Source organism: Microcoleus sp. FACHB-SPT15 (genome assembly GCF_014849525.1).
Lineage (GTDB): Bacteria > Cyanobacteriota > Cyanobacteriia > Cyanobacteriales > Coleofasciculaceae > Symplocastrum > Symplocastrum torsivum.
Map to the genome: position 1 here is coordinate 1 of NZ_JACJNU010000006.1, position 230686 is coordinate 230686.

Here is a 230686-nt window from a genome sequence, read left to right on the forward strand (position 1 = left end):
AGGGGGCATGGCGGCAGGAGTTGTCTCTTTCATCGCTCAAACCTTAACGTAAAATATCTGCCCTGCCTGGATTATACCTTTATTGCTTGTTGATTTTCGTTTAAGTCCCGTTAGTAGCAACCCTCCGTATCTCCTAACTCCTCAACATCCCTTGTTCTCTATCCTTTAGCGTCTCATCCCCCTTTATTGCCTCTACAAGCTTGATGTGCAGCCAATTAGCCACCATAGGTGACCTTAAAAAAAAACGGCTATGCTTGAGAAGATTTAATTTTTGAGCAGCACAGCACAAATCTTAGATTTAATTTTGGTTAAAGGCATGGGCGAAATGGATTTGATCTATTTGGTAGTTGGCATTGGGTTGGGAGTTGTCGGGAGCCGTATTGCTCGTTCCAGTAAAGAGCCAGCGTCTCAAGTGTCTGTCCCCCAAGCAATCCCTCCAGAAATCCCCCAGCCTCTTGAGGAGGTTAAGGAAGAATCTTCGTCTCCTAACGACGAACTGCAACCGCTGAAAGAGCAATTGAAGCAAACCCAGTTGGCTTACCAAATGGCTCATGAAATGAGCCAGTTTAAATCAGGATTTTTAGCACGGACTTCTCACGAGTTGCGATCGCCTTTAAGCAGTATGATTGGCTTGCATCAGCTAATTTTGTCTGATCTATGCGATTCTCCAGAGGAAGAACGAGAATTTGTTGCTCAAGCTAATGCTTCGGCATTAAAACTGGTGAAACTGCTAGACGATGTGGTTAAGGTGTCGAAAACTGAACACGGCACAAACCAATTAGAAATTCGCTCCTTGTCGTTGACAAAGGTTTTTGAGGATGTCCATCGTCTAACCTATATGCAAGCAGCAAATCGCAATCTCCGACTGGAGGTAATTCCCCCTGACCCTGAAATCTACGTTTTAACAGACGCACAGCGTTTTCAGCAGGTGGTGATGGGTATTGTGGACTCCGCTATTGCTCAGATGGAAGAAGGCAGCATTCGAGTGTCTGCCGCTTGCTCCCCAGAGTCTAAAGAGGTTCAAATCTTATTTGATATCCAATGTCCAACTGAACTTTGGAGTGAGTCGATAGATTTACTGTCAACAACACCTGAGGTACAAAAGCAAGCTAGTAAAGTCACAAAAGGTTCACCAGGGCTAAATTTGTTGATCGCTCAGAGCCTTCTCGAAGTAATGCAGGGAAGACTGGAAGTGCTGTCAGCGTCCGGCGAAGAACCTAGTAGTGATTCTCCTAACCAGAAGATTACCGGAATTCAGTTTTCTATGCCCCTAGGGACTCTTGAGATTGTAGAGCAGGTGTCGGCATAGAGTTATGGATTGGCTGGTTATACAACACCATCGTGGTGCTGGAGTTACACTCAAAACCAATGCGTTCGTAAAAACTTTGTTGATGGGTGGTCATTAGGTAGACGCGCTCTACTCGGTTCATTCGAGGGTGGCTAAGTACAGTTTCTACCAACTTGCGCCCTAATCCTGCACCACGATAGTCAGGGTGGACGACGACATCCCAAATTGTTGCCCGATAAATACCGTCTGATGTGGCTCTTGAAAATCCAATCAGCCGCTCACCATCCCAAACAGTGATTACGGGTTCACTATTTGCGATCGCAATTTCCCAGTCTTCAATTTTTCGGTCTTTTGCCCAAAAGGCTCCCAGGCGGAACAGTTCCTGAAGTTGGTGGTAATCGATTCGAGACTTGCGATCGCAAAATTGAATGCTGCGGCAATCCATTGACCAAAATTCCTTCTGAATTTTTTTTTCAAGATTGACCTGATTAGTGATGCCAGCTCATCAGTATTTAGGCTGAAGAGTTGCCTGAATTGCTTGATTCAGATCAACCACAAATGACTATGGTAACGATTTCTTACAACTTTACAACATTAGAACCATTTTTTGTTAAGGGTTCCTGACATTAGCTCACTCTTATGTCACGGTGCGGCAATTATGGTTTGGATTGGGAAAGAACTAAGCTAACTAAGGGTGCTAACTTTGGCATCGTCTGCTGCCTATACAAAACGACTCAGCAGCAAATCTTGTGAAGAACTAGCCGTAGATAGACGTAGACCCCAACTAGGGGTTGATAGGGTGTGGAAGAGTTCTTCTGATACACGTTATGACCTCAAACCACAGTACATCCCTTCGCCTCAAGGAAATTTGGCGAGTCATTCTTTCGGTAGCCCTCATTGTTGTGGGAATTACACACTTTGTCAAACCGGAAGAATACGCAAAGATTGTCCCGCCCCAATTTGGAGATAAGTTTGCGATGGTTTACATCAGCGGCTTCTTTGAGATTTTGGGTGCTGTTGGTTTACTGATTCCGTTCGTAAGTGTTGCGGCTGCCTGGGGGCTGATTGCACTTTTTATTGCCGTATTTCCAGCAAACATCTACCAAGCGATTCATAGCATTCCAATTGAAGGCATCCCCCATCATCCTTTGCTCTATTGGTTCAGGCTTCCGTTTCAAGCTGTTTTCATTGCTTGGGCATGGTGGTATACCAGAAAGCCAGAGGAACAACCTGGAGCGTCTAGCGTTGCATCTCAAGTAGAGTCATCCTTTAATCGTTAGAGAACGAGTCTAGAGAGTTGTCCTTTACAAATTGACCGATGTTGTAATTGGTGGAAATTCTTTATCCATCGTACAAATTAAGCGCTTGCAACACTTCAGCCAACGAGTTAACTTCTGCTGGCTTAAGTAGGTAGAAGTCTAGCCCTAATTCATAAGCACGAGGTAAATTGCGATTACCCTGTGCTGTTAAAGCAATGACTGGTAATTCTTTGAATAGTGGTTGTTGGCGTATCCACTTGAGCAGATCTAAACCGGACATTCCCGGTAGCCTCAGATCCAGGGAGATCAAGGCAGGTAAGGGGTATTGAGTGCGATCGCTATAAGGTTCCTTTCCCTCAAGATAGCGAATTGCCTCCTCTCCAGTTTCGACAACCTGAAGGACAAACCCTGCCTTCAGTTGCCGAAAAGCTCGTTCCAAGGAAAAAAGGTCAGATCGCTCATCTTCAACTACTAAAACTGTCTTTTGCTGTACTCCTGTCATCTCTACGATTCCCTGTCACTCCTGTCCGAGTGAACGGTTGAAAGAGAGCCAGTAGAGTTCAACGACTCGTACCATCTCTAGTAGAGCATTAGGAGCAGGCGGCTTAGTCAAGTAAGAATTGGCTCCTAGTGCGTAGGCACGCTCAATATCAACCTTTTGATCAGAAGAGGTTAGAACCACGACTGGTAGATATTTGAGATTAGACTCATTCCTCAGCCAGCTAAGAACTTCAAAGCCAGAGCGTCGCGGGAGTTTGAGATCGAGCAACATTAAACTTGGTAGTGGATAGCGATCGCGATCTTGATAGGGTTCTTGTCCACTTAGGTAATAAATTGCTTTTTCTCCATCGGTGACGACTTCCAGAGAACTAGCTAAGGCTGTTTTGCGGAATGCTCGTTGAATTCTAAATACATCTCCCGGATCGTCCTCCACCAGCAAAATCGTAGAACTGTATAAATTGTTCATCTAACGGCTTGTAACTCTACCCAAAATCGACTTCCTTGAGTGGGAACTGACACGACACCAGCCTGTCCACCCAAACGCTCCGCACCTTTGCGTACAATTGCCAAACCAATTCCTGTACCTGGATAAGTCTCTCTACCATGCAGCCGCTCGAAGACACCAAAGATTTGCTCTTGGTATTTTGGTTCAATACCGATACCGTTGTCTTCAACCCACAGACGCACCCAGTTATCCTGCTCTTGTGCCCAAACTTTAATTTGCGGTTGGACTCCTGGAGCAACAAATTTAACAGCATTCGATAGTAGGTTAGCAACCATTTGCACTAGGGTAGGACGATGTCCCATTGCATCGGGTAAGTCTTCTGCAACGATGATTTCGGCTTTGCGATCGCGTAACTCTGACTCTAGTTGTGCCTGAGCTTCTGCCACAACTTGGCTTAACCGAACAGGTGTAAGTTTAATCTCTTCCCGACTGAGGCGACTGTACGCTAGCAGATCTTGAACAAGATTGTTCATGCGATCGGTGCCATCAAAAACCTGCTGAATATAGCTGTGGGCAGTTTCGTCTAGCTCGTCACCATAATCTTCTAGTAAGGCTTGAGCGAACCCTTGAATCCCTCGTAAGGGGGCACGCAGATCGTGAGCAACCGTGTAAGAGAAGGCTTCTAATTGCTCGTTTGCTTCTTGTAGTTCGATAGTACGCTTTGAAACTCGCTGCTCTAGCTCCGTAGCATAATCCTGAAGTTGCTTACGTAACCTAGATTGCTGAATGGCGATCGCTAATTGACTGGTCACTTCATGGGCAGTTTCCTGAGCCTTAGGATTGAAAGCATCAGCCTGAGTCGCTAGCAAATTAAGGCTACCAATCAAGTTATCCTCAACCATAATCGGCACAACAAGAAAGCTGTGATAGTTCTCAGTTAATAACCTTTCTAGCGCAGGCGGACGCTCAATGAGGGCTGCAATGTCTTTGATGTAACAAATAGGCTTACACTGATCGAGCAGGTCTAAGGGAATTTGCTTTGTAATTGGTACTACTGCTCCAGCCGTATCTTCAGTAACTTGCCCTGCTAAGATTTTGCCTTCATTGGTCTCAAAGTTAAATAGAATCACTGCACCCTGTTCAAAAGCAAAAATGTCTTTCAACTTCAAAAGCATCTCATGAGCGAGTGATTCAATCGGTTGGACTGCCAAAATGGCTTGGTCAATCTCATGCAAAGCGGCAAGGCGTTGAGCTGAGTACTGGGCAACTTCAGTCTGTTCCTGAGCATTGCTCAGGGCTTGCTCATAGCTCTGAGATACAGAGTAGATTTGACGCCAGATAAAATAGGCAAGAATAATTCCGAGTAAAGCCGCCAGAGCAACACTACTGCCGATGACAACTTGAGTAGTCTGTCGAACTCTTTGACTTCGAGCATCCCGTAGCCGCTCTTCAGTTTGAATGAACTCGCTCATTTCACGGCGGATTACATTCATCAACTGATTACGAGTTTTTATGATCGCTGTTGGTGGTACCTCACCGTTCTGTTTGGGGGCAATCAGTGAAGGCGTAGATTTGCTCCACTCTTGATATTGCAACCTCATCTGAACTAGGCGTTGAACTTGAGGAGGATTGTCTGAAACTAGAGTAATTAATGCTTGAAAAGAAGGTTCGACAAGTACCTGGGCTTGTTGATAGGGAGCCAAAAATTCCGAGTCATCAGTTAGCCGGTATCCACGAATACCGGATTCTACCTCAGTAACCAGCCTTTGCACTCGATTCGCTTGAGCAATTACCTGATCTGTATGCTCAACCCATTCCATCGCAAGCAAGAGCCGACTGATTTGCCAAATGGATACACCCGCCAAGAGTAGCATCAGTAATAAGGGCAGGGTGATAACGCTGATTAATCGACGCTTAAATAAAATTTGGGGAGCAGTGAATACCATATTGCTATGCTACTCATTCCCTTTCGTAAATTGAACTGTACAAACGATAAGAGATAGTCAAACAATATTGCAACAGATAGCGGTTGTCTGTCCCCACCGAGATGTGAAGCAAGCTAAGGTGCAGACATCGTTGGTTGAGTAAGAAGTTAGGTGTCTAATGCTCCAAACGGTTTAGCATCTTCTAGGTCAAAGATTTCAATAGCATCCTCACGGCGAAACATACGTTTTCCAAGGCGCGGGAAATCGGCAATTTCCATATCGAGGTTTTCTCCTCCCGACAAGTAAACTAAATCCTCTTCGCTTGCATTCCTCAGATGATGAGCTACCGAAGGAGTCGGGAACGCCATGAAGTCTCCTGCACCAACTTCAAATTCTTCGCCGTCAATTTCTGCAATTCCACAACCCGATAGGATGTAAATCCATTCTTCCTCGCGATAGTGGGAATGATAGACAAACGATTCCTTTCCTGGAGGGACTTTGACAAAGTTGACTCCGGTGCGCTTTAGTCCGAGCAAACGCCCCATTTGTGTCCCTGAGATTTCGGATTTCGGATTCCAGGGGTGCGAGAACGTTTGCTTACTGTCCTCAATTTGTTGATGCCGCAAAAGGAAAGATTTCTTGTCTGCCATGTTTGTAACTCTCCAGTGGTTCGCTGAATACCTGACGGCTCAATGCAACCGCCACTAATGAATTCTCAATCGTAATCAATTGACGACGCGACGCTACATAATAAAATTCTCTCAAACCTATGTACGGGGAAAGGGGAAAGGAACCTGTCATCCCTTTCCCCTTTTCTTTAGCTTTTGCAAGCAGTCTAATCTGTAGCTGCTTAGAACAAGAATCAGTAATGATTTTTTACTCGATACTAAGCAGTACTATACTTCTACGCTTTCAGCCAACGGGCGGCATCTTTGGCGTGATAGGTGAGAATCAAGTCAGCACCAGCACGCTTGAAGCCCAGTAATGTCTCCATTACAACACGCTCTTCGTCAATCCAGCCGTTGAGGGCTGCGGCTTTCACCATTGCATACTCACCAGAGACGTTGTAGGCGGCAACGGGTAGATTAGTTGCTTCCTTAACGCGGCAGATAACATCCATGTATGCCAAGGCGGGTTTAACCATCAGCATGTCAGCCCCTTCAGCAATATCAAGTTCAATTTCCTTAATCGCTTCACGCACGTTGGCAGGGTCCATTTGATAGGTGCGGCGATCGCCAAATTGAGGTGCAGAATCGGCAGCATCTCGGAAGGGGCCATAGTAGGCAGAGGCATACTTGGCGGCATAAGAAAGAATGGGTGTATCCTCAAACCCAGCCGCATCCAATCCTTCCCGAATCGCTTGCACAAAACCATCCATCATGCCCGATGGTGCAATAATATCTGCACCTGCCTTAACTTGAGAGACGGCTGTTTTTTTCAGTAATTCTAGCGTTGGGTCATTGAGGACGCGACCTGTTAAATCACCAACTTCCAAATAACCGCAGTGACCATGACTTGTATATTCACACAAACAGGTATCGGCGATGACCACCAACTCCGGGACGGCTTCTTTCACTGCCGTAGCGGCTTTCTGGACAATGCCGCAATCATGCCATGCGCCTGTCGCGTCTACATCTTTATCTTCAGGAATGCCAAAGAGAATTATTGAAGGGATGCCGAGGTCGTAGACTTGCTTGGCTTCTTCAACAATTTTATCTACCGATAATTGGTAGACTCCTGGCATTGATTTGACTTCTTGAGCAAACCCTTTGCCTGGTACAGCAAACAAAGGGTAGATTAAATCATTGGTCGTCAGAACATTCTCGCGCACCATCTGGCGCAGTGGAGTAGTCCTGCGGAGGCGGCGAGGACGGTGAGTTAGCTGAGTGCGATTTGAGACGGGAGGCATTGATCGGTTGGGAGAGACACAGGGAGCATATATTTCGCCTTCTTTAATTTCTATGCTTCTCATATCGAACTCAGACTGGTTTGGGAGCATGGCTAATGTTAAAAAACTAATTTACTTGTAAACGGGAAACAAAAAGACTATCTCCACTATGGAGGCGTGTTAACAGTTTAAAGCCTAGTTTTCTCCCCATACTCTCAGAATAGGTAACGTTCTGTTAAATATGATTGGGATTGGGGATTAGTGACTGGGGTTGGGAAGGAGAAAATTTCATCCTTATCGTTGTGCCCTAGCCTAAGCGCGGAGGATTCCCTTAATAAAAAGAAAGCACCCTATATGGGTGCTTCTAGAGTTACCAGCAAACGGTTTGATGCTGATTTAAGAGAGTTAAGCCTCAGTAGCAACGAGTTCGGGTTCAGCGATTACTTCCGCTTCTCTAGCGTAAACACTTACCTTCTTACGGGTTTTTCCTTTTCTCTCGAACGTGACAATGCCATCGATTAGGGCAAAGAGAGTGTAGTCACTGCCAACACCCACGTTGTTGCCGGGATGAAATTTAGTACCACGCTGACGGACTAGGATATTACCAGCTCTTACGACCTGACCGCCGAAGCGCTTGACGCCTAGGCGTTGGGCATTAGAGTCACGACCGTTGCGAGTACTACCAGTTCCTTTCTTATGAGCCATAGTGTCCTCTTGACGTATCTTTATATTTACTATTCTGAAGCAGCTTCGGCTGTTTCTTCAGTTTTAGGCGCTTCGGTCGTTTCGTAGGCGGTTGGTGTCTCGTCCTGTTGTGCAGCCGTAGAAGCCAAAATAGAACCATTCATGCTGATGGAGTTAATCATCAGACGAGTAATTTCCTGGCGGTGTCCACGCTTCTTACGAGTCTTTTTCTTCGGCTTCATCTTGTAGACGATGACTTTGCGACCGCGAAAGTGGCGCATCACCGTACCCTCGACTGTTGCCCCTTCAACGAAGGGTTGACCAATTGTTACTTCACCGTCGTGCTGAACGAACAAAACACTTTCGAGTGTAATGCTCTCCTCGGCTTCGACTGGCAGCAGCTCAATGTCATAAAAGCGACCGGGTTCGACTCGCACTTGCTTACCACCCGTTTCTATAATTGCGTAGCTCATTGGGATTGTCCTATAAATTGCCGTACAGGTAGCTGGTTAACGTCTCAAATACAAGTTATTGAGCAACTTTGCCAGCGTTTGCTATGTCTCCACCTGATCCGAGCAGGTAATAGCGCACAATCTACTATTATCTTAGATTTAGTAAAAATATGTCAATCTATTTTGCTTACATTATGGGCATCAGCTAAGAAATAGCTCACGAATCCCAGCACTACCAATTTCCACCGCCAATGCCGCTAAGAGAAAACCTAGAAGCTTAGTAACAATGACCGCGCCTTCTGGTCCAAGCCAAGGATCGATGCGACCTGCCTGACGCACAATTACCCAGGTCACAAACATCGCCGATACAATACCAACCACCACACTGATATGAGCATTAGGAGCTTCAGACATCAATAGCATGACCGTAGTCAGTGTTCCAGGACCGGCTAGCAGTGGTAAGGCGAGTGGGGTTATCGCCACATCACGTCCTTGCTCAACAACTGGCGTATCAAGTTCTCCCTCTAGCATCCGTAAGGCAATGATGAGCAAAAGCAGTCCTCCAGCTATTCGCAAAGATCCCATGCTGATGTCCAAGTACTGCAAAACCCATTTACCCGCAAACGCAAATCCTAGTAGTACCAGAGTCGCCACAATAGTAGCTCGATCCACGACACTGTTCCTTTGTTCCGGCTCCATGCCTTTAGTCAGAACCAACAAAATCGGTATATTACCCAAAGCATCTGCTAGGACAAAGACAGCCACAAAGGTCTTGATAAAGATAGAGGTATCCACAGCTAGCGTTTAGAAGAGAAGGATTCATTAAAGGCTACCTTCAATGCCATCCAGTTTCCCACATTCCGTAGGTTGATCTACTCTATTCCTCAGTTGGTCAGAAGTGGTGATTTAAGACTACTAACGCGGCTTCACTTTTTGCTTAAGAAGCGATCGCTACTTCATCCTTAAAACTCCCGCAGGGAATTCGCCTAGACTTGAGCAATTCACGGGACTCTTGCCTAACTCGACCTTCCATCGCCTCGTGCTGCAATATAATAAACGCTCTAAAATCTTCCCAATCATATTTTGTTAATAAAAGCTGACGCAGTTGGTCTTCTGCCTCCACTGTTAGGTAACCAGTCATCAAAGCTTGTTGAACAATTTCACGGATTAAATGCATCGGACATTTCCCCTCTTGCTTGCTAGATAAAGGTAATTCAAGATCTCTGAGCAAACGCAATCTACAGTTTTCTGAGCCACCTTTCTCGTGTACTGGCAACTTTTTGATTGGCTTTAGCTGGTTCTTGTTTGTTCAGTAAATTCATGAACCCCTGCACCGACACCTCCTATCCTTCAATAAATGTCAGCGGCTTTGTTAACGGTTATCAGCTAAGCCATTCATCTTGCTAAGTTGAACTGACAAGAGATGACCTGAAGATTGCTTTTTCTGCCAGAGCGCACTGATGCCAAAGCACTTTTGTTATTAGTAAGGACGCACCTACTTAAGCTTTGTTTCACACTTCCGGATTCACAAAGAAGTTGCCTGTAGTTGTTACATTTATTTGTATTACAGGCTGACAAAATCGTCACACTACTATGGATACATGTGAAGTTTACAGAATCATTGACGACAACAGTCTCTTCCCAAAGTAGGATTAAGATTTTGACAAAACATGGTTTTAACCTATTCATAAGGCTTGTTCTGGTGCCGTACAAGCGTCATACAAACGTTATACAGATAGGTAAAGCAAGCTTTACAAAGGGTTTGGGCAAATAACCTTGATTGGACATTGCAATATCATCCTTTTAGGTAAAAGGTCAAGACCTAGCTTTCGGAGCTTAAAAGCCCTAATAACTTTAACTATCGACCAGACTGCTAGCTAAGTTGGGCAACGATCTGATTTTGTAACAGGGTTTGGTTGGTCAACAGGTCTTCAACCGTAATACGCAGGGAGCGTTGGGCATCAACCGAAAACTGGATTTTAATGCGATCGCGTCCTGGATTCCCAGGAGGGGTAAGTTGAGCAATGTTTCTTGCGCCGTCACGGTCGTTGAGGGGTTGCACAGCAGTTTGACCACTGCCTAACTGACGAGTAATTAAGCGATCGCCATCAAAGTACACTTCAGTAGCACCCGTTTGCGCCCCCAACTCTCCGACAATGAGTTCAATGCTCGGTTGGTTATCTACGGATGCCCCTAAAACGAGTTCCACGGGTTCACTCATTGGGTAAGCTTGTCCGGCTTTGATGATTGAATGCCAGTTGTGACAATTGTTACGCCTATCCCAGTAGCGGATGCCGTAACTGTGGTAGAGAAAGTCCTGGATTTCGATACCTTGACTAAGCTGAAGTGCGCCTTGTGCGATCGCTTCAAACGGCTTTTCGCTCCGAATTTTGCTAGCGTCGAAGTATTGCTTGACCCAATTTTGAACGGCTGGAATTTGTGCCGTGCCACCGACTAATAAGACAGCATCAATATCTGACACTTCTATCCCGGAACGTCGCCCTTGTTGCAACAGTTGTGCCATCCTATCGTCCAAAAGCTCAAAAAACTGATGTTCTTTGAGGATGGCTTCAAAACCATCTTGGTCAAGTTTCAGCTCATAACTCTCAAACGTTTCATCATTGAAATAAACTTCTGTTGCCGATCGCTTCGCGGAGAGTTGAATCTTCAAGCGTTCTGCAAGCCGGGTTGTAAGAGGCGATCGCGTTAACCCTTGAGTCTCAACAAAATAATCCACCAGCCAGTTATCAATATCCGACCCTCCCAAATTTTGCCCAGCTTTTGCCAATACACGAGCAATCCTGGTTTTTTGGCGATCGCTTTCACCCAGCAACTTCTCACCCCACTTCAAGATAAAACCCAATGGCTTTTTACCCGCTTGAGCCTCCTGATTTAATTGCACTAAAGATAAATCCAAAGTGCCACCGCCAAAATCAACAACCAGTAAGGTGTCACCCTCGGCAACCCCATATCCTAATGCCGCCGCTGTTGGTTCATCCAATATCCGCACTTGCTCGACTGGCAAAGCTTGGCAAACTCCACTCAACCAATGGCGGTAGGCTTCAAAGCTATCGACAGGCACAGTCAGAATTAGGGATTCGATTACGGTTTCGGGTGACGGTTCCAGTTGTTCAATAATTTGTGTGAGGAACCATTGCCCAACTTGTTCAAAGCTGATAATTTTTCCATCCAGTTCTGGTAAAAATCCCTGAATCTCTGCACCAATCCCACGTTTGAAGCTGCGGAAGAAGCGGGGATTTTTAGTGAGGTCAAGACCTTTATCACGTACTGCCTGCCCGACAATCACCTTCCCCTGACTTGCCTGTTCTACATAGAGCAAACTAGGAACTAAAGGCGGATTCTGACTCAGTTGTAGTGATAAACCTGGCAAGCTTAAGGTTTCAGGCTGTCCTGTTGCTGAATTCCAACGAGTGATTACTGTGTTGCTTGTGCCAAAATCAATTGCGTAGGACGCAGTCTTTGTCGTAGACATCGCCATTTACTTAACGTTCTTTTTCATCCAAATTCAGTTTCCCAGTAATTCGGGTGATTTGGCGAACTACACAAGATACTACACTAGCAAATCAGTTGTTGTTACTGGCTTTGTGCCAATTGAAGTGCTATCTCGCAATACAGAAGCATTTGACAGAGGAGATAAATTTGCTGATTACAAAACTCTAGAAACTCTAAATGACAGCATCACTGGCGATTACATCATCTTGAGTAACATCCTCAGCAAACTTTACATCAACTTCAGTGCCGGGAACTGATGTCACACCAGAAGCTACCGCCTCTGCCATCTTCTTGGTATTACCGTAATCGCTTGCGTAAACAATTAAAACTTTCGTCATCTTTTACCTCACACTTGTTGAAATTGATAGCTCAGGATTTACGGATTTCAACACGCTGTACGGGCTTAGTATTGTTAAGTCTATACGGCAGAATTAGGCTTTCACCGATTAACTGCGTAACTCCTGAGCTGTTTCGTACATCACATTGCAATCACTGCCCGGAATCGTGCCTCACCCTTCAAAACTCTCTCATAGGCACGGCTAATATCGTTCAACGAATAGGTTTCAGCAATTACTTTTACCTTTCCTTTGGCAACATAGTCTAGAGCCTCGTAAAGATATTCGCTACCATTTTGCGTTGAGCCGATGATGCGAGTGCGATTCATTATTGCTTCAGACGTTACTTGCAACGGTTCATCTGAGACTCCCATTAAAACCATACGTCCATCGGGTCGCAAACCTCCTAGTGCTGCACTTGCAGCTTTATAGGAATTGCCAGTTGCCAAGATGACATCGGCTCCTCCTATCGCCTTTAACCCCTCTCCGTCTGCTACCACTTCGTCTGCACCGAGGTCACGCACCAGTTTCTCTTTATCCTTAGAGTGGGTGATAGCAATTGTCTCAAACCCAGCCGCCTTGGAGTATTGCACTCCTAAGTAGCCTAGTCCACCCACTCCTAAGATGGCAATTCGCTCGTGCGGTTTTGGATCGGCGAAGCGCAAACCGCTCCAAACGGTGTAGCCAGCACAAAAGATTGGAGCTGCCTGTTCATACGACACATTGTCAGGTAGCAGCATTGTTGTGTCGGCGTAGGCAAGCATGTATTCTGCATGACTTCCTTGTGTCTGAACACCTGTACCAATCTGCTGGGCACAGAACATCCGTTTGCCACGCAGACACCACTCACAGCGACCACAGGAGGCTTGTACCCAAGGAACACCAACGCGATCGCCTACTTGTCGCGATGTTACTCCTTCCCCAATTGCGACGATCTCACCAACGGGTTCATGACCGAGGATGCGGGGAAATTCAGTAGGAATCTCGCCTTTGGTGATGTGAACATCTGTATAGCAAAGTCCACTGGCATGAATCTTGAGCAAGACTTGGTTTGCCCCAGGTTCGGGTGTCGGTACCTCTTTGACTTCCCATTGTCCATTCAAGGCGGGAACAACAGCAGCTTTCATCCGTTTATTTCCTTTCTATGAGTGTGTGCGATCGCAGACTTCAAGAGCTAGTAACTTAGCCATGCCAGCGAAAAAACGTCCAGCTTGATGGTCAATAGTTTTTCTACCTCAACTCTGAACGAATCTTATTTTGGGTACTAGACATTAATATCTGGTTAATCAAGCCTTTAATCAGTAGGGGTTCGCCTGGGTTTAGGACTTATCCCCAGGCGAACTGTACCTGTAGGCATTACTCGATTGCTGTAGCCTTGGATTCTTCAGGAACGATATCGAGAACCAGTTGTTCAGAACGCCGGAGGATAGCTAAACGTGATCGCACTCCGACTTGTTCGTGTGTCAGGACTTTATGCAAGTCATCAATGTTGGCAATTGGTTGCTCATCAAACCCGATGATCACATCGCGTTCCAGCAATCCAGCTTTTTGGGCAGGACTGTTTTCCTCAATCGAGATAACCAAAATCCCACTCTCAACTAGCAAATTATGGAAGTTAATCACCCGACGTGGAAGGGGAACCGTTTGTCCGCCTACACCGATGTAACTCCGCCGAATTTTGCCATCTTTCATCAGTGGGCCAACAACAAACTTCGCAGTATTAACGGGAATTGCAAGGCAGATACCTTGAGCGCGGAGAATGATTGCAGTATTGACACCAATCACTTCTCCACGAGAGGAAACCAATGGCCCACCAGAGTTACCTGGGTTCAACGCGGCATCAGTCTGGATGATGTTGTCAATCAACCGACCAGAGTTTGAGCGGAATGAACGACCAACAGCGCTAATCACACCTGCGGTTACGGTACATTGAAACCCGTAGGGATTGCCGATCGCGATCGCAACTTGACCCGCTTTTAGCGACTGAGAGTCCCCTAACTTCGCGGCAACCAAGTTCGGTGCATTGATTCTAATCACCGCTAAATCTGTATCCGGGTCATCTCCTACAAGTTCCGCCTGATACCGACGACCATCAGAAAGCGTTACCTCCATTTTGGTCGCGTCATGCACAACATGGCTATTAGTCAGGATGTAACCATCGGGTGTGAAGATAAATCCCGAACCATTACCGCGCATTTCTTCAGGCATACGCTGATAATTTGACCGTCTACCTCTAACCCGTCCAACAACGTCAATATTGACGACAGAGGGGCTTACCTTCTCTACTGCATTTGTGACTGCCCGTGAATAAGCATCGAGAAGTTGTTCATCTGCTGTTGGGACAGGCTCGATAATTTGCCGATTCTCACTTGCAAAGCTATCGTTTGCATTTGCTACCAGTCGTAAAGCTCGTCCCATGACCGTTGCTCCTGTCTTTGTTGTAGCAAGAAGGCGATGATTGCACTCCTTATATGTATGATGGCGAGAGTACAGAGGTTTCAGCAACTAGGCACCAAAAAGTGCCGTACATACCTAATGGTGCGTGACTCTCCCGAACCTGAAGTTTTCAATGCTGAGTGTCCCAGCCAACGGGTACTCGAAACAATTGCCGACAAATGGAGCGTGATTGTAATTTATGCACTTTCAACAACAGAAACGAGCCGCTACAGTGAACTTCAACGTCTAATTAGTGGAGTCTCGCAAAAGATGTTGACGCAAACGCTGCGTAAGTTAGAGCGTGATGGATTAGTGGAACGTCAAGTTTACCCAGTTGTGCCACCAAAGGTTGAGTATTCTTTGACACCGTTGGGTAAAACGTTGACTGAACTTTTGAAGGCAATGTGCAAATGGGCGGAAAGCCATTTTGATGAGGTTGAGGCGGCGCGTCTTCGTTATGACGAGAAAAGCGATCGCTAGCACCCCGTCATAACAAGTACCCTAAAATGTACTAAATGTGCTTTATCAAGCGATGAGCAACTTACAGCTCCAGTTTCCCACCGATACCTGGGTAAAAGCGACTTGGGATGAATATCTGCAAGCCATTGAAGACCCACGATTAGAAAAAGCTAAGTGCTACTATCACAACGGACAACTCCGAATTGAAATGCCTCCCATTGGTCACGATCACGCCTGCGATCACACAATAATTATGCTGGCTGTTAGTCTATTTTGTATTCTCAAGGGTATTGATTTCAAAGGGATGGATAACTGCACCTACCGGAAAAAAGAGGTTGGTGAAGCTCAACCCGATGCCTCTTACTATTTCGGAGAAGATGCTGATGCAATCACTTATGGCACCTCAATTATCGACTTAGATCGCTACCCGCTGCCTGATTTGATGATCGAAGTTGCTAATACCTCACTTTCTGATGACAAAGGTGAAAAACGGATTTTGTATGAGGCGTTAGGTGTTTCTGAATACTGGATTCTTGATGTGAAAAATGTTCAGGTTATTGCATTTGCTGTAGAGAATGGAGGTAGCAAGCGAATTAGTGAATCTCAAGTTTTGCCGGGGCTGACAATTTCTCTACTCAATCAAGCTTTCCGACGCACTCGCCAAATGAATCAACGTTTAGTTGGAGCTTGGTTAATGGAGCAGTTTCAGAAGGCGAATGAATAATTCATCGTCATTAACCATTTCGGCACAAAGCGATCGCAATAAACCTAAAATGGCATAGGCTGTCTTTGAATTGAGCTTGGCAAATGGACAACTCCGAAACTTAAAAAACTTCGTCTTCAATACTATGCCACCACTCTCCAAGTTTCATTAAGTCTTCATGAATATCAGCGAGTTCATGAGCGTAGGCATCAGGTGAAAGAGTTGCTCGACGCTCTTGTAGTTTCTTCAATCGTAGTTGCACTAGCAGCCAAGGTTTAGAAATACTATCTGTTGCTTCGAGGTATTGTGCTAAATCTCTACTATCCATATCCACAAATGTAAAGCTCTTTGGTATTTGAGCAACTAAAATTCTCTTGTTAATCAAAAGACTGTTTATTCGCTTTGCCAGTCTGGTAATGCCGTCGGTATCGCATCTTGATATCCAGCCTCATTCAGGGCGTGTTTGGCTAAATCTAGATCAAAGATACCTTGAGAGTCATTCATCCGAAGGTACTCAACAGCTTTAACTAAATGGGCGATCGCATCTAGGGATGCTTCTAGTCTTGCTTCTAGTTCTTGGACTTTAGTAATGAGATCTTGTTGCGTTTGTTCGCTCATACGCTTTGTTCTCTCAAGAATTTTAGCAATTATTGAAGTTGAGGACGGTTTCTGTAGGCAGTGACAAAAAAGGGCGACGATACTTCAACCGTGCGCCCACAAGTTTTATCAAGATAATAGTAGTTCTCGCCTACTAGGATGTTTGCCTGGGATTACTTAGCTATTCGCCATCTGGAACCGCTCATTAACGGCATCCCAGTTAACGACATTCCACCACTGCTTCAGGTACTCAGGGCGCTTGTTTTGGTACTTGAGGTAGTAAGCGTGTTCCCAAACATCATTGCCCATTATTGGAAATTTACCATCACTCAGGGGGCTATCCTGATTTGGTGTACTGGCGATTTCCAGCTTGCCATCACTGGTGCGAACCAGCCAAGCCCAGCCACTGCCAAATTGATTAGCGCCAGCATCGTTGAACCGTGTCTTGAAGCTTTCAAAGTCTCCAAACGTGTCAGAAATCGCAGAAGCGATCGCACCTGTTGGCTCACCACCAGCATTTGGGCCCATCAGTGTCCAGAACATGGTGTGATTGACATGACCGCCACCATTGTTGCGTACTGCGGTCTTGATGTCTGACGGCAGACTATTGAGATCAAGTATCAACTCTTCTGGACTTTTGCTTTGCAGCTCAGGATACTTCTCTAGGGCGGCATTCAACTTGCTGACGTAAGCTTGGTGGTGCAGATCGTGATGAATCTGCATCGTCTGTGCGTCGATGTATGGCTCTAGAGCGTCGAAGCTATACGGTAATGGCGGTAGTTCGTGTGCCATAAATAAGTCCTTTGTTACGACTTGCGAGTAGCAAACTGGTATAGAGGCTCTGGCACTCCAGATGTCTGCTCTTACCAGCCCACCATTCACAAATCTTAAGTCTATATGGGAAGTGCGAATATAGGCAAATATACGCAAATTTCCCAAACTGTAATCTTAAAGCTACGAATTTTGGCTTCTAGCCAACGCATATAGTCTCTCTAAATCACTGTTGCTTAGGGATGCAGCCTTTTTCCCGGAATAGATCCTTATGTTGATAGACGTATGCAGAAAAAAGAAGGGGTAGGCTGAGAGCGATGAAGAGGAGGCAGACGATGGAGCGAGAGGTTAAGGATACTGACGGGATTACTTGGACATGTGTTCAGGCATATACAGGTCTTTCTGATGGAATACAAGACCAGAATGCCGCTCAGGTAAAGGGCACAGATGATACATACTGGGTTGTCTGCACTCCTTCGGGCGGAGCGAAGTCGGTGCGGCTCAAACTACAGGGTGAATGGGAAACATCCTATTCCGACGAGGCATTGCTTGGTAAGATCGCAGCACAGCAGCAGGATTAAAACTCTTGAGTAGCAACGGATAGCCTCGTTAATTGACCGAGGCTTAAACCTTTTATTCATAAATTTAACTGCGTCAGTCCGAAATCTGTCGTTGGTAACCTCTCCTGTTGAGTGCGGTTTCGCCCCACATCTAACAACCCTGAGTTCGCTATCGTGAAAGGGTATCGAGGGAAGCCCCAATAGTGGCAACAGCTAATCTCCCTGTGTTCTCTTCCTTAATTGGGGAGGAGGGCTTTTGATTGCGTGATTGAGGTTTGGTAAGTCCCTCTTGAAACGGTGAAAAGAATTTTTTTGCGATCGCTCTTATAGTTCTGGCTTTTATGACATCACTCGTATTTTCAGCTCAACAACCTGAACCGATCAATGAACTTTATGTGTTTGGGGACAGTCTTTCGGATGTCGGTACGGTGTTCCGAGCCACAGGGGGAATGTATCCGCCTAATCCAACCTACTTTCAAGGGCGTTACTCGAATGGTCGGGTTTGGGTTGAGTATCTTGCCGATAAGCTGCACCTCTCCTCTAGGCAAACCAACAATTTTGCTTGCGGAGGAGCAACCACGGGAAGCGGAGGCAATAGTCTTGTCCCAGGCTTGTTGACTCAGGTTCAATCGTTTACACAGACGCATCCACAGACCAATCCCCATGCACTATATGTACTGTGGGCAGGAGCAAACGACTATTTGCAGGGGGTCAGCAGTGCCACTGTCCCCGTTGAAAATGTAACAGAAGCGATCGCCTCTCTCGTTGGTGTGGGTGCTAAAAAGATTCTGGTGGCAAATTTGCCAGATTTGGGGCAGTTACCCTCTACACGAACCAGTGCTAATTCTGCAAATCTCAGCACCTTAACACAATCCCATAATCAGGGCTTGCGACGAGCGTTGAAGCGATTGAATCAACAGGATTCTGACTTCCAGATTGCCAGTTTGGATGCCAACGCGCTTTATCGAGAAGCTATCACTAATCCAGCAGCGTTTGGCTTTACGAATGTCATCAGTTCCTGTCTATCTGGTCGCGCTTGTAGTAATCCAGACCAGTTTTTGTTCTGGGATGGCATTCATCCGACAACCGCAGCTCACCGCATCTTAGGAGAGGCTGCGTTTTCAGCGGTTCAAGATGGAGGAATGGTCGATTCCCGTCCAGTGCTGCTGAAGTAAACGGCTCTTTTACGACGAGGAGGGGTCTGAATATCCTTGGAGAAGACTGTATAAAAACCCTCTGCCTTTTCAAGGTAAACCAAGGTTTTTTAACCCGCGTAGGCGGGTTTTGTTTATGTAGCTGCGGTTTCAACCGCCAAGCTGACCTCAAATTGATACGAATGGTATTGCTCTTGCCCCTAGAGATTATCGAAGTGCATAGACTTAAGAGCTTCATTGCCGCCTCAATTATCTAATTGAGAAACAACTATGTATGTAAGAACGGCGTACATTACAGTACTATCATGGCGGCAGACAAAGGAGGTATTTGATGTGATGCCCACTCATCAAGAGGCACATCCTCACTCGCTAAATCGGTTGCTTGCCAACTTACCGAGTCAGGAGCTAACAGCATTGCTTCCTCATCTGGAGCAGGTATCACTCTCACATGGGCAGCCCATCATATTGCCTTATGAGCCTATCCCGTTTGTCTATTTCCCCCTCAACTCATTGCTTTCTTTGGTGACGGTGTTGGAGGACGGCTCAACGGTAGAAGCTCGCGCTATCGGGCGTGAAGGGATGTCAAGTTTGCCAATTCTTTTGGATGCAGGCACGACACCGATGCAAACAGTTACGCAAATCCCCGGTCAAGCCCTGCGTGTCAAAGCGGAGATAATCAAAGAAGCGTTTGACAAAGGTGGAGCATTGCGTCATATTATCCACCGATACATACATACAACCCTTGTTGTCGCTTCACAAACTGCTGCCTGTAATCGTTTTCATCGTGTAGAAGCAAGGCTCTGCCGTTGGTTGTTAATGAGTAGTGACGGTATCGGGAAGGAAGACCTTTTCCTGACGCATGACTTCCTAGCCACAATGCTCGGTGTAAGGCGTGCCGGAGTTAGTGAAGCAGCTAGTCAACTCCAGAGCCAAGGTTTAATTCGTTACCAGCGTGGACGCATCCAGATTGTTGACAGGAAGGGATTGGAAACATCTGCCTGTGAATGTTACGAGGCAGTCAAGGCAGAATATGTTCGCTTATTTGGCTAAAGCTTTTAGTCAGCCATCAATTACCGAGCCTTTACTTCAACTCTTGCGTATTTCCCGTTGATAACGAGGGCGTGCTGGTGTACCCCAACAGACTTGCTGTGCGGGGATATTGCTAAAAACACTGCTACGCGCACCAACGACAGCATTAGCACCAATCTGGACTCCTGGAGCAATGAAGCAATCTGTAGCAATCCAGACACCGTTGCCAATGGTAATTGGAGAGGTTATCAGAGTAAAGGCTGGGTCTTGAATATCATGGCTACCCGTGCAGAGGTAGGATTTTTGAGAAATAACGCAATGACAGCCAATGTGTATCGGCTCAAGGCTGTACAAAACAACATCATCTCCAATCCAACTGTAGTCACCAATTTCTACTTTCCAAGGATAGGTGAAACGAGCAGTGGGTCGAATAACAACACCTGTACCAATTTTTGCCCCAAATAGCCGCAAGAGCAATTGGCGAAAGCGATTGAAGGTATGGGGACTCAAGGGAAATGCGATCGCTTGTACTAACCACCAGAGTAGGACAACCCAGCCAGGGCGACCTCGGTCATACCCAGCTTGGTTATATTGACGTAAATCAACTAGGGGGGCAGTAGTAGTGACGGGGAGGTGGGGGAGTGGCGAGATAGGGAGGTGGGGAGGGGGGGAAGGAGAATTACTACTCGTCATAGTTACTAGGGTGGACGGCTAGGGGAATCAGGCGCAATTCAATACTCTCAGTGAGTTTCTGAGACAACTGGCGAGGGTGGTGTGGCGGTAACATTTAGCTGTCCGCCAAACTGCCGTAACTCATAAAGTTTCACACCAATTTGATACTCATACTGACTCAGTAAACGTCCATAAATATAACCAGCTTTTCCATCTAGAAAGCCCAGTCGGATGAAGTAAAACAAAATAAATCGTAGTGTGGGTTTAAAGGGTAGCCGCACCCAGAGGGTTTTGAGAAAACGCTTCCGCTGCACAGCGTCTCCAAAAAGATTTGCGCCAATTGTACCGGAGTCGTCTTTGCCATTTAGCAAATTGAGATAAACGCGAGCTTCCCAATTCGAGTAACGATTATGCCGCTCTAGCCAGTGATAGAGGTCACGAAAATCTATATGCAGCATATCATTTTTTAAGTAGCCAACTTTGCCGTCCAAGATAACGTGTTCGTGAACTTCATTATCACCTGTATTGCGAATCTCCTCTGTATTAAGGTTCTCGTAGCGACCTTTTTTATGCTTAAACAAACGTAGATTCCAGTCGGGATATTTCCCACCGTAACGAATCCATTTACCCAAAAAGAATACCTTGCGATTGAGGTAGTAGCCCTCATAGTCTGACGTTTGAATTGCAAGAGCAATTTCATCCCAAAGTTCTGGGGTAATCCGCTCATCACAGTCAACAATGAGTACCCACTCATTACGGAAGGGTAAATTATCTAGGCTCCAATTTTTCTTTTTCGGCCAACGCCCATTGAAATGAAATTGCACCACATTAGCATCATAGTTTTTAGCAATTTCGACAGAGCGATCGCTACTTTGAGAATCGACGACAAATACTTCATCAGCTCTATTTAGACTCTCTAAACAAGCCGGAAGATTAGTTTCTTCGTTTTTGGCAGGAATCAGAACGGAGACCGGAATTTTGTTTGTGGTAAATGCCATACCTAAAAGTCTGCTACTTGAATTTGTTTGCCAAAATATCTGGAGATTTCTTCATCGTAACAGTCAATAATTCTTAACAAGTATTATTTAAATAATTATTTCCCTGTAGTAGAATTACTCAGTGGCAAATCCGATTTTGGTCTTTTTAGAAAGCCTTTAACCGCTGCACTTAAATAACCCATTTGACCGTAAGCGTACACTAAGTTATCAAAGCGCAATGCCGGGTCACGGAAGTGTTTAACTGATTTGTATAGTCCTCGCGCCATTCGTTCACCGCCTCGCAATAGCTGACGGGAACCAGCACGACCAGAGAGTTGTTCACGATAGCATTCGCTAATGCCTTGCCACCAACCTCGATTTAAAAACCAGATTCGCTCAAGTCGCTCTAGAGCAACATTATGAGCGACTAGTGCATCTGGCAAATAGGCAACCTGCCACCCTCCCTGAAGGGCTAATTCGGTCATATGCAATTCTTCATTGGATAACAAATTTGTACCGATACGACCCAACTTGGTATTGAAACCACCGACTTGTTCGAGAAAGCTTCGTCGAAGTGAATAGTTTACCCCTCGTGGAGTCAAATTAGGATTATTGATATAAACAATTTCTTCACCCAAATCATACGCTCCTAAATTTCCGGCTAATTCGGCTGATAACCACTTAGGAGGTATGAAACCATCCGGCCATAGAAGGGTAACCTTCCCACCCGCGATCGCGAGTTTTTTGTTACTTTGATAGGCGTGATAAATTCCCTTCAACCAAAGGGGGCTAGCAACGGCATCATCATCAAGATAAGCAAGAATTGGAGAACGGGCTTCTTTCGCACCTGTATTGCGAGCAACGGATAGACCAAGAATCGGTTCATAAACATAATTGAGTCGTGGGTTGGACAGTCGTTCGCCAACAATTTCACGAGTGCGATCGCTCGACGCATTATCTACTACAATCACTTCATAACTGTAAAAATCCTGCTGGAGCAAGCTATCAATAGCAGCGCTCAAATATTCCTCACGATTGTAGGTGCAGATGATCGCAGAAATTTGAGGGTCTGACATATAAAAAGATTGGGAGGATTTACTGGCAGGTTCTCAAGAAGCGTCTGATAGGGGGAATTGGGAATTGGGAATTGGTGATTGGGAGAAAGAGACTTTCAGGTGGAAAGTTGTGTAGGGAAGTTCATAGAGTCTCTTGCATCTAAGAAGCCCCATTTTTAGGATGATTAATGCGCTTGTTTATCTAGAGTTTTCTTGGTTTTTGGTTAGCGCAGTAATATTTACGAGTAACAAAGCTAAGTAAGTGTTATTGGATGCCTAAAGGATGGGTGCTTGTACTTCTAGCGTTCTAACCTGTTAACCTACTAACTTGCCAGCTTTAGTAAAGGGGTAATGAGCAGAAGCTAACCAAAAAACCCTGTTGTTTTTCCTTGAGTTTGGGGAAACAGGGGTATTTGTTTTGTGTTTTTTCAGGGTTGCCGTTCATTCCTCACTCCTTACTCAGATGACTGTGCATCACGATAAGAGTTTCCGACAACTGACTCAGACGAACTTCCAAATCTTGTTTGCGGCTCAAAAGTTGCTTCAGCTTTTGATGACGTGCGATCGCTATACTTACACTAGGAACTTGGTCGGGTGGGCAAGGCCGTGCCCAAAACTGACCATCTTCATTCAGTCCACAGAGGCGGTAACCTGTTCGAGGGGATTCATAAGTGACTTGGGCATCGGGTTGATTCAAGAGTTCTTCTTTTACATAGTCCATCAATCGGTCAACATCCGCATGGCGTACTGCCCCACCCTCGTCTTTGGCTTCACGGGCATGAGACTCTAGCCAGCCATCAAGAATTGGCCCTTCCATATAGATGTCTTGTATTTGCCGCACGATAGTCTGCAATTCTTTTTGCCAGCCACCAACAATTTCCTGGATTTCTTGCAGCAGGTTCATTGCCAATGCCGGATTAGCTGCATGACGATGATTGCTGAAGGTAGGAGATTTCAATTTGGGTAGCGTCGGCGCTTTGCCCTGATTCTTGCGGGCAGGAAAAGGCTGTACAGCCATCGAGAACGAAGGTTCGCCCGCATCTCGATGAGGGACAAATTGAGTACTATCAGCATCAGTTGGGTGTGTCACAGTTGCAGAGCTTGTTTTACTATCAGTTTGTCGCGGTTGTTCCAACTGATGGAGTGCTGTCTCGATCCGTTGCAGTTCTGGTTTCATGGTTCTCTCATACCACTGTGTCAAAATCACTAATGCCTTAATTCCAGCACAATTCCTAAGCGTGAGGTTAGCTTACCTGCTGAAGAATTTGTCAACTTGCTCAATTTTGTCTTTTTTTGGTCATTTTAGCGGCATTGCTTAGCAAAAATGGAAATTTTCCGCTAAAGCCTGACGGCTTAAAATAAACTCGTATCTGTTGAATCCTATGCACTTCCTACGAAAATAGGCAAGGACACAGAGAAGAAATTCCTTCCCCTTCTTTCCTCTACTCTCTTAACACTTGTGAACTCTGATTCTCAACCCTCTACCAGTCAGATAATCTTAGTAACAGGGCCATCACGTTCTGGCAAAAGTGAGTGGGCAGAAGCATTAGCCCGACAAACAGGGAAGCAAGTCATTTATGTGGCAACTGCCGAGACTAATCCAGATGACGTTGAGTGGCTGGCGCGGATAGAGAAGCATCAGCAACGGCGTCCAGAGGAGTGGACTACTCTGTTGGTACCAGTGGAGTTATCCACAACGATTCGAGCGTATTCTAATAGCCGTTGCTGCCTGTTGGTTGACTCTTTAGGAACTTGGGTCGCTAATCTACTCGATCAAGAGGCAGAGGTTTGGCAGAGAACGCTACAAGACTTATTAAACAGCTTAGGTCAGATAAAAGGTACTGTGATTTTTGTTGCAGAGGAAACAGGCTGGGGCGTTGTTCCTGCCTATCCTGTTGGGAGACTATTTCGCGATCGCCTTGGAGAATTAGTTCGCCAACTTGGTATGCTTGCCAAACCAACCTACTTAGTTACAGGCGGTCACGTTCTCAATCTCAGTACTCTCGGTTCACCCTTGCAGAAGTAGCGTCCCTCGTTACTATGGAGGAAAAGAGAGCAAACTGGGGATTGGGTCGGAAGAATACACCTGATAACCCAATACGGAAGACATGACACATTCCATGGCATCTGAACAAGAAGTTAAACGCTATCTTGCTTACTGGTTTCAGTTAGGCAAAAAAGTTGTGATTCGTAACGGTGAGTCAGCACTGCTGCCGCAACCCATATTCACAGGCGATCGCTATAGTGATGAATTTGAACATATCTGGAAGCAAGTTGTGTCGCCCGCTAGTGGTGATTGTTACTTAGAAGGCACCGAGCAAACCATTGCAGAACTCCTGACACCCCAGTGGACAGTGTCACCTTGTGTTCGCTGTGATATGCCTGTACCTGTTAAAACGGTCGGGATGCCACCAGAACTATGTCCCTGTAATGATTTACCCAGTTGGCCAAATTCAGAACTTCCAGCACCACGAGATTCTGTCAGTACTCAAGATCGTCTGAGTGCGATTCGCGATCGCTTATCTAAAGCTAGCCCTTATTAAGAATAGGACTTACGCAGATACTCTACAAGTAAGTGGGCATTGCCCACCTAACTCTTACCTCAGCTAAGCCATTTTTCTCTCTTGACAAATAATTTTAGACAGTCTTAACTTGTCTAAAGTAGGGTTGACTCAGTCTGTATAGTTGATTGCTTGACCTCGAAACTAATACTTCTTCAGACACGTCAAGGATTCAGGTCTAATCAAGTACCTTCAGGCTAGGCTTGGATAGAAACTCCAACTAGGAGTAAAAAGTGACGCTGATATGAGAATCTTGTTAGTCGAGGATGATGATCGAATTGCCAAGCCTCTGGCTGAAGATCTGAGGCATCAGTATCATATTGTAGACATCGCCGAGGATGGTCTCCTTGGCTGGGAATACTCTCAAGTTACACCGTATGATCTAATTTTGTTAGATCTGATGTTGCCCCGCTTAGATGGAATCACGTTGTGCAAGCGTTTGCGAGCTGCTGGTTGGACTTCCCCTATTTTAATGTTGACATCGCGAGACACCACTACAGACAAAGTCGTTGGACTAGATGCTGGTGCGGACGATTATTTAGTCAAACCTTTTGATACAGAAGAGCTAGCAGCACGCATTAGAGCATTATCACGTCGAAGTGCAGAAAGCCGACCACCGATCTTGAGTTGTGGTGACTTACAGCTTGATCCAAGTACCTATAGCGTGACTTATGGGGAAAAGGATTTATCATTAACCCCTAAAGAGTACATGATTTTGGAATTGCTTTTGAGAAATCCCACTCGTGTGTTCAGTCGCGCCTCACTCCTCGAAAAACTCTGGGAGTTTGATCAGCTACCTGGCGAGGAAACCATCAAAACTCACATTACAAGCTTACGACGTAAGCTCAAGGAAGCAGGAAGCTCAGAAGATTTTATTGAAACTGTATATGGACTCGGTTATCGCCTTCGCGCTAATTGAGCTACCACTGTTTTAAGCGATCGCACCTTGAATTTAATTTGGCATATTAAACGTATTGGAAAAAGGAGGAAAGGAAATTCTATACTTCCCCTTTACCTTTCCACTTTCAACTAAAACCAGTTAATTTAATAGGCAATGCCAAACGTAGAACAGCTTCCGAGTCTGCGACGTTTGCCAGTCCCTTACGCCAGTGTGAGGAATGCTTGTGTTTCAGAAAATTCAGCGCCGCCTGCTGCTATCTTACTTAGTTGTCCTTATCTCCATACTGTTAAGTTTTGCGATCGCAGTTCGTATTGTGTTTACTCGCGTACTCAGCGAACGCTCTGTAGAAAACCTTAAGGAACTAGCAAAAGATGCGGCGAGTGACATGTATTTTGATGACAACCAGTTAAAAGTTCACGAAGAAATTTCTCTGGAACAATTAAATCCTAACCATCAAGCTTTGCAGTGGTTTGATCTTGAGGGCAATCTTGTTGAGGCAAGAGGTTTACCTGAAAATTTATTAGATCCGCCTTTTCCTCGTCAAATAAACTGGAATAAAGTGATGACGGATAAGAAGCACCGCCAATGGTACATCTTACCCGTTAAGAATTATGACTTTACTCAAACACTTGGCTACGTCATAGCAAGTCAATCTCAGGACTACGTTAATTCAACACTTAAAAAATTAGATATAGGCTTAGGCGGCAGCATTACTATTGCTCTAATTTTTAGTGGCATCAGTGGGATTTTCCTGACTCGACAGGCAATGCAGCCAATTGAAGAAAGTTTTCGACGACTTCAACAGTTTACGGCTGATGCTTCCCATGAACTGCGCGGCCCTCTAATGGCTGTTAAAAGTAACGTAGACGTAGCGCTGAAATATCCGGAAGGTATGCGATCCAGCGATGCAGAAAAGCTTAAAGCAGTTACTAGCGCTGTTAAGCAGATGACTCACCTTACAGAAGATTTATTGTTTTTGGCTCGCACAGAACAAACTCCCAGAGAAGAGCGTAAACCTGTTGATCTAGAGGAACTTCTAGATGGCTTAGTTCAGTTGTATACCCCCCAAGCGAAAGAAAGACGTATCAACTTGAAAGTTTATTTGACTAACCATCTTGATCTGCTTGGTGAGCCAATTCAACTCAATCGGTTATTTTCCAATTTGATTGAAAACGCACTGAAGTACACAGTGGAGGGAGGCAAAGTCGAAATCCGAACTAGCCGTGAAGGTTACTATCTTCGGGTGCATGTGCGCGATACAGGCATCGGGATTGCACCGGAACACATCAAGTATATCTTTGACCGCTTTTGGCGGGCTGACGAGGCTCGTGCGTATCGGACTGGTGGTTCGGGCTTAGGGCTAGCAATCGCTCAAGTGATTGCTAGAAATCACGGTGGCTCAATTAGTGTTACGAGCCAAGTTGGGGTTGGTAGTTGCTTTACAGTCCGCTTGCCAGCTTGTGGACGCTAGTGCTGTTGAGCAAAAATAACTCAGCAGTTAGAAAAAAATGTCTAATCAGCCAGCAGAAATGCGATCGCCTTCCTATAATGAATACTTTCCAGCTACGGTGACACCCTAGGAATCACTTCACCTTGTCCAAACCTGATCATTGCTCTCCCCAAGCGTGTGAGTTTTATCATAAATGAAGTGCCGCTGATGCCTTATTCCTAGTTGCTTATATCAACTATTCCCTATGCCTACATACCCTGGAATTTCTAGCGAAGCATTCAAACATCCCCTCGATCAACAAGCCGAGCAAGCCTTGCGTAGTGTTCCTGGATTTGATCTGGTTGCCCGCAAGTTTGTGGAATTTCTCTACGAACGCCCTCAGTTAGTCTATCTGATGGGCAACTGCATTCAAGTTGGGCCACGGCAATATTCGACTCTTTATCAGATGTTCCGTGAATGTATTCGGGATTTAGATATCTACCCAGAACCAACTCTGTTTGTCGATCAAAATCCCGAAGTCAATAGCCATGCCTTGGGGCAAGAACATCCTTATGTAGTCATCAACACAGGCTTATTAGATTTACTGAGTGAAGCAGAAATTCGCACCGTTCTAGCTCATGAGTTAGGACACATTAAATGTGGTCACACTATCTTAATCCAGATGGGAATTTGGGTAACAAATGCTGCCTCAATGTTGGGTGAAATGACACTTGGCTTGGGCAATCTCGTCAGCAGTGGCTTAGTTTATGCCTTTTACGAATGGCGTCGCAAAGCCGAACTCTCCTCAGATCGAGCCGCATTACTAGTCATGGATGATCTCGATACCGTGATCCAGACCATGATGAAAATTGCAGGTGGTAGTGCCAAGTACTCTCACGAATGCAATCTTAATGAATTTATCCGTCAATCTGAACGTTATCAAGAACTTGATCAAGACGGTCTCAACCAAGTCTACAAATTTTTACTCTATAACGGTGGCAACGGTTCGCTCTTAAGCCATCCCTTCCCAGTTGAGCGTTTACGCTACCTCCGAGAATGGGCAATTTCAGAAGACTATCGCCAAATTCGTCAAGGTAATTATCGACGAGCGACAGCAGAAGGAGCCGTTAATGTTTCCTCAGAACCTTCAGCAAATGAAGTGGAAACACTACAGCGTCAGATTGAGGAACTCCAAAAAGAAATCAACCGTATCAAATCCCCACCCCATAATCCCTAGCCAGGGTTTTCTCTACTTTACAAACTTAGAGATAGCTACCGCTTCCAGCAGATTTTTTCAGAAAATAAATCGAAATCTCGCACCCTCCTGTTGTAGAGATTTTGTGGCACTCCCAGACTGTAACTGAATCATGGTAATCAACAGCAAGCCTAATAGAATTCACGGCTACAAGTTGTAGCACCTCCCTAATCAAACGAAGGAAAACGTCAGCTACTAACCGATGAGACCTGTATATTTCATAGAAAATCTATATGATCAGGGTATGCTATCTTCAAAAAATATTTAGGTGGTTAAGCCTACAACAAGAACAATCACTAGTATCGACGCAGAGTGCCATCAGCTTTCTCTTCTTCTACCTTCAGCAGGAACGTAAGCGTCCTGAGATAGTTTCATGATCAGGGATGTTTTCTCACTCTCAGAAGGTCACCAAACTGAGCCTCGCCCCAAGCTAAGCAAGTTAGGGTTCGATACTCGTCATGCTCAGGAAATAATCTATCAATTTTTGTTGGAACTTGTTAGAAAACAGCCCCCAGCAAAAGTTTTACTGGAATTTAAACAATTATTTATTGATTATGATTCTTCCTCTGGAAATGTAGAGGTTATAAAAGCCATATCCAATCTAATTTTCTCGAACAATGAGAATGACTTCCTGCATACGCTAAAGCGGTCTTGTTATATTCTGATCAATAACTGGGATACATCAAGAAACTATAGCTCTATCAAAGCGCTAGTTGACTTGTTTTCCGATCTGAAAATTAATAAGAGAACGCTTTCCCCGGCTCTTAGCCGCTTACGGGCTTGGCTTGCAAATTTCATTCAAGGCCAAGATTATTACGAGCTTAAGTTGTTTCTGGCGAAATATGGCTATTCAGACAAGGCTCATTGGAGTAGTCGTTATACCTCATATTTATTAGTTCCTCAATATACTAATCTTAATAACCCTGTAGAACAACGAGAGGCAGCAAGAGCGCTTTCAAAAAAGCTGAAAGACCAGTTTAAATTTGATTTGGCAATGTACACAGCTCGCTCTCAGTCACCTATACATCATAAAGATAAAACATATAAAAATCCGACAGGTCTGGGTGATGACGTTCTACGGTTTATTAAAATGATTGTCGTGAAACGCGGCACATTTAGTCATGTGAATTTAGCAAATATTTTTCTTGAGCAAACACGAAATATTAAGTATCAAGATTTCAAATATTCTTTGCAAAAATATTTAGTGTTTTCTGTAGACAATAAAGATTTTGTAGAGGTATTAAATAGACAGCTTTCAGAAAAATTAGAAGTGCTATATGAGAGTTATCATGAGCAAAGAATTAATGAAGCATTAATATTGAGAACCTCTAATAAAATCATTGATTATTTAACAACAGAAGACCAGCAAGAACCTTCAGCGTTATTTATTTTGTTACTTTCTCAAGGAAATCACCTTACCTTAGTAATCGTCCTTCTCAAGATTATTTTGATTTGTCCGAATTCGCGCACCCATCTAGAAACTTGTATTGCTAAGTTAATTAAATATTATGCGGATTATTCTGAAGACGAATGCCAGTGGGTTGTTAACTTTTTTGAAGTTTTCAACATAACATTTGCCATTCATGCTGATAACGTCCAATACAACTTGATTAAAATGAGTACAACTAGCCCAGATGATCAGTCAGAAGCTGCCCTGGAAACCTATCGAGTTTTTTCCCAGCTTCGGGAATGTGTCAGTGTAGATGCAGAAGAAGAGGGCTTGCCTCAAGTTGATGAAGGCAGAGAGCAGGAGGCAGAAGGCAAAAGGTAGTCTTCAGGGCGCCATACTTATGCATTAGTGAGGCTTTGCGTAGGAGTCGAACAAAATACCTATCCCTGCACCAACAACTTCTGCCAGAATACTGACTAAACGAAACAAGGCAACAACGCTGAGAATTATAGCGATAGGAAAGTAAGGCTTAAGCAATGCGATCGCGGTTGTCTCAAACACTCCTAAACCTCCCGGTGTCGGGATAACCAAACCCAACACCCACGAAAGACTAAATGCACTAAATAGCAGTAGGAATTGGCTAGGATTTACAGTTGTAAGGGCGCTAAAGGTCAGTAAGAAGCCACTACCCCGGAGTATTAAGAAGCCTAGTTCTCCCAATAACGGCAAAACGGGATACCCCTCAAGCTGAAATACCTCCGTGCCAGGCGCTTTTCCCTTTAAACGACTCACTAGCTGAAGCACTGGGTTGAGAACTTTGGGATGAACTGCCAGTAAGACAACGCCCAAACCAAAAATTTGAAATCCCCAACTCCAAGCATTCCCTTGGGCATCCAACCAACCTAGCTGACTAGCCGTTAAGGCAACCAGTAATGCCGCCGCCGCCATCAACAACGGTTCTAGCAAGACGCTAATTGTCGCTGCTCCCAAAGAACCACCTGCATTAGTCACTGCCCACACGCGGCCATAGTAGTGCCAAACATTGCCAGGTATATACTTCGCCACATTAGTCTTCAAGTAAACCGGAAGCACCCAATGGTACTGAACGGGTTGTTTGAACGATCGCAAAATCCAGCCCCAGACTAAGCCTGCCCAGATATGAGCAAGTAAGGTGATAGAGAATGCGATCGCCAAAATTGTCCAGCTAGCTGCATCAATCCGAATTGCCGCAACTTCTCGCCAGTGATCTTTAAATGCCTTTACCAAAAAAAACAGCGTTCCACCCAGAATTAACCACCGGAGGTAGGGCTTCAGCGATGACCAGATTTTCTTCATGACAGAACGGCTTAAAGTCTATATCCGGACTATTAGAGTTGAGCAATAGAACATGATGATTGAGAAGCACTTCGACAGGATGGGGGATTAAACGATCGATAACTTATGATTATCCCTTCTTAAAAAGCAGAGGTACAGGAATCGAAACAGAAGTTACCCAGCATTAGCTGCCTCTAATTCCCTTAAATTCAGAGTTCTAAAGTTGCAGATCGCATGGATTAGAAACCATTGTTTTGGTAAGCATTCCCTATCATCAATCCCAAAATGATAAGTTGTCTTTAATTGAGCCTACCTGTTCAAAATAAAGATCGCTAGCCAATGATTTTATCGGCTTATTATTTAATCTCGGTTTAACCAGAAATAACAACAGGTGCAATAGGCGCACTGTGTCACTCTCTCTTCAGTTAGAGAATAGCGGTTTTTTAGAGGGAGTCAGAATGTCTCCTTTGCTAGAGGGAGGACTCGCCGTTCTCTTGATACTATCTATAAGCGTGATTGAAGGATGACCGCTATCACTCCCAAGCATAAAAGATAACTTGCGATCGGTAGCTTTAGTTCAACTACAGCACTCTACCTTTTTTTAACGGGAGCATTGCAAGCTGCCGTAATTCTGGTGTTTGGGGATATAGCTGTCAGCTTTCATGAAGAGACAATCAGCTTAACTGAAGCTGAAAGGAGTATTTTATGAAAAAATTAACGGCTTTCCTCAAACAGCTACAACTCAGGCAATTATTGACAGTTCTTTTAGCAACAGTAGTACTGTTCGTTAGTACAGCTTGTAACAACGGTAACGAGACTGGGGCACGCCCAAATAACCTTCCTGTTCAGATGGGAGGTTCCAACAATCCCTATAAGAGTGGTGGAGATACTAACACCAACTTTAATCTTTCTCCTGACCCGAAGGTGAACGGCGAAAAAGCCAAGGCTATTGGTAAGCAAGCCAGTATGCCAACCCTATCTAACCCGTTGATTGCTGCGGTTGAGACGCTTTATCCCGGTGCTGAATCACCTGCAAATAGACCCGATGTGGAGAAAGCCTTACCGAAGAAAACCCTGCAAGATTATGAGACATCTGAGCCAGGTGGACTAAACCAACGGAAATCAAGCCTTGGCGATCGCGTTCAAGATCGCTTAGCGGAAGTTAAAGAAACCTTCGAGGAGGCTTCTGACTTTATTGGTGAAGACGCACAAGAAGCCTTACAAAGACATGAAGAACCAGGCTTGCGCTAACTGAAAACAGGTATCTCCCTAAGGCAATACGTTTGGTAGTAATTGATTTGTAATTAATAAAGTCTTTTGATTCGTCAAACAAAACGTGCCCTAGGCAAAGGTATAACTTGGTTAAACTTTCGCTTACTTACAACACTTCGGAGGAAGAGAGTATGAACAAAATAAGAGCTTGGTTGAAAAGCGGTAAGCTCAAGCAGATATTAACAGTATTTTTGGCGGGTATCTTACTCTTTGTTAGCACAGCTTGTAATGGTGCGGTATCAGCAAAGAATGCCGAGCAAGTCAAAAAGGTTAAGGAAATCTACCCAGGTGCAGAACAACCAGCACAGAGACCAAATGTAGAGAGGCGTCTACCTAAGATAAGCCAACAAGATTTTGAAAAATCTGAACCGGGTGGACAAATTCAACGGGATTCAGATTTAGATGATCGTGTTGAAAATCGCCTAACGACGGTGAAAAAGACTTTTGATAAGGCCTCGGAATTTATCAAAGAGGATGCAAAGGAAGCTCTAGAGAGACACGAAGATGTACGCAAGCCTGGTTTGCGTTAACTGAGAGTGGGATTGTATCCTAAATAATCTATTGTTATGGCTGGAATTGATTTGCTAGATTTAGATGCTTTTCAATTCATCAAACAAGAAAATTGATTGTTGTTTGAAGCCATAAGTCCCTTAACCTTTCACTCAAAACAAAATTGGAGGAATTACTCAATGAACAAAGTAATCAATTGGTTAAAAGATATCCGGCTGGATCGAATCCTAACAATTTGTCTAGTTGGTCTCTTAGTTGTTGTAACTACTGCTTGTAGCGGTGGCGCATCAGCAAAAACTGCCGACAAAATCAGAGAAGAAGTTCCAGGAAGCGCTCTCACAAATGAATACAAAGGTGGGATAAATAGCTACAGCGATGTCGATCCTAGACAGAGTACTACAGGGGCAGAAGCGAAGGCTAAAGCTTTGGTAGACAACGCCCAGAGAAACATCGACGAGAAGGGTATTGATAGTACTGAGCAATATGTTGAAAACTACCGGAGTGGTACGCCCCTTGGCGAGAGAACACGCCGGATTGGTGAAGATGTAGGCGAGGCAGCTAAGAACGTTGGCGAAGATGTCTCTAAGGGCGCTCAAAAGAACGCTCAACAAACCAAGGCAACGGCTCAAGATGCGGCTATAAATACCAAGCAGGCGGCTGACAAGACTTCTAGAACTGCTCAAAGCAAAGTCAACGAAAGCGTTAAGGGTGCTCAGCGAAGCGTAGATAATGCGGCTGATGCTGGTGACAGCTTGGGCGATAAAATCAAGCAAGCTGCTGAAAATGCTGCTGATGCTATTAATCCAAACGTCAACAGCAAATAAACCACAACGAGGTTTAGGTGATGCGGCTGAAGCAAACAACTAAAATTAGCTAAGTCTAAACCTAAAAATAAAACTTACAAGAACCAGTCAGATGGGAGTAACCACTGACTGGTTTTTCAGTCTCACAACATGGGTTAAAGCTTGGGACTTAAACAAAAAACTAGGTCAAAAATGGCTTCAAACCTAGACAGAGGAGTGCTTTTAGATTAAATCCGCGAAAATCCAGTATTCACAAGGGTTTCAGGCGTTTTTAGGTCATCGACTCCGGTTCCCCTCAAACTTGGGGGCTAGGATTGAGTGCGATCGCAAACTCCTTTGTTGTCAAGAATATTTTAGATGCGTTAGCCCTGTCGGGTGAGATGCGATCGCAAGTCAGGGAGCGCAGGTTACTGGTTACTGGTTACTGACATATTGCAGAGGCGTTGTTGCCGTCGTTGATTGTTCCTGCTGGTGATACCAAGCTTGCAGCGCCAACTGATGTATCTCTCGCCAAGAGCGGTTATTGGTTCTTGCTAGCTCTGCACAATCTTCATATTCTGGCTGAACGTTAGTGATAATTCTCTCTGTTGAATCATTACTCCAAGCCACCTTCACCCGTACCTCACCATACTGAGTCTGTACGCTTTGGATTTCCCGTGGCAAAATTGCTCGTTGTTGAGTCAGACGCCGCACTCCCAAAGTAGTTGTTTCACGGAATAAAACCGCTTCACAAGCCTCGATATCCTGAGGATGGCAAATTACAGTGAGTAAGATACCGGGTCGAGACTTCTTCATCCCAATCGGCTGAGTGAAAACATCCACTGCACCCGCATTAAATAGCGCCTCAAACACATAGCCGATCGCTTGAGGACTCAAGTCATCAATTTGGGTTTCCAGTACCGAAATCGTTTCTAAGAAAGTGTCTGTTGTTCGTTGCTCGTTGTCCGACCCCCCCTTACCAAGGGGAGGCAAAGGAGGGTTAACCATCGATGACTGACCAATCCACAGTCGCAAAATATTGGGAATCGGTAACTGGATCGAACCTGCACCATTCCCCACCTGTTGAATCGTCATCGCTGGCGGCGCACCAAAACTAGTGGCAAGCGTAACTGCGATCGCAGCTCCCGTTGGTGTCACCAATTCCCGCTCAATCCCGTTGCTGTAAACTGGCACCTGGCGCAATTCCCATAATTTCAGCACGGCTGGTACTGGCACCGAGAGCCGACCATGTGCCGCTCGTACTGTCCCACCACCAGTAGGGAGAGCCGAACAGTAGAGTTGGTCAATCCCTAGCCAATCCAACCCCAAGCAAGTACCTACAATGTCTACAATGGCATCAGTAGCCCCGACTTCATGGAAATGAACCTTCTGGGGTGCAATGCCATGTACTGCTCCTTCTGCCTCAGCGAGTTTGCGGAAGACAGCAAGGCTCCACTCTTGAACTCGTGGTGGTAACTCTGCTGTTGTAATTAAGTATTCAATTTCTGGCAGGTGCCGCGTCGGAGCATGAATAGAGGTTTGGTCTTCAGTCTCTGAGGTAAGACTTGCTGAGTGATCATGGTCATGAGGGTGATGATGTCCATGTCCATTGCTCGTGCGGTGAGGATGTTGCTCTTTTGTTTGTAAATCCACATGGACTTTTGTTGCGACTTGACCATTGTGGTGAACGTTTTCGGCTCGTAACTGGTACTCCTGCTCAATCCCCAGTTTGGCAAGTTTTTCAGTTAAGTACTCCAAAGGCACACCAGCCGCCACGAGTGCCCCTAAACACATATCACCAGCAATTCCTGTCTGGCAATCCAGGTACGCAAGCTTTGTCATACAGTTTTGACTATTGAGTTTTGAGTGAATGTATCATTCATGACTCGTACTTTTAGAAAGAAGAATAAATTTTGATGGCGACAATTTACACAGTCCATCCGGAAACTCCCCAAATCCGTCGAATAGAGGAAATTAGAAACGAACTGCAAGATGGTGCAGTAATGCTATATCCGACTGATACCGTTTATGCAATTGGTTGCGATTTGAATGTGAAGTCCGCCGTAGAACGTGTAAGGCGTCTGAAGCAATTATCTAATGATAAGCCTCTGACGTTTCTATGTTCCTCTCTATCCAATATCGCTGAGTATGCCTTAGTGAGTGACTCTGCTTACCGCTTGATGAGGAGCCTAATTCCAGGACCTTACACATTCTTGCTACCAGCAACGAAGTTAGTGCCCCGGTTGGTGATGAGTCCCAAACGTAAAACTAGCGGTATCCGTGTTCCTGATCATCCAGTCTGTCAAGCGCTGCTGAAAGCCTTGGGAAATCCCGTTATTTCCACCTCCGCACATTTGGCAGATGAGGAGGGCAAAATCCCGACACTGGGACTGGAACGAGCGAAACTGTTCGACGAGTTTGATGGCTTGGTAGACATTATTGTGGACGATGGCTCGGAACCAGGCACTCAAGTATCAACCATTGTAGATATGACAGGTGAGGAACCTGTCATGGTGCGAAAAGGTCTGGGATGGGAAGCGGCGATGGCTTGGGCATCACCAGTTAACCAAAACTGGGAGTAGAGGCGTTTGTAGCGGCTTGCCCAGTTCTCGGTTTATCCATCAAGCCAGACACTACAAGCGACTGGTTGGGGATTACGGATGAAGAGTTTGCTCTCAATCCACTTTCTGTACTGGTCTACAGATACCAGCTTCTCTTGGCTCTTACAATCCTAGGGCATAAATTGCTCAAATGCTTTTATGGCAAGGATTACAAGCCCTGAGGCAGGGCTGTCAGCGAAAAGCCGTCCAAGCGGTCAACCAGTGAGCGCGTAGGTAATCTTAGGTAGTGTCCTAAGAATGCCTGAATGACTCAGGGTAGCAATCTACAGTCGAATTGTGGACAGCAAGAGAGGGACAGCGGATGGATGACAACCCAGCCAAACATCCCTCGCTGAGGAAAGTTGTCGCACTTCGTCACAATGAGTCTAGCGGGGCAATACCATGAACGTTAAAACAGCCAATCTCAATCAAATTTCCGACAGTGAACTGTACGCTCCGGAAAATGTCAAAGAAACTGACACTCAAGGTTTAACAGAAATGCTGCTGGAAGAAATTCGTTCGCAGCTAAAAACATCACCCAGCCGTGCAGATGCAGTAGCGAACCGGATTGCCTTAGAGGTAGAACGGATTTGCCACAAAAGCGATCGCATCCAAACCAGTGGTGAAATCGGCTCTTGGCAATTTACCTTGGCACGCCATCGGTTGCATAAGTGCCTGTCGTACTATCAACTCGGTTCCAAGCAAGGTCGTGTCGAACTGCACAGCAACCTCAGCGTCATGATTTATCGTCATGTTGCGCCGTCTCACGCTCAGTTAACCTTTGCAGCTCGCTACAACTTGATTGAGGACTTTTTGCAAGATTTTTATGCGGAGTCTCTCAAAGCCTTCCGGCGAGAAAATGAAGTGGATGCTAACTACTCCCCACGTACCCAGTTTGAGCTAGCAGAGTACATGGCGTTTACTGAGCAATATGCTAAGCGGCGCATCCAATTGCCCAGTCGCAATAGTCAGCAGCTAATTGTCCTGAGGGCACAAAGCTTTGCTAGGCGTCAACCTAGCGAAACCGCGCTGGATATTGAGCAGGCAGTTGAGTTTAAAGGCGATGAAGCCTCAGACCAAAGCCGTTCTCCTGCGATGCAGCAGGTGCGGTTGCGTCTGGTTGCCCAAGCGACTGACCCCAGTGAAGCCGTTTTGCGCGATCGCGTTGTTTCTGAGCTGGTACAGTACCTAGAGTCTCAAGGTCACTCCGATTGTGCGGATTACCTAATCTTAAAGCTGCAAGACCTCGCGGCTCCTGATATTGATGCCATCCTTGGTCTAACGCCTAGAGAGCGTGACTACCTGCAACAGCGCTTTAAGTACCATGTCGAAAAATTCTCTCGGTCTTCACACTGGAAACTTGTTCACCAGTGGCTAGGTGCAGACCTCGACCAGAAGTTGGGAATGTCATCCGAGCAATGGGAAATCTTTGTGGCGCAGCTTGACAGCCAACAGCAACAGCTATTGCAGCTCAAACAAGCTCACAAGAATGACCAAGAGATTGCCAAAGCCTTGAAGTGTACACCCAAACAGGTACAAAAGCGCTGGACTGGGTTGTTGGAACTTGCTTGGAAGACTCGCAACTCTACTGTAGACCAGGCTATTAGTGAGAATGAACAGTAAGGAGTGGGACGTGAGCAAGGAATGTTTGCAGTTGAGAGTAGCCACTTAGATTTAGTAGGTTTCACTCTCAGCTCTTGCTAGTCCCACTCTACGGTCATCAGGAATGTTTTTGCTTGGTAAAAATTAATTCTGTTGAGGGTTGCCACGAAAACCACCTGAGCTGGCTGCATTACCGTTCATTCGCCAAGATTGGTTACAGCCAGAGCTAAACTTTAAACCTAATCCAACGGCAACTTGAGCCTAATTACCGAGCTGATATTGTCTATTTACTAGGTAGAGAAAATGTATAACTTGCAACGTATAAATCTTTTTATTAATCACACTATCCCAGGTCAATTGTGTCTAACTTTTGCTACCGTAGGGTTAACAAATTGAAACGATATTTGGGTACCCGATCTAGGCGTACAACCTCTGGCAATCAACAGTAGTATCTCATCCATCTAGACATATAATTCACAGCAAGAAGTAGTTATGGCGGTCAACATTGCTCAAGCTTCTGATTCACCCCAGATAGCAGCACAACTTCAGCAGCAAGCACTCAAGCAGGTTTGGGAGAACATTCAGCCCGATAGTTGCCCGTATTCCTACAACTTCCATATGCACACCATGTACTCAGATGGTCAGCTAAAGCCGAAAGACTTGATCGATCAGGCGATCGCGATCGGACTCAAAGGACTGGCGATTACCGATCACCATACAATCAGTGGCTACCAAATTGCTCAAGACTGGCTGGAACACTGCCAGCAGGAATCACCTTCTACTCCAGTTCCCCACCTCTGGGCGGGTGTTGAAATCACCGCTGACCTTCTCGGTACTGAGGTTCACATCCTAGGCTATGCCTTTGATCCAGAACATCCCAGCTTACAGTCTTATCTACAAGGCAAAGCCCCTCAACAAAGCGAAGCGCAAGCCGCCGCTGTAATTGTTGCACTTCATCAAGCGGGTGGCTTGGCAGTCTTGGCTCACCCACAGCGTTATCGACGCTCAGCAGACGAACTTATTCCCGTAGCCGCGCAGTTAGGGATTGATGGTGTTGAAACTTACTACGCCTACAATAATCCTGAACCATGGCAACCTAGCCCTAATCAAACCAAGCAAGTCAAGCGGCTGAGCGCAACCTTTAATCTATTCAATACTTGCGGTACAGATACCCACGGCTTAAACTTGCTACGGCGTATCTAGTTTTGGGGCTAGCGCTAGAGAATTCAAAAAGTGGTAGCTTCAGCGGCGGTCGTAGTGGCGGCGGCAGTTTTTAACTACCTCAAGTTGGCAATGCCTTGATCAAGTTTGAGCTGTTGACTAATCAAAGCCGCAAGACGTTCCGCACTATCTGGAATGGCAAGGGAAGCTGCATTTTGTGCCATTTCTTGCAAAGCTTGCGGTGACTGCAATAAATTCATTACCTTACTTTGGAGCAATTCGGGTGTCAGTTCTGCCTGACGAAATACCAAAGCTGCACCCGCATCAACAAAGCTAGCGGCGTTGAAGGATTGGTGGTCTTCGGCAGCGTAGGGGTAAGGGATTAAAATGGCGGGTGTTTTGGTAATTGCGAGTTCTGTTAATGTTCCTGCACCAGCACGGCTAACGGCTAGATTGGCTCGTTGGAGTAGTCCTGCCATGTTTTCATAAAATGGCATTTGCAAGTATTGAGGGTGCTTTAAGCTAGCTGCGTCTGGGTCTTTTTCACCCGTTAGATGAACAACCCAGGCACCTGCTTCAAACCAAGTAGGCACACATTGACGTACCAGTTGGTTGACTGCGATCGCACCTTGGGAACCTCCCACCACGACAATTAACGGCACATCGTCAGGAATGGGTAGTTCCAGCTTCTGGATGCTACGAAAATTAGAGCGCACAGGTGTCCCGACATGAACAGTTCTTGCTCTCGGTAGGTACTGGGTAGTCGATTCAAACCCGATAGCCACAAGACTACACAACGGGCTAAAAAAGCGAGTCACTTTGCCAGGAATGGCATTCGATTCGTGTAGAATCACTGGCACACCCTGCCAACGTGCGGCAATTATTGCAGGACTTGCAATATAGCCGCCTGTCGTAAAGACACAATCAAATTTATTGGTTTTGAGTAGTTGCCGCACCTGACGCACGGAACTGGCAAGTCGCCCTAAGATTCGTAAGGTACCCAAACCCAAACGCTGTTGAAAGCCTTCTACAGGAATCATGTGGAGGGGATACTGCGCTGGGACTAATTCTCGTTCGAGTCGGTCAGGAACACCTAGCCACTCGATTTTATAATCGGGTAACTGTTGGGCGAGTGCGATCGCAGGAAATAAGTGTCCCCCAGTGCCACTGGCGGCAATCAGCAATCGAATCGGTGCGGTAGCCAAAGCGTCTTTTTCTCCTAGAGGCGACAGTACTGTCAGCTAAAATCAACGATCAGGTAGTAAATTGGCGAGTATAGCATCTAAGCTTTGATGATTAAACGCCTATCCTTTGATTAAACTATTCCCTACCCCATCTCTCAATGTACAATCCGGCAATTTCACTCACTCGCCTATCCCAGTCCCTTGCTGCCAAAGCCAAATCTCGCTCCTTAGGCTGGTCAGCGTTTCTACTGTTAACACTAGGTTTTACAGCAGGATGGTCAGGAAATGCCCAAGCTGAAAGTCCTGAAACGGCTCCACCTCAGCTAAAAGATGCTCTCTCTCAAATTGATGCGGCTGCCAATAGCCGTAATCTACAGGCTGTGATGCAGTTCTATGGTGCTAATTTCAAACATTCCGATGGTTTAACTCGCGCCTCAATGGAGCAAGCTCTAACTCAGTTATGGGAGCGCTACCCTGAGTTAACGTATCGTACAGAACTCCAGGATTGGACGCGAAAGGGTGATGAGATTATTGCGGAAACGGTGACTTACATTACAGGTAGCCAGCCTAGTGAAGGCATGGCGATGAAACTGGAAGCAACTTTGCGATCGCGTCAGCACTTTGAGAACCAAACAATTGTTCAGCAGGACATCTTAGCCGAACGCACTCAGCTAACCTCAGGAGTCAATCCTCCTACAGTGGATGTGCAGTTACCCAATGAAGTGCGTGTAGGTCAGGAGTACAACTTTGATGTCATTGTCAAAGAACCACTAGGAGATGACTTTCTCTTGGGAACAGCGTTGGAAGAACCTGTAAAGTCAGAACGCTACACCACCCCAGCCGATTTTGCTCTAGAGTTATTGCCTGCTGGTGGAATTTTTAAAGTGGGTAAAGCCCCTTCGACCGATGAAGACCGTTGGATTTCGGCGGTATTGATTCGGGGAGATGGGATGACGATGATTACGCAGCGCTTGCCAGTTGTGGGTAGTTCCTCTGCTTCAAAGAAGCCTTCGACTTAATATACAGCTAAGGGCGCACAGCCGTGCGCCCCTACAAGACTTACCTTTCACCTCTTACAGCCAACTAAATGTGTAATCGCTTACCCAGTTGGATACAGAAATTTCTATGGTTGCAGTAAAAGATCAAATCGTTTTGATTACGGGTGCTAGCAGTGGTATTGGTGAAGCGTGTGCCAGGGTATTTGCTCAAGCTGGGGCGAAACTTATCCTTACAGCACGGCGTCAGGAACGTTTAGAACAGCTAGCTGACCAACTTAGTAAGACGTATGCTTGTGAACTGCATCTGCTGCCATTGGATGTATGCGATCGCACTCAAGTCCAAGCTACCCTTGAGAGTCTACCCCTACCTTGGCAAGAGGTGGACATCTTGATTAACAATGCTGGTCTTAGTCGGGGGCTAGATAAGGTTCATGAAGCCAGTATCCAAGACTGGGAAGAGATGATTGATACCAATATCAAAGGATTACTTTACATGACGCGATCGCTGCTACCAAGGATGGTCAGTCGTGGCAGAGGTCATGTGATTAATATTGGCTCAATTGCGGGTCATCAAACCTATCCGGGTGGCAGCGTCTACTGTGCGACAAAAGCGGCTGTTAAATCCATTTCTGAGGGGTTAAAGCAAGACCTTTTGGGTACACCTGTGCGAGTTAGTTCTGTAGACCCCGGCATGGTGGAAACTGATTTTAGTAATGTTCGATTTCGGGGTGACACTGAGCGTGCTAAGAAGGTTTACCAAGGGGTGACACCGTTAACGCCAGATGATGTTGCTGATGTGATTTTCTTCTGTGCAACGCGATCGCCCCATGTCAACATTAACGAAGTTATCCTTATGCCAACGGCTCAAGCCAGTGCTACGCAAGTCAGTCGTCAAACTTGAAGTGTGGTAATTTGCTACGTTTGAACGACAATTTCAGACAAAGTTTACAAAATACCATTTGCTCACTCATCACTTAGAGTTATGCCTTTGAGCGCAGCATCAGGTCAAAGCTCAAAATCTACTCCTGAACCCTGGTTAGCTGTTAATCTCTCGATGTTTTTCCCTGGTATTGGACAACTTTATGCCGGGGAAAAATTGAAGGGATTGGGATTTATCGGTAGTGAGGTATTGCTAATTGCGATCGCCTTTTGGTCTATATTCAGTCCTACTGGAAATACAGCTACAGGACTTATCTGTTTAGTTTTTGCTGTTGCTGTCTATATCTGGAGTCTCTTCGATGCCTTCGCCTGCGCCAATAAGCAGTCGGAAGCAAACGCAACTGAGAAAATTCCTAGAAGTGTCAAAAGTCCCTGGTTTGCCGTTTTCCTCTCCCGCATCTTACCTGGTCTTGGTCAGTTGTACGTTGAAAAGGCAGCTCTGGGAGCCTTTTTTTTATCATTAATAATTATTTGCTCTCTTACTACCAGTATCTTTCCTAACTTACTCTTAATTGTTCCAATTATTTCAGCCGTAGCTTCCTACCATGCCTTTATTGCATTGCCAAAACATCAAAGGCAAAGGCAAAATCTGATTATTGTTATTACTATCCTCGTTTTAGCTACTGGAATTATTACTAGCTACCTACCAACTTGGATTAGACAAGAAGTTGATTTTTTTGAAATTCCAAGCAAATCAATGTTACCAACGTTGGACGTGGGAGATAGAGTCTTTGTCCGTAAGTCTCGTAATTATTCACCTCAGCAAGGTGATGTAATAGTCTTCAAAATACCTGATGCAGCCAAGCTACTAGAGTCTGAGACGGACAACAACAAGGAACGATATTTTATTAAGCGGGTAATCGGTGAGCCAGGACAAGCTGTGAGTGTTAGTGATGGAGTGGTTTATATTAATGACCAACGTTTACAAGAACCCTATATTGCAGCTCCACCTACCTATGAATGGGAGTCCGAATCAGTTCCACCTAACTCTTATGTTGTAATGGGTGATAATCGCGATAATAGCTTTGATTCTCATGTTTGGGGATTCTTGCAACAGCATTATATTGTTGGTCGAGCCTATAAGATTTATTGGCCACCCTCAAGAAACAAGTCACTGTAATTTCCTGTCAATGCGTAAGTCCTAAATTCAACTAGGAATGCGGATATATCGCGCCTGTACCGCCATGTGAATGCCATAGGCAACAAGACCGAGTGCGACAATCCCCAAAAGCCAAGGGCCATAGGGCTGTTGTGCCAAGGATTGTAGCGCTCCATCCAGCCCTCTTACTTCGCTAGCGTCAGACTGACGTGCTGCCTGAAGTAGGAAGAAGCCAATTATGCAAAAAACAACCCCCCGTGCCCCTAGACCAAATCTACCGATACGTGTTGCCCAAGTTTCCTCGGTAGGACTCATCTCCTGCAACTTCATCTGTTTACGGAATTTAGCTTTATAAGCTTGGTACAGTTGGTAGAAGCCAAGACCGATGACAAAGGCTCCGACAAGACCAACTAACCATTGCCCAAAGGGTTGTGCAAGCAAGCGTGCCGTCCAATCTTGCTCTGAATTGCCACCGCCGCCACCGCCCGAACCCCTAATCAGCCCGATCGCGGTGAAGGCTAAACTCGCATAAATTAAGCCACTAACTGCATAACCCAGGCGAGTCGCCCAACCTTTGGCATCATCACCTTTGTGTTCAGGGTCTTGAACGGCTTGTACAAAACGCCAAACCATATATCCAATCAAACCAACTGTTAGCAACGCTAATAAAAACTTTCCAAAGGGTTGTGCTGCGATCGCACTAAGCGCACCTTTTGTATCAGTTGTTTGACCGCCTGAGCCGACTGCCGCTTGCACTGCTAGCACGCCCACAATTGCATAAACGATGCCCTTGGCAAGATACCCAATTCGCGCCAGTCTTTCCACCCACATAAATTACCTCCCTAGACGCTTCTAGCAACTTAGTGAATTACTTAAATCTAAATAAAAAGTAACGTTTGTCTAAGTTACCTATTCTGCATTGCGCTTGATGTTACTTATTAGTGCACATTACCTAGTTGTTAAAAATTTGTACATCTATCTCAGTACTTAATTTCCTTTAGAAACTTTGTTAAAACAAAATAAGATTAAGTGACACTAGTAAGAAAATAAGCATATAGGGGGAAGTATTTACTCCTATGTTTTGGTTCCCTTGAAAAAAGACGAGCATCAGGAGAATTTTGAGGTGAAGCAAGAAGCTCTGATTGCTGCAATTATTAGTGCGGCTTTGGTTCTCGGTTTACTAGCGGGTTTACCATTGGGCTACATAGCTCGTAATTTTCACGCTATCCCGTCTGGCTCAAACACGACTTCGCCCTAGTGATTTGGTGGTGGTTTGTTACATCGTTCAGGTAGAAAGTAAAATCTGCACGTAAAATTTTGCTTCCTGCTTTTGGTTTGCTCGGCAAGAATCTAGGCAAGTTAAGCCAATTTCATCTTTGATTACGACAGATGAACTGGTAGCGGTAAACAGCGCTTGCCCTTAGATCCAATTCATAGGTTGCAAAGATGTTAGAAATAGCATTAAGTCAAATGCTTGCGCTGGCTCAATTTTCTCTTAAGCAACAGCAAAACCTTTAACCAGGCTTGTGCTGGTTGATCATAAAACGTAAAAATATCTCCATAAGCGACTGTTGCATCTTGATGATGCCGCCAATGCCGTTCAGGAGTCGTTATACACAATAAGTTGCAGATACGTTCAAGTAGAGCTGGAGTTTTCCACTTAAGGGGAGAAACGTGTCGCCACACAACATGCAGTTCGCCTAATAAAAGCCCCAAAAGGGTGCCAAGAGGAGAGCTACTCCAAAACCAAGGAACCAAAATAAAATAAGGAAGAGTTCCTAGCCATCCATTAATTAGTGCCCATGGGTTCTTTGTTAACAGGGCATAATGCAGGAAGCTACGGTTTTTGCCATGATGAACTAAGGTATGAAATTTTCCGAAGACATGTTCAGGCACATGATAGAAAAATGTCGAAATAAAATCTCCGACTAATAGTAAAAGTAAAGTGATTAAAGCAGTATTAAGAACTTCCACAATTTACTCCTCCCAACCTAAGGTAACGATAATTGATAATTAATAGATAGAAGTTAAGCACTCCTGATATTGAGGTTAAATTTCCTTTTCAACCAGCAACTAGGCTTGATGTGAAATCAGCTAGCTATGGCTTGAGTTGTATCGTCAGGTGTTGCACAATACACAATAAAGGGCGATAGTTCAGCTTTGATATTGATTGAACTGACAAGGATTGGGTCAGGTGGCATACGCGATCGCATTTAGGCAATCCTCTTTTGAGTCACACGCTTAACTAATGACTACAGCTTTAACACTTAAAGATTTACCACCCCCTCCACCTGGCAAATCAGGATGGCCTTGGACAGTATCCAGCAAAGTGATACCTGAAACCATGCCTGATGGGTCAGAATTGCCTCGTCTTACTATTGTTACTCCCAGTTACAATCAAGGGAAATTTCTAGAGGCAACAATTCGTTCTGTCCTCTTACAGGGTTATCCGAATCTTGAATACATTATTATTGATGGCGGGAGTACCGATTGCTCTATTGAAGTGATTAAAAGGTACGAAAAATATTTATTTTATTGGCATTCCAAGAAAGATAAAGGTCAAGCGGATGCTATCAATCAAGGGTTAAACAAAGGTAGTGGTAGAATTTTTGGTTGGATAAATAGTGATGATGTTTATGTAAAAAGAACACTTTACAAAATCATTAAAGCATTTCAGGCTCATCCTAATTGTGTTGTTGTTCATGGGAACAGAATTTTAATTAATGAAATAGGGGAAGTAACGGGCTGGGTTTCTTTGCCTTCATTTGACCCCGAGACAGGTATTTATAATGTTTGTTCAGAAACGGCATTCTGGCAGCGTTCTGCAATGAATGAAGTGGGTTTGCTTAATGCAAATTTACAGTTTGCTATTGATTTAGAATTCTTCAGTCGTCTTTACAAGCAAGGTAAATTTCTGAAGCTTGATGACTATTTGGGTTATTTCCGTTGTTATTCTGAAAGCAAGAGTTCCACAATCGCTCATATTGGTAGAGAGGAAGCGGTAAGAGAATGGAAGCAACTATTTGGTTCTGAGAATCGAGATGGAGATTTGACCCAAAGGAAAAGCTTCTTACAATTCCTCAGACTCAGCGCAGAGCTGATTAAACAGCCTCGCTTGATTGGGATGCCCTATTTGTCATATCGCCTTTTACAACTCAACCGCAACTCATGACTCTACTAAAAGGCAATTACTTGATTAATAAATTTAAGCAAATAGTTGGGGAAGGGATTCTATATTTCACTAATCGTATTGTCAATCATATTCCCTTCCATTTTGTACGCTTAGGGTTTTATCGGAGCTTCCTAAAGTTTGATATTGGTTTAGATAGTGCAGTTTTTATGGGAACATGGTTTGATACAAAAAGCAACTTTAAGCTGGGCAACAATAGTGTCATTAATCAAAATTGTCGATTAGATAATCGTGGAGGTATTATTATTGGAGATAATGTTTCGATTTCTGCTGAGGTATGTATCTTGACAGCAGACCATGACTTACAAAATGCTGAGTTTGCAGGTCGTACTCGTCCGGTAACAATTGAGGATTATGTTTTTCTTGGGACACGAGCCATGATTTTACCGGGAGTCACTTTAGGTAAAGGTTCTGCTGTAGCAGCGGGTGCAGTTGTAACGAAGAATGTTCCCCCTTTTACTATTGTTGCTGGGGTGCCAGCTAAGCCAATAGGAATTCGGCAAGCTGATTTGCAGTATCACATCAGTTACCGTCGATTATTTTGGTAGTTTTTAATCGTAATCTCAGTAATTAAAGCTAGTTCAGTAAGACATTGATAGTTGTCACCCAAGTTGTCACAGGGCTTCCTCCTGCTGTTGATGGCATTGGAGATTATTCCCTAAATTTAGCTCGTGAACTCCGTAAGGAGTTTAGTATAGAAACGCAGTTTATTGTCGGCAATCCTAACTGGATTGGAGCAAAAGATATTGAAGGGTTTCCTGTCAATAAAGTGACGGTGCATTCTACGGCTAACCTTTTATCCTTACTGCCTAATGAGGCTCAAACTCGAACGATTGTCTTACTGCATTATGTTGGTTATGGCTACGCGAAGAGAGGTTGTCCGTTTTGGTTAGTGGAAGGCTTAGAGTGTTGGAAGCGTAATTCTGCTAGCACACATTTGGTAACGATGTTTCATGAAGTGTATGCGTCGGGGCCACTTTGGACAAGTGCTTTCTGGTTATCCAGCGTACAACGACATTTGGCTGTCCGTCTTGTTCAAATAAGCGATCGCTACCTCACCAGTAAACAAGGCTACGGTAGAATCTTACAAGAACTGGCTCAGAGCAAACAGACCCAACTGCTGACGTTACCTGTCTTTTCCACGATTGGGGAACCCAAGCAAGTACCTCCATTAGCACAACGGTATCGGCGTTTAGTCGTGTTTGGTGGATGCAGTAATCGAATCCGGGTTTATCAAAAGTCTGGGTTAGAACTGAGTGAGACTTGTCAGCGCTTGAAAATTGAGGAAATCTGGGATATTGGCCCCCCGACTGGACTGGGGTTATCAACCATTGACGGCGTACCTGTCGTAGAAATGGGTTCTCAGTCAGCCTCGAACGTTAGTGATATACTCTCAAACTCACTAGCCGCTTTCTTCAACTACCACCTTAACTATCTAGCCAAATCCACTATATTTGCTGCATACTGCGCTCATGGCATCTTACCTGTCAGTCCGCGATCGCGTAAATTACCTATAGATGGAATCATCGCCGGACGACACTACTGGAGTCCTGTTGACAATACACAAGGCTTCCATGATCTAGACGAGTTGCAGGCGATCGCAAATAATGCCTATGCCTGGTATCAAACTCATAACCTTTCAGTACAAGCGAAAGCGTTTGCCGCTTTGCTAGCCGACACAAGTAAGTAGGTATAAACTTATAGTTTGCAGTCTTCAAGGGGAAGTAGACTATCACTTCCCCAATTTTAAATCCTATAACAATTTTCGTTAAACCTACCTAACTAGACTAGATAGCTTCTAGGATAGTAATTAAAAACTTAACTCTAGAACATAGCAAAATCATGAAACCGCAAATATCTACCAACAACCAGAAGCTAACAGTTTACAAAAGCGGTTTAAAAAGAGTTATGTCTTTTTTTAATTCTCAAACAAGCTGCAAAAGACCGACAAACTTTTTTCCTTTTTTAAAGCAAATTCGTTTCCTTGTTCAGTTCTCTCGCCTAGCAAGTACGGCTTTATTAGTGTCAGTCCTAGCCAATCCATCCTTAGCTGCGTCCGATATTCCCAACAGCGATTTTAATGGAGATGGCAAATCAGATATTCTTTGGCGTCACTCTACCAATGGAACTAATCGAATCTGGATTATGAACGGTTCCACTGTTCTAACTGACCCAGTTATTAATGTTGATCAAAACTTAAATTGGAAAGTCGTCGGGACGGGTGACTTTAATGGGGATGGCAAATCAGATATCCTTTGGCGGAATCCGCTCAACGGACTCAACCGACTCTGGTTAATGAACACGGCGAATATCGTATCAAGCTCTCGTCTTCTTGATGTTCTTGATATCAATTGGGAAGTTGTTGGGGTTGGTGATTTTAATGGAGATGGAAAATCGGATATTTTTTGGCGTCATGCTACCAATGGAACTAATCGAATCTGGATTATGAACGGTTCCACCGTCCTGACCGATCCGGTTATTAATGTTATCCCAAACCTCAATCGGAAAGTCATTGGTACAGGTGACTTTAATGGAGATGGTAAATCGGATATTCTTTGGCGTAATCTGACAACTGGTGAGAACAGAGTTTGGTTGATGAACACGGCAGCTATAATCTCAAATGCTCAGCTTCCTGTGGTTAATGATATCAACTGGCAAATAGCAGGAATTGGTGACTTTAACGCGGATAACAAGTCAGATATTCTTTGGCATCATTCTACTAATGGGACTAATCGCATCTGGATTATGAATGGTTCCACTGTCTTAACTGACCCAGTTATTAATGTTGATCCAAACTTAAATTGGAGAGTCGTTGGTACGGGTGACTATAACGGAGATGGTAGAGCAGATATTCTTTGGCGTAATGCTACCAATGGTCTCAACAGACTTTGGTTAATGAACACAGCAACTATCACATCAAGCTCTCGTCTTGTTGATGTTACTGACATCAATTGGAAAGTAGTGGGTAATGGTACTCAATATTTATATCCGCCTTTTTAAGTATTGGTGCAGGGAACTAATCTTGCTTCTCGATTCCTAATGTGTGGCATTGAATACAACAAGCTCACCATTTACTTAGCACAGACCAAACTTGGGAGAAAACGTAATTGAGTACCAATCAAACGCTCAAACTCCAGCGTCAACTCGCCTCAGTTGCCAGCAATGGTATTAGCGGCGAACCAATCTATACAGCGTTTGAGCAAGTATTGACACAGCTTGAGCTTAAGGGTGATATTCTCGATTTCGGTGCTGGTACGGGATATCTAACTAGGCATCTTCAGGCATTAGGTCGTTTTACATCCCTGACTGCCATTGATATGATGCCGCGTCCCGTTAGCCTTGACGAGTCTGTGAGTTGGCTTACCTGGGATTTGAATGAGGCAGTTGATATGCCTGATCGCACCTTCGATGTGATTGTATCAGCCGAGGTAATCGAGCATCTGGAAAATCCTAGGGCGGTTGCACGGGAATGGTTTCGTTTACTTCGTCCTGGTGGAACGCTTGTTTTTAGCACACCCAATAACGAAAGCTGGCGTTCTTTATTTGCTCTTTTATTACAAGGGCATTTTGTTGCCTTCAGTGATAGCTGCTATCCTGCCCATATCACGGCACTTCTGCGTAAAGATATGGAGCGCATTCTCACGGAAGCAGGTTTTTCTGTACCCACGTTTGTCTTTAGCAATGTTGGTGGTATTCCTAAGTTCCCTACGCTACACTGGCAAACGATTTCTGCCGGGTTATTGAAGGGGGTTCGTTATAGCGATAATATCCTTGCGATCGCAAAGCGAAATTCCTAGGTTTCGCAGAGATTGCTCACTAGACTCAGTAGGTTACAATCCAGGGTTTTGGACACTATGCAACTCATCAATTATTTAAATAGACCTGAATATATTTTCAGACCGCGTCAGATCTATCAACGGCTTTTGCGATCGCGTAACCCAGACAACAAACTCTTTAAAAATGTCCTGCTTCCTTGGGGAGTTAACCTAAAAATTTCTCTAGCGCCAGGTGAAGTCGTTGGGCATTCCGTCTGGGCAATGGGAATATATGACTTGATTGTCACTGAAGTTTTATGGCGCTTGATTGACCCTGGCGAAACGGTTATAGATGTTGGGGTCAATATTGGTTATATGGCAACAATTATGGCAAAACGAGTTGGAGAAACGGGTCATGTTTGGTGCTTTGAACCCAACCCAGAAGTCTATCAAGAGTTATCTGAGAATATCAAAAACTGGCAGACAACACTTGGCTGGAATCATATTTATGCCCACAAGATAGCTCTTTCCAATCACTCTGGCGAGGCAGTCTTAAGTGTTCCTATGAGAAATCGTGAAGAAGCTTCTCTTATTTCACCTCAAGATGTTGCACCAGCGCAGGCTAGCGACGATATATTTAAAACTTATACAGTATCCTTAGAAAAATTAGATAATGTCTTAAAAACTAGGAACCACATAGGTCTTATAAAAATTGATGTTGAAGGGCACGAACTTGAAGTTCTACAAGGAGCAATAAACCTAATTACTGCTCAGCAAATTCGCGACATCATTTTTGAAGACCATAATGGGTACCCTAGCTCAGTCAGTCAATTTTTGGAAGACCATGGGTATACTATTTTCCGCATCTGGAAAGGGTTTTGGAAACCACTACTTGAATCCCCAACTAAAAAGCTAATTCACCCGTGGGAGCCACCTAGTTATCTAGCTACCAAAGACTCGTCACGCGCTAGAGAGCGCCTAAAAAAGCGAGGTTGGAATTCACTACAATCACAAAATTAGAAAACTTGATAACCCTATGCTTATAACGGTTAAAAATTAGTTTGATTAACGGGTAATGTGAAAATTTTAATTTACTCCCCTTTGTTTTATCCCAGTATTGGAGGAATAGAAACCACACTTTCTATTCTCGCTCATGAGTTTGTTAATCAAGGACATCAGGTCAAAGTTGTAACCCAGGTCGCGGCGAAAGATTCAACATCTTTTTCTTTTGAAGTTATCCGAAAACCGAATTGGCAAACTCTTTTAAAACTTACCCGTTGGTGCGATATTTATTTTCAAGGCTGCGTTAACCTAAAAGGAATTTGGCCCTTGCTCATTAGTCCTAGACCTTGGGTCGTAACGCATCAGACGTGGTATCGTCGCTTGGATGGACGTGTTGGCTTTCAGGATTATTTGAAGCGCTATCTAACACTGTTTGCCACTAATGTTTCAGCAAGCTCGGCTTTAGCTGAACATATAAAAGGGCTATCTACTGTAGTGCCTAATCCCTATCGGGAAGAAATCTTTTACGAAAGGCAAGAGATTCCTCGTGATAAAGACCTTGTCTTTTTAGGGCGATTGGTTTCTGATAAGGGAGTTGACTTACTGCTAGATGCCTTGGCTAATCTTAAACAGCTAGGCTTAAGTCCTTCATTGACGATTATTGGTAGTGGGCCAGAAGAACCTAACCTACGCCAACAGGTAAAGCAATTAGACATTGTTGAGCAAGTAAATTTCGCTGGGGCAAAAGTCGAAAATGATTTAGCTCAATTACTGAATGCTCATAAAATTTTAGTAGTGCCATCGGTTTGGGAGGAACCCTTTGGAATTGTAGCACTAGAGGGTATTGCTTGCGGTTGTGTCGTCGTCGGCTCCGAGGCGGGAGGGCTAAAAGATGCTATTGGTGCTTGTGGTGTGACTTTTCCAAATGGAGATGTTAACGCTCTAACTCAAGCTCTCTTTAATTTATTGACTAATCCTGATAAATTAGCAGCTTACCGAGAAAAAGCTGAATCACATTTGTCGCGTCACACAAAAGCGGCGGTGGCAAAAGCTTACTTAGAAGTTCTGGAGAACGTTATTCAGTGAAGTTAATTATTAGTCTACTTGCTGCTGCAATGATCTTTTATGGCTCAGCGTTGAAGTGGCGTCGTGCTGTGAAAGCCGTATTTCTGCTTCTTGTTTTAGAGGGGGCATTGCGGAAATGGATATTACCTCAAGCCAACGAGATGATTTATTTTCTCAAGGATATTGTGCTACTTGGATCTTATTTTAATTTTTATTGTTTTTCAGATTCAGATAAAAAGTTTCTTTCTAGAGTCAGTATTATAAATATTATTATTTTTATCGCTATAGGGTGGTGTTTATTTCAGGTATTTAATCCGAGCTTAGGCTCACCTATATTGGGGCTTTTTGGACTTAGAGGGTATCTTTTGTATCTTCCCCTAATTTGGATGGTTCCGTCTTTATTCCAAACAGAGGAAGAACTTTACAAGTTTTTGCGATCGCACCTTTTGCTCACTATTCCAGTTGGACTGATTGGTATTGCCCAGTTTTTCAGCCCTGCTTCAAGTTTTATTAATGCCTATTCCAACGAAGAAGCACAAGCGGTCGTTACATTCGGAATCAACTCTGCGGTTAGGATTACCGGAACTTTCCCTTACATTAGTGGCTATGGAGTTTACTTAATCGTCTGCTTCGGGCTACTGATATTTATGCTTTCAGTTAAGCAGCCACCGAGATGGCAAGTTGTCACTCTCGTTGAACTCCTTTTGGTTAGTGTTAACTCGTTTATGACCGGCTCTCGCGGTACGATTTTTGCTGAAGTTTTATTCTTGGTTGGTTATCTAGGGGCAAAAGGACTAGCTACACCAGTAAGCAGCCTGCGTTTGATTAGGAAGTTAATCCTACCAATATTAGCGATTGCCATTGCTGCCTCGATCTGGTTTCGTCCAGCTATCAATGCGTTTTGGCAGCGTGCTACTCATTATGGAGATGTACCTGAGCGGATTACATTGAGTTTCACAGAGCCGCTTGACTTTGTCCGCGTCAAAGAACTTGATAGCTATGGCATCGGTGCAACACACCAAGCCGCCCCAATCCTTCGCAGAGCCTTTGATTTGCCTGCTGGTGAAACGATTCGCGTTCCTAATGAAGGAGAAATGGGCAGAATTGTCCTGGAATTAGGGCCAATTGGTTTTATTTTTTGGTATGGTTTGAGGCTGAGCATTTTGATTTTGCTCATACACACTTTCTGGAAATTGAAACGACCCTTTCTTCGCCAGTTAGCCCTTACAGCTTTCCTGATTCAGGTAATCCAAATCAATAGTTTTCTGGTTTTCCTCAATACCTACGCCGTCTACTACTGGTTTTTCAGTGGTCTAATCTTTTTGCTCCCTCAACTGGAGCAGACAGAGAACTGGCAACGAGAACAACAATTCCAGCAAGATGTCTTATCCTCGTATTTCCCTGATTCATCCTACAGGTAATCCATTTTCTCGTCAGGCTGCGATCGCGTTTGCAGAAGTTGGTTTACTTCAAGAGGTGATAACTACAATCGCCTACGATCCAGAAGGCTCATGGTCACGGGCATTAAATCTACTACCCAAAGCCATCAAAAACCGTGTTACTCAGGAACTAGAACGCCGAACCTGGGTTCCCCCTGCGGGTGTCCAGATACAGACATATCCCCAACCTGAAATCATACGACTGGCGTTAGTAAAAACAAGTTTGTATCGTCGTTTAGGCTTCAGTTATCAAGGGCTAGCCGATCGCGTTTATGCGTCCCTAGACCGTCATGTCGCCTCGCATCATCTCCAGGGACTTGATGCCATCTATGCTTATGAAGATGGCGCAGCTACTACATTTCAAGCCGCTAAACAGCAAAATATTCTTTGCTTATACGACCTGCCAATTGTCTTCTATCCTACTAGTCGTGATATCCAGGTGGAAGAAGCTAAACGATTTCCCAAGCTAGCACCAGCATTAGATGCGACTCAAGAACCCGCTTGGAAGCTTGAGCGGAAAGAACAGGAAATCCAACTAGCCGATCACATTTTTGTCCCTTCTTCCTTTGTCCAAAATTCCTTGCTGGAGGCTGGCGCAAAACCGGAAAAAATTAGTATTATTCCCTTCGGCGCACCGATTGACTATTTCCACCCCCAACCTAAACCCGACAAACTTTTTCGTACCTTATTTGTCGGTCGTGTAGGCCCGCGTAAAGGCGTTCACTACTTATTACAAGCTTGGCAGGAATTAAGCTTGCTGGAGGCAGAATTACTATTAGTTGGGATTAACGAGTTTCCCGTAGGCTGGCTAGACCAATATACCAAGGGGATTCGCCACATTTCATCCGTTCCCCATGCTTCATTAAACCGATACTACAGTAGTGCCAATGTTTTAGTCCTGCCTTCTCTCGTTGAAGGACTTGCCTTGGTGCAGTTAGAGGCAATGGCTTGTGGTATTCCTCTAATTACTACGCCTAATGCGGGTGGCTCTGATATTGTTACAGATGGTGTGGAGGGCTTTATCATACCCGTTCGTGATGTTGAAGCGCTTAAGGAAAAACTGGAGTGGTGCTACACTCACCCGGAAGAATTAGCTCAAATGGGACAAGCGGCTAGGCACAAAGCTGAGCAACTAACCTGGGAGCAATATCGACAGCAATTAGCGAGTAAAGTACAGGAGTTTTTGAAACAGTAATTAGGGGGAATGTCACTGACTTAAGCGAAAAGTAATCGTTCGTAGAAAAACCCTGCTTGGGGGGCTTTCCCCCCCAACCCCAGAGGGGACCCCGATGCCCCCCAAACCCCCCATTGGGGGACGGAGTGCCTCCCCCAAACCCCCTGCACAAAATTTGATCGAGAGGTGGCAGAGGTTGAGTTAAATTCATTCATTCATTAAGTTAGTGCCATTCGTATTAGGGGAGTCATTAAGTACATGCACAGAATTATTTGTCATTTATTTTGTTTACCTACTAACCAAGTATAAAATTCTCAAAATCTAAGATTTTTCTTAGCTATAACTACTTAATTATTGAACGTTCAAATGCCTAAAACTGATGAAGACTATTACTCTCCCGTTACCTTTAACTTGGTTACAACCGTTTGACTTTCCTCACAAATTGGGAATCTGTGAACGACTTTTTGGTAAGGAACTGGCTCCTTATGGAGTTTGTTGGGTTCATACCGCCGCAGGCATTCCTTGGAAACTTGACTTAGGTGTAAAAACTGATCGATGGATAGTCTATGGCAAGTATGAAGGAGCAGCGTTTCTCAATTGGGCACGTAAGTTTCTGCCACCTAACGGTGTAGTTATAGATTCAGGAGCAAATATTGGTCAAATGCTGTTGTATTTGGCTCAGTGGGTACCAGAAGGTAAAGTACTTGCCTTTGAACCAGCGACGAAGCAGGCTGACTGGCTGGCAGAATGTCTGGCTGCTAATCCCACTCTACCTGTAGAACTAATCCGATGCGGTCTTGGTGCCTCGGCTTCCCAAGTGCGCCTCGCTAGCTTTGGGTCTGAGGGTCTTCACAGTTGTTGGGCTAGAGTTACTGAAACTGAGGGCGAACCTATCCAAATTGTCCGATTAGAAGATGAATTATCATCGCGCTGTATTGAGAAAGTTGATTTATGGAAACTAGATGTAGAAGGCTATGAAATTCTAGCGATGCAAGGAGTAGAGACGTTGATAAAGGAGCAACGGATTAGAGCCATCTATGCAGAATTAACGTCTGCCAATAACCATGGTCAAGCTGTCATTGATTACCTGAAGCAATTTGGCTATCAATGCTATTTATTTGAGGAAAATGGTAAACTGTATGACCCGCTAAAACAAACAGATTTTCAAGTTCCTGATTGGATAAATGGTCTGTTCTTACCAACGAATAAAAATGTAATTAATGAATAATAAAGGTTCATTAATCCATCTTTGGGTTCCTGATATTTTTGGATTTAAAGGAGGAATTCAAGTTTATTCAGCCTTTTTCTTAAAGGCTCTACAGACTTTATCTCCTTATAGTCAGTATGAGGTGTTCCTCAAGCACGATACTCATGCTTTACCTTATTTTTTGAGTGAGACGCAGTTCCAATTTTCGGGAACTGTCCCATTGGCTTTACGAACTCCTGTCTTTGCCGCGCAACTCATCGGACATGGACTCTGGCAACAACCTAACCTTGTTATCTCAACTCATGTCAATTTCACACTAGCTGCCTGTTGGCTTAAGCAAGTCGCTGGAATTCCCTACTGGGTAGTCGCGCATGGTACAGAAGCTTGGAGTATCAAGCGCCAAGGCTTGCAGAAGGCGTTGCACAATGCCGATCGCATTCTCGCTGTCAGCGGCTACACACGCGATCGCCTTCTTAAGGAACAAAACCTAAACCCTGATAAAATTTCTCTTTTACCCTGCACGTTTGAGGTAAGTCGCTTCCAAATCGCCCCAAAGCCGCAACGTTTACTGAGTCGTTATCACCTGACAGCAGAACAACCGATTATTCTCACGGTTGGTAGACTCGATAGTAGCGATCGCTATAAAGGATACGACAAAATCCTACAAGCCTTACCTGAGATTCGCCGCCAGATTCCGAATGTTCATTACATTCTAGTGGGTCAAGGAAGCGATCGCCCTCGGATTGAACAATTAATCACTCAACTGAACTTGCAAAATTGTGTAACGTTAGCTGGGTTTATTCCAGATGAGGAAATGTGCGATCATTACAATCTTTGTGATGTGTTTGCAATGCCCAGTAAAGGAGAAGGCTTTGGGATTGTGTACCTAGAAGCGTTAGCGTGTGGCAAACCTACCCTAGGGGGGAACAAAGATGGTGCAATTGATGCTCTTTGCCATGGAGAACTCGGTGCTTTAGTTGAACCTGATGATTTAGATGCGATCGCCAAAACACTTATTCAAATTTTGCAAAGCACTTATAATCATCCTATCCTCTACCAACCTGAGCTTTTACGCAAAAAAGTGATTGAAACGTTTGGGTTTGAGTCTTTCCAACAAAGGTTAGGTGAACTGATGGAAACCTCTTAACTAGAGACTGGAATTAAACCGAAGTAGAGGTAAGTTGCAAGTTCTTACACTACTTGTACAGGTTATTAACCTTCTTTCGCTCACTACTAGCTAGCCATCTACCATGAAAGTTTTGCACGTCATTCCTTCACTTGCCAAAGTTAAAGGTGGGCCGACTCAAATCACCCTAGAAATGGTTAAAGCCTTGCGTGCGCGTGGGGTTGATGCAGAAATTGCCACTACTGATGATAACGGTTTAGAACGATTCGACGTGCCACTGCGCCAACGTCTTGAATATGAGCAAGTTCCTGTCTGGTTTCTCCCCCGCTTCTCACCACCGTTGAGAGACTATATCTTTTCACCCGACTTAGCTCACTGGCTGTGGCAAAATTCCAAGAATTATGACCTTTTACACACTCATTATTTATTCTCTTTTGCTCCCACTTGTGCAGCAGCGATCGCAAGACAGCAAGGAATTCCCTACATCGCTACTCCCTACGGGATGCTAACACCTTGGGCACTGGCGCATCAAAAGCTCAAAAAGCAAATTTATTCAAAAATTGAACGTCATAATCTCAAGTCAGCCATAGCGATTCACTGTTCTACTTTGGAAGAATCACAGAACGTGCAGGATTTTCAGGTTTCAACGCCAAGTTTCGTCGTCCCTTATGGTGTGCATTTACCTACCCCGCAACCGCAAGCTAAGACGCATCTTCATCGTAGTTATGGAATACCTGAGACAACCCCAATTATTTTATTTCTCTCCCGCCTCCATCCCAAAAAGCGCCCCGACTTACTAATCGAAGCTCTTAGCAAGCTAGCTTTTAAAAATAAAAAATTTCATCTAGTTTTAGCAGGTTCAGGAGACTCAGACTATCTAAGTTATCTGACTAGCTTAGTCTCGTCTCTGGGATTAGCCTCACAAACATCAATCACTGGCTTTGTGATAGGACAAGAAAAGGATTTACTGTTGCAAGGTTCAGATATTTTCGTCTTGCCATCCTATTCTGAGAACTTCGGCATTGCTGTGGCGGAAGCGATGGCGGCTGGCTTACCCGTGATTATCACCCCAGATGTGCAAATTGCCCCAGATATTGCTGACGAATCGGCAGGTTTAATTGTCAAAGGAGAGGTTGAGGCAGTGCAAAATGCGATCGCGCAATTACTTACCAACCCAGAGTTACGGCAGAAGTTAGGTGAAAATGGCAAGCGTTTAGTAAGGCACCGCTACTCTTGGAATGCGATCGCTTCTAGCCTTAGCCATACTTATTACTCTCTTCTAGAGCAGCAACCAATTCCTCAAGCTCTAGCTTCTGAGTAACTTGAAAGTAGAAAGTGGGAAAGAAAAATTTTCCTTGTTTGTTATGAGCTTCACACCTTGAGTTTCTTATCCAACCAGGTGTCTGATATTAGCAGAAACTTATGTTATTCAACAGTTTTGCCTTCTTAGTTTTATTTTTCTTAACGTTTTTTATTTACTATATACCCGCTTTTCGGCAGCTACAAATTGTCATTCTTGTCATTTCTAGCTTGGTTTTTTATAGTTGGGACTCTCCTCCACTACTTTTTCTCCTCCTGCTCTCTATTTTCATCAACGGGTTGACTAGCTTCAAAATTGCTTCTGCTAGTAGACGTGCAAGAATAACTTGGCTTTTAATGGGTCTATCCTTTAACTTACTGATATTAAGCTTTTTTAAGTATGGAGCCTTAATAGCTAATTTATTTACTAATAATTTGGTTGAATCTGAGGATAGCATTTTTACATTTTTATTGCGCCTTCCTCTACCAATTGGCATCTCCTTCTATACATTTGAAGGGATAAGCCTTCTCATAGACGTTCTTCGCACGAAGCCTAATCAAGAAGAAGCATCATTTGTTGATGCCAGTTTCAAAAAGCACATACTTAAGACTTCATTTTTTATTGCTTTCTTTCCCCACTTAATTGCAGGCCCAATCTTAAAAGCGAATAACTTCTATCCTCAGATTAAGCCTAAGTATCTTAAGCAAATTCCTTGGGACGTTGTTTTCCGCTCTCTTGTTATCGGTTATTTCTTAAAAATGGTCATTGCCGATAACTTAAAAGACTACACCTTTTGGATTGCTTTTCCTTACTACCAATCACTCAGCACTTTTACAGGGATTGTGTTGCTCTTTGGCTATTCGATACAAATATTTGCAGATTTTGCTGGCTACTCTTTAATTGCCATAGGAACTGCGGCAGCCTTTGGTTATACTCTCCCGCAAAACTTTAATTTTCCCTATATTTCTCGCTCTCTGTCTGAGTTTTGGAAGCGCTGGCATATCTCCTTGTCAAGTTGGCTAAAAGACTATTTATATATTCCGTTAGGAGGCAATCGAAAAGGAAGGCTTAGAACTTATGTAAACCTAATGATTGTTATGGTACTGGGCGGGCTTTGGCACGGCGCATCCTGGAGTTATGCCGTTTGGGGTGCTTTTCATGGCGTGGGATTGATTCTAGAACGGTTGTTCAATGAGCGAGTTCAAACTAGGCTCAATAACTCCCTAGCCATCTGGTTAGAGTTTGTATGCGAACTCATCAAAATTGTTTTGATATTTTCTTTTGTTTCAATAGGCTGGTTATTATTTAAGCTACCTGATTTTGGTCAAGCTTTGGATTTCTTGAACACGATGAGCCATAATCTAAGGCTACCCACCAACCAAGCAGTAACTAATCCTGTCATTATTTTTTCTGTTCCAGTAATAGTCTATCATCTACTTGATTTACCCATTATACAAACTTTATCAAAAGAGTATTGTTCAAAATTAAATCTTACTTCCTGGAACATCTGTAGAGACCTAGCTTTTGGAGGAATGGTGGCAATGATTATCTTGAATAGTGGTACATCAAATGAATTTATTTATTTTCAATTCTAAGCTTCTAAAAAATTCTTTGGTGCGCTCATTAGGCATAACCTTGTTTTTACTGAGTGGTTATCATATTTTAGTAGTTGCTAGAGTGGTTGTACCGAACGAGGGGATGCACCAATGGCAAAATAACTTTATTAGAGTGCAAAGATATGCTTATCAGAGTTCTTCCAACTCAAACCTAGTTTTAGCAGGAAGTTCATTGACTAACACTCTACAAGCTTCTGAAATAGGTTTTAATGTAACTAATTTAGGCATGAGCGGTGGTTCTACTCAAACGGGTCTAGAAGTAGTTCATAAAACGTTTTCAAAACCTACGATACTCCTTGTTGAAATTAATGAAACGATAATTATCAAAGCAGATAAACAAATAGTTAATTCTATTTATAATCCAGTTCTTTACTACACTCGTCTCCATATTCCTATGCTTAGACAGGAATACCAACCTGTCGGCACTTTTTTGGCAACAGTATCCTATATCAAAGAGAGACTCAAAGAAGTTATTGGAAGGACAGCTAAACCAACAGATAGTAAGCTAGTCGGTAATATCGATCCAAACTTAACAGAACAGCTCATCTCTCAAGCGATAGAGGGCTACAAAACTCCCTTATCTAACGAAGAAAAAAAGTTATTAACACATGAGGCTGAATATATAAAGTCCCAAATTTCGCAAATCAGGAAAGATGGTGTGCGTGTGATTCTATTTGACATTCCTCGTGAGCAGCGGGTTGAGGCGACAGTAAGAGAGAAACAGCTAAAAGCCTTGATGAGGAAGCTTTTCCCAACTAACAGCTTTGAATGGTTACCAGAACCACCCCCCCGGCACTGGACAACCTATGATGGATTTCATCTAATTGGCTCAGATGCTGAAGACTATGCAGCTTTCATCGGTAATCAACTGCATCTTAAATCACTAACTGTGGACTAATCACCCCATGTCTTACTCTCAACGTATACTTCAGCAGGGTAATCACCTAACTCGTCTGGCGCATCGCTCCCGCTTCGGCACCATTCTGGATGCAATTGGTAGCACTCAATATACTCAGGCATTAGACTATGGCTGCGGCGATGGTTGGCTCTTGAAAATGGCTTATGAACAGAACTTGGTTAAGCGAGGAGTCGGCGTTGATATCGATTGGGATATGCTATCAGCTTGCAAGGATTTGTTTGCGGATATAGCTAGCTTTCAATTCTGTCAGCCTCACGAACTATCAGAGAAAATCTCTCCTAAGAGTTGCGATTTAATTATTTGCACCGAAACACTAGAACACGTTGGAGCACCGGACAAGGTTTTAGAGCAGATGTTGCGCTACAGCAAACCAGGGGCAAAAATAGTGATTTCTGTCCCGATTGAAATTGGTCCATCACTCTTTTTTAAGCAAGTCGGACGCTACATTGCCAACAGAAAGGGAAACTATGGCTATGAGCGCTACCAGTTAAGTGAGTTATTTGCTGCCTCAGTTCTCTGGGACACAAATAGCTTTCCCTCGTCTCATTCATTAAATGAACCGCTCAGGAGCCATAAGGGGTTTGACTATAGAAAAATCCAGAAATTGCTACAGCAAAAAGTAACTATTGAGCGGAGGATTTTAACGCCTTTGCCCTGGTTCGGTAGTTTGCTAAATAGCACGATTATTTGGATTTGTTCGGGTAAAAATTAATGAAGAAAATCAAGAAAGTTGTTCTTGATTTTTAAATAGTCAATGAATGATTTGAAAATTTTACTAATTTCTTCTGCTGTACCGCGAGATACTACTGCTGGCGAGGTAATTCTTTATAGGCATTTTTCACAGTCTAAACTGAAGCTAGCGATCGCAACCGATGATTTAGACGGTATCCTGGCTGAAAATCTTTTAGAAATCAGAGCGAATCTAATTCTCAATCGCTTAACACAAACAAGGCTTTCAATGTGGATTCATGATATCTATCAGTGCTTCGATCCTTTATTCCACTACAAGACTCTTCGTAATTATGTAAAAAGTTATCAACCTGACATAATCATCACAGTCGCTGAGGGTATCCATTGGATTGCTGCCCAGAAGATGTCCCAAGAATTTAATTTACCATTAGCGACAATTTTTCATGATTGGTGGCCAGACTTAGCTTCTATTCATGCTTGGGCAAAGAAATCTCTAGAACGTCGGTTTAAGCAGCTATACCAGCAAAGTGCGATCGCTTTTTGTGTGAGTGAGGAAATGCAACAACTATTAGGTAACCACCAAAATGCACAAACCCTGTACCCTATTCCTGATCGATTGACAATTGCAGAAAAAGCCATAATCCTCGCCGATGAAAAGTCATTTAACCTAGTTTATGCAGGTAGCCTTTCGGGGATCTATGCGCCAATGCTGCAAGCTTTGTCTGCGGCATTACAAGACATTCAAGAAGTACAGTTAAAATTATTCGGTCGTCCTCCAAATTGGTCAGAGTCTCAACTACAGCAGCTTAATGAACAAGGCACATATCGTGGACTGGTTTCGAGAGATTTATTGAGGCATGAGTTAAAGACAGCTAGTGCTTTACTCGTTACAATATCTTTTGACCCAAAAAATCGCCGTTGGGCAGAAACGAGTTTTCCCTCTAAGTTAGTTGAATATTGTCAATACACTAGGCCAGTGATTATTTGGGGGCCTGAATACTGTTCAGCCGTTCGTTGGGGACGCAAGTACCAATCAGCATTGGTTGTAACATCTTCATTGGCGCAGGACTTAGTGAAAGCTATCCAAGAATTGGCAACTCAACCGGAGGAGCAAACACACCTTGCCAATAAAGCTTTAGTAATGGCACAAGGAATGTTCAATCCAGTAAAAATTCAACAGCAATTTGTTGATGGTCTTTATCAAGTATGCAAAGAGTATAAATGAGCTTAATAGTGTAACGATAATAGTTTAGGATAGCGCTGTACTGCTATTATCTCTAACCTACCTACTCGGCTAGCTGAAAATAAAAAGTATTTAAGTATGTTACCTAAATTTGTTAATAATATTCTAGATAATTTATTTCTAGCAATTCTGAAGCTGTTGCCTTTTCGGATAGTTAATCGATTTCTTTGGTTGTTCCAGAGAAATCCGACTCTTGCAGATAAGTGGGAGTACTCCATTCGTAAATTTCACTACTACGAACCGTTACCAGAATTTTCAAAAATCACTCATGAGCAGGTTCTTCAACGACGTTCTTCTAGTTGTATAGATTGGCATCTAGATGCTCAAATTGACCTAGTTAAAGAATTAAGTATTTACAGTACAGAAATTCAGGAACTAGCTAATGAGCAAGCCTCTGATGCAAAGTTCGATTTCTTTAATGAGTTTTATTTTGAGTTAGATGCAGCTATTTACTATGCACTTTTAAGGAAAGTCAAACCCTCAACAATTATAGAAATCGGGTGTGGATATTCAACTCAAATTGCAGCCAAAGCGATCGCCAAAAATCAACAAGAGGGAAAGGCTGGTAAAATTATATGTATCGAACCCTATCCTGAGCCACAACTAACTGAGGCAAATCTTGAGATTCAACTTATTCCTGGACGAGTTGAAACTATAGATATGAAGGTTTTTGAGCAGTTAGGTGCAGACGATATTCTTTTTATTGATTCAACTCATACTGTTAAGTTTGGGAGTGATGTTTGTCGGGAAATCCTAGATATTCTCCCTATCATTTCTAGCGGCGTTTGGATTCACTTTCATGACATCTTCTTTCCCTACGACTACCCACCAAAATGGCTCATTGAGCAACGTAGAGCTTGGAATGAGCAATATATGCTGGAAGCGTTTCTCGCCTACAATCATAAATTTGAGGTTGTTTTAGCCAATCACTGGTTGTCTGTAGACTATCCCCAAGACGTTGCTAGATTGTGGTCTGGAGTGTTGGACTGGAAAGAGCCTTATCATCATTGTGGTAGCTTATGGCTCCGTAAAAAGTAATGCCCACTGTCTCTATCATTACTCCCTTGTATAACAAGGCTCCCTACATCGGCGACACGATTACGTCGATGCTCTCCCAAACCTACCCGGACTGGGAGATGCTGATAGTAGATAATGGTTCAACTGATGGTAGTTGGGAAAAAGCGCAGCAATTTCAAGATTCGCGTATCCACTTATTGCAGTCGCCAAAACAAGGGCCAGGGGCTGCTCGTAATTATGGACTCACATTAGCTCAAGGAGAATGGATTCAGTTTCTAGATGCTGATGATTTGTTAGCACCTGACCATTTAGAACAACAGTTAATAGCAGCAAAGGCTCATCCGGAAGCTGAGATTGTTGCCTGTCACTGGCAGGAATTTACTGATGCTAATCCAACTGAGAGGATACTTAAGGCACCAATCGGAATTGGACAACCCAATCAGATTTTGCGAGATAAAGCGATCGCATTTGCTCCTTGGGCTGTTCATGCCGCTTTAGTCAAGCGTTCAGTTTTATTGCCTGATTGTTATTGGCCAGAACAACTTGATCAATATTTAGCAGAAGATATTGCTTTCTGGTTTAAGTTAGTTAGCCAATCTACTGTTGTTTATGGGACAAGTAAGGGAGCCTTGTATCGAATGGAAACTCCCCAGTGCCGTAACCAAAGTTTTAATCTCGAAAAATGGTTTCAAGGCATTCACGCTGCAATTGAACTCAATCAGCAATACATGCTGCATACAAATAAATCCTACACACCAGCGCAATGTGATAATTTAATGATTCTTTACTCAAGTATTTACCTATTGGCACACAAGGAAAATTCACTCAGTATAGGCTTACAAGCGCTATCAATAGCATCTGAGTGGTTAAAGAACTATTTTTCTGTAGCTAAAAAGCCTAAACTAGCAATGTTCATTCGTCGTTTAATCGGGCTTAAGTTCTATTTGAATTTAACCCAAAGTAAAGTAAGTAAGTAGAACGTATTCAGCTAAAGTGGATTACACCCTTACGTGAAATTAAATCAATTTCAAAGAGAACAGCTACTCAGATATAGTGGTTTCCTGGAGAGATGAGGTACAGCAGGAGGTGTGAACTTTAGAGACAGCAAGAAAAACAAAAAAGCTGATAGCTGATAGCTGACGGCTTTGGAGCTATAAAACCTCACTTCTTTTGAAGAGGAGGTGGGTTAACAATCTGAACGGCTACATCTGTGTCAGCAATTGCCTTTTGCCAAATGGCTTGTAACACTGAGTCTTTCTCTAATCCAGCACTAATATAAGATACCTTTTCCCCAGCAACGGCGGCATTAGCTTGTGCTGCAATATCTGGATATTTAACGAATACACGTTTAAGTACTTTGTCTCGACATTGGTAGAGTGCTTCATATCCATCAACGCGATCGCATTGCCAGAACTGTAGTGCGAGTTGGTGTCCTTCCACGGCTGATTTAGTGGCGGCTAAGGCTTTGGGATCGCCAGTAGCATTCTTAGTAATATCCGCTAAATCTACAAGATCTTCCCCATATTCTTTAAAACTAATTCCTTCTGGCTCCTCAATTTTAATTTTCATTACTCTCAGTTCCTCTATTGCCGCTTTGAGAGAATTAGAAATTAGTGGAGGGGGAAGGGAAGCTGAAGTATCTTCTGAGCGAGCTAATGGAATTGGGAATTGAGAGGTACAGCTAAGCAATAATGTTGCCGTAGTGAACGTGAGCGCTAGTTTTAGTAAGTACATTTGAGGTAATCAATTAGTCTAGCGATTAGTATTTTAAACACCCTCACAATCGGGAAACGAGAGGGTGTAAAATTCAAAACCTTATTTATATCCCAATCTTACTCAGCCAGTGTGAATAGTTTGTGAATATTTCGGATTGATTATATACTTAAAGATAAGCAAAGATTAAACAATACAAATAAAGTAATTAACCAACTAAAAAATCCTAATAACTATGGGCAATAAACTGAAAAAGAAGGAAGTATTTTTTATACAATCCTCGAATAATTATTGCACTCTTAGCCTACCTTTTAACAAGCTGGAAAAGTTTTGTCAAAAAAAAGGAAAACCCTCTCGCGTACCTCTCGCGTGAGAGGGTTTGTAATCGAACTTGTTTCGCTTGAGAGCATACCGAGCTAGAAAGAGGCTTGTAAAGAAGGGCATCACTCCTCACCCCAAACCTATTTGATGTATTCAGTGATGACACGAGTGACGGTTGCGAGGATGACGACGGCAAGGCTAGAACATCTACTATATGCCCTATGGAGTGGGGCTACCCCACCTCACCTCGATTCTGTAAATCCGAGATGTAATATAGTCAAGTTTGTTTGGGTAGACACTATGCTTATTAGATGGTTGATGCCAATATTAGCGTCCCTTGCCTTTTCAACAATAGCCGTTTTAATTGCCCATCAACAACAGTCTTTTGATCTTCAGCCGCTACCCGCTTATCAGTTGCCCTAATTTCCCCTAGGCTGTCATTAAGTGTGTATTTTGCTGAAAATCGGGCATAATCATGATTTGAGGAGCTGGCGGTTTTGAGCCTGAGGGGATGGGAGCGACACTTTTTGGTTTTTTGACTCAGCTAGTGAGAGGGCTGAGACTGTTTCTACTCTGTTGGCTTTTGGCATTCACCCTTGTACTCCCAGTTCAGGCTGAACCGACCTCAACAGATGGCTCAATTAAGAACCTGCGGCAGATACAGGAACAAATTGAGCAGCAGCGATCGACTGTAGAAAAAGAACGCGATCGCCTTTCAACCGCGACAAAAGCGGCTAAGGAGCAACTAAGTGGCATACAACAGGATATCCAGTTGGCTGACACGGCATACAAGGATTACGCTTCTCAAATCGAACAGGCAAACAAGCGCCTCAAAATGTTGCAAATTGATATTGCGAAAGCTGAACAAGGCTATTACCAAAAACAGGCAGCAGCGATTGCTCGCTTGCGTTTCCTTCAACGTCAACGAGTGACGGGATTTGGTTGGGATATCCTACTCAAGAGCCAAAACCTGAACGAATTTATTGACCAACGGCGGCGAGTCAAGTTAGTGTATCAAGCTGACCAACAAAGCTTGCTGAGTTTAAAAAGCCAAGCCGATCACATTAACCAGCAAAAAAAGGAAATAGAGCAACAGAAAAACCAAATTGCTCTACTGACTCAGCAACTCCTCGCCCAGAAGGCACAGTTTGAAGCACAGCTTGCCTCACAGCAGGAATTGGTTACGCGCTTAAATAGCGATCGCCTAGCTCTAGAGGCAGCTCAAGAGCAGTTAGAAGCAGATTCCAAGGGTATTGGTATTTTGATTCAAAGAATTGTTGCTGCTGGTAAGGCAAGGCTTCGCACTCCGGTAATTTTGGGTACAGGACAGCTTACTTACCCCAGCGATGCTTCAATTACCAGCAGTTTTGGTTGGCGGCGTCACCCAATTCTCGGCTACAGTCGCTTCCATTCTGGTATAGATTTTGGTGCTAGCTATGGCAGTACGATCCGAGCAGCAGATAGGGGTACTGTAATTTTTGCAGGTTGGTATGGTGGTTATGGCTATACGGTAGTAATTGACCATGGCGGCAGCATCAGTACGCTTTATGGTCATTCCAGTAAGCTGTATGTGAGCGAAGGACAATCTGTGCAGCGAGGACAAGCGATCGCAGCAGTCGGTTCAACAGGGTTATCGACGGGTCCCCACCTCCACTTTGAAGTTCGTAAAGACGGTGCCCCAGTAGACCCCAGCAGTTACTTGTAGTCTTGTAGTCGCCTACTTTGCCTACCGCACAGTTAGTGTGCTTTGAAAGGAGTTCAGAATGCCTCTGTTGATGAGATTGTGACCCCCTAACAGAGGAAATCACTCTCAAGGATTTCACTGGGGGGGTTAGGATTGCCATCTAAAGTCGAATGGCACTGACTTAAGCGAAAAGTCATCGTTTGTTGGAAAACCCGGATTGGGGGACGTTGCCCCCCAAACCCCCCACTGGGGGACAAGCGTCTCCCCCAGTCCCCCCGCGCAAGGGTTGATCTGTCGTGATGAATTTTCTTAAGTCAGTGACATTCATCTAAAGTCTCATTAGCGTCTAAAAGCTACTGCCCTTGAAGCGGAATATTCGCAGTTACTATCTTAGGATTGGAAGTGTTCGCTTGGTTTCCACCAGATCTGTCATTGGTTGTTAGTGTCAGCGATGATGCTGACGGAGGGATTTGACCCAAAAACACAAACTCTCCATCCAGAGTGGTACCGGGTTGAACTACTAATTCTGGATTCTCTGGCGCTGGTACAAGGTTGTATTGATTACCCAAATCATCTCTGAGTACCATATCCTGGTTATCATTTAGCTTAATTGGATTTCTTGAATTATTAGTAACTGCCAGTTCTACTGTACTGCTATCTTCCGCAAAGGTTATTCCTCTAAGTTGCATCACAGAACCGTTAGGATGGTTGACTTGGAGATTAAGAGACTGTGGTGCTGGAAGGGGAGTTGCAGTTGTCTGAGCGGCAGAAGGATTAATCGCAGTTAGGTCACCTGAGTTCTCTAAATCATCAGTTGCTGCATCCGTTGATTGAGAGGTGTTATCCCCTAATGGATTGAGCGCTTGTCCAGTAGCGGCTTGATTTTGTTGATAGAGAAAGTATAGATAACCAAGCCCTAAACCCAATAGCGCTGAAATAGCTAAACCCACTATAAAAGTCCCGTAACCTTTACGGGTAGGGTTATCGCTTTTTGGTTTCGGGTAAGAGTCATGAGTAGCTATTTGACCGTTAGTAAAACGATTTTTAGGAGCTTCTCCCGTTTTGTCATTATTATTGCGATTTTGTAGAGTAGGCATTTTTTTAAATAGAACTCATTAAAAAACGATTAACAGAAACCTTAAACCCTGTATTTCAGTAGTTATCCAATGACAACCGTACCCTATTGACTAGGCTTGCTAATTATAAACTTGATTTTCTTCCTCTTAATACTCACAATAACGTCTAGAAAAATCTAAGCATTCCGCCGGAAGTCATACTTAACTGTTCCGTCGAAAGCAAGATTTTTAAGCTTTTAAGTAAGTTACGTTATGTGTAGCTGTTATATACAACGTCTCTACAGGGAAAATAACTGTATGGGAATTTGTCTCCGGATGTACTAGCTCCGGTTCACGCCTCTTCTTAAAAAAAACACGCCTTTAGAGATAGACAAGACGAAAGCTTATTGAAACGTAAAATTTTTTAGTGATTCTAGTCGCCTGACCAGATTCAAGCTATACTGTAGATTGTGATAGCGTATTATCAAAGCCGCTAAACGCAAGGGCACGTAGCTCAGTGGATAGAGCATCAGATTCCGGTTCTGAGGGTCGGGGGTTCAAATCCCTCCGTGCTCGTTTTTTTGTATGTTCGCAAATTATATGTCGCGATTCGCAGATAAACGTCGTTTTTTGCACAATTATGTCGTTTTTCGCAAATTAGCGTCGTTGACCATCAGCAATTATATGTTCGCAAATTAATTACGCCGGGAAGCAGTTGTTTGGGGCTTGGGCGATCGGGTATTGAGTCTTGAACGTTAAAAAATATTCTTTCTAGGTAGTCAAGCCAGTCATAGCTGTAAGACCCAATCTTTAACTGGCATAACCGCCGAAATAGAATTTGCGCTGGGGTACTCACATCTATAGCTCGGAAATGCGCTTCGTCACTACTATCGATGTAGCTGTCACACGGGAACGACATCAACCTTTTTTCAGGTGTAGAACCCCATGTATACGCAATGTCTCGTTCTCTGTTTACGGTTGCAATTAGTCAGTTAAACGCTTCGTAATTCTTAGGCGATCGCATTTCCTCTAGCGAGGGTAGTAGTCTGACCCAACATTAGTTTTCCTCTTAAAGCTAAGCTACGAGGCTAGATGTACGATTGCTAGTTCTTATTGATTCTATCTCAGGTTTTACAGTTACTACTCTCACTTTCTAGCTACTCTATCTATGGAAAGAGTCGATTTCAAAGATTACAGTATTGTTAAATACACAAATTGATAGCTAAGTATCTATTCTTACAAAAGATTCTAAAATGATATCCTACTTTAGTCAGTCAGCGAATGATTCTAAAGAAGGTTAATGAACGCTATTTCTAAGCATAGTATAGAGTTATAAGCCAAAACATTCTGTTTTCTTTTAAAAAATAAAGGACTTATAACAGCTATGGAACTCCAACAGAACCTCGCTCCTATTAATAGTTGCTTGACCCAGATATTAGGTGGATATGAAATAATTCCAGCCAACTTTGGGTGGCACATCCACAAAGGAGAAACCTATTTCGGACTCTTGCAATATCAAGAAACGAGAGGATGGCATGGCAGTGCCTTTAGTGAGCTTCCTCTTGACGTGCAAGAGCAACTCCAAAAGATCGCACAATTGGATTCTTCTGTACTCGATCTTGCAGCTTAGGCTGAAGTGGGTTTGAAGAAAATACCTACTTTAGTTCTGAGATGCCAACGGTTCAGAACCCCGATTTTTTAGAGACATCGGGATTCTTTGCTTCACGAATCACTAATAATAGACTTCAGGATTTAGGCATCAGCCCCCTAACACTCCTCGATTTGGGGGAATAAGCTCCAGCTTTCCCTGAATTAGAGGTTGGGGGCAAAATAATGAATGATGCGTAAGTCCTAACTATTCCTTTTGTGAATAAGGTTTTGATTCTTTCCGAGTAAACACCTCTGGCTTGTCCATTTCTGTAGTCATATAGGCGACAGCCATACCCTGCGAGTTATGCGCCCATCCAACTCGTCCCTGAGGGTCTATGAGGATGCACCCCGCCTCTCCGGTAACTTTCTGCTTGAGAGTCTCGATCGCCATTTGTGCTGCCTCGTCTGGATGTCTGTCTTGAGCCAGCAAATCGACAGCCGTCTTAGCAAGGACGACTGGGATAATCGACTCACCATCACCCGTCGTTGAGCAAGCGCCCACTTTACCGTCAGCGTACAAGCCACAACCGACTATCGCTGAGTCACCGACGCGACCAGGTGGCTGATTGGCAACGCCTCCAGTCGAGGTTCCAGCAACCAGGGTGCCACTCTCATCCAGGGCGACACAGCCAACTGTGGCAGGGCGATCCAAAACTGCCTCTTCCTTCTCCCAGTGCTGCCGTTGCTCCAAAGTGATGAGGTTCCTAGGTTTACAAATCTCGAAGCCATGCTCACGGGCGTAGCGTTCTGCGCCCTCCGAGGCTAGCAGTCTGGGTTTGTCATCCATAATCTTTCGCGCCACAGAGATGGGATGAGACACGCCCTGAACTGCTACGACTCCTCCCCAGCCTAAGTTAGAGCCATCCATCATCGCCGCGTCTAGGTACACCTCGCCGTCGGTGTCGAGAGTCGCGCCCAGGCTGGCGTTAAAGGTTGGGTCATCTTCAAGAACGCGGATAGCTGCCTCAACTGCATCTTTGGCGCTGCCGCCACGCTGGAGTATCGCCCAACCCGCTTCTAATGCTGCTGTGCAGCCATCAATATTGGCTTTAGCCTTGTCGTTTGAGATGGTTTTGGCTCCACCGTGAACAATTATGGCTACTGTCATCTATGGTTCCTTCTAAATAATTGTGAGATTTTGTAGATACTAGAAGTGAAACGGCGATAGTCAATCAGTTACACCGATTGCTGTCGTAGCGTATTCAAGCCCAAGCGCTCACTAGCTCAAATCAGCACTACTTAGGGAAAGTCTTGCTGGGCTAAGCTAGGGTTTTGTTATTTACCTGATTAACTATTGCTGTGCCTAGCGAATGAGAAAGTTCTCTATCGGTGAACTCCCCGACCAGCGGGCATTTAACACTTCTCTTATATTCAAGCGCAACCAAAAAATTAGCGCTTCATCCTTGGAGGTGTCTTACCTGCACTGAAGGAAGGGTTGTATATAAAGCCAATTTGTTATTTTAGATACAAAAATCTACTGAGACTTCCCTTCTCCCCTCCTTTCAACTGGCGCTTTATCATCCAGCCCTAGAATGTTCCAAGCTACTCGCCGACGCCTTGCTCTTTGGTACACAACAGTAACAGCAGTGCTACTATTGCTGTTTGCGACAGGTGTCTACCTCTATGTCCGCAGCACGTTGATTGAGCGCGTTGATGACACTCTCAAACACGTTGTAGAAGTAGTAGAGCGATCGCTTGTTATTGAATCCGTACAAGCCTCTGACATTCCCTACCGCATTAACGTTGAAGCGAGTTTTCGAGACAATGCTGAGGCTGTAGAAGATGACCACATTGACTTAGAGTGGTTTAGCCCTACCGGGGAGCTATTGTGGTCAACGTTATGGGAGCCACTCGATATTCCCGTACACCCTAGCTACACTGGTGAAACGGTTTATTTAGTAGACACAGATCACCTGCTGCGGCAGGTAACAAAACGGGTACAAATCGGGCGTCATGTCCTTGGCTATCTGCGCGTGAGTCATCCCTGGTTTGAGGTGACTAAGCCGATTCGCCAGTTGATTTTCGATCTCACTCTAGGCACCGCTGTAATGATCATGTCCACGGCGGCGATCGGTTGGTTACTTTCTGGCATCGCCATCAAGCCAGTGCGGGACTCCTACCAACGCCTCAAACAGTTTACGGCGGATGCCTCCCACGAACTGAGAAACCCGATCGCGATGATTCAAACCAATGTGCAGGTTGCCCTTGCCGATCCAGATTGGGAACCTCAGCTACAACGCCAGCAGTTGATGGTAATAGAACGCTTGACTCAGCGATTAGGACGTTTAGTCAATGACTTGCTGTTTTTGGCTCGTGCGGATAGTGGAATGCTACAACCCCAATGGCAACCCGTCCCCCTTGATGCTTTACTGATGGAGGTTATTGAAGAACAGCAGATAATCGCAGCTGAAAAGGGTGTTTGCCTATCACTACATTTTGTTGAAACACCCTCTGTTGCCATCACAGAAGAAAATTCGTCTGAGTTTCCGACAGAGGATGCTTTTACAGTTCAGGGAGACTGGGATCAACTTGCCCGTTTATTTACAAATTTGGTGAGTAACGCCTTACAATACACCCCTGCTTCTACCGAGATACCGAGTGAGGCATCTGTACAAGTGGAATTACAACAGATAGAACGTGCTAGCAGCGTCGGGGCACGAAATACACAATCTCTCCTAAGGGTACAAGTGCGTGATACTGGCACTGGCATCTCAGAATCAGCTTTACCTCATATTTTCGACCGCTTCTATCGAGTAGACCCGGCTAGAACCCATGAAGCCGCAGCCGGTTCTGGATTAGGTTTAGCGATCGCACAAGCGATTGTCGAAAATCACCATGGTCACATCCAGGTCGAAAGCGTTCTCAATCAAGGTACAACCTTTACCGTCACCTTACCTGCCTCTAAACCCGAAATTCTTACTTAGCCATTACGACTAACGAACGGCAAAATACATCAAAAAGTGTCGCCAACTCTACCTTTAATCTGCCTCCTGTGACAGATGTAGAGGTAGGCGATTGTACTTAAGGTACTAGTAAGAGGCTGGAACAAGAGAGCGACATCCAGCTACAAGCTGAAGTGAAAGTTGGTCACTGATGCAGCCGTAGCCTACGCGGGTCAATTGCGAGATAACCGTAGTCACCACTGCTCCAGCCGTAATTACTGTATCGCGAAATTGAACCTGTTTAGGAGAAGATTATGCCGATTGGTCTAAGAGAAGATGTCGCTTACATAATGTTAAAAAAGATTCATGAAGGTGACGGACAAGGAAAGCATCCAGTTGGTTTTACAGAAACAGACTTTGCGGGTCGTGACCTTTCAATATCCGACATCCTAGGACACCTTGATTATTTAGCTCAAAAGCAGTTTATCGATGCCGAGTTCACTGGTAATGCCTATGCTAACCAGGAAGATGTTCCTAACGTCGTTGACTCAGACGAAGTAGACTTTCGCATCGCCAATAGCTTTGGCGCACCGGATGGCCCTCTGCCCCACTTAATTACCTTCAAACGCGCCCAGCTGACTGAAAAAGGTCTCAAAATGCTGGAAAAGATGGAGGCAAATCCTCCCAAAGCGCTTGAGGAAGGGCCAGTCGTTCCAATTGCGACAAAGGATATGCCTTTCTTAGAGAAAGTGATGTTGAAGGGAGATCTAGAAGATATCTTCGATGCCAGAGACATCACAGAGGTTGTCTTCCGTACCATGCGCGACATGATGACGAACGAAGCGACTGACCGAGTTGCAAGCGAACTGCACACACAAGCAGAACCTACAGAAGATAAAGCCCTGCAAAACGAAATTGCAGACCTTTGGACGGATACAAATCCCATTGTCAGTTTCTTGAGTCGAGTTCGACCCCCTCTGATCATCAAATCAGACACATTCCTATTCCGGATTCGTCAAGAGTCGGGTCTACCGAAAGATGTAGAACCCGAAACGGTTATTAAAGCTGTTTTTGCAGCAACGAAAGATGAACTATCGGAGGAACGGATTCAGGAAGTTGCCGGATTCTTACCCGACAAAATTCTGGAACTGTGGCAACAAGCTAAGTAAGCGATCGCGTATTGAATTTACGCCATAGCTTATTTGTAAAAGGTCAAGGAGAAAAGCTTTTCCTTTGACCTTTTCCTTTATCTTTAACCGCTTCCTTCCTCTAAATCAGTTAGTAAATAAACCATTTGTTTTACCAAATGTCTATGAATAAGGCTGAATCGATTACGAAGAACTTCGGACTGTTCGGAGTAATCTTTGGAAGTTTACTGGTTGGTATATCGGCAATTCCCCTCAGTAGCAAAGCAATACCCGTTCCGAATGTGAATGCTTGTCTTAGTCTCTCCCCTGAAGCTCTAGTTAATCAAGGCAGGGCTAATATAGCTAAAGAAAACTGTACAGTGATTGCACAGGCGACACCACCACTACCAGAGGAGTTACAGCCTCCTAGCGCAACAGTTGTACTTGTAAACGGTACAGTTAATGTTACGTTGGTAAACCAAACGTATACAGACATCACTTATCAAGTCGTTGGTGACACCGAACCTCGGACACTTTCAGGGCGTAATGATGTGACGCTAAGGACTCTAAGAGCGCCAGTAACTATTACTTTCCAACGCCCAGATCGCGGTTTGCTGTTGGTGAGTCCAGAGGCTTCAGAAGCAGGAAGTTTAGAAGTCACTCTAACAGAAACTACTGATTTAGATGTAGATAAAAGTGCAATGACAATTCAAGAAACCGGTGACGTTTTCTTGAATTAGGATTAAGCGGTATGAGCGATCGCACAATCGCGTCCCTCAGCTTTTGCCTGATACAAGGCTTTGTCTGCCGCCACAATCAACTGAGCAGGTGTTGCCTCAAGACTCGGCACAGTACTCGCAACTCCTAAACTCAGCGTAACGTACTGACTGACAGGTGATTTCGCATGAATAATCTCTAACCTTCGGACGTTCGCTCGAATCGCTTCAGCAACCAGAAGTGCGTCCTTCGTATCCATATTGGGTAGAATCACCGCAAATTCCTCTCCTCCATAACGAGCAACCAAATCAGCAGGACGCTTCAATGCCTGACGGAGGATAAGGGCAACCTGTTGCAAGCAAGAGTCTCCAGCAAGATGACCATAGGTATCGTTGAAAACTTTGAAATAATCAAGGTCACACAAAATTAGCGATAGTGGTTTTTGCAGTTGTGCTTTCTCGTGCCACTCTGCCTTTAGATACTCATCAAACCGTCGTCTATTGGCGACTTGGGTTAAGCCATCAACAGAAGCAAGGCGCTGTAATTCATGATTTGCCTCTTCTAGCTGTTCAAACAACGTTGATTGCTGAATTGCGATCGCTACCTGAGTCGCGAGTGATTTCAGCAAAGCGATTTCCAAAGGTTGCCATTGTCGCGGTTCATTACAGTGATGAGCAATCAACAATCCCCACAAAGCAGGCGAGGGGGCAGTTGAGTGAGAGTGGGATTGATGCAGAGTAGCATTCCGTTCTAGCAAATTAGTTGAAATAGCACTGGGAACTGGGCAAGTAGACAAAACACCTCCCTCTACTCCCCCTGCCTCCTCTACTTCCCTTCCCTCCCAACTGCTTACTCTTTCCTGACGGCTCACTCCTTGCAAAATTGGTACAACTAAATTCGCTCTAACTTGTAACTGAGCCAAAAACTCAATATGGCAAGGTGTTAATCCTGCTGTATAAATATCCCTTACAGCTTGGATGCGTCCCCCCTGGTAGGGCTGGACATAGCCTTCACCAAAACAAGGGTCATGCCTCACCATACCTAAGGTTTTCATATACTTAGAAGCTACAGATTCGACGACAACAGTACCCCTCCAATTTGGCTCAAAACGGTAAATCAGAACTCGGTCAGTCTGGAGAAACTGCCGTACCTCCTCTGCTGTTGTGTTGAGGATATCCTCAAGGTTGAGTGACTGACGGATGCGATCGCACATCACCGCAACGAGTTGTTCTTGCCGGAGGTGTTGGCGCAATGCCTCTTCCGCTCGCGCTCTTTCAGTAATGTCACGAAAGCTCCACACACGACCAATAATTTGTTCACCACTACGTTGAGGATAAGTAAAGCGCTCAAAGATTCGACCATCTTGTAATTCCATCCGGTCATATCCCTCAGCATCAAGTTGAGCATACAATTGCTTAACTCTTGCCAAAAAAACGTCTGGTTCTTTCAACTGTGCCTGGAAATATTTGTGTCGCTCCTCGAAATTAGCTGACCTCAAAATTTCCTCAGGAATACCCCACATTTCAAGGAATTTTTGGTTAAAGGTGACAACGACTCCGACTGTGTTAACGGCAACAATGCCGTCAGTAGTGGAATTGAGTGTTGCCTCCAACAACGAGACAGAGGTCTTAAGTTCCTCTTGAGCTTGACTTCGTTTAGTGATGTCTCGGATGGCTGTCACTCTAAGTAAGCGTCCTTGGTAAGGAATAGCTTTGCTACGAACTTCAGCAGGGAAAGTTGTCCCGTCGTTTTTCAGACAGATACTTTCGTACATCAGTTCGCTACCCAACTCAATCATTTGCCGGACATAAGAGCGAGATTCTGGAGCAACAAATTCTAGAAAACTCATCCCAACCACTTCTGCTGGTTTGTAACCAAACAACCGAGCAAAATTACGGTTTATCTGACGTACTTTCCCTTGCTCATTAATTGAGATTGCCTCGAATGTTGCTTCCGCTAGACAGCGAAATTGCTCCTCACTTTCCCGTAGTGCCTTTTGAGCAAGCTTATGATTGGTAATCTCTTGTTGTAGCTGTTCGTTTGTGCTAATGATTTCTCTAGTACGCTCTTCTACTAATTCTTCAAGGTGGTGCTGGTACTTAATTAATTGAGCTTCTACGGAGGAACGCCCGTTAATTTCCTGTTGCAGTTGTTCATTGGCTTTAGTCAATTCTGCTGTGCGTTCTTCTACCAAACGCTCAAGCTCGTCATGATACTCGCTTAATAAGTATTGGTGGTGCTGTCTCAACTGTTTTTGAGCGATCACACGATGGCACGCTTCAATGGTGTGGGCAACCAAAGTTGCGATCGCTGCGACAAAATTCACTTCGATGGGAGTCCAATGGCGTGGTAAACCTGTGTGTTCATGACAGACTATACCCACCATCTGACCATTCAGCCAAATTGGTGCATCCAACATGGATGTGATGCCGTTTGGTGTCAGATAAGGCAGGGCAAATTCTTGCGTTCTAGGGTCACTGTAAGCATCATGTGCTGCAATAGTGCATTCAGTTGTTAGGGCACGAAAATAATTCGGATAGTTAGCTACCGCTAGTTCCATTCCGGATGTATGACACCCTCGACTTTGCTCGTACAAATCCAAGCATTTCATGCTTGAATGAGCTAAACTTGGCTGTATTATTGTGTCTGCGGTGTTAGCTACCTCTTGGGCATTGCTAACTTCTAAAGGCAACCAAAACGGTATTGTTTGGGAAAAAGAATTGTTGGGATACAGCCAAATACTGGCGCGATCGACTTCAAGGACATCAGCGACAACTTCGGTAATTTCCCTTAAGGCTGCCTTCAAATCACCTTGGTCAATTGTTTTGCTTCTTGCTAGTGTTACCAATGCCTGAGTTTGCCGACGCAGAGGTTGTTCAACCTTCAGGCAATCAACCACATCCTCCCTGTTTAGGAAAGTTACTGATGCAACATCAGAAGGTAAAGGGGAAGAGATATTCTCTGTATTACTCACTTTTGTATCCTCACTTCTTTGTGGAAGCGGGGCGAAAAGCCAACTTTTGGCTCCTTCTCAAGAAAGTTATGCCCCTGTTGTCCTAGGCTCAGGTTAGTCACGAGTAATGCTTCCAATAGAAGCCGACTTTTGCCAGATAATTTACGCTTCTCCTTTGAGTGAACAGACCCAATCCCTTCCCTACAAAGGAAGAGGGGCTTACCCCTCTCAAAACTAGGAGAGAGGTTGCACAGAGATCAAAGTGTATTGCATCCAATTGCAAACCGCTATAATTCCAAAGCTGACGGTTTCGCCTGTCCAGTATCCCCCATCGCTACGAGGAGCGCTACCGCTTCCAGTTCACGAAGAGGTCTTGCCAACTAGTCCGAACCGCCTTTATAGCTATCGTTTGTTACCCTCAAGATTAGTCTACTAACCACGGCTCAGTAAGCATGAATGGTTATTGACTAATGACAACCCGCAAGAGTTCTGAAAACGGAGGGGAATAGTCTATAAGACTCCTTGGCTTTCTCCTGTGTAGATGCTTTGTGTTGTAAATCACAAGTTCACGGCAAAAACCGCGTTTACTCGTTTTGAAGATGAATAAAACCAAGCCTCTGCTGTCCCATCAATTCAGGCTTTAGTGTCCTAAGATGAGCCTTGCCTACAGGTTGAGGCTAGCGACAATTGATGACCTCAGGGAACGCACACAATAATCGACTATTCTACAAAACTTTGCTCTAGATCTGTATTCACTTTCTCTGTTTTTCGTGATCATCCTCATCGAGTCACTATTTTGGGTTGTCGGTAAACCGGGCAGATCTTGATGAAGATAGATAAAACAGTACTATTCAATACGGATTTTACATTGCTTATAAGGTAAAGCCGTATGAACAAAAAGAATACAGAAGTTCAGGAGTTCAGAATTTCTCTAAACTCCTTTCAAGTTGACTAGGGTTTAAACTCTTTGTAATTTGAATTGTTTGATTGCTCGAAATTACTTGCTTTTATCTAAACACAAATATAATTTCTGAAACGCTTATTTACTTAACTTGATAATAAAAAATTCTTTAGGTAAAAAAAAGTATTGTTTGTATCAATAAGAACAAGAATTTTTGCGATCGCATTTCCAAAAAGCTATGTAGATGATGGATTAGAATATCCTCTAAACCAAGCAGAACTCAGCTTTTAACCTACAACTCCCAATCCCAGAAAAATTATTTAATAATTCTGCACTGCCTTAAGACGGATGGCACATCTAGAAAGGTTGCGATAGATTGTTAGTCTATTGATTTGTGATCTACAGCATGGTAGAGCTGGATTTGAACTCCCCTTCCTTACCAAATGGTGAGTTTGCTAGGGTAGAAGCGCTTCAGCGCTACAAAATTCTCGATACTCCTCCTGAAATAGCGTTTGATGATTTAACAGCTCTGGCAGCCTCCTTTTGCAACACTCCAATCGCCCTAGTGAGCCTAGTCGATACACATCGGCAGTGGTTCAAATCAAAAGTTGGTTTAACGGCAACAGAAACACCGAGGGAAATAGCGTTCTGCGCCCACGCGATTCAGCAACCTGACACTTTGCTCGTTGTACCTAATGCACTAGAGGATGAACGGTTTGCCAGCAATCCCCTGGTAACGTCTGCACCCCACATTCGGTTTTATGCTGGGGCTGTTCTTGTTACACCTGATGGCTTTCCCCTGGGTACACTGTGCGTCATTGATCGGGTTCCTCGCTATCTCAGTCTAGAACAGAGACAATCCCTACAAGCTCTAAGTCGTCAAGTTATCTCACAACTAGAGCTACGGATTAACCTTACTCGCGTCAAGCGAACAACTATTCAGCTTAAAGGTGTTGCCAAAGCTCTACATCGCAGTAACCAGCATCTTAGTCAAACGTTATGTGAGTTGAAGCATACCCAATCCCAACTGATTCAGACTGAGAAGATGTCTGGGTTGGGTCAATTGATTGCTGGTATAGCTCATCAAATTAATAATCCCATCACCTTCATTCACGGTAATATCCCCCACATTCAAAGCTACATCCAAGACTTGTTGGAACTGCTGTCACTCTATCAACAGCACCATCCCAAACTTCACCCAGAAATCCAACAGAAAGCGGAAGAAATCGACCTCAACTTTCTCATTGAAGACTTACCTAAAGTTTTCTCTTCTGTAGAGGTTGGCACAACACGTATCCATCAACTAGTGCGATCTCTACAAAATTTCTCTCGCAAAGATCAAGGAAAAAAGGAACCGGCTGATATCCACAAAGCAATCGACGATACTCTATTAATCCTGGAACACCGACTGCAAGCAAGAGCCGAGCAGCCAGGTATCAGAGTCGTAAAAGAGTACGGCAACTTACCGATTGTTGAGTGCTACGCCGGATCGCTCAACCAGGTTTTCATGAATATTTTGAGTAATGCGGTTGATGCTCTAGAACAAGCGAGCGAGATGCGCTCTTCTTCAAAACTTGAACAGCATTGTAATACCATTACCATCCGGACAGAGTTACAACAGCCAGCAAAAAGTAAGAAAGGCTCAATTTTAATTCGTATTTCTGACAATGGCTTAGGTATTCCAAAAGCAATTGTTAGACGAATCTTCGATCCATTTTTTACAACGAAGCCTGTTGGTAAGGGAACAGGCTTAGGGCTGTCGATTAGCTATGAAATTGTGGTTGAGAAGCACGGCGGGAGACTCAATTGCTTCTCTGAACCTGGAAGAGGAACAGTGTTTTGGATTGAAATTCCCCTGTAGGCAAACTAACGTGGTCTGGAAATTCTTATTAGACCTGCAAAAGAAAGTGAGGAATGGGGATTGGGAGAAAAAGGTCTACTGGATTAAGTCAAAAAAAGCTTCATCCAGTTCGTAGCCAAATAGTTGTGCCATCGACTTCAGGCGTGATTGACTAGTAATTCCCTGCTGCTGCATCCAATTCGTCAGAATAAAAATTTTGTGCATCACGAAGATTTCTAGGGCTTCAGGATTGTACTGAATGCCTTCTGTGCGATTAAATTGGTGCGGCACTAGCATGGCGGTGTAGCGGGAGAGTTCACCAGATTTCCAGTCGAGCAAAAAGGGTAACCAGGGATATTGGGCATCTAGCCGAATAAACCAGAGTCGCACTTCTGGGATTTCTGAGAGTTCCCGTGGGTCATCGGCTTCGCGAGGATAGTCAAACTCAAAGCGCAGTTGCTGTTCATGGGAGGTTATGGCTTGCTCTTGAAGCAACTTTTCAATTACCGATTGAGCTGCTGATACATCCAAGTTGTTGATGCAGTCAGTATTAAGAGTGATTGTAAGGGTCATTGCGTCGTCAAAATCTGAGCTTGTGATCAATTGTCTCAAAGGAGCGATCGCCTTTGGGCAGTGTGTAGGTAATCGTGAAGAAGTATTAGTTATTGAAAAGCCAGTCAAGCAGTTCTTTATCGAATAGCTCTGGCTCTTCAAAGTGAGGCGCATGACTGCTCTTCTCAAATATGCGGATAGTCAGATTACCTGAAAATCAGCAATTCGGCTGAGAAGCTATAAGATCTCAGGCAATGGAAATCTATTTGCGATCGCAGAAATCATCACCACACTACAACGCCCCACTGTTCAAGCCTACAAGTTGATTCGAGGATTCAAGCCTCCCTTTGCATGGCTAGTGCATTCTGCTTCTGGTAAGTGGTTATACAATGCCACCCATTCAGGTACACATATCACCTGGACGTTTGAATTTAAGATGCAACATCTGCTTGCCTATCTTTTCTTTCTCGCAGTTGTGAAGCGTCCGTTTCAAACAGCTCAAAGAATTTGTCTTGAGATTCTCAAGAGAGCCGTTGAGGAACGCAATCGTTGCAAGCTATCTGTAAGTGCTGATTTTTCTGAAAAATAGAACTTCTTTTTGCTACGCAAAGAGGAAAAAGTTATGCGAATCACCATTTTGACCGTTGGTTCACGCGGAGATGTGCAACCGTTTATCGCCCTAGGATTAGGATTGCAGCAGGCAGGACATACGGTTCAATTAGCAACCCATTCACCTTTTCAAGCAATGGTTCACAGCTATGGGCTGAAATTTGCACCCATTGAAGGGGATGTGCAGGCACTCATGGCAGGGGAAGCTGGGCAGCAGATGCTAGATGCAGGCAATCCCCTCCAGCTAATCCAGCGATACGCCCAAATGGTGGAACCCTTGCTGGCACAAGCAATGGCAGACTCTTGGAAAGCGTGTCAGAGTAGCGATGCCATCATCGGAACTGCCTTCACGAGTTGGGGATACGACATCGCTCAGAAGTTGGGCATTCCCTTCTATCTAGCCGCTTTAATGCCGCAGAGTGCCAATCCGGACTTTCCATTTCCGTCACTACCGCAAACATTACGGTTGGGTGGACTCCTGAATTCACTCACTTATCCAGTGCTGCTAGAAGGCATGGGGTTGATGTTCCGCAAGTCCATCAATCAGTTTCGTCAAACCACATTGCAACTATCACCCTTGCCAAGATGGATGGGGTTGTATCGGCGACTCGATAAGGCAGGTGTTCCCTACCTCTACGGCTTCAGCCCAACAGTCATACCCAAGCCTACCAACTGGGCAGAGCGGTTGCACGTCACAGGTTATTGGTTTTTGGAACACCCCCAAGACTGGACACCGCCTCAAGATTTGCTGGCGTTTCTGAGAGCAGGCTCGCCGCCAGTATACATTGGTTATGGAAGCATGACGGGACGAGAGCCGGAGCGCATGACTGAGATTGCTCTGGCAGCTTTGGCAAAAACAGGACAGCGAGGCATTTTGCTTACAGGTTGGGGTGGCATCTGTGCGGCTGACTTACCGGAGACTGTCTTTAAGCTAGAGTCTGCACCGCACGACTGGCTGTTTCCTCGGATGGCAGCAATTGTGCATCATGGTGGAGCTGGGACGAGTGCGGCGGCACTGAGAGCTGGCGTGCCATCTGTCGTCGTTCCCTTTTTTGGAGATCAGCCGTTTTGGGCACATCGGCTCCTGCAATTAGGAGTTAGTCCGGCTCCGATTCCCAAGTCCTCTTTGACAGTGGATAAGTTAGCAGAGGCGATCGCGATTGCGGTGAGTGATGAGACAATGCAGCAACAGGTAAAAGAGATCGGCAACCAGATTCGAGCTGAGAACGGTGTTCAGCAGGCGATGGCGGCATTTCATCAGCGCCACTTGTAAGTTATTGAGACAATTATTTAACGGCGTTAAGCCGTTTCCAACCAATCGAAAATCTGCTCTAACTGCTGGAGTGTCACCAATCCGTACTGCCAAAGAACCATCGGCAAGAGATTTAGAGCATCGGGTTGATGGCGTACAGCCAAGTCAATTGAAGTGGATGGAATTGCCAAGTCATCCTGTAAAAAACCAATCAACCGTTGTAATCGTTTTGAATTCATTGCTTAATCCCTGCATAAGTAAATTCTTCTAGCTATAAAGACCAACGTACTGACAATTTGTGAAAATATTGTGATTTATTGTTAACGACTCATTAATAAGACCTTTATCTCAACCCCGTATATTCACTTGCGAGATTGATTTGTGTTGCTCTTGAGCCGCAAGACTTATCCCTACTTCCAAAAATAGGCAAGTGAATATGTTTCGTGTTCCCAAATCTGTCATGCTAGCAGCGATCGCGTTTATCGTGATTTTGCTGCTTCAGCCCCACCGTGGAGTGACAACGCCGATTATGACTGACCAACCCCCGCTTGTCATTGGACATCGAGGAGCAAGTGGCTACCGTCCAGAACATACGCTTGCTGCCTATGCATTAGCGATTCAGATGGGAGTGGATTACATTGAACCTGATATCGTCTCAACCAAAGATGGTGAGTTGATTGCACGTCATGAAAATGATATTGCTGAGACAACTGATATAAGCGAGCATCCAGAGTTTAGCGATCGCAAAACTACTAAAATGATTGACGGTAAAGAAGTCACTAGTTGGTTTACCGAAGATTTCACTCTTGCCGAGATTAAGACACTTCGAGCTAAAGAACGCTTACCCTTTCGTAGTAGTGCTTACAATGGTCAATTTGAGATTCCCACTCTGCAAGAAGTCATTGATTTAGCGAAGCAAAAAACGGCTCAAACAGGACGCACAATTGGGATTTATCCCGAAACCAAGCATCCTACTTATTTTGATTCGATTAATCTTTCACTCTTAGAACCATTAGTTGCCATCCTCAAGAACAATGGCTACACTAGCTCATCCTCCCCTGTCTTTATCCAATCCTTTGAAGTCGAGAATCTCAAACAACTGAACCAGATGATTGATGTTCCGTTAGTGCAGTTGCTGGATGAGGCAGATATGCAACCTTATGACTTTGTTGTCAAGGGTGACTCTCGCACCTATGCTGATTTAACGACTCCGGCTGAACTGGCTCGTATTGCTGAATATGCAGATGGCTTAGGTCCCTACAAGCGGCTGATTATACCTGCTGGTGAAGACAAACGCCTCAAAGCTCCCACTTCCCTGATTAACGATGCTCATACGGCTGGTTTAAAGGTACATACCTGGACATTTCGCAACGAAGACCAATACCTTGCACCTGACTACAACGGCAGTTCTCAAGCTGAATACGAGCAGTTTTTTAAGTTAGGCATTGATGGTGTATTTAGTGATTTCCCCGATACTGCTGTTAATGCTCGTAATCAAATATTCTCAAGTTCCACTTAATTAAATCTAAGAAAAAATAAATCATTAACAATCAAAAACTAACAACAAACGGCAAGACTTCACTATCTTTTCATCGATTCTTCATTACTGCTTAGCCTGATTACTAGCAGCATTAGCTGTAATAGGGTGTCAGAGTTATTGTCACCCTATCTTCATGAACAAATCAGCGCAAACGCTCTGCATCGGGTTATTCGTTTTTGGAACATTAACCGCTCCTGGAGTTGCTCAAACAACAGATACCAACCCCGATGCTTCACTCTCTTCATCCACTAGTGCTGCTGACTTAAAAATTACTCCCCGCTTTGGAGTAGGCTACAGCACTTCTGGCGCTGGTTATGATGCTTTTACTAATATTGAAGGCTTTGTCCCGTTATTACAAAGTCCTGGCAGTACCCTCACCTTCCTCGAAGGCAGACTCCTCATCGACAATGACGCAGACTTTGGTGGCAATCTGCTGCTAGGACACCGGGTTTATAATCCAAAAAGCGATCGCATTCTTGGTGGCTACATCTCTTATGATCATCGGGATACAGGAAGTAGTAGCTTCAACCAAATCGGTGCTGGCTTTGAAAGCTTAGGAGAAATTTGGGACTTTCGCAGCAATTTCTATCTACCAATTGGGGATACTCGTCAACTTGCCGAAGAAAGTAGCGTTCAAAATTTCAGCGCGTTGACAGAACCTTTTTTCCAAGACAACTTTTTGGTTGCAACAGGTACACAGCAACGTTTCGAGAGTCGGCGCTTTGAAGCGGCAATGGGGGGATTAGATGTTGAAGCGGGTGTGAGAATTGCTCGATTAGGGGCAACGGGTGACCTTCGAGGGTATGCTGGATTGTACTATTACGATGCACCTGAAAGTGATGATACGTTAGGCTGGCGTGCCCGTTTGGAAGCACACCCCAACGATAATTTGCGCCTCGGTTTATCCGTTCAAGATGATGCAACTTTTGGCACGAATGTTGTGTTTAGCATTGGGGCAAATTTTCCAGGTACTCGTCCGAGAGGTGCAAAGGAACGGGGTACATCACAACAGGTTGCTGCACGCTTAGGGGAATCAGTTTCTCGTCAAGCGAATATTGTTGTTGATGAGCAATTTGAATCAGAGTCATTCACTGAGCAAGTTACCCTCAAAGCAACTAACCCAGAGACGAATGAACCGTATGTTTTCCAACACGTTAACCTGGGTTTAGTGGATGGGAATGGCACATTTGAGGCACCGTTTGGCACTGTACAAGGTGCTGTTGCTGTCGCGCAAGCTGACAACATTGTCTATGTGCAGTCTGGAACCAATCCTGGAATTCCTGCCTTTACGATTCCTGATGGTGTGGCTGTACTCTCCACCGCCCTGCCGCGAATTATCGACACCGTAGAATTTGGCACAGTACAACTAGCGTTATCGGGTAGTGGGCTGTTTCCTGAAGTTACAGGTACCGTTACTTTGGGGAATGATACAACTCTATCGGGATTTGCGATCGCCAATGTCACCGGGAATGCGATCGAGGCGACGAATCTTCAGAATGTGACAATTCTCGACAACCGCATCACTAATCCAACAGAGCAGGGAATTATCCTGAATAATGTGACAGGAACGAGTGTAATTGCGAGTAACAGCATTACCAACAGTGGACTAGCAGGTATTTTCGTTCGCGGTTCTGGTACGACTCAACAGGAGTTAACCCTCAATAACAACACAATTAGTGGCAGTGGTAGCCAGGGTATCTTCTTCCAAGTCACTGAAGAGGCTCAACAGCAAGCTATTCTCAGCAACAACACTGTGAGTAACAGCATTGGACAGGGAATTTTCATCGAATCATCTGGAAATACCCGACAGAATTTAGCGATCGACAATAGTACAATTAACAGCACAGTACTCAGCAACGATGGCACTGGGGGACAAGGTATTTTGGCTCAGGCTTCTGCGGAAGCTCAACAAACATTCAGTATCACTAATAGCCAGATTAACGACAGCGCCAATTCAGGTTTATTTGTCCAGTCTTCTGAAAGTGCTACACAGAACTTCACCCTCAACAGCAGCACCGTTAGCAACAGCACTGGCTTAGGTTTATTAGTTCAGGCATCGGGTACAACTCAGCAGGAATTTATCCTCAACAACAGCACAATTAATAACACAGCTATTGGTAGTGATGGCAGTGGGGGGCAAGGTATTTTGGCTCAGGTTTCTGGGGAAGCTCAACAAACATTCAGCATTAATAATAGCCAGATTAACAACAGCGCTAATTCAGGTTTATTTGTTCAGTCTTCTGAAAGTGCTATACAGAACTTCACTCTCAACAATAGCACTGTTAACAACAGCACTGGCTCAGGTTTATTAGTTCAGGCATCTGGTACGACTCAGCAGGAATTTACCCTCGAAAACAGCACAATTAACAACACAACTGTTGGTAGCGATGGCAGTGGTGGTCAAGGAATTTTTGTTCAAGCAAATGAGGAAGTTCAACAGCAATTTACTGTAACAAACTCTACAGTTAGCACTAGTGCTGGTCAAGGGATTTTTGTTCAAGGAAATGATGCCCTAAACCAGAACTTCATTGTTAGTAATAGTACAGTAAGCGACAATGTAGGACAGGGAATTTCTGTTCAGGCAAATGGTACGACTGAACAGGAATTTACTATTGAAGGCAGCACAATTGAGCGCACACAGGTTAGTAATGATGGTAGTGCTGGTCAAGGGATTTTCATTCAAGGGAATGAGGCAACTCAAAATTTTAGTATCAATGGTAGTACAGTAAGTGATAATTCAGGACAAGGTATTTCTATACAAGGAAATGACGCAACCCAGAACTTTACTCTCAATAGTAGTCAGATTAGTAATAGCACAGGCACAGGTGGACTTATCCAAGCTTCTGGTACAACTCGACAAGAATTTGCCCTCAACAATAGCACCATTGATGGCACAAAACTAGGTAGTGATGGCGGTGGCGGACAAGGCGTTTTTATTCAAGCAAATGAAGGTGTCCAGCAAGAATTTGCTATCAACAACAACGCAGTTAGCAATAACGCAAGTCAAGGCATTTTCGTTCAAGCAAATGATGTCCAGAAACAGAATTTTAGTATCACCAACACTGAGGTTAGTAATAGTGCCAGTCAAGGTATTGTTGTCCAAGCTAATGGCACTACTCAACAAGAGTTCAATGTTGAAAATACAACAATTGGCAACAGCAAAGACCAGGGTATTTTAGTTCAGGCGAATGGTACTACTCAACAAGAATTCAGCATTGATGACACAACGATTAATGTCAGTACAGGTCAAGGTGTTTTGATTCAAGCATCTGAAAACTCACAACAAGCATTTCGCCTCAGACGTAACACCATTTCGGGAACTGCATTTGAGGGGATTTTAGCTCAGGGGAATGACACAGCGCGGATTGATGCTCGTGTCCAGTTCAACAGCTTAAATAACAGCAATAATGCTTCTGGTTTCGCTGCAATCATGAACAGTAATCAAAATTTCTGTTTACAACTGGATGGAAACAATACCAACACGAATTTCCAGCTACAGCGAAATGCGGGAACGTTCCAAGTTGTTGATCGGGATAGTGTGGAGGTAAATAATACAGGAGTGGTTAATTTCACACCAACGGCTGGAGACTTTGAGACAGTGACGGTTTGCCCTGGAGAGTAGGGTTAGCTAACAAGGTGGTAGGTTTTGGATGTTAGGTGGTAGGGTGAAAGGCGAAGTTTGAAGTTAGAATTTCCCGGAAGTCGTATTCTTTCCAAGTCTTGAGCTAGATTTTCGCCTAAAACCTACCACCTACACGCCTTAACCTTGACCGACTTAGGTTGGCATTGTCCACTGTTTCTGGTTTCACTATGTCTTCTGAGTTAATTTTGCGTCCTGCTGAACCGGGTGATGTACAAACTATCTTTGATTTAGTTGCAGCGCTGGCAGAGTATGAACAGCTATCTAGTGCTGTTGTTGGTAGTGTTGATGCTCTTTGTGAACACTTGTTTGGTTCTAAGCCTTATGTCGAGGTGGTTCTGGCAGAGTATGGAGAGAAAGCTGTCGGGTTTGCGCTGTTTCTCCAAAGTTATTCAACGGTTCTAACAAAGCCAGGAATTTATCTAGAAGACTTGTTTGTACTCCCGGAGTTTCGCCGTCTTGGTATTGGTAAGGCTATCTTCTCGTATCTCGCCCAGTTAGTCGTGTCTCGTGAGTGTGGGCGCCTGGAGTGGAGTGTGTTGGATTGGAATGAACCTGCGATCGCATTTTATCGACGTATGGGTGCTTCAATTCAAGATGATGGACGTATTTGCCGCATAACTGGGGACTCCCTTACCCAGCTAGCTACTCAAGTCTTATCGTTGAGGGTGCGTTTAGCTGTCCCAGAAGACGGGCCAATACTACTTCGCTTGCTTCAAGAAAAAGCTAATGACAAGACATTAGCTGAACATTCTAATGCTTTGCAGGAGCATCTGTTTGGTGAACAAACCTACATCGAAGCAGTTTTGGCTGAATCTGAAGGGCAAGCAGTAGGATTTGCGACATTTTTCCATAACTACTCTACATTTCTCACGAAGCCAGGGCTTTTTCTAGATGAGCTGTTTGTTTTGCCCAACTACCAGCCTCAAGATATTGGTACAGCAATTCTGATTTATCTTGCACAGTTAGCTGTTTCTCGCAGTTGTGGACGTGTTGAGTGGTTGGTTGAGTGGAATGAACCCACAATTTCTTTCTATGAAAGTTTGGGTGCTTCAATCTTGCCAGATTGGCGCGTTTGCCGAATAACTGACGAGGCTCTGAGGCAGCTAGCCACATCAGCTTCAACAGCAAACATCAGCTAGCCAATCGAAAAATAAACTATAGTTACTGATGTTGTTGCAGTTACTAATGAATTGTCAACAAGTGTATTTTTTCTTGCCGTAAGTCGTCTCTACGCTGAGAAAATAAGCATATCTACTCAAGCTTTCAAGCAAGACGTTTCAAGTTGAGAGGAAAGGGGTCATGGTTATTTGGGTAAATGAACAGATCGATCCGTCTGGACTTCTCTATTCTTGTATTGCCTGTTGCAATGAAGATCAGGCAAAAGACTGCCACGAGTCTTTCGAGCAAAATTTGACGGAGGAACAGAAATCAGCAGGTTGGGTTGCACGGATGAGAACTGTTGATTCCTGGGACGACGTGCCAGCCAATGCTTTGAAACTAGACTAGATATTAATGTGCAACCCAGATCAGAAGCGCTGTTCATAAGTTTTCAGCAGAGCGACTGCTGTATGGGTTCATTCCGTTTATGAATAGAGCTTTATCTATTACATTACGAGATAGAGAAATTTAGAGGCTGAAAACATGAAAAGCTGGTTGCAACCTCCGCGTTTACGCATTGGTGAGGAAAACGAAGCCGAACCCCGTCATGCGACTTGGCTAGAACTGTTTTACGATTTGGTGTTTGTGGTAGCCGTTTCTCAACTTGCCCATAATCTGAGTAAAGATGTCTCCATAACAGGATTTTTGGGCTTTGTGATGCTATTCGTACCCGTTTGGTGGGTATGGATTGGCAGCACGTTCTACGCCAACCGTTTTGATAGTGATACCATTGGTCGTCGGCTGCTAATGGGTATACAGATGCTTGCTGTTGCAGCACTAGCAATCAATGTGCATCATGGATTGGATTCTAGTTCTGTAGGCTTCGCCCTTTCCTACGCCGCAGCTAGAGGAGTACTGGTAATAGAGTACTTATGGGCAGGATGGCACATCCTCACAGCGCGTAAACTAACAAATTATTATGCAGGGGGGTTTGCGATCGCAGCAACTCTCTGGCTCATCTCAGCCTTTGTCCCAATTCCATTCCGATTCATCCTTTGGGGAATCGGGTTAGCCGTAGACTTTGCCACACCACTGACAGCACAACGGTTTCAACTCCAGCTACCCCTTCACTTGGAACACCTACCAGAGCGTTTTGGGCTGTTTACGATCATTGTCCTGGGTGAGGCAATAATCGCTGTTGTCAATGGTGTTGCTGAAGTGGAATGGGATGGAATGAGTGAACTTGCCGCTATTTTCGGCTTCGCTACTGCCTTTAGCTTGTGGTGGGTGTACTTCGAGAATGTTAGCGGTTCAGCATTGCGGACAGCGGGTGCATTGAGGAAATTCCAGATTTATCAAGTTTGGCTTTATGGGCATTTACCGCTAGTAATTGGACTGGCGGCGGCAGGAGTGGGTGTAGAACATGCGATCGCAACTGAATCAAATCTGGCGTTATCCAATCCTGATCGCTGGTTGCTTTGTGGTTCTGTCGCCCTATGTTATTTTGCTTTAGCAATTTTGCACCGCACCGGAGTGATATTTCATTGCAAAGCGAGAACTAGGCACCGATTAGGCGCAATGGCAGCGCTATTGGTAGTGGCGATCGCTGGTACTAATTTATTGCCTATTACTGTAACTGCGATCGTTGCGATCATTTGTGCTGTCCAAGTTGGACTTGACTTATATCAAGGTCGTCCTGCAACCGCTTAAGTCATGGAGGGGAAAAGTCCCTGATAGGGTAAGACTGTTGTTGAAGTGTATCAATTAACATACTGATCGCCACACAGTTTCTTGAGAGAGCGTTAGCCTGAAAATAGGGAGTAGCGAGTGCAACAGAGGTAAGGGCACAATGCTCTAATCTAGAGATATAGGGCGGTTTTCCCCACTTAAAAAGCCAGGGGATAATGTCGCTATACTTCCAATTGATACCTTTATTATTGTTTTAGTTTCATAGGGTCAGATATATGACATCGTATGCAACAGCTTCTGCCAGAGCCGAAATGAGTGAACTCCGGCGTTTAAAAACCTTATTACCGCCAGAATTGCAAAGCTGGGTCATGGTAGAAGGAACCACTGAAGTCAATCCCCCCTTGCTTCGCTCTGAAGAAATTGGTAGAGATGAGGTAGAGATTCAGATTGATCTGGTGAAATGGGAGCAACTTGCCCTTGATCAGCGTAATCTGCTGTTTTGGCACGAAGTCGCCCGGATTCAGAATGACACCATCCCGAAAGAGGGGTGGGAAATGGCAGCCTTAGCAATTGGTTTAGGGGGTGCTGTTGGTGAACTATGGGTTCAAGATGGCTTGCTGCTGCTGCTAGCGTTAGGACTGTGCGGTGTCTCAGGCTGGCGAATGTATCAGAAGAACAATGGAGAGAAAACCTTTAAGGAAGCCACGGAAGCTGACGAAAAAGCGATCGCTCTTGCTACACGCTTTGGTTATAGCCTACCCAACGCCTACAAAAGTCTTGGTAGTGCCTTAAAAACCATGATTGAATTAACGCCCAGCCGTCGTCAACGGCGCAAATATGAAGCACGACTCACCGCGCTGAAAAAGAGTGCATCTCAAGCGAAGGCAAGAGTCAAATCCAAACGTGAGGAACTAGCCTAGTCATCAACCTCAATCAAATTTGATAGCTGCAAAATTTCCGAGTCGCTCATCAAGTAAAATCTTCAAAAACCTAGCACTTTACCAATTCACAAGAGATACATTTGTAGGGGCGCACCGCTGTGCGCTCTTGCTACTTAAACCAGCAGATCAGTACAGTATTAGACACCACAAATACCCCCTCAAAACCACAACTCTATAAGTTCTTAATCTTCATCTTCAAAATAAAGAGAGTTGCACAAATGATTGACTCACTTGAACAGCTTGAGCCTTTAAGTGTTCAAAACTCTTGTTACGGTCTGCAATATACTGAGCAAGACACCGAGCAACGTATTCAGCTAACTTAACAGGTACAGCATTCCCAATCATTTGTTCAATATCAGTCTTAGAACCTGAAAAAATAAAGTTCTCTGGAAAAGTTTGTAAATAACTTCTCTCAAGAGTTGTTAAAGGACGTATAACTGATGATATTGGGGCTGAATCACCAGGGTGAGGTTTATATGTTTTAGGGATAGGTCGATTCACTCCTCTAATTGTTGGGCTAGGTTCATCAATGCTAAATACTCCACGTCTCTTGTAGCTTCTTGGATGTCTATAATAATGGTCAATATCTAAGGATGCGCCTATCTCTCTAAAATATTCTCGGATAGTCATTGGTTGAGTAGATAAATTAGCTTCTAAATAAGCATCTAGCTTGTTATCTTCTCCATTGAGTTCTCCTACCCAAAAGAACCTTTTTCTGCTTTGTGGTACACCACAAAAACTAGCATTAAGTATTTTTTCACTAAGACCATACTTTGCCTCTTTAAAAATTGCCTTGGCTTGCTGATACTTTGGGCTTTTCACAAATCTATCAACATTTTCCATGATGAAGAACTGAGGTTTAATAGCCGTTACAATTTCAGCAAAAGAGATTGTTAAATCTCCCCTACCCAAACTTTCATCTCTTTTTCCAGCACTAGAGAAATCTTGGCAAGGTGGCCCCCCGGCTATAATGTCTGGCTTAAATTCCTTAAAAAGCTCAAAATTCTTCTTAAGGCTAGCAAGGTCAACGACAAAAGCTTGATGAGCAAAATTACAGCGATAAACATCAATCGCTAATTCCCAGTTATCAAAACCAGCGATTACATCAAAGCCAGCATTTTGTATTCCCAGCGATAATCCACCGCATCCTGAGAAAAGATCTATTACTCTAAATTGACTCGGCTTTGTTTTCATACTTATTCTCTAGAGGAACACCTGTATCCCTACTCTCAGGTACACCGAAGAGGTGGGTTTAAGCTCACCCGATTGGGTCAGTCACTCAGGCGAGGGCACGTAGAAGCCATGAACCGTACATTAGGAATTGTCGAACACGATTCATGAGGCAATGACAATGCAAACTTCCGAGACTCAACCTGTTGCTAACGAACAACTCAACCCAACTGCTGATATTCAAGCCCCTGCCAACGATCAACTCAGCCCAGCCGCCACCGCTCAACTCAATAAGCCTGTACTACAGCTAGGCTCCAAAGGTCAGGAAGTCAATGAACTACAAAGACTCTTAACCACCTGGGCAAATTACACAGATTATTCAGGTGTAATTGATGGCATTTTCGACACAGACGTGAGAACTGCTGTAATTGCTTACCAGCATCAAATGTTCTTAGTAAAAGATGGCATTGTTGGAAATTTGACCTGGCAAGCACTGTATAAAGGTGCGCCCGTGAACATGCCAACCCTCAAGCAAGGCAGCAAGGGCAGTGCCGTAGTTACCCTTCAGAATGTCCTAAAGCTTACTGGCGACTACCGCAGTACAGTTGATGGAGACTTCGGTTCACGCACAAAAGCGGCTGTACAAGCGTTCCAAAAGCGTGTCGGTCTTGTTTTTGATGGGATTGTTAGCGATCGCACTTGGCACGCTCTGAGCAAAGTCCCTCACTAAACGGAAGTTGTCGCTAAAGCTCTTTTGCGAGTTGAGCTTTAGCTTGCTGCCAAAATTGGTCTAATTCTTCAATACTATACTCTGACAGGGGGCGATCTGCGATCGCCTCCATTTTCCCTAAGCGTTGAATCAGGCGACGATTTGTTCCCTGTAATGCCTCTGCTGGGTCAAGGTCATACCAACGCGCTAAGTTAATCAGGGTAAACAGTATATCTCCCAGTTCTGCCTGCTGATGCGCTTTGTCTTCCTGCTCAAGTGCTTGTTGGAATTCAGCTAATTCTTCGTGAAACTTCGCCCAAACGCCCTCAATATTCTCCCACTCAAAGCCAGCCGCTGCTGCTTTTTGAGAAATCTTCATTCCAGCGGTTAAAGGTGGCAATGTCCGGGCATAGCGGTCAAGTTTGCGACTCAGTAGCTGCGTCTGGGCTACTGTTTCTCCTTTTTCCGCTGCTTTGATTTGCTCCCAGTTTTGACGAACATCCTCAACGCCTTGGACTTCTACATCTCCAAATACATGAGGATGACGTCGAATCAGCTTTTGGGTAATTCCTTGAGCGACTTCTTTTAGTGTAAACTCACCTACTTCTGTCGCAATCTGAGCCTGGAGTACCACTTGCAAGAGTAAATCCCCTAGTTCTTCTGCGATCGCATCTTTATCACCACTCTGAATTGCATCCACAACTTCATACGCTTCTTCAATCACATAAGGAATCAGCGTTTGAGGGGTTTGCGCTAAATCCCAAGGACAGCCACCATTAGGCGATCGCAACTGGGCAACCACATCAATCAACTGTTGCAGTGCTTCTAAGATAGAAGATTCCAGCCTCAGCGGCGTTTGCTCCTGGGAAGTAGACATAAAGGAAAACTCAAAAACCACTTAACTATTCTTAATTTAAATCCCTTTAAAGGATTTAGCCGTGCCTGGACGCTATCTCAGCTCAACAATATTGTTCACTTGTTGCGTTTGGAAGCCGGGGGTTTACGACGGCTAGACTTAGGCTTTGGCTTCTTCTTGGAGCGTTTGTAGGTAGAACCCACCCAATCACTGACAACATGACTCATCGCCCCTAGTTCTAAGCCAACTAATAAAGCAATCCCCTCGGCTCGATAATCAATAAGCGATCGCCCAATCGATTTAGCCAACTCCTGCCAACGACTCGGCTCATCCCGGAAAAACTGGATAACAGCTAAGCTAAGTACCCCAAGCACAACTATCCAACTGACGAGGTACAGCACCCGCAGGGTTGTCCCAATCACCAACCCATGAGAAAAAACAGAGCGATGACGCAACATCTTTTGGTAAGGAATCCAAATCCATCGCAGCCAGCCCCAGCGCTTAAACGGTCGCGACTTTAAATCTAGGTCAGGACTCAACATCAGCCCACTAAAGAGAAACCCCCCAGAAATCATTAATGTCAGGTTGCCACTCCGTGTCAGCGCAACAGCCAAACCCGTAACTATTGGCAAACTCCACAGGGTTATGCGATCATGTGTTTGACCAGAGGGCATTTCTTTGTCTTCTCGTGCTAATCTAAATATGATACCGGGCGATTAGCTCAACGGTAGAGCGCCTGCCTTACAAGCAGGATGTTACTGGTTCGAATCCAGTATTGCCCATGTTGTTTGTTGTACAGTGACCAATTATTTGTCGTCTGTGACAGATTAGTGTCGCTGTTAACACTTTATTTGTCGCCTGCGACAACGCTGCTCGGATACGAGAAAAGCGTCAAGTTCGAGAGTACGGGCAAAGAACAGGCTATGCCTAGCTTGTCTGAACACGTCCATAAAAATTGTTAGTGTACAAAAGGCAACAGCAGCCAAGGATTTGTGCCATGACAATGACTGAACTAACCACTCAAGTAGAAAATTATCCTTTGGTGTTGCACCTGCAACCGATAATTAATTTGACAGATGACGAGTTTTTTGAGTTCTGTCAAATGAATCGCGACTTGCGAATTGAGCGCACGGCTACAGGAGAATTGCTAATTATGCCTCCTACTGGAACGGAAACAGGTGGACGCAACTTTAATTTAATTGGGCAGTTGTGGGCTTGGGTTAATCAAGATGGGACTGGCATTGGCTTTGACTCCAGTACTGGCTTTAAGCTTCCCAATGGTGCAAATCGTTCTCCTGATGCAGCTTGGGTGAAGCTAGAACGGTGGAACGCCCTAACTCCCGAACTACAGAAAAAATTTGCTCCTATCTGTCCTGAGTTTGTGGTAGAACTGCGCTCTGCTTCTGACAATTTGGCACCGATCAAAACCAAGATGCAGGAGTATATTGACAACGGTGCGCTTTTAGGATTTTTAATCGATCGCAAAAATCGGCAAGTTTACATCTATCGTGCTGGAGTAGCTGTGGAATGTTTGGATAATCCTGCTAACGTTAGCGGCGATTCAGTATTACCCGGATTTGTTCTGGATTTAGGCAAAATTTGGTAAAGCCCAGACTAAGTATCAGGCGAAGAATTGGATTGTTTGATCTAGCTATCTCCTGGGCTGTGTGTTGAAGAACTTAAAACTGACAATCTTTGCTGGAAGAGGGCATCAATGCGGGAAAATGCTTCTTCTGTATATCGCTGGGCTTCCTGAAGGATGCTTTCCCAACGGGCATTGAGAGCTTGCAGATTTGGGCAGAAGCGTATCAAGGTACTACAAGCTGCAATCCACTGTTCGAGTTTACGGTAACTGATGAAGTAACCACCGAGTCCCTGAATATTCACCCAGAGGACGTTATGCCATTTTTCCCAATTCAAGATATGCTCTTGCTTGATTTTCAGGTGTTTGGCGATTTGCCTGAGAGTGATCACGAAAGTTTTGGGGTTAATGCGATGACGTAGCGGTTGCATGAGTTTTAGGAGAGAAGAACCCCTCCCCAGGCTTCGTGAGCAACGGAGAGGGAGCTAGAGTTTTTTGTACTGCCCCTGGTATTAGGGGACTATGTAGAGCTTTTCGTGTAGCTAACTGAGCCGATTGGCCTGAATTAATTCAGCTTACGGGTTTGGTTTTCCTCTTGTTTCTCATTGGGAAGGTCAAAGATAATCTCAAAATCAGCGTTTGGGATGAACCGATGCGAAAGCCTTTTGTGGTCGTCGGCGTCTTGGCGGTTACGGAAACGGGCAACAATGATGGCTTGTGCGTTTGGCAAAAGACGAATTATTGCCCAAGGGCGATTTTCTTGAGAATAGCTTCGCTTAATGCTTGGATTGCCAAGTAGTTGTTTTACCATTGATAGAGTCTCCTTGTATTAGGGAGCCAGAAGCCAGTGGGAAGCGTGGTAACTTGGTCGCTGGCTTCTGACCTGAAAGTTGTGAACTAGTCAAGTTGTCTGTGTTGGAGAGGGTTGAGCTGTGATAGCCACCCTGAACTTGTGATGAGATATAGCGTACCATAATTACATGATTTCATGAAATCATTAATTCATGAATAAAAGGTAGTAATGATTACATATGCGACAATAGGCTCGAAGATGACTAAAGTATCAGTGGTAACTAAGCGCGACGACCCGAATTACTCTCAGGTAAGTGGCTATGTCCCGAAGGACTTGGCGCGTCGTTTCAGGATTGCCTGTACTTCTAAGGAAATCAGTCAAAGTGAAGCTTTGGAGGAAGCGTTAGAGCAATGGCTAGAAAAGGACAACCCCTCACTTACAAAGAAGGGCAAGGGGAAGGAATGAGGAGATCGCTCGTTATAAGTCTGAATTTTCCCGGATATAAAAAATTACATATTTCTGAAGAATTTATTCATAAAATGTAATTGCTTATATTTTTTTCTAATAATAAAATCTCCTGGCTTTAACTTTTTGGCTGTTGTTATTTTTCCATCTCTAAAAACTTCTAATTCTTGTTCGTCAACTTGCTCATTTATACATTGAATGTAATGGTCTAATGTAGCCGGATTTTTTTGCATAGTTGAAGTATGGATTTCATCTAGAGATATACCATCTGGGTGATTATAAATAATAGGCATTAAATCATCATTCAAGTTATTTATGCACTTAGCTTCATTCTCTTTTGTAATATTGATTACGCTCTGATTTTGCTCATAATAATCAGGAGTTCTAAAGCCAAGACCGTAAATTCCATACTCAAACTGATACACTAAGTCTATAGTGTTGTGTTCCCAAAGAGTATATTTTATCTCCCTTTGAGCTGGTGGATTACTTGCTAAATGAATTAGATAATATTTAGGCTGAGTTTGATTTTTTAAGAGTGCGAAGCTATATACACATGGAGCTTGACCTCTTTCTCTAAATAATCTGAGGGTTTCGTCTTTAATATATCTGTGTTTAGCCGAACTTCCTGATGAATATAAATTGACTAATTCATAATATCCCTCTACTTCTAGAACATTTTTGTATGCTTTTGTCTTATGTTTCTCACTCAAAAATCTTATGACATCCTCAATCATATAGGTATATAGTATTTCAGATTTACGAAGAGATATTATTCTTCTTATGGAATCCATAGATACATCAGACCATCCATTCGGATCTAAGAAGAAGAATGAAGAACCTCTTCGCTGCCTTACTTCATTAATACATTCGTCAACATAATCTTCAAATTCACCAACTATAAATTTACATTTGTCTGGAGCTTTTAAATAATGCCCTAAACCAGATTGTTCTAGCTGCATTTTTAGACAATTTATATGTCTTTTATTATTATCAATAAAAACAAATCTTGTATCGAGTTGATAATCTGGTTTTGCTTTTTTACGCCTAACAATATCTAATGCTTTATCAACTGTTTTAATTATTCTAATAGGCGATCCAGCCCATAAAGCATTATTGTCATCTGGATCGAGGTACATTCCGCCACCGCAAAAGCCATCTATGATAGTTATAGTTTTTCTTTTTCCAATATTATTCCCGCAAAGCGTTACAAGATATCTTTCAAGATACTTTTCCAAGATTCCGTGCTTTGCTTTAGTATGAGGTTCAATTTCTGGTAACTCACTTCCGTCAGCACTCCAGTAAAGTTTTTTATTATTCATAAGGTGATATCTCACAGGATTATTGTACCTAGAACCACTGTATTTACCTATAATGAATTCAACCTTAATCTGAAACTCAATTTCTATATTTTAGACTCATCATGATTTATACTATAAGATTGGAAAACTCTAGTTATCTATCAACTTTTTAATTCTTACTTCTTTCAATGTTTTATAAGTATTTCGCTATACATACTACATATCATTTGACTAAACGGCAGGTGTCACATGACTATTACTAAAGGAACTGAGCAGATTGTTAATCCCCTCCAAGAGAGCGCACTGAATAAAAAGGGACTCTGTGATTATGTGATTAACGTAGCATCAGGTTGTTTACATGGATGTACTTTTTGCTATGTACCGTCCACGCCAGCAATCAGAACCCGACAAGCACACCTACAAGACCAAGGGGTAAGCAATCCCCAAATGGATTGGGGAAAGTATTTGTTCGTTCGAGAGGGGATTCCTGAAAAACTCGATAAAATACTAAGCCGTAAAAGGACTTGGCATGAAACACCAGCAGGTAAAGGTGTTGTTCTTCTATGTTCTGGAACTGACCCTTATCAAAACAAGGAAACTGCGGCATTGACTCGCAAGACTGTTCAAGTTCTATTGAAACACAAAAAAAGGATTAGAATCCTGACTCGCGGCTTGTTATGGGTCAATGATCTTGATGTCCTTCGACATCCAAATGTTACGGTGGGTATGAGCTTACCATTCTTGGATGATGATCTCAGCCGTAAAATTGAACCTCAAGCGCCGCCACCTTCTGAACGCTATAAAGCTCTCTTAAAAGGATATAAGACAGAGTGTCGATTATACGTTGCAGCAGCTCCTACTCCTCCGAGCATGAAACTAGAGGGTTTCAAAAGGCATCTAGAGCAGTTAATGATGATTGAGCCAGAGGTCATCTTTTGGGAGCCAATCAATGCTCGTGGCACTAATGGGAAAAGGATGCTAGCAGCAGGCTTGGAGTTTGCTCGCTCAATCATGAGTAAAAGCTCATGGGGAGAATGCTTTAAGAGACAGTGGGACGAAATTGAATTAGCTGCGACAGAAATAGGCTGTATTGATCGGCTTCACATTTGGCCCGATCCTGAACTCCGAGAATATGTCGATGAAGCTAAGCTAAAGCAGTGGTTCTACAAACCCACTGTGGAAAAGTGGGAGAGTTTGACCCACGAAAAGACAAGGGCAAACTCTACTCAGGCTACTCGTAAAAACTTCAAGACAAATATACTACCTATTTCCTAATGATGAACTTATCGCTGAGTGTGAAAACGCGATCGCAGGTGGCGCACTCTCTAAATTAGCGTCAAGAAAACCTGGATAATTTCTGACTCCGTTGTTTCTGCTTGTAACTCAACGTGGCAATTGTATCCTTGAGCGTAAGACACTAACTTTTGTGTTTGAGGAACTATAGAACGAAACCAAATCACAAATCTGGCACAATCTTCTAAATAACCATCTAAACTGATTCCCTGCCCATCTCGGTGTAAGGCACCATCCTCTGTTCTATTCCCGATACCTTTACAACCCATTCGACTACATAATAATCATCTGGATTTGTCACCTTACAAACCCATAACTCCTGGTGCAGGGGGTTTGGGGGAAGCCCCCCCAATCTTGGTTTTCATTCAAAATTTAGCTTTCAAAACAGTAGTAGTAGAAAACTGGCAACCTCAAACTTGACTTTAATACCTAATAGAAACAAAGAAATTGCTACAGCAATTGAGTATCATCACAGTATCAGAGATTAAACAGCACGAACCCCAAAAAGAACTCGCGTGAGCATTCCCGAATCAGTCACCTTTGAAGAAGCGATCGCCTTTACCCAATCCTTGCTGAACCAAACAGCAACTGATAAATCCCAGCAAGCAATCGCTGAAACAATCACCCAACTTGTAAAAACCGAAAACGGGGCAAGAGGCTTCTTTGTCACCTACCTAACGTCTGAAAACACCTTAGCAGACAACCCCTCACCCGAAGTTGTCCAAGCCCTCAAGTCCTCCCCCACTATCGTTGCCGAACTGTTAGTAAAAAACCTAGCCATGTCAGCCGCGATGGCAATTAGTCATCGTCGTAAGGGTAACGAAGAAATGGCACAAGGGTCAGACCGAGTGCGATCGCGTACCACTCATCTCATCCAACAACTCGAACTGCCCCAAGTCCGTGAACTAGCACAAGCCTTACGGGAAAGTGCCCTCACCGGAGAAGGCAGCTACAAAACATTTCTCCAACGCTGGAACTACGATACCGAGCAACGACAGGTTATCTCTCAGGCGATCGATCAAGTAATTCCTGAAGCAACATCCCCTTCACCAATGACCACGCCACATGATTAAAATTCTTCACCTGTCTGATATCCACATGGGAAGTGGCTTTTCCCACGGACGAATTAACCCAGTCACAGGTTTAAATACACGATTAGAAGATTTTGTCAATACATTAGCTATCTGCATTGACAAAGCAATTTCAGAACCTGTCGATTTAGTCTTATTCGGGGGTGATGCCTTTCCCGATGCCACACCACCACCCTACGTTCAAGAAGCTTTTGCTGGGCAGTTTCGTCGGCTAGTTGATGCTGAAATCCCCACTGTCTTACTTGTAGGAAACCACGACCAACACTCACAAGGGCAGGGAGGGGCAAGCCTCTGCATTTACCGTACCTTGGGAGTACCTGGTTTTATCGTCGGCGACTCGATCAACACTCACCGCATCGAAACTCGCAACGGTGCCGTGCAGGTGATTACCCTTCCTTGGCTAACTCGCTCAACCTTGCTGACTCGCCCTGAAACGGAAGGTCTTGCGCTTACTGAAGTTAATGAATTACTTACCTCAAGACTTGACCCGGTATTAGAAGCAGAAATCCGCCGTCTTGACCCAGAGGTTCCTACAGTCCTCCTAGCACACTTGATGGCAGATCACGCTAACTTAGGAGCCGAACGTTTCTTGGCTGTTGGCAAGGGATTCACAATTCCTCTGTCAATGCTGACACGCTCCTGCTTTGATTATGTCGCGCTGGGTCATGTTCACCGACATCAGAATCTCAACAAGTCGAATAATCCGCCAGTCATTTACCCTGGCAGCATTGAGCGAGTAGATTTCAGTGAGGAAAAAGAAGACAAAGGCTATGTCCTCCTTGAACTAGAATGCGATCGCGCTCAGTGGGAATTTTGCCCCTTACCTGTCCGAGTCTTCCGCACAATAGAAGTGGATATCTCTAATGCCGCTGAACCACAAGAGGCTCTACTCAAAGCACTTGGGAAAAAAGAGATTAAGGATGCTGTAGTGCGGCTAATTTACAAGCTGCGTTCTGAGCAACTCGATTTAATCGACAACGGCGCTGTCCATCAAGCATTAAATGATGCCCACAGCTATACCATTCGTCCTGAATTAGTCAGTCAGCTAGCTCGTCCTCGCTTACCAGAACTCGGCGTGGGTAGCAGTATCGATCCAATGGAGGCATTAAAAACCTACCTGGACAATCGGCAAGACCTCAAAGACATCACCGCAGAGATGATGGAAGCCGCACAGCGTCTCCTTGCAAGGGAAAGCGATCGCCAATTAGACGTAGCGGATACCCAAGAGGCTGTCCAGGTAGGTGCGACTCAAGCCAGCCAACAGCTAGAGAATAATACACAAGCACAAGCCCAGCTGCGGCTACTTTAGTTTTTTTGGCAAAGGGTCTCTACGAAAGGAAGCAAGTCTGTTGTAGAGATTACGACACTACGAAGGAGACTCCTCAGGAGACGGAGACTCCTCAGGAGACGGAGACTCCTCAGGAGACTCCTCAGGAGACGGAGAAAGCTCAGGAGACGGAGAAGTAGTAGTATCAGCAGGTGTAGTGGTCGTATCAGCAGGTGTAGTGGTCGTATCTGTGGGCGTTTCCTGACCTCCCTGGCAAGCGGCTAGACCTGTCATTAAGCCCACTAGAAGTAGAACAACGACTTTTAGTTTCACTGTAAAAACCCTCACATTAATTTTTGTTTCCACTTTGCCTATCCTCATTGGGAAAGTGTACTTTTGGGTACCCCCCAAGGGAAGGACTTTTTCAGGTTTTTTCTACGACGAAAGTGAGATGTAACAATGTCCTAGTAGAATTAGCTGGGTTTCAGGTGACTAGAGTTACACCATTAGCTAAGTATTGAGTGATGCACCTCTAGTGACAGCCATATTGATCCAGTCCATCTCACTTGTGTAGAAAGACGCTATTACTTACCGATACAAGTAGTCTCTGTCAGGATTTTTTAGTAGGTATTTTTTTAGAACTGATTGCTAGTCATGAAGTAGACACACCTTACGAGTAGGTGTTCCATCCTGTTACAAGCATCAAGGCAGGGTTGAACTGTTGAAGGAGTGGCGCTCTGTAGTAGAAAAAATTATTTCTATAATCCTTCTTCAAGCTGGTGTGTTATGTCTACTTAACGAGTCTAGTACTTAAAAAGACCTGGCGAGAGATATATGGTAGCGCCAAATGACATATATATAGCTATACAGAAGGACTAAGTTTGATGGCTAAACTATTTGTTCCACGAAAACGGCTCAACAGAAAGTTCATCCTCTGGTTACTTAAAGAAGAGCGACACGAGAGCGAAGGACAACACCACCAGCATTCCTGGTGGCAAGTCATGTGCCTAACGGGTGTGGATTATTTCTCTACACTTGGCTATCAACCGGGTATAGCAGCATTGGCAGCAGGCGCTCTTTCTCCTGTTGCCACTCTCATTCTGGTTCTACTGACGCTGTTTGGAGCATTGCCGATCTACCGACGGGTTGCAGCTCAAAGTCCTCAGGGTGAAGGCTCCATCGCAATGCTCGAACACTTACTCCCCTGGTGGCAAGGCAAGCTATTCGTACTGTGCTTGCTCGGTTTTGTGGCAACCGACTTCATCATCACCATTACCCTATCGGCTGCTGATGCTACCGCTCATATCGTCGAAAATCCGCTCGTCCCAAATTTCCTTCACCATCAGGCGATCGCAATTACTCTAGTGCTGATTGCCTTATTAGGCACAGTTTTTTTGCGAGGTTTCCGAGAAGCGATCGGGATTGCCGTCTTTCTGGTTGGAGTCTATCTACTTTTAAACTTAGTTGTTATTATCGTTGGTTTGTATCAAATCTTTAATCAGCCATCTCTGATCACTGACTGGCAGACTACACTTTTCGCACAACACCAGAACCCCTTGCTGATGCTCGGCGTAGCCGCTCTGCTATTCCCAAAACTTGCCTTGGGATTGTCAGGTTTTGAAACTGGCGTGGCAGTTATGCCTCTCGTGCGGGGTAGCAGCAGCGATACCCAGGAACAGCCTGAGGGGCGCATTCATAATACGCATAAGCTGCTTACGACGGCGGCTTTGATTATGAGCTTCTATCTAATTACTAGCAGTTTAGTGACTACTCTACTGATTCCAGCCGCAGAATTTCAAAGTGGGGGTAAAGCAAGTGGACGTGCCCTCGCCTATCTAGCACATCAGTATCTAGGAAATGGCTTTGGCACAATTTACGATCTGAGTACCATCAGCATTCTCTGGTTTGCTGGCGCATCTGCCATGGCAGGACTCCTTAATATCGTTCCCCGCTACCTACCGCGCTATGGTATGGCACCGAATTGGGCACGGGCAACGCGACCTCTGGTGTTAGTTTATACAGCTATTGCCTTGGGTGTCACAATTATCTTCAAGGCGAATGTGGAAGCTCAAGGTGGGGCTTACGCTACAGGTGTGCTGGTGCTGATTACCTCAGCAGCGTTTGCCGTGACGCTATCAGCCCATCGCCAGAGGTCGAAGGGAGGAACGATCGCCTTTGCAATCATTACGCTGTTGTTTATATACACCACGATTGTCAATATTATCGAGAGGCCTGAAGGAATTAGAATCGCTGGGTTCTTCATCGCTGCCATCATCGTCACCTCGCTAGTTTCACGGGTATGGCGATCTACTGAACTGCGAGTAGAGCGGATCGAAATTGACGAGGCCGCTAGTGACTTTATTACTCAAGAGAGCCAAGGTAAGATACGACTGATCGCTCATCGAAGGAATACAGGCAGTGCGCGAGAGTATTTTTTAAAGGAAAAAGAGGTGCGTGAGGATCATTATCTGCCACCCACCGATTCAATTCTCTTTTTAGAGATTCGGGTATCCGATGCTTCGGAATTTGAGGGCATCATCCGAGTAAAAGGGGAGGAGGTCGATGGCTACCGTATTCTACGTGCCGAGAGTGCAGCCGTCCCTAACGCGATCGCTGCCATACTTCTCCATCTTCGAGACCAAACGGGTAAGATACCACACGCTTATTTTGGCTGGGCAGAGGGAAACCCAATCCAATACTTGCTGCGCTTTATCTTGTTTGGTGAGGGCGATATTGCTGTGGTTACCCGCGAAGTACTCCGTAAGGCAGAGAGGAACCCCGAACGCCGTCCTGCCATTCATGTTGGGGGTTAAGGGAAATAGACATGAAGTTATTGTTTGTTCTAGCCCCTTCCTAAAACTTAATTAGCTAGACTTTGGTGTATTTATGCAAAAGTTGAGAAGTCGCCTATAACAAGTCTCTAGAATCTCTTCCATGTCCAAACTTCTGCCAACCGTCTTGGTAGCAACGGCTCTCCTCCTCAGCATTACAGAACATAACTATCCAGCAACAGCAGGCACCTGTGTCGCGGCTACCAGTTGTGGACAACAGCCGATACAGTTTATACCAGGGCAACGTATTACGGTTGAGGTTGCGAACTTAACGGAGAGTGTTGTGCAGCTACAACAGGTATCTAGCACTGATCCACTACCGATTAGTCCAGGACAAGTCTATTCTTTCGTGCGAGGCGGTCGTACAGACCCTAATTTTTCAGTTGTGCTTTGGGATGCGATCGGATTGCCGATAAAAGTCGAACTCCTGAAACCACAAGCGAGAACTCTACGCATAGAAGTGCGTCCTGGTGGTCGTCCTCCGGGTGATCGCTCAATTTATCTTGGAGATGACGGTCGTGTAGCGGTGTTCTAGAGCCTTTGTTAAGTATTTACCGATAACCTAAAACTAAAAGCGATCGCATAGTGCTACTATTCCCTGGGAAGACTACCAGGTTTAATTCCTAGAAATTATTTAAGCGATCGCACTTTTATTAAATTCAAGAGCAGGAGGTACCATAGCCCATGCCAATACCAGGAAAGATGGAGCTAACCATAAAAATTAACGAGTTTCCCGCAGATGTGGCAACAGTAGAAAATGGTTGGAAACAGTTTGAGCTAGATTGTGACGGTCAACAGGTCAGTGTTAAGGTGAAGCCGAAAGTCTTCAAGAAACTCGAAGAGGCACAGGCGAACTATCCCATGTGGGTCGCTGCAATTGCTGGCAAGATGGGCGAACCTACAGACGGAGGGTTTGTCCTTGATCAGCCAAATATTCAGGTATTTGAGCGGAAGCCAAAAGAGCCAAAACCGCCACAGCCTGAGGAAGGCTCATAGTGATAGAAAGCGATCGCTTATGGCATGGCTCATGTTCTTAGCTGCGATCGCTTCTTCCCTTTTATTGCTTAGGATGACTTTTAGAGTGAGCGATCGCCTTCAATGTCATCTCTTTGAAAGCGTCGTCTGTGATAGTTTTAGTTACCTCAAGGGCTTTGTCGTACTGACCTTTGGCAACCTAATTTAGGGAGTTATAAGCCAACGCCGCATCTTTCCCTAATACGATGGGTTCTCTGCCACCGACTGGTCTTGTGCTGGGGTCACATTCTAGCCTTGCTAAGGAAAGAAGGCACGGCAATGACAAAAAGAATAGCGAAAACATACTGGAAAAACGTCATAGTAATAGTGTTCGCACGCTCTTTGGGACTAATTTCTTGACTGCCTGTACCAATTGTTTCTAGAGGCGCACTAGGAGAACCACCAGCTTGCAAAACATCAAGTGCTTCGAGTGCAAGAGAAGCTGAACTAAATCGCTGGTCTAAATCGGGTTCTGTAAGGGACTCAATCCAGCGAATAAAACTAAGATTGACACTTATGCGATCGCGAAATTGAATCCGTAAATTACTCTGGGGCAAATCTGCTGGTGCGGTGCCAGTTAATAAATGAATCAGAGTCGCTCCTAATGCGTACAAGTCACTCGCTGGAACTGCCTTGCCATAAAATTGCTCTAGGGGCGCATAGCCAGCCGTACCAACTACCGTAAATGTTGCTCCCTCAACCGCAGTTGGGTCTTGTACTGCACCAAAATCGACTAGATAAACTTGCTCATCCGTTCCCCAAATTAGATTGCTGGGTTTGATATCTCGGTGTAGCACGGGTGGATTTAACCCATGCAGATAGATCAGAATGTCCAGCACTTGGGTAGCAATTGAGCGTACCTGTGCTTCTGTGAAGCGATGTCCCTCATCCAGCAGTTGTTGGAGGGAGTGACCGGGAATATAATTCTGTACCAAACCGAACCAGCATAAACCTTCACCTGCGTGCCGATCTAGGGAAAAATAATCGCGATACTTGGGAATTCGGGGATGGTTGAGATTCTTTAGAACTTGAGCCTCTCGTTCAAACAGCTTGAACTCATCCCACTGCATCTGGGGACTAACGCTCTATTGTCACTCCAGGAAAATAAAAATAGCAGCCAACGGATGAAACCCCTACTCAATGGACAATCTAGCGATCGCAAACTGATAGAAACTCATGTCTTAAGTCCCTATGCCGCAGCTCCCTCTGTGTAAGGCTTTCAGCGTTTGCTCTGGCGAGAGTGACAAAAGAGCGCTAAAAGCAAGCAGCTTGACGATTACTGGATGAGGTGTTTGCGATCGCTCTTGTGCAAGCCAAGTTTGACGACCCGCATTTTGCCCTAAGCTTTGTTGGAGAGAATAGACCTCTTGCAAAAGTCGAATTTTGATACGCAAAACCAGTACTTTCAGCCGTTATTTTGACATTTATGCAAGAGGTCTAATAACGCTCTTGTAAGACTTGTTTAGCTTGCAGCATTTTAATGCTAATTCCTTAATAGGTTGGATAGCTCAATCTCTACTACGTGAAACTCTGAACTCTGTCCTTCGATAGTGTGTACCTCACCAACGCACATCTAAGCTGGAACCTGTTAGTTCAATGTTTGTAGGCAACACTTATGAGTTCTCAGACACAAAACTCCTCTGTTAATCCAGAAGATGATAAAGAGCAGAGCGATCGCGAGTCTCCTCCTAAAGACACCGTGGATGTAGAGGATTTAGTCATGAAAGGTCGCTCCAGCCTAGATCCAACAGAAATTGCACTAACCCAGCCTTAGCTCCTGAAACGGTTACTCTCAATGAGCCTGCTGAGATCAAGGAGGGATTTAGGTTTGATAGAGATAGAGAGTGATACGTTTTCCGCGTGATTTTGGATCGGAAGCATTTCAACGCAAGCAAAATTATCATTTGTAGTGTCAGCGGCACGAGCGGTAGGCTGTGTTAGGCAGGTTTCTGGTTCGCTTTATCAAGATGGGGATCAAGAGCGATGTGAGCTACCCCTTGCACCGAAATTGATTTGTTTGTCAAAGTGAAAGTTGAAATCCCCTGCATAGGAGATTGCAGGAATTACCGTTTCAACCACAAGTTTTTATGACTGACCCTATCGGTGCCTTTAGCTCAAATAAAACTGATCTTCCTCTACCAGAAGCCTGGAATTATGAAGCGACAGTCGCTCAAGTTGAAACTATCATTGAGCAGATAGAAGCTGGTGAACTAGAACTTGCTGAAGTTTTTGAGCAATTTGCTGCTGCTGTGAAGTACCTACGCCAATGCGAGACTTTTCTGCAAGAGCGACAGCAGCAAATGGATTTGTTGATTGAAACACTGACAGAAGAGGCAGACTTCTAAGCCCTTGTGCTTCTATATTAAAGACCCATCAATTGCATGTGATGGAAGAAATTACTTCAACTAGCGAGTTCAATCCCAACATGCTTTGTAAAGGCGAACCAATTTTGACTAAAGCCATTTAAGGCAATGTCTTTGAGGCTGAACTGTACATGACTATTATTAATAGGAAAACTAACAACATTACTTGTACTTGGCAAGTTGGTTGAAAGAATAAGTTCAGTGCCTGCTGGTACAGCTTGAACTAAGTTTGGTTGGAGACTTTCCTTAGCGACTGGCTCACGTTTGATGAATGTATCTGTATTAAAGACAATTTTTAAGAACCCCTGCTGATTACCAATGACTTGCCGATCAGCAGGGATATTTACTACATTTTTTGGTGATTGTGTTGAGAGGCGTTGGTCAATAGTCTTTACGGCGACCAGGGGCTGCTTAATAATATCGACATCTTGCGTAAATATTTCACCATTAGGTGTCGTTTGCAGTACAGACCCAGTAAAAGCAAACCAACTACCAGTAAAGTTCTGGAAGTCAAGGCTTGTAAAACTGATTTTGACGTGATTACTGCTTGGAGATGCAAAGGATTGAAGAACGAGTAGAGAGCCTCTGGGAATCTTTTGAATCTGAGAGGCAGGTAAGTCTGAGGATTGAGCGAGTTTTTGCTTGATAATGGTGTCTTTTTTGAAGAGGGCGCGGGCTAAAACCATCGTTGAGCTTTCCCTGAAAACTAGATGAATCTCACCAATTTAGCCTTGATTCAGCCAACACTGCCACGTTTACGGGCTTCTTTATAGGATGTTCCAACATTTCTTAAACCAGCACGAATCATTTGTTGTTCTAAGAGAGCGAAAAAGCGAACGCGATCGCCTCCTCGAACAACAGCTTGATTATGAGCTTCGGCAAGGGCAACTGGATAGCCATAACCTTTGTGAACCTGTGCCAAGGTTAAGCTGAGGGCTTGAGCGAGTAAGGACGAGTTCTGTGCCACCCATTCCGGTATTTCTATTCGCGCAATTTCTGTCCCAACATTGACATAGCAGAAGTAGATACGGTGTCCTTCGTACAAGTCCAGAATCCGTGCAGAACTGCGATACAGAGGGCTTCGTTGTCCGGGTTCTAATAAACTTCCCCAAAGTGCGGCATCTCGTAAGGGGTCAATGACTTGGCAGGGTAGCTTGTCGATGAAATTGGCGCAATGGGTCATGCAATCTGGGGTTTCGTGCGGGCAAGCTTGTAGCCGCAGGAAGTTCAGGGCTTCAGCACTACGCGCTGCACTTATGTAGCCGAGTAGGGGAACGTTCACAGAGCGGAGTTGTTCCCAGGCTTCCAGAATCGGAGGCAAAATGCGATCGCGTGCGTCTCCTGGCAGTCCCTCTAGAAACCAGTAGATTAGCGAACCATCCACCATCGCTAGATTGGGTATATCAAAGTGAGGGCCTGGTGGTTTCACCCAACGGCAAGCCATTTCTGCCAACATCGTTACCTCGGAAACCGTGCGTCGATGCCCCATCCATTCCTCGGTGCGAATGCCCCACTGCCGAGAGACATACAAGTCTTCTGGTCGGTAAAATACCTCAGGTAAACTATCCAACAATGGGTACAAACTCTGCCCATAGTGCAACATCACCCGTCCCACATTGATGAGATAGCAGTAGGCGATTTCGTGGTGAGACGGCGCAATCTGAGAACCATCGGTGGCAAAGACAGTCTGGCTTTCTGGAGGTGAATCGAGGTCAACACGAGTATCCAGAGGTTCAACAGGTATTGCCGCAGTAAACGTCATGCGATCGCGCCATTTCTGTTGACGCTGCACCAATTCCTCCTGTCGGGCAAGAGTTTGTAACAGCAATTGCTGCCCTAGTTCCAAACGTTGACGCGAGGCAGCCGCTTCTACTCTCAGGTGCTGACTGATACCCGGAATTTGACTTGCAAGTTTTGTTAAATCCAGCATTTAATTAGTTCCTTGTCAGTTGCCCGCTTTCAGACGAATGACGACTGACTATCAATTCTCTTAAAACCAAGCCGAAAAATCTTGAGCAAACTGTGAAAGAGATAACAGTTGAATTCTATTGTCATCACGTACAGAATCTCGATGCTCTGCGGTGTTGTAGCCCCAATCTGCTAAGTATAGTTTTATTGCGTTGAGATCAGGCTGTTGTTGGACTGATTGTAAGGTTTTCAGGCGGTCTTCGACAAACCAAAGTGTCGCCGCTTCCCCTGTAGATGCCTGTAATAGTTGTCGCAGCGTTTGGTGTTTCGGACGCTTGAACTCTTTGCCTATAATCTGCTCCTGTGACAGTTGGATGCCTTGTTGCTGCAATAGCTGTTTAACAAAGCGTCCTTCTTTCGTTGTAACAATAAATAGTTGGGTTGGAGCCTCTAAGCCTGATGTTGATGCAGAAGGCAACATCCTATGCAGTCTATCTATCACACCCGGATAGAATTGGTGCAGCCCTAACCAACTGTTTAAATCAGTTGTAATCCAGTCATCCCGAACAGCATCTAATTTTTTGCCTGTATCCGCCGCATCTAAGTTCTCGGATTCAATGAGTTCCTGGGCAACTGTTGACCAATCCTGTACTATCTTTTCTTCGGGAATTCCCAGAACAATTGCGCGAAGCAGTAGCGGCATTTCCCAGCCTATTTCTACCACAGGTCGTAAGCGGTAGAAAGTAGAAGCTAAGTCATCCGGTGGTGTCTCGCTTTCAGGTGTCCAAATTTGACAGTAAGTACGCCAAGAAGTCTGAAAATACTCCAGTAGTCCATCGCAGACAACACCGTCAAAATCAAGCGCAAGAATGGTTGGGGAGTCAGCAGGCATCGTTTAAGTCGCTGGGAACTCAAGGTTTGTTGTTGTCAAAATATCATTTCTAACTGCTTCCAGTGACAAAAACATTTTGTTGGTAGAAGGAGACTGGGAAAGGCACTATTTTTTGTCCTTCACCTTACCCTTTTCCTTCTCCAAAACTCGCCGCTCACCCTACTACCTAACACCTACAACCTGCCAGCTTGACAGGGGTAGTTACTGAGAGCTTTTAACATTGTCTGAAATCCACTGTAAATAAGGCTCGGAACCGGCCAAGATTGGCAAGGCAATGATTTCTGGTACTTCGTAAGAGTGTACAGAGCGAATCTTCTTTTCTAACTCGGAAAACCGGGCTAAGTCTGTTTTGATTACCAGTTGCCACTCTTGCTCTGAGTGAATCTTGTTTTGCCAGGTGTAGATAGAATGTACTGGCATAAGGCTGACACAAGCAGCCAAGTGAGCTTCAACTAAGGCTTGCGCGATCGCTTTTCCTTCTTCTTGTGAAGAGGCAGTCACCAACACCACGCCATAGCCATTTGTAGCAGAATCTTTATCCATAAAGTCTTTGCGCTCAGCTATCTCGTTGAAAAAGCGATCACCTAATTTGCTAGAAGTCATAAGCCTTCTTGAGAGATACCACAATTGCTTAGACGTTCCTTTCCCTAAGATTTACATTGCCTTGGAGTAAATGAAACGAGCCGTTGATTCTGGCAAAATTGTGCCACTTAGCTGAATTTCCTCCAGATCAACTCCATTTAGCTTTGCCTCAGTCAAATCCGCACCACTCAAATTTGCCCTTCGCAAAATAGTCCAGGTTAGATTGGCTTGCTCTAAAGACGCATTTGTCAAGTTTGCTGCCGTCAAATCCGCTCCTTTGAGATTGACTCGGTTTAGCTGCGCTTGGCTCAAGTCTGCCGCTGCCAAGTTAGCTCCTTCTAAGTTAGCGCCGCTTAATTTTGCTTCTTTGAGGGCAACTCCCTCTAAATCAACACCACCTAAATCTACTCCCTTTAAAAAGGCGCGGCTTAAGTTAACACCGCTTAAAGAAGCACCATACAGCTTTGCGCCAATCAGTCTTGCTTCAGATAAGTTGGCCCAGTTGAAGTTAACACCACTCAGATTTGCCTCTCGCAGATTGCTTCTTTGTAGCTGCGCTCCGCAGAGGTTTGCTCCCCACAGATTAGCGCGTCTAAGGTTAGCCCCATTAAGATTTGCGCCGCTGAGCTTTGCTCCTGGTAGTTTCGACTTCACCAAAAAAGCGCCACTGAAATTCGCTTTCGTTAGCTCAGCTTCTACCAGTTTGGCATCACTCATTTTGACAAAGCTCAGATTTGCCCAGTTCATTTGAGCGCCACTAAAGTCTGACTTAATCAGAAACGCTCGGCTGAGATTAGCGCCCCTCAAGTTAGCACCTGTAAGATTAACCCCGATCAGGGTAGCCCCTGTCAAATCTGCCCCATTTAGGTCAACACCAGTAAAATCGCGATTTCCTTGTTCATAAAGCCTGAGAAGATGTCTTACTTCCATCCTGTAAGCGCTCCAATGATTAGTTGTTTGTCTGAACTATTTCAACGGCTTTAATTAATTTGGTAACTTTAATTAATTCATCGGCATTTAGTAATTACAAACTTTTTATAAGTAAAGTTAAGTTTGAAAAAATTTGCTTTCACTTTTACTTACTACTTAAGAATTTTACTGTGACGAACTTTCACTTACATCAAGCTAGCTCGATTTCATCATAAAAATTCAGTAAATATTTTATTAACTTAAATTACAAATATTGTTTAATATTTAGAACAACAAAATTAAAGGCAATATATAGCAATCAGCGGTCAGCTTTGGTCACATCTGCCGGAGGCGGAGCAACTCCGGCTCCGTAGCTAAAGAACGCTCTTCTCCCGTTAATGTCCTAACATCCGTGCTACTGCTATATCTTGTCTTACAGCCCGTTGCGCTCTCTCCCTATCCCTAACCTCTAGTCATCAGTCAAACCTGAGGCAGCTACCCCTAAAGACAGCGCCTCAAAAAAATTGCAGCTAGTTGCAAGCGATCGCTACTAGCCGCTAAATTATTAATTGAGTTTAATTAACTTTATGGCTGAGCGGGTAATAGGGAATACACCTGACCATCAATTAACAGTCGAGTAATTCCTTTAGCTTGCAGGTGTGAACAAGTCTTCTGAAGCATTCGACCATCAGGGACTTTAATCACTCGTTGAGAACGATTAGAAAAACGCCTCGCTACTCTGTGGTTGTCAAATACTGGCAGAGTTTTCTCATGAACTTCCTCAATAGGAATTTGTCCTAAGTCACTAAATTCCTTGAGAGGTCGAGCTATTAACTCTGCTGCTCTGTCTACAACTAAGTAACAGGTTCTTGGCAAAGAGGCTTCAGAAAGAGGTAAAACTTGAACATTAATACCCCTATTCCGGAGAGTAATTGGCTTCTGAATCTCCGCCTCAATTCCCTCGTCTTCCCAGTCATCCTCTAAGCCATCCTCTAAATCATCCTCTAAATCATCGTTGTCATCGTCGTCATCATCGTCATCGTCAGCCAAATCCATCAAGTCTTCATCCAGCAACTCTTCTAAGTGGCTGGTTTCAGCTCGATCAAGTTCACCAAGTGGCTCATCAAGTTCCTCAACACCGCTTTCCTCTACTGAGGTAGGTACCTCTAGGGGTAACTGAGTTTGTACCGCCTGTTCCTGAGGAACTGGTGGGAGAACAACTGAAGAGCGTTTTCGCCGCCGACGTTGATCACTAGACGTTTGAGCAGATGGTTCAGAATCTGTTTCAGGTTCTAGAGTTGGCTCAGGTTCTTGAAAATCGAGCGGTAACTCAGCCTCAGACTCTTGGGGCAACTCAGTGGATTGAACAAGAGAAGAGGAAGCACCACCCGGAGTGCGGTTTGAGCGCTTTTGCTGAATCAGCACCTCATATTCGGACTCCACCAAGGTGCTTTTGAGAATGCGGCTAATTGTTGAGTTACTGACACCATAACGAACTGCCAGAGTTGATGTTGTCTCCTCTGGTCGCCGATATAAGTTCAAGATATCGCTTTTGTCAGTCTGTGTTAGTTTTCTAGGACTCATGGCTTACCTTAAGTCCGTTTACGCCCACCACGGCGGGAACGGCTTGACACGTCATATTCCAAGGCAGCGCCGATCGCAACCAGTACACCACTGAAAACATAAAAGACATCCAGTAGACCTCCGCTTTCGTATTCTACAGCGCGAGCCTCAACATACTTAAATCCCATATCCGCGATGTAGAGAGCAAATGTTGCTGCTGCAATCATTCGCCAGGACTGGGCAAAGCGTCCCCCCCAAAATGCCAATAAGAGAGTTGAAGCAATAATCAAGAGAAAGACATCAGCAACAATATAGAAGAAGTTAACGGGTCTAGAGAGTGGGCTAAGCGTATCTTCAACTGCGATCGCCCAACTCGGTGCTTGAGTTTCTTCACTTTCCTCAGCGATAGCTGGGCTGGCTTCCCCTGATGCCGTTGGAGTAGAGGCTTGAGGTGAAGTCGTACCCGTTACAGTCTCCTGTGTAGCGCCAGGTGGAATATTAGCATTAGCGTTGTCTGGCGTCGTCGGTGTTGCTAGTAAAATCCAGACGGCAAAAGCAATTCCGGCTGCTGCGATCGCGGCTACAGTTGCCCATTGCCACATTTCTAAATTTAAGCGCCTAGGAAGAACGGCTAGAACCATGCCCCAACCCAGGAACACATAGGACACTAAGTAAAATAAGTCAGCAGGTGACACGTCGGGGTCAAGACCCAAAACTACCTCCCACCAGCCAAATAGTAAGCCAGCGATCAAGTAGCAAAGCATTCCTAGACCAATTCCGAGCCAGACATTACGTCCACTGGCGATGTTGGGGCTACGCCAATTTCTATAGCAGAGCAAAGTTGCTGCCAGAAAAGGTAAAATCTCCAAAACGTAGGTACCAATCAAGTACCAAAATGGGCTTTCCTGCCCTGGAGCAGTAATACTAAACAGCAGGAAAAATAATAACGATAGTACTGACCAAGCAACCCCCACATAGACAACATTCTGACCAGATAGAGGGGATTGAGGACTAGATGCCTTGTCTACAGAGCTACTCATAAGACTTAAGAGAGATTACTAATAACGGAAATCACAAAAAGCCGATGTTGTTATAGAGAGTTCGGTTTGGCAGACCTGTATAAGTTTTTTGATAGCCAGCCACGGCATATTTGTTTAATCCTATCTCTAGCTTATCGCCATAGTTTACCAAGAGGCGATTGATTCAGCCACTCCATAAACTGAGTTTGTTCGGCAACTGGCATATCTTGCAATATATCTCTTACACCCTCCGCAAAGTTGGCATTTCCAAAATATTCTTTACCTAAGCGGTAGAGTTCCTGCAACAAAGTAATGAGATGGTGTTCTTCCCAAGGAGGAACTTGTAGACTCGTGAGGGGATCTACCGTTAGCAACTGCTTCACGGCTTCCGGCGTTTCAGCCTGGGGAAAGTGCCACTGCTTAAAAATACCAGCGATTTCTTTTTGGAACAATCCGGCTTGCCGACCTCCCAGAAGGTCTTCAACATCAATGTAAACCGTTTGTAAAAGTAAGAGACAGGCTTGAGTGTACGGTATGACTCTCGTATCCAGCCCAGCCTCTGTACCGAGTTGCTCTAAGCGAACTTTTCCCCAAACGCTGTAACGATCAGGTTCTTCGAGCAGTACACAGACTTTACCGCGATGATCGGTAAGATCCCGCCAGAAGGCTTTGGCTTCTTCGCCTTGCTTGGCACCATACACACTGATCAAGCGAAAGGTTTGCGCCTGATAGGTGAGAATCGGGATTTGCTGTTCTCGCTTTGGGTGCTGAATGCTAGAGATTTCAACATCCTTTCTTTTGAGAATAAACATGACACTGGCAGGCTGAGTACTTAGGGGTCGAATAAGGTGCTGCGGGAAAGCGCTGTCATAACCCAAGTAACCATTTATCTATCCAGAATCCTTGTGCCAGGGTCTCGACTGAACGGCGCTGAGCAGTTTTCGCCTGGGCGTTGGGGCTTATTGCCTTGAGTCGTACCACTACCGATACAAGCACCTGATGACTTTGGTTTATAGTGTACCTTGAGCGTCAAGCGGATTGAGTTTCTGTGCCCTCTAGAGGGTCTAAAATCATGGCTTGCCTGGAGATAGCGTTGGGTTCATACAATGCTTGATAGGTGAGTAGATATAAATACACGTAACTGATATGGGCTGTCAATCGTCCGTTAGGGATTGTCCGCTGCAACTAACCCTTGACGCGCTTAATCTACGCTTAGTTATACCAACCTACTTCCTAGATTGCTCATTTTTTAAGAAAGCATTGAACTTGAGCAACACTGTTCAACAGGATATTCTTCCTGAATCCAAGAAGGTGTAAGTCTGCCACTTAGAGAGATTATCGGGTATTCTATGTTTTGTAGGATAAATTTATGCTCTCGTAGCTCAGGGGATAGAGCAAGGGATTTCTAATCCCTTGGTCGTAGGTTCGAATCCTACCGAGGGCGCTATTCCTTCAAAAGTATTTTGTTCACCCCCAAGCTTGCACCTGATCAGCTGCCGACTGAAGGTTGAGAGCTACTCAAAGATGGACAGATAGTAAGGATAGGGAGAATGTATCACGTCTCACTCTCCCTACTGTCTTAGCGATTTTTTCGATGATGTAAGAAAGAACCACACTCCAAGGGTGATGAGCGTTAGTTCATCGCGTTTCTAAATGTGGATTCCACACTCGGTTTTGCCAGTACCCCGCCAACGACCAGCACGTTCATCTTCGCCTTCTGCTACTGGGGTTGTGATAGGTTCATCACCAATGCTGGGATAACCTTGGTCATGTAGAGGATTGTAAATGACACCATGTTCATTCACGTATGCCCAGCTTTCCTTGCGTGTCCAACTAGCGATGGGGTTAAGCTTCAAGCGTCCTTCGCCATCAATTTCAAACACTGGCATATTTGCGCGAGTTACAGCTTGGTCACGACGGCGACCAGTAATCCAGGCAACTGTGTTTAGTTCTGCTAGACCCCGTTGTAGTGGTTCAATCTTTGTTAGGTGATGGAATTGTTGAATATCCTTATCCCAAAGGGCATCCCCATATTTTTCTGCAAAAGCTTCACGGGAATTAATATCTGGAATTTTATAGGTTTTTAGATCTAGGTTGTAGATCGTTGTAGCTTTGGCAACTAGTTCCAGGGTCTGAGGAAAATGGTATAACGTATCGAGAAATATTACCGGAACGGGCGTTGCTGGTTTGAGGTCGCGGTAGAGAATATCTGTAATGACTATGTCATCAACGTTGAAAGCACTAGTCTGCACCAGACCAGTTGGGATATTCTCAACACACCATGCCAGAATCTCTCTGGGATGGGCAGTGTCAAATCGTTGATTCAGTTCATCCAGGTCAAAGCTGGGAAGTTGAACCGGAGCCTGGGTTAATTGGGTCATAATGTTTTTTGCGTCTGGTGTTAGTGAAAATGTTTAACACTGTTAATTTTACCTTGCAAAACTACACAAACCGACTGGAGAACCGGACATTCTTCGCTCAAGGAAAAGTACCTTTACGGCAAATTAAGGAATGGGGAGTAGGAGAAGAGAAAATTTCTCGGTTTCGTAAAGGGATTGAAGCGCATGGGTGTTTAGTCTGAAGTCGGTGATTATGCAAAGCTCAAAACGAATGCAATTAATTCTCTACAGTAAGCCGGGTTGCCATCTCTGCGAGGGATTGCAAGAAAAGCTAGAACAGATTCAAGGCTTGAACCATGAATTAGAGGTACGAGATATTACAACACGCGAGGATTGGTTCCAAGCTTATCAATATGAGGTGCCAGTACTATATCGAGTTAGTGCAGATAGAGAAGAACCGCTACCTCGCTTTTCTCCCCGTGCGACAGTACAGCAGTTGGCGCAAATGCTACAGAAGTATTTACCAGAAGATAAGCCAAAATAGGCGCAGAAGTGGGGGACTAGGGATGGGGGAAGATTCCGGCAGTAGAGTCCGATAGGCTACCGACTATCTTTACCAATGTCTAATCAGAAATCTCCAATCCCTCGTCCCTAGCCCCCAGTCCCTTTCTTAGTGAGGAGCAAGAATTGAGATGAAATTACGTGAGTTATTAGCAACGATTCCCAGCATTGGGCAAATATCTGATCATCCAGCGCTGGATGCTGAGGTAAAGGGGATTTGTACGAATTCCCATGCCTGTAAACCTGGAGATTTATTTATCGGGATGCCGGGAACACGGGTAGATGGTGGGGAATTTTGGGAAAGTGCGATCGCATCGGGTGCTGTCGCTGCCCTAATCTCTCCCCAAGCAGCGGCAAAACAGTCTCCCCTTGCCAAGAGTGAAGCTGGAGATAGCGCTTATGTCATCACAGCAGAGGACATGACAACCGCCTGTGCTGAAGCCGCTACTGGCTTCTACGGTTATCCAGCACAGCAACTGAAGCTAGTTGGGATCACGGGTACCAATGGGAAAACGACAACCACTCATCTCATTGAATTCCTACTAGCTCATGCCCAGTTACCGACGGCGCTTTTTGGTACACTGTATGCGCGTTGGCCAGGGTTTGAGAAAATAGCAGCACACACCACACCCTTCGCGGTGGAACTGCAACAACAACTGAAATTAGCAGTCTCTGCTGGATGCCAGTTTGGTGTGATGGAAGTCAGTTCCCATGCACTGGCACAAGGTCGGGTACTCGGCTGTCCGTTTGAGGTTGCCGTGTTTACGAATCTCACTCAAGACCACTTGGACTACCACCGCGATATGGATGATTATTTCGCGGCAAAAGCACTGTTGTTTAACTCGGATTATCTTAAAGGTCGGGCGGTGATTAATGCCGATGACCCTTACGGACGGCAGTTAATTGGACAGCTTCATCCCGATCAGGTTTGGAGTTACAGTGTCGAAAAGACTTCGGCTGACTTGTGGACAAGTGACCTGAATTATGAGCCAACTGGCGTGAGTGGCATCTTGCATACACCCGCAGGTGAGGTTCCCTTCCGTTCACCGCTGGTAGGTCAATACAATTTGTCCAACTTATTGGCGGCTGTTGGAACTGTTTTACATCTAGGTTTGAAATTAGAGTCAGTTGTGGAAGCCTTACCACTGTTCCCCGGTGTTCCTGGACGGATGGAACGGGTGCAAGTGCAGCCAACCCAGGAGGTGAGTGTAATTGTTGATTATGCTCACACGCCGGATAGTTTGGAGAACTTGCTCAAAGCGGCACGACCATTTATTCAGGGCAAGATGATTTGTGTGTTTGGTTGTGGAGGCGATCGCGATCGCACGAAGCGTCCCAAAATGGGTAAAATTGCCGCCGAACTCGCGGATGTTGCCGTTGTCACCTCGGATAATCCCCGCACGGAAGACCCAGAACGCATCCTGCAAGATGTTTTGGAGGGCATCCCATCATCAGTTGAACCGATTGTAATTTGCGATCGCGCTACGGCAATTCGCACGGCTATTATGCAAGCACAACCGGGAGATGGCGTTTTGATTGCGGGGAAAGGTCATGAAGACTATCAAATTCTCGGAACCGAAAAAATTCACTTCGATGACCGAGAGCAAGCGCGAGATGCTCTTTTAGAGCGAATTGCTGGTTAGTCAGTTGTTAGTTGTTAGTCGTGGGGCTTATGTACGATGCAAGATAATCTCAGGTACCTAAGCCACCACGTTCCCAACTCATAGACCAAAAGAAATAATGCTTCAGTCTAGATTGGCTTGCACACTAAGACTAAGAGCGAATGACTAATGACTAAAGATTTATCGGTCTACCAGTTGACTCTGAACACGCTTTCGCCTTCTCAGTCTCTTCGAGTCAGTCCAGCTACACTCCAATCGTTGGTAGGAGTACTGATTGATGTTCTGATTGAGGAAAAAATTCCCGCAACAATCTGGGTGAAGCAACCCCCAGAAAATAACTGGGAGAACAAACTACAACGCTATCAACAGAGCAGTATTCCACAAACAATTTATCTGTGTAGTGGCATTGAGAATGAGTTAGCAGCGGTTACGGATGTTGGGAATCCAGTTGCTATCAGCGGTAATTCTCAAGTTGTCCCCCTGCAATTGTCTGCTAGTAGTCAGCTTCAGCAAGAGTGTTTTCTTATTGTTTTATCTGACCAGTTGAGTGGTCTGATTGTGGCTTGCCAGCCTGAATCAACGATTTTAGATCGAAGTCAAAGCCAGCCTTTAGACGCGATTTGTACCTTTGAGCGGCGCGTTATTCAGCGAGTTGTGGCGGGAATGAAAGGGATTTTTGCGATCGCAAATCCTACGCCAGAGGAATTACTAGGTGGTTTGGAAACACAGTTTTCCTTACTGTCTACTCCTGATGAGAAGGCGTTACTTACCCAGTTATTGGTGAAGCAAGTACAACGGACTGAGGATAAGCTGCACTCGTTGACGACAAGTGAGCCTGAGTTCTTCAGTCAGACAACAACCGCTATCCCACCCTCTCCTCATGATGACCTCCGTAACAAAGATGAGTTGCTCAAGCGAGTCGTGCAGGAGTTACGGACACCGTTGACGAATATGAAAACAGCGTTGAAGCTGTTGGATTCTCCACAACTCAAGCCAGCACAGCGTCAACGCTACACGCAACTACTCAATACAGAATGCGATCGCCAAATCTCATTGATGGCTGGATTACAAGAGATAGTACAGCTAGAGAGTGAACCCGAACCAACAACCTTGCCACTGGTGCAGCTTGCCGCAATTGTCCCTGGTGTCGTCAGCACCTATCAGCCACTTGCTCAAGAGAAAGGTATTCAACTTGGCTACACGGTTCCTCGTGATCTTCCCTGTGTATTGTGCTTGGAAACTTGGCTACGGCAAATTGTCATCAATCTGCTGCACAATAGCCTAAAATTTACTCCTACAGGTGGTCAGGTTCAGGTACGAGCCACACTTCAAGGTGAATACCTTCAGCTTGGATTTAGTGATACAGGCATTGGTATTGCACCCAATGAAATCCCTAGAATTTTCGATAGTTTTTATCGGGGACGTTCTACCATTAGCGACAACACGGGTGCTGGTTTGGGGTTGACAATTGTGCAGCAATTACTATTACGCTGTGGCGGTTCGATTTCGGTGACTAGTCGGTTGGGGGAAGGCTCCAATTTTAAAGTGCTGCTACCTATTGCCACTTCCACTTCTGCTATAAGTTAATGCGGCTAGCGGTTTATCTACAAGAGTAGTCCTGAAAATGACTATTAGGCAGCGCTCGCTTCTGCCTCCAGCGCTTTCGCTCACCTTCGCTGATTTCGGTAGGATGGGCATAGGTTTACTCTTAGCAGCAGCTATGGTTAAAACACCCAACCAGCATTTGACAATTCCTCCTTTGGAAAATGGCGATCGCTTGAATCGTTACGAGTTTGAGCGCCGTTACAACGCCATGCCCAACTTGAAAAAAGCCGAATTGATTGAAGGAATTGTTTATATGCCTGCTGCGTTGCGCTTCAAGAGCCACGGTCAACCTCATGGTCGAATCATGTCATGGTTGGGAATCTATGAAGCCATGACTCCGGGCGTTGCGATGGGAGATAATCCAACTGTGCGCCTAGACCTTGACAATGAACCTCAGCCAGATGCCGTACTCCTGATCACTCCAGAAGCAGGTGGGCAAGCGCGACTGAGTGACGATGATTATATTGAAGGCGCTCCAGAGTTGGTTGTTGAAATAGCTGCTAGCAGTGTTGCGATCGACCTTCACGCCAAAAAACAAGCTTATCGTCGGAATGGGGTGAAGGAATACATTGTCTGGCAAGTCCTTGATCAGAAACTTAGCTGGTTCTATCTAGAAAAGGGTGAGTATCTTGATTTACCTGCTGACAGTGATGGGATTGCGCGGAGTCGAGTTTTTCCAGGGTTGTGGTTGGCGGTTGTAGAGTTATTAGCTGGGAATATGCAGGGCGTATTAGCCGTTTTACAAGAAGGGGTACAATCGGACGCACACGCTGCATTTGTCCAAAAATTAGCCAGCCACTAAACTAATTACCGAATTCGCAATCGTATCCCGGAAGCGATCGCATCTATTTCTTAGCAAAGATTTCTTTTTGACTACCTATATCAGTATTACTGACTTCTAAGGGTAAGAAAATTGTCATTACTTCACCCTCTTGAGGTCTCTGCCGTACAATTAGTTTTCCTCCCAACGCTTGGAATAGATGTTTGGTCACATCAAGATTTAAGCTCAGACTACCTGTTTCTGGCTGGAACATCAGCAACTGACCAATCGACTTCAACGTCGGGAATGTTGAGTCTGCACACTCCGATGCAGTCCCATTCTTGTCCGGATCGGGCTGAGACTGGAATTGTAACTTTAGCTGGTCTCCTGCTGGTGTAACCTGTACCTGAATATGACCACCAGCCGGAAGAGAACGGGTGAAGTTCTCAATCAAGCCTGTTAGTACCTGATCGAGCATGGCAGGATTGCTCACTACAGATGGTAGCTTCTGAGGCAGCACCACATCCAAGGTGACATTACGCCGCTGTGCCTGGTTTTGCCAACGGGGAATGCTTTGCTGGAACACCTGCGCTACTGACATGGGGGTGAGGTTAACAGGTACTTGCTTAGCCGCTGTTGTTTCTAATTCCACTGCCCGGAAAATCAACTCCATGCGGTTGATTTGCTCAGTACACTCATGGTCTATGATTTCCAGACGCCGAATCACTTCCGGAGCTAAATCACGCCGCTTTAGCAGCAGTTTTGTCAGGGTGCGAATTGTTGTGAGAGGTGTCCGAATTTCGTGGGTTAGTGCTTGAAGCAACTCTACATCCGGCGTGGCTTCACCAGGATTAGAGACTCTACTCACGCCTCGCTCCTCATGTTTTACCAAAGGCTCCCAATGACGACCTACTTTGAAGGGATCGCCCTGATGATGGAGGTGTTCTGTCTGACCAACTGGGTGTGTAGAAGTGACAGGTATTGTCTGGATAGTTTCTGCTGGAGACAGTTCTGGTAAATTTTTGAGGAGCTGGCGACTGAAGTCCATTACAATTCGGTAATCAGGTGACTTCGGCGCGAACTGTTGAACAAAAGCTTCCAACTGCGCTAGCTGATGAGGGCTGGTAAGTAGCAACCGAGGACGGAGTGTTAGCCAAGCTTGCTCAATATCTTCTGGATCAAAGGAGAAGCGAAAAGCTGAAACACCAGCCAAGTCTTCTCCAGATGCCATCACTAAGCTAAAACGATTAGTAAATACTAAACAAAATTGTTCTGCTGCCAAGGGATCATCCCGAAGTAAGGGTAACCCATAGGCACTATTTTCAAGCTGCGGAGTCTGCCCGTTTTTGGCAGGTGGCAGTTGAAAGGGCATCCAAGCCAAGGCATTAAATCCTTCGCTCGTAAAAATCCCGGTTTGGAAATGGGCAAGAAGATTGGGATGACTCAATACTGGTACAGGACCTGCTAAGACTAAGCCTTGAAGTGACGACGGCTTACAATTAACTGTCTCAGACTCATCTAGGGTAGTTGTTTGCAAAAGCAACTGTTCTAATGACGCGATCGCGCTTTTCCACTCCCGCTGCGCTTTGGCTGCTGCCGCATCGGCTTGTGCGATCGCACGCTCTCTTACCTTACGACTGTTAGCACAGCGTTGACTCTTATGCGCTATTGTTTCCTGTCCTACCAGAGGCACGACTTGGTTATTCAGCCCCGTCTGTTCACTGTGGGCTAAAACTTCACTTAGGCTTGGCAACAACCATTTTTGCACCACGATCTATCCCCATGCACAGCAAGTGCAGTCTCTCCAACTATCTGCTCTATCTGTTTATGAGAATACTCATATTAATCATCGTTCTGGGGTCGTAGAACCGAACTGATGAGTCGCGATTTCCGGTGACTGCTTAGAGTTACGCCTTTGACTGGAATAATAGTGCGATCGCTGATTAAGGGAACTCTTGATCGTCATCGCCGTTCTACTCACGCTATCAACAATACGGTGAAAATCCTTAACTCTTGTAAACTGACGACCTTTTTTTGCCAGTTTGTGTATCTTCAACGTTATTAAAATTGACCTTTTTCGATTAAACAACTTCTGCCGAGAGAGAGATAATTAGAAAGTGCGATCGCTGTGGAAGTTCTGAAATGTTTAAGAAAAGTATTTTTACCCAAATCCTCACATCATTCATCACATTTGCCTTAGTTGTTGCCTGTAGTCAGAACAAGGCACCTAACACAACTACCAGTAATAATGCTGGAAATACATCAACAGCAGCTATCCCAATTGGTATTGCTGTAGCACAAACTAGTAACGTCTCCTTACTAGGTCAAGAACAAGTCATTGGGGCAAAGATTGCTGAAACGTTTTTTAATGACAAGGGTGGCGTTAATGGTACACCCATCAAGCTAGTTTTCCAAGACACAGCCGGTGATGAGCAAGGGGCAATTAATGCCTTTAATACCTTAATTACTCAAGATAAAGTTGTTGGAATTGTTGGGCCAACACTTTCTCAGCAAGCTTTTGCCGCTGATCCAATCGCTGATCGAGCTAAAGTCCCTGTCTTAGCACCATCTAATACAGCCAAGAATATTCCTCAAATTGGGGATTACATTGCGCGTGTCTCAGCACCTGTAGCCGTTGTTGCTCCAAACGCGGTTCAAGCCGCACTCAAGATTAATCCTCAAATCAAAAAAGTAGCGGTCTTTTTTGCTCAGAATGATGCATTCAGCAAATCAGAAACTGAGACATTTCAACAAACGGTAAAAGACCAAAAACTGGATTTGGTAACAGTACAGAAGTTTCAAACCACCGATACCGATTTCCAAAGCCAAGCTACGAACGCAATGAACCTCAACCCAGACCTAATCATCATCTCAGGTCTAGCCGCTGATGGGGGAAATTTAGTTAAACAACTGCGTGAACTAGGATACAAAGGTTTAATTATTGGTGGAAATGGACTGAATACATCAAACTTACTTCCTGTCTGTAAAGCGCAATGTGATGGTGTGTTAATCGCTCAAGCCTATAGTCCAGAATTACCGGATGAGATTAACACAGCTTTCCGGGAAGCTTATAAAGCACAAAACAAGAAAGAACCACCACAATTTAGCGCTCAAGCCTTTACTGGAGTACAAGTGTTTGTGGAGTCACTCAAGGCTTTAGATACTCAAACCAAAGTCAACACGTTGCCTCTAGACCAACTACGAACACAGCTAAATCAGCAAATTTTAGCAGGTACTTACAAAACTCCTCTTGGTGACATTGCCTTCGATCCAGAGGGAGAAATTAAACAAAGTCAGTTCTATGTTGCTCAAATCAAGATGGATGCTGATGGTACGAATGGTAAGTTTACCTTCTTGAAGTAGCAAATAAGCATGGGGAATTGTTAATAGACTATTATCACAATTCCCCATCCCAAAATTATCAGAGGTAGAGAAACTGTAACCTCAGTCAAATCTAAAACTTACAATGGACTTCACCCTTTTTTTACAGCAATTTCTGAATGGTTTGTCCATCGGCAGTGTTTACGCCATCTTTGCTTTGGGTTATACCCTAGTTTTCTCAATTTTAGGAATTATCAATTTTGCTCATGGTGCTGTTTTTACGCTGGGTGCTTACTTTACTTATAGCTTAGCGGGTGGAGCGTTTGGCTTTAATGGATTGCTGGCGAATGCCTCTTTACCTATACAGTTGCCATTTGTTATTGCTTTATTTATCGGTAGTATTTTCGCTGGTTTGGCTGGAGTCGTTGTAGAACGTCTTGCGTTTCGTCCCTTACGTGCTAGGGGTGCTGACCCACTGCTAACTTTAGTTTCTAGCTTGGGGGCGGCTGTTGTTATTGTCAACGTGATTCAGTATTTAGTTGGTGCAGAAATTTATACCTTTCCAGCTAATGCCTATGGAAATTTACCTGCCGCTATTAACTTTGGGACGACAGCAAGACCTGTAATGATACGCACGGTTCAAGTCGTAATCTTTGGGGTATCGGCACTCATTGTTATGGTGCTGACGTATTTGATTAGCTACACGAAAACAGGCAAGGCATTGCAAGCGGTTGCTGAGGATGCTACTACATCAAGTCTTTTAGGAATTAATACAGAGCGTTTTATTGTCTTGACGTTCTTTTTGAGTGGATTTCTAGGGGGACTTGCGGGAACTTTAGTAGGTTCTAGCGTGAGTATTGCAGGTCCTTACTTTGGAATTGCTTTTGGATTGAAGGGTCTAGGTGTAATTGTCTTAGGAGGGTTGGGCAATATTCCAGGTGCGGTCTTGGGAGGATTAGTAATTGGGTTAGCGGAGGCGTTTGTTCCTTCTGATTATTCCGGTTATAAAGAAGCGATCGCATTTGCCCTACTATTTATCATGCTTCTCGTTCGACCCCAAGGATTGTTGGGAAGGGCGCGTGTCACCAAGGTTTAATTATTACTGATGCATTACTAATTACTAATAACTAACAACTAACTCAAAATGCCAGATTTTATTAATAACAATGGCTTCTTAATCGTCTCGATGATTTTCGGAGCAATTTTAGGGCTTTCAGTGTACTTACCGTTAATGGCAGGTCAGCTTTCTCTAGCAACGCCTGGATTCTATGCTTTGGGAGGTTACATCGCGGCAATCTTATCAACTGAGGTGTTTGACTTCTCAGGAAGTTCGTTTCCTCTCCCTTTATTATTGTTAGAAATGCTACTGGCTGCTTTGGTGTCGGCTGTGCTAGCGATCGCACTTGGTATTCCAGTTCTTCGATTGCGGGGAATTTATTTAGCTATTGCCACAATTGCCTTTGTCGAAATCTTGAGAGTTTTCGCTTTAAATTTGGAAATTACAGGTGGTGCTGTTGGCATTTTTGCAATTCCTCAACCCTTTTCCTCTCCAATTGAATACCTCTGGATAGCTGCACCTCTCTTAATTCTAAGTATGTTCTTCCTGTACCGCTTGGAACGTATCCGTGTTGGTCGGGCTTTAAATGCTATTCGTGAGGATGAACTGGCTGCTGATGCGATGGGTATTAATCCAACCTATTATAAAGTGCTGTCATTTACATTAGGAGCCGTTTTAGCCGGACTCGTTGGGGCAGTCAGCGCTCATTTCTTGAATACTTGGAATGCCCGTCAAGGAACGTTTGATGCTAGTATCATTTACCTAGCATTTGTTCTAATTGGTGGCTCTAGAACATTCGTTGGGCCTGTTCTCGGCGGCATGGTACTCACAGCCCTGCCGGAAGCACTAAGGGCAGCCGCAGGAACGAGTGGTTTACCACTTTGGCTAGCGCAGTTTCTACGGGATGGACGCTTGATTATCTTTGGACTACTAATTGTAATTGGTAGTGTATTTTACCCTCAAGGTATTATTACTCCAGACTTATTAAAGCGATTTAAGCCACTCAAGCGGCAAAAACAATGAATGATAATCAGAAAGGGTATAACGATTTAAAACCAGTTCTGGAAGTAAGAGAGATAACTCGCCGTTTTGGTGGTCTTGTTGCGGTCAATAAAGTCTCATTTACTGTGCAAAAAAATGAGATATTTGGCTTAATTGGGCCGAATGGAGCAGGAAAAACTACACTATTTAATTTAATTACAGGGTTAATGCCGCCTTCAAGTGGGCAGTTGATTTGTGAAGGGGAAGAAATTACTAAACAACGTCCTCACAGAATTGCGTCTAAGGGAATTGCCCGTACTTTCCAAAATTTGCGCTTGTTCGGTAATTTATCTGCATTGGAAAATGTTGCGATCGCACATCACATTCACAATAAAACAGGTGTCATTAAAGGTGTATTAGGCTTACCCTCAGCTACGGCTGAAGAACAACAAACTTTTTCTAAAGCCTTAGAATTATTAGCCTTAGTAGGGCTTGCCGAAAGAGCAGAACAAAAAGCCCGGAATTTTGCTTATGGTGACCAAAGACGGTTAGAAATTGCTCGTGCTTTAGCCTTACAACCCAAAATTCTACTGCTAGACGAACCCGCCGCAGGTATGAATCCGAATGAGAAAGGTACTTTGAGTGAGTTGATTCGCCAAATTCGGGACTCCTTCAACTTAACCGTGCTACTGATCGAGCATCATGTACCGTTAGTGATGGGTTTATGCGATCGCATTGCTGTCCTAGATTTTGGTCAGTTAATTGCCTTAGGTGAACCGGAGAAAGTCAAAAACGACCCAGCCGTAATTGAAGCTTATCTAGGAGATGAGAATGCGGTTAGTGGTTAGCTTTAGCAGCTAGTCAGGGTACAAGCCTTACACCTCTAACCAATAACTAACGACTTTTGACAACAAAAAAATGACTAAACCACTGCTTGAGATCAAAAGTCTATATGTTAACTACGGTGCTATCCAAGCTCTCATTGACACGAATCTGGTTGTGAATGAGGGTGAGATCGTCACGTTAATTGGGGCAAATGGCGCTGGCAAAAGCACTACACTTAGAGCAATTTCCCGCTTAATCAATCCCTTCAAAGGACAGATTATCTATAACGGGCAAGACATCACGCGCACTCGTCCCGATCAAGTAGTGAATCTTGGAATTGCCCAAAGTCCTGAAGGACGAAGAGTATTAGCGCGGCAAACAGTTTTGACAAATCTGGAGTTAGGCGCTTACACACGCTCTGATCGTTTGGGAATCAAAGCTGATATTGAACGTCAATTCCTCACCTTCCCTCGCTTGGGAGAACGTCGCAACCAGCTAGCGGGTACCCTCAGTGGTGGCGAACAGCAAATGCTTGCGATCGCGCGTGCTGTAATGAGTCGCCCAAAACTCTTGCTACTCGACGAACCCAGTTTAGGTTTAGCCCCCCAAGTTGTCCGTGAAATCTTCAGTGTCATTCGTCAGTTAAACGCATCTGGAGTCACCATTTTACTTGTAGAACAAAACGCCAGCCTCGCCTTGCAAACGGCTGATAGAGGTTACGTTCTAGAAGCTGGACACCTCACCCTGACAGGTTCTGCTTCAGAACTCCTCAAAGATGAGCGTGTCCGAAAAGCTTATCTAGGATAATATTCTCAGATTTCTAGATACCCTATACCTTGCCGAGGTACCTATCTATGGTTAGAAATAAATTTATATTAATGTAACGATTGCTACCGTTTCTTTACGCTATCCGTAATATTTTTTTACATAAGCCTTGAAAGCTTCTACTTTAATTTAAAAACCGCCAGCTACCTTAACCTATAACTTGGCTGGTATATACTTACTAATACCCAGGTAAAACAACCTGGGTATACTTTTTTGTATCGTTAAATTGACAGCACTAACATTACATCATAGCTATTTATTATTTGGTTTTTGATTTAGAAAAATAGGTATTGAGTTCAATAAAAGTAAAACTATCAAGCTTGTCTTTTAATAGAGTGAGCGTGAAAAGCAGTTATTGCTAATAGTTATGATTTGGTAAATAATCTTGCTCATAAATGATGAAGACTATCGACGAAATTTATACCTATGGGCTGAAGGCGATCGCCTCAGCTAATTTTAACAGCTTGCTTAGGGATGAATTAATTTAAAAAAGTCTAAGTCGCTGGCAAAAGTGTCCGGTTGAACCCAATCAATCTAGAAAAGATAAGTGAAAGTCTCAGAGTAGTCTTTCACAGATGTCCGTGAAAGTTGGCGACCTGCCAAATCTTTTGGAGATTGAATTATGCCTAACCTCATCACTGTTACAAGTAATGCTGACAGTGGCACAGGTTCCCGAAAAGAAGCGATCGCTAATGCCCAGCTAGAAAACGCTATTAACTTTGCCTCCAGCCTTAGCAAACCAACCATTACCTCAACACTGATGAAATTCCCTTGGTAACAGCTTAATGCTTCATGCCACGGATGCCGCTAGTTTAACCAGCAGTGAAATTAATTCATGTTTCCAGACTTGATCAATAGCTCCAGAGGCTAAATACCTTCGTAACCATTTAAAACACATAACACTTTGATGTGCAGTTGAGATCAATCTCAGCCTCTAACCCAGCAGACAAAGTGCGTATCGCGAGCTGATGTTAACTCAGCTTTTCTCAACTCGCCAACTTTCCAAATTGCTAGGAGATTGAAGAATGCCAAGCGTAATCACAGTTACGAACACTGCTGATACTGGATACGGAGTGCCTTCGGTTCCAGGGTCTCTCAGAGCAGCAATTGAGATTGCTCAGCCAGGGGATACGATTCAATTTGACCCTAGCCTTGCAAACCAAACCATTACCCTCGAACGTCGCTACGACATTGAAAAAGATATAACTATTGATGGCGCAGATGCCCCTGGTTTGACCATTAGTGGAAATCAGGAAGAAATAATCTTTCGACTAGCGGGGGATGGTAGAGAGTTTACACTACGGAATCTCACCATTACTGACGCATTCCACGAGTACGCGGGGGCAGGAATTTGGGCAGCAGATCCAAACGCCACAATCACGGTAGAAAATAGCGAGTTCTACAACAACATTGCCGGACAAGGACCTGCAATTTGGGCAAAGGATGGCGCTAACGTAACGGTGCTTAACAGCAAGTTTGATGGTAATCGGGCTACGCAAGACGTTGATAGTGCTGGTGGAGCAATTAGTGCCTTTGGAAAGAGTCAACTTACTGTCAAAGGTAGTGAGTTCACCAATAATGAAGGATTTGCTGGTGGAGCAATTACCACCGTATTTACCCCACTAACGATAGAAGACTCAATCTTCCGCAATAACGAAAGCAGGAGTTGGGGGGGAGCAGTCAACAACGACGGTGCAAGTGTCCCTAATCAAGAGCGATACTACAATGGCGACTTACCGAGAGACAGCGTCGGCGGCGAGACAATCATTCGTAACTCTATCTTTGAGGACAATACCGCCGTTGGATTAGGTGGAGGAGTTGCAATCTGGGGTTATGACCAAGACTTTGTGACCATTGAAGGTAGCACATTTATCAACAATGAGGTTACTCCGGACGCACAAGGCAATGCCAAAGGCGGTGGACTTCGGGTTACGGGTAAGCTCGTTACAATCGAAAATTCAACCATTGCCAACAACACGTCGGCACAAGAAGGAGGTGGTTTATGGTACTGGGAAGAATCACCCTTCAACATCATTAACACTACCTTTTCTGGTAATGAGGCAGCAGAGCGTGGTGGAGCAATATACAACGCTCAGTGGGGTTCTGAAACCAACATCGTTAATACGACTTTTGCCAATAACTCTGCGGGAAGCGAGTCTGGGGCAATCTATACCGCAAATACCAGACCCGTCACTGTCACTAACTCAATTTTTGATAGCAACACGGCAGGGGATGGCTCCAATCCGAATCAACAAACCAACCGAGAACTGACTGGCGGAAACAATCTTCAATCTCCAGAGAGTGGCAACAATGCAACAGAAAATATCATCATTGCTGACCCATTACTAGAAGCGTTGCAAGACATTGGCGGTATCCTCATCCATCCCTTGCTTCCTGGTAGCCCCGCTATTGATGCTGGAACAAGCGTCGGTGCTCCTGGAACCGATCAAACTGGGGCAGTTCGTCCTCAGGATGGTGACTTGAATGGCAGTGCTGTCATTGACATTGGTGCTTATGAATCCCCTGGTACTCTTCTTACCCCAGAAATTCAGGTTCTTGACGGCGCTACTGACATCGTGGATGGCACTACAGCCGCCCTCGACTTTGGCAACACGCTGGTTGGTACACCACTAGTCAAAACTTTCACCCTCGTCAACAGTGGTACCGCCGCACTTAACTTAGCTGAGCTGCAATTGCCTACAGGTTTTAGCTTAGTAGGGATTCTTCCAAGTACCGTTGCTGCTGGGAGTGAAACGGCATTAACTATCGAACTGGATGCCTCTGCCATTGGTACCTCAACCGGAGAAATCTCCTTCACCACAAACGACAGTGATGAGAACCCGTTCAACTTCGCCATAAGTGGTAACGTCACGGCTACGGCGACAAGTCCAGAAATCCAACTTCTCGACGGCAGCACCGAAATAGTTGACGGCACGACAACTGCCCTTGACTTTGGTAACACGCTAGCTGGTACACCACTAGTCAAAACTTTCACCCTCGTCAACAGTGGTACCGCCGCACTTAACTTAAGTGAGCTACAACTGCCTACAGGCTTTAGCTTGGTAGGAACTCTCCCCACCAGTGTTGCTGCTGGAGGCGAAACTGCCTTAACTATCCAACTGGATGCTGCTGCTGTTGGTACCTCAACCGGAGAAATCGCTTTTACCACCAATGACAGCGATGAAAATCCCTTCAACTTTGCGATTAGTGGTGGTGTCACTGCCGCGACTAGTCCCGAAATTCAGGTTCTCGATGGCAACACCGATATTGTAGATGGCAGCACAGTTGCTCTTGACTTTGGCAGCGCCTCCGTTGGCAGTAGTCTCAGCAAAACTTTCACTATCCAGAATCTAGGAACCGCCGTTCTAAACTTGGAGACTCCTGGTTTACCAGAAGGCTTCAGCATTGTAGGTGACTTCCCTAGCACTGTAGTAGCAGGTGATTCAGCTTCGTTTACGATCGCTCTCGACACAACCATTGCTGGTACTTACTCTGGCACCATAACCTTTGGCAACAATGACAGCGACGAAAGTCCTTTTGACTTCACCATTAGTGGTACTGTTGACAGCCCCCTAGTCCTCAACCCAATCAACGGCACTGACCTTTCTGAAACCTTGGTTGGTACGGCTGAAGATGACCGAATTGATGGGTTCGGTGGTCAAGACCTCATCAGTGGAGATTTAGAGAATGACCAGCTTTTTGGTGGTGCAGGACACGATCGCATTTGGGGTCGCCGTGGTAATGACCTACTCTACGGGGGTGAAGGTCACGACCAACTCAGTGGCGGATTAGATCAGGACAGCCTCTGGGGTGAAGCTGGTAACGATCAACTCTGCGGCAACTTGGGTGATGACTGGCTTAATGGTGGCTTGGGCAATGACACCCTGACAGGAGGCGCGGGTCGAGATACCTTCGTCCTTGCGGCAGGACACGGCAATGATTTAATCCGTGATTTCCAGTTGGGTGAGGACTCAATTGGCTTGGCAGAAGGTCTGAGCTTTGAGCAATTATCGCTGCGTCAAAAACATAGCCAGACCTGGATTGTGGATACGGCTCAAGGTGAATTATTAGCGCGTCTGGATGGCGTTGATGCCACGTTATTGACTACTCAAGCGGCTACTACCTTTGTGCTGATGTAAGGACGCATTGCCTCTTGAAGGCAAGTGAGAGTTGTTGTAGCAACAACCCTCACTTGTCTGCATTGGAGAGTGCCAAAGACAAAACTTGCTTGCTCTAAAAAAAATATGCCTACAAACAAGTTGATGCGATGCTTGTATATCACCTGTCCGCTGTTGGGAGCTTTGACCTCAAACGCAGTCGCTCAGACTATTGAGGGGGCAGCAACTGATCTACCGAAGACAACAGGAGAGGCAACGCTTAGTAATACGCCTGATAGTTTGGCTGAAAGTGAACAAACATCCCAGAATCAGGCTGTTTCGACTTGGGTAGCTGAACCTGAAACCACACTTACCTCGGAGACAGTAAAACCAGAATTTGCCCTTTCCCCAGATATAGTTTCCGCTCCTCAGCCTGAAAATAACCCTACCTCGGACACAGCACAGCCAGAGTTTACACCGATTCCAGCTACAGTTTTGGCTCCAAAGTCCGAAATAATGTCTACTCCGGAGAGAGTAGAACCAGAATTTGCCCTTTCCCCAATAATGACTTTCGCTCCCGACTCCAAAACCGTAGAAGATGTTACCCCTTCACCCGATGTTGAAAGTGAAGCCAGCTTGCTCTCTCAGACTACTGACCCAGAACCTGTACTACCAACTTCAGAGACAGCCCAAAACCCTCCCATTAAAGTTTTGCCTCGCTTCGGTGGGAACTTCACTACAGGTTCAGGTGTGGGCTACTCTAGCTCCTTTGGTAGTCTTGAAGGATTTGTGCCTCTGTCGCAAACTCCCGGCAGCAACCTCACGTTCTTGGAAGGACGGCTACTGTTGTCAACGGAAGATTTCAACCTCGGCGGTAACCTTGTTCTAGGACATCGCGTTTACAACGCCGAAGCTAACCGCGTTCTTGGTGGTTATATTGCTTTCGACAATCGCAGTACTGGCAACAGCAGCTTTAATCAAGTTGGTGTAGGCTTCGAGAGTTTGGGGGAATCTTGGGAAGTTCGTGGCAATGCTTATGTTCCAGTGGGCAATACTCGCCAACTGACAGCAGAAACAATTTCTGATCTAGGTGTTTCAGCCTCAGACCCCTTCTTTCAAGATAATTTCTTGGCTGTAACGAGAAATCAGCAACAGCAGCTTAACCGCCGCTTTGAAGCCGCGATGACTGGTGTTGATCTTGAGGCGGGTGTAAAACTTGCCTCGCTTGGTCAAACAGGTCCTCTGCGAGGCTATGCTGGGTTGTACTACTACGATGCTCCAGACAGTGATGAGGTTTTGGGCTGGCGTACTCGTCTAGAAGCTCGTCCCACTGATACGTTACGGCTAGGACTAGCACTGTCCAATGACGCCACCTTTGGCACCAATTTAGTAGTGAGTGTGGGGGCAAATTTTCCGGGTACTCGTCCTAGAGGACTTAGCCAAGATGAGCGGGTACTGGCACGTTTAGGGGAATCACCTCAGCGCAACGCAAATATTGTGGTGGATGAGCAAGTTGAGTCTGAATTACTCACAATGCAAGATACGGTATTCGTAACGAACCCATTTACGGGTGAACCGTGGAGATTCCAACACGTCAACTTGGGGCTTGGTACAGGTAATGGTACGGTTGAAACTCCAACGGCGACTGTTGCTGAGGCTCTGGCCGTGGCACAGCCTAATGATATTGTCTATGTACAGCCAGGAACGGCTCCTGCGATTCCTGCTTTTACGATTCCAGACGGAGTGCAGGTGCTATCAACGGCACCAGTTCAGCGGATAGATACAGTGGAATTAGGGAATGTACAATTGCCGCTATCAGGCGCTGGAGCGTTGCCAGAGGTGACGGGTACGGTGACGTTGGGGAATGATACGACGCTTTCTGGGTTTGCCGTAAATGCGGTTCCTGGAGCTGGCATTGTTGGAACGAACATTAATAATATTGTGATTCGAGAAAATGCGATCGCCAATTCCACGGCTGAGGGTATCTCACTAAGCAACGTTTCAGCACAAGTCGAGGTCACAGACAATACCATCAGCAATTCTGGAAGGGAAGGCTTTAACCTCAACAACAATTTAGGAGAAGTTGAGCTAGTACTTGCTGGGAATACTATTACTGATAACGGTGCTTTGGCGGCTGATGGGGATGGAGTCAACGTCGAACTCCGTAATGATGCTACTGGTACCTTCGACCTCACCAACAACACGATTACGAACAATCTCGGTAGGGGTGGGATTGCTGATGGTGTTGATTTCAAGCTTTTTGATAATGCCTCTGGTACAGCTAACCTCACAGACAATACTATCTCCGGCAATCAGCTAAACGGGATAAACCTCGACCTAGAAGCCACTACCTCTGGAACACTTAACCTTACTGGCAACACAATTACGGGAAATGAATCGGGTGGACTTGACGTTTTAGTCTCAAATGATGCCTCTGGAACATTTAACCTGACAGGCAATACCATCTCTAATAACAAACTGCGGGGTGTTGCGTTGGCTTTTGCTGATAGAACCACTGGAAGCATTAACCTAACTGATAACACCATCTCTGAAAATCAAGACGATGGAGTTTATCTCCAACTTTCTGACCAAGCGCAATTGAACGCTAATCTTTCTAATAACTTAATTGCTAGAAATGCCAATAACGGGATTTTCACAAGCACAAACGGCACAGCTCAACTTCGATTTTTAAGTGAGTTAAATATGATTACTGACAATGGATTTACAGGGCTTTCTCTAATTACATTGGACTCTGCCAGAACTCTTGCTGCTATCCGAGCCAGTACCTTGACAGGAAGTAATTTTAGTGATATAGAAGTGTTGACGATCGCTCCTGGCACTACCGCCTGTCTGCAACCTACCAATAATACAATTGGCTCCCTAATTCTGGATGATAGCGTTGGAGGCCCGATACAGGTTGAGGCGGGTACACTACCCACAAATAATATCTCTACTAGCGATTTCACCTTTTGGTCAGGAACGGCTGTCTCACCTGGAACGTGCGGCTTTTAGAGTAACGCGATCGCGAAACACTTGCCTACCCTCACTCCTTCGGTAAGCTACAATTCAAGCAGAGTGAGCATTTCACCAACTAGCGATCGCATGTTTGAAACATTCTCTACCAAACTATACGAACTCGAACAATTCGCTGATACCCTTGTCTCCACTCAACTGACACACCTCAGCTTGATTAGCATTGGGATCATCTTTGTGGCTGGATTGCTGACCAGCCTAACTCCGTGTATGCTTTCCATGTTGCCGATCACAATTGGCTATATCGGGGGATCGGAAACGAAAGGGCGCCTTCAAGCGGCAGCACAATCAGCCTGGTTCTCCTTAGGTTTGGCAACAACATTAGCAATTTTAGGAATTCTTGCCGCCTCTTTAGGGAAAGTTTACGGTCAAGTCGGAGTTGGTTTGCCAATTGTTGTTAGCCTCATAGCCATTATCATGGGGTTGAACTTACTAGAAGCACTGCCTCTACAACTGCCTTCTTTTGGCGGTATGGAGTGGATTTCCAAAGACTTGCCAGAAGGTGTACGTTCTTATTTAATTGGTTTAACCTTCGGTGTAGTTGCTTCTCCTTGTAGTACACCCGTTTTGGCAACATTGCTAGCCTGGGTTGCTACAACACAAGACCTAGTTTTAGGAGGAGCTTTGCTGCTTTCTTATACGGCTGGCTATGTTGCACCATTAATTATTGCAGGTACCTTTACAGCTTCTATTAAGAAGTTGTTGGAATTGCGCCGCTGGTCGGGTTGGATTACACCCATTAGTGGGGCAATTTTAGTAGGATTCGGCGTTTTTTCCCTACTATCTCGGATTCCTGCGGGATTCTTTTAATTACATCTAATGAGTATAGAAAATTCAGATTTACCTAATATTGCGCGTTTATTCCGGCGACAGTTGCTGTCTGTGTTATCTGACTTGCGGCTAGCGATTGTATTGTTGCTTGCGATCGCCTTTTTTAGCATCAGTGGTACTGTCATTGAACAAGGTCAGTCTCTGGAATTTTATCAATCCAACTATCCCGAAGATCCTGCACTTTTTGGCTTCCTTTCCTGGAAAGTTCTTTTAACTCTAGGACTAGACCACGTTTATCGGACTTGGTGGTTTTTATCCATACTTATTCTATTTGGTAGTAGTTTAACTGCCTGTACCTTCACTCGTCAGTTTCCGGCACTAAAAGCTGCCCGTCGCTGGAAGTTTTACGACGAACCTCGTCAGTTTCAAAAACTTGCGCTTAGTGCAGAACTCGATAAGGGAAATCTACCCTCCCTCAGCCAGTTATTAGAAAAGCGACGCTATAAAGTTTTTCAAGAAGGAGATACCCTCTACGCCCGGAAAGGAATAATTGGGCGCATTGGTCCGATTGTTGTCCATGCGAGTATGCTCATTATCCTCGCTGGGGCAATCTTAGGAGCAATGACAGGATTTATTGCCCAGGAAATGGTTCCTAGTGGCGGCACATTTCAAGTCAAAAATATTATTGATGCAGGAGCATTTGCTGCCTCCCAAGTTCCTAAAGATTGGTCAGTGCGAGTCAATCGTTTCTGGATTGATTACACACCGCAAGGAGGAATTGACCAGTTTTACTCCGACTTATCTGTTTTGGATCAACAGGAACAAGAGGTTGATCGGCAAACTATTTATGTCAATAAACCGTTACGCTACCGAGGGGTGACGCTTTACCAAACCGACTGGGGAATTGCGGCTGTACAAGTGAAGTTTAACAACAGCCCGATTTTTCAAATCCCGATGGCACAGCTAGATACTAATGGCAAAGGACGGATTTGGGGAACTTGGATTCCGACTAAACCGGATTTGAGTCAAGGAGTTTCACTGCTAGCACGGGATTTACAGGGAACGCTATTGGTCTATGATGCTAGCGGTAAATTAGTTTCAACAGTTCGTCCAGGGATGGGAACACAAGTCAATGGTGTCACCCTAAAAATAGTAGATGTTATTGGCAGCACTGGCTTACAAATCAAAGCTGATCCAGGTATTCCCTTGGTTTACACAGGCTTTGGCTTGCTGATGCTGGGTGTCATTATGAGCTATGTTTCCCACTCCCAAATTTGGGCGCTGCAAAAAGATGGGCGGTTTTATGTTGGTGGCAGAACTAATCGAGCGCAAGTTGCATTTGAGCGAGAGGTTATTGAGATATTAGATCAGTTAGCAAGTCCTACAGAAGCAGTTCCCTCTGTAGAATCAGCCTCTTTAGTTAGCTAGAGACAAGGTTTTATTGCTTTGGTACAGCCAAATTTAGATGATTTGAGAGCAAAGGAGTTTTGAATTCATGATCGTATGAAAAAACTTTAAATTAGAAATTTTTAAATCTATGTCTTACAGCGACTTCATTTCATTCGATCAACTAATTCCTTTGGGAATTAGTCAGATTAGAACTGTTGAAAAATTGGTTGATTTTGAGCCAATTGCTCCTAGTGAATTTTTAACTGAAGCCTTAAAACGATATATCCCACTTGCTACTGCCATCAACACAGAAAAAGCTCGTTCTGAATATTTAATTGCTCCCATTTTAAGCGAAATTGTTATCCTTAATCCTCAGGCGTCCTTATTTTCGGGTAAAAGTTTTATGGCTGACCCCAGTATAGGTTTAAATGGGTTTGTTGATTTTTTACTCACTGCTAACCCTGATAAACTGGTAATTAAAGCTCCTATTGTAACGGTAATTGAAGCAAAAAACGAAAATATTAATGATGGTTTGGCTCAATGTATTGCCACTATGTATGCGGCTTTTTTAGTCAACCGACGTGACCCTAAAATTGAGGCTAAAACAGTTTACGGATCGGTTACTACAGGTCAAGTTTGGCGGTTTCTGGCACTGACACCTAATCTGGAAGCTTTGATCGATCTCAAAGACCGCTATCTTACTCCGATCAATGAACTTCTGGGTCTATTAAGTGCTTTTGTAACAGCTTAAAATGCGATCGCTAACCTGATGACTTAAAATACAAGAGGCATATAGACGACTAGAGCTATTACAACAACTTTAGGTAAATAAAATTGATAATTAAGGGCAATATGAATCCAGAGTTACAGACTCAATCTATCTCTAATACATCAAGGCTTTACGAGCAAGATTTTTATTTATGGTTGCAAACGACAGCAAACTTATTAAAAGAAAAGCAGCTAGAGCTTGTGGATTTTGATAGTTTGATAGAAGAAATTGAAAGCATGGGGAGAAGTGAGAGAAAAGAATTAAAAAGTCGATTTACAACCTTAATAGAACATCTTTTAAAAATTAAATATTGGCAAGCAGAAAAGGCTAACAATACTAGAGGATGGCGCCAAACTATTGTAGAACAAAGAAGGCAGATTGAATATTTATTGGAAGATAGTCCCAGTCTCAGAGGATTGTTAGCAGAGCAATTTGGCGAATGTTATATTAATGCCAGGAAAGATATTCTGAAAAAATATGAATTAGAGGCAGAATTATTCCCAAGCGAACCTGAATTTAGTTTAGAGGATATCCTCAATGCTGACTATATACCAGAGTAATTAGAACAGAAGGCGATCGCATCTTGTTCGCTAGCAGGTAGAGTTTTCAAGCGGACAATTGCTTGTTCGAGCAACTCAGTCATAGATCTAGCTATCTAAGTGACAATAGCGTTGATCGCTCTGCTTCTCGCAACAGCTACTGTGGCACATCCGGCTCAACACCCAATTCCTTAAGTCTAGCCAGCAACTCCTCCACTCGCTGTTGCGCCAGTTCCTTTTGTTGTCGTTCTGCTTCAGCCTGTTGCTGTGCCACTTTTGCTCTCTCTTCGGGCGTTGACACTAACTGATTCTCTGGCGTAAAAAACCGTAGCTGTGACTCGTGAACTCCCACGAACAACTCTAACTGCTGACTCCATAACCACCCCTGATCATTCGGTTCTAGGGGTTGATACTTACCTCCCATGAGTCCAAATCCTTGGAACTCCAATGTTTCTGGGTGAAACCAAAAATATTCGGGTGTGCGAAACGTATTCTGGTACAGCGTTTTCTTGAATCCTTTGTCAACTTTGGCAGTGCTATTAGAAAGCAATTCAATAATTACATTGGGATACTTGCCCTGTTCTGCCCACAGCATCCAGCTTCTACGGGGTCGATTTTCAACTCCCAGCACCACAAAAAAGTCTGGGCCTCGAAAGTCTCGCGTAGTGATGTGTTCCTCGCTGAAATAAATAGTGAGATTACCTGTAGCGTAGAAGTCAGTACGTTCTCGCCACCACCACTTAAGGCAAGCCAGTAAAAGCTCTATTTGATCTCGATGGAGGTCACTTTCCAAAGGAGGTTCATCACTCCATAAATCAGTTGGTGGAATGATAATACCCTCTGATTGGGCAAATGCTGCCGCTTCACTGATAGCGTCTTTATTCTGGGCAAGAGTCATGGTGGTTGGAGGCAAGTGGCTATCTCTAGTTTAAGCGCGATAGCGAAGCGAGAAGAGCATCCTACAGAAGGCGTTGCCATTAGCGAACGTCTTCTTCTTTGCCTATCAATACAGATGATGACGCTAACGAGAGGGATGATGATGTGGCTGGGGATGATTGAATAAAAATCAGAACTTATGTTGTAAGTTCCTTAATCGCTTAACTAGAGTGAAACGCCTTCTTTTTGGTGCTGCACTTCGATAACCGTATGAACATTACCGCGTGGGGCAAAATCTCCTTTAATTGTGACTTCTATGGGGTCACAAGCCTCAACAAAGTCATCCAGAATTTGATTAATGCTTTCTTCGTGGGAGATGTAGCGATCGCGATAGCTGTTGATATAGAGTTTAATCGCCTTTAGTTCCACCACTCGCTCATTTGGCACATAAGTGATGTGAATCGTTGCAAAGTCCGGATAGCCAGAAAATGGACACTTACAAGTAAACTCCGGCAACGTAATGTTAATTGTGTAGCGGCGCCCAACACGAGGATTAGGGAACGTGATCAACGTCCCTTCAGCAATCTCGCGTTCGCCGTATTTAATTTCTGGTGTCTGTACTTCAGGTGAAGGTTGTTGTTGAATTGGCGAATAAGTCATCAGTAGCAGCTAGTTCATATCTTGCCAGTCGGGACAATTATCAGTTTCCCATCCATAGGGATGCATTCCGCAAACCAATAGGTTACCACTATAAACTTGACCATGGTAATGACGGCAGCCAATGCAAGCGGGGTGTTTCTCTAGCGTTGGTTCTACAGGATAGGTGAACGCTTGGTCGGTTTCGTTAACAAGCATTTCCAAGTCAAAATAGATCTCAGCAATCGGCTCAAACATATCCTGCAAACACTGATCAAAGTCTAGACCAACTGTGTTTTGGACATCATCAGCAAACTCTTCAACCATTTCAGTGACTTCGAGGAAGAACTCATCGACCATACCAGCCACTGATTCCATTACGTCAAAAATACTTTTAGACCACTCTTCCATGGTGGGAATATCAATAAACAATTACAACTTAAATTAGCGATGCACTAGAGACATCAATCAGCACTGCGTTATCTTGAATTGAACGCGATCGCGTTAGCTATGCTAACAGGCTTCAACGTTCGTGTTTCAATTCTTTAGCTTCTATTCTCGCTTTAGCCGACGCAACTCTTCTTGCATCGCTTGCACCTGCTTACGCATCGCTTCAACGTCCTGAGCCTCAGTTGAGGCTGAATCGTCATCGTCCGAAAGAATCTCAATCCGGCGTGGCTCAGCAGGAGAGCTACTAGTCGAGGGCTTGACAGGTTGCTGTTGTGCTTGTTGCACTAAATCATCAACCATTTTCCGGGCTTCCTCTGTTGTCATTTCACCCTTCGCTACCAGTTCATCGGCTAGCCTTTGAGCTTGAACTCGTAGTTTGCCTATTCTTCCGCCAGCTTCCTCACCTGCTGCGGCGGCTATTCCAACGCCCAAATAAAATGCTTTTTGAACAATATCTCCAAAGCGGTTCACCACTATAACTAATTCTCCAGCAATTACACAAGTATCCTCTGTTTCTAGGATACGAGTGAATGTATGAAATCGCCCACCTCACTTCAGGCAGACAAAATTACTTAATTAGGGAAAGTGTTGGTAAATCTTAGGATTCAGCGACTTCAGAAGCAAATGTACAACTTCTTGAGCTAAATGACCCGGAGTCCACGCCTATCGCAAGCATCTCGTATTGCTGCTACCTTCCGGTCCTGACAAGGTTTAAGCGTTGCGATCGCATGGTTCCGGATCATTTATTAGCATAACATCATTTAGTGACGCTTGAGTCAATTATGGTCAAAAGCTGTCTTGGATTATTCAGCAACAATGCACCATTCATGCAGCTTGTACTTGACGCAGTTGTTTTTCACCAGAGGGTCTTGAGCAACGATCGCTTTTGCTTCATCCATTGACTCCGCCTCAAACAGCAGCATTCCCCCTCCCCGCTCTGCCCAATAACCCGTTCGCGCCCGATGTCCTTTGGCAATCAACTCTTGAACGTAAGCTTTGTGGGCAGCCACATAGCGGTCGAACTCAGGTTTATCAACGATGCCTTCTTCAATTTTTACAAACCAGGGCATTTTCTAATAATGTTCGGTTTTAAATTTATACTACCAAGCCACATTGCTCACCTATTTTTTTAGATCATTGACTCAATCCAAACGCCGCTTTTTCATTGCTCTGGTGCCACCTTTAGAATTTCAGGACTATGCTAATGAGATTAAGGAGTACTTCGCCCAAACCTACAATAGCCGAGCTGCACAAAAGTCTCCGCCTCATATCACCCTGCAACCTCCCTTTGAATGGCAGCTAGATGAGCTACCGCTCTTGAAACAATCTCTGAAAACGTTTGCACAACCACGGACAGCAGTACCCATAACCCTACAAGGCTTTGGTGCTTTTGCACCTCGTGTAATTTATATCAATGTTCTCAAAACACCAGAACTACTTACCTTACAAAACGAGTTGATGACTTACTTCGAGGCATCACTGGGAATTATTGAACCAGTTTCTAAAACCCGCCCTTTTTCTCCCCACATGACGGTTGCCTTCCGAGACTTGACGAAGCAAAACTTCCGCGCTGCATGGACTGAGTTTCAGCATCGTGCCTTAGAGTTTGAGTTTACTGCTGCTGAGTTAACCTTGCTGATTCACGATGGTAGACGCTGGAATGTGAGTGCGTCATTTCCGTTCTTAGTTAACAATTAGCAATGGATTTGCCTATCCAGCGTTCAGTACAATCAACTGTTGCTTAAGAAGCGATCGCACTTGTTTCAATTCCAATTTGACACGATCTAAAATCTCTCCCACTGTTCTCTGTTCACCTGAATTAGCCTCACACGCTTGCAAAAAATGAAGCTCTTCTTCTGACAACTTGATAATCTCGTAATCGTAATTAAATAAACACTTACTCGGCCATCCATCCATGCAAGGATTGCGTTCTGGAATTGCAGATAGGAGTGTGTCATCAGATGACCAATTTGCTTTAGCCAGAGGAGAGCGTCCGAGGAAAAACTCGTAATGGGTAACAGCTTCTGGATTTAACAGTTCAATTAAGCGATAACGTTCGCGATCGCTTAATCCTTCTGCCCGTTTTATCAGTTCCGGCTTTTTCCCCAAAAGTGGCTCAAGTTCCCAGGTTCGCGGATTAGAAAAGCCAATAAACTCTAATCCAGACGCATCAATGAGTTCAAAGAGTGTCTCAATGTTGTAGTCAATTTCTTGGGGATGAACATACATATCCGCGAAGTTGGCATCCCGCTGATTTTCCAATGACCAACGCTCTTTTTCGCGTTTGACAAGACGGTTACTTTCTGGTAAGGCAGAAAATATCTGACGACCGACCTGAACCCCATCGGTATAGTCACCGCGTTGGTTGCCTTGGAGAAGTGCGATCGCTTTTTGCATCAACTGGATTTCCCAGCGCCCTAATTCTGCATAGACAAAAATATGCATCAAGCCGCCAGGCGCTAGCTTAGCCGCCAGAGATTGAATCCCTCGAATCGGGTCAGGCAAATGATGCAAGACACCAACGCAGTTAATCAGATCAAATTCACCCTCAAGTTGCTCAGCATCGTACAAACTCAAGTGATGAAACTCAACACGATTGGCTCCTGAGCGCTGGCAGCGTTCTTTGGCAACAGACAAAGCACCTGCACTCAAGTCAATTCCCACAACAGAGGCTTGAGGATTGAGGTGAACCAAATACTCGGTTCCAACACCCGTACCACAACCCGCATCTAAAATACGGATGTTTTGCCTTTGGGGTTTTTGCCCTGTGCAAAAGTTGTAGGCAGCTAACCAATTCCAGCGCCAGTTGTACCCAGGTGGCGGCTCATCCAGTAACGGCTCTGGGGGAAAGGGGTAGGTGTCATAAAGCCGCTGAACAGCGGCGCTAGTCTCATGAGCGGTTTCCATAACAGGGCTTAGGTTTTAGTACGATTGAAGATTGCGAAGAAGACCGCCTCAAGGGGTTGAAGTATGTGGCTGGACATTTAACCTCTGCCATCTGCAAATTGAGAACGATCAGGAGAGCTTATTTTATCGAATCCCCCGCGCCTCCTCGCCAACTTAGTGTTAACTAAATGTATTGCAGCTTCATTTGTCCCTAAACTGGAAGGGGAAGAAACATCTCTTCTTGTCTCTTACCCCAACCCCTAGTTACTACTACCTAGTCTCAAGACAGAACGTAACAAAACTTATGAGCTTTCTCAGCAAGTGCCTGTAATCAACTATTATGACTTTGTGAAACACTAGATTGTGTTCTTTACACTTCTTAACAAATAAGTCCGGAACATCAGAATCGTTTTAATCTAAAGACTGACTTGGTTTAGCTAGTAGGATTGCTTACTTATTGAGGGCGTCACGATAATATCCCATCCATCCACTGGAAGGGAATAAGACTGTCGGTATTCGATCAGCCTAAAGTCAGCGAAAGCAACCTACATTGGAACCCTGGTCAGGCTTAACACAGTAAAAATTGTCGATGGGAGCTTTTTGAAATCCAATGAGTGTTAAGGCAAGTGGTGGAAGCTCGGTTGCGCGTCCGCAACTCTATCAAACAGTACCGGTTTCAACAATTATTCAAGCTGAACAGCAAGACCGGTTTTTAGGGAGTGGCGAACTTAGCGAGCTTGCTAGTTACTTCCGTTCTGGTACACAGCGCATAGAAATTGCAAATACCATCAGCACAAATGCTGACTTAATTGTGTCTCGCGCTGCCAACCGAATTTTCGTTGGGGGTACCCCAATGGCTTTCCTGGAAAAACCAAGGGAAGATGTCGGACAAGAACTCGTGCTGGCGGGCGGTGGCAACACGGATGTTAGAGAATCCATGAAGTTGGGAACTGCCACTTACGTGGAGAGTGGTGGCGGGTTTTTAGAAGGCTTGCGAGGACTCTTCAGTGCTACAGGCGGTGGTCCAGCACCAGCAGGTTTCCGACCGATTAACGTTGCCCGTTATGGTCCGAAAAACATGCAGAAGTCCCTACGGGACTTAGCCTGGATGTTGCGCTACGTCACTTATGCGATCGTTGCGGGTGACCCCAATATCATCATCGTCAACGTCCGGGGCTTGCGGGAAATCATCGAAAATGCTTGCTCTGGAGATGCCACACTTGTCGCCTTGCAGGAGATGCGCGGCGCGGCATTAGGGTATTTCAAGCGTGATGATGCGGCAAGAGAGATTGTTAATCAGTACTTCGAGATTCTGATTAATGAATTTAAAGCCCCCAACCCTTCAGACAAACTGCGGCAGCGTCCTTCGAGTGACCAGCAAGGTCTGCAACTGCCCCAAAGCTACTTTAATGCCGCAGAGCGGCGTCCGAAGTACGCGATGAAGCCCGGTCTGTCATCCTCTGAAAAGCAAGAAATTGTCAAAGCGACCTATCGGCAAATCTTTGAGCGTGACATTACCCGTGCTTATAGCCAATCAATTTCTTATTTAGAATCTCAGGTTAAAAACGGCAGCATCTCGATGAAAGAGTTTGTTCGCCGCCTGGGTAAATCTCCCCTGTATCAAAAACAGTTTTACGAGCCATTCATCAACAGCCGTGCTTTGGAACTGGCTTTCCGTCATTTCCTAGGTCGTGGTCCAAGTTCACGCGAAGAAGTTCAGGAATACTTCTCCATTGTTTCCAACGGTGGTCTTGCCGCTTTAGTAGATGCTTTGGTTGATTCCAAAGAATACTCTGACTACTTCGGTGAAGAAACTGTCCCGTACCTGCGGGGGCTAGGTCAAGAAGCCCAGGAATGCCGTAACTGGGGACCGCAGCAAGATCTGTTGAGATACAGTGCGCCTTTCCGCAAGGTGCCGCAGTTCATCACAACCTTCGCTCGTTACGAGCAACCGCTGCCTGACCAACATCCTTATGGTTCTGGCAACGACCCCTTGGAAATTCAGTTTGGGGCAATCTTCCCGAAAGAAACCCGCAACCCTAGCACAAGTCCTGCTCCTTTTGGTAAAGATACAAAGCGTATCCTGATCCACCAAGGTCCTGGCATCAACAACCAAAACAGCAATCCTAAGGCACGCGGCGAGTTTCCAGGTTCTTTGGGACCGAAGGTGTTCCGCTTGGATCAACTTCCCTTGTCGGGTATCGGTAGCAAGAGAAATAACGCTTCTAGTGTTAAATTCTCGGAAAGCTCTACTCAAAAGGTAATTCGCGCTTGTTACTTGCAAGTGTTTGGTCGCGATGTTTACGACGGTCAGCGTCAGAAAGTTGCGGAAATCAAGCTAGAAAACGGCGAAATCACTTTGCGGGAGTTTATCCGCACTTTGGCGAAGTCGGACTTATTCCGCAGTCTGTACTGGACACCACTGTATGTGTGTAAGGCGATCGAGTATATTCACCGTCGTCTGTTGGGTCGTCCTACTTATGGGCGCTCTGAAATCAACAAGTACTTCGACATTTCTGCTAAGAAGGGCTTCTACGCTTTAGTTGATGCCATCATCGATAGCCCAGAGTACTCGGAGGCATTTGGGGAAGATACGGTTCCTTACGAGCGCTACCTGACTCCAGCCGGTGTACAGTTGCGATCGGCACGTCTAGGCAGCCTTGGTGAGGATATCGGTACCAGGGTTGATAAGGAAACAACACCACGCTTCGTTGAGCTGGGTCAAGTTACCGAAACTCGGAGTGAACCGGATATTCAATTCCGCATCAATCAGGGTGTTAGTACAGAGCGTGAGCAAACTAAGGTCTTCAAGCTGACTGATAATGCTGATAAGACAGGGGTTAAAACTCTGATTCGAGCGGCTTATCGGCAGATCTTTGAGCGCGATGTTGAACCCTACATTGTTAAGAATGAGTTCACGGCTCTAGAAAGTAAGCTGAGCAATAACGAAATCAACGTTAAGGAATTCGTTGAAGGGTTGGGTGTCTCAGAACTCTACATTAAAGAGTTCTATACTCCTTACCCCAACACCAAAGTTATTGAGTTGGGAACCAAGCACTTCCTCGGTCGTGCGCCTGAAAGCCAGAAGGAAATCCAGACGTACAACAAGATTCTAGCGGCTGAGGGTATCCGAGGCTTTATTGGGGCGCTGGTCAACAGCATGGAGTATGCCCAAGTCTTTGGTGAAGATACCGTGCCTTACCGTCGCTACCCGACGCTCCCGGCGGCAAACTTCCCCAATACAGAGAAGCTGTATAACAAGCTAACCAAGCAGGATAAAGAGTTGGTGGTGCCGAGCTTTGAGCCGGTGAAGCCACGCATGGATGCAGCGAAGATGCCGATGACTGGAAAGGCGATCGCTGATCTGAAGGCAAAAGAGCGGCAGATCGATATGAGCAAGCCGAAGTTCATCGAACTCGGTCGCTCGTTCCGCAATGGTGATGGGCAGTCCGTTGAGGTGGGTGTTGGTACAACCCGGCGCAAGCCTGCACGGATTTTCCGCATGACCACAGGGGCAAACTTGCAAGACACGGAACTGGTAATTAATGCCATTTACTGTCAAGTGATGGATGTCTTCAGCGGTCAGATCCCTGGAGAGTTCCGTCGCTCTGACTTGGATAGTAAACTCCGCAATGGAGAGATTTCCGTGCGTGAGTTTGTCAAAACCCTAGCTAGTTCCGACATCTATCGGCGTCGTTTCTACACACCCTATCCCAACACCAAGGTAATTGAGTTCTTGTTCCGGCATCTCTTGGGTCGTGCGCCTGCAACCCAAGCAGAAATCCGGCAGTACAACAAAATCTTGGCTGATCAAGGTCTAAGGGCAGCGGTTGAAGCGATGGTTGATGGTGCCGAATATGCTCGATTCTTTGGCGAGGATGTCGTGCCTTACAATCGCTATCCCTCACTGCCTGCTGGTAACTATTTGGGTAGCGTGAAAGCTGCCTCTGACCTAGTTAAGCAATCTTGGTCTGACCTCTCGCCTTCCTCTTTAGGTGGTCGCTAAAGTGACTCCTGATTAACTCGGCACTAAGGCTTGAGAGTACTACTTTAGGATGTTGTCTCCTCTGACCTGTCTATGGCAGTTAGAGGAGATTTTTCCTTGCTTAGATTTTGTTACAGTTACCTCGCCTCTATCCTCAGGTAAGCCTCAACCTCAAATCTGAGGAAAAATATTACAAAATATTGCGAACATAGGAAGAATGTGAACAATCTGTCGCAGAATTATTTGCGGAAGGTCGCTGTATCACTGACCTGATGTGTCGCTTACTACTCCCTGAAATCCTGAGACTACTTAGGGCACTTTACAACAAGGGAGTTCAAGCCCTAAAAAGGCTGCTAACTTGGGCACATTCAGGAAAGAACGTCAGATCTTCAAGTATGCGAATGCCAGTTAAACGCACCTGGTTACATTTTTTTGGAGGAATCCATCGATGAGTATCGTCACGAAATCTATCGTGAATGCAGACGCTGAAGCCCGCTATCTCAGCCCTGGCGAACTAGACCGGATTAAGTCTTTTGTTACCTCTGGTGAGCGCCGCCTTCGCATCGCTCAAACACTAGCAGACTCCCGTGAGCGCATCGTCAAGCAAGCTGGTGATCAACTGTTCCAAAGACGCCCTGACGTTGTTTCTCCCGGCGGAAATGCCTACGGGGAAGAAATGACCGCAACTTGCCTACGGGATTTGGACTACTACCTGCGTCTAATCACCTACGGAGTTGTATCTGGTGATGTCACCCCGATTGAAGAAATCGGCCTAGTTGGCGTCCGCGAAATGTACAATTCTTTGGGCACCCCCATCCCGGCGGTTGCTGAAGGCGTGCGTGCCATGAAGAATGTTGTCGCCTCAATGTTATCTTCGGAAGATGCGTCTGAAGCTGGCGCTTACTTCGACTACGTGATTGGTGCCATGCAGTAGGGCAAGAGTCCTTTCTCTGCTGTAGAGACGCGATTATCGCGTCTGTACGAAGGATTCAAGAGACTAGGTGAAATAAGGAATTAGAATCATGCAAGACGCAATTACTTCTGTTATTAACTCTTCCGACGTTCAAGGCAAATACCTAGACAACGCTGCGTTGGAAAAGCTCAAGGGCTATTTCCAAACCGGTGAACTGCGGGTACGTGCTGCAACCGCTATCAGCTCTAACGCGGCAACCATCGTTAAGGAAGCTGTTGCTAAGTCCCTGCTGTACTCGGACATCACTCGTCCAGGCGGCAACATGTATACAACCCGCCGTTATGCTGCTTGTATCCGTGACTTGGACTACTACCTGCGCTACGCCACCTACGCAATGTTAGCTGGCGATCCTTCCATCCTTGATGAGCGCGTACTCAACGGTTTGAAAGAAACCTACAACTCTTTAGGTGTTCCCATCTCTGCTACCGTACAAGCTATCCAAGCTATGAAAGAAGTTACAGCTAGCTTGGTTGGTGCTGATGCTGGCAAGGAAATGGGCGTCTATTTCGACTACATCAGCTCTGGCTTGAGCTAAGTTCAGCTCTCTTAAGTTAGGGTCTCAAACTTAGTCGGTCGTTATGTAAAGGTCTGGGAAGTCAATTGTGAGTGCTAGCTTGTTACAGGCAAGTCTTGCTTCACCTACGCACAAGCAGATGAGTTTTTGCGGTCTAGTATTGACGATTGACTCCCAGACTTTGTTCTAGGTATAAACTCCTTCTTATCGCTTTCGTAGTTCGCTTCAAAAACTGAATTCAAATTCAAAATTTCTTAACCCAATTAGGAGAATTCAACCCATGCGTATGTTTAAAGTGACTGCCTGTGTTCCTAGCCAAACCCGAATTAGGACACAACGGGAGTTACAAAACACTTATTTCACCAAGTTGGTTCCCTATGACAACTGGTTTCGTGAACAGCAACGCATTATGAAAATGGGTGGCAAAATCGTTAAGGTTGAGCTAGCCACTGGTAAGCAGGGTACGAATACCGGACTGCTTTAGTTTTTTACAGAACAGCTTTTTATTCGGAAAGGTAAAGGGGTCGCAATGACCCCTTATTTTTTTAGGGTTAGCTTTATAGCAAAAGGCAGAAGGTTTTTATGTTTATTACTGGTACGTGGTCGTTGGGGTCGTTAAATCTGTCCTGACCTTTATGGTGGCAGCTATATCAGCTAAAAAACTTGATAATGTTGTCAGGCGGTTTACCCTGATAGATTGGATATGCTTTGTTGGGTAAATCTCCTGTTATTGACAGTTAAACTTGTACTCACAAGCTCTGCGTTGTTGCAATTTGTTAATTATTAGTGACTTTACGCGACCTGATTCTATTAGTTAATCCCTCTGACAAGGAATGGGCAACCGATGCCCGATTATTGCGGTGGTTGACATTCCTGTGGATGTTTATTGGGTTAGCCGTTCTCTTCTCAGCATCTTATCCAAGTGCGGATGCTGAGTTTGGAGATGGTTTGTACTACTTTAAACGACAGCTCATCTGGGCAGTTCTGGGCTTAGTTGGATTTAATTTGCAGGTGCGATCGCCTTTGCGTTATATCCTGGGAATTGCTCAATGGTTTGTAATCTTGCTCTTAGGGTTTATTCTAATTACCCTAATCCCTGGCTTTGGTACTACCGTCAATGGTGCAACCCGTTGGCTCGCACTTGGGCCTGTTCCCCTTCAACCGTCTGAGTTAATCAAGCCTTTTTTAGTGCTACAGAGCGCTCGAATCTTCGGGCAGTGGAAGCGCCTCAGTTGGAGAGTTCGCTTAACTTGGTTGGGGATTTTTGCCTGTGTACTGGTGGGTATTTTGCTACAGCCAAACTTGAGTACAGCCGCATTGTGTGGCATGACGTTATGGCTAGTAGCACTGGCATCAGGATTGCCTTTTTCTTATTTAGGCGGAACAGCGCTAGGTGGGTTGCTACTCGCTACCATCAGTATCAGCTTGAAAGAATACCAACGGCGTCGGGTAATGTCGTTTCTCGACCCTTGGGCTGACCCAATGCGCGATGGTTACCAACTAGTTCAAAGCCTTTTAGCCGTTGGTTCAGGCGGTACTTGGGGGTCTGGGTTTGGGCTATCGCAACAAAAGCTATTTTATTTACCGATTCAGTACACTGATTTTATCTTTGCTGTATTTGCCGAGGAGTTTGGCTTTGCGGGTAGTGTATTGCTGTTAGGGCTAATCATGGCTTATGCGACACTAGCCCTGATGGTAGCGATGAAAACACGAAATAGTGTTTATCGGCTGGTAGCAATTGGGGCAATGATTTTGATTGTGGGGCAGTCGCTGTTGAATATTGGTGTGGCTACTGGCGTTCTTCCTACCACAGGTTTGCCATTTCCGTTTTTTAGTTACGGCGGCAGTTCGATGATTGCGAGTTTACTCTCAGCAGGGCTATTAATTCGAGTCGCACGAGAGAATAGCGGGGCTGAGGTTGTATCTCTCCAATCCCGTCGCCAGTCGGCAGCAGAACGACGGCGTGTAAGGAAGTAGAAATTGCTTAGGGCGATTCTGGAGTTGCTTTTGGAGGAGAGAAAACAATGGCAAGCGCTCGCTTATTTTCTCTGACTAGCAAGTAATCATTACTGCTGGCTGCTCCTCCTATGCCCACATCTTCACCAATCTTCTGAGCGATCACATTTGCCTGCTGCTCAAACTTTACTGCCTGATCAGATTGCCCTAACTTTGAGTAAGCCTCTCCAATATTACTGAGAGTGATGACTTCCCCACGAGCATCACTATTACCCTGAACAGTGGAGAGTGCTTCCTGAAAATAGCCAATTGCCCGTTGGTATTCTCCGATTGCTTCGTAAGCAACACCAATATTATTTAAAGCCGCCGCTTCTCTTGTGCGATCAGCCATGTTGCGAAAGATTCCAATTGCACCGTGGCAAAGTTCGATCGCTTTTTGGTGCTGCCCCAGTTGACGGTAAGCAATACTCTGGTTGTTTAGTGTAACGGCAATTCCAGAACGCGAAGCGGAGTCAGTGTTGTTAGATGCCCCATAAATATCCCAAAAGATTTGCATCGACTCTTGTTGAAAGGCGATCGCTTGCTCATATTCTCCTTGGTAATAATGAACAATGCCTAAATTGTTCAGTGCGATCGCTTCTCCAAAACGCTCCCCTTTTTGCCGTTGGATAGCCAGTACTTGTTGAAATGACTCGAAAGCGGCTTCAAATTGATTAGCATCAAGTTGCTCAACACCTTGAGCAAGATATTTCTCAGCTTCAGTTTCAGGATTTTCTGAAGTTTGAGCGAATACAGTGGGTGGCGATGCGGCTGTGGAACCTAACCCCCCAGCCCCCTTTCCTGGAAGGGAAGGGGGAGAAATCAGACTAGGTTGCATTGAAGTACTAAACGCTGTAGTCGGTATCACCACAGGCAAAAAGCAAAGGGCAAACGGTACAAGTAAGCTTTTTTTTTGTTTCCTCATTGCGTCTTAGCCACGAAATTGAGCTAACTGCATAACTAACTGTGAAAACTCGGATAGGTATATAGACTACTCATTGTGCTGATAACCCTGCTAGCGTCAACAGCGGGGTTTTATTTTCCCGGTGTAACTCAATTACCTGACTACCGAAAATCCCTCTCTTGTTCCCCTTGTTCTTCTTCCCTCTACGAGATAGTCAGAAATATAGACGAGATTTATGTTGTGCGATCGCTTCTAAGGCAAGCACCAGTTGATGAAGGTGAGATAGTTCATGAGTTGCCATAACGGAGATGCGAATCCGACTCGTGGGAACGGTAGGAGGGCGAATCGCTGGGGCAAAAATACCAGCCGCTTTCAATTTCTCGCCAGTTGTAAGGGCATCGGTTGCACTAGCTTGCTTGACACAGAGGATGGGTGACTCAGAAGGCAACAACTTGAGCTGAGGCAACCGTTGCATCAAATGCTTGAGGGTATCTACATTGTTATTGACTTTAGCGCGGCGTTCTGGTTCCTGCTGGACAATCTGGACGGCTTCTAGGGCAGCGGCTGTATCAGCGGGAGATAACCCAGTGGTGTAAATCCAGCTTGGTGCGCGATTTCGGAGGAAGTCAATCAGGACAGATGAACCTGCCACGTAACCACCTAAACTACCTAATGCCTTACTAAGGGTGCCAACTTGGATTAGTGTTTGTCCGGTACAGCCGAAGTGTTCCACACAACCAGCACCGTTGGCTCCCAAAACTCCAGTGGCGTGTGCTTCATCAACCAGCACCATGCAGCTAAAGTGTTCTGCGATCGCCACAATTTCTGGCAAGGGGCACAGGTCACCATCCATACTAAAAACACTATCTGTAACAATCAGGCAACGGCGGTGGTGTTGCCGATGTTGAGTTAGCTGAATTTTTAAATCTTCAATGTCACTGTGAGCATAGTTTACGATCACTGAACCACTCAAAATCGCGCCATTCTTGAGGCTGGAGTGATTGTACTGATCAGCGAGAATCAAATCGCGCTTCCCAACTAAGGCGGCAATCGTGCCTATGTTCGCCAAATACCCAGAACTGAATACTAGTGCGTCTTCAGTTTGCTTCAGAGATGCGATCGCACGTTCCAATTGCTGATGTAACTGCCGATGACCCGTAAGCAGTCGAGAGCCAGTGCTACCTGTACCATATTCCTTTGTAGCTGCGATCGCTGCCTGGATTAAGCGCTCATCACCAGTTAATCCCAGATAATCATTACTCGCAAAGTTAATTACCTCTCGTCCGTCCAGTTGCACTATTGCACCAGAACGACCATGAAGTGTTTGCACTGAGCGATACCAATCAGCCTGGTGAATCGTCGCTAGGGATTGCTCTAGCCAAGCGTAAGGATCACTCAGCATTACAAATCGTCAGGATTGGCTTCTGTAGGTGTCTCGACATCTGTAATTTGAGCGCTCTTGCCCTTCACTGGGGGCAGTCGATCAACTAATCCCATATCAAAAGCAATATCTGGTAACTCACCAACAATATATTTTCCCGGCTCAAACACCCGTCCTGGGGTAAAACACATTTGTCTGAGCTGAACAACCTCACCAGGGGCAAACATCCCCCTAAACATTCTTTTTTCTAGTCCCATGACTGATTCTCCTAAGACATCTTAAATATTCTCTAATTCTGGCAGTTGGCAGGGAATATGGTAGCGCAGGAACGAAGAACTATGCGTGTACTCGATAGAAGTGGCTCTCCTCGTATATCTTCGGAAAGAAGTCAGCGCATTAAAGTCAAGGTAAATTTAAGTATATTGCTATTGACAATTTAAGTATTACGTGTATTACCGATGAAAGAAGACTTCCAGCGACCGAATATTTGGTCAAACATTGACCTCCTAAAGGTTAAGCAGAGAATTGAAAAGATTACAGCTCAGATTGAAAGGGTTCGACAGCAGTTTGACCCCCAAGTAGAGGCGGACAACTCTTCTCTCAAGGAAAAGACCTAGCTCTTGCCTACTACTTGTGAAACTTGAAATCTGGCAAAGAAAAACCCCACCAGCTATCGTTCCGGTGAGGGAAAATCTACCAACTATATCTTTCCTTGGTATTTGGGAGAGTTCGTCATCCTGCCGGAACAGCAGAGACTTTTTGATGGTAAAGACTAACAATTCGCTCAGTCACTTCAGGGATAGTTAAACCATCTGTGTTGAGTTCAATTGCATCTGCTGCCTTGCATAGGGGTGCCAAAGCACGGGTGCTATCGCGGATGTCGCGCTGTTGAATATCCCGTTCTAGCTGTTCTAAGCTCACTTCTTCTTGTTTTTGGTCTTTAAGGTCTTGATGGCGTCGGCGTGCCCTTTCCTGGACGGAAGCCGTTAAGAAGATTTTAAGTTCAGCATCGGGAAAGACATGGGTACCGATATCTCGACCTTCTGCAACAATACCGCCCTTACACCCCCAGCGCTGTTGTTGTTTGACTAACTCACAACGAACCGCTGGCACGGCGGCGATCGCAGAAACATTTTTCGTGACTTCCTGTGTGCGAATTGCTTGGGTAACGTCCTCGCCATCGATCAACACGCGCACGGCGGTATCTGCTACGTTATCGGTGGTGAGATAAATTTGAGACTGACTAGCAAGTTCTGCGATCGCTGGTTCATCATCCAATGCGATTCTTGCTTCCAAAACTCGCCATGTTAATGCTCGATACATTGCACCCGTATCCAAATGCATTAGCCCTAATTTCTGGGCTACTTGACGGGTGACAGTGGATTTTCCTGCACCCGCAGGGCCATCAATTGCTACAATCGGCTTCCGGTACCGCAGGACGATATTGTCAATTAAACGAGTTGAACCAAAGCGAGCGGCGATCACTAAGAGTCCACTATCTTCAACTTGCTCCAAAGGTATTAAGGTTGTGGGATGTACTAATTCAATGTACTCCACCTGAATACCCTTAGCCACAGCTAACTCTGACTTGACTGTCTCAATGAGAGTAATGCGATCGCGTTCACCTGCTAAGAAAACTGCCTGCGCTTGCTGCAAAGCCCTAAACATTACTGGCGCATGAGCTTTTTGCGTTTGTGTCAAATATTGATTGCGAGAACTGTAAGCAAGTCCCGACTCTTCCCGCACCGTTGGACAACCAACAATCGTCACAGGCATATTCAAGTCTGCGACCAAACGTCGGATAATCGCCAGTTGCTGGGCATCCTTCTGACCAAAATAGGCGCGTTGTGGCTGTACCAAATTCAACAGTTTTGTCACCACTGTCGCGACTCCCTGAAAGTGACCAGGGCGAAAGCGACCGCATAATACAGATGTCATCGCTGCGGGTGGGATAACTTGACTCAAGTTAGTACCGCTGCCTGATTTGGGCAGATGATTGCCGTAAAATTCGACAGCGGTTGGGGCAAAAATTGCATCAATCCCTAACTGTTTACAGAGTTGCTGGTCTTCCTCCAACTGACGTGGATAGTGCTGAAAATCCTCAGTTGGACCAAACTGTAGCGGATTGACAAAAATGCTGACGATGACAATAGTATTCTCTTGTCTTGCCCGCTCCATTAAACTGAGATGACCAGCGTGCAACGCCCCCATTGTTGGAATAAGACCAACGTCCGTTCCGGAGCGGTAACGCTCTAGATAGCAGCGCAACCCGGCTGTTGTTGTAAACAGGCGCATGAGATTTTAGGGTTTGGATTCTAGATTGATGTTAGCAATTTGATTGCCGAGAGCCAGCCTACAACCCAACCCAAAAATCTCACCCTTAAGAGGTATTTAATACTCAACTACGGCGGGTTGGGATGGATCTAAGACATCGATACGCACAGGTGCCGTGCCTGAATGTATGAGTCCGAGCATTCTCGCGGCGGCGGCTGAAAGGTCAATTACACGTCCTCTGATATAGGGACCTCGATCATTAATCCGCACAACGACAGAGCGACCATTATTTAGGTTTGTAACTTGCACATTGGTGCCAAACGGTAAGCTGCGGTGGGCGGCAGTCATCGCATTCTGGTTGTATCTCTCGCCGCTAGCACTGCGCTTGCCATGAAAGCCGGGACCGTACCAGGACGCAATACCGCTAACTTGAACACGAATTGGACCAAGGGAAACCTGTGCTAGAGGTGTGGCTGGTTGCATACCAGCAATTTCCCGTAAGGGCGGCGCATTGCCCATTAACCGCCGCAGTCTGTTGGTCGCTTGTAGGGCATCTTCAGCCGGATTGTGGGTTGTATCGGCTAAGACTGTTGTCTCGTTGATGCGGACTAGTTCCTCATCATTCACGTCAATACTGTAGCAGTTGCATTCTGGCTTCATTTGCACTGCGATCGCCTCAGCATTGACGTTGTCTCGACTCAGTTGATTCAGCTTTGCCGCAATTGCTGTCGCTCTCCATACTGGGTCGTCTCCGGTGGTACTCACGTTCGGTGCGGCACTAATTTGTCCGGTTGCATTAGCTACACCTAATCGAGGTACTGTGTCCTCTGAAGCCGTCTTTTGAAGACTATGCGATTCTCCTACCTTGGTTCCATTCGGCGCGACTGAATTTGAACCTAGAAAAGTCAAGACAGGAATGCTTCGGACAAAGAGTGTTGCTGCCTGACGCCCTGCTACTTCATGAGCATGAATTTTGGCGATGACTTCTTCTTCTCTAGGGGGGATACGAGACTGTAATTCTCCTACCTTCACGACTTCGGTCGCTTGGGCTGTAGCTTGAGCTGAGGTAAGAGTACTGGTTGCTGGCACACCCTGCACTTGAGTTGTGGGAGCGCTTATCGTAGAACCCTGGTTAATCGTTTGGGTTTGTTGAGCATAACTGGATGTTGCCGTACCAAGAACTGTTGTCATGACAGTAGCGGTTAGGCTACTCCAAATTCGTTGATTCATATGTCCGTTGTCAAAAGCACTGGAATTCGAGATTAGTGTTGTTGGTTGCGAGACAAGACAAAGTCAAATTCGACCCATTAACTCGTACTCGTTCCGTGTCCGCTCTATTTCATTGAACTGCAACAGACTATCATGAAGTTTTGGCTTTGGGGATCAGGATATTGAGGGATGAACCTGTAAATTTATCAAAACTGAATCGTGAAAATTCCTCCGAAATTCCCAACTGGCAAGTGTTTGCAAATTTTCTCTATTTGACAAAATTTTTACAAAAATTAATAAAACTTCACATAATATGTGTCGAATTTGTAGCCGAAATGTGGCTAATCCTTTCGAGCCGCCAAAAAATTGTTAGAGCAATTGAGGAGAATTTACTCCTAAAGCAAGATCATCCTTCTTTAGGAGTAAATTTTTCTTAAAGCAGTTGGTTAGCAGGTTCTAAACCTTGCTGACAAGTTTTTATTGCGATCGCGCTACTTTCAGGCAAAGCACCTGTAAAATTACATCCGGGTACCCAACGCTCAAGACCCTTGTTTTTGTTTGATGGATTATCGTGAAGCCGGAGTTGATGTCGAAGCAGGTCGAGCTTTTGTCGAGAAAATCCGCACTTTGGTGCAAAGCACACATCGCCCTGAAGTCCTGGGCGGACTGGGTGGTTTTAGTGGTTGTTTCCAGTTGCCCGGAGGATACCAAGAACCCGTTTTGGTATCAGGCACAGATGGCGTTGGTACGAAGCTAAAACTCGCTCAAGATCTCAACTGCCACAACACCGTTGGGATTGATTTAGTCGCCATGTGTGTCAACGATGTTTTGACCTCTGGCGCTGAGCCGCTATTTTTCTTGGATTATTTAGCAACAGGTAAGCTCAATTCCGAGCAGCTAACGCAGGTTGTTGCCGGGATTACCCAAGGCTGTCGCCTTTCCGGGTGTGCCTTGCTAGGAGGAGAAACGGCAGAAATGCCAGGTTTCTACCAACCGGGAGAGTACGACTTAGCAGGGTTTTGTGTGGGAATTGTTGAAAAGAGCCAAATGCTCAACGGCTCTCAGGTGCAGGTAGGAGACATTGCGATTGGTTTGGCAAGTCAGGGTGTCCACAGTAATGGATTTAGCCTGGTGCGGAAGATTGTCAGTGAGTTTTCGGCAAACAGTCAATCTTTTCAAGAGCGAGAATCTGATAGCCAAGAAAAATCGTCTCAACCTGTTGCTTGGGATGCCCGCCCAGAACAGTTAGCAGGGCAAAGCTTAGGTGAGGTCTTGTTGAAACCGACTCAGATTTACGTTAAACCTGTGCTGGAAGCCCGTCGTGCGGGTATTGAGATTCATGGCATGGCGCACATCACTGGCGGCGGTTTACCGGAAAACTTGCCTCGCTGCCTCGGTGCAAATCAATCAATTCAGATTAACCCGAATAGCTGGGTAGTTCCACCAATTTTTCATTGGCTAGCTGATGCAGGACAGCTTAGTACTGACACGCTGTTTAACACCTTCAACATGGGTATCGGGTTTGTGCTACTCGTGTCGCCGGAGCAAGCAGAGCCGACCCTCAGATGGTTTGAGTCACAAGATATTGCTGCCTATAAAATTGGTGAGGTTATTAACGGTAGTGGTAGCGTCGTTGGTCTACTTGCATAAATTCACACCGATAGTCGGGCTTAGGAGTGAGCGCGTCATTAAAAACGGAGAGAATTGAAGCTCCTAATGTTATAGAAAGCCTGTCTAATGGATGGTCGAGAGTTCTACTCTGGTTTGATTCGACTACATATCTTGCACCATGCGGCTCATGAACCCATTTTTGGGCTGGGCATTATGGAGGAATTGGCTCGTCATGGTTATAAGCTTAGTGCAGGAACACTCTATCCCATGCTGCATGACATGGAGCGCAAAGGGTATCTGTATTCGGTTGAGGAGCGATCAGGGCGGCAAATGCGACGAATCTACCGAGCAACGGACTTAGGTAGGGATGTGTTGGAGGATGCCAAAGAGAAGGTACGTGAACTATTCGGAGAATTATTTGAACACGCTACGGAAGATTCTCCAAAAAATGCTTGAGATGCGGCTGTTCCGGGTTAATGCCAAGTGCTTGTGCTTTGCTCAGAACCTCTTCCCGGCTGAGTTTTTGCTGAGTTGCCAAGGCAATCAATGCTAATGCACCTGCTCGTCCCCCAGCTTGGCAATGGAAAAATATAGGAGTAGGAAGTTCTTCCAGTTCTGAGAGGACTCTTCCAACCGATTCATCATTCGCTTGAGTTGGGTTGAGTGGGATATTGACATACTCAAGTCCTGCGGCTTCAGCCTGCTGCTGTTCATCACTCAATACTCCTGTTTCATCGACTGAACGGAGATTGATGACTGACTTGAAGCCTTCATTGGCAAGGTTTTGCAAGGTTTCTGGAGTCGGTTGTCCGCCAGCAGAGAACTCATCACTTACTTTTTTGTGATCGCTCATCACTATATACCAGTATTTTGATTGGGATACCGTATTTATTGACTAAGCGCATCCTATCAGATATTACGTTCTAAGTATAGGATTTCGATACCGAAATCCGATATTGTAATTCTGTTAGCTTGCGGCATTATCTAGGAGAGGTAAAGTGTCCCAGCAGCCTGAAGGGATTGAGTCAATACAGGAGCCAGTTCCCTATTCCGAACTCAATCCGCAGCAACAGAGACAGCGATTAACTGAACTAGCCACCGTCTTTTTTCGGTTGGGGGCGATCGCTTTTGGAGGGCCAGCCGCCCATATTGCGATGATGGATTCGGAGGTAGTCAATCGTCGTCAGTGGATGAGTCGAGAGAAGTTGCTAGATCTGCTAGGAGTGACAAATCTGATTCCGGGTCCTAACTCTACTGAACTAGCAATTCATATTGGCTACGAACGAGCAGGGTGGCGGGGATTGGGCATTGCAGGGGTGTGTTTTATTCTGCCTGCAATGGTGATTGTTTGGCTGCTTGCGGTGCTTTATGAGCGCTATCAAACTGTTCCTCAAGTGGAATGGCTACTGTATGGAATTAAGCCTGTGATTATTGCGATCGTGCTACAGGCATTATGGAATTTAGGTAAAAAGGCAGCCAAAGACACTCCAACGGTGATTGTAGGCATCGTAGCGATCGCGGCTTACTTAGCAGGATTTAATGAAGTTCTGGTGCTGCTGCTGCTGGGTATTGCCGTCATGGTAGTGAAGAATTGGCAAATCGGGAGAGGAACAACAGGTGTCTTTCTCTTGCCATTTTCTGGGGTTCTGGCACAGGCTGGTACCGCAACAACCACCAATGCTTCCATAAGTTGGGTGAATGTATTCCTCTTTTTCCTCAAAATTGGGAGCATTTTGTATGGAAGTGGGTACGTGCTGCTAGCGTTCTTACAACGTGAATTAGTGGAGCGTAATCAGTGGCTTACCCCTCAGCAGCTTCTGGATGCAGTTGCGATTGGTCAGTTTACACCGGGGCCAGTCTTCACAACCGCAACGTTTATTGGTTATCTATTGGCAGGAAATGCGGGAGCGATCGCAGGAACAATTGGCATCTTTCTGCCTGCCTTCGTGTTGGTATTGCTAGTAAATCCTTGGGTACCGAAGTTGCGCCAGTCCCCTTGGGCAAGTGGGTTTCTTGATGGGGTCAATGCCGCTTCATTAGGACTGATGGCAGGCGTGACGTACACACTGGGGCGAGCCGCGCTGGTGGATGGGTTAACGGTGGTTGTAGCGATTTTGAGTGCGATCGCCGTGTTCCGTTTTAAGCTCAATTCAGCTTGGCTAGTGCTGGCAGGAGGAGCAATTGGGCTTGCCGCTCATCTTTTGGGAGTTATTGGCTAGTAGTTGTGTTCTTAGGGTAATCTACCTTTAAATTTCTTGGAATTTAGTCACTTTTTGGTCACTGTTAACAGTTGTTAGTCTACTGTTAGACGGCACTTACTCAGAAGCTTGTTGAGGTCTTCTACAACTTTCCAGGGATTTTTGCCTCTCAAGAGAGCCATGATTGCAGCTTCATAGGGATTTCTACCTGTTCTCCTGACAGCTGCGATCGCAGCTTTGTTAGATAATCCTCGACCACTGACTAGCCACGCAGCTAGTACATGACCTGTTCGCCCAATGCCGCCAGAGCAGTGAACAACAACCTTCTCAGCTTGTTTATCGGCTTCTGCTAGGAAAGGCAGTATCTTCGTTGTCAGTGTTCTCAGGTCAGACAGTTGAAAATCTTCAATTGGTGCCCAGCAGACTTGATGATGTCCGAAGTCCTGTTGGTAAGTTTCGAGAAGATCATAGTAGCGAGCGAGTTGGTTATCGGGAAGAAGACAGCATACTCGCTGGATACCTTGACCTTTCATGAACTCAATCCAATGATGCACCTGGGTGTTGGCGTATCCAGGTCTTGAAGCTCCGAATACGATTGGCTCATTCTCCCTAGCCGCAGCAAATTTGTACATTCTCTCTGTGTGTGACCGTAAAAAAGCAGTCGGTTTCCCTTTTAATTTTGAATTTTTAAATGCTTAGCAGTGCTTGCTGATCAGCAAGCACTTATTGTGAGCTTAAAATTTTCACGAAGCACAAGGCAATCTAGTTTGGGATTTGTCAGAATCACTTAGTGTCATCTGTATGATTAAGGTTTGCAGTCTAGTTTTGCCACAAGGCTCGGCGCTTTGGCAATCATTAACTGGGACTTCCTCATAAGCTAAATTCACTTTCTTGTTTAAGAACGTTTCTTGATTCTCACAGATTTCAAATGTCGCACCCACATCTTGATGTCTAATTCCGTTTTTATCGACTAATGTGACGTAGCACATCAGATCGCCACTAACCATACTCTCGACTGTAGCAACTTCCGGTTGTTCAACTGAATCACTAGCTTGAGCGGCAACAGGACTAACAAAAAAGCTAAGACTAGAGGTAGCAAATAACGAAATAGATAAGCCTAAGACTGACAAACGTAACGACATTTTTTCCCCTTTCATTTATTTCTTCCTACAAAACTGTTTCTTGACTGACGCTTCCTCAACTTTGGAGCCGTACAACGAGCTAGTAGTAGCTCGTCAGTAGAGGTTTTGCCAAAAAGCGACGCACCATCTGCTGCACTTGAATCCATCTACAATGGGTTAGCTAAGCATTACTGAAACCCAAACAGATGAAAACAGAAATACCAATTTAGCTCACCCTACTCAAATCATGAGCCGATACACCAGCGGTAAGCGTTGAATGGTCAGATTGTATGACCATTGAAAAATCAATAACAGGTACACCGGAACACTCTGGTGTGACAAGTTTACGAGCAACGCTTATATTGGTTCAGGTTGAGGGAAGGCGAGTATGTTTCTCTACAACCCGATCGCATCTTACTCAGCACAACATCCAAAAGAGCGATCGCACATTGGTAAAGACTTTGTTACTATTTGGCTGTTTTGATTCCTATTTGTGACTTCTCCAACTCTCCTGGCATCCTCTCCTGGCATCAGGGGAACGCACGTTCAAGAAACGATTAAACGATACCATTGGTACAAAGCATGAGTTTCAAGTCGAGCAAAACAGGCAAACATCTACTCTTAACTGGACTAGTGGTTAGTCTTGGGTTGTGGGCGACACCCGCAACATCACAGACGACAGCAACAGACAGCCAAGTTACTGCGTTTGTGGAAGCCTTACGGCAAGCGGCACCTCCCCAAAGTAATAACGATGGGATGTACAGTGCATGGCAAGTATTACCTGGAATTATCCCTGACTGGACAAAGCGCTGCACGGGTCAGCAACTAACAGCGGCACAATTTGAAGCTGACGCAACAGCAGCACGAAATACGGTAACGTGTATCGCGCGACGGGAACTGAACAACCAAATGCAAGCAAGGGGTAATAATCAAGCCGCCGCTGTTCGTGGTGCAGCGTGTTGGTGGATGACGGGTAAGTACGATGGCTGTAACAGCGGCTTTCAAGCGCAGTATGTCCAGAAAGTCGTAAATGTTTACCAGCAGCAGGTTTCTGGCTCATCTCAACGTTGAATTAGCTAGTAGTTAGGGGTTAGGAGTAAGCTGCTAAGAGCATCCTCGCGCCGTCTATTTAACTCATCGGTTTTAGGGCAAACGAGAAGGGCAAAGGTAAAAGGGAAAAACCTTTTATCTTTGCCCTTTAACCTTTTTCCCCTGAGCGGATATCACAAATTAAATGCGTGACAGCTTACTCCCAATTTAATTACTAAAGCACAGTTACAATTATGAAAAAGAATATTAAGAAATATAAAGAATGAATTATGCCAAGCACTCAAGGCGGTAGTGGAAAATCGCGTGTAGTCGTAATTGGGGCAGGAATTGGGGGTCTAACGGCTGGGGCATTACTTGCCCATCGCGGCTACGAAGTTTTGGTATTAGACCAAGCCCTTGTGCCTGGAGGATGTGCCTCTACCTTTAAACGTCGCGGATTTACGTTTGATGTCGGTGCAACGCAGGTTGCAGGTTTAGAACCAGGTGGCATTCACAAGCGGATTTTTGATGAGTTAGAGATTGACCTACCAGCCGCAACGCCCTGCGACCCAGCTTGTGCAGTATTTCTCCCCGGTGAAACAGAACCGATTAACGTCTGGCGTGACCCGGAAAAGTGGACAGTAGAACGACAACGGCAGTTTCCTGGCAGTGAACCGTTTTGGCAATTGATGACAACATTGTTCAAGGCTAGCTGGAAGTTTCAAGCGCGTGACCCAGTGTTGCCCCCTCGTAGTTTGTGGGACTTGTGGCAGCTAGCGTCGTCAGTTCGTCCCGATACCATGATTACCCTGCCCTTTACCTTCATGACAGTGGGTGATGCGTTGCGAGGATATGGACTTTATGAAAACCAGCGTCTGCGAACATTTTTGGACTTACAGCTAAAGCTTTATTCCCAAGTCGATGCTGATGAGACAGCACTGCTTTATGCTGCAACAGCGCTGGGTGTTTCTCAGGAACCGCAAGGGCTATTTCATCTTAAGGGTAGTATGCAGGTATTAAGCGATCGCCTCGTCGAAGCCTTAGAAAAATATGGTGGAAAGCTGCTGATGCGCCATACGGTTGAACACATTGAAGCGTCAGGTGGTAAAGCAACCAGCGTCAGGATTCGCAATCAGAAAACAGGTGAAGTTTGTACAGAACCCGCTGATGAAGTGGTTGCTAATGTCACAGTGCAAAACCTGGTCAAGTTACTAGGAGAACAAGCGCCAAAAGGTTACAAGCATCGGGTAGATAAACTGCCGCCAGCATCGGGCGCGTTTGTAATCTATCTTGGCGTTGACCAAAGTGCGGTTCCTGTTGGGTGTCCCCCTCACCTTCAGTTTCTTTATGATTACGAAGGGCAAATTGGAGAGAATAATTCCCTATTTGTTTCTGTCAGTCATCCTGGAGATGGTCGCGCCCCAGAAGGGAAAGCGACAATTATTGCTTCTTCCTTTACTGATGCTGAGGAATGGTGGCAGGGTGAAAAGGATGATTATGAAAGACTCAAGCAACAGTATACAGAAGATGCGATCGCACGTCTCAACCAGTACTTTTACCTAAAACCCGAAACAATCATCCACCAAGAAACTGCAACTCCCCGCACCTTTGCACACTATACAGGTCGCGACCTAGGGATTGTCGGAGGCATTGGTCAACGGATACCTACTTTTGGGCCTTTTGGCTTTGCCACTCGGACACCGATTAAAAGCCTCTGGCTTGTTGGGGATTCTACTCATCCCGGCGAAGGGACGGCAGGTGTCAGCTACTCTGCACTCACGGCTGTACGACAAATTCAGGCATCCTCTTAAGTAACCAAACAGAATTAATTACATACTGATTCTTTACCAGGCAAGAATTTAACCTAGATTTTGTGTAATTAATTTTGTGCAACTACTTAACGCTACCCTTTGAGCCGTTCTGAAGCAATTTCTATACCGCTAGGACTCTGAGTAACACGACTCTAGAGCAAAATTTGGCTAATTGTATAAACTGATACTAAAAATATCCCTGCCAATTTCTTCGCTAGACGACAATAGGTAGTAGCGGCAAAAGTTATTTTTTTGTCTATCGAGCGGAGACTGACCAATGTATGTCTATCGCACCCCTCAGTTCAACGACAAGGCCCAGCGCTATGGTATTCAATCTCGCATTGATGACCTATGCGCTGAACTGGAGACACAGAGAATAGATGAGGTGCAAGCTCGTTTTGAGAGAATCTATCCCTACTTAAAGCGCCGAACTCTCAATCGAAGAATAGTTGCACGTATCCTCAGAGTTGACGACGAGCAACTCCTGTGCCTGCTTGACATCTTTAAGCGAGGCGATAACGACTACGAACAGTTCCTCGACGCACCTATCGAGTACGGGAGAAGCCATCTCGAACCGCAACTAGAAATACAACGTCTCCGAAACTGGGTGCAAGAGCAGAAAATCCAGCAGCGTCCAACCCAGCAACTTCCAGAACTCCCCTCAGAACTACACCCCTGGCTAGAACTTCCGGGTTGGGAGATGGCATCACTAACAGAGGATTGGGTGATTTATGAAAGTGAAGAATGGGTGGCGCAGTTTAGAAAGCCGGAAATCCACAATGCTTGGGACACCTATTACCAAATTATTTCGGGAATTAGAAGTGAAACGAATCAAGCTGAAGAGTTTGCCGATATATCAAATGTAAAGCTATGTGGGTCGAATAATCATTATGTACTCTACAGCCAACCTTTTACCACCGATACTGGCATTATAGGTGTCTTATTTCTGCTAGCGCCCTTCGACCACAAGCCATCGCGTGAAGAGATTATCGAAGTAGGCAAAAGAACTACCTTGTTTGATGTGCCTGTGGAGGCTGGGGAAGATGACACGATAACACTGGAAGAGGAGAATACTGCCGACAACGCAAAGAACGTCTCTAAAGAATCGCCCCAGCTCATCAAATCACAGAGCAAAGCAAGCTACAACATTCTGGCGCGGCAATTGAATCTCTGTGACTTGACACCTTTTGCGCGACGTTCTTATCCTGCCTATCTGCTTGCGGATGAAGAAAGTTGGTTGGCGATTGAGCGGGGAAAAGAAGCCAATCTCGCGCTTTCAGCGGAAGAAGAGCAGATTCTCAAGTCAGTTTCTACTTCCGCACCAGGTAAAGGTTCACTCCCGCTATTCATCAATGGACGTGCGGGTAGCGGTAAGTCTACGATGTTGCTTTATTTATTTGCCGACTACTGCTACCGAAAGTACTATAAGCAAGGACATCGGCGTACCGAACCACTACCTGGTGAGCCTTTGTTTTTAACCTACAATGAGCGGTTACTAGAGGTAGCGAGAGATGGTGTTAAGACGTTGCTGTCCTCTCATCATCGCTTTGTTGCAGAGAGAAGTCAGGGAGATGAGAGAGACAGAATCGATCACTTCTTCCAGCCTTTTCAGCAATTTCTTTTTGGCTTGCTATCACCTGAAGAACGTCAGCGCTTTGATTTAGAAAAATACATTTCCTTTCATCGCTTCAAACAACTGTATCAGGGAAAAAGCCCCTCAGAATCCCTTGCCAAAGTTGTTCTCCACCTTCCCGAAGCCCGACAATATTCCCCAGAAATTTGCTGGCACGTCATCCGCAGTTTTATCAAAGGTTACAACCTGGAAGAGTGCATTACTCCTGAAGATTACCAGAAGGATGTACCCCGCAAAGAACGTACTATTTCAATTGAGAAATTCCAAGGCATCTACTACACGATTTGGGAACGTTGGTATAAGCGTATTACTCAAGAGCAAGGCTACTGGGATGACCAGGATTTAATTGCAAGAGTTCTCAAACTCAAGTGCTATCGCCCTGAATATACGGCAATTTTCTGTGACGAAGCGCAAGACTTTACAAGGCTGGAACTACAGCTAATTATGCGGCTGTCTATCTTCTCTCAATATCATCTGGGATATCAGCCAATTCACTGCCTCCCCTTTGCGTTTGCGGGCGACCCTTTCCAAACTTTAAACCCAACAGGCTTTCATTGGTCTAGTGTTCAGGCTGTATTTGATGCAGAAGTCATTACCGCGCTTGATCCAGCCGAGCAATTAAAGCTGGTGATTAATTTTCAAGAACTTTCCTTTAACTATCGTTCTAGTCCACCGATTGTTCAAGTTACTAATTTAATTCAATTGTGGCGCCATGTTCTGTTTGACATTCATGAACTCCAACCCCAAACACCATGGCAGCAAGGCAACTTTCCCTCACCTCAAAAGTTCATCCTCAATGCCAATATCAATACAGAACAACTTGCGGATTACATCAAAGACACCATTATCATCGTGCCTTGTGAAGAAGGCGAAGAAGCGGCTTATGCTCAAGCTGATGAAGTCCTATCAGAAATTTTTCCCCAATCCTTAGAATCTGAGCCTCTGAAGAATGTCTTGAGTGCGATTTCTGCGAAGGGATTGGAGTTCAAAAAAGTTATTCTGTACAAGTTTGGCGAAGACTGCAATCGCAGTGTTTGGAATCTCAGGAGCCAAAGTACAGACCAACGAGTCAAGGTAGAATACTTTTTTAACAAGCTTTATGTTGCGGCGAGTCGAGCAACTGAGCGTTTGTTTGTTGTAGATTCCGAAAAAGGCGATCGCCAATTGTGGCAATATGCTAGTGATGAAGCCCTCTTGCAAGCAATACTGAGACACGCCAGAAACAAAGCGCGTTGGGAAGCAAGTGTACAAACAATCAGCATTGGTACGCCTAAAACCGCTCAAGAATTACGCGAAGATGACCCAGTATCAATTGCCCAAGAATTCGAGAGAAAGGGATTAAATTCTCAAAATCCGGGTTTACTCAGACGTGCTAGACAGTTCTACAGTGATTTTGGAAACACAGTAAAAGCCAACTTTTGTGAAGCCTGGGCGTTCAAGTTTGAAGAGCAATTCCAGACGGCAGGTAGCCTCTTTCTTCAGGTGGGTGAAGCGGATGAAGCTTGGGAATGCTTCTGGGAGGGATTATGTTGGTCAGAATTAGTTACTTGGTGCAACCAACACCCGGAAAGCCATACTGTTGAGGGGGAGATCGCTAACTTTATGGTTGCTCCGTTACAGGATTTACAGGCATTAAACAATTTTACATTAGTTATTAGTAATCAATTGTCAGTAGTGAGCGACGATGCCAAAACACAATTGACAACAGATAACAAACTATTGACTCATCATAAACAATGGAAAAAAGCGGTAGAAGAATATGCAAAGCGTCTTGAGATGCTACTAAATGATGCTGAATTTAATTTCAATGGATGGCAGCAGTGGGGAGAGGTTTTAGAAACGTTGGAATCTGCTGGATACACAGGCAGCAATCTTCTAGCAGGGGAATGTTTTTACCGTGCCAAAAATTATGAACGAGCGGTTCGTAACTGGGAAGAGGGTGGTGCTACACAAAAGTCTGAGTATAATCAAGCGAAAGTTTTACTATTAGGTTATCCCGATGGTTTAGAGTATCTAGAAAAAGCGGGAGAAGCTGATAGGATTATTACTGAATGGGAGCGAGCGGTAAAACCACGCGATCGCAGATGGCTCAAATATGTCGCCCCATCCCTAGAAGCCAAGCACCAGTATGAACAAGCTTTTGTTGTCTATGTTTGGTTGGATGAATTAGTCAAGCTAAAAGCTTGCTTTGAAACCGCAAGTCAAGGGACACCTAAGTTCAAGCTCTTTACTGTTCTCTTTCAGTATTTTTATCGCAAGAAGCATTTCGCTGATGCAATAGAAGCCGTTGAAAGGTATCTGCCTAATGTTGTCGGTTCCGAACATCAAAAAGCAGGGTTAAAGTTTGATGTGGTGTATGAAATTGCTTGCTCAGAGTTAACGCCAGATGACCTAACAAAGGGCTATCGTAAACGGTATGAAAGATTTATCAAAGAACAGATATTATCCTCTTCTGAGTGGCAGGATTATCTATCCATACAGCAGCTAGGAGTTGCTCTAGAAAAGATTGGCTCAATTGTAGAAACCTTGGAGTTTTACGAGCAATTTGTTGGACATTCTGAGGAACACTTGCGCCAATTTGCACGAGAACGCTGGATTGCAACAAAGAAGCGGCAGGAGGATTACGCCAGAAAGCAGAAGCAATTTGATAAAGCTTCAAAAACTCACTCAGAAATGCTTAAGAAAGCCCGGAATTGGTCAATTCAGCAGCAAGCAGTCCCCCTTGAACCGCCACTATCTCCAAAAGAGCGTCCAACTCCTCTAATTCCTGAATCAGCAGCTATCCAGACTTCATCAAAATCACCAACTGCCACAAAATTGGTGATCAAAGGATTGCTAACTAATACGAAAGTAGAGCAACTAGAGGCAGGAGTCGTTAGGTTTAGTGTGCGTCACTTAGTTATCAAAGTGATGAGGCATAGTAAACAGGTTCTTATTACTGATGCACTCAACAGTCGGGAAGTGCGAGTAGATGGAGCGCAATCTAAGATCAGTATTGGAGAAGCGATCGTAGAGGCTGTTGGTAGCAAGCAATTATCCTTTGCCCTCTCCACAAGTGGCTACAGTGGCAATTTAATCTATGACCTAGAAAAGCTACACCTAGAACTCAATATTCAAGGCTACCCTCACAAAATTTCTATTGAGCTATAGCTAGTGCAAGAAGGCAGAAGCTTCCAACTATGTCAACAAAATCTCCCCTAAATTCAAGATGTAATTTTATAGCTGTTGCCGTAAAGGTTGGGACAGATTTATCAGCCCAAACAACCACGTACTACTAATAAACCCTCTGTCCTCTGCCTTCTGCTATAAATGCACATTAGCTTATTGGAATTGACCATCTGGACTAGAGGGGAGTTCAAAGGAAGGACTTGGTGGTGGATTTAAGATATTTTGCCATGCCTGAATTTGTTGTTGAGCCGAGGAGTAAGCTTCAGTACCGGAAGGAATCAATCTTGCGATCGCGATCGCTTCCGCCATATTGTATGATGAGCGATCGTTTGCCATGGATAACAGTTGATAGCTCCAACGATTGACCACAAGCCTCGCATTGTCTCTAGAACTCGATGCCGTTGGCACTTGTCTTGCCACTCGAATCGCGGCTGAGAGGGCTTCCGGTGTACCCGGATTGGCAGTTTGGTAAGCTTCCTGTAAACGTTGCTGACCCCTGACTTCCGTCTGCCAGCGATTGACATCGCCTTGTGCCTCTCGATACAGCGCTCTTCCAGATTGAATTTGCTGTGCGGCAGTTATTGCGGCGGGAAGGTTACCAGCGGAGGCGAGACTACGTGCTTGGTCAAGGTAAGGCTGGTCTTGTGTTCGCTGGATTGTATCTGTCCACTGCCTGATTTTGTCTTGTGCTTCCCGGTAAAGGGTACGACCAGGGGCAACCCGGCTAGCTTCCTGAACCGCTTCTTGCAAAGCCGCAATCCCACCAAGATTGGCAATTTGTACCGCACGGTCAATATAGGGTCGGTCTTCGATTGTCTCGGCTTGGCTAGTCCAACGGGTAATTTCTTTACGCGCTTCCTGATAGCGGGGATTACCATTAGGAATCTCTTCAGCTTCTGCGATCGCAGCCCTTAAGTCACTTGTCAGACCGGAATTCGCAAATGTCCGCGCTCGTTCCAATCGAGTCACATCTTCAGTTTCTCGCTGCCAACGACTAATCAACTGCTGCCCCTTCTCATACAGGGGACGGTCTGGAGTCAGCTTTTGGGCCGATGCGATCGCCGCTTCCAAATCCGTTGCCGTTCCGGATTCTGCTGAGGAGATTGCATTCGCTAAGTCAATTAAGTCAGCTTTCACCTCCGGTAATTTGACGCTGGCGGGAAGTTTATTGGCAATCTCTAAAACACCTTGCCAGTTACGCCTCTCAAGTCTGTCTTGTGCAATCTTGACCAGTTTATTCCCAGACTCCGCAATCAAATCTTGCGCCTCTTTGTAGGCAAAACTTTCACGAGGGATAGTTTCCGCCTGTTTAATCGCTGCTAGGATATCATCTACCCTACCCGTTTTACTGAGCTGGTAGGCTTTATCGAGCTTCGCACTCGCTTCCCGTCCAATCTGAATCAAATCAACCAGCTTGTCATACTTGACCGTTGCCCAGAACTTATTGTCTACATAAGTGAGTTTTACGGCTTCTCTAAACGCCAGGTTCCAGTTTGACTCTTTTAACTGGTTCTCGGCTTTCTGATACAGTGCCTCTGCTTTTGCCCAGATTGACTGCCAACGCCCTATCTCCGTTTCTACCAGCTTGTATGCCGCGACATGAGTCGGAATGCGTCTAGCAATCTTGATCGCTTCATTCAGCTGACCCGCCTGAAACTTTTCTTCACCAATTTTCAGGATATCGCGTGACCACTCTTCGATATTGCGGTCAATTTCTGGGCGCAAGGGGTGGTCTTTCGGTAAAGCCTCAACTAAGGCGATCGCTTCTAGTAAATTTTCCGCTGTCTGCTTGTTGGCTGCAATCTGGGCACAATAAAGCCGCATCGATGCTGATGCCGTAGGCCAAAACGTCGCCGGACAGTTCGGAACGGCTGGCAGCTTCAACAACAGCGCCACGGCGATAAATCCCACGCTGCCAAAACCCAAGACAATTAACGCTACCCCTACCTGCAAGTTGAACTTAAAGCGTCGCCTAGCTGGCTGTCTTAGCTGTGGCGGTGGGGGTGAAGGCACTCCCGGTACAGCCTGTTGAGGCTCTAAATGCTGTTCAACCATTGGATACAGTTGTTGCGATGGCAAGCTTGAAGCAGGACGCTTAGCTGTAGAGTCACTTCTCTTGCGTTGCCGCCCGTTCAGGCGACCGGGCTGGGAAGGCTTCGAGGTAGGCCAACGGTCAGGAATTTCTCGATTTCTGGTCATAACTCACACCACTACGCGCTACGCTTGCTCCAGCGTGCTTTGTAGCACTCTTAGTAGTTGCAATCCTACCCTCCATGGACAGAAAAAGCTACTTTCTATCTCAATGGTGTTGTTTTATTGTCACTACTGGCAAGCACTACTATCATGCCCTTAATGTAGAACCTTGTCGCCACCAAATCTTCTACAACCATTGTTCAGCAATGCGTTGAGGAATTACAATACTTTTATCGATCTTCTATTTTTGCTCAAGATCCACAAGAGTTTTTGCATTTTGTGAACATTGACTTTCAGAGGCTGGCACTAACAACGAACAGGGTCAATCTTACACAATCTGGGTAACGACAAGGCAACTAACAATTCTAACGATAGATACTATCAAACCGATTCGGTTCGCAAATCCTCAATCAACTGAGCCAGTTCATCAGAACTCGCCTGGTAAACTTCCCCGCAAAAATGGCAAGTTGCTTCAGCGCCATTGTCTTTTTCAATCATATCCTGAAGTTCCGCTTCACCCAGCATCTTCAACGCCCCCAATACGCGATCAAACGAGCAACCACAGTGAAAACGTACCATCTGGACTTCTGGCAGAATCACCAAATCCATATCGCCCAGTAGCTGTTCAAAAATCTCTGGCAATGTCTTGCCTGCTTGTAGGAGGGGTGTGAATCCTGCCAGCTTAGCAATGCGTCCTTCTAGAGTTTGCACTAACGCCTCGTCTCTAGCCGCTTTGGGCATTACTTGGATTAATATACCTCCAGCAGCCGTAACCCCTTCTGCCCCAACAAACACACCAATAACTAAAGCTGATGGCGTTTGTTCGGAGGTGGCGAGGTAGTGAGCAATGTCATCCCCGATTTCACCAGAAACTAGCTCAACCGTACTGGAATAGGGGTAGCCATAGCCAACATCCCGGACAACATAAAGGTAACCATCTGGACCCACTGCTTTTCCAACATCAAGCTTACCTTGCTCATTCGGTGGCAGTTCAACCCCTGGATTGTCTACATAACCCCGCACAGTTCCATCCAATCCAGCATCAATGAGAATTCCCCCAAGGGGACCTTCACCCCTAACGCGAATGTTGACCCTCGACCCTTCTCGCTTCATACTAGAGGCAAGTAATAATCCCCCAGACATAGTACGACCTAGTGCGGCAGTCGCAACATAAGAGAGCTTGTGGCGCTGTCGGGCTTCTTCGGTGAGGCGTGTTGTAATAACACCGACAGCTCGAATGCCACCCTCCGCCGCTGTGGCGCGAATTAACTGATCAGCCATGAAAACCTTACACTTCTTAACAGTCTCTATTTCTATTTTAGGTCTGTCGGCTAGAGTGAGAGTTAATCTTGAGAGGCGAGTTGAGTGATTGTGGCACTCTAAACTGTTTTAGGACTTGCGAAAAAATAAGACCCGTGCGATCGCCTTGTGGCGGTACCATTGAAGAAGTGAAGGTCAAAAAAGGCGATCGCATCAAAAAAGGTGACAGAATCCTCAAACCTGACCAAGCCTTGCCTCAAACAGCAGTTGACCGTCTCTCTAAATCTGTCGAACTAACAGGTGTCTGCTTAAATATAGAGGCTTGGTAGTAATAAGCTCAGGAAATAGCTATGGCACAACTCACACAACAAAAGTGCGATGCCTGTACCAAAAACTCGCCACCCGTGACCAAAGAAGAGATAGCCGAACTCAAGCCTCAGATTCCTAACTGGAACATAATTGAGCCAGAGGGAGAACTACGTCTGGAGCGCACCTACAAATTCCAAGATTTCAAGACAGCCCTAGCCTTTACCAACCAGGTAGGAGAAGTAGCTGAGGAGCAAGGGCATCACCCAGCTTTGTTAACAGAATATGGCAAGGTAACAGTGACTTGGTGGACTCATGCCATCTCTGGGCTACACAAAAACGACTTCATTATGGCAGCAAGAACGGATGAACTTGCCAGTGAATTGGCTAGCAAATAATAAAGGAAGCGGCTTGTGACCAACTGGGTGGGGAATGTTCATCTCCCCATCTCGCCACTCCCTTATTTCTCCAGCTTGTAAAGGTCATGGTTCAGCAGTGGCTGCATTGGGATCAGTTGCATAACTTGGGATTGATCCACTTCCCCTTCCCTCCTAGAATTAAACGAATCGGGAGTCCACCACTGAATCAGCCTAAGCAGCAAGAGGAACCATGACTAATCGCCCCATCATCCTTGGCATTGTCGGTGATAGCGCCGCCGGAAAAACAACACTGACGAAGGGAATTGCTCAAGTATTGGGAGAAGATGACGTCACGGTTATCTGTACGGATGATTACCACCGCTATGATCGCAAACAGCGTGCTGAAATGGGAATCTCGGCACTGCATCCCGACTGTAACTACCTCGATATCATCCATCAGCACCTAAGTTTGCTACGCACGGGACAACCAATTCTGAAACCAATCTACAATCACAGCACGGGTGAGTTTGCTCCGCCAGAGTACATCAAGCCGAGTAAGTTTGTGATTGTTGAAGGATTGCTTGGTTATTCTACCCGTGGGGCACGCGAGTGCTATGATGTGAGGGTCTATTTGGCACCACCGGAATCTCTACGCACACAGTGGAAAGTCAAGCGTGATACTCGTAAGCGTGGCTACACTGAGGAACAAGTTCTTGAGCAACTGAGAAAGCGTGAATCGGATTCAGAGGAATTTATCCGTCCTCAGCGCAAGTGGTCAGATATCGTCGTTAGCTTCTACCCACCAGACGAGGCAGGTGAAGGGAATGATTTACTGCTGAATGTACGCCTAGTACTCAGACCTAACATCCCACACCCCGATTTGTCTAGAATTCTTAACCCCAGCACATCTCATCTCAGTTCAGCTATCCGTTTAGAACTAGACCGGGATATGGGTAAGCCAGTTGATGTTCTAGAAATTGATGGTCATGCCACTAGCGAACAGGTAAAGGAACTAGAACGGATGCTTTGTAACGAGATTCCGTACTTGGGTAAATTCTGTAGTCTGGAAGGCAATCAAGAGCTTGGCACAGTCGTTGGTACAACTGGAGAAACACTCCAAAGTTATCCACTAGCTCTTACGCAACTACTCATTACTTATCACATGCTCAAGGCTGCCAACATCTATCAGGCAGACCAACCAGTCACTGTTCCTAGTCCCTCCTGAACGGGTTCTACTCCACTGAGGCAAGGTTGAAGCTGAAGTGACACTTATATAAGTTTGCTGATTGACTGACAAAACTTCCTGAGTTCCTATTCAGTTAAGCCTTCTAGTTTAGTTGTGCTTGCAAAGTAAAAGCTGTTACTTTGTCGGGATTCCAGGGAATTCTATGAGTAAGTCCTCTAAATTTGTCAGTTAGTCAGCGTTATCGAGTGCATCTATGACTTACAGCTTAAGAATTGCCGATATTCCAACTAGTGAGCGTCCTCGTGAGCGATTAATGGCTCTAGGAGCCAGAAATATAGGGACAGCAGAACTGATAGCAATTTTATTAGGCACAGGTCAAGGTAAAGGTAAGCTCTCTGCTGTGGGTTTGGGGCAATACATCTTGCAGGAGTTAAGCCAAAATCAACGTGATCCGATGGAGGTGTTACGGGACATTAATCATCAGGAATTGATTAATATCCATGGTGTCGGACCAGCTAAAGCGACAACAATTTTGGCAGCAGTTGAACTAGGAAAACGAGCGTTTCTATCTCGACCGACAGAACGTACAGTAATTGATAGTCCTGTAGCGGCGGCAGCTAGCCTCAGTCACGACTTGATGTGGCAAAATCAAGAGCGATTTGCGACCATACTGCTAGATGCGAAGAATCAATTGCTAGGAACTAAAGTAATTACGATTGGCACAGCAACGGAGACATTAGCACATCCCCGCGATATTTTCCGAGAAGTACTGCGTCAGGGAGCGACACGAGTGATTATTGCTCACAATCATCCAACAGGCTGTGTTGAACCCAGTCCAGAAGATATTGTTTTAACCGAACGACTCTTGAAGGCAGCACAATTACTCTGTATTCCTCTACTGGATCACCTGATTCTAGGTGATGGCAACCACCAGAGTTTGCGAGAGACGATGACGGCATTGTGGGACGAGTATCCACAGGGAGAATAATGCTATTTGCTCTAGTTGTTGCGTGGCGCTACCTTATGCTAAATTAGGAAACCTTGGGCGATTGGCACAGTGGTAGCGCGCTTCCTTCACACGGAAGAGGTCACTGGTTCGAAACCAGTATCGCCCACTTGTTGTGTACAGTGACTAATTAATTGTCGTCGGTGACAAATTAGTGTCGTTAAGACTAATTAAGTGTCGCTGTGACAAATTACTGACGCTTAACTGGCAGTGACAAATTAATGTCATTTTTTGACTATCTATATAGAGATAGTGTGAAGGAAGCGCGCCTTTCAATCCACCCTAACATGATATATAAGTCTCGGAGATAGTCCTGTGGTAAGGACTTAGGCTATTCAACCCACCCCTAGCTGGGATGGTCATTGTTCACATTTTGCTTCATGGAAGGCAGCTCGAACTTTTTTATATCGGAGGCATCCTGGTTTAGTAAGCAGTTCTGAGACGCGATCTTCGGTAGGATATTCCCCATGCCTATGAAGATGTAGTGTAACCTGTCGAACTTCCTGGCAGTATTGCTCAATTAAGCTAACAGAAGGCTGACGCTGGTATGGGACAGGCAGGCAAAGCACTTAGACAAGTACTGGAAACCTACGGCATCAGTCAGAGCAGTCTGGCAACTGCATTGGGGGTTGACCGCCCTATCGTATTTCACTGGTTTCATCAGCAGACTGATCCCACAGCCGAGACAGTTGCAGAAATTGTCAAGGCAATTCGGGGTATCAATCCAGAGGCTTCTAAAGAGTTCGTCAAGCTATATTTAGGAGATTGTACAGAGGATGAGCCAACAGCTCTGGCTATTCCAGCATCCAGCCAACTTCCTCAGTCTGATGAGGTCAACGTTTCTGCGCTTTCCAGGTTGTTTACAGATACGACAACTTCATACAAGTATCTTTTCTTTATTTCGCTCTTGGATATCTTAAAAAGGCGACAATTTGAAGTTCTCTCGCCTATAAGTTTTCAAGAGATAATCGTTGAAATGCTAGCTAATGCTTGGTATCCACATACATACTTCAAGTTATCATTCGGAGCGCAAGATAAAATCGCACAAAAACTTGATTCTCTGACTCTAGAGGTTAGTGAGCCAATATTGAAATTTACAGATACAGACAAAAAAATATTACGTAAGGCAATTGCATCCCAGAATTTGAATGGCGTGATTTCTTATCTTAGAAAATATGTGCCATTTCGTCTTATTATTCCGTTTCTAGAGAAAGAATTAGAAGGTATTAACCGAGCTAGAGGAAATGAATTAGATGTTGCTATGCCTGCTATCGCAGAAAAGTATTTTCAATCTCGAAAGCCTTTTTATTGCTTTGAATCTACTAAATACAAAGACTGTCAATCAGTTGTTATTCATCCTGACTGGGCTGAATATATAGAGAAGCACTACACCATAATTCGTGGATGGGCTTCTTGGGAATGGCTGAACTATATGCAACGGAGGAATCCTAGCATTCCTGGTATTGTCAACAAAATTTTTATACCTCAACAAAGAGGTTCTTTATCTAAGCAAAAACAATATTGGAAGCTAGTATTAGAGCATAGAAATATAAAATGTATTTATTCGGGTCAAACTTTGAGTTTAGATAATATTTCTCTCGATCATTATTTACCCTGGTCATTTGTTGCTCACGATCAGCTCTGGAATTTAATCCCGGTCATTCCAGAAGTAAATTTATCAAAATCTAATAATTTACCAGCACAACTCTATTTTGCAGATTTTGTTTTTGTTCAGCATCTTGGACTCACTATCTCTTATGAAAATCTAGGAGAGAAATCATGGACTAATCATGTGGAGTCGTATATGAGTGATTTGAAAACTAGCCCAGAAGATTTACTAGACAGAGAGAGGCTAAGGAATGCTTATGAAGCTACAGTTCAACCATTAACGACCTTAGCAGCAAAACAGGGATTCACTTCAGATTGGCTTTATCCCAGTCAATGAAGAAGTAATCAATCACCGAGTTGCCGATCGCATTTACCATTGCATGACTGAAGAATTCGGCAACGCGAACAGTGTAGATCATGAATACGGCGATCGCGCTGAAGAAGCCGTCAAACAAGCCGCTAAATAGGTGGCTCAGCTAGTTCAAGCTTCACCTAGCAAAGCGAAGTTGAGTTCCTGCAAGCCTGCTGCTATGATTTCCTGTTGGTATTGGGGTGAAGAAGACTCGCCAATGTGCTGTTGCAATTCGGCTACTCGCTGTTGCATCGTGTGTATTTGCTCTTGCAGGTCGCCTGACATCACAACACTCCTCTTCACCAATAGTTTTTTCTCGCCACTGATAACGATCTACGAAACCGAGTTGTATAGTTCGGGGATATGGTGTGGAGTCATGAAGACTCTGAACTCGTCAGGTAGAGTAAAATCGATTGCCGGACGATGCCAGAAGTAGGAGAAGCGGAATCCAGCATCAATACCATCGCCGTGAACAATATGTTCCCAGCGATCGCGAGTAATAAAGGAGGCTTCTAGGAGGAAGCAGTGACGGCGGTTTGTTATTTTTGTATCCAGCCAGCAGATATCAGCGATTCCCAGCTTGCGGATAATTTTCAGATTCGTTAAACCACTTTCTTCGTGAATTTCTCGATTCAGTGCTGCTTCAATAGATTCTCCTGATTCAATTCCACCTCCAGGAATTTGGATCGGTGATTCTTCACAGTCTGGATGCTCGAACAGCAGTAATTCGTAAAGGCTTTTAACATTCTTTCGGATGATGAATGCACCAACTCGTTCAGATACTGGGTAATTCATGCAAGCAAACTTTCTATCTAGTTAAGGCAACCTCGATTTAGATTCAATTAGCGCCTCGCAATTTCCGCACTAGAAATCTACACAGCACGATTGCACTGATAATTTCTGAGGCATCAATTTTCCTTAGGACTTACGCAATTGCTCGTTTAAACACTATTCATATCTATAGGGTGCCCCGTGACGCACCCTATAGATATGAATAGATAGAGGTTCTGCGTAAGTCCTGCCCTAACCCAAAAGTAAGTTATTTCGGCACGACTCCTAAGCAGTAATCGCCTGTCCAACTTGAGTCAAGAATCGGAACGCCTTCACGATATGACTCGCGCACTCAGTGGGTGAGGTTGCGTAAAAGGCACGCCAAGCAGCAGCCTTATATTCGTCATACTGGTTGGCTTTTTCGGGGTACCGCTCTAGCCATGCTAACCGCACGGCATGACCGATCAGAACATCCAGCACCACATATTCTTCAATTTGTAACTCAGGATTGCGCTCTAAAATTGCGGCAAGTTCCATCAATGCCTCAATATTCACACTGCGATATTCCGGTGCCTCGATCTTATTGAGCAAATGCTCCACCCGCAGTGCGAAGTTCTTTTCCCCCGGTGTCATCTCTGAAAGAATTAACTGGCTATCTAAACGATTACGGCGCTCCAATTTATCGCCAATAACTAAGCCCTTGCACTGCTTCATGACTCGCCAAACACTGGGATAAAAGTCTTTGGGAACACGACCCGCACTACCATCTAGCTGACGCTTCCTCACCCAGCTACCAATCGAGTAAAGTTCCTCCTCTGTCTCATCCTGCCCCCCCGATAAGACAGCCCAGTCGATTCCTTGTTGAGGCTGTTTGACGTGCAATGATTCCTGCTGGCGTAGCTTTTGGTTCATTCCTTCATAGCCGACTAAACAAGAACGGACACGCATTTTGATTTCACAGGGGCTAGCGTGCATCAGTTGTTCATAGGCTTCATCCTGAGTAACCCCTCGCTCAGCCGCCAACTCGCTGGTTAAGAGGAGAATGAGATAGCCAACCCGTAGCGTCAGCAAACCATCCAGTAAACCGGGTTCTGATTTAATGAGGATACCAAGGTAGACCAGGATTTCTTGGGTAAGAACGCGATCGCGAATATCCTCCCGACAAAACTCATCAATTTTCGCCCGGATTTCCTGGTGCGACATCGGGTTTTTAATCAACGATGCCTCACTATATGCCCTGCCAACCGTAATCTGTTTCCCACGCACCAAAATATCAGTCACCGCATCCGACAAGCTGATATCTACCTTATTCAGCAAACCTGCCGCTTGACGCACGATTCCCCAATAAGGAGAAGCTGATTCCATACCCGCTTTGATGTAAACTTCATTGAGCAAATCCGCTACTGTCACGGGTACTCCAGGTCCACCAAATCCGGTATCAAAATCTAACCCCCGCAAACGCCTGAGAGTACGTAACAGCTCAATTTGCTCGTAAAGGTTTTGCGACTCCCGTAAACTGTCTAGCAATAACTTGAGGTTCGTTTCACACTCCAGCAGAAACTCCTGGGTGTGACTTAAAGGACCATGTTTCCCAAAATGGCTATTGAGGTAGTAGCAGCGCAATGCTGCATCTTTGACGGCTGATTGTGTAAATTCAAACTCATGCAGAAAATCAATCCGCTCAGTTCCTGCTGTCAGCATCAACTGGTTGAGACGCCCTAGTTTCACCCGAACACCATTGCACAAGCCATCTTTCAATTCTTGGATCAACGCGAGTACTGGTAATTGGGGATTAGTGCTAGGGTCAGGAACAATATTACTTCCCACACTTCCATTGCCCATTGCCGCGTCAGCCTCTGTTTGTAACATGCTGTGAGTCAATAGCAGCGTGATTGTCGGACGCCCCAACTCTCCCCAGTGGCGTTGAATATAAGTGAGTTCACTTTTAATCTGATCAACCAGAAAATGATAGTCAAGAGTTAGGTAGAACTGCTGTTGGTCTAGAAACGCAGGCAGGAAGACAATCGTCTCTCGCCCTATCCGAAAGATTCGCGATGTCGTTAGACTCCGTAATCGTCGAACCGGGCGTCCTGTCAACGCCAGCAAGTCACAGCGACCCATTTGAGCATAAACCGCTGACAGTTCGGTGGCTTGCCGTACCTGCACTGGCTCTACCTGTTTCGGTGTCTGCGTTGCAATGCCATAAGCTGCCAGTTTCGCTTTTAGATCTTCATCCTCTGCGAGCAAGGCAATTTGTACAACTGGGTCTTGGTGACGTCCTATGCTCAAATGGCGTCCCAAAGGGTCAATATCACCAGGGGCGAGTAATCCCTCACTCAGCAACTGACCTAGAAAGTACAAACTCTGCGCCCATACCAAAGGGAGGTTATCATTCGGAAGACGCGGCTGACTATGAGGTGACTTTCGCTCCGCTTCTATATTCTCATGGGGAACGTAATACACTTCCGGTAGTAACCCAATACCGTCTCGCTCCACTAGTAAACCTTTTAAACGCTCCTGATACTTTTGGACTTGCTCAGTGTCTCCTCGAAACAGAGCATCTAGCAGCAGGTAGCTAAAAAACAAAGGCCATTCGCACTCGATATGCTCAAACTTTTGCAGTTCCCAGGGTTCGTAATGTAGACGAGTCGTGTCTTCCAAAACGGTCTGGTGCCCATCTCTCAAGAAGCGTTTGCAGCCATAGCGACCCTCTAGTTTTTTAACGATGTTGCTTCTGGTACGTTCAATTAGCTGGGCATCTTCTACGGCAAAAGCGGGGAACCCGATCGCACTTAAAAGAGCTGCATCCGTTTCTTTTGAGCTAGATTCACGAGGCAATATGGATTTTAGTGTGATTCGCGATCGCGCAATTTCATCGGGTAATACATGAATTACTGATGCTTCTGAACCATGAACACCGAATAAATCCAGCCCATTGATCGCTTCCAATGCGGCTTTTGCCATCCCGACAGAACTGGCATTTAGTTCAGGATTGCCGTGATTTGCCTTGTTGCCTCGCTCCCAAATTCCATAATCAGGAGTCCGATACGTCCGACCAATGTAATAAACAAGATTTTGGACAAAATGGACTTCATCGATTGTAAAGATGATGTGTAATCCCGATGCAGTCATCTGAGCGAGCATCAGCAGGAATAGAGAAGTCGCATCAAGTTGCAAGTGACCCCATTGGTCATCGCCTACAACCACATCGCCTGTACTGGTGTTGTACTTTGCGTGCAGGGCATCCAAGAGGGATTGGGTTTCTTTAAATCGTTCTACTTTGTGCGCTTGCCGCATCATGCAGAACAAAAGCCCGCGCATTAGCTTGACAACACTCTGTTCTAGTTCAAAAGTACGCCCCCCATCACCATCCAGCTTGCGGTAAGCCAAACCTAATCCCCAAACCGCCAAAATGCTGTAAACGTTATCACGTACCCAAGCATCGGTATAGTTACCGTGGGCATTAATTGCGGTACTGGCTGGTAGAAGTCCCGTAATTGGGTTTTGACGATTGAGAATCACCGCTTTGATTTGGTGATAATAATCGTCCAATCGAGCTGGTAGCTGGGAGTTGATGATAGACATACCGATCTCTCGATAATTTCTGAAATTTTGATTGGTTGCAAAAGTCGTCAATTGCTTATTTCAGACTTTACACACAATTCATCTAGCTTGGTAAGGAGATTATTGCCGTTTTGCAAAATATTGGTTACATTAATTTACAAGGATGTTTACAAAACGTCATTAACGGAGCAAAAACAATGCAAGAAGATCGCAACGATGTAAAGTTTGGCTTTACGCCTCAAGCTGAAAACTGGAATGGTCGTTTAGCCATGATTGGCTTTGTTGCCGCTCTAATCACTGAATATGTATCTGGTCAAGGTGTCTTACACTTCTGGGGCTTAATGTAATCTCCTAGCTTAGTGCAATCTCTATTAATCTCAACGGATAGCTGGGTGTTCTTTACAGGAACCCCAGCTTTTTAAAACGCGGTTGGCGGTCCACTATTAATGATTCAAGAGATACACTTATCACCTTAGATGTTTAACTAACTTGTTTTAGGAAAAGGTTAAGGGTGAACAATTAAGGAGAAATGTTTGATGTAGTTATCGCTCTCCTTTTCCCATGAGCTGGTATTGCAATTAAATGTGCAATAGCTTAGTAATTTAGAAGAAAACTACAAGGGGCGACGATGCCGCCGCCCCTGCAATTGACTCTAAGAAAGCGAAAAGCTACCTAACGAATGTATTCTTTGAGAATGCTATTGCGATTAGGATGGCGTAGTTTGCGGAGAGCTTTGGCTTCAATTTGCCGAATTCGTTCGCGAGTAACGTTGAAGATTTGACCGATTTCTTCTAGCGTCTTCATCCGTCCATCGTCTAATCCATAGCGTAGACGGAGAACGTCACGTTCACGAGGGCTAAGGGTATCAAGGACGCTTTCGAGGTCTTCCCGAAGTAGATTTTTTGAAACTTGATCTTCTGGAGTTTCGCCATCAGCTTCAATGAAGTCTCCAAGGCGAGAGTCTTCTTCTTTACCAATTGGTGTTTCTAAGGAGATGGGAAGTTGAGCAGATTTTGCAATAAACCGCAGCTTCTCGATGGTCATTTCCATGCGATCGGCAATTTCTTCTTCTGTAGGCTTGCGACCCATTTCTTGAGAGAGAATCTTGGTAGTTTTTTTGATCCGTGAGATCGTTTCGTAGAGGTGAACAGGTAAGCGGATGGTGCGAGACTGATCAGCGATCGCTCTTGTGATCGCCTGCCGAATCCACCACGTAGCGTAGGTGGAGAACTTATAACCTTTTTCGTGATCAAACTTTTCAGCGGCTCGAATTAGACCCAAAGAGCCTTCTTGAATCAAGTCTTGGAAGGACAAGCCTCGATTCATGTATTTCTTGGCAATTGAGACAACAAGACGCAAGTTTGACTGCACCATTTTGTCTTTTGCCCGACGACCGAGGTAAAGGCGATGTCGAAAGGCTGGTAAAGCCATATTCACCTCAGTTGCCCATTCGCTGTCTTGTGGTTCGCGTTCTAATTGATCGAACAAGCGCTCCCGTATCCGCTCTAGTTCCAACAAGTCAGCAATTTTTCGAGCCAATTCAATTTCTTCATCTGCCCGCAACAGCCGAATTCTTCCAATTTCTTGCAGGTAGAGGCGAATTGAGTCTTCTGTATAGTGCTTCTTTTTTGTTTGTGTTCGACGACGGGTAGAGCGCACCTTACCAGGCTTACCGTCTTCTTCATCCGATTGAGCGTCTACAAGCTCATCTCGGTTCACGTCATCCTCGATTAAGAATTCCAGCTCATTCTCAGGCTGAGTGATTGTTGCGAGATCTAAGTTTGCCTGGGTCATGCCTTTTTCCTCATGCTCCTTCAGTTAAAGACCAGTAGATGATGTTTTTTAATCTACTTGAGATTACGTTGCCAGCGAATAACTTTCTCTTGCATTCTAAGGTTTTATTTGATAAGTGAGTATGAGAAATAAGATCGGCTCATTTCTTTACACTCAACCGATGAGTGAATGCGTTATGTCGTTAGTGTTAATGCTGGCTTCTGTTGAGACTTTTTGATTGTAGCCTTAAATACCAAAAATGTACGACGGTTTTAGCTTCAATCTTTTAATGGCGTAGTGAGCTTATAAAGCGCTTTCATACAAAATAATGTTCATGAAAATGATGCCCCATGATGAATTCCTTTTCCTTAAGTTGCTACGTGCGGCGGCTGAGTGCAAAGTTCTAGTTTTTGCAGTTAGCCCTGTTTCAGCAATCATAGACTGTTTCTACAAGCTGAATCCAGAACACTATTAAATGTCTGGTAACAGCGGTTGCCACATTTTTGTGTACCCATCGAAGTTCAAAAATTGGATTCATGCTTGCTGTTTTGCTGAATCTTTCCTAATTTACTCTAGCTTTGAACTTGAGCGTCCCAGTTAAATAGCTGAAATACACTCAGCCATTTTAATGAATTCATCTGACAGATGACTGTCATAGCGTGTGACAAATTCATTAGCTTACCTAGCCTTTTACTTAGTACAGATGTTCTATAATCATCTCGATTGATATCCCCTCTGACTACGTTAGCGAAGTTTTCCTGTAAGAAAAATATTTTCTACAGCCGAAGGTTAGAAATATGTCATGGCAGTTGTTCTAGCGTAAGACAGATGTAAAACAATTGTTCTAACACACAAAGCAAGTAGATGTGGGAAGTTTCTAGAAAAAAAAACTCTAAACGGTTTGCTAGTCGATGTTTGAAAACGACAGTATGGTGTTTGGCTACTAGTACACCACAGGCTTGACTAACGCTCGGCAAACAAGAGGAAGACCACATCAATTCGGGTAAAGCATCTTTGAGGAGAATGTTCTCCGTAACTTACCTTTCCTTGTAAGACAACAACTGCTAAGTCTGCTGCCATAACTGGTTGATCGTAACAAAATGATAACCCTGCTGTAGGAGCAGAGGAATTAACAGAGCCGTTGTTTGGGCAACATCTTGTCCTCCATAGTAGCCATCGTGTAAGACAATCAGCGACCCATTTTGTACCTGCCGTAGAACTCGCTGTACAACCACCTGGACACCAGGACGTTCCCAGTCTTCTGGAACAACACTCCACATCACAGTCCGATAGTTCCACTGGTGCAATAAATTCAAGGTTTGCGGTGTAAATAAACCATTGGGGGGGCGAACGTCTCGAATATTTTCTGGCTTAATCTGAGACGCTTGATCGTCACATAACGCGATCGCCAGCGCCGTGTGAATTGCCTTTTGAGTTTTTTCTAAACTCTCTCTAAGAGCCTCTGGTGTTAAAAGAGCAAAGGAATGATGATGATATCCATGTAACCCAATCCAATGACCGCGCTCATAAACAGTTTTTGCTACGGCGGGTGATCGATCTACGCAAGCACCCAACCAGAAAAAGCTGGCTTTGATATTGTAGTGGTCTAGGACTTGCAGGAGTTCTGGGGTGTATTGAGGATGGGGTCCATCATCAAAGGTAAGTGCGATCGCTCGTGAAGTCTTTGCACCTGTCCACAGGCAGCTAGGAAAGGACGGTTTAAGAATTTGGTACAGGATAGGATAAAGCGGTGCAAGCTGCATTCAGTCGTGATTCGTTAAAAGTTTTGATTAGTCAGGTGAGTTTTAAGTGTCTCTCTTCAAAGATGCTAACGCTTTCAGGCTCTAAAAACTAAAGCTTGGGTCAGCCAAAGTTAGTTGACCATCAAAAGCATAGACAGTAATTCGCAAGATATTTGAGGATTCAATCCTTAGCTCGGCATTGGGCGAGATCTGGGAATTAGAACCTGCTAGATTAGGTCCTGTAATCGAAGAGCGGACTAGGAGTTTTTCCTGGTGGTCATAGGCAGACAGAACAGTTCGTTGGGAACTGGTGACATAGCAGCAGAACATATTGACAGGTTGCGAGAATGTTGCTTCCAGCCAGCCGCTGTTTGGCGCACCCATGAGTACTGTGGTACCCGTTCGGGGTGGATACGCAGGATTTGAGGGTTGTAAGGCGATCGCGTTTTTAAAGGTAATGCCATAGTGATGAAACTGATGCTCCACAACTTCAAAGCATTTCAAATCTTCCAGGTTCAGGCAGATGCTAGAAGGTCTTATCACGAGTAAATTAGAGTCAAACTCAACTGCACCCCAACAAGGAGAAGCAATTACAGTTTGCGGCTTAGGGAAGTCAGTTGTTGATTCCAGGATTTCAGAATCAGCCTCTTTGACTTCATTCAACGGTTGAACACACTGCATTGCCATAACACTAATATGAACGCAATTTATCAAAATCGGAGAATCACCAACCCTATTGACGTGGAACAACCCAAAATACTTGGTTTGTCCGTGAGTCACAAATCTTTGAGGAAAAAACATTCTTGCATTACTCGGAATCCTCAATTCCCGGCTGCCGCTTACTTTCACAAGTTCTGACTAATCAGACTCCACACCTCAACGGCAATATACTCTCTCCAGAAAATAGACAATCAAGACTACAAAAATTTTGAAGCGAATTACTGATTAGAGTTTGTACCGTCTAAAGAAAAGCTTCCACACCCTAAAATACTTTGATGAAATAATAGTCCCAAAGTTCCTCGGCACTTATAGCAATAGGCACTTAGCTTAGAACATTAACGGGAGAAGAGCGTTCCTTAGAAGTGAGCCTATTTGACTGAAAGCTGACCGCTGAAAGCTGACTGCTGATTGCTATACCTTGTGCGCCATGGTAGGTGTTCCCAAACGATTGCGTCAGATTATTGTGGGGCAATGGGGGATAGGCTACAGGACGTTTTCTCAGAGCCTATTGCCTAGAAAGCCGCATTCTCTTCGATATCATGGGGAATCCACCAACAGTGAGACGTTCTCTGTTACCACAATCAGCGATTATGTCTACAGTGATGAGGTTTGGACATGATTGAGCCAAATGGCTTTAAACAGCACTCCGTAGTGACTTCGCTTGGAAGAATGGTGTATTACACAGCCGAAGAACTTCCTTGGTGGGGAACAGATGCTACTGAACCCAAAGAACTACCAACCTTAGTCTTTTTGCATGGCTTTGGTGGTGGTTCATCTGCCTATGAATGGTCAAAAGTCTACCCAGCATTTGCAACGGAGTATCGAATTCTAACACCCGACCTAATTGGTTGGGGTCGCTCTGAGCATCCAGAACGGAATTACCAGATTAACGACTACATCAGCACAATTATCGAATTCCTTGAGAAGACCTGCACAGAACCAACACCTGTAGTGGCGTCTTCTCTCACCGCAGCATTCACTATCCGTGCTGCGATCGCACGGCCTGACTTATTCAAATCTCTAATTCTCACAACACCCGCAGGGTTATCTGATTTCGGGGAAGATTACACACGCAGCTTTTTTGCTCAGTTGATCAAAACTCCTGTTCTCGATCGCATCCTCTATAGCACTGGCGTAGCAACTAGTGGGGGTATACGCAACTTCTTAGAAAACCGTCAATTTGCCCAAAGCAGCCGAGTTTATCAAGAAATTGTCGATGCCTATCTAGAATCAGCCCAACAGCCAAATGCTGAATATGCTGCTCTTTCATTTGTGCGGGGGGATTTGTGCTTTGACTTATCCCTATACGTTCCCCAACTGACTACCCCTACGGCGATTATCTGGGGACAAAAGTCCGAGTTTACTGGGCCAGAAATCGGTAAGCGCCTCGCTGATCTCAATCCTCAAGCAATTCGGGTCTTTCAACCTCTTGAAGATGTCGGCTTAACTCCTCAGTTAGAACTGCCTGCAGTAACAATCGGTTTAATTCGGCGATATTTGAAGTTGCTCAATTCGGAGACTGAGGGCTAGAAACTAAGAAGCGATGGGTGATAAGCAATTGAAAAGATTCTTGCTCATCGCCCATCGCTCAATCCTTAATTTCCGATCACTTCACTCTGACATCAATCACGCTGGCTTTGAAGTTGTAGTCCCTGCCCTCCAGCTCAATTGGTGTTCCAATTTTAATTTTGGTACCGGCTACCACGGGACCATCCTTGGTGATTTCTGCTGTCCCACCTAAGGTCATCACCATATCCGTGCTAAAAGAATTCGATCTGGGGTCAGGTAACTCTTTGACAGAGCCATCTGGCTGCGGCACAAGTACGGTTTTTGGTAGTTCTTCTACAGATTTAATGTCAACCTGACCAGCAGGTTGATTACGAATGATGATACTGGTCTTCGCATTCTGCTCGTTAAACTGATTGATCAAGGCTCCTGAATCGCGTACACTTAAACCCCGGACAATCAAATCTACCTCTAGTGGTTTGGGAGCGCTGAGTTGCGCCACAGAACCGGTGGTGCCGGGGAAGAAAAAGATACCTACAACCACTAATAAAATTACTAAGGCAGCACCTAGGTCGAGAATGCTCACCTTTCCGAACAGGCGTCCTTTAGAATCCAAGATAGCCATGAAACGTTGTTTAGTGTTTTTGCAAAAAGAACTATAGCCAAAGCACTATTTAGAACTAGGTACTAAATAGTCAGAGAATGCCTCTTGTTATAGTCCTGTGTTAAATTACCACGACTGCTGCAAGAGATCAGCATGACTTCCAGTCTACTTTTTGACTGACAACTCGCCAATGCCTCGGAGGTATGTGTCCCAAATTAGGAAGAATAGGTCTAGAAAAGGAAGAGGCTTGAGGTAGGCAAGGTAGAAATGGCAACTAATCATCCTTCAATAACGTCACTTTCTTGTGCCTCTCAAGTCAAGCTGTGTTAGTTATATCACCATGTTGAATTTGTTTTTTTTCCTGTCCCGTCGTTATCAGCGTCGTTGGCTGTATCCGCTAATATCTGTCGTTATGGCACTGAGTCTGGTTCTGGGCAGTCCTCAGGTAACGCAAGCCCGACCTTGGTTCGACCTAATTTTCCGAGGTGTTCAGATCCTCCAGCTATCTAACATTTCTAATCGTGAGGAAATTCAGATTGGTCAGCAAATTAATCAGCAGCTCGTTGGCAGCGAGATTCAACTCTATCGCAATTCGGAAATCAATCGTTACGTTGATCAAATTGGTCAGCGGCTAGCTCAAGAAAGCTCACGAACTGATATTCCTTACAAGTTTCAGGTTGTTAATGATAAAAATATCAATGCGTTTGCGACCATGGGCGGCTTTGTTTACGTCAATACGGGTTTGCTTACCGCTGCTGATAACGAAGCTCAACTAGCTAGTGTAATGGCTCACGAGATTGGTCATATCGCTGGGCGTCATGCGATCGGGCAGATGCGACAACAAGCGATCGCACAAGGAGTCGCGGCGGCGGCTGGACTAGACCGGAATCTTGCCGTTCAAATTGGTGTAGATTTGGCTCTGCGTCGTCCTCACAGCCGTCAAGATGAAGTTGAAGCTGACGAATTGGGTCTAGACACCTTACAAAACGCAGGCTATGCTCCTGTGGCAATGGTGGACTTCATGGAAAAACTCCTTAAAAAAGGAGGCTCTGTGCCCACCTTTTTAAGTACCCATCCAGCAACAAGTGACCGAATTAATGCCCTAGAGCGGGCGATTGACCCTGCCCGGAGTAACGTTGGTGATGGCTTAGACACTAACGCTTACAGAAGCAAAATTCGCGCTCTTTTATGAGCGAAGCGCTGAACGCCGGGGAAGAATTTGTGAGGGTTCTACCCGCGTTACGGCTTCCTTGAGCGGTAATTTACGCAGACGACGGCGAAAGACATTGACCTGATAAACCAGAGAATTGGTGATGTCTAGCGCCGTCATCCAGCCGCTTTTCGGATGATAAGCACCTGTATCAATATCAAGCCACCCCCGACCCTGAGCAATTCTTCCAGGGAGGACTCCTGGTAGGGTAAAGGTAATGGTGTGACCTGTGATGATTAGCTTGTCAGGGAAGTAGGGTTCAGTGATGCTGTGAAATTCATCACGCACCCAGCAAAATTGCTCAGAAGTTTGGTTTTCTAGTGGAATTCGTGGATGAACACCAGCGTGGACTAACCAGGTATCTCCTAAATCCATGTAGGTTGGCAGTGTTCGCATCCAATCAAGATGCTCTTGGCTGACACCACCATCACCATAACTGTTGATGGTGCTATGACCACCACTATAGAGCCATGCTTGCAATGCTGGACCATAGATTTCTCCATCACCCAGAATATCTAGTAACATTTGTTCATGGTTACCCAACAGACACAAGTAAGGGCTTCGTTTCACAAAGTCAACTACCTGAGCGCTCTGGGGGCCTCGGTCTATCAAGTCCCCCAAAAAATAAACCATGTCGTCGCCACTGGGAGCGATCGCATCCATTAAAATCATGAGGGTGTCGTAGTGACCGTGAACGTCACCGATAACAATACGACGGTTGGTCATTTTCACTTTTCCAAATTCCGATTGCACCAACTACCAGGTAGCACCCATAAAATCTAGCTTCCACAAGTGTAGTTAAGAATACCAGGCAAGCTTGCTGTTCTCAGTATGCCCAGATTTCTTTTAACACTTTTCAATCGTAGGGAATATCTATTAGGACGAATACAGGTGCTAAGAGCGAGATTTCGGATTTTAATATAGATTCAGCCAATTTCACACCGATACTTGGCATTAAGTGCCGTATTCAGAGGAGAAGCTTTCCGAGTTAGGGAAAGTGTACCTCTTAGGAAAGGACTTTTATACTCTTAAGATAGTTCCTGAGTTAAAAGCCTTGCCGTAATAGCATATCTTAGAGCAGGAAGCTCTTTTTCTATTCTAGGTTGAGTTTATTTCACCAAAAATCGTGTCTTCTTCTATACTTCCGATTATTAACACCCTTAAGCAGCCCACAAGCGGGGCTTGGGTCGAGCAAGCCATTACTCACCTAAATATCATTCTACTCGACCACTCTCATTGCGAACTTAAGGCGGCGGGAGTGGCGTTAAACTTGATGTTTCGCTACCCGTCCTATACGCAACTAGTGCGTCAGCTAACTGCGATCGCACGGGAGGAACTGGAGCATTTTGAGCTGGTTAACCAATGGTTAGAACGACTCGGTATTCCCTTAGCTCCTCTCTCATCGCCTCCCTATGCTGCGGGATTGAAAGCGGAGATTCGCCGCCCTGAACCGGAGCGGTTATTGGATTCTTTACTGGTTTCTGGTCTAATTGAGGCTCGCTCTCATGAGCGGTTGGGATTACTGGCGACTCACTGCCCTGATGGGGAGTTAGCTAAGTTTTATGGAGGCTTGATGGCAGCTGAGGCGCGTCACTATGGGATTTACTGGGTGCTGGCTGATACCTATTTTGAGCGGGATGTTGTGACTGGGCGATTGGAGGAATTGGCGATTAGAGAAAGTGAGTTGTTGGCAACGCTTCACCCAGAACCTCGAATTCACAGTTAAAGCTGCGATGTCAGCCTGCCAGAGATTTGAGCCTCTGGCGGGACGGCAACAAAGCCGAGGTTTCAGATGATGAAATCTCTCTGACTCAACAGTACTGACTACAGACCGAAGAAATGCGCGATCGCAGGCAATATATCCTTACACGCTACAACCAAGGTTGCGGCACTGGGTAAGCCTTCAGCGATGACTTTCAAGAACCCCATCGCCTTTTTTGCCTGTTTTTGTGCGGCTTCGTTGTTGGGGTTTTGTCCAGCTTCAGCGAGGACTTTTATCTGTTCTAGGGCTTGCGATTTATCATCGTCGGCTAGGTTTGGGTCATTAATTGCGGCTTGCAGTTGCGCTAGCAGTTCTTTGATTCCCGGTTTGCTGGGTTCGGAGGAGTCGGGTAACTGGTTGATGGCATTCGTTACGTTACCGCTAATTGTGCCGAGGTTCATCACCCCTTGGTTGCTGACATCGCCACCACCGACTGCGCCAACACTGCCGCCAGCCGATACATTGATTTTGCTGCTGTCAGTCATGATATCTCCTTGGTGTTGATAGGTTTCTGCATAAAAGCTAGGGCGTTGTAGTGCCGTCGCTATCATATTTTCTAAGCTACTAATTCGGCTATCTTTTTCGTCTAATAATGCTTTTATCTCTCGCTCTGCCAAGGCTTTAACTTTGTTGTAAGTATCAAAATATTCGGCATTCAACTCAGAATGACTAGCCTCTGGAGCGGTTGCAACCCTGAGCATAAATTTATCTCCACCCCGTTTTTCCATTGCTACGATTTCTAGCTCTGCCTCTGGGTGCTTTTCTGCTAACTCCTTAAAGGAAATAGCAATGGCACGGGGGTCAACGTCTTGGTTGTGGTAGAGGTCGAGGGTATCGACAATGGGTTTGATGAAGTCCGCAAAGTCCCCGTCTTTAAAAGTTTCGTTCCGATTGTCGGGTTTGCGGCGCGGCTCAGGGTCTTCTTTTGTCGGCAGTCGCATAAAGACATACTCACACCTCACCCCCTGCAGCTTGGTATGACTGGTAATGCCCCAGTCTTCTATATAAGCGCCTGTGAGAGTAGCACCCGTTAAGTCTGTCTCGTCTAGCTGGGTTTGCACCAACTTGGCTCTGGATAGGTCAGTATCTTGTAAGTTGGCTTCGCTTAAGTCGGCTCCGATGAAGCTGGCATCGGCTAGGTTAGCACCTTGTAAGTTGATGCCTCGTAGAGGTTGGCGCTCAAAGTTCTGAGCTTGTCCCTGTCCCGTAATGAGTAATTGTCGTATTTTGGCAGTCTGAAGATAAGTGGTTCCGGGGCGAACGCGAGCAAGTTCTTTAGTTTGGTGCCAGCGAGTACGGGTAAGGGTGGCGTTTCTGAAGTCTGTGCTTTTGAGTGTGGCAGATTTGAAGTCAGCATCGGTTAAGTTGGCGTTGCGAAAGCTGGTACCACCTGTGGCGGCAAAGGCAATGGCAAACGTCCGAATCCAGGCATCTCGCTCATCTCCTCTAAAGGCACGCCAGCTAATGTAAACATTGAGTAGCGCCACGGTTCCGGCGACAGCTCCGGCGACAGCTCCAGCGACAACGACAGTGAAAGTGAAAGTGAAAGCGACAGCGACAGCGACAGTGAAAGCGACGGCGACAGCGAAAGTGAAAGCTCCAGCGACAGCGAACGCTCCAGCGACAGCGAACGCTCCAGCGAAAACGACACCGGTAGCTCCAGCGGCAGCTCCAGCTCCAGCGGCAGCGACAGTGACACCGGTAGCTCCAGTGACAGTGATAACGAAAGCGACAACGAAAGCGACACAGAAAGCGACAGCGACAGCTCCCAACCCTGCGGCTAGACCTTGGCGGATAGTGATGACAGAGAAGACGGCAATCACTACTAAGGCAACCCAGCCAGCGATGACGTTTCCAAGACTACTGGTGTCAAATATCAGTGCGACAGCGGAACTCAGCAATGTTGAAAATATCGCTGATAGCCCTGACAGTAGCCATGAAGCGATGAGCAAACTAATCGCCCAACGGCGCTGTAGCCCAGCTTTAACTTTGCTAAAGTTAGCACCCTGCAACCTAGCATTCGTAAAGTTTGCCCCTCGGATGTCGGCTTCACTGAAGTTTGCCCCGGAGAGGTTTTTTCCTTTGAAAGATTGACCTCTGAGATTTTCTCCACTGAAATCTCGTCTCCCGGCTGCGTATTGCTTCAGAACCTCATGAGCCTTCATGGTTGCCAGCGTTTGGGTGTTAAGTCAAAGCATAACCTTGCGATCGCCCAAGCCGCCAAAGAGCGATCGCACTTCTCGATTAGTCTTGTTGGAGTAATACAAAGCGATCGCACCTTGTTCCGTACAAAAAGCGATCACATCTCTACCTCAGAAAAGACTTAGCGATCGCTTTGAGACTGAGGCGAGCAAAATAGATCTAATGCATATTTCGCCAAAGGGTATCTGTATGGCAACCATCACGCTTGAGCTTACACCGGAACTTGAACAACAGTTACGGGATGAGGCAGCGAAACAGGGACTCGATCCAAGTCACTACATCGTGAATACGTTGAAAGAGCGTTTGCGTTCACCCTTGCGTGATGCTTCCTTCCTTTCAAGAGCTGAAGCTGACTTATTGCAGAAAATTAATCGGGGTTTGCTGCCGGAAATATGGGAACACTATCATGCCCTAATTGCCAAGCGCCGTGCTGAGACGTTAACGCCTGGGGAGCAGGCAACATTAATTGAGATTTCCGACCAAATTGAACAAGCCAATGCTCATCGAATTCAGTACTTAATTGAACTAGCAAATCTGCGAGACACCTCGTTGGAGGCAGTAATGCAGGAATTAGGCATTGAAGCCCCCGCCTATGTCTGAGCCACAGTTAACGGCGAAACAGAAGCAAGCTGTTGCTCATCGTGCTAGTGGATGCTGCGAGTACTGTCGCAGTCAGGCTCGTTTTTCACCCGATCCATTTTCGATAGAGCATATTACGCCTCGTTCAAAGGGTGGAACTGATGAGGATGAAAATCTGGCTTTGGCTTGCCAAGGATGCAACAACCGTAAGTACACCCATGTTGAGGCACACGATCCTGTGAGTGGAAATTTGGTGCCTCTGTATCACCCTCGCCGTCAGAGATGGGTAGACCACTTTGGCTGGAACGAAGACTTTACGTTGGCGATTGGTTTGACTGCGACTGGACGTGCAACTGTGGAACGGTTACAGCTCAATCGTGAGGGTGTAGTTAATTTGCGGCGAGTGCTTCGCACAATTGATCAGCATCCTCCATAGGATTCTGATAGCATTTCTCCATATTTTTAGAACACCTTCTTGAGTAGGAAAATAGTTTGTGATAGAAGCGATCGCCTATTTCCTCAATCCTCTTTTGAGGGCTATTGTTCTGGCAGTTCATCATCAGGCACACCCTCCACATTGATTTGCATTGCCTTAGCGAGAACTTTGAGCGAAATACCTAATTCACGCGCTAAGGCAACAGCATTGTCAAAGCGCGGGAGTTTTCTTCCACTTTCCCAGTCGCTAATAATTCTTATACCTACACCAATACGATCACTTAACTCTGGCTGAGTCAGGTTGACTTTCTCTCGGAGTTTTTTCAATGTCGATTGACTTTCTGATTGGTTTTCTGAGGTCATAACTGCACTATGCACCTGCACTAAAGTGCTTGACAAGACAAATAGCCTGCACTAAAGTGCTAGTTGTAAGACAAAATAAAGACTAGTCAGGTTAACTGACTTTCCTAGAGAGCCAACTGACTGGTCTTCTCTAAAAGTCTCTCATTTAAGCAGTCGTATAAATAGCTGTCATGAGTCCTCATGAAGCAGCAGCAACACGCTGCGTAAGTCTTGATTGAGGCAGTCTCGTGCTTTGGTACGGGTAGCGACTGCATTGGAAAAGGAGGTGATGCCTAGACGACAAGCACCTGTATTAACTTCCATCAGATCACGAATCAAGGCGATTGTTCACTTGCCCGTTTTGCGTACAGTCGCCTTTCCTAAACAAGCTTTTCAAAAAGGGGTGTTATGACTTACCAACGAATCCCATCTACTGAAGATTTTAGTCGTCCTTGGGTAATTGTGCGTGTTTTGCCTAATGCTCAGCACTATCCTGTAGCAAGGTTCTTTAACCGCTGTGATGCGGAAGATCATAAAAGAGTTTTGCATCGGTTCATGCCAGCCTCAGAATTTGCCATAGTCTTTGATAGCGCTGTAAGTGAAGATAAGCCTGAGCAGTATAGTGAAATGCTAATGAAAACTTACTACAAAGACTTTCTGATTCGCACCTGGACACCCAACGACAGGGAAGCAGCGGCGGCTGTTATCAGGGATGCATTGGCTGAATACGGATTGTCTTGGGAGCCATCTGGGGCAGATCGGGATGTTTTGGAGGTTGAAGCTTCCTACATAGCAGTAGGGGGAGAATTCTGGGTAATTGAACAGCAAAACCAAGTGGTAGGAACGGGTGCCTACTACCCAGTGGAACGAGGGGAAAAAGCTGTAGAAATCCGCAAAATGTACCTGTTGCCAGCCGTTAGGGGAAAAGGACTAGGCAAGTATTTGTTACAGGAATTGGAGAAAGCGATCGCAAATCGAGGGTTCCAGGAAATTTGGATTGAAACAGCAAGCGTCCTCAAAGAAGCAGTCAAGCTATATGAAAGCAGTGGTTATCAACCAGCAACTGGTGTAGAGACAAAGCGATGCGATCGCGTTTACCTCAAGCCAATACCCCCAATCACTACAACCAAAAACTAAAATTACTTTTTTCCTACAAGCCAATAGGTAATCATTTTCCCTTTGCCTTTAACTGAGATCGCACCCCGTTCCTCAAATAAATACTTATCCTGTAAACGTTCTTTTGTTGCTGCCGTAACTTGAATTCTTCCCGGAATTCCATAGGATTCCATGCGGGATGCAACATTGACGGCATCACCCCAAAGATCATAGCTAAATTTTTTGATACCAATCACACCAGCTACCACGGGCCCTGTGTTAATGCCGATACGAATTTGGAACGATTCACCTTGTTGTGTTTTGAATTGGTGAATTGCTTGTTGCATATCCAAAGCCATTTGAGCGATCGCTTCTGCATGATTATCTATAGGTACAGGCAAACCGCCAGCCACCATGTAGGCATCACCAATCGTTTTAATTTTCTCAACTCCATGTTTTTCTGCCAATTGATCAAAAACAGAAAAAATCTGATTTAAGAGATTGAGCAGTTCTAAAGGAGGCATTTGGGCACACAGGGGAGTAAAGTCCACAAGGTCGGCAAACAAGATTGTGGCTTCAGTATATTGTTGAGCTAAGGAACCCTCAAACCGTTTCAATTGCTCAACAATCGGCTTGGGCAAAATATTGAGTAATAGCCGTTCTGACTTGTTTTTTTCCAAACGCAGGGCTTGTTCTGCTTTGATGCGATCGCTAATATCAGCTTGAATACCGACAAAATGAGTTAGGTTATCGTCGTCATCATGAATTGGTGAAATTGTTAACTCATTCCAGAAGGGAGTCCCATCTTTCCGGTAGTTGAGTAAGGTAACGGTGCAGTGTTTTCCAGCTTTAATCGCATCACGGAGTTCAGCGACAGCAGGCTGGCTAGTCTTTGTCCCCTGCAAAAAACGACAGTTATAACCCAGTACTTCAGTGGCGGAGTAACCTGTTATTTGTTCAAAGGCTGGATTGACATAGATGAGGGGCATATCGGGCAATCGAGTATCGGCAATCACAATCCCTACACTGCTGGCAGTGAGTGCCTGATCTCGTAGCTTCACCGTTTCCTGTACTTCTGTGCGATACGTCCCACTGCCGCGCCAGTTGCTTTGGCTGACATCTTGGGCAATGCCATAGCTTAATCCGTTTTCATAGGCGGATAAGCGCCAAGACAGCCAACGATAGCTCCCGTCTCGGCAACGGTAGCGATTTTTAAGTTGTATGGGAGTATAGTTTGCCCCCTCAGTCTGACATTGACGCTCTACATCAAAGGTAAAGGCAACATCGTCCGGATGGACAAAGTCCAACCAGGGACGCGATCGCAATTCATCTAGCGTCCAACCTAGGGTACTTATCCAAACTGAGTTGAGTTCTTTGAAAAACCCATCACTGCCACGGATACACAACAGATCTGGGGAAAGATTAAAGAAGGCTTGGAGAGATGCTTCCCTGCTAACTAGGTTTGGCTTACTCTCCTCACACGAAGGATTCATCTGATGTTGCCAAGGAAGGATTTGCGGTCGGTTCTTGCACCCTCAACCGGAATTTCCTGTTTAATTCCTATTATCGCATTTACTTAATATATCTTGAAATTTTGACCTAGGTGTGTGGTGAGCAGTGCCCACCACACAAGTGATTCGATAGTGTGCAAAAAAGTGGACAGTACAGTTGATACCAATTGACGACTTAACGGTTCAGCTTCTCCAAATCAAAACTCAGGGATTGAGAATGCTGATTGCCATCACCAACAATTGAGCGCATCCCCTCAAGTGTTGCCGGAATACTGCGGGGGTCCATGAACATCACCTTGCTGCTGTCGCTGCTGCCAATCTTCGTACCCATCTCTAAATAACTTTGGGCAACTAAGAACTGGAGGGCTTCATGAGCATTCGCGTCACCCTTGAGTGCCTTAGTAACAATTTGTAGTGCCTCAGCCGTGGCTTGCGCCTTGAGAACTTGCTGCTGGCGTTCTGCCTGCGCTTTAAGAACGATCGCCTTTTGTTGTGCCTCAGCGTCTAAAATTGCCGCTTTTTGACGCGCTTCCGCATCCAGCACTTGAGCTTCCGCTTTACCTCTAGCAGAGTTAACAGCCGATTCCCGTTCCCCTTCGGAAGTCAAGATGGATGCCCGCTTTCGACGTTCTGCGGACATTTGCAATTCCATAGATTCCTGCACAGCCTTTGATGGGATGAGATCTCGAAGTTCTACCCGCGTGACTTTAACCCCCCAAGGATCGGTTGCAATATCTAGTTCTCGCAGCAGGATTTCATTAATTTCTGCACGGGCAGTAAAGGTTTGGTCAAGTTCCATTTGTCCCATTTCCGAGCGAATCTGGGTCAACACCAAGTTCTGCATGGCTAGGCGGAGATTTTCGACCTTGTAGTAGGCTTTCTCCATATCCATAATCCGCCAGTAGACCACAGCATCAACGGTAATTGAAACGTTGTCACGAGTAATACATTGCTGGGGTGGAACATCCAATACTTTTTCCCGAATCGTTTCCTGGAATGCCACGCGATCAACGACAGGGATCAGAAAGTTGAGTCCTGGTCCCATTTTCTTGCCGCTATATTTCCCCAAGCGTTCAACCAAGGCTTCATTACCTTGATTGACAATCTTGACTGAACTGGCAAGCCCTGAACCGCCAAGTGCCAAGATAATTAGCCAACCGAAGAAACTTTCCATCTTGAATCTCCTAAATTTTTGGATAATGTTCCAAATGTGGTGGATACCGTTTTTTGTACACGAACCGACTGAGTTGATTACTGCAACAAGCTCTGTGGCAGGACAATTAGGGTGGTGCCTTGCCGTCTGACTACATAGACTTTTTGATTAGGTGCGATCGCCATCTCCTCATCCTCACAACGCGCCTGCCAGGAATTACCTTCGTAAAGTACCCGTCCTGTATGCCCCGCCGGGATTTCTGTTAAGGTTTGGGCTTCCATTGCATCCAGATTTTTGGAGGCTGTCGGATGCGGTAAGAAGCGACGGGATAAAACGACAAGCGAGGTAGACAGCAAGAGCCATAGCAGCACTTGCACACTCAACACCGTTGGCAACACCAACGCGACAAGCGCGACAACAAAAGCGCTCAGTCCCATCAGGAAAGCGACAAAAGCTGTTGGGACAAATAGTTCTAGTAGACAAAGAATCGACCCTGCTAGGAGCCAGAGCATTGCAGGACTTAGCAATGGCATATCAATATTCGGTGAGAGTGCGTTACAAGAAAGGATTCAAGAGTTGATATCTTAATTACAGCTTTTGTCCGAGCCAGTTATCGTCCATTAAGGATGCAGTAGCTGGATTAGTGATTCTCTCGATGATCTATGCCAATTTACAAGCCGGCCCGATTCGGTTAGTCTCCCTAGATACAGAGCAATAGTTTTATTTATCAGTTTGATGACTTTAAGGGCATCTGTATTATCGACATAGACTATTGAGATCGTGAGGCTAAATCCAATGTATCCTAGCCGTCTTGGGTTTAACCGCTCTGGCATACAAATTAACGTAGTGGTGTTTTTTAACCCGTTCTTACACTTATGAGCAGTTCCGAGCCGCTGATGAATCGCTATCTCTGGGCAGTTGGTTCCGCTGCCGTGCATATTTCCGCAGGAGAACAAGTTACAGGGAGATACACCGTTGTTGCGCCACGAATTTGGCAGGATATGCAACCAGAACTCCCACCAGAAGTTCCTGAGCAAATTGGCGGCAATATCCTCCCTTATCTACGCTTGTATCCTCACCGTCTCCATATCCCACAAGTGTATGGAGTGTGCCAGGTGGATGAGTCAGTGGTTGTTTTGCTGGAGAATGCGCCGATTGATACCAGTGGTGAGTTGTATCCCGCGATTACAACGATGTGGACAAGCGCATCAGCGGTACGGCAGGTTTACTGGCTGTGGCAGATTCTGGAACTGTGGACACCACTCTTAGAAGCGGGTGTGGCTTCAAGTCTTTTAATTCCCGATAATCTTCGGGTTGAAGGATGGTGCCTGCGGCTGCGGGAACTGTATATAGATGTGGCGAAAGATACCAATCGAGAGTTAGCGGCTGCCTCGACAGGTAACGGCGCAAGTTCTTCAGATTCATTGGAAGCGGGAACAGATTCAGGCGCAAGAAGCACCCTGCTCAAACCCCCCATGACAGCGAGTCTCAAACAGCTAGGAGAATGTTGGGCATCTTGGTGCCGCAAAGCCTCGGTATCGGTAGCGTCTCAGTTACAGGAGATTGCTGAGCAGTTGCAAGCAGAGAACCCATCCTTAAAAGCGATCGCTCACTCCCTCAATCAGTTACTAATCGAACAAGCGGCGCGACAGCCTCTGCGTCTACAAGTTGCTGGGGCGACGGATACTGGCCCTCGTCATGGGCACAACGAAGATAGCTACTATCCAACACTGGCTGACTTACCGACAGACTCCAATCAACCACGTGACCCTTTGATTCCTCACCTCTCAATTATTTGTGATGGCATTGGTGGACATGAAGGCGGGGAAGTAGCAAGCCAAATGGCAGTCCAGTCAATTAAACTCCAAGTTCGGGCACTAATCGCGGAGTTGGCAGAAGACCCGGACATCATGACTCCGGAATTGGTGGCTCAGCAACTTTGTGCGATTATCCGAGTGGCGAATAATTTGATTGCCTCATGCAATGACCAACAAGAACGAGAGTCCCGGCGCCGCATGGCAACAACCCTTATCCTGGCGCTGCAACTGCCGCAGGTGGTGAAGATGGCAGATGGTCAAGGCAATGCTCACGAACTCTACATCGCGAGTGTAGGCGATAGCCGCGCTTACTGGATAACCCCGCGCTACTGCCAGCAGTTGACTGTTGATGATGATGTGGCAACAAGGGAAGCAAAAATGGGTCGCAGTCTGTATCGCGCGGCATTGAAGCGTCCTGATGCTGGCGCACTGACTCAGGCTGTAGGCACACGGGATGCTGAATTACTGCGTCCAACAGTACGACGCTTCATTTTAGAAGAAGACGGCTTGCTGCTTTTGTGTTCCGATGGTTTGAGTGACAATGATTTGGTTGAGAAATTTAGCATGGATTACCCGCGAGATGTCTTCAGCGGGAAGCTTTCTCTAGAGGCGGCTGTCCAAGCTTTAATTGACTTGGCAAATCAGAAGAATGGTCATGACAACACCTCCGTTGTCCTCACCTACTGTGCGGTTTCTCCACAATATCCAGTCGTGCTAAATCTTGGAGAAAGCCCGCTTGGAACGACTACCTATTCCTTCAATCTAGATGCTGAATTGGCTGGCTCTCATCATGCGCTTGAATCGGGTGAAGCGGAAATGGATGAGGAAAGGGAACTTGCTGAGGTGAGTTCAACCAAGGAATGGTTCAAGGCAATTGTGGGGATTATAGGAGTTCTGTTAGTACTCGTGTCTGCGGGTGCGGCATTATTGACAGCTCAATGGCTACTGAATCCTGATGCCTTCAAGCAGTTACGCGATCGCTTCTTCCCCATCGAAACGCTAGACAATCCTCAGTCAAAATCAGAACCCCCGTCAAACTCAGATAGTTAAATCGTTGTAGCCCCATAAAGGAGAAGTAATTTGAAACTCGTTTAAGGAAGGAACATTGCTGTGCAAGAATAGTAAGATTGCCTGGGCAAGTTTCGGCTTGAGAGCAGGCTGTTGGAGAGAACATGAGCTGTATGTATGAAAGTTGGCGATCGCGTCCGCGTTACAAAATCTGTTATCGTTTACCACAATCCTTCTCATCGCAATGAGCCTTTTGATGCCAAAGGGCAAGAGGGAGAAGTTATCGGCTTCATTACAGAGTGGCACGGCAGACCCGTAAGCGCCAACCTGCCAGTGTTAGTCCAGTTTGACAAAAAATTTCGCGCTCACTTCCGCGAGGACGAACTCGAAACCCTCTGATGTCTGACGCTTACTGCTGTGAAAAAATTCTATTGAGACTTGCGGCGACAGAACCAACCAAACAGGTTGATGTCGCCTTGCATCCTCTGCAACTCATTGCGGTGGCGTTTGGCTGTCAGGTAGTACCACTCACAGTAGCGCTCAAGCTCCTGCCGATGCTGTGCTTCCCGCTGAAACTCGTGAGCAAGTTGGTAGGTCGCAAAGATATCAGCAGGTGGTGGCGGCGCTGGAATAATTCGTCGGAGTTCTTCGGGCATTATGGCTAAAAATAGGGGTTGTCAAAGTGTTATGAGTTAACTAAGTAGGCAAGAAAAAACATCACTAGCGACCTCCAGATGCACTCTCTCAAGATGCAGGTGAACAACTGGAGGTATTTTGCTTGTTTTTACCAACTTTCCTTAATAGTATTGAATTCCCCAACCCTTCATAGCCACCCCCGGAGGCGGTAGATCACCATTCCCAAGTATTCCTTGAGCGCACGAGTTGTATTTCGTAAGCGGTCAGCATCTGGTAGGAGACTCAGAATTGTCGCTTCAGGGGTAGTGTTCGGTTCCTCAATTTCTTGTTCAGTGATGAGGAAGTCAGTAGGTGCGGGGATCGCTTCGATTCCCTGACGCTGGAAAATTCCAAGCGATCGCGGCATATGCATGGCTGAGGTGACGAGTAACACTCGACGGATGCCTCGTTGCTTCATAATTTGCCGCACGTTGACAGCATTTTGGTAGGTGTTCAGTGAGGTTGGGTCTTGTAAAATGGCGGAGGCTGGGACACCCAGAGTTTTTAGTATCTCTGCCATATCAGCCGACTCGGAGGGGCCACCGCCACGCCAAGCGATGCGACCACCCGAAGCAATTACCAAAGGCGCCTTTCCTTCTCGATAAAGTTGGGCACCATAGAGAACGCGATCGCCTTCTTCACTCAAATCTACACTGGGTCGAGGTGGAAACGCTGATTTGGTCGAACCACCTAAAACCACGATCGCATCCGCTTTTGGTAATTCTACCTTGGGGATTTGCTGCCACTCAAGCGATCGCACTAAGCCATTCGCGACCCAAGCATTACTCCCTAGCAACAAGACAATTAGGGCTAGTGCTATTGGCACTGGCACCCAACGAGAGCGTCGCCACAACATCACCAAAGCCACAACCAATAATACACACGTCAACCCCAAGGGGTAGAGGAATAACGGTAATAGCTTTGAGAGAAATAAAAACATTACAAGTAGTTAGTGGTTATTAGTGATTGGTTGTTGGTTGTTGGGTTTCAAGTTAATGGGCATAAGACATTGCCTCTAAACAGGTAATCCCTTCTTTGCCTTTCAGTTCACTGTCCTTGTCTTGAGTAGCAATCACTACTAACTAACCACTAATAACTAATAACTAACAACCAGCAACCAATAACCAACAATTAATTTTCCTTCTGTGCGATCGCAAGTATTAGGTCAATCACACGATTAGAGTAGCCCCACTCGTTGTCGTACCAAGCGACCACTTTAAAGAAGTTCGAGTTTAGCTCGATCCCAGCGTCCGCGTCAAAGATGCTGGAACGGGGATCGCCTTGAAAGTCAGTTGAGACGACAGCTTCTTCCGTGTAGCCAAGAATGCCCGCGAGTGAGCCTTCTGCGGCTTCCTTCATTGCCGCACAAATCTCCTTATAGCTGGTTGCCTTTTCGGTCTTAAACGTTAAATCAACAACGGATACATCTGGCGTTGGTACTCGAAATGCCATTCCTGTCAGCTTGCCTTTTAGTTCAGGTAGTACAAGGGTGACGGCTTTTGCTGCACCAGTGGACGCTGGGATGATATTCTGCGCTGCGCTTCGTCCTCCCCGCCAGTCTTTCTTGCTAGGGCCATCTACAGTTGGCTGAGTGGCAGTCATCGCGTGGACAGTTGTCATCAGACCTTCAGCCAGACCAAATTTATCGTTGATCACTTTTGCCACAGGAGCCAGACAATTAGTTGTGCAACTGGCGTTGGAAACGATGGTGTGTTGAGTTGGGTCAAACTGCTCGTGATTGACACCAACAAGCAAGGTTGGTACTTTATCAGGGTCTTTTGTTGGAGCAGAGATAATTACTCGCTTTGCTCCAGCCTTGAGATGGTTGGATGCTCCGGCATAATCAGTAAATAAGCCTGTTGATTCGACTACATAATCCACACCATATTTCTTCCAAGGCAGTTCAGCCGGATTTTTCACGGAGACACAGGGGATAAACTGGTCGTTGACAACAATGCCGTCTTCTTTAGCTTCGACTGTGCCTTGAAAGCGACCGTGAGTTGAGTCGTACTTCAGCAAATAAGCGATATTGTCTGGAGCAACTAAGTCATTAATGCAGACAAACTGAATATTGGGGTTATTGAGTCCGGCGCGAAAAACGAGTCGCCCAATGCGACCGAATCCATTGATGCCTACTTTTGCGGTAGCCATAACGAAAGCTCCTTTTGGTCAGTTTTTTGGGACGTGATTTGAGGTGTTTGTTATTAGTTGTTTGTTATTAGTATTGTTTTACAAACAACCAACAAATAACCAAGCGGTCATCCTTGACTTATGGTTGACGCGGCTAATAATGCTGTGATGAACAGATGAAACCCTAGACTTACTCCTCGTAAGAATCCTCATGGGATTTGATGACTCGACGACGTCGCTTCTGAGTTCGCTTATTGCTCTTTTCAAAAAAACCACTCAGAGGTTTGAGTAAACTTGGCGATCGCGTCTTTCCTCTATTTCTTCGCCGCTGCCTAGCTAAACGTATTCCACTCAAATGGCTGGAATCGTCTTCTGAGTCCTCTCCCGGCTCTACATTGTCTCGCTTTGAGGCGCTAGGTTCATCTTTGCTTTTCCACCAGGCAACCATTACTGTACTTGCCAACCCACCAACTGCACCCAGCAGGATGCTTAACGGCACAGAGTATTTCAGAAAGTAAAAGCAGAACAGAAAAAACAACCAAACCTTTAGTCCAGTGGAAAGTCCCCCGGACAGACCAGCTAGGTTTTTTTTAAGACCTGTCTTGTCACTTTTGTCGCTCATCACGGGTTGGCAGCTAGTGGTGGTTGATCGAGCTGGTGAATAATTAGCTGTAGTTTTGAAGTCTGCTATCAGGTATTAGTTGCACAATAACAGAGAACCTCTGACTACTGAGTATTAAGCTATCACGCATTCAACTTAGATATTCTATTGGTTCTTGTTGACTGTTAACTGTAAGTCCCTTCTATTTAACAGTCAACCGTTAAGAGTCTTACGCCAGCCAATTCAGAAGCGTCTGAGAGAACCTCAACCTTTACCCATAGAGCCGCCTATATTGATCTAGGGGAAATTTTTATGAATAAATATTTACAAAGTTTAATAAGATAATCACATACAGAAATAAGTATTTTTTCCTAGTGCCATGATAGCGGATCAATTTCCCTGGCTTACCACGATTGTCCTACTGCCACTCGTTGCTGCACTGCTTATCCCTTTTGTGCCTGATAAAGACGGCAAGCGCGTGCGGTGGTATGCGCTGGGTGTGGGTATCACCGATTTTGTCTTGATGTGCTACGTCTTTTGGAAGCATTACGATCCGAGCAGCGCTACTTTTCAACTCGTGGAGCAATATGCCTGGGTGCCTCAGTTAGGTCTAAACTGGGCAGTTTCAATCGATGGAGTTTCAGCCCCGCTTGTGCTTCTGGCAGGACTAGTGACGACACTCTCAATATTTGCAGCGTGGCAAGTCGATCTCAAACCTCGCCTCTTCTATTGCCTGATGCTTGTGCTGTATTCCGCACAGATTGGGGTATTCGTCGCGCAAGACATACTGCTGCTGTTCATTATGTGGGAAGTAGAACTCATTCCCGTCTACTTACTTGTCTCGATTTGGGGGGGTCAGAAGCGTCAGTATGCCGCGATGAAGTTCTTACTTTATACTGCCGCCGCTTCTATCTTTATTTTGGTTGCTGGTTTGGCAATGGCATTCTACGGCGATAATGTGACCTTCGATATGGTCGAACTCGGCTTGAAGGATTACCCGCTTGCTTTAGAACTACTGCTTTATGCGGGATTACTAGTTGCCTTTGGTGTCAAGCTAGCTGTTTTCCCTCTGCATACCTGGCTACCGGATGCACATGGCGAGGCATCTTCTCCCGTATCGATGGTATTAGCGGGCGTCCTGCTGAAGATGGGTGGATACGGGTTGATTCGCCTAAATTTAGGACTTCTTGCTGATGCACACGTTTACTTTGCACCCGTTCTAGCGATTCTGGGCGTTGTCAATATTATCTACGGTGCGTTTAATTCCTTTGCCCAGTCCAACATGAAGCGTCGCCTAGCGTATTCGTCAGTTTCTCACATGGGATTTGTCCTGTTGGGGATTGCGTCGTTTACTGACTTGGGTATCAACGGCGCAATGCTGCAAATGATTTCCCACGGTTTAATTGCTTCATTACTATTCTTTTTAGCCGGGGTGACTTACGATCGCACTCACACGATGGCGATGAAAGAAATGGGCGGGATTGGTCAGGCGATGCCTACTGTGTTTGCCCTGTTTACAATCGGTGTGATGGCATCATTGGCTCTGCCGGGGATGAGCGGCTTTGCTAGTGAACTCTCGGTTTTCGTCGGTGTGACGACTAGCGACATTTACAGCTCAAGCTTCCGCACGGTAACAGTCTTCCTAGCGGCAGTAGGAGTCATCCTCACGCCAATTTATCTACTTTCTATGCTGCGAGAGGTATTCTACAACTCTGGTGCAGTCCCTAGCTGTGACATTGCACCTGTGTGCGACATTACTGATGCAGACTTGAAGAATCAGGGAAATCAGGAGGCGGTTTGCTTCGGTACAAACTGTGTCTTGCCTGTCGATGCAAAATTTAGCGATGCCAGACCTCGTGAAGTGTTTATTGCTCTATGCTTTCTGCTGCTGATCATCGGGATTGGCGTATATCCCAAGATGGCTATGCAAATGTACGACGTAAAAACTGTTGCAGTGAATGCTCAGGTTCGCCAATCTTATACCCAAATTGCACAAGTGAATCCTCAAATTTATGCTGAGGGATTTTTAGTTCCTAACGTTGCAGAGTCGGAAGTAACGCCGATTTTAGGAATCGTGAAGCGTTATCCAAGATAATCTGCGTGAGTAATCCTTTGGTAGCCGATGCATAGGAGTGTCTTGCTCACACTGAGAGGGTTATCAGCTACCAAAGTCATTTTTTGGCATTTTATTTGAATATTTTCAAGGTTTGTCAGCCGCTTTAAACAATTAAAGCCGCCCTCGTTCTTGTTCGGTGAGAGGACGGGGTTTGATTCGTCTTCCTCCAGGGCTAAGTTCTGTTATCCCTGAATACGCACTGGCTTTACAGTAATCTACTTCTTTAGACTGACTTAGAGGCAAAAAGTAACAGTTAAGCTCAGATCAGAAGAGTCAATACATTTGTTGTAGTTCTTACGTCGAAATATTATACTTTGTATCTAGGTAGATTCCTTAATGAATTCTGAATTAACAGCGGAAATACTAGTTGATTCCTTAAAAGATAAAAAATATTCTTTTCAGAATTGTGATTGTCAGGGGATTTATCTACACTATCAACACTCAGATTTAGATCAAATTAAAGAAAGCGCAAAACATTGGGCTACTTTGCTTGGAGCCGCATATAACTGGGCAGAGGTAATGATTGAATTTATGAAACTTCCCGAAGAGTTTAGGTGTGAAGTTTGGGAAGTTTGGCAGAAACTTCAATTTCCTGACTAAGGCTTGTTTCCCCAACTGATAGCAGAAAGCTGCCAGCTAGCAGCTTTTTTAGTAAGGCGAGATTCCTGACTTTTTAGAGAAGTCGGGAATCTAAACCTATGGTATCTTACAATACTGCTACTTTCAGTTAATTATCTTAAGCTGCTTTTAGTATTATTAAAATTTATTAGCTTTCGCATTTTCTTATTAATTAGATTTATTAAAATCGTCAAGTATACTTTGTTACTCTCTAAAACTGTTGGCAACAGAATACCAATTTTTTAGAGAATTTTTGATACCAAGTTTCTACCCAAAACATAAACAAAAGCCTAGATTACATGAGAGCATCGGGGACTGAGACTACAGAACCCAAGTGGAAATCAAACAAAGAACTAGAACCCGTCTTTACCGAACTTAATACAGTCAATGCCTTGATGGTGACACTTGATCGAGAGGGACGCATCGTTGCTTTTAACAAGGCTTGCGAACAAACAACAGGTTACTCGTTCAATGAGGTTAGGGGTAGGCATTGGGAACTGTTTTTAATTCCGGAAGAGGTGAAGCCATTCAAAGCCGTTTGCGAGAATCTCAAAGCTGGTAGTTCTTCAGAGTGCCAATACACAAGCTACTGGGTGACGAAGGATGGGAACCGTCGCCGCGTCGCCTGGTCAAGCACGGCTCTAGTCAGTAATGAAGGTACGGTTGAGTATATTATCAGCACCGGAAATGACATCACCGAGCGCAAGCAGACACAGGCAATCCTACGTCAGCAAGCACTGACATTTCAAACCATCTATGACGGCATTATCATCACTGATTTAAAAGGTCGCATCATTGACTGGAACCCAGCCGCCGAAAGAATGTTTGGTTATTCCAAGTCTGAGGTTTTGGGTAAGACTCCTGGAATTTTGCACCGACTCTTTGAAGCAGCAACACTGACACCAAAGATCTTAGATAATATAACCAAGCAGGGAAGCTGGCGGGGCGAGATTCACTTTATCCGGAAAGATGGAAGTGAAGGAATCTGCGAAACAGTTGTTGTACTGCTGCAAGATGAGCAAGATCGAACGATTGCCACGATGGGTGTTAACCGCGACATCACTGAGCGTAAGCGAACAGAAGCAGCCCTTCGCTCCCTATACAAGATCAGCTCAGCCCGAAAACTCAGCTTTGACCGACGCTTACAAGGACTGTTGGCACTAGGATGCCGTCGGTTTGGTCTGGAGATGGGAGCTTTAGGTCGAGTGGAAAATGCTCTCTATGAAGTGATTGCGGCTCAAGTTCCACCCAAATTCACCTTCCCACTCAGCAAGGGCAATATCTGGAATCTGGAGCAGACGTATTGCCGCGTGACATTGGGAGCGAAAGAACCGATTGCTTTTGAATCGGCTGGAACGTCTCGCTGGTGTCGCTTCCCCGCTTACAGTGCCAGCCGAATTGAAGCCTATATAGGGATGCCAGTCATTGTGGCTGGCAACGTTTACGGCACCTTGAGCTTTTTTAGTCTTCAGGAACGCCATCACCCATTTACAGTTGAGGAAAAAGAGCTGTTGAAGCTGATGGCGCAGTGGCTGGGAGCGATGCTTGAGCGCCAGCAGTCAGAGGAGGAACTACGGCAATCAGAAGCGAGATTTCGAGAACTTGCCCAGAGGGAGGCACTGCTTAACCAACTTTCTAGCCAGATTCGTCGTTCCCTCGACCTCAATACCATCCTGGAGACGGCTGTTCATGAAATCCGTAACCTATTGCAGATTGATCGCTGCTTCTTCCTTTGGTATCGACCTGATGATGTTCCCCCTTGTTGGGAGGTGATTCAAGAAGCCAAGACAGAAAACTTGGTTAGCCTAATTGGGCACCGCATCTCTATTACAACGTTTGGTCCTTTGACAGCGAGGGCTTTCGACAAGGAAATCACTCGTGTAGACAATGCTAGAGCTTTAAGTAATCCAATAGAGCGAAGGTTCTTTTTTAGTGTGGGTTACACAGCGATGTTGGCACTACCAATTCATACAACATCTGGAGAGATTGGTGTAGTTAGCTGTGGTCACTCTAGCGGTGCTCGTCCTTGGCGTGACTCCGAAGTGGAACTCTTGCAAGCGGTTGCAGATCAACTTGCGATCGCCATTGACCAAGCCCAACTCTTACATCACAGCCGCACAGCTACGGTTAAAGCCCAAGAGCAAGCCGCCGAGTTGGAAAAAGCTTTGGATGAACTCCAAGAAACCCAAGCCCAACTGGTTCAAAGCGAAAAAATGTCTTCTTTAGGGCAAATGGTCGGGGGACTGGCTCATGAGATTAACAACCCCATCAACTTCATCTACGGTAATCTCACCTACGTCAACCAATATACCGAAGAGTTGCTCAACCTGATTCAACTCTATCAAAAATACCATCCCGATCCAGCAGCAGCAATTCAAGCTGAAACAGAGGCAATTGAACTTGATTTCATCAAGGAAGACCTGCCCAAAATTCTTTCATCGATGAAACTAGGAGCCGATCGCATTTCCCAAATTATCCTCAGCTTACGGAACTTTTCGCGGCTGGATGAAGCCGACATGAAATGGGTAGACATTCACGAGGGTCTTGATAATACCCTGATGATTCTCTCTCATCGCCTCAAAGCCAAAGAATTAGACGTTCCAGACATTGAAGTCACTAAAGACTACGGCAACCTCCCGACAGTACAGTGTTACCCCGGACAACTTAATCAGGTATTTATGAATATCCTGAGTAATGCAATTGACGCAATAGATGAGTACAACAAAAATCAGTCGGTTGAAGATATCAAAAACCGTCCTGGTCGCATTTCGATTTGTACAGGAGTTTTAACTGACCGCAATCAAGTAATCATTCTAATTAGTGATAACGGGTGTGGTATGACACCTGATGTAAGCCATAGGATATTCGATCCATTTTTTACAACTAAACCTGTTGGTCAGGGTACAGGTTTAGGGATGTCCATTAGTTACAAGATTGTGGTCGAAAAACACGGCGGACAATTGGAGTGTATTTCAGCACCTGACCTGGGTTCAGCATTCTTTATCTACATTCCCATTAGGCAACCCTCTTAGTACTCCCCGCTAGAAGACTATCTAGGACTGGGAAGGGGAGTAGAGAAGATTGGCAGTAAATATCTTACGGTGGCAAGGGAGAAATACGATCGCATGGCTGATGTCGATTGAGAACCTTTCAATGTTTCAGGATGTGTCCTAACCAAATAACACCTAAAATCCCCAAACCTAACCAAATAGCGACAATCACAAAGGCTGCAATCCAGCTTTTGGGTTTATCTTCAGCCAGCGCTGCCTTAGCCTTGGTACGGCACTCCGCTAAAACCGCTGGGGGAATCATTTTTAGTACCAGAACTATTCCCAACGGCACTAAAACCAAGTCATCTAAATAACCAAGAACTGGAATCACGTCCGGAATCAAATCAATTGGACTCAGGGCATAAGCCACAACAATACCTGCAAGAACCCTTGCGTACCAAGGTACCCTTGAGTCTTTGCAGGCAATGTAAATGGCGTATGTTTCTTCTTTAAGCTGCCTAGCTCGTTGCTTCCAGGTCTGCATTGGTGGGGAAGGTAGGTCAGAAATTACTTCCTTATTTCCCCATCTCCCTCAACCTCCTACCTATTCAAACAAGGGGCGTACAAGACAACTTATCCCCTTGAAACGGAAAGCTGTTGAGTGAGTGCGTCTCTCAACACCGCCGCCTTATCGATTTGCTCCCAAGGTAAATCTAGGTCTGGGCGTCCAAAGTGACCATAAGCTGCAACATCTTGATAGAAGCGACCACCACGCAGTGATGGCAGTTTGCGTAGGTTAAAGGCTTGGATAATTCCAGCAGGACGCAGTTCAAAATGCTGCTTCACCAACTCCAGCAAGCGCTCCTCTTCTACCTTGGCAGTGCCAAAGGTTTCAATCATCATGCTGACAGGTCGAGCGACACCGATCGCATAGCTTAGCTGAACTTCGCACTTATCAGCCAGACCTGCGGCAACAATGTTTTTGGCAACATAACGAGCCGCATAAGCTGCACTACGGTCTACTTTCGTGGGGTCTTTTCCAGAAAAGGCACCACCACCATGACGGGAATAGCCGCCATAAGTGTCAACAATAATTTTGCGACCCGTCAGTCCAGCATCTCCCTGAGGACCACCAATCACAAATTTGCCCGTGGGGTTGACAAGGAAGCGAGTCTCGTCGTCTGGCTTGATATCTATTTCTGAGAAAACGGGTTCTACAACCGCTGCCCACAGGTCTTCTTTAATTTTTTCTTGAACGGCTACCTCATCGGTAATGTTGTCAATCGTGGCTGTATGCTGGGTGGAAATCAGGATTGTGTCGATCCCGACAGGGCGTCCGTCTTCATAGGCTACGGTAACTTGCGTTTTGCCATCGGGACGCAGGTAAGGCAGTTGTCCTGCTTTACGCACGGCAGTTAGACGTCGAGAGACTCGATGCGCCAAACTAATCGGCAAGGGCATCATTTCTGGTGTTTCGTTGCAGGCAAAACCAAACATCAAACCTTGGTCGCCAGCACCGATCGCATCTAATTCATCTTCACTCATCTCCTCCCGGCTTTCTTGGGCTGTCGTGACTCCTTGGGCAATATCAGGAGATTGCTCATCTAAAGCCACCAAGACAGAACAACTATTGGCAGAGAAGCCATTATCGGTATCGGTGTAACCAATTTCAGCGATCTTCTTACGTGCCAAATCTACGAAATTAACCTGAGCTTTAGAGGTGATTTCGCCGGTAATTAGCAGCAAGCCAGTATTGACAACAACTTCTGCGGCAACACGACTACGTTCGTCTTGAGACAGGAGGGCATCCAAGATCGTGTCAGAAATCTGATCGCAGATTTTGTCGGGATGACCTTCGGTAACTGATTCTGAGGTAAATAGGTAGCGACGAGTCAACGATAAATTCTCCTTGAATGGTTGCTGGAGCAATGCCGGATTGGGCGAATTTCAGCGATTGTAACCCACCATCATACCAACATTAGCCCACGATCTTAACAACAATTGCATCTTTAGGCTGATCGGTCAACTTTTTCATCACTGGGGGTTGGGGATTGGAGACCCTCACAAGGGTATGTTTTTTACAAAAGGCTGAATACGGACGATCAAATAAACGAAATCAGGAGCTTTTTCTCCCTTGTATTCTAGATTCCACCCCTCATCCCTCACCGCTAACTTTCAATTAGACTCATTTACTAAACCGAGTCGGCTACGACAAAAAAACGCTTGGAGCAAATCGACTCAAGGCAGTTTCTTGCTAGTGATGATGGTAGGTAACACAGGTAACCTGGGTTATTCAATAGTTATGTTAGGTTAGCGGGTTCGCTTCGTATATTAAGTTGTCGTTTTCGTCTGTTATCAGTTGTTTGTGTTCGTTGTAACTGACTGCGCTAGCCCTGACTCCTGATAAATGATTCAGGTTTGTAAATAACGTGAATTATTTAGCTGAACTTGATGCAAATTCAAGCCAATATGTTCACAAGGGAATGCATCTTTAAGGTAAAACAGCGGATGAAAATTTTAAATATTGTGGGTGCGCGTCCGAATTTTATGAAAATCGCGCCGATCTTGCGACAACTCAGGCACTATCCAGAAATTGACTGGCAGTTGGTACATACAGGTCAGCACTATGACGACAATATGTCCAAGATATTTTTTAAGGACTTGGAGATGCTACCACCTGACATCTTTCTAGGGGTAGGTTCTTGTTCTCATGCCGAGCAAACAGCACGGATGCTGGTTAAGTTGGAGCAAGTTATGCAGGAGTATAAACCTGATTTGGTGCTGGTGGTAGGAGATGTCAATTCCACATTAGCGGGGGCACTAGCAGCCGCAAAGTTAAATATTCCTGTAGCGCACGTAGAAGCGGGTTTGCGGAGTTTTGACCGCAGTATGCCGGAAGAAATTAACCGTTTATGTGTTGATTGCTTTTGTGAGTTGTTCTTTACGACTTCACGGACGGCTGGGGATAACTTGAGGCGTACACATATTCCAGAAGAGAAGATTCATTTTGTCGGCAATGTGATGGTTGATAGTTTATATCATGCCCGCGATCGCGCTTTTAACTCTCCCATTCTGGAAAAGCTACAATTGCAACCACAGCAATATGCTGTTGTGACGATGCACCACCCCAGCAGTGTGGATAATCGAGAAGTTCTCTCGTCATTACTCGATACCATCGCCATTCTTGCTGAGCAAATACCAATAGTATTTCCTGTTCACCCACGTACCACTTCACGACTTCAAGATTTTGGTTTACAAAATCGCCTGAGTTTTCACCCTCAAATTACCCTTACCTCTCCTCTTGGTTATTTAGATTTCTTGAAACTACTATCCGCAAGTCAATTTGTCTTGACCGATTCTAGTGGGATTCAAGAAGACACAACGGTATTAGGCGTGCCTTGTCTCACGTTACTGGAGAACACAGAACGCCCAGAAACAGTAATAGGAGGAACAAACGTGCTGGTTGGGTTAGGGCGCGATCGCATTCTTGAAGCAGCCTTCCGTATTCTTGATGGTAAAGCCAAAGTCGGGTGCATTCCTGAACTGTGGGATGGCAAAGCAGCACAGCGGATTGTCGAGGCAATAGTGAAGTGGTGGAACGCTAGCCATCCTCAATCGGTATTCAATTTTTCCAGTTCAGCTCAACAACCTACCCCTGTCGAGGTGTTAGGTGTTAGGTCGTAGGTCGTAGGTTGTAGGTTGTAGCGCACAACTGGGAGTTCACCTCCTAGCTTAAGTAGCGCCTTTAGGGGTATCAAACCCCACTCAATCGCCACTCAATCACCCTCCTCACCCACTCTTGGGATGCGGTTTCCCGGAGATCTTTATGAAGTTTCAAGACAAAGTTGTCATTATTACTGGCTCCTCAAGTGGAATTGGGAAAGCGATCGCGCTCCGATTTGCTAGCGAAAACACTAAAATTGCTGTGAACTTTAAGTCAAATTCAAGGGGTGCAATAGAGGTAGTAGAAGAGATAACCAAGCTTGGAAGTCAGGCAATATTAGTGCAAGGCGATGTATCACAACCAAGTCAGGTCAAAAAAGTTTTTGATGCGGTAATCAATGCTTTTGGCACCGTCGATATTTTGATTAACAATGCCGGAATCACATTAGACAAACCCTTTCTTGAAACGACAAAAGAGGATTGGCTCCAGGTTTTTGATGCAAATTTCTTTAGCACCGTTCTCTGTTCCCAGGAAGCTGTAAAAATCATGTCACAGAAAGGTTCAGGAAAGATTATTAACACGGCTTCCATTCGAGGAATAGAACATACAGGGCGGCAAGGTATCATGGCTTATTCAGCGGCAAAAGCGGCTGTAATTAATTTCACGAAAACTCTTGCCAAGGAAGTTGCCCAAAACATCACCGTTAATGCCGTTGCTCCCGGATTTGTTTACACGCCAAATTATGAAGCTATGCCCAAAGAAATGACAAATGAGTTTATTGAAGAAACTCTCATCAAGCGATTTATTAGCGATACCGAAATTGCTGAAGCATTTATTTATCTTGCCGGAGCAAATGCAGTAACGGGTGAAGTCTTAGTTGTCGATGGTGGGTTCACGCTTAAGTAGAATGGCACTGACTTAAGCCCTGAACTAAAGTACTCTTCGAGAACGCTTCGCGAACGGGCTGAAAGCTAAAACCCGTTAAAAGGGGTTGAAAGGCTGATGTATTAAGGGAGATAGAGGAGATGGGGGAGATGAGGGAGTAATTTCTGCCCTACCTTCTGCCCTCTGCCTTCTGCCTTTTGCCATATAAGAATTTAGGGTTGCATCATAGAACTGCTATAGCTTCAGAGTAGGCTAGATAAAAGACTCATTAAGTAAACCTCCAATGCGGGAAACTCCGCCACTTTAGTGCGGAGAGGAACGCTGGTTGCGACTTGAGTCGCCTCGAAACTGGATGAGTTACAATAGCTCCATGACTCAATCCCTGTCTGTGAAGTGCAAGCTTATAGTCCCTGTAGAGTATCGACCAAAGATCGATGAGACTCTGCGGGGATTTGCTGATGCTTGCAACCAGATACTTGCAGTAGCCAAACGTGACAACTGTTGGAATACCACCAAGCTTCACCACAAGGTTTATAAGCCAGTGCGAGAAGCTACGGGTCTTAAAGCCAATCACGTTTGTCAGGCTATCCGCAGGGTAATTAACAACGCCAAAGCCGTTAAGCAAATCCACAAGTTCAGACCCACCTCGATTAGCTTGGACATTCGCACTTTCAAATATGTGGAGTCCGCGCAAACTGTGGGTGTGACATTGAAGTGTGGACGAGTTGACTTTAACTTGTCGATTGGTGGCTACCAGGTTGCACTGCTGAGAGGACAAAACCTTACTAGTGCAACGCTGAAGAAGTCTAACAAGGGTGATTACTACATCAACTTTGTAGTTGAGATTGATACCCCACCAACGGGCAAAACGCCCAAAGTAATTGGAGTCGATCTCGGACGCCGTGACATCGCCACCACTTCTACAGGTAAGTCCTGGAGTGGCGAACAGATTCAGTCTGCCAGGGACAGATTTAGCCGAGTCAGAGCGAACGTTCAACGCAAACGCACTCGCAACTCTAGACGGTTGCTCAGAAGGCTCTCTGGCAGAGAACGTCGCTTTCAAGAGTGGCTCAACCATAACATCAGCAAACAACTGGTACAGGAGGCTCTCGTAGCTGAGGCTGCATTGGCTTTTGAGGACTTGACCGGAATCCGAGACAGCCTCAACGAGAAGCCGCGCTCTAAGACTCAGAGGCGTAGAACGAACAACTGGGCGTTTTATCAGCTCAGGTTGTTTGTGAACTACAAAGCCGCAATAGCTGGCGTACTCGTTGTGTTTGTTCCACCTGCTTATACCAGTCAGACTTGCTCTCGTTGTCGGCACGTCCATCCCGAAAAAGGGAAGTCGTACCGGAACGGGAAGCAATTTAAGTGTGGACATTGTAGGTTTGAGCATGATGCTGATATCAATGCAGCTTGCAATATTGCTGATTTGGGGAAGTCTGTAAGCCTTCCCGAAAGTCCAGGGATAGCGTGTCTTTTAGAAGGGCAATTGCCTCTTTTTAGATTGGCTTGATCCGGGCTAAAGCCCCCGCACTTTAGTCGGGGGTGAGCTTACAGTTATGTCTACTTCTTACTTAGAACGCAATTCAGGACAAAGGCTGTGACTTTGAAAATCGGTTTACTTGGATTGGGGACAGTTGGTACGGGAACGGCAGAGATTTTGCTGAACCCAACAGGGCGTCATCCCCTGCTGCAAGAGATAGAAATTTATAAGGTAGGGGTGCGATCGCTAGATAAACCCCGCACAATATCGCTACCCCCAAACGTTCTCACGACGGATCTGGAGTCCATTGTCACCGACGAGGCAGTTGATATTGTGGTGGAAGTAATGGGGGGATTGGAACCTGCGCGATCGCTTATCCTCAAAGCTATTGCCCACGGTAAGCATATCATCACTGCCAACAAAGCAGTGATTGCCCGTTACGGTGCTGAAATCTTTACAGCGGCTCAAAAAGCAGGCATTTACGTCATGCTAGAAGCCGCTGTTGGTGGGGGTATCCCTGTGATTCAACCCCTAAAGCAATCCTTAGGTGTCAATCGAATTCGTGCCATCACTGGCATCGTCAACGGCACAACCAATTACATCCTCACCCGGATGCAAGCGGAAGGGAGTGAATTTAATGATATCCTCGCCGATGCCCAGCAACTGGGTTATGCCGAGGCTGACCCTACCGCAGATGTCGATGGCTTGGATGCGGCTGATAAAATTGCGATTTTAGCCTCGATTGCCTACGGAGGACGGATTAAATTACCAGATGTATCTTGTGAAGGGATTCGCCAAGTTAGTGCGGCAGATATTGCCTATGCCCAGAAACTAGGGTTTGTGATTAAACTACTAGCCGTGGCAAAGCGGGAGGAAACGGCACTGGTAGCTGATAGCCCAGATTCAGAAATGCTGCAAGTGAGAGTACATCCCACACTTGTCCCCCAAACCCATCCTCTCGCCAGTGTCAGCGGTGTCTACAACGCGATTTTGGTTGAAGGTGAACCGATTGGACAGGTGATGTTTTTTGGCCCTGGTGCGGGTTCTGGCCCAACTGCCAGTGCTGTGGTATCAGATATTGTGAACATCGCTGCCGTTTTGAAAACAGGTGGAAACACGGAACACCTGCATCCCTTGTTGAGTTGTTCCCATCAACACTACTGCCGCCTTGCCCCGATGTCGGAACTGGTAACTCGCTTTTATGCGCGTTTTCTCACGAAAGACAGTCCGGGTGTGATCGGGAGCCTAGGGACTTGCTTTGGCAAGCACAATGTTAGTTTAGAATCGGTTGTACAAACTGGCTTCCAAAACGAGTTGGCTGAAATTGTTGTTGTCACTCACGATGTCCGTGAAGGCAACTTTCGGCAAGCTCTTGATGAAATTCGCACATTAGAAGCGGTGGATAGTATTCCCAGTATTCTGCGAGTGCTATGAAGGTGTAAGTAAATACCAATGACTTTATCTGACTGGCTTCTGGTTTTTTCGACAATTTTCTGCCTAATTACCCAAGCGATCACTATAAATGTAAATCCTGCGATCGCTCAAGAGGGTTGTCCACAACCCGCTCTTTCTCGCCTAACTCGCCATAAAGTTGCGGCAGGTGAAACCTTAGAAAGCGTGGCGAATCAATATAACCTCATTCCAGCGACGCTAATCAACCTCAATCCCGGCTTAAGAGGAGGGGCGTTGCCAGTTGGCAGAGAAATTCTGATTCCTCCTTTCAACGGTATCCGTGTGCAAGCACCTAGAGGTTCTAGTTGGCAAGATTTAGCTGCCTCTTACGGTGTCCGTGCTGATGTTTTGTACGAGATAAACGGCTGTCAAGCACAGCCTCAGCTAGTCTTCATTCCAGGGGCAAGTTCGCCAGCAGGGGCGCGTCCAAGTAGCGATCGCTTCACCGGATTTGCTGCTTACCCGTTGCCCTCTGAGGCTACAGTCGCACTCAGCTATGGCTGGCACCAAGACCCCAATACTGGGCAAGCGCGGTTTCACAGTGGCATTGATTTGCTAGCAGACCCTGGAACATCAGTACTGTCAGTGGATTCTGGAACTGTAGCGTTTGCCGATCAGCAGGGAAGTTACGGCAATTTAGTGGTTGTCAATCATCAGGGAGGACGCCAAACCCGCTATGCTCATCTTGGTCGTGTGAGTGTGGCGGCAGGTCAATTGGTGAAGGCAGGAGATACGCTAGGAATAGTTGGTTCTACTGGTCGCCCTGAAATCGACAGTCCACATCTGCATTTTGAAGTGCGCTACTACTCGTCTCAAGGTTGGGTTGCCCAAGACCCAGAACCAAACCTTAAGGCAAAACCAACAGCGAGAGCGGTAAGGTTCGGGTAGCCGTCCCTAAATTCATGTTGCGTAAATGTAGGTCGTCAGGTATCAAGATCGGAAAACTTGCTTAATAGGCCAGTTGAGAGAGCGGCATAGAGAGCAAAATCTTTCTCTACTCCACTTCGTTCTAACATTACGAGACAATCACCAGAGCAAAAACCCTGAAAATAGCTCTGAAAAGAGTCAGTCATCATGGACTATAGAGGGAAATTCACTATCATGGAATTTTCACAAGCACGGCATAATTTTTCATCAGCTATTACTAAGTTTTGAACAGAAAACCTTTTCCGGTTTCCCCGCCTAGCCCACTAAAAAAATTGGCTGCTAAACTGGCAACATCGCCTTTTAGAGGCACAAACTAGGGAAAGAATAAGAGAGGCTTCCGATCCTTCCTATGTTTCCAGCTCAACCTCCTGCTTTGGAGAGTGGATTTCGTGCCCTGCTGAAGAACCGAGCCTTTATGGTGTTATGGTTTGGGCAGTTACTATCCCAAGTAGCAGACAAAGTTTTTTTTGTTTTGCTAATCTCTCTTCTCGAAAGCTATCAATCACCGCAGATGTTTGAAAATTCAATGCGCTCTGCCGTGATGATGGCTTTCACGTTACCAGCGATTTTATTTGGCTCAGCGGCTGGGATTTTTGTTGACCGCTTCCCTAAAAAGCAAATGATGATCGCGGCTGACGTGATTCGGGCAATATTGATGCTTGCTATCCCCCTCTTGCCCAAACAGTTTTTCATCCTGTTGGTGATTACGTTTTTAATCTCTAGCGTGACGCAATTTTTTGCTCCTGCTGAGCAGGCAGCAATTCCCTTATTGGTAAAACGGGAAAATTTGATGTCAGCCAATGCTTTATTTACGACAACAATGATGGGTTCATTGATTGTCGGTTTTGCCATTGGAGAACCGTTGTTGAGTCTGATTAGAACCTGGGCAGGAGAAGATAGTCAAGAGGTTTTTGTTGCTGGGTTGTACCTTGTTGCAGCGGCGAGTGGCTTTTACATCAACATCAAAGAAAAAATAACTCGTAAGAGTAAGTTAGCGATTCATCCTTGGCATGATTTTAAGGAAGGACTGAGCTACTTGTGGAAAAATCGCTTGGTACGCAATGCGATGATCCAGCTAACTACCCTCTACTCAGTCTTTGCCGCATTAACGGTACTAGCGTTTAGTTTGGCAGAAAGGATTGGGCTTAAACCCACGCAATTTGGCTTTCTGTTAGCTGCCGCCGGAATTGGCTTAGTCTTAGGTGCTGGGGTATTAGGACACTGGGGCGATCGCTTTCATCATAAGCCTTTACCGTTGATTGGGTTTCTCAGCATGGCGTTTGTCTTAGCTGTATTCACCTTCACAGAACACATTTGGCTGGGATTAACGCTAAGTGCGGTGTTAGGATTAGGAGCCTCATTGATTGGCGTACCGATGCAAACTGCTGTCCATGCTTCGACAGAAGAATCGATGCGAGGTAAAGTCTTTGGCTTTCAAAATAATGTCGTAAATATTGCTCTGAGCTTGCCCTTAGCTATTGCTGGACCCTTAACCGATGCCGTCGGCTTACGCACTGTGCTAATTGGCATGAGCGCAGTAGTGGCAGTAGCGGGCATCTGGGCGTGGCGAAATACTCGCAAAGTTTTACAGGATGTTATTTGAAGTAGGTGATGTCATCTAATTGGGGTTACTGTCCTGACCCCATTGCTTGGGTGATTTGAAGAGCCTGAGCGAGAAGTTCCGAAGCTTTTTCCTTTTGTTCTCTTGCGGTGTATTGACTCGCTATCTCAGTCAAGGCTATAGCTTTGCTGTACTGGTTATCAATCGTTTGGGCGAATTGAAGCGCTTGGTCAAATTGTCCTATCTTTGCATAGCTATTTGCGATCGCACTTAACAACCAGGTTAGATTCAGCTCATTCGTTGAGAGTTCCCGAAGCGTCTGGACAACTTGTAAAGCTCGATCCGGTTGTCCTGCTTCTGCATACCGGGAAGCCACTTGAGTTAATGTAGCGATTTTCGACTCAATCGAGGTACCCCCAAGGCTTTGGGCAATCTGAAAAGCCTGATCGAGTTGTCCCGCTTCTGCGTAATGGCCAGCAATGTTAGACAACACCATAGCTTTTTCATCTGTATCGCCAATCATTTGGGCGACTTGAAGCGCTTGGTCAAATTGCCCTGATTCTGCGTACTGATGAGCAATGCTAGACAACACCGAACCTTTGCGGGAAGTGTCATTGATGGTTTGGGCAAGTTGAAGAGCTTGATCGTATTGTCCTACTGCCGCATACTGACGAGCAATGCTAGACAACGCCTCAGCTTTGCCGGAGGTGTCATTAATACTTTGGGCGAGTTGAAGAGCTTGATCGTATTGTCCTGCTACTGCATATTGACGAGCAATGTTAGACAACGCCCCAGCTTTAGCCGAGGGGTTATCGATGGTTTGGGCAAGTTGAAGCGCTTGGTCGTATTGTCCTGCTACTGCATACCAGCCAGCAATTTGAGACAATACCATGTGGCGTTGGGCATCATTGTCAATAGTTTGAGTGACGGACAGGGCTTGAGACAGAACCTCAATCGCTTGAGTCTTTTGTCCAACTTGTATATACCTGTCAGCAATTTCAACCAACATACCAGCTTTAGACCAGACATCATCAATACTTTGGGCAGCCTGAATAGCCTGATCCAAAACTTCAACAGCTTGGGCTTTTTGTCTTAACTTGATCGTGTGATCAGCAATTCTAAACAACGTCAAGGTTTTGAAGTTTGCATCATCAATAGTTTGAGCGCTTTGAATCGCTTCGGCTAGAATCTCAGCCGCTTGGTCAGTTCGTCCGACTTCTGCAAGTTGGGGAGCGTAGTAAGCCAGCATAAGTCCAATGAATTTGCCATCATCTATTTCTCTGATGATCTGAAGCGCTTGGTCGTATTGTCCGTCCTCCCAATACCGACTAGCGATGTCTGCCAAGTTTTCAAATTCATCATTATGACCCAAGCAGCCTGTTGCTGTTTTAGCAACTTGAATGGCTTGTGCTAAAAGCTGTGAACTTCTCGCTTCCTGTCCTGCTGCGGCATACTGACGAGCAATCTCAGCAATTGGCTCTGGTTTATTGCAGTTGTCGGAAATCGTCTGAACTAAGGGTAGGGCTTGAGCGAGGAGGTCTGCGGCTTTATCCTTTTGTCCTACTGCCGCATACTCACCAGCAATCTTAGTTAACATCCAGAGTCGGTCTATCTCAGAGCCAAGAGCGCTACCTCCTGGCAAGATTAGGCTTAGCAGTGCTGTAGTCGCCAGAATTTTATTAAGTTTCATTGCCGTTGACTCCGGTTTCAAGCAGGGCTACCCAGAAGCTGACTCCATACCTTACACAGTAAGGAATCAGGCATAGGTCAACTGTACTGTAAGCCTAGCCAACAACGCCAGCTAACGTTGACAGTTGTTGTGGATGAAAAGCTAAAAGATAATCGTTCAATAACTGAGAAGAGTTCGGACGTAGCAGCTTGAAAGTGATCGCTCCCCCTTCTTCTAAAACCAAGTTGCTAAGGACAGGAGAGCGCTTGAGTTTGTGACTCTTTAGTAGAGAAGATAAACAAGGAGTTGGCGTTGGCGGGAAGGGGTAATGCCCAAGAAGATAAGAGAGTTGAAAGCAATAGTGGCAAAAGTTGGGTATGTCCTTCAATCAGGTCGAGGTAAAGGAAGTCATACTTATTGGAAACATCCGTTGCTACCTGAAGAACCCTTAACTATTCCCGGCAAGGATGGGGATGATGCTCCGCTATATTTGGAGAAGAACATTCGACGGGTACTCAAAAAGCTCGAAGAGATTGAAAACGAGGAAGGTGAAGAATGAGCTATCACTACAGTATGGTGATTCAATGGTCAGATGAGGATCAGCTCTTCTTAGTTCACTTACCTGAGTTTCCCTGGCAGCAGTTTCATACGCATGGTAGAACTTATGAAGAAGCTGCCCAAAATGGTCAGGAAGTAATTGAGGCTTTTGTTGAGATGCTTACTGAGGAAGATAAACCACTACCAGAACCCAGAATTCTTCCGACAAAGCCGTTGCATGTTGCTTAGTTGAGTGTGGCAATAGTGCTGTCCATTCTAATGGACTTAAGTTGTCCAACAGGGACTTGAGTCCCTGTCGGGTAACCAGGCTTGGAATACCTAGCCAACAACGCCAGCTAACGTTTGCTCTTGCTGTCCTTGTGGTGTTTCATCTTGAGGCAATCCGAGGATATCTTTGTACATCTTGATGTACTGCACGGCTGATTTATCCCAGCTAAAGTCTTCTTGCATCCCTCGCTGCTGTAAGGTATGCCATTGGTCTTTAAAGCGGAAGGCTTCAGAGGCACGAGCCATACAAGTGTAGAAGTCTAACGGCTCATAGCGGTCAAAGCAGTAGCCCGTACCCGTTTGGTTAACGGGGTCGTGGTGGGCAACGGTATCAACCAAACCACCTGTGCGCCGCACGATGGGGACACAGCCGTAACGCATGGCTAGCATTTGGCTGATACCGCAGGGTTCAAAGCGCGAAGGCATCAGGAAGGCATCACTACCTGCGTAGATGCGTCGGGCGATCGCGTCGTTAAAGAGGAGTTGGGCGGATAGACGCCCCCGATAGCGGGATGCCATTTCCCACATTTGGGTTTCATAGTAGCGATCGCCTGTACCCAATATGACAAATTGGCTATCGGTGTATGCCATGAAGCGATCGAGAACTTGGATGAGTAGGTCAATCCCTTTTTGATCGACCAACCGCGTTACCATCCCCAACAGAAAGGTTCCGGCGTTCACTTGTAAGCCGATTTCTTCTTGCAGGGCGATTTTGTTAGCACTGCGCTGCTCAAGGGTATCAGCCGTGAAGTTGTGAGGGATGTATTTATCGGTTTGGGGGTTGTAACTTTCTGTATCAATCCCATTGACAATACCGACTGTCTTCCCACTGATGAACGACAGTAAGCCTTCTAGCGTTTCACCGTATTCAGCCGTTTGGATTTGCTGGGCGTAGGTGGGAGAAACTGCGTTTACGCGATCGGCAAATTGAACTGCTGCTGCCAAGGTGTTGTGACCTTGCATATACCAAGGACACCAAGTCATCTGATCTAAGCGCCAGCGCCAGGGTCCCTGATAAGCGAGGTTGTGAATGGTGAAAACTGTACTAATATCAGGGTCTTGGTGCATCCACACCGGAATCATGCCCGTGTGCCAGTCGTGGCAGTGGATAATTTGCGGCTTCCAGTAGTTCCAGGCAAATTCAGCTGCACCATTCGCAAAGAACGTGAACCGCCAGTCTTCATCTGCCCCACCGTAAATGTTACGACCAAGGAAGGATGAATGCCCGAAGAGGTACAGAGGAACATCAGTTCCCGGTAAAATCGTCTCATAGACACTAAAGTTCTGGAACATGGCGTAGCCATTCCAGATTGGTTCACTAGGAACTTTCATCTTGTCGGGCAAGAAGCCGTAGTAAGGCATAAAAATCCTCACATCATGCCCCATTTGCTTGAGAACCTTAGGCAACGCCCCGACAACATCCCCCATCCCCCCAACTTTTGCGATCGGTGCAGCTTCTGCGGCAACAAATAGAATTCTCATATTGATTGTTGTGTTCCTTTAGTCTCAGATAATAGTACCCAAAGAACGCATAATCGTATGTGTTGGAGAGCGATCGGTGGGGGAGTTATCTGTCGGTTGGTTAGCATTATGACAATCTGTCTTTTGACATTGATTATTCTCTAGATTCAAATTAATCAACGGTGACTTTTGATTGTGCCGTAACCTGTGCGTTTCACAAGCGATGGGAGAGTAAATTAGATGTGGGATGAGCGATATGGCAAAGCTGAATATGCGTATGGCACAACACCCAATGACTTTCTTGTTTCGGTTGCCTCCAAAATTCCACAGGGAAGAGTACTGTGTTTGGGAGAGGGTGAAGGTCGTAACGCGGTTTATCTTGCCTCACTAGGTTATGAAGTGATTGCAGTTGATCAATCGAGAGCCGGTCTTGCCAAAGCAGAACAATTAGCCGCACATCGACAGGTTCAAATTCAAACAATCACAGCTAATCTAGCTGATTTTATAATTGAGCCGAAGTCCTGGCAGGGAGTGGTTTCTATCTTCTGCCATCTCCCATCTGCGTTATGGCGACAAGTTCATAAATCTGCGGTTGCAGGTCTTACTCAAGGTGGTGTGTTTGTGTTGGAAGCGTATGCACCGCGTCAGTTGCAGTTTCTGACGGGTGGACCAAGAGACTTAGATATGTTGGTTTCACTTGATACTGTAAGAGCAGAACTAGCCGAACTGGATTTGGAAATAGCGCAGGAAATAGAGCGTGATGTTACAGAGGGAATTTATCACACTGGAATAGCGGCTACAGTTCAAGTGGTTGGGAAAGCACATTGAGTCGGTTGATGATTTCGGTTTAATCAAGGAGGCGCTGAACAAGAAGAATCCAGAAGTTTAGGAGTTTTGGAGAGTTCTACTACTTAACGTTTGCCCCGGCTTTGCCGAAAGCGATCGCACTTGCCCGACCAATACCCGAACTACCGCCAGTGACAATTGCGACTTTCCCCGTCATCTTATAGCAAGCAGCAATCAGCTTTCAGCGGTCAGCTTTCAGTCGAATAGGCTCCGGCTAGGGCGCATAGCCTCCCGTTGATGTCCTAACCTAAATGGCTACTGCTATACTTTCCATTTCAGTTTCTCCTGACTGACTCCAAGGAAAGCTTATCGAAGTTGCCTTGTATAAGATTGTAAATTCTTGCTCAATTTGCCAATTGTTAAAAAAATGCGATCGCCCTTGCAAGCGAAAGGCGATCGCATCCTATAACTCACGGTCGTTGCTGGACAACTTAAGCTGCGTCAAGATTGGCAAATCAGCATTCTAGCCGCGCTGAATTTCAGCAAAAATGGCTTCTAGAATTTCTTGTGCGCCTTGTTGCCGCATCCGTTCTGCAAGTTCAATCCCCAGTTTTTCAGCCTGACTTGCTTCACCGCTAAGCGTGTCCTTTACCAACTGCTTGCCGTCTACACTGGCGACGATACCCGTTAAGGTAAGAGTCTCCCCATCTAAATGAGTATTAACACCGATCGGCACCTGGCAACCACCTTCTAACTTACGCAAGAACGACCGTTCAGCATAGCAGCGTTGTGCTGTTGGGATATGTTCGATCGCCTTGAGCAATTCTAAGACTTCGGTATCACCAGCGCGGCATTCAATCCCCAAAGCCCCTTGCCCGACAGCATGAAGAGAAACTTCTGGTGGTAAAGTTTGGTGAATGCGATCGCCCATTCCAAGTCGCTGCAATCCGGCGACTGCCAAAATAATTGCGTCGTATTCCCCTTCATCCAGTTTTGCCAAGCGCGTGTTCAGGTTGCCCCGGATATCTTTAAAGGCTAGGTGAGGGAAGTGGTAGCGCAGTTGTGCCAGCCGCCGCAGCGAAGACGTTCCCACAACTGCCCCTTCTGGTAGGGTATCAATCTGCTTATCTTTGTGCTTTTCATGCACCACCAGAGCATCAGCGGGGTTCTCCCGTTCCGTAACAACTCCCAAGACCAATCCGTCTGGCAAGTTGGTAGGTAAGTCTTTTAGGGAATGAACCGCAAAATCAATGTCATTGCTGAGCATCCCAAGTTCTAGTTCCTTGGTAAACAGTCCCTTATCTCCAATCTTCGATAAGGCAACATCCAAAATCTTGTCGCCGTGGGTACTCATGGTTTGGACTTCAAAGGTGCGATCAGGAAAATGTTTTTGTAGTTGTTCCTGCACCCAGTAAGTTTGAACCAGAGCGAGCTGACTTTTGCGAGAACCAATACGAATCGTGCGGAGAGGAGTGGTAACAGTGGAGGACATAGAGCGATCGCAATTGAAAACTAGCGAATGGAGTCACTTGATCTAGACTACCGCAGCAAGAGACTGTGCGATGCATTTGAGAGAATTTGCAAGAATTTGGGTCATCACCCAAGCTCAAACGGTCTCCCCATCTCCCCATCTTCTATGTAGATTCAATGTTTGACCCTCCCCTGGCTTAAAGCACAGGGGATTCTAAGAAGTTGTTACGCAACGGGTTAAAACCACGTTGCTCCACATTCTTCTCTAGTTTTAGAAGATTAATCCTTCTTGGGGCAGTCAAAGACCCCCTAGACACTCCGGCAAAGCCATTGTGCTTACATTTCCTTCCGATGTTTAGGGAACCATTTAAGTCGCTATTAACCAGATGTCCATCACGAGTCCGATACAACCCTCGCTTAATCCGCTTGCCAGAGAACTGGTAAGTCTTGGGGTTGTCGGCATTGTACACAGGGATTTCATCACCATCAACAGCACTAGCTTTACTGGTGTAGGACTCTTCCTGTTCCGTGTAAATCAGTCCGTATCGCTCACACAACGCTTTCAACTTAAATCGCAGGCTGTGAAACGGGATTTGGACAAAGTTCTGGTTATTGCGCTTGCCGATGTTGATTTCCTGTTTGATTCCAGGGTTGTAACCAACAATCATCTGTGCAATCTGGTTCTTGATGCAGTGGTTCGCGATAAACCGTGCTGTCTTGTTCAGGTAATCTCTCACCTGATTGTTGCGACGAGCTACCAGCTTCACCTGCTGATTGGTAAAACCCTTAATGCCCTGCTTATCCTTTATGGATTGCAAGTGAGCATTCCGCTTGTTGTACCCTTGGTTAATCGATTTAATTGGTTTGCCATCCACAAGGAAGGATGCCCCCGAAGTATCAACACAAGCGGCAAGGTTATCCACACCCAAGTCAATGCTGATTGCACGACTTGGGTTAACTTCTACGGGTTCTGGCTCAGTCTCACTGATAAACTCTACCTCGAAGTATCGAGCGTTGTATTTGGGGTGGATTCTCACTTCTTTAACTTGATTAATATCAAGTCGTTTAGGAAATGGAATCCAAATCTCTCCATACTGCTTTTTAAAAGCTTTGGACATTGGAACCCTAAACTTCCCGTCCCTGACAACGATTCTAGGAATTATCAGCAAGAAGTAGCCATCTGCAGGCAGGTAGTGAGGAAGTTTAACCCGTTGTTGGTAACTCCCCCCTTTCACTGCACTAATCAACCCGTAGAAGCTTTTGAATGTTCTGTCTACTACCTTCAAGGTTTGTTGAGCAATATCAGTGTTAAGCAACTGGTAGTTCTCATTACCTTTACATTGGTGGTAGTTCGACTCGTAGCGCAGATGTTTACGTTCCTGAAAGAAGTATTGCCGAACCGTGTAAAGCCCTACGTTGTAGAGATTCTTGCTCATTCGGCACAATTCCCTCAGAGCCAAGAACTCGGACTTATTCAGTTCTCGCAACTGGTTCTTCTGAGTCAGGTACATAACCATCATTTCGCTACTGCTGGAATCATATAGCGAAATGGCAGGATAAATCCGGCTCACCCGTTTTCCTCCCTTGGCTAAAGCTCTTATGGTTTCCAACGAGGATTTTCTATGAGCTGCTGGTTAAGCCTGATTCCTGAGCCAGATGCCAGGATAGAGAAATATAGATAACTGGGTGCAGAGATATCGGTAAAGGCTTGCTTTAAGTAACAAAATTTTTACAATCCATGTCAGCAGCCAAAAACCCAACTTTGTTACCCATAAGAGTTGGCATCTTGCATTCTCTTAGCGGCACGATGTCCATTAGTGAAACGCCTCTAGTTGAGGCGGAACTCATGGCGATCGCAGAAATTAATCAAGCTGGAGGAGTCCTAGGTAAGCTTATTGAGCCTGTCGTTGAAGATGGTGCTTCTAATCCCGCTTGCTTTGAAA

At 45.3% G+C, this 230686-nt stretch carries 218 protein-coding genes, 4 tRNA genes, 1 other RNA gene and 4 pseudogenes (1 of these 227 cut by a window edge); 131 read left to right on the top strand and 96 right to left on the bottom strand.

Translation table 11 applies throughout. The features are described 5' to 3' along the window. Positions 1-271: 271 nt before the first annotated feature. Positions 272-1309: a sensor histidine kinase KdpD gene (locus H6F98_RS01220; protein ID WP_242058262.1), complete on the top strand. Its 1038-nt coding sequence runs from the start codon at positions 272-274 to the stop codon at positions 1307-1309. Here H6F98_RS01220 and H6F98_RS01225 read toward each other — a convergent pair. Beyond that, positions 1263-1733, bottom strand: coding sequence for a GNAT family N-acetyltransferase (locus tag H6F98_RS01225; protein WP_192216857.1), 471 nt, complete (start codon positions 1731-1733; stop codon positions 1263-1265). The two genes, H6F98_RS01220 and H6F98_RS01225, sit on opposite strands and share 47 nt — an antisense overlap. Before the next feature lie 382 nt (positions 1734-2115). Between H6F98_RS01225 and H6F98_RS01230 the strand changes: the two genes are divergently transcribed. Then, complete coding sequence (locus H6F98_RS01230; protein WP_192216858.1) at positions 2116-2568, top strand: DoxX family protein; 453 nt, start codon at positions 2116-2118, stop codon at positions 2566-2568. A gap of 61 nt (positions 2569-2629) precedes the next feature. Here H6F98_RS01230 and H6F98_RS01235 read toward each other — a convergent pair whose 3' ends face one another. The 13 genes from H6F98_RS01235 to H6F98_RS01295 form a co-directional block, all read right to left on the bottom strand. Further along, the gene (locus H6F98_RS01235; RefSeq protein ID WP_192216859.1) at positions 2630-3049 is read right to left on the bottom strand and encodes a response regulator; all 420 of its coding nucleotides are present in this window, start codon (positions 3047-3049) and stop codon (positions 2630-2632) included. A 15-nt stretch (positions 3050-3064) separates the two neighbouring features. Further along, on the bottom strand, positions 3065-3514 hold the full coding sequence (locus tag H6F98_RS01240; protein WP_192216860.1) for a response regulator: 450 nt from the start codon (positions 3512-3514) through the stop codon (positions 3065-3067). Further along, complete coding sequence (locus tag H6F98_RS01245) at positions 3511-5439, bottom strand: CHASE3 domain-containing protein (RefSeq protein WP_192216861.1); 1929 nt, start codon at positions 5437-5439, stop codon at positions 3511-3513. Before H6F98_RS01245 ends, H6F98_RS01240 begins: the two co-directional genes overlap by 4 nt. Positions 5440-5585: 146 nt before the next feature. After that, positions 5586-6068 carry a cupin domain-containing protein gene (locus H6F98_RS01250; RefSeq protein ID WP_192216862.1) on the bottom strand — a complete coding sequence of 161 codons (483 nt, stop codon included), beginning with the start codon at positions 6066-6068 and terminating at the stop codon, positions 5586-5588. A 254-nt stretch (positions 6069-6322) separates the two neighbouring features. Further along, on the bottom strand, positions 6323-7327 hold the full coding sequence (hemB, locus tag H6F98_RS01255) for a porphobilinogen synthase (protein WP_192216863.1): 1005 nt from the start codon (positions 7325-7327) through the stop codon (positions 6323-6325). A gap of 384 nt (positions 7328-7711) precedes the next feature. Then, entirely contained in the window at positions 7712-8011 is a 300-nt protein-coding gene (gene rpmA, locus H6F98_RS01260; RefSeq protein ID WP_192216864.1) for a 50S ribosomal protein L27, read from the bottom strand. Positions 8012-8040: 29 nt separating this feature from the next. Then, positions 8041-8463, bottom strand: coding sequence for a 50S ribosomal protein L21 (gene rplU, locus H6F98_RS01265; RefSeq protein ID WP_192216865.1), 423 nt, complete (start codon positions 8461-8463; stop codon positions 8041-8043). Between the two features lie 180 nt (positions 8464-8643). Beyond that, positions 8644-9237, bottom strand: a complete 594-nt coding sequence (locus tag H6F98_RS01270) for a MarC family protein (protein ID WP_192216866.1) — start codon at positions 9235-9237, stop codon at positions 8644-8646. A 142-nt stretch (positions 9238-9379) separates the two neighbouring features. Next, entirely contained in the window at positions 9380-9619 is a 240-nt protein-coding gene (locus H6F98_RS01275; protein WP_192216867.1) for a hypothetical protein, read from the bottom strand. A 696-nt stretch (positions 9620-10315) separates the two neighbouring features. Continuing rightward, positions 10316-11935 (bottom strand): Hsp70 family protein, encoded by a 1620-nt coding sequence (locus H6F98_RS01280; protein WP_192216868.1) that lies wholly within the window; start codon positions 11933-11935, stop codon positions 10316-10318. A 193-nt stretch (positions 11936-12128) separates the two neighbouring features. Beyond that, positions 12129-12293 (bottom strand): flavodoxin domain-containing protein, encoded by a 165-nt coding sequence (locus H6F98_RS01285; RefSeq protein ID WP_192216869.1) that lies wholly within the window; start codon positions 12291-12293, stop codon positions 12129-12131. Positions 12294-12433: 140 nt separating this feature from the next. Further along, entirely contained in the window at positions 12434-13417 is a 984-nt protein-coding gene (locus H6F98_RS01290; RefSeq protein ID WP_192216870.1) for an alcohol dehydrogenase catalytic domain-containing protein, read from the bottom strand. A 229-nt stretch (positions 13418-13646) separates the two neighbouring features. Beyond that, positions 13647-14708, bottom strand: coding sequence for a S1C family serine protease (locus H6F98_RS01295; protein WP_192216871.1), 1062 nt, complete (start codon positions 14706-14708; stop codon positions 13647-13649). Positions 14709-14825: 117 nt separating this feature from the next. Between H6F98_RS01295 and H6F98_RS01300 the strand changes: the two genes are divergently transcribed. Both H6F98_RS01300 and H6F98_RS01305 read left to right on the top strand, forming a co-directional pair. Further along, positions 14826-15206, top strand: coding sequence for a helix-turn-helix domain-containing protein (locus H6F98_RS01300; RefSeq protein ID WP_192217094.1), 381 nt, complete (start codon positions 14826-14828; stop codon positions 15204-15206). Between the two features lie 52 nt (positions 15207-15258). Further along, positions 15259-15909 (top strand): Uma2 family endonuclease, encoded by a 651-nt coding sequence (locus tag H6F98_RS01305; RefSeq protein WP_192216872.1) that lies wholly within the window; start codon positions 15259-15261, stop codon positions 15907-15909. Between the two features lie 100 nt (positions 15910-16009). On the opposite strand, the gene H6F98_RS01310 is transcribed toward H6F98_RS01305, so the two are convergent. From H6F98_RS01310 to H6F98_RS01320, 3 genes are all read right to left on the bottom strand, one after another. Then, complete coding sequence (locus tag H6F98_RS01310) at positions 16010-16216, bottom strand: hypothetical protein (RefSeq protein ID WP_192216873.1); 207 nt, start codon at positions 16214-16216, stop codon at positions 16010-16012. 65 nt (positions 16217-16281) lie between these two features. Further along, entirely contained in the window at positions 16282-16506 is a 225-nt protein-coding gene (locus H6F98_RS01315) for a hypothetical protein (protein ID WP_192216874.1), read from the bottom strand. A 156-nt stretch (positions 16507-16662) separates the two neighbouring features. Next, positions 16663-17277, bottom strand: coding sequence for a superoxide dismutase (locus H6F98_RS01320; protein ID WP_192216875.1), 615 nt, complete (start codon positions 17275-17277; stop codon positions 16663-16665). Between the two features lie 314 nt (positions 17278-17591). On the opposite strand from H6F98_RS01320, the gene H6F98_RS01325 reads away from it, so the two are divergent. From H6F98_RS01325 to H6F98_RS01335, 3 genes are all read left to right on the top strand, one after another. Then, entirely contained in the window at positions 17592-17837 is a 246-nt protein-coding gene (locus H6F98_RS01325; protein ID WP_192216876.1) for a hypothetical protein, read from the top strand. Positions 17838-18157: 320 nt separating this feature from the next. Next, a complete protein-coding gene (locus tag H6F98_RS01330; RefSeq protein WP_192216877.1) occupies positions 18158-18991 on the top strand; it encodes an SGNH/GDSL hydrolase family protein in 834 nt (277 codons plus the stop codon). Positions 18992-19240: 249 nt separating this feature from the next. Further along, positions 19241-20020 (top strand): Crp/Fnr family transcriptional regulator, encoded by a 780-nt coding sequence (locus H6F98_RS01335; protein WP_242058265.1) that lies wholly within the window; start codon positions 19241-19243, stop codon positions 20018-20020. A gap of 36 nt (positions 20021-20056) precedes the next feature. Here H6F98_RS01335 and hpsU read toward each other — a convergent pair whose 3' ends face one another. The 4 genes from hpsU to H6F98_RS01355 all read right to left on the bottom strand — a co-directional run bounded on the left by hpsU (position 20057) and on the right by H6F98_RS01355 (position 23880). Beyond that, positions 20057-20692 (bottom strand): hormogonium polysaccharide biosynthesis acetyltransferase HpsU, encoded by a 636-nt coding sequence (gene hpsU, locus H6F98_RS01340; RefSeq protein WP_192216878.1) that lies wholly within the window; start codon positions 20690-20692, stop codon positions 20057-20059. A 47-nt stretch (positions 20693-20739) separates the two neighbouring features. Then, complete coding sequence (locus H6F98_RS01345) at positions 20740-21669, bottom strand: glycosyltransferase family 2 protein (RefSeq protein ID WP_192216879.1); 930 nt, start codon at positions 21667-21669, stop codon at positions 20740-20742. Positions 21670-21764: 95 nt separating this feature from the next. Then, positions 21765-22724: a glycosyltransferase family 2 protein gene (locus tag H6F98_RS01350; protein ID WP_192216880.1), complete on the bottom strand. Its 960-nt coding sequence runs from the start codon at positions 22722-22724 to the stop codon at positions 21765-21767. Positions 22725-23151: 427 nt separating this feature from the next. Further along, the gene (locus H6F98_RS01355) at positions 23152-23880 is read right to left on the bottom strand and encodes a hypothetical protein (RefSeq protein WP_192216881.1); all 729 of its coding nucleotides are present in this window, start codon (positions 23878-23880) and stop codon (positions 23152-23154) included. A gap of 282 nt (positions 23881-24162) precedes the next feature. Between H6F98_RS01355 and cobU the strand changes: the two genes are divergently transcribed. The 6 genes from cobU (at position 24163) to H6F98_RS01385 (ending at position 30620) form a co-directional block, all read left to right on the top strand. Continuing rightward, positions 24163-24729: a bifunctional adenosylcobinamide kinase/adenosylcobinamide-phosphate guanylyltransferase gene (cobU, locus tag H6F98_RS01360; protein ID WP_192216882.1), complete on the top strand. Its 567-nt coding sequence runs from the start codon at positions 24163-24165 to the stop codon at positions 24727-24729. 94 nt (positions 24730-24823) lie between these two features. Continuing rightward, positions 24824-25246, top strand: coding sequence for a hypothetical protein (locus H6F98_RS01365; RefSeq protein ID WP_192217096.1), 423 nt, complete (start codon positions 24824-24826; stop codon positions 25244-25246). Positions 25247-25508: 262 nt separating this feature from the next. Further along, on the top strand, positions 25509-26183 hold the full coding sequence (locus H6F98_RS01370; protein WP_192216883.1) for a response regulator transcription factor: 675 nt from the start codon (positions 25509-25511) through the stop codon (positions 26181-26183). A gap of 205 nt (positions 26184-26388) precedes the next feature. Next, complete coding sequence (locus H6F98_RS34330) at positions 26389-27636, top strand: cell wall metabolism sensor histidine kinase WalK (protein WP_192216884.1); 1248 nt, start codon at positions 26389-26391, stop codon at positions 27634-27636. 223 nt (positions 27637-27859) lie between these two features. Further along, the gene (locus tag H6F98_RS01380; protein ID WP_192216885.1) at positions 27860-28831 is read left to right on the top strand and encodes a M48 family metallopeptidase; all 972 of its coding nucleotides are present in this window, start codon (positions 27860-27862) and stop codon (positions 28829-28831) included. Between the two features lie 391 nt (positions 28832-29222). Next, positions 29223-30620 carry a hypothetical protein gene (locus H6F98_RS01385; RefSeq protein WP_192216886.1) on the top strand — a complete coding sequence of 466 codons (1398 nt, stop codon included), beginning with the start codon at positions 29223-29225 and terminating at the stop codon, positions 30618-30620. Between the two features lie 24 nt (positions 30621-30644). Here H6F98_RS01385 and H6F98_RS01390 read toward each other — a convergent pair whose 3' ends face one another. Next, positions 30645-31574, bottom strand: coding sequence for a YbhN family protein (locus H6F98_RS01390; protein ID WP_192216887.1), 930 nt, complete (start codon positions 31572-31574; stop codon positions 30645-30647). Between the two features lie 684 nt (positions 31575-32258). Between H6F98_RS01390 and H6F98_RS01395 the strand changes: the two genes are divergently transcribed. The 3 genes from H6F98_RS01395 (at position 32259) to H6F98_RS01405 (ending at position 34159) form a co-directional block, all read left to right on the top strand. Further along, positions 32259-32804: a DUF6658 family protein gene (locus H6F98_RS01395; protein WP_192216888.1), complete on the top strand. Its 546-nt coding sequence runs from the start codon at positions 32259-32261 to the stop codon at positions 32802-32804. A 152-nt stretch (positions 32805-32956) separates the two neighbouring features. Continuing rightward, positions 32957-33355, top strand: coding sequence for a DUF6658 family protein (locus H6F98_RS01400; RefSeq protein ID WP_192217097.1), 399 nt, complete (start codon positions 32957-32959; stop codon positions 33353-33355). 159 nt (positions 33356-33514) lie between these two features. Further along, positions 33515-34159: a DUF6658 family protein gene (locus H6F98_RS01405; RefSeq protein ID WP_192216889.1), complete on the top strand. Its 645-nt coding sequence runs from the start codon at positions 33515-33517 to the stop codon at positions 34157-34159. A 393-nt stretch (positions 34160-34552) separates the two neighbouring features. Here the strand turns inward: H6F98_RS01405 and larC are convergent, their stop codons facing one another. Beyond that, positions 34553-35959 carry a nickel pincer cofactor biosynthesis protein LarC gene (gene larC / locus H6F98_RS01410; RefSeq protein ID WP_192216890.1) on the bottom strand — a complete coding sequence of 469 codons (1407 nt, stop codon included), beginning with the start codon at positions 35957-35959 and terminating at the stop codon, positions 34553-34555. A gap of 74 nt (positions 35960-36033) precedes the next feature. Here larC and H6F98_RS01415 point away from each other — a divergent pair, with 74 nt between their 5' ends. From H6F98_RS01415 to H6F98_RS01425, 3 genes are all read left to right on the top strand, one after another. Next, entirely contained in the window at positions 36034-36699 is a 666-nt protein-coding gene (locus H6F98_RS01415) for an L-threonylcarbamoyladenylate synthase (RefSeq protein WP_192216891.1), read from the top strand. Between the two features lie 420 nt (positions 36700-37119). Next, positions 37120-38340, top strand: a complete 1221-nt coding sequence (locus tag H6F98_RS01420; RefSeq protein WP_192216892.1) for a HetZ-related protein — start codon at positions 37120-37122, stop codon at positions 38338-38340. 471 nt (positions 38341-38811) lie between these two features. Continuing rightward, entirely contained in the window at positions 38812-39522 is a 711-nt protein-coding gene (locus tag H6F98_RS01425; protein ID WP_192216893.1) for a PHP domain-containing protein, read from the top strand. Between the two features lie 74 nt (positions 39523-39596). On the opposite strand, the gene murG is transcribed toward H6F98_RS01425, so the two are convergent. After that, entirely contained in the window at positions 39597-40685 is a 1089-nt protein-coding gene (murG, locus tag H6F98_RS01430) for an undecaprenyldiphospho-muramoylpentapeptide beta-N-acetylglucosaminyltransferase (RefSeq protein WP_192216894.1), read from the bottom strand. 137 nt (positions 40686-40822) lie between these two features. Here murG and H6F98_RS01435 point away from each other — a divergent pair, with 137 nt between their 5' ends. From H6F98_RS01435 to lepB, 3 genes are all read left to right on the top strand, one after another. Beyond that, the gene (locus H6F98_RS01435; protein WP_192216895.1) at positions 40823-41683 is read left to right on the top strand and encodes a nuclear transport factor 2 family protein; all 861 of its coding nucleotides are present in this window, start codon (positions 40823-40825) and stop codon (positions 41681-41683) included. Positions 41684-41789: 106 nt separating this feature from the next. After that, entirely contained in the window at positions 41790-42563 is a 774-nt protein-coding gene (locus H6F98_RS01440) for an SDR family oxidoreductase (RefSeq protein WP_192216896.1), read from the top strand. Positions 42564-42644: 81 nt separating this feature from the next. Next, on the top strand, positions 42645-43721 hold the full coding sequence (gene lepB / locus H6F98_RS01445; protein ID WP_192216897.1) for a signal peptidase I: 1077 nt from the start codon (positions 42645-42647) through the stop codon (positions 43719-43721). A gap of 27 nt (positions 43722-43748) precedes the next feature. On the opposite strand, the gene H6F98_RS01450 is transcribed toward lepB, so the two are convergent. Next, complete coding sequence (locus tag H6F98_RS01450; RefSeq protein WP_192216898.1) at positions 43749-44531, bottom strand: DUF1206 domain-containing protein; 783 nt, start codon at positions 44529-44531, stop codon at positions 43749-43751. A 292-nt stretch (positions 44532-44823) separates the two neighbouring features. On the opposite strand from H6F98_RS01450, the gene H6F98_RS33880 reads away from it, so the two are divergent. Continuing rightward, a complete protein-coding gene (locus tag H6F98_RS33880; RefSeq protein WP_277927485.1) occupies positions 44824-44958 on the top strand; it encodes a hypothetical protein in 135 nt (44 codons plus the stop codon). 203 nt (positions 44959-45161) lie between these two features. Here the strand turns inward: H6F98_RS33880 and H6F98_RS01460 are convergent, their stop codons facing one another. Next, positions 45162-45674, bottom strand: a complete 513-nt coding sequence (locus H6F98_RS01460; RefSeq protein WP_192216900.1) for a sterol desaturase — start codon at positions 45672-45674, stop codon at positions 45162-45164. 116 nt (positions 45675-45790) lie between these two features. After that, positions 45791-45913 (bottom strand): hypothetical protein, encoded by a 123-nt coding sequence (locus H6F98_RS33885; RefSeq protein WP_277927486.1) that lies wholly within the window; start codon positions 45911-45913, stop codon positions 45791-45793. Between the two features lie 131 nt (positions 45914-46044). On the opposite strand from H6F98_RS33885, the gene H6F98_RS01465 reads away from it, so the two are divergent. The 18 genes from H6F98_RS01465 to H6F98_RS01550 all read left to right on the top strand — a co-directional run bounded on the left by H6F98_RS01465 (position 46045) and on the right by H6F98_RS01550 (position 65420). Further along, positions 46045-46872 (top strand): glycosyltransferase family 2 protein, encoded by an 828-nt coding sequence (locus H6F98_RS01465; RefSeq protein ID WP_192216901.1) that lies wholly within the window; start codon positions 46045-46047, stop codon positions 46870-46872. After that, complete coding sequence (locus H6F98_RS01470; RefSeq protein WP_192216902.1) at positions 46869-47438, top strand: DapH/DapD/GlmU-related protein; 570 nt, start codon at positions 46869-46871, stop codon at positions 47436-47438. The genes H6F98_RS01465 and H6F98_RS01470 overlap by 4 nt, the downstream gene beginning before the upstream one ends. A 44-nt stretch (positions 47439-47482) precedes the next feature. Beyond that, positions 47483-48580 carry a glycosyltransferase family 1 protein gene (locus H6F98_RS01475; RefSeq protein WP_199348239.1) on the top strand — a complete coding sequence of 366 codons (1098 nt, stop codon included), beginning with the start codon at positions 47483-47485 and terminating at the stop codon, positions 48578-48580. Positions 48581-48798: 218 nt separating this feature from the next. Continuing rightward, positions 48799-49890: a VCBS repeat-containing protein gene (locus tag H6F98_RS01480; RefSeq protein ID WP_192216903.1), complete on the top strand. Its 1092-nt coding sequence runs from the start codon at positions 48799-48801 to the stop codon at positions 49888-49890. 107 nt (positions 49891-49997) lie between these two features. Beyond that, positions 49998-50687 carry a bifunctional 2-polyprenyl-6-hydroxyphenol methylase/3-demethylubiquinol 3-O-methyltransferase UbiG gene (locus H6F98_RS01485; protein ID WP_192216904.1) on the top strand — a complete coding sequence of 230 codons (690 nt, stop codon included), beginning with the start codon at positions 49998-50000 and terminating at the stop codon, positions 50685-50687. A gap of 57 nt (positions 50688-50744) precedes the next feature. Continuing rightward, on the top strand, positions 50745-51665 hold the full coding sequence (locus H6F98_RS01490) for an FkbM family methyltransferase (RefSeq protein WP_192216905.1): 921 nt from the start codon (positions 50745-50747) through the stop codon (positions 51663-51665). 57 nt (positions 51666-51722) lie between these two features. Further along, entirely contained in the window at positions 51723-52733 is a 1011-nt protein-coding gene (locus tag H6F98_RS01495) for a glycosyltransferase family 4 protein (protein WP_192216906.1), read from the top strand. Continuing rightward, entirely contained in the window at positions 52730-54133 is a 1404-nt protein-coding gene (locus H6F98_RS01500) for a hypothetical protein (protein ID WP_192216907.1), read from the top strand. Before H6F98_RS01495 ends, H6F98_RS01500 begins: the two co-directional genes overlap by 4 nt. Beyond that, positions 54093-55346, top strand: a complete 1254-nt coding sequence (locus H6F98_RS01505) for a glycosyltransferase family 4 protein (protein WP_192216908.1) — start codon at positions 54093-54095, stop codon at positions 55344-55346. Before H6F98_RS01500 ends, H6F98_RS01505 begins: the two co-directional genes overlap by 41 nt. A gap of 358 nt (positions 55347-55704) precedes the next feature. After that, entirely contained in the window at positions 55705-56553 is an 849-nt protein-coding gene (locus tag H6F98_RS01510; protein ID WP_192216909.1) for an FkbM family methyltransferase, read from the top strand. Beyond that, positions 56546-57679: a glycosyltransferase gene (locus H6F98_RS01515; protein ID WP_192216910.1), complete on the top strand. Its 1134-nt coding sequence runs from the start codon at positions 56546-56548 to the stop codon at positions 57677-57679. Before H6F98_RS01510 ends, H6F98_RS01515 begins: the two co-directional genes overlap by 8 nt. A gap of 103 nt (positions 57680-57782) precedes the next feature. Beyond that, the gene (locus H6F98_RS01520) at positions 57783-58979 is read left to right on the top strand and encodes a glycosyltransferase (protein ID WP_192216911.1); all 1197 of its coding nucleotides are present in this window, start codon (positions 57783-57785) and stop codon (positions 58977-58979) included. A 101-nt stretch (positions 58980-59080) separates the two neighbouring features. Further along, positions 59081-60553 carry an MBOAT family protein gene (locus H6F98_RS01525; RefSeq protein ID WP_192216912.1) on the top strand — a complete coding sequence of 491 codons (1473 nt, stop codon included), beginning with the start codon at positions 59081-59083 and terminating at the stop codon, positions 60551-60553. Then, entirely contained in the window at positions 60528-61472 is a 945-nt protein-coding gene (locus tag H6F98_RS01530) for a hypothetical protein (RefSeq protein ID WP_192216913.1), read from the top strand. Before H6F98_RS01525 ends, H6F98_RS01530 begins: the two co-directional genes overlap by 26 nt. 7 nt (positions 61473-61479) lie before the next feature. Continuing rightward, positions 61480-62205, top strand: a complete 726-nt coding sequence (locus H6F98_RS01535) for a bifunctional 2-polyprenyl-6-hydroxyphenol methylase/3-demethylubiquinol 3-O-methyltransferase UbiG (protein WP_192216914.1) — start codon at positions 61480-61482, stop codon at positions 62203-62205. Between the two features lie 42 nt (positions 62206-62247). Beyond that, the gene (locus H6F98_RS01540; protein WP_192216915.1) at positions 62248-63408 is read left to right on the top strand and encodes a glycosyltransferase; all 1161 of its coding nucleotides are present in this window, start codon (positions 62248-62250) and stop codon (positions 63406-63408) included. A gap of 96 nt (positions 63409-63504) precedes the next feature. Further along, a complete protein-coding gene (locus tag H6F98_RS01545) occupies positions 63505-64464 on the top strand; it encodes a class I SAM-dependent methyltransferase (RefSeq protein WP_192216916.1) in 960 nt (319 codons plus the stop codon). After that, the gene (locus H6F98_RS01550) at positions 64464-65420 is read left to right on the top strand and encodes a glycosyltransferase family 2 protein (protein WP_192216917.1); all 957 of its coding nucleotides are present in this window, start codon (positions 64464-64466) and stop codon (positions 65418-65420) included. The genes H6F98_RS01545 and H6F98_RS01550 overlap by 1 nt, the downstream gene beginning before the upstream one ends. A 184-nt stretch (positions 65421-65604) precedes the next feature. Here H6F98_RS01550 and H6F98_RS01555 read toward each other — a convergent pair whose 3' ends face one another. After that, positions 65605-66012 (bottom strand): hypothetical protein, encoded by a 408-nt coding sequence (locus H6F98_RS01555; protein WP_192216918.1) that lies wholly within the window; start codon positions 66010-66012, stop codon positions 65605-65607. 624 nt (positions 66013-66636) lie between these two features. Here H6F98_RS01555 and H6F98_RS01560 point away from each other — a divergent pair. Both H6F98_RS01560 and H6F98_RS01565 read left to right on the top strand, forming a co-directional pair. After that, the gene (locus tag H6F98_RS01560) at positions 66637-66900 is read left to right on the top strand and encodes a hypothetical protein (protein ID WP_192216919.1); all 264 of its coding nucleotides are present in this window, start codon (positions 66637-66639) and stop codon (positions 66898-66900) included. Between the two features lie 160 nt (positions 66901-67060). Next, positions 67061-68182, top strand: coding sequence for a murein hydrolase activator EnvC (locus H6F98_RS01565; RefSeq protein WP_242058267.1), 1122 nt, complete (start codon positions 67061-67063; stop codon positions 68180-68182). A 332-nt stretch (positions 68183-68514) separates the two neighbouring features. Here H6F98_RS01565 and H6F98_RS01570 read toward each other — a convergent pair whose 3' ends face one another. Then, entirely contained in the window at positions 68515-69258 is a 744-nt protein-coding gene (locus H6F98_RS01570) for a hypothetical protein (RefSeq protein ID WP_192216921.1), read from the bottom strand. Positions 69259-69719: 461 nt separating this feature from the next. Here H6F98_RS01570 and H6F98_RS01575 point away from each other — a divergent pair. After that, positions 69720-69792 (top strand) — tRNA-Arg (locus tag H6F98_RS01575). Positions 69793-69889: 97 nt separating this feature from the next. On the opposite strand, the gene H6F98_RS33060 is transcribed toward H6F98_RS01575, so the two are convergent. Continuing rightward, on the bottom strand, positions 69890-70135 hold the full coding sequence (locus H6F98_RS33060; protein WP_206759630.1) for a hypothetical protein: 246 nt from the start codon (positions 70133-70135) through the stop codon (positions 69890-69892). A 465-nt stretch (positions 70136-70600) separates the two neighbouring features. On the opposite strand from H6F98_RS33060, the gene H6F98_RS01580 reads away from it, so the two are divergent. Beyond that, entirely contained in the window at positions 70601-70846 is a 246-nt protein-coding gene (locus H6F98_RS01580) for a hypothetical protein (protein ID WP_192216922.1), read from the top strand. Between the two features lie 225 nt (positions 70847-71071). Here the strand turns inward: H6F98_RS01580 and H6F98_RS01585 are convergent, their stop codons facing one another. After that, complete coding sequence (locus tag H6F98_RS01585) at positions 71072-71974, bottom strand: isoaspartyl peptidase/L-asparaginase family protein (protein ID WP_192216923.1); 903 nt, start codon at positions 71972-71974, stop codon at positions 71072-71074. A 424-nt stretch (positions 71975-72398) separates the two neighbouring features. On the opposite strand from H6F98_RS01585, the gene H6F98_RS01590 reads away from it, so the two are divergent. The 3 genes from H6F98_RS01590 (at position 72399) to H6F98_RS01600 (ending at position 75615) form a co-directional block, all read left to right on the top strand. Beyond that, the gene (locus H6F98_RS01590; RefSeq protein ID WP_192216924.1) at positions 72399-73790 is read left to right on the top strand and encodes a cell wall metabolism sensor histidine kinase WalK; all 1392 of its coding nucleotides are present in this window, start codon (positions 72399-72401) and stop codon (positions 73788-73790) included. A gap of 272 nt (positions 73791-74062) precedes the next feature. Beyond that, positions 74063-74917, top strand: a complete 855-nt coding sequence (locus tag H6F98_RS01595) for a DUF2267 domain-containing protein (RefSeq protein WP_192216925.1) — start codon at positions 74063-74065, stop codon at positions 74915-74917. A gap of 137 nt (positions 74918-75054) precedes the next feature. Continuing rightward, positions 75055-75615 (top strand): hypothetical protein, encoded by a 561-nt coding sequence (locus tag H6F98_RS01600; protein ID WP_192216926.1) that lies wholly within the window; start codon positions 75055-75057, stop codon positions 75613-75615. A gap of 2 nt (positions 75616-75617) precedes the next feature. On the opposite strand, the gene H6F98_RS01605 is transcribed toward H6F98_RS01600, so the two are convergent. Continuing rightward, positions 75618-78566 (bottom strand): diguanylate cyclase domain-containing protein, encoded by a 2949-nt coding sequence (locus H6F98_RS01605; RefSeq protein WP_192216927.1) that lies wholly within the window; start codon positions 78564-78566, stop codon positions 75618-75620. Between the two features lie 1286 nt (positions 78567-79852). On the opposite strand from H6F98_RS01605, the gene H6F98_RS01610 reads away from it, so the two are divergent. Beyond that, positions 79853-81307, top strand: a complete 1455-nt coding sequence (locus H6F98_RS01610; protein ID WP_192216928.1) for an ATP-binding protein — start codon at positions 79853-79855, stop codon at positions 81305-81307. 75 nt (positions 81308-81382) lie between these two features. Here H6F98_RS01610 and H6F98_RS01615 read toward each other — a convergent pair whose 3' ends face one another. Beyond that, positions 81383-81859 (bottom strand): CRR6 family NdhI maturation factor, encoded by a 477-nt coding sequence (locus H6F98_RS01615; RefSeq protein ID WP_192216929.1) that lies wholly within the window; start codon positions 81857-81859, stop codon positions 81383-81385. A gap of 601 nt (positions 81860-82460) precedes the next feature. Here H6F98_RS01615 and H6F98_RS01620 point away from each other — a divergent pair. Further along, positions 82461-83720, top strand: coding sequence for a glycosyltransferase (locus tag H6F98_RS01620; protein ID WP_192216930.1), 1260 nt, complete (start codon positions 82461-82463; stop codon positions 83718-83720). A 26-nt stretch (positions 83721-83746) separates the two neighbouring features. On the opposite strand, the gene H6F98_RS01625 is transcribed toward H6F98_RS01620, so the two are convergent. Continuing rightward, on the bottom strand, positions 83747-83938 hold the full coding sequence (locus H6F98_RS01625; RefSeq protein ID WP_192216931.1) for a DUF2949 domain-containing protein: 192 nt from the start codon (positions 83936-83938) through the stop codon (positions 83747-83749). 197 nt (positions 83939-84135) lie between these two features. Between H6F98_RS01625 and H6F98_RS01630 the strand changes: the two genes are divergently transcribed. The 7 genes and pseudogenes from H6F98_RS01630 (at position 84136) to H6F98_RS01655 (ending at position 92589) form a co-directional block, all read left to right on the top strand. After that, complete coding sequence (locus H6F98_RS01630) at positions 84136-85218, top strand: glycerophosphodiester phosphodiesterase (protein ID WP_242058270.1); 1083 nt, start codon at positions 84136-84138, stop codon at positions 85216-85218. A 154-nt stretch (positions 85219-85372) separates the two neighbouring features. Next, entirely contained in the window at positions 85373-88861 is a 3489-nt protein-coding gene (locus H6F98_RS01635; RefSeq protein WP_192216932.1) for a right-handed parallel beta-helix repeat-containing protein, read from the top strand. Between the two features lie 188 nt (positions 88862-89049). Continuing rightward, positions 89050-89532 (top strand): annotated as a pseudogene (locus H6F98_RS33215) (GNAT family N-acetyltransferase); the annotation flags it as partial. Between the two features lie 117 nt (positions 89533-89649). Then, positions 89650-90021 (top strand): annotated as a pseudogene (locus tag H6F98_RS33220) (GNAT family N-acetyltransferase); the annotation flags it as partial. Positions 90022-90181: 160 nt separating this feature from the next. Beyond that, positions 90182-90388 carry a glycogen debranching protein gene (locus H6F98_RS01645; RefSeq protein WP_192216934.1) on the top strand — a complete coding sequence of 69 codons (207 nt, stop codon included), beginning with the start codon at positions 90182-90184 and terminating at the stop codon, positions 90386-90388. 135 nt (positions 90389-90523) lie between these two features. Then, a complete protein-coding gene (locus H6F98_RS01650; RefSeq protein WP_192216935.1) occupies positions 90524-91690 on the top strand; it encodes a low temperature requirement protein A in 1167 nt (388 codons plus the stop codon). A 254-nt stretch (positions 91691-91944) separates the two neighbouring features. Then, the gene (locus H6F98_RS01655; protein WP_192216936.1) at positions 91945-92589 is read left to right on the top strand and encodes a DUF3318 domain-containing protein; all 645 of its coding nucleotides are present in this window, start codon (positions 91945-91947) and stop codon (positions 92587-92589) included. A 216-nt stretch (positions 92590-92805) separates the two neighbouring features. Here the strand turns inward: H6F98_RS01655 and H6F98_RS01660 are convergent, their stop codons facing one another. Continuing rightward, positions 92806-93804: a DNA cytosine methyltransferase gene (locus H6F98_RS01660; RefSeq protein ID WP_192216937.1), complete on the bottom strand. Its 999-nt coding sequence runs from the start codon at positions 93802-93804 to the stop codon at positions 92806-92808. Positions 93805-93961: 157 nt separating this feature from the next. On the opposite strand from H6F98_RS01660, the gene H6F98_RS01665 reads away from it, so the two are divergent. Next, complete coding sequence (locus H6F98_RS01665) at positions 93962-94510, top strand: peptidoglycan-binding protein (protein WP_192216938.1); 549 nt, start codon at positions 93962-93964, stop codon at positions 94508-94510. A gap of 13 nt (positions 94511-94523) precedes the next feature. On the opposite strand, the gene mazG is transcribed toward H6F98_RS01665, so the two are convergent. Together mazG and H6F98_RS01675 are read right to left on the bottom strand one after the other, a co-directional pair. After that, positions 94524-95366: a nucleoside triphosphate pyrophosphohydrolase gene (gene mazG, locus H6F98_RS01670; RefSeq protein WP_192216939.1), complete on the bottom strand. Its 843-nt coding sequence runs from the start codon at positions 95364-95366 to the stop codon at positions 94524-94526. 95 nt (positions 95367-95461) lie between these two features. Then, positions 95462-96019: a metal-binding protein gene (locus H6F98_RS01675; RefSeq protein WP_192216940.1), complete on the bottom strand. Its 558-nt coding sequence runs from the start codon at positions 96017-96019 to the stop codon at positions 95462-95464. A 36-nt stretch (positions 96020-96055) separates the two neighbouring features. Here H6F98_RS01675 and H6F98_RS01680 point away from each other — a divergent pair. Together H6F98_RS01680 and H6F98_RS01685 are read left to right on the top strand one after the other, a co-directional pair. Beyond that, a tRNA-Val gene (locus H6F98_RS01680) sits at positions 96056-96127 on the top strand. A gap of 221 nt (positions 96128-96348) precedes the next feature. Continuing rightward, positions 96349-96951, top strand: a complete 603-nt coding sequence (locus H6F98_RS01685) for a Uma2 family endonuclease (RefSeq protein WP_192217100.1) — start codon at positions 96349-96351, stop codon at positions 96949-96951. Positions 96952-96992: 41 nt separating this feature from the next. On the opposite strand, the gene H6F98_RS01690 is transcribed toward H6F98_RS01685, so the two are convergent. After that, positions 96993-97358, bottom strand: a complete 366-nt coding sequence (locus H6F98_RS01690; RefSeq protein ID WP_192216941.1) for a hypothetical protein — start codon at positions 97356-97358, stop codon at positions 96993-96995. 134 nt (positions 97359-97492) lie between these two features. Beyond that, positions 97493-97738: a hypothetical protein gene (locus tag H6F98_RS01695; RefSeq protein WP_192216942.1), complete on the bottom strand. Its 246-nt coding sequence runs from the start codon at positions 97736-97738 to the stop codon at positions 97493-97495. A gap of 240 nt (positions 97739-97978) precedes the next feature. On the opposite strand from H6F98_RS01695, the gene H6F98_RS01700 reads away from it, so the two are divergent. Continuing rightward, the gene (locus H6F98_RS01700) at positions 97979-98185 is read left to right on the top strand and encodes a ribbon-helix-helix protein, CopG family (protein WP_192216943.1); all 207 of its coding nucleotides are present in this window, start codon (positions 97979-97981) and stop codon (positions 98183-98185) included. 44 nt (positions 98186-98229) lie between these two features. On the opposite strand, the gene tcmP is transcribed toward H6F98_RS01700, so the two are convergent. Then, positions 98230-99504 carry a three-Cys-motif partner protein TcmP gene (gene tcmP / locus H6F98_RS01705; RefSeq protein ID WP_192216944.1) on the bottom strand — a complete coding sequence of 425 codons (1275 nt, stop codon included), beginning with the start codon at positions 99502-99504 and terminating at the stop codon, positions 98230-98232. Between the two features lie 228 nt (positions 99505-99732). On the opposite strand from tcmP, the gene H6F98_RS01710 reads away from it, so the two are divergent. Then, complete coding sequence (locus tag H6F98_RS01710; protein WP_192216945.1) at positions 99733-100758, top strand: radical SAM protein; 1026 nt, start codon at positions 99733-99735, stop codon at positions 100756-100758. A 50-nt stretch (positions 100759-100808) separates the two neighbouring features. Here the strand turns inward: H6F98_RS01710 and H6F98_RS01715 are convergent, their stop codons facing one another. After that, on the bottom strand, positions 100809-101045 hold the full coding sequence (locus H6F98_RS01715; protein WP_192216946.1) for a hypothetical protein: 237 nt from the start codon (positions 101043-101045) through the stop codon (positions 100809-100811). A gap of 246 nt (positions 101046-101291) precedes the next feature. Here H6F98_RS01715 and H6F98_RS01720 point away from each other — a divergent pair, with 246 nt between their 5' ends. Both H6F98_RS01720 and sbcD read left to right on the top strand, forming a co-directional pair. Continuing rightward, a complete protein-coding gene (locus H6F98_RS01720) occupies positions 101292-101849 on the top strand; it encodes a hypothetical protein (RefSeq protein ID WP_192216947.1) in 558 nt (185 codons plus the stop codon). Then, entirely contained in the window at positions 101842-103176 is a 1335-nt protein-coding gene (gene sbcD, locus H6F98_RS01725; RefSeq protein ID WP_192216948.1) for an exonuclease subunit SbcD, read from the top strand. The genes H6F98_RS01720 and sbcD overlap by 8 nt, the downstream gene beginning before the upstream one ends. Before the next feature lie 57 nt (positions 103177-103233). On the opposite strand, the gene H6F98_RS01730 is transcribed toward sbcD, so the two are convergent. Further along, positions 103234-103500: a hypothetical protein gene (locus tag H6F98_RS01730; protein ID WP_192216949.1), complete on the bottom strand. Its 267-nt coding sequence runs from the start codon at positions 103498-103500 to the stop codon at positions 103234-103236. Between the two features lie 518 nt (positions 103501-104018). Between H6F98_RS01730 and H6F98_RS01735 the strand changes: the two genes are divergently transcribed. From H6F98_RS01735 to H6F98_RS01745, 3 genes are all read left to right on the top strand, one after another. Continuing rightward, a complete protein-coding gene (locus H6F98_RS01735; protein ID WP_192216950.1) occupies positions 104019-105947 on the top strand; it encodes an amino acid transporter in 1929 nt (642 codons plus the stop codon). A gap of 121 nt (positions 105948-106068) precedes the next feature. Next, a complete protein-coding gene (locus tag H6F98_RS01740; protein WP_199348240.1) occupies positions 106069-106500 on the top strand; it encodes a hypothetical protein in 432 nt (143 codons plus the stop codon). Positions 106501-106649: 149 nt separating this feature from the next. Then, positions 106650-106961: a fertility inhibition FinO-like protein gene (locus tag H6F98_RS01745; protein WP_192216951.1), complete on the top strand. Its 312-nt coding sequence runs from the start codon at positions 106650-106652 to the stop codon at positions 106959-106961. Between the two features lie 260 nt (positions 106962-107221). On the opposite strand, the gene H6F98_RS01750 is transcribed toward H6F98_RS01745, so the two are convergent. Together H6F98_RS01750 and H6F98_RS01755 are read right to left on the bottom strand one after the other, a co-directional pair. Beyond that, positions 107222-108049: a serine/threonine-protein kinase gene (locus H6F98_RS01750; protein WP_192216952.1), complete on the bottom strand. Its 828-nt coding sequence runs from the start codon at positions 108047-108049 to the stop codon at positions 107222-107224. 111 nt (positions 108050-108160) lie between these two features. Then, positions 108161-108373: a hypothetical protein gene (locus H6F98_RS01755; protein WP_192216953.1), complete on the bottom strand. Its 213-nt coding sequence runs from the start codon at positions 108371-108373 to the stop codon at positions 108161-108163. 221 nt (positions 108374-108594) lie between these two features. Between H6F98_RS01755 and H6F98_RS01760 the strand changes: the two genes are divergently transcribed. Together H6F98_RS01760 and xseB are read left to right on the top strand one after the other, a co-directional pair. Beyond that, complete coding sequence (locus H6F98_RS01760) at positions 108595-108753, top strand: hypothetical protein (RefSeq protein WP_192216954.1); 159 nt, start codon at positions 108595-108597, stop codon at positions 108751-108753. A gap of 313 nt (positions 108754-109066) precedes the next feature. Next, positions 109067-109324, top strand: coding sequence for an exodeoxyribonuclease VII small subunit (xseB, locus tag H6F98_RS01765; RefSeq protein ID WP_192216955.1), 258 nt, complete (start codon positions 109067-109069; stop codon positions 109322-109324). Between the two features lie 56 nt (positions 109325-109380). Here xseB and H6F98_RS01770 read toward each other — a convergent pair whose 3' ends face one another. From H6F98_RS01770 to H6F98_RS01805, 8 genes are all read right to left on the bottom strand, one after another. Further along, entirely contained in the window at positions 109381-110028 is a 648-nt protein-coding gene (locus tag H6F98_RS01770; RefSeq protein WP_192216956.1) for a hypothetical protein, read from the bottom strand. Between the two features lie 50 nt (positions 110029-110078). Continuing rightward, positions 110079-111272: a DNA double-strand break repair nuclease NurA gene (locus H6F98_RS01775; protein ID WP_192216957.1), complete on the bottom strand. Its 1194-nt coding sequence runs from the start codon at positions 111270-111272 to the stop codon at positions 110079-110081. A gap of 60 nt (positions 111273-111332) precedes the next feature. Next, a complete protein-coding gene (locus tag H6F98_RS01780; protein WP_192216958.1) occupies positions 111333-112142 on the bottom strand; it encodes an HAD family hydrolase in 810 nt (269 codons plus the stop codon). 201 nt (positions 112143-112343) lie between these two features. Further along, positions 112344-112685, bottom strand: a complete 342-nt coding sequence (cutA, locus tag H6F98_RS01785) for a divalent-cation tolerance protein CutA (protein ID WP_192217102.1) — start codon at positions 112683-112685, stop codon at positions 112344-112346. 111 nt (positions 112686-112796) lie between these two features. After that, complete coding sequence (locus H6F98_RS01790) at positions 112797-113654, bottom strand: pentapeptide repeat-containing protein (protein ID WP_192216959.1); 858 nt, start codon at positions 113652-113654, stop codon at positions 112797-112799. A 564-nt stretch (positions 113655-114218) separates the two neighbouring features. Further along, complete coding sequence (locus H6F98_RS01795; protein ID WP_192216960.1) at positions 114219-115217, bottom strand: hypothetical protein; 999 nt, start codon at positions 115215-115217, stop codon at positions 114219-114221. Between the two features lie 8 nt (positions 115218-115225). Next, complete coding sequence (locus tag H6F98_RS01800; RefSeq protein WP_192216961.1) at positions 115226-116236, bottom strand: hypothetical protein; 1011 nt, start codon at positions 116234-116236, stop codon at positions 115226-115228. Positions 116237-116367: 131 nt separating this feature from the next. Then, the gene (locus H6F98_RS01805; protein WP_192216962.1) at positions 116368-117027 is read right to left on the bottom strand and encodes an Npun_F0813 family protein; all 660 of its coding nucleotides are present in this window, start codon (positions 117025-117027) and stop codon (positions 116368-116370) included. Between the two features lie 559 nt (positions 117028-117586). Between H6F98_RS01805 and H6F98_RS01810 the strand changes: the two genes are divergently transcribed. Then, positions 117587-117659: transfer RNA gene (locus H6F98_RS01810), tRNA-Arg, on the top strand. A 205-nt stretch (positions 117660-117864) separates the two neighbouring features. On the opposite strand, the gene cysH is transcribed toward H6F98_RS01810, so the two are convergent. Further along, complete coding sequence (gene cysH, locus H6F98_RS01815) at positions 117865-118596, bottom strand: phosphoadenosine phosphosulfate reductase (RefSeq protein WP_192216963.1); 732 nt, start codon at positions 118594-118596, stop codon at positions 117865-117867. A 29-nt stretch (positions 118597-118625) separates the two neighbouring features. Here cysH and H6F98_RS01820 point away from each other — a divergent pair, with 29 nt between their 5' ends. The 5 genes from H6F98_RS01820 (at position 118626) to H6F98_RS01840 (ending at position 123144) form a co-directional block, all read left to right on the top strand. Continuing rightward, positions 118626-118796 carry a hypothetical protein gene (locus H6F98_RS01820; protein WP_192216964.1) on the top strand — a complete coding sequence of 57 codons (171 nt, stop codon included), beginning with the start codon at positions 118626-118628 and terminating at the stop codon, positions 118794-118796. Between the two features lie 29 nt (positions 118797-118825). Next, the gene (locus tag H6F98_RS01825) at positions 118826-119098 is read left to right on the top strand and encodes a glutaredoxin family protein (RefSeq protein ID WP_192217103.1); all 273 of its coding nucleotides are present in this window, start codon (positions 118826-118828) and stop codon (positions 119096-119098) included. A gap of 148 nt (positions 119099-119246) precedes the next feature. Next, entirely contained in the window at positions 119247-120758 is a 1512-nt protein-coding gene (locus tag H6F98_RS01830; protein ID WP_192216965.1) for a UDP-N-acetylmuramoyl-L-alanyl-D-glutamate--2,6-diaminopimelate ligase, read from the top strand. Between the two features lie 147 nt (positions 120759-120905). Next, positions 120906-122324 (top strand): DICT sensory domain-containing protein, encoded by a 1419-nt coding sequence (locus H6F98_RS01835; RefSeq protein WP_192216966.1) that lies wholly within the window; start codon positions 120906-120908, stop codon positions 122322-122324. Positions 122325-122457: 133 nt separating this feature from the next. Then, positions 122458-123144, top strand: a complete 687-nt coding sequence (locus H6F98_RS01840) for a Uma2 family endonuclease (RefSeq protein WP_192217104.1) — start codon at positions 122458-122460, stop codon at positions 123142-123144. 43 nt (positions 123145-123187) lie between these two features. Here the strand turns inward: H6F98_RS01840 and H6F98_RS01845 are convergent, their stop codons facing one another. Then, complete coding sequence (locus H6F98_RS01845; protein WP_313929780.1) at positions 123188-124870, bottom strand: HAMP domain-containing sensor histidine kinase; 1683 nt, start codon at positions 124868-124870, stop codon at positions 123188-123190. A 374-nt stretch (positions 124871-125244) separates the two neighbouring features. On the opposite strand from H6F98_RS01845, the gene H6F98_RS01850 reads away from it, so the two are divergent. From H6F98_RS01850 to H6F98_RS01905, 12 genes are all read left to right on the top strand, one after another. Continuing rightward, the gene (locus H6F98_RS01850) at positions 125245-126465 is read left to right on the top strand and encodes an ABC transporter substrate-binding protein (RefSeq protein ID WP_192216968.1); all 1221 of its coding nucleotides are present in this window, start codon (positions 125245-125247) and stop codon (positions 126463-126465) included. A gap of 103 nt (positions 126466-126568) precedes the next feature. Then, the gene (locus H6F98_RS01855) at positions 126569-127519 is read left to right on the top strand and encodes a branched-chain amino acid ABC transporter permease (RefSeq protein WP_192216969.1); all 951 of its coding nucleotides are present in this window, start codon (positions 126569-126571) and stop codon (positions 127517-127519) included. 48 nt (positions 127520-127567) lie between these two features. Next, on the top strand, positions 127568-128503 hold the full coding sequence (locus tag H6F98_RS01860) for a branched-chain amino acid ABC transporter permease (RefSeq protein ID WP_192216970.1): 936 nt from the start codon (positions 127568-127570) through the stop codon (positions 128501-128503). After that, positions 128500-129309: an ABC transporter ATP-binding protein gene (locus tag H6F98_RS01865; RefSeq protein WP_192216971.1), complete on the top strand. Its 810-nt coding sequence runs from the start codon at positions 128500-128502 to the stop codon at positions 129307-129309. The genes H6F98_RS01860 and H6F98_RS01865 overlap by 4 nt, the downstream gene beginning before the upstream one ends. A 70-nt stretch (positions 129310-129379) precedes the next feature. Continuing rightward, on the top strand, positions 129380-130093 hold the full coding sequence (locus tag H6F98_RS01870; protein WP_192216972.1) for an ABC transporter ATP-binding protein: 714 nt from the start codon (positions 129380-129382) through the stop codon (positions 130091-130093). Positions 130094-130733: 640 nt separating this feature from the next. Continuing rightward, complete coding sequence (locus H6F98_RS01875) at positions 130734-130889, top strand: hypothetical protein (protein ID WP_192216973.1); 156 nt, start codon at positions 130734-130736, stop codon at positions 130887-130889. A gap of 247 nt (positions 130890-131136) precedes the next feature. After that, a complete protein-coding gene (locus H6F98_RS01880; protein WP_192216974.1) occupies positions 131137-134250 on the top strand; it encodes a choice-of-anchor D domain-containing protein in 3114 nt (1037 codons plus the stop codon). A gap of 105 nt (positions 134251-134355) precedes the next feature. Then, positions 134356-137220 (top strand): right-handed parallel beta-helix repeat-containing protein, encoded by a 2865-nt coding sequence (locus H6F98_RS01885; protein WP_192216975.1) that lies wholly within the window; start codon positions 134356-134358, stop codon positions 137218-137220. Between the two features lie 90 nt (positions 137221-137310). Further along, positions 137311-138051 carry a cytochrome c biogenesis protein CcdA gene (locus H6F98_RS01890; protein WP_192217105.1) on the top strand — a complete coding sequence of 247 codons (741 nt, stop codon included), beginning with the start codon at positions 137311-137313 and terminating at the stop codon, positions 138049-138051. Between the two features lie 9 nt (positions 138052-138060). Then, positions 138061-139440 carry a cytochrome c biogenesis protein gene (locus H6F98_RS01895; protein WP_192216976.1) on the top strand — a complete coding sequence of 460 codons (1380 nt, stop codon included), beginning with the start codon at positions 138061-138063 and terminating at the stop codon, positions 139438-139440. A gap of 109 nt (positions 139441-139549) precedes the next feature. Continuing rightward, entirely contained in the window at positions 139550-140152 is a 603-nt protein-coding gene (locus H6F98_RS01900; protein ID WP_192216977.1) for a hypothetical protein, read from the top strand. Positions 140153-140253: 101 nt separating this feature from the next. Then, entirely contained in the window at positions 140254-140730 is a 477-nt protein-coding gene (locus H6F98_RS01905) for a DUF29 domain-containing protein (protein WP_192216978.1), read from the top strand. A gap of 136 nt (positions 140731-140866) precedes the next feature. On the opposite strand, the gene H6F98_RS01910 is transcribed toward H6F98_RS01905, so the two are convergent. Next, positions 140867-141607 (bottom strand): Uma2 family endonuclease, encoded by a 741-nt coding sequence (locus H6F98_RS01910; protein WP_192216979.1) that lies wholly within the window; start codon positions 141605-141607, stop codon positions 140867-140869. Between the two features lie 15 nt (positions 141608-141622). Between H6F98_RS01910 and H6F98_RS01915 the strand changes: the two genes are divergently transcribed. Then, entirely contained in the window at positions 141623-141772 is a 150-nt protein-coding gene (locus H6F98_RS01915) for a hypothetical protein (RefSeq protein WP_192216980.1), read from the top strand. 38 nt (positions 141773-141810) lie between these two features. On the opposite strand, the gene queF is transcribed toward H6F98_RS01915, so the two are convergent. The 5 genes from queF to H6F98_RS01940 all read right to left on the bottom strand — a co-directional run bounded on the left by queF (position 141811) and on the right by H6F98_RS01940 (position 143741). After that, the gene (queF, locus tag H6F98_RS01920; protein ID WP_192216981.1) at positions 141811-142245 is read right to left on the bottom strand and encodes a preQ(1) synthase; all 435 of its coding nucleotides are present in this window, start codon (positions 142243-142245) and stop codon (positions 141811-141813) included. Between the two features lie 9 nt (positions 142246-142254). Continuing rightward, positions 142255-142632: a hypothetical protein gene (locus H6F98_RS01925; RefSeq protein WP_192216982.1), complete on the bottom strand. Its 378-nt coding sequence runs from the start codon at positions 142630-142632 to the stop codon at positions 142255-142257. 141 nt (positions 142633-142773) lie between these two features. Further along, positions 142774-143145: a hypothetical protein gene (locus H6F98_RS01930; RefSeq protein WP_396810232.1), complete on the bottom strand. Its 372-nt coding sequence runs from the start codon at positions 143143-143145 to the stop codon at positions 142774-142776. A gap of 170 nt (positions 143146-143315) precedes the next feature. Continuing rightward, an RNA gene (ffs, locus tag H6F98_RS01935) (signal recognition particle sRNA small type) lies at positions 143316-143412 on the bottom strand. A gap of 62 nt (positions 143413-143474) precedes the next feature. Next, on the bottom strand, positions 143475-143741 hold the full coding sequence (locus tag H6F98_RS01940; RefSeq protein WP_192216983.1) for a YciI family protein: 267 nt from the start codon (positions 143739-143741) through the stop codon (positions 143475-143477). Positions 143742-143808: 67 nt separating this feature from the next. On the opposite strand from H6F98_RS01940, the gene H6F98_RS01945 reads away from it, so the two are divergent. Continuing rightward, positions 143809-144369 carry a 2'-5' RNA ligase family protein gene (locus tag H6F98_RS01945; RefSeq protein WP_192216984.1) on the top strand — a complete coding sequence of 187 codons (561 nt, stop codon included), beginning with the start codon at positions 143809-143811 and terminating at the stop codon, positions 144367-144369. 12 nt (positions 144370-144381) lie between these two features. Here H6F98_RS01945 and H6F98_RS01950 read toward each other — a convergent pair whose 3' ends face one another. Continuing rightward, positions 144382-145578: a class I SAM-dependent methyltransferase gene (locus H6F98_RS01950; protein WP_192216985.1), complete on the bottom strand. Its 1197-nt coding sequence runs from the start codon at positions 145576-145578 to the stop codon at positions 144382-144384. Positions 145579-146167: 589 nt separating this feature from the next. On the opposite strand from H6F98_RS01950, the pseudogene H6F98_RS01955 reads away from it, so the two are divergent. The 6 genes and pseudogenes from H6F98_RS01955 to H6F98_RS01975 form a co-directional block, all read left to right on the top strand. Beyond that, positions 146168-148867 (top strand): annotated as a pseudogene (locus H6F98_RS01955) (phycobilisome rod-core linker polypeptide); the annotation flags it as partial. A gap of 225 nt (positions 148868-149092) precedes the next feature. Beyond that, a pseudogene (locus tag H6F98_RS34565) lies at positions 149093-149563 on the top strand (phycobilisome rod-core linker polypeptide); the annotation flags it as partial. A gap of 427 nt (positions 149564-149990) precedes the next feature. Continuing rightward, a complete protein-coding gene (gene apcA / locus H6F98_RS01960; RefSeq protein ID WP_192216987.1) occupies positions 149991-150476 on the top strand; it encodes an allophycocyanin subunit alpha in 486 nt (161 codons plus the stop codon). Between the two features lie 88 nt (positions 150477-150564). Next, positions 150565-151050, top strand: coding sequence for an allophycocyanin subunit beta (apcB, locus tag H6F98_RS01965; RefSeq protein WP_192216988.1), 486 nt, complete (start codon positions 150565-150567; stop codon positions 151048-151050). A 259-nt stretch (positions 151051-151309) separates the two neighbouring features. Then, positions 151310-151513, top strand: coding sequence for a phycobilisome linker polypeptide (locus H6F98_RS01970; RefSeq protein ID WP_029638447.1), 204 nt, complete (start codon positions 151310-151312; stop codon positions 151511-151513). Between the two features lie 302 nt (positions 151514-151815). Further along, a complete protein-coding gene (locus tag H6F98_RS01975; protein ID WP_192216989.1) occupies positions 151816-153006 on the top strand; it encodes an FtsW/RodA/SpoVE family cell cycle protein in 1191 nt (396 codons plus the stop codon). A 7-nt stretch (positions 153007-153013) separates the two neighbouring features. Here H6F98_RS01975 and H6F98_RS01980 read toward each other — a convergent pair whose 3' ends face one another. From H6F98_RS01980 to H6F98_RS01990, 3 genes are all read right to left on the bottom strand, one after another. Further along, complete coding sequence (locus H6F98_RS01980; RefSeq protein ID WP_192216990.1) at positions 153014-153949, bottom strand: tetratricopeptide repeat protein; 936 nt, start codon at positions 153947-153949, stop codon at positions 153014-153016. A 193-nt stretch (positions 153950-154142) separates the two neighbouring features. Then, positions 154143-155330: an 8-amino-7-oxononanoate synthase gene (bioF, locus tag H6F98_RS01985; RefSeq protein WP_192216991.1), complete on the bottom strand. Its 1188-nt coding sequence runs from the start codon at positions 155328-155330 to the stop codon at positions 154143-154145. Further along, positions 155330-155566 carry a hypothetical protein gene (locus H6F98_RS01990; protein WP_192216992.1) on the bottom strand — a complete coding sequence of 79 codons (237 nt, stop codon included), beginning with the start codon at positions 155564-155566 and terminating at the stop codon, positions 155330-155332. Before H6F98_RS01990 ends, bioF begins: the two co-directional genes overlap by 1 nt. 201 nt (positions 155567-155767) lie before the next feature. On the opposite strand from H6F98_RS01990, the gene H6F98_RS01995 reads away from it, so the two are divergent. After that, positions 155768-155926, top strand: a complete 159-nt coding sequence (locus H6F98_RS01995) for a hypothetical protein (RefSeq protein ID WP_192216993.1) — start codon at positions 155768-155770, stop codon at positions 155924-155926. A 115-nt stretch (positions 155927-156041) separates the two neighbouring features. Here the strand turns inward: H6F98_RS01995 and H6F98_RS02000 are convergent, their stop codons facing one another. Beyond that, a complete protein-coding gene (locus H6F98_RS02000) occupies positions 156042-157604 on the bottom strand; it encodes a bifunctional pantoate--beta-alanine ligase/(d)CMP kinase (protein WP_192216994.1) in 1563 nt (520 codons plus the stop codon). A gap of 96 nt (positions 157605-157700) precedes the next feature. Next, positions 157701-158813 (bottom strand): septal ring lytic transglycosylase RlpA family protein, encoded by a 1113-nt coding sequence (locus H6F98_RS02005; protein ID WP_192216995.1) that lies wholly within the window; start codon positions 158811-158813, stop codon positions 157701-157703. A 540-nt stretch (positions 158814-159353) separates the two neighbouring features. Between H6F98_RS02005 and purM the strand changes: the two genes are divergently transcribed. Together purM and H6F98_RS02015 are read left to right on the top strand one after the other, a co-directional pair. Beyond that, on the top strand, positions 159354-160442 hold the full coding sequence (gene purM / locus H6F98_RS02010; RefSeq protein ID WP_192216996.1) for a phosphoribosylformylglycinamidine cyclo-ligase: 1089 nt from the start codon (positions 159354-159356) through the stop codon (positions 160440-160442). A gap of 87 nt (positions 160443-160529) precedes the next feature. After that, the gene (locus tag H6F98_RS02015; RefSeq protein WP_192216997.1) at positions 160530-160859 is read left to right on the top strand and encodes a PadR family transcriptional regulator; all 330 of its coding nucleotides are present in this window, start codon (positions 160530-160532) and stop codon (positions 160857-160859) included. Here H6F98_RS02015 and H6F98_RS02020 read toward each other — a convergent pair. After that, positions 160831-161256: a fused DSP-PTPase phosphatase/NAD kinase-like protein gene (locus H6F98_RS02020; RefSeq protein WP_192216998.1), complete on the bottom strand. Its 426-nt coding sequence runs from the start codon at positions 161254-161256 to the stop codon at positions 160831-160833. The genes H6F98_RS02015 and H6F98_RS02020 overlap by 29 nt on opposite strands. Positions 161257-161401: 145 nt before the next feature. Between H6F98_RS02020 and H6F98_RS02025 the strand changes: the two genes are divergently transcribed. Beyond that, complete coding sequence (locus H6F98_RS02025) at positions 161402-162622, top strand: chromate transporter (RefSeq protein WP_192216999.1); 1221 nt, start codon at positions 161402-161404, stop codon at positions 162620-162622. 74 nt (positions 162623-162696) lie between these two features. Here H6F98_RS02025 and H6F98_RS02030 read toward each other — a convergent pair whose 3' ends face one another. Together H6F98_RS02030 and H6F98_RS02035 are read right to left on the bottom strand one after the other, a co-directional pair. Beyond that, positions 162697-163233, bottom strand: coding sequence for a dual specificity protein phosphatase family protein (locus H6F98_RS02030; protein ID WP_192217000.1), 537 nt, complete (start codon positions 163231-163233; stop codon positions 162697-162699). A gap of 111 nt (positions 163234-163344) precedes the next feature. Next, positions 163345-163758 (bottom strand): hypothetical protein, encoded by a 414-nt coding sequence (locus H6F98_RS02035; protein WP_192217001.1) that lies wholly within the window; start codon positions 163756-163758, stop codon positions 163345-163347. Positions 163759-164304: 546 nt separating this feature from the next. Between H6F98_RS02035 and H6F98_RS02040 the strand changes: the two genes are divergently transcribed. The 3 genes from H6F98_RS02040 (at position 164305) to H6F98_RS02050 (ending at position 171345) form a co-directional block, all read left to right on the top strand. Next, entirely contained in the window at positions 164305-164793 is a 489-nt protein-coding gene (locus tag H6F98_RS02040; RefSeq protein WP_192217002.1) for a hypothetical protein, read from the top strand. Between the two features lie 248 nt (positions 164794-165041). After that, positions 165042-166562, top strand: coding sequence for a C-3',4' desaturase CrtD (gene crtD / locus H6F98_RS02045; RefSeq protein WP_192217003.1), 1521 nt, complete (start codon positions 165042-165044; stop codon positions 166560-166562). 277 nt (positions 166563-166839) lie between these two features. Beyond that, entirely contained in the window at positions 166840-171345 is a 4506-nt protein-coding gene (locus H6F98_RS02050; RefSeq protein WP_192217004.1) for a hypothetical protein, read from the top strand. 171 nt (positions 171346-171516) lie between these two features. On the opposite strand, the gene H6F98_RS02055 is transcribed toward H6F98_RS02050, so the two are convergent. Continuing rightward, the gene (locus H6F98_RS02055) at positions 171517-173562 is read right to left on the bottom strand and encodes a chromosome segregation ATPase (RefSeq protein WP_192217005.1); all 2046 of its coding nucleotides are present in this window, start codon (positions 173560-173562) and stop codon (positions 171517-171519) included. Between the two features lie 375 nt (positions 173563-173937). Further along, positions 173938-174837, bottom strand: coding sequence for an Hsp33 family molecular chaperone HslO (gene hslO / locus H6F98_RS02060; protein WP_192217006.1), 900 nt, complete (start codon positions 174835-174837; stop codon positions 173938-173940). A 134-nt stretch (positions 174838-174971) separates the two neighbouring features. Here hslO and H6F98_RS02065 point away from each other — a divergent pair, with 134 nt between their 5' ends. The 6 genes from H6F98_RS02065 to H6F98_RS34335 all read left to right on the top strand — a co-directional run bounded on the left by H6F98_RS02065 (position 174972) and on the right by H6F98_RS34335 (position 179618). Beyond that, entirely contained in the window at positions 174972-175145 is a 174-nt protein-coding gene (locus H6F98_RS02065) for a biotin/lipoyl-binding protein (protein WP_192217007.1), read from the top strand. A 21-nt stretch (positions 175146-175166) separates the two neighbouring features. Beyond that, the gene (locus tag H6F98_RS02070; protein WP_192217008.1) at positions 175167-175520 is read left to right on the top strand and encodes a 4a-hydroxytetrahydrobiopterin dehydratase; all 354 of its coding nucleotides are present in this window, start codon (positions 175167-175169) and stop codon (positions 175518-175520) included. Between the two features lie 211 nt (positions 175521-175731). Continuing rightward, positions 175732-176706 (top strand): phosphoribulokinase, encoded by a 975-nt coding sequence (locus tag H6F98_RS02075; protein WP_192217009.1) that lies wholly within the window; start codon positions 175732-175734, stop codon positions 176704-176706. A gap of 214 nt (positions 176707-176920) precedes the next feature. Further along, complete coding sequence (radC, locus tag H6F98_RS02080; protein ID WP_192217010.1) at positions 176921-177655, top strand: DNA repair protein RadC; 735 nt, start codon at positions 176921-176923, stop codon at positions 177653-177655. 55 nt (positions 177656-177710) lie between these two features. Further along, positions 177711-177782, top strand: a tRNA-Val gene (locus tag H6F98_RS02085). Positions 177783-178220: 438 nt separating this feature from the next. Further along, positions 178221-179618: an HNH endonuclease domain-containing protein gene (locus H6F98_RS34335; RefSeq protein ID WP_192217011.1), complete on the top strand. Its 1398-nt coding sequence runs from the start codon at positions 178221-178223 to the stop codon at positions 179616-179618. On the opposite strand, the gene H6F98_RS02095 is transcribed toward H6F98_RS34335, so the two are convergent. From H6F98_RS02095 to H6F98_RS02110, 4 genes are all read right to left on the bottom strand, one after another. Further along, positions 179587-179736 carry a hypothetical protein gene (locus H6F98_RS02095; protein WP_192217012.1) on the bottom strand — a complete coding sequence of 50 codons (150 nt, stop codon included), beginning with the start codon at positions 179734-179736 and terminating at the stop codon, positions 179587-179589. The two genes, H6F98_RS34335 and H6F98_RS02095, sit on opposite strands and share 32 nt — an antisense overlap. Before the next feature lie 26 nt (positions 179737-179762). After that, a complete protein-coding gene (locus tag H6F98_RS02100) occupies positions 179763-179918 on the bottom strand; it encodes a hypothetical protein (RefSeq protein ID WP_192217013.1) in 156 nt (51 codons plus the stop codon). A 48-nt stretch (positions 179919-179966) separates the two neighbouring features. Further along, positions 179967-180428, bottom strand: coding sequence for an NUDIX domain-containing protein (locus H6F98_RS02105; RefSeq protein ID WP_192217014.1), 462 nt, complete (start codon positions 180426-180428; stop codon positions 179967-179969). Positions 180429-180689: 261 nt separating this feature from the next. After that, a complete protein-coding gene (locus H6F98_RS02110; RefSeq protein WP_192217015.1) occupies positions 180690-183989 on the bottom strand; it encodes a glycoside hydrolase family 15 protein in 3300 nt (1099 codons plus the stop codon). 110 nt (positions 183990-184099) lie between these two features. On the opposite strand from H6F98_RS02110, the gene H6F98_RS02115 reads away from it, so the two are divergent. Further along, positions 184100-184315: a chlorophyll a/b-binding protein gene (locus H6F98_RS02115; RefSeq protein ID WP_396810254.1), complete on the top strand. Its 216-nt coding sequence runs from the start codon at positions 184100-184102 to the stop codon at positions 184313-184315. A 325-nt stretch (positions 184316-184640) separates the two neighbouring features. Here H6F98_RS02115 and rpoD read toward each other — a convergent pair whose 3' ends face one another. From rpoD to H6F98_RS02130, 3 genes are all read right to left on the bottom strand, one after another. After that, a complete protein-coding gene (gene rpoD / locus H6F98_RS02120) occupies positions 184641-185762 on the bottom strand; it encodes an RNA polymerase sigma factor RpoD (RefSeq protein ID WP_192217017.1) in 1122 nt (373 codons plus the stop codon). A gap of 1043 nt (positions 185763-186805) precedes the next feature. Further along, entirely contained in the window at positions 186806-187504 is a 699-nt protein-coding gene (locus tag H6F98_RS02125; RefSeq protein ID WP_192217018.1) for a polysaccharide deacetylase family protein, read from the bottom strand. An 81-nt stretch (positions 187505-187585) separates the two neighbouring features. Then, entirely contained in the window at positions 187586-188284 is a 699-nt protein-coding gene (locus tag H6F98_RS02130; protein WP_242058274.1) for a hypothetical protein, read from the bottom strand. 534 nt (positions 188285-188818) lie between these two features. Between H6F98_RS02130 and H6F98_RS02135 the strand changes: the two genes are divergently transcribed. Then, the gene (locus H6F98_RS02135) at positions 188819-189733 is read left to right on the top strand and encodes an alpha/beta fold hydrolase (RefSeq protein WP_192217019.1); all 915 of its coding nucleotides are present in this window, start codon (positions 188819-188821) and stop codon (positions 189731-189733) included. Positions 189734-189809: 76 nt separating this feature from the next. On the opposite strand, the gene H6F98_RS02140 is transcribed toward H6F98_RS02135, so the two are convergent. Next, positions 189810-190334, bottom strand: coding sequence for a DUF4330 domain-containing protein (locus H6F98_RS02140; protein ID WP_192217020.1), 525 nt, complete (start codon positions 190332-190334; stop codon positions 189810-189812). Positions 190335-190653: 319 nt separating this feature from the next. Between H6F98_RS02140 and H6F98_RS02145 the strand changes: the two genes are divergently transcribed. Beyond that, entirely contained in the window at positions 190654-191505 is an 852-nt protein-coding gene (locus H6F98_RS02145) for a M48 family metallopeptidase (protein ID WP_192217021.1), read from the top strand. Here H6F98_RS02145 and H6F98_RS02150 read toward each other — a convergent pair. After that, the gene (locus H6F98_RS02150) at positions 191500-192249 is read right to left on the bottom strand and encodes a metallophosphoesterase family protein (RefSeq protein ID WP_192217022.1); all 750 of its coding nucleotides are present in this window, start codon (positions 192247-192249) and stop codon (positions 191500-191502) included. The two genes, H6F98_RS02145 and H6F98_RS02150, sit on opposite strands and share 6 nt — an antisense overlap. A 400-nt stretch (positions 192250-192649) precedes the next feature. On the opposite strand from H6F98_RS02150, the gene H6F98_RS02155 reads away from it, so the two are divergent. Further along, on the top strand, positions 192650-193249 hold the full coding sequence (locus H6F98_RS02155; protein WP_192217023.1) for a tRNA isopentenyl-2-thiomethyl-A-37 hydroxylase MiaE: 600 nt from the start codon (positions 192650-192652) through the stop codon (positions 193247-193249). A 98-nt stretch (positions 193250-193347) separates the two neighbouring features. On the opposite strand, the gene H6F98_RS02160 is transcribed toward H6F98_RS02155, so the two are convergent. After that, positions 193348-195450, bottom strand: a complete 2103-nt coding sequence (locus H6F98_RS02160) for a pentapeptide repeat-containing protein (protein ID WP_192217024.1) — start codon at positions 195448-195450, stop codon at positions 193348-193350. Between H6F98_RS02160 and H6F98_RS02165 the strand changes: the two genes are divergently transcribed. From H6F98_RS02165 to H6F98_RS02175, 3 genes are read left to right on the top strand one after another with little or no spacing between them, the layout of a single operon-like run. After that, a complete protein-coding gene (locus H6F98_RS02165) occupies positions 195439-195612 on the top strand; it encodes a hypothetical protein (protein ID WP_192217025.1) in 174 nt (57 codons plus the stop codon). The genes H6F98_RS02160 and H6F98_RS02165 overlap by 12 nt on opposite strands. Before the next feature lie 37 nt (positions 195613-195649). Further along, positions 195650-196087 (top strand): hypothetical protein, encoded by a 438-nt coding sequence (locus tag H6F98_RS02170; RefSeq protein WP_242058276.1) that lies wholly within the window; start codon positions 195650-195652, stop codon positions 196085-196087. Beyond that, entirely contained in the window at positions 196080-196502 is a 423-nt protein-coding gene (locus tag H6F98_RS02175; protein WP_192217026.1) for an HNH endonuclease, read from the top strand. The genes H6F98_RS02170 and H6F98_RS02175 overlap by 8 nt, the downstream gene beginning before the upstream one ends. Positions 196503-196603: 101 nt before the next feature. Here the strand turns inward: H6F98_RS02175 and H6F98_RS02180 are convergent, their stop codons facing one another. Next, entirely contained in the window at positions 196604-196864 is a 261-nt protein-coding gene (locus H6F98_RS02180; RefSeq protein WP_192217109.1) for a helix-turn-helix transcriptional regulator, read from the bottom strand. Positions 196865-197032: 168 nt separating this feature from the next. Beyond that, positions 197033-197182 carry a hypothetical protein gene (locus H6F98_RS02185; protein WP_192217027.1) on the bottom strand — a complete coding sequence of 50 codons (150 nt, stop codon included), beginning with the start codon at positions 197180-197182 and terminating at the stop codon, positions 197033-197035. Positions 197183-197476: 294 nt separating this feature from the next. On the opposite strand from H6F98_RS02185, the gene H6F98_RS02190 reads away from it, so the two are divergent. Beyond that, the gene (locus H6F98_RS02190; protein ID WP_192217110.1) at positions 197477-197980 is read left to right on the top strand and encodes a GNAT family N-acetyltransferase; all 504 of its coding nucleotides are present in this window, start codon (positions 197477-197479) and stop codon (positions 197978-197980) included. Between the two features lie 2 nt (positions 197981-197982). Here H6F98_RS02190 and H6F98_RS02195 read toward each other — a convergent pair whose 3' ends face one another. From H6F98_RS02195 to H6F98_RS02205, 3 genes are all read right to left on the bottom strand, one after another. Next, positions 197983-199431 (bottom strand): adenylate/guanylate cyclase domain-containing protein, encoded by a 1449-nt coding sequence (locus H6F98_RS02195; RefSeq protein ID WP_192217028.1) that lies wholly within the window; start codon positions 199429-199431, stop codon positions 197983-197985. Positions 199432-199624: 193 nt separating this feature from the next. After that, positions 199625-200623 (bottom strand): SPFH domain-containing protein, encoded by a 999-nt coding sequence (locus H6F98_RS02200; RefSeq protein ID WP_192217029.1) that lies wholly within the window; start codon positions 200621-200623, stop codon positions 199625-199627. A 77-nt stretch (positions 200624-200700) separates the two neighbouring features. Continuing rightward, complete coding sequence (locus H6F98_RS02205) at positions 200701-201135, bottom strand: NfeD family protein (protein WP_192217030.1); 435 nt, start codon at positions 201133-201135, stop codon at positions 200701-200703. Positions 201136-201477: 342 nt separating this feature from the next. Here H6F98_RS02205 and H6F98_RS02210 point away from each other — a divergent pair, with 342 nt between their 5' ends. Next, positions 201478-203469 (top strand): protein phosphatase 2C domain-containing protein, encoded by a 1992-nt coding sequence (locus H6F98_RS02210; RefSeq protein ID WP_192217031.1) that lies wholly within the window; start codon positions 201478-201480, stop codon positions 203467-203469. Positions 203470-203604: 135 nt separating this feature from the next. Beyond that, positions 203605-203826, top strand: coding sequence for a ferredoxin-thioredoxin reductase variable chain (locus H6F98_RS02215; protein WP_192217032.1), 222 nt, complete (start codon positions 203605-203607; stop codon positions 203824-203826). Positions 203827-203855: 29 nt separating this feature from the next. Here the strand turns inward: H6F98_RS02215 and H6F98_RS02220 are convergent, their stop codons facing one another. The 4 genes from H6F98_RS02220 to H6F98_RS02235 all read right to left on the bottom strand — a co-directional run bounded on the left by H6F98_RS02220 (position 203856) and on the right by H6F98_RS02235 (position 206854). Further along, positions 203856-204083 (bottom strand): hypothetical protein, encoded by a 228-nt coding sequence (locus H6F98_RS02220; RefSeq protein WP_192217033.1) that lies wholly within the window; start codon positions 204081-204083, stop codon positions 203856-203858. Positions 204084-204250: 167 nt separating this feature from the next. Further along, positions 204251-205042 carry a YdcF family protein gene (locus tag H6F98_RS02225; protein WP_192217034.1) on the bottom strand — a complete coding sequence of 264 codons (792 nt, stop codon included), beginning with the start codon at positions 205040-205042 and terminating at the stop codon, positions 204251-204253. Positions 205043-205233: 191 nt separating this feature from the next. Beyond that, the gene (gene gap / locus H6F98_RS02230; RefSeq protein WP_192217035.1) at positions 205234-206253 is read right to left on the bottom strand and encodes a type I glyceraldehyde-3-phosphate dehydrogenase; all 1020 of its coding nucleotides are present in this window, start codon (positions 206251-206253) and stop codon (positions 205234-205236) included. A gap of 169 nt (positions 206254-206422) precedes the next feature. Then, complete coding sequence (locus H6F98_RS02235) at positions 206423-206854, bottom strand: hypothetical protein (protein ID WP_192217036.1); 432 nt, start codon at positions 206852-206854, stop codon at positions 206423-206425. 358 nt (positions 206855-207212) lie between these two features. On the opposite strand from H6F98_RS02235, the gene H6F98_RS02240 reads away from it, so the two are divergent. The 3 genes from H6F98_RS02240 to H6F98_RS02250 all read left to right on the top strand — a co-directional run bounded on the left by H6F98_RS02240 (position 207213) and on the right by H6F98_RS02250 (position 212599). Further along, entirely contained in the window at positions 207213-208928 is a 1716-nt protein-coding gene (locus H6F98_RS02240; RefSeq protein ID WP_192217037.1) for an NAD(P)H-quinone oxidoreductase subunit 4, read from the top strand. Positions 208929-209285: 357 nt separating this feature from the next. After that, the gene (locus tag H6F98_RS02245) at positions 209286-209549 is read left to right on the top strand and encodes a hypothetical protein (RefSeq protein WP_192217038.1); all 264 of its coding nucleotides are present in this window, start codon (positions 209286-209288) and stop codon (positions 209547-209549) included. A gap of 317 nt (positions 209550-209866) precedes the next feature. Beyond that, a complete protein-coding gene (locus H6F98_RS02250; RefSeq protein WP_192217039.1) occupies positions 209867-212599 on the top strand; it encodes a PAS domain S-box protein in 2733 nt (910 codons plus the stop codon). Positions 212600-212717: 118 nt separating this feature from the next. Here the strand turns inward: H6F98_RS02250 and H6F98_RS02255 are convergent, their stop codons facing one another. Together H6F98_RS02255 and metK are read right to left on the bottom strand one after the other, a co-directional pair. Next, a complete protein-coding gene (locus H6F98_RS02255; protein ID WP_192217040.1) occupies positions 212718-213101 on the bottom strand; it encodes a YkvA family protein in 384 nt (127 codons plus the stop codon). Between the two features lie 89 nt (positions 213102-213190). Next, the gene (gene metK, locus H6F98_RS02260) at positions 213191-214453 is read right to left on the bottom strand and encodes a methionine adenosyltransferase (RefSeq protein WP_192217041.1); all 1263 of its coding nucleotides are present in this window, start codon (positions 214451-214453) and stop codon (positions 213191-213193) included. Between the two features lie 612 nt (positions 214454-215065). Here metK and wecB point away from each other — a divergent pair. From wecB to H6F98_RS02290, 6 genes are all read left to right on the top strand, one after another. Further along, positions 215066-216241: a non-hydrolyzing UDP-N-acetylglucosamine 2-epimerase gene (wecB, locus tag H6F98_RS02265; protein WP_192217042.1), complete on the top strand. Its 1176-nt coding sequence runs from the start codon at positions 215066-215068 to the stop codon at positions 216239-216241. A gap of 142 nt (positions 216242-216383) precedes the next feature. Continuing rightward, positions 216384-217127: an SDR family NAD(P)-dependent oxidoreductase gene (locus tag H6F98_RS02270; RefSeq protein WP_192217043.1), complete on the top strand. Its 744-nt coding sequence runs from the start codon at positions 216384-216386 to the stop codon at positions 217125-217127. Between the two features lie 349 nt (positions 217128-217476). Further along, positions 217477-218622: an RNA-guided endonuclease TnpB family protein gene (locus H6F98_RS02275; RefSeq protein ID WP_192217044.1), complete on the top strand. Its 1146-nt coding sequence runs from the start codon at positions 217477-217479 to the stop codon at positions 218620-218622. An 87-nt stretch (positions 218623-218709) separates the two neighbouring features. Beyond that, positions 218710-220026, top strand: coding sequence for a homoserine dehydrogenase (locus tag H6F98_RS02280; RefSeq protein WP_192217045.1), 1317 nt, complete (start codon positions 218710-218712; stop codon positions 220024-220026). Between the two features lie 18 nt (positions 220027-220044). Continuing rightward, complete coding sequence (locus H6F98_RS02285; RefSeq protein ID WP_192217046.1) at positions 220045-220932, top strand: M23 family metallopeptidase; 888 nt, start codon at positions 220045-220047, stop codon at positions 220930-220932. Between the two features lie 388 nt (positions 220933-221320). Further along, a complete protein-coding gene (locus H6F98_RS02290; protein ID WP_192217047.1) occupies positions 221321-222574 on the top strand; it encodes an MFS transporter in 1254 nt (417 codons plus the stop codon). A 25-nt stretch (positions 222575-222599) separates the two neighbouring features. Here the strand turns inward: H6F98_RS02290 and H6F98_RS02295 are convergent, their stop codons facing one another. Continuing rightward, the gene (locus H6F98_RS02295) at positions 222600-224222 is read right to left on the bottom strand and encodes a lipopolysaccharide assembly protein LapB (RefSeq protein WP_192217048.1); all 1623 of its coding nucleotides are present in this window, start codon (positions 224220-224222) and stop codon (positions 222600-222602) included. A gap of 307 nt (positions 224223-224529) precedes the next feature. Here H6F98_RS02295 and H6F98_RS02300 point away from each other — a divergent pair, with 307 nt between their 5' ends. Continuing rightward, on the top strand, positions 224530-224760 hold the full coding sequence (locus H6F98_RS02300; RefSeq protein WP_192217049.1) for a type II toxin-antitoxin system HicA family toxin: 231 nt from the start codon (positions 224530-224532) through the stop codon (positions 224758-224760). Next, a complete protein-coding gene (locus H6F98_RS02305) occupies positions 224757-224987 on the top strand; it encodes a type II toxin-antitoxin system HicB family antitoxin (RefSeq protein WP_192217050.1) in 231 nt (76 codons plus the stop codon). The genes H6F98_RS02300 and H6F98_RS02305 overlap by 4 nt, the downstream gene beginning before the upstream one ends. Positions 224988-225077: 90 nt before the next feature. Here the strand turns inward: H6F98_RS02305 and glgA are convergent, their stop codons facing one another. After that, a complete protein-coding gene (glgA, locus tag H6F98_RS02310; protein ID WP_192217051.1) occupies positions 225078-226508 on the bottom strand; it encodes a glycogen synthase GlgA in 1431 nt (476 codons plus the stop codon). Positions 226509-226727: 219 nt separating this feature from the next. Between glgA and H6F98_RS02315 the strand changes: the two genes are divergently transcribed. Beyond that, the gene (locus H6F98_RS02315) at positions 226728-227315 is read left to right on the top strand and encodes a cyclopropane-fatty-acyl-phospholipid synthase family protein (protein WP_192217052.1); all 588 of its coding nucleotides are present in this window, start codon (positions 226728-226730) and stop codon (positions 227313-227315) included. Positions 227316-227796: 481 nt separating this feature from the next. Here H6F98_RS02315 and hemC read toward each other — a convergent pair whose 3' ends face one another. Continuing rightward, positions 227797-228765, bottom strand: a complete 969-nt coding sequence (hemC, locus tag H6F98_RS02325; RefSeq protein WP_192217053.1) for a hydroxymethylbilane synthase — start codon at positions 228763-228765, stop codon at positions 227797-227799. 175 nt (positions 228766-228940) lie between these two features. Continuing rightward, positions 228941-230314, bottom strand: a complete 1374-nt coding sequence (locus H6F98_RS02330) for a transposase (protein WP_313929781.1) — start codon at positions 230312-230314, stop codon at positions 228941-228943. A gap of 167 nt (positions 230315-230481) precedes the next feature. Between H6F98_RS02330 and urtA the strand changes: the two genes are divergently transcribed. Next, a protein-coding gene (urtA, locus tag H6F98_RS33230; RefSeq protein ID WP_242058279.1) for an urea ABC transporter substrate-binding protein crosses the window boundary here: on the top strand, positions 230482-230686 show its start. Its footprint extends 3965 nt past the window's final position; the window shows 205 of its 4170 coding nt (coding positions 1-205); the start codon lies at positions 230482-230484; its stop codon lies beyond the right edge, outside the window.

Bases quoted from the DNA above. Each gene is read 5' to 3' on its own strand.
- H6F98_RS01225 (WP_192216857.1), bottom strand. From the start codon at position 1,733: ATGGATTGCCGCAGCATTCAATTTTGCGATCGCAAGTCTCGAATCGAT.
- H6F98_RS01230 (WP_192216858.1), top strand. From the start codon at position 2,116: ATGACCTCAAACCACAGTACATCCCTTCGCCTCAAGGAAATTTGGCGA.
- H6F98_RS01235 (WP_192216859.1), bottom strand. From the start codon at position 3,049: ATGACAGGAGTACAGCAAAAGACAGTTTTAGTAGTTGAAGATGAGCGA.
- H6F98_RS01240 (WP_192216860.1), bottom strand. From the start codon at position 3,514: ATGAACAATTTATACAGTTCTACGATTTTGCTGGTGGAGGACGATCCG.
- H6F98_RS01245 (WP_192216861.1), bottom strand. From the start codon at position 5,439: ATGGTATTCACTGCTCCCCAAATTTTATTTAAGCGTCGATTAATCAGC.
- H6F98_RS01250 (WP_192216862.1), bottom strand. From the start codon at position 6,068: ATGGCAGACAAGAAATCTTTCCTTTTGCGGCATCAACAAATTGAGGAC.
- hemB (WP_192216863.1), bottom strand. From the start codon at position 7,327: ATGCCTCCCGTCTCAAATCGCACTCAGCTAACTCACCGTCCTCGCCGC.
- rpmA (WP_192216864.1), bottom strand. From the start codon at position 8,011: ATGGCTCATAAGAAAGGAACTGGTAGTACTCGCAACGGTCGTGACTCT.
- rplU (WP_192216865.1), bottom strand. From the start codon at position 8,463: ATGAGCTACGCAATTATAGAAACGGGTGGTAAGCAAGTGCGAGTCGAA.
- H6F98_RS01275 (WP_192216867.1), bottom strand. From the start codon at position 9,619: ATGCATTTAATCCGTGAAATTGTTCAACAAGCTTTGATGACTGGTTAC.
- H6F98_RS01280 (WP_192216868.1), bottom strand. From the start codon at position 11,935: ATGTCTACGACAAAGACTGCGTCCTACGCAATTGATTTTGGCACAAGC.
- H6F98_RS01285 (WP_192216869.1), bottom strand. From the start codon at position 12,293: ATGACGAAAGTTTTAATTGTTTACGCAAGCGATTACGGTAATACCAAG.
- H6F98_RS01290 (WP_192216870.1), bottom strand. From the start codon at position 13,417: ATGAAAGCTGCTGTTGTTCCCGCCTTGAATGGACAATGGGAAGTCAAA.
- H6F98_RS01295 (WP_192216871.1), bottom strand. From the start codon at position 14,708: ATGGGACGAGCTTTACGACTGGTAGCAAATGCAAACGATAGCTTTGCA.
- H6F98_RS01300 (WP_192217094.1), top strand. From the start codon at position 14,826: ATGGTGCGTGACTCTCCCGAACCTGAAGTTTTCAATGCTGAGTGTCCC.
- H6F98_RS01305 (WP_192216872.1), top strand. From the start codon at position 15,259: ATGAGCAACTTACAGCTCCAGTTTCCCACCGATACCTGGGTAAAAGCG.
- H6F98_RS01310 (WP_192216873.1), bottom strand. From the start codon at position 16,216: ATGGATAGTAGAGATTTAGCACAATACCTCGAAGCAACAGATAGTATT.
- H6F98_RS01315 (WP_192216874.1), bottom strand. From the start codon at position 16,506: ATGAGCGAACAAACGCAACAAGATCTCATTACTAAAGTCCAAGAACTA.
- H6F98_RS01320 (WP_192216875.1), bottom strand. From the start codon at position 17,277: ATGGCACACGAACTACCGCCATTACCGTATAGCTTCGACGCTCTAGAG.
- H6F98_RS01325 (WP_192216876.1), top strand. From the start codon at position 17,592: ATGGAGCGAGAGGTTAAGGATACTGACGGGATTACTTGGACATGTGTT.
- H6F98_RS01330 (WP_192216877.1), top strand. From the start codon at position 18,158: ATGACATCACTCGTATTTTCAGCTCAACAACCTGAACCGATCAATGAA.
- H6F98_RS01335 (WP_242058265.1), top strand. From the start codon at position 19,241: ATGTATGTAAGAACGGCGTACATTACAGTACTATCATGGCGGCAGACA.
- hpsU (WP_192216878.1), bottom strand. From the start codon at position 20,692: ATGACGAGTAGTAATTCTCCTTCCCCCCCTCCCCACCTCCCTATCTCG.
- H6F98_RS01345 (WP_192216879.1), bottom strand. From the start codon at position 21,669: ATGGCATTTACCACAAACAAAATTCCGGTCTCCGTTCTGATTCCTGCC.
- H6F98_RS01350 (WP_192216880.1), bottom strand. From the start codon at position 22,724: ATGTCAGACCCTCAAATTTCTGCGATCATCTGCACCTACAATCGTGAG.
- H6F98_RS01355 (WP_192216881.1), bottom strand. From the start codon at position 23,880: ATGAAACCAGAACTGCAACGGATCGAGACAGCACTCCATCAGTTGGAA.
- H6F98_RS01365 (WP_192217096.1), top strand. From the start codon at position 24,824: ATGGCATCTGAACAAGAAGTTAAACGCTATCTTGCTTACTGGTTTCAG.
- H6F98_RS01370 (WP_192216883.1), top strand. From the start codon at position 25,509: ATGAGAATCTTGTTAGTCGAGGATGATGATCGAATTGCCAAGCCTCTG.
- H6F98_RS01380 (WP_192216885.1), top strand. From the start codon at position 27,860: ATGCCTACATACCCTGGAATTTCTAGCGAAGCATTCAAACATCCCCTC.
- H6F98_RS01385 (WP_192216886.1), top strand. From the start codon at position 29,223: ATGATCAGGGATGTTTTCTCACTCTCAGAAGGTCACCAAACTGAGCCT.
- H6F98_RS01390 (WP_192216887.1), bottom strand. From the start codon at position 31,574: ATGAAGAAAATCTGGTCATCGCTGAAGCCCTACCTCCGGTGGTTAATT.
- H6F98_RS01395 (WP_192216888.1), top strand. From the start codon at position 32,259: ATGAAAAAATTAACGGCTTTCCTCAAACAGCTACAACTCAGGCAATTA.
- H6F98_RS01400 (WP_192217097.1), top strand. From the start codon at position 32,957: ATGAACAAAATAAGAGCTTGGTTGAAAAGCGGTAAGCTCAAGCAGATA.
- H6F98_RS01405 (WP_192216889.1), top strand. From the start codon at position 33,515: ATGAACAAAGTAATCAATTGGTTAAAAGATATCCGGCTGGATCGAATC.
- larC (WP_192216890.1), bottom strand. From the start codon at position 35,959: ATGACAAAGCTTGCGTACCTGGATTGCCAGACAGGAATTGCTGGTGAT.
- H6F98_RS01415 (WP_192216891.1), top strand. From the start codon at position 36,034: ATGGCGACAATTTACACAGTCCATCCGGAAACTCCCCAAATCCGTCGA.
- H6F98_RS01420 (WP_192216892.1), top strand. From the start codon at position 37,120: ATGAACGTTAAAACAGCCAATCTCAATCAAATTTCCGACAGTGAACTG.
- H6F98_RS01425 (WP_192216893.1), top strand. From the start codon at position 38,812: ATGGCGGTCAACATTGCTCAAGCTTCTGATTCACCCCAGATAGCAGCA.
- H6F98_RS01435 (WP_192216895.1), top strand. From the start codon at position 40,823: ATGTACAATCCGGCAATTTCACTCACTCGCCTATCCCAGTCCCTTGCT.
- H6F98_RS01440 (WP_192216896.1), top strand. From the start codon at position 41,790: ATGGTTGCAGTAAAAGATCAAATCGTTTTGATTACGGGTGCTAGCAGT.
- lepB (WP_192216897.1), top strand. From the start codon at position 42,645: ATGCCTTTGAGCGCAGCATCAGGTCAAAGCTCAAAATCTACTCCTGAA.
- H6F98_RS01450 (WP_192216898.1), bottom strand. From the start codon at position 44,531: ATGTGGGTGGAAAGACTGGCGCGAATTGGGTATCTTGCCAAGGGCATC.
- H6F98_RS33885 (WP_277927486.1), bottom strand. From the start codon at position 45,913: ATGCGATCGCGTATGCCACCTGACCCAATCCTTGTCAGTTCAATCAAT.
- H6F98_RS01465 (WP_192216901.1), top strand. From the start codon at position 46,045: ATGCCTGATGGGTCAGAATTGCCTCGTCTTACTATTGTTACTCCCAGT.
- H6F98_RS01470 (WP_192216902.1), top strand. From the start codon at position 46,869: ATGACTCTACTAAAAGGCAATTACTTGATTAATAAATTTAAGCAAATA.
- H6F98_RS01480 (WP_192216903.1), top strand. From the start codon at position 48,799: ATGTCTTTTTTTAATTCTCAAACAAGCTGCAAAAGACCGACAAACTTT.
- H6F98_RS01490 (WP_192216905.1), top strand. From the start codon at position 50,745: ATGCAACTCATCAATTATTTAAATAGACCTGAATATATTTTCAGACCG.
- H6F98_RS01505 (WP_192216908.1), top strand. From the start codon at position 54,093: ATGTCTTATCCTCGTATTTCCCTGATTCATCCTACAGGTAATCCATTT.
- H6F98_RS01510 (WP_192216909.1), top strand. From the start codon at position 55,705: ATGAAGACTATTACTCTCCCGTTACCTTTAACTTGGTTACAACCGTTT.
- H6F98_RS01515 (WP_192216910.1), top strand. From the start codon at position 56,546: ATGAATAATAAAGGTTCATTAATCCATCTTTGGGTTCCTGATATTTTT.
- H6F98_RS01520 (WP_192216911.1), top strand. From the start codon at position 57,783: ATGAAAGTTTTGCACGTCATTCCTTCACTTGCCAAAGTTAAAGGTGGG.
- H6F98_RS01525 (WP_192216912.1), top strand. From the start codon at position 59,081: ATGTTATTCAACAGTTTTGCCTTCTTAGTTTTATTTTTCTTAACGTTT.
- H6F98_RS01530 (WP_192216913.1), top strand. From the start codon at position 60,528: ATGAATTTATTTATTTTCAATTCTAAGCTTCTAAAAAATTCTTTGGTG.
- H6F98_RS01535 (WP_192216914.1), top strand. From the start codon at position 61,480: ATGTCTTACTCTCAACGTATACTTCAGCAGGGTAATCACCTAACTCGT.
- H6F98_RS01540 (WP_192216915.1), top strand. From the start codon at position 62,248: ATGAATGATTTGAAAATTTTACTAATTTCTTCTGCTGTACCGCGAGAT.
- H6F98_RS01545 (WP_192216916.1), top strand. From the start codon at position 63,505: ATGTTACCTAAATTTGTTAATAATATTCTAGATAATTTATTTCTAGCA.
- H6F98_RS01550 (WP_192216917.1), top strand. From the start codon at position 64,464: ATGCCCACTGTCTCTATCATTACTCCCTTGTATAACAAGGCTCCCTAC.
- H6F98_RS01555 (WP_192216918.1), bottom strand. From the start codon at position 66,012: ATGAAAATTAAAATTGAGGAGCCAGAAGGAATTAGTTTTAAAGAATAT.
- H6F98_RS01560 (WP_192216919.1), top strand. From the start codon at position 66,637: ATGACACGAGTGACGGTTGCGAGGATGACGACGGCAAGGCTAGAACAT.
- H6F98_RS01570 (WP_192216921.1), bottom strand. From the start codon at position 69,258: ATGCCTACTCTACAAAATCGCAATAATAATGACAAAACGGGAGAAGCT.
- H6F98_RS33060 (WP_206759630.1), bottom strand. From the start codon at position 70,135: ATGTCGTTCCCGTGTGACAGCTACATCGATAGTAGTGACGAAGCGCAT.
- H6F98_RS01580 (WP_192216922.1), top strand. From the start codon at position 70,601: ATGGAACTCCAACAGAACCTCGCTCCTATTAATAGTTGCTTGACCCAG.
- H6F98_RS01585 (WP_192216923.1), bottom strand. From the start codon at position 71,974: ATGACAGTAGCCATAATTGTTCACGGTGGAGCCAAAACCATCTCAAAC.
- H6F98_RS01590 (WP_192216924.1), top strand. From the start codon at position 72,399: ATGTTCCAAGCTACTCGCCGACGCCTTGCTCTTTGGTACACAACAGTA.
- H6F98_RS01595 (WP_192216925.1), top strand. From the start codon at position 74,063: ATGCCGATTGGTCTAAGAGAAGATGTCGCTTACATAATGTTAAAAAAG.
- H6F98_RS01600 (WP_192216926.1), top strand. From the start codon at position 75,055: ATGTCTATGAATAAGGCTGAATCGATTACGAAGAACTTCGGACTGTTC.
- H6F98_RS01610 (WP_192216928.1), top strand. From the start codon at position 79,853: ATGGTAGAGCTGGATTTGAACTCCCCTTCCTTACCAAATGGTGAGTTT.
- H6F98_RS01615 (WP_192216929.1), bottom strand. From the start codon at position 81,859: ATGACCCTTACAATCACTCTTAATACTGACTGCATCAACAACTTGGAT.
- H6F98_RS01620 (WP_192216930.1), top strand. From the start codon at position 82,461: ATGCGAATCACCATTTTGACCGTTGGTTCACGCGGAGATGTGCAACCG.
- H6F98_RS01625 (WP_192216931.1), bottom strand. From the start codon at position 83,938: ATGAATTCAAAACGATTACAACGGTTGATTGGTTTTTTACAGGATGAC.
- H6F98_RS01630 (WP_242058270.1), top strand. From the start codon at position 84,136: ATGTTTCGTGTTCCCAAATCTGTCATGCTAGCAGCGATCGCGTTTATC.
- H6F98_RS01635 (WP_192216932.1), top strand. From the start codon at position 85,373: ATGAACAAATCAGCGCAAACGCTCTGCATCGGGTTATTCGTTTTTGGA.
- H6F98_RS01645 (WP_192216934.1), top strand. From the start codon at position 90,182: ATGGTTATTTGGGTAAATGAACAGATCGATCCGTCTGGACTTCTCTAT.
- H6F98_RS01650 (WP_192216935.1), top strand. From the start codon at position 90,524: ATGAAAAGCTGGTTGCAACCTCCGCGTTTACGCATTGGTGAGGAAAAC.
- H6F98_RS01655 (WP_192216936.1), top strand. From the start codon at position 91,945: ATGACATCGTATGCAACAGCTTCTGCCAGAGCCGAAATGAGTGAACTC.
- H6F98_RS01660 (WP_192216937.1), bottom strand. From the start codon at position 93,804: ATGAAAACAAAGCCGAGTCAATTTAGAGTAATAGATCTTTTCTCAGGA.
- H6F98_RS01665 (WP_192216938.1), top strand. From the start codon at position 93,962: ATGCAAACTTCCGAGACTCAACCTGTTGCTAACGAACAACTCAACCCA.
- mazG (WP_192216939.1), bottom strand. From the start codon at position 95,366: ATGTCTACTTCCCAGGAGCAAACGCCGCTGAGGCTGGAATCTTCTATC.
- H6F98_RS01675 (WP_192216940.1), bottom strand. From the start codon at position 96,019: ATGCCCTCTGGTCAAACACATGATCGCATAACCCTGTGGAGTTTGCCA.
- H6F98_RS01685 (WP_192217100.1), top strand. From the start codon at position 96,349: ATGACTGAACTAACCACTCAAGTAGAAAATTATCCTTTGGTGTTGCAC.
- H6F98_RS01690 (WP_192216941.1), bottom strand. From the start codon at position 97,358: ATGCAACCGCTACGTCATCGCATTAACCCCAAAACTTTCGTGATCACT.
- H6F98_RS01695 (WP_192216942.1), bottom strand. From the start codon at position 97,738: ATGGTAAAACAACTACTTGGCAATCCAAGCATTAAGCGAAGCTATTCT.
- H6F98_RS01700 (WP_192216943.1), top strand. From the start codon at position 97,979: ATGACTAAAGTATCAGTGGTAACTAAGCGCGACGACCCGAATTACTCT.
- tcmP (WP_192216944.1), bottom strand. From the start codon at position 99,504: ATGAATAATAAAAAACTTTACTGGAGTGCTGACGGAAGTGAGTTACCA.
- H6F98_RS01710 (WP_192216945.1), top strand. From the start codon at position 99,733: ATGACTATTACTAAAGGAACTGAGCAGATTGTTAATCCCCTCCAAGAG.
- H6F98_RS01715 (WP_192216946.1), bottom strand. From the start codon at position 101,045: ATGGGTTGTAAAGGTATCGGGAATAGAACAGAGGATGGTGCCTTACAC.
- sbcD (WP_192216948.1), top strand. From the start codon at position 101,842: ATGATTAAAATTCTTCACCTGTCTGATATCCACATGGGAAGTGGCTTT.
- H6F98_RS01735 (WP_192216950.1), top strand. From the start codon at position 104,019: ATGGCTAAACTATTTGTTCCACGAAAACGGCTCAACAGAAAGTTCATC.
- H6F98_RS01740 (WP_199348240.1), top strand. From the start codon at position 106,069: ATGTCCAAACTTCTGCCAACCGTCTTGGTAGCAACGGCTCTCCTCCTC.
- H6F98_RS01745 (WP_192216951.1), top strand. From the start codon at position 106,650: ATGCCAATACCAGGAAAGATGGAGCTAACCATAAAAATTAACGAGTTT.
- H6F98_RS01750 (WP_192216952.1), bottom strand. From the start codon at position 108,049: ATGCAGTGGGATGAGTTCAAGCTGTTTGAACGAGAGGCTCAAGTTCTA.
- H6F98_RS01760 (WP_192216954.1), top strand. From the start codon at position 108,595: ATGAGTTCTCAGACACAAAACTCCTCTGTTAATCCAGAAGATGATAAA.
- xseB (WP_192216955.1), top strand. From the start codon at position 109,067: ATGACTGACCCTATCGGTGCCTTTAGCTCAAATAAAACTGATCTTCCT.
- H6F98_RS01770 (WP_192216956.1), bottom strand. From the start codon at position 110,028: ATGGTTTTAGCCCGCGCCCTCTTCAAAAAAGACACCATTATCAAGCAA.
- H6F98_RS01775 (WP_192216957.1), bottom strand. From the start codon at position 111,272: ATGCTGGATTTAACAAAACTTGCAAGTCAAATTCCGGGTATCAGTCAG.
- H6F98_RS01780 (WP_192216958.1), bottom strand. From the start codon at position 112,142: ATGCCTGCTGACTCCCCAACCATTCTTGCGCTTGATTTTGACGGTGTT.
- cutA (WP_192217102.1), bottom strand. From the start codon at position 112,685: ATGGATAAAGATTCTGCTACAAATGGCTATGGCGTGGTGTTGGTGACT.
- H6F98_RS01790 (WP_192216959.1), bottom strand. From the start codon at position 113,654: ATGGAAGTAAGACATCTTCTCAGGCTTTATGAACAAGGAAATCGCGAT.
- H6F98_RS01795 (WP_192216960.1), bottom strand. From the start codon at position 115,217: ATGAGTCCTAGAAAACTAACACAGACTGACAAAAGCGATATCTTGAAC.
- H6F98_RS01800 (WP_192216961.1), bottom strand. From the start codon at position 116,236: ATGAGTAGCTCTGTAGACAAGGCATCTAGTCCTCAATCCCCTCTATCT.
- H6F98_RS01805 (WP_192216962.1), bottom strand. From the start codon at position 117,027: ATGTTTATTCTCAAAAGAAAGGATGTTGAAATCTCTAGCATTCAGCAC.
- cysH (WP_192216963.1), bottom strand. From the start codon at position 118,596: ATGACCCAATTAACCCAGGCTCCGGTTCAACTTCCCAGCTTTGACCTG.
- H6F98_RS01820 (WP_192216964.1), top strand. From the start codon at position 118,626: ATGTTTAACACTGTTAATTTTACCTTGCAAAACTACACAAACCGACTG.
- H6F98_RS01825 (WP_192217103.1), top strand. From the start codon at position 118,826: ATGCAATTAATTCTCTACAGTAAGCCGGGTTGCCATCTCTGCGAGGGA.
- H6F98_RS01830 (WP_192216965.1), top strand. From the start codon at position 119,247: ATGAAATTACGTGAGTTATTAGCAACGATTCCCAGCATTGGGCAAATA.
- H6F98_RS01835 (WP_192216966.1), top strand. From the start codon at position 120,906: ATGACTAAAGATTTATCGGTCTACCAGTTGACTCTGAACACGCTTTCG.
- H6F98_RS01840 (WP_192217104.1), top strand. From the start codon at position 122,458: ATGGTTAAAACACCCAACCAGCATTTGACAATTCCTCCTTTGGAAAAT.
- H6F98_RS01850 (WP_192216968.1), top strand. From the start codon at position 125,245: ATGTTTAAGAAAAGTATTTTTACCCAAATCCTCACATCATTCATCACA.
- H6F98_RS01855 (WP_192216969.1), top strand. From the start codon at position 126,569: ATGGACTTCACCCTTTTTTTACAGCAATTTCTGAATGGTTTGTCCATC.
- H6F98_RS01860 (WP_192216970.1), top strand. From the start codon at position 127,568: ATGCCAGATTTTATTAATAACAATGGCTTCTTAATCGTCTCGATGATT.
- H6F98_RS01865 (WP_192216971.1), top strand. From the start codon at position 128,500: ATGAATGATAATCAGAAAGGGTATAACGATTTAAAACCAGTTCTGGAA.
- H6F98_RS01870 (WP_192216972.1), top strand. From the start codon at position 129,380: ATGACTAAACCACTGCTTGAGATCAAAAGTCTATATGTTAACTACGGT.
- H6F98_RS01875 (WP_192216973.1), top strand. From the start codon at position 130,734: ATGCCTAACCTCATCACTGTTACAAGTAATGCTGACAGTGGCACAGGT.
- H6F98_RS01880 (WP_192216974.1), top strand. From the start codon at position 131,137: ATGCCAAGCGTAATCACAGTTACGAACACTGCTGATACTGGATACGGA.
- H6F98_RS01885 (WP_192216975.1), top strand. From the start codon at position 134,356: ATGCCTACAAACAAGTTGATGCGATGCTTGTATATCACCTGTCCGCTG.
- H6F98_RS01890 (WP_192217105.1), top strand. From the start codon at position 137,311: ATGTTTGAAACATTCTCTACCAAACTATACGAACTCGAACAATTCGCT.
- H6F98_RS01895 (WP_192216976.1), top strand. From the start codon at position 138,061: ATGAGTATAGAAAATTCAGATTTACCTAATATTGCGCGTTTATTCCGG.
- H6F98_RS01900 (WP_192216977.1), top strand. From the start codon at position 139,550: ATGTCTTACAGCGACTTCATTTCATTCGATCAACTAATTCCTTTGGGA.
- H6F98_RS01905 (WP_192216978.1), top strand. From the start codon at position 140,254: ATGAATCCAGAGTTACAGACTCAATCTATCTCTAATACATCAAGGCTT.
- H6F98_RS01910 (WP_192216979.1), bottom strand. From the start codon at position 141,607: ATGACTCTTGCCCAGAATAAAGACGCTATCAGTGAAGCGGCAGCATTT.
- queF (WP_192216981.1), bottom strand. From the start codon at position 142,245: ATGACTTATTCGCCAATTCAACAACAACCTTCACCTGAAGTACAGACA.
- H6F98_RS01925 (WP_192216982.1), bottom strand. From the start codon at position 142,632: ATGGAAGAGTGGTCTAAAAGTATTTTTGACGTAATGGAATCAGTGGCT.
- H6F98_RS01940 (WP_192216983.1), bottom strand. From the start codon at position 143,741: ATGCCCTGGTTTGTAAAAATTGAAGAAGGCATCGTTGATAAACCTGAG.
- H6F98_RS01950 (WP_192216985.1), bottom strand. From the start codon at position 145,578: ATGGAAACCGCTCATGAGACTAGCGCCGCTGTTCAGCGGCTTTATGAC.
- apcA (WP_192216987.1), top strand. From the start codon at position 149,991: ATGAGTATCGTCACGAAATCTATCGTGAATGCAGACGCTGAAGCCCGC.
- apcB (WP_192216988.1), top strand. From the start codon at position 150,565: ATGCAAGACGCAATTACTTCTGTTATTAACTCTTCCGACGTTCAAGGC.
- H6F98_RS01970 (WP_029638447.1), top strand. From the start codon at position 151,310: ATGCGTATGTTTAAAGTGACTGCCTGTGTTCCTAGCCAAACCCGAATT.
- H6F98_RS01980 (WP_192216990.1), bottom strand. From the start codon at position 153,949: ATGAGGAAACAAAAAAAAAGCTTACTTGTACCGTTTGCCCTTTGCTTT.
- bioF (WP_192216991.1), bottom strand. From the start codon at position 155,330: ATGCTGAGTGATCCTTACGCTTGGCTAGAGCAATCCCTAGCGACGATT.
- H6F98_RS01990 (WP_192216992.1), bottom strand. From the start codon at position 155,566: ATGGGACTAGAAAAAAGAATGTTTAGGGGGATGTTTGCCCCTGGTGAG.
- H6F98_RS01995 (WP_192216993.1), top strand. From the start codon at position 155,768: ATGAAAGAAGACTTCCAGCGACCGAATATTTGGTCAAACATTGACCTC.
- H6F98_RS02000 (WP_192216994.1), bottom strand. From the start codon at position 157,604: ATGCGCCTGTTTACAACAACAGCCGGGTTGCGCTGCTATCTAGAGCGT.
- H6F98_RS02005 (WP_192216995.1), bottom strand. From the start codon at position 158,813: ATGAATCAACGAATTTGGAGTAGCCTAACCGCTACTGTCATGACAACA.
- purM (WP_192216996.1), top strand. From the start codon at position 159,354: ATGGATTATCGTGAAGCCGGAGTTGATGTCGAAGCAGGTCGAGCTTTT.
- H6F98_RS02015 (WP_192216997.1), top strand. From the start codon at position 160,530: ATGGATGGTCGAGAGTTCTACTCTGGTTTGATTCGACTACATATCTTG.
- H6F98_RS02020 (WP_192216998.1), bottom strand. From the start codon at position 161,256: ATGAGCGATCACAAAAAAGTAAGTGATGAGTTCTCTGCTGGCGGACAA.
- H6F98_RS02030 (WP_192217000.1), bottom strand. From the start codon at position 163,233: ATGTACAAATTTGCTGCGGCTAGGGAGAATGAGCCAATCGTATTCGGA.
- H6F98_RS02035 (WP_192217001.1), bottom strand. From the start codon at position 163,758: ATGAAAGGGGAAAAAATGTCGTTACGTTTGTCAGTCTTAGGCTTATCT.
- H6F98_RS02040 (WP_192217002.1), top strand. From the start codon at position 164,305: ATGAGTTTCAAGTCGAGCAAAACAGGCAAACATCTACTCTTAACTGGA.
- crtD (WP_192217003.1), top strand. From the start codon at position 165,042: ATGCCAAGCACTCAAGGCGGTAGTGGAAAATCGCGTGTAGTCGTAATT.
- H6F98_RS02050 (WP_192217004.1), top strand. From the start codon at position 166,840: ATGTATGTCTATCGCACCCCTCAGTTCAACGACAAGGCCCAGCGCTAT.
- H6F98_RS02055 (WP_192217005.1), bottom strand. From the start codon at position 173,562: ATGACCAGAAATCGAGAAATTCCTGACCGTTGGCCTACCTCGAAGCCT.
- hslO (WP_192217006.1), bottom strand. From the start codon at position 174,837: ATGGCTGATCAGTTAATTCGCGCCACAGCGGCGGAGGGTGGCATTCGA.
- H6F98_RS02070 (WP_192217008.1), top strand. From the start codon at position 175,167: ATGGCACAACTCACACAACAAAAGTGCGATGCCTGTACCAAAAACTCG.
- H6F98_RS02075 (WP_192217009.1), top strand. From the start codon at position 175,732: ATGACTAATCGCCCCATCATCCTTGGCATTGTCGGTGATAGCGCCGCC.
- radC (WP_192217010.1), top strand. From the start codon at position 176,921: ATGACTTACAGCTTAAGAATTGCCGATATTCCAACTAGTGAGCGTCCT.
- H6F98_RS34335 (WP_192217011.1), top strand. From the start codon at position 178,221: ATGGGACAGGCAGGCAAAGCACTTAGACAAGTACTGGAAACCTACGGC.
- H6F98_RS02100 (WP_192217013.1), bottom strand. From the start codon at position 179,918: ATGTCAGGCGACCTGCAAGAGCAAATACACACGATGCAACAGCGAGTA.
- H6F98_RS02105 (WP_192217014.1), bottom strand. From the start codon at position 180,428: ATGAATTACCCAGTATCTGAACGAGTTGGTGCATTCATCATCCGAAAG.
- H6F98_RS02110 (WP_192217015.1), bottom strand. From the start codon at position 183,989: ATGTCTATCATCAACTCCCAGCTACCAGCTCGATTGGACGATTATTAT.
- rpoD (WP_192217017.1), bottom strand. From the start codon at position 185,762: ATGACCCAGGCAAACTTAGATCTCGCAACAATCACTCAGCCTGAGAAT.
- H6F98_RS02125 (WP_192217018.1), bottom strand. From the start codon at position 187,504: ATGCAGCTTGCACCGCTTTATCCTATCCTGTACCAAATTCTTAAACCG.
- H6F98_RS02130 (WP_242058274.1), bottom strand. From the start codon at position 188,284: ATGTTTTTTCCTCAAAGATTTGTGACTCACGGACAAACCAAGTATTTT.
- H6F98_RS02135 (WP_192217019.1), top strand. From the start codon at position 188,819: ATGATTGAGCCAAATGGCTTTAAACAGCACTCCGTAGTGACTTCGCTT.
- H6F98_RS02140 (WP_192217020.1), bottom strand. From the start codon at position 190,334: ATGGCTATCTTGGATTCTAAAGGACGCCTGTTCGGAAAGGTGAGCATT.
- H6F98_RS02145 (WP_192217021.1), top strand. From the start codon at position 190,654: ATGTTGAATTTGTTTTTTTTCCTGTCCCGTCGTTATCAGCGTCGTTGG.
- H6F98_RS02150 (WP_192217022.1), bottom strand. From the start codon at position 192,249: ATGACCAACCGTCGTATTGTTATCGGTGACGTTCACGGTCACTACGAC.
- H6F98_RS02165 (WP_192217025.1), top strand. From the start codon at position 195,439: ATGAGCCTTCATGGTTGCCAGCGTTTGGGTGTTAAGTCAAAGCATAAC.
- H6F98_RS02160 (WP_192217024.1), bottom strand. From the start codon at position 195,450: ATGAAGGCTCATGAGGTTCTGAAGCAATACGCAGCCGGGAGACGAGAT.
- H6F98_RS02170 (WP_242058276.1), top strand. From the start codon at position 195,650: ATGCATATTTCGCCAAAGGGTATCTGTATGGCAACCATCACGCTTGAG.
- H6F98_RS02175 (WP_192217026.1), top strand. From the start codon at position 196,080: ATGTCTGAGCCACAGTTAACGGCGAAACAGAAGCAAGCTGTTGCTCAT.
- H6F98_RS02180 (WP_192217109.1), bottom strand. From the start codon at position 196,864: ATGACCTCAGAAAACCAATCAGAAAGTCAATCGACATTGAAAAAACTC.
- H6F98_RS02190 (WP_192217110.1), top strand. From the start codon at position 197,477: ATGAAAACTTACTACAAAGACTTTCTGATTCGCACCTGGACACCCAAC.
- H6F98_RS02195 (WP_192217028.1), bottom strand. From the start codon at position 199,431: ATGAATCCTTCGTGTGAGGAGAGTAAGCCAAACCTAGTTAGCAGGGAA.
- H6F98_RS02200 (WP_192217029.1), bottom strand. From the start codon at position 200,623: ATGGAAAGTTTCTTCGGTTGGCTAATTATCTTGGCACTTGGCGGTTCA.
- H6F98_RS02205 (WP_192217030.1), bottom strand. From the start codon at position 201,135: ATGCCATTGCTAAGTCCTGCAATGCTCTGGCTCCTAGCAGGGTCGATT.
- H6F98_RS02210 (WP_192217031.1), top strand. From the start codon at position 201,478: ATGAGCAGTTCCGAGCCGCTGATGAATCGCTATCTCTGGGCAGTTGGT.
- H6F98_RS02215 (WP_192217032.1), top strand. From the start codon at position 203,605: ATGAAAGTTGGCGATCGCGTCCGCGTTACAAAATCTGTTATCGTTTAC.
- H6F98_RS02220 (WP_192217033.1), bottom strand. From the start codon at position 204,083: ATGCCCGAAGAACTCCGACGAATTATTCCAGCGCCGCCACCACCTGCT.
- H6F98_RS02225 (WP_192217034.1), bottom strand. From the start codon at position 205,042: ATGTTTTTATTTCTCTCAAAGCTATTACCGTTATTCCTCTACCCCTTG.
- gap (WP_192217035.1), bottom strand. From the start codon at position 206,253: ATGGCTACCGCAAAAGTAGGCATCAATGGATTCGGTCGCATTGGGCGA.
- H6F98_RS02235 (WP_192217036.1), bottom strand. From the start codon at position 206,854: ATGAGCGACAAAAGTGACAAGACAGGTCTTAAAAAAAACCTAGCTGGT.
- H6F98_RS02240 (WP_192217037.1), top strand. From the start codon at position 207,213: ATGATAGCGGATCAATTTCCCTGGCTTACCACGATTGTCCTACTGCCA.
- H6F98_RS02245 (WP_192217038.1), top strand. From the start codon at position 209,286: ATGAATTCTGAATTAACAGCGGAAATACTAGTTGATTCCTTAAAAGAT.
- H6F98_RS02250 (WP_192217039.1), top strand. From the start codon at position 209,867: ATGAGAGCATCGGGGACTGAGACTACAGAACCCAAGTGGAAATCAAAC.
- H6F98_RS02255 (WP_192217040.1), bottom strand. From the start codon at position 213,101: ATGCAGACCTGGAAGCAACGAGCTAGGCAGCTTAAAGAAGAAACATAC.
- wecB (WP_192217042.1), top strand. From the start codon at position 215,066: ATGAAAATTTTAAATATTGTGGGTGCGCGTCCGAATTTTATGAAAATC.
- H6F98_RS02270 (WP_192217043.1), top strand. From the start codon at position 216,384: ATGAAGTTTCAAGACAAAGTTGTCATTATTACTGGCTCCTCAAGTGGA.
- H6F98_RS02275 (WP_192217044.1), top strand. From the start codon at position 217,477: ATGACTCAATCCCTGTCTGTGAAGTGCAAGCTTATAGTCCCTGTAGAG.
- H6F98_RS02285 (WP_192217046.1), top strand. From the start codon at position 220,045: ATGACTTTATCTGACTGGCTTCTGGTTTTTTCGACAATTTTCTGCCTA.
- H6F98_RS02290 (WP_192217047.1), top strand. From the start codon at position 221,321: ATGTTTCCAGCTCAACCTCCTGCTTTGGAGAGTGGATTTCGTGCCCTG.
- H6F98_RS02295 (WP_192217048.1), bottom strand. From the start codon at position 224,222: ATGAAACTTAATAAAATTCTGGCGACTACAGCACTGCTAAGCCTAATC.
- H6F98_RS02300 (WP_192217049.1), top strand. From the start codon at position 224,530: ATGCCCAAGAAGATAAGAGAGTTGAAAGCAATAGTGGCAAAAGTTGGG.
- H6F98_RS02305 (WP_192217050.1), top strand. From the start codon at position 224,757: ATGAGCTATCACTACAGTATGGTGATTCAATGGTCAGATGAGGATCAG.
- glgA (WP_192217051.1), bottom strand. From the start codon at position 226,508: ATGAGAATTCTATTTGTTGCCGCAGAAGCTGCACCGATCGCAAAAGTT.
- H6F98_RS02315 (WP_192217052.1), top strand. From the start codon at position 226,728: ATGTGGGATGAGCGATATGGCAAAGCTGAATATGCGTATGGCACAACA.
- hemC (WP_192217053.1), bottom strand. From the start codon at position 228,765: ATGTCCTCCACTGTTACCACTCCTCTCCGCACGATTCGTATTGGTTCT.